Origin of the sequence: Promicromonospora umidemergens (assembly GCF_024171995.1) — a bacterium.
In the GTDB taxonomy this organism is placed as follows: Bacteria; Actinomycetota; Actinomycetes; order Actinomycetales; family Cellulomonadaceae; genus Promicromonospora; species Promicromonospora umidemergens.
The window spans coordinates 1-170,100 of the sequence record NZ_JAMTCT010000016.1 but is presented as its reverse complement, the minus strand read 5'-3'; the positions used below and the strand labels follow the sequence as shown (position 1 = coordinate 170,100).

General features: G+C 69.2%; 152 protein-coding genes, 3 tRNA genes and 2 riboswitches. Of the genes, 83 read left to right on the top strand and 72 right to left on the bottom strand.

What is annotated here, in order from left to right; genetic code table 11:
- Positions 1-321 precede the first annotated feature (321 nt).
- Genes APR04_RS21935 through APR04_RS21920 form a run of 4 tightly spaced genes read right to left on the bottom strand, consistent with a single transcriptional unit; the run spans position 322 to position 3,832 of the window.
- Positions 322-1,548 carry a hypothetical protein gene (locus APR04_RS21935; protein WP_253874270.1) on the bottom strand — a complete coding sequence of 409 codons (1,227 nt, stop codon included), beginning with the start codon at positions 1,546-1,548 and terminating at the stop codon, positions 322-324.
- Between the two features lie 27 nt (positions 1,549-1,575).
- Complete coding sequence (locus tag APR04_RS21930; RefSeq protein ID WP_253874268.1) at positions 1,576-2,298, bottom strand: hypothetical protein; 723 nt, start codon at positions 2,296-2,298, stop codon at positions 1,576-1,578.
- Positions 2,295-3,545 carry a hypothetical protein gene (locus tag APR04_RS21925; protein ID WP_253874266.1) on the bottom strand — a complete coding sequence of 417 codons (1,251 nt, stop codon included), beginning with the start codon at positions 3,543-3,545 and terminating at the stop codon, positions 2,295-2,297. Before APR04_RS21925 ends, APR04_RS21930 begins: the two co-directional genes overlap by 4 nt.
- Entirely contained in the window at positions 3,545-3,832 is a 288-nt protein-coding gene (locus tag APR04_RS21920) for a hypothetical protein (RefSeq protein ID WP_253874264.1), read from the bottom strand. The genes APR04_RS21925 and APR04_RS21920 overlap by 1 nt, the downstream gene beginning before the upstream one ends.
- A gap of 114 nt (positions 3,833-3,946) precedes the next feature.
- Here APR04_RS21920 and APR04_RS21915 point away from each other — a divergent pair, with 114 nt between their 5' ends.
- Together APR04_RS21915 and APR04_RS21910 are read left to right on the top strand one after the other, a co-directional pair.
- Entirely contained in the window at positions 3,947-5,248 is a 1,302-nt protein-coding gene (locus APR04_RS21915) for an MFS transporter (RefSeq protein WP_253874262.1), read from the top strand.
- Positions 5,249-5,354: 106 nt separating this feature from the next.
- Positions 5,355-5,759: a hypothetical protein gene (locus tag APR04_RS21910; protein WP_253874260.1), complete on the top strand. Its 405-nt coding sequence runs from the start codon at positions 5,355-5,357 to the stop codon at positions 5,757-5,759.
- An 85-nt stretch (positions 5,760-5,844) separates the two neighbouring features.
- Here the strand turns inward: APR04_RS21910 and APR04_RS21905 are convergent, their stop codons facing one another.
- Positions 5,845-6,627: a hypothetical protein gene (locus APR04_RS21905; RefSeq protein WP_253874258.1), complete on the bottom strand. Its 783-nt coding sequence runs from the start codon at positions 6,625-6,627 to the stop codon at positions 5,845-5,847.
- A gap of 96 nt (positions 6,628-6,723) precedes the next feature.
- Between APR04_RS21905 and APR04_RS21900 the strand changes: the two genes are divergently transcribed.
- On the top strand, positions 6,724-10,044 hold the full coding sequence (locus APR04_RS21900; RefSeq protein ID WP_253874256.1) for a DEAD/DEAH box helicase: 3,321 nt from the start codon (positions 6,724-6,726) through the stop codon (positions 10,042-10,044).
- Here APR04_RS21900 and APR04_RS21895 read toward each other — a convergent pair.
- The gene (locus APR04_RS21895) at positions 10,041-10,412 is read right to left on the bottom strand and encodes an MmcQ/YjbR family DNA-binding protein (RefSeq protein ID WP_253874254.1); all 372 of its coding nucleotides are present in this window, start codon (positions 10,410-10,412) and stop codon (positions 10,041-10,043) included. The genes APR04_RS21900 and APR04_RS21895 overlap by 4 nt on opposite strands.
- Positions 10,413-10,496: 84 nt before the next feature.
- Here APR04_RS21895 and APR04_RS21890 point away from each other — a divergent pair, with 84 nt between their 5' ends.
- Positions 10,497-11,315 carry a DNA-binding transcriptional response regulator gene (locus APR04_RS21890; RefSeq protein WP_253874252.1) on the top strand — a complete coding sequence of 273 codons (819 nt, stop codon included), beginning with the start codon at positions 10,497-10,499 and terminating at the stop codon, positions 11,313-11,315.
- A 32-nt stretch (positions 11,316-11,347) separates the two neighbouring features.
- On the opposite strand, the gene APR04_RS21885 is transcribed toward APR04_RS21890, so the two are convergent.
- Both APR04_RS21885 and APR04_RS21880 read right to left on the bottom strand, forming a co-directional pair.
- On the bottom strand, positions 11,348-11,683 hold the full coding sequence (locus APR04_RS21885) for a hypothetical protein (RefSeq protein WP_253874250.1): 336 nt from the start codon (positions 11,681-11,683) through the stop codon (positions 11,348-11,350).
- A gap of 90 nt (positions 11,684-11,773) precedes the next feature.
- Positions 11,774-12,169 carry a DoxX family protein gene (locus APR04_RS21880; protein ID WP_253874248.1) on the bottom strand — a complete coding sequence of 132 codons (396 nt, stop codon included), beginning with the start codon at positions 12,167-12,169 and terminating at the stop codon, positions 11,774-11,776.
- A 113-nt stretch (positions 12,170-12,282) separates the two neighbouring features.
- Here APR04_RS21880 and APR04_RS21875 point away from each other — a divergent pair, with 113 nt between their 5' ends.
- Positions 12,283-13,173: an HNH endonuclease gene (locus APR04_RS21875; protein WP_253874245.1), complete on the top strand. Its 891-nt coding sequence runs from the start codon at positions 12,283-12,285 to the stop codon at positions 13,171-13,173.
- Between the two features lie 351 nt (positions 13,174-13,524).
- On the opposite strand, the gene APR04_RS21870 is transcribed toward APR04_RS21875, so the two are convergent.
- Positions 13,525-14,004, bottom strand: coding sequence for a hypothetical protein (locus tag APR04_RS21870; protein WP_253874243.1), 480 nt, complete (start codon positions 14,002-14,004; stop codon positions 13,525-13,527).
- A gap of 503 nt (positions 14,005-14,507) precedes the next feature.
- Positions 14,508-15,179 carry a hypothetical protein gene (locus APR04_RS21865; RefSeq protein WP_253874241.1) on the bottom strand — a complete coding sequence of 224 codons (672 nt, stop codon included), beginning with the start codon at positions 15,177-15,179 and terminating at the stop codon, positions 14,508-14,510.
- 239 nt (positions 15,180-15,418) lie between these two features.
- Here APR04_RS21865 and APR04_RS21860 point away from each other — a divergent pair, with 239 nt between their 5' ends.
- Together APR04_RS21860 and APR04_RS21855 are read left to right on the top strand one after the other, a co-directional pair.
- Positions 15,419-16,486, top strand: a complete 1,068-nt coding sequence (locus tag APR04_RS21860; protein WP_253874239.1) for a PDDEXK nuclease domain-containing protein — start codon at positions 15,419-15,421, stop codon at positions 16,484-16,486.
- Positions 16,483-17,010, top strand: a complete 528-nt coding sequence (locus APR04_RS21855; RefSeq protein WP_253874237.1) for a PDDEXK nuclease domain-containing protein — start codon at positions 16,483-16,485, stop codon at positions 17,008-17,010. The genes APR04_RS21860 and APR04_RS21855 overlap by 4 nt, the downstream gene beginning before the upstream one ends.
- A gap of 2 nt (positions 17,011-17,012) precedes the next feature.
- Here the strand turns inward: APR04_RS21855 and APR04_RS21850 are convergent, their stop codons facing one another.
- The 13 genes from APR04_RS21850 to APR04_RS21790 form a co-directional block, all read right to left on the bottom strand.
- Positions 17,013-17,891, bottom strand: a complete 879-nt coding sequence (locus APR04_RS21850; RefSeq protein WP_253874235.1) for a PKD domain-containing protein — start codon at positions 17,889-17,891, stop codon at positions 17,013-17,015.
- 44 nt (positions 17,892-17,935) lie between these two features.
- A complete protein-coding gene (locus tag APR04_RS21845) occupies positions 17,936-18,469 on the bottom strand; it encodes a DUF6318 family protein (protein ID WP_301312835.1) in 534 nt (177 codons plus the stop codon).
- 164 nt (positions 18,470-18,633) lie between these two features.
- Positions 18,634-23,166, bottom strand: a complete 4,533-nt coding sequence (locus tag APR04_RS21840; protein ID WP_253874230.1) for a LysM peptidoglycan-binding domain-containing protein — start codon at positions 23,164-23,166, stop codon at positions 18,634-18,636.
- Positions 23,166-23,576 carry a pilus assembly protein TadG-related protein gene (locus APR04_RS21835; protein ID WP_253874228.1) on the bottom strand — a complete coding sequence of 137 codons (411 nt, stop codon included), beginning with the start codon at positions 23,574-23,576 and terminating at the stop codon, positions 23,166-23,168. The genes APR04_RS21840 and APR04_RS21835 overlap by 1 nt, the downstream gene beginning before the upstream one ends.
- A gap of 68 nt (positions 23,577-23,644) precedes the next feature.
- Positions 23,645-24,085 carry a TadE/TadG family type IV pilus assembly protein gene (locus tag APR04_RS21830; RefSeq protein ID WP_301312809.1) on the bottom strand — a complete coding sequence of 147 codons (441 nt, stop codon included), beginning with the start codon at positions 24,083-24,085 and terminating at the stop codon, positions 23,645-23,647.
- Complete coding sequence (locus APR04_RS21825; protein WP_253874224.1) at positions 24,082-24,462, bottom strand: TadE/TadG family type IV pilus assembly protein; 381 nt, start codon at positions 24,460-24,462, stop codon at positions 24,082-24,084. The genes APR04_RS21830 and APR04_RS21825 overlap by 4 nt, the downstream gene beginning before the upstream one ends.
- A gap of 3 nt (positions 24,463-24,465) precedes the next feature.
- On the bottom strand, positions 24,466-24,765 hold the full coding sequence (locus APR04_RS21820; RefSeq protein WP_253874221.1) for a hypothetical protein: 300 nt from the start codon (positions 24,763-24,765) through the stop codon (positions 24,466-24,468).
- 85 nt (positions 24,766-24,850) lie between these two features.
- The gene (locus tag APR04_RS21815) at positions 24,851-25,771 is read right to left on the bottom strand and encodes a type II secretion system F family protein (protein ID WP_253874219.1); all 921 of its coding nucleotides are present in this window, start codon (positions 25,769-25,771) and stop codon (positions 24,851-24,853) included.
- Positions 25,772-25,774: 3 nt separating this feature from the next.
- A complete protein-coding gene (locus tag APR04_RS21810; protein WP_253874217.1) occupies positions 25,775-26,653 on the bottom strand; it encodes a type II secretion system F family protein in 879 nt (292 codons plus the stop codon).
- A complete protein-coding gene (locus APR04_RS21805) occupies positions 26,650-28,275 on the bottom strand; it encodes a TadA family conjugal transfer-associated ATPase (RefSeq protein WP_253874215.1) in 1,626 nt (541 codons plus the stop codon). Before APR04_RS21805 ends, APR04_RS21810 begins: the two co-directional genes overlap by 4 nt.
- A complete protein-coding gene (locus tag APR04_RS21800) occupies positions 28,272-29,174 on the bottom strand; it encodes a CpaE/TadZ family protein (protein WP_253874213.1) in 903 nt (300 codons plus the stop codon). Before APR04_RS21800 ends, APR04_RS21805 begins: the two co-directional genes overlap by 4 nt.
- 5 nt (positions 29,175-29,179) lie before the next feature.
- On the bottom strand, positions 29,180-29,884 hold the full coding sequence (locus tag APR04_RS21795; protein ID WP_253874211.1) for an SAF domain-containing protein: 705 nt from the start codon (positions 29,882-29,884) through the stop codon (positions 29,180-29,182).
- A 509-nt stretch (positions 29,885-30,393) separates the two neighbouring features.
- Positions 30,394-31,251 (bottom strand): sigma-70 family RNA polymerase sigma factor, encoded by an 858-nt coding sequence (locus APR04_RS21790; protein WP_253874209.1) that lies wholly within the window; start codon positions 31,249-31,251, stop codon positions 30,394-30,396.
- Between the two features lie 227 nt (positions 31,252-31,478).
- Between APR04_RS21790 and APR04_RS21785 the strand changes: the two genes are divergently transcribed.
- From APR04_RS21785 to APR04_RS21745, 9 genes are all read left to right on the top strand, one after another.
- Positions 31,479-31,808, top strand: a complete 330-nt coding sequence (locus APR04_RS21785; protein ID WP_253874207.1) for a hypothetical protein — start codon at positions 31,479-31,481, stop codon at positions 31,806-31,808.
- Positions 31,805-32,953, top strand: a complete 1,149-nt coding sequence (locus tag APR04_RS21780; protein WP_253874205.1) for a conjugal transfer protein — start codon at positions 31,805-31,807, stop codon at positions 32,951-32,953. Before APR04_RS21785 ends, APR04_RS21780 begins: the two co-directional genes overlap by 4 nt.
- Before the next feature lie 14 nt (positions 32,954-32,967).
- Positions 32,968-33,255, top strand: a complete 288-nt coding sequence (locus tag APR04_RS21775; RefSeq protein ID WP_253874203.1) for a hypothetical protein — start codon at positions 32,968-32,970, stop codon at positions 33,253-33,255.
- A 110-nt stretch (positions 33,256-33,365) separates the two neighbouring features.
- Positions 33,366-34,103: a hypothetical protein gene (locus APR04_RS21770; RefSeq protein ID WP_253874201.1), complete on the top strand. Its 738-nt coding sequence runs from the start codon at positions 33,366-33,368 to the stop codon at positions 34,101-34,103.
- Positions 34,104-34,109: 6 nt separating this feature from the next.
- Entirely contained in the window at positions 34,110-36,641 is a 2,532-nt protein-coding gene (locus APR04_RS21765) for an ATP-binding protein (RefSeq protein ID WP_253874198.1), read from the top strand.
- Positions 36,638-38,620 carry a hypothetical protein gene (locus tag APR04_RS21760; RefSeq protein ID WP_253874196.1) on the top strand — a complete coding sequence of 661 codons (1,983 nt, stop codon included), beginning with the start codon at positions 36,638-36,640 and terminating at the stop codon, positions 38,618-38,620. Before APR04_RS21765 ends, APR04_RS21760 begins: the two co-directional genes overlap by 4 nt.
- Positions 38,620-39,252 carry a hypothetical protein gene (locus APR04_RS21755; protein ID WP_253874194.1) on the top strand — a complete coding sequence of 211 codons (633 nt, stop codon included), beginning with the start codon at positions 38,620-38,622 and terminating at the stop codon, positions 39,250-39,252. The genes APR04_RS21760 and APR04_RS21755 overlap by 1 nt, the downstream gene beginning before the upstream one ends.
- Positions 39,249-40,547, top strand: a complete 1,299-nt coding sequence (locus APR04_RS31120; RefSeq protein WP_253874192.1) for a M23 family metallopeptidase — start codon at positions 39,249-39,251, stop codon at positions 40,545-40,547. The genes APR04_RS21755 and APR04_RS31120 overlap by 4 nt, the downstream gene beginning before the upstream one ends.
- Positions 40,548-40,689: 142 nt before the next feature.
- On the top strand, positions 40,690-42,207 hold the full coding sequence (locus tag APR04_RS21745; protein WP_253874190.1) for an MDR family MFS transporter: 1,518 nt from the start codon (positions 40,690-40,692) through the stop codon (positions 42,205-42,207).
- Between the two features lie 152 nt (positions 42,208-42,359).
- Here APR04_RS21745 and APR04_RS31115 read toward each other — a convergent pair whose 3' ends face one another.
- Positions 42,360-43,616 (bottom strand): SMI1/KNR4 family protein, encoded by a 1,257-nt coding sequence (locus APR04_RS31115; protein ID WP_253874188.1) that lies wholly within the window; start codon positions 43,614-43,616, stop codon positions 42,360-42,362.
- A 62-nt stretch (positions 43,617-43,678) separates the two neighbouring features.
- Between APR04_RS31115 and APR04_RS21735 the strand changes: the two genes are divergently transcribed.
- Positions 43,679-44,629, top strand: a complete 951-nt coding sequence (locus APR04_RS21735; protein WP_253874186.1) for a ribose-phosphate diphosphokinase — start codon at positions 43,679-43,681, stop codon at positions 44,627-44,629.
- Between the two features lie 18 nt (positions 44,630-44,647).
- Here the strand turns inward: APR04_RS21735 and APR04_RS21730 are convergent, their stop codons facing one another.
- On the bottom strand, positions 44,648-46,087 hold the full coding sequence (locus APR04_RS21730; protein ID WP_308292384.1) for a CCA tRNA nucleotidyltransferase: 1,440 nt from the start codon (positions 46,085-46,087) through the stop codon (positions 44,648-44,650).
- 148 nt (positions 46,088-46,235) lie between these two features.
- On the opposite strand from APR04_RS21730, the gene APR04_RS21725 reads away from it, so the two are divergent.
- The 8 genes from APR04_RS21725 (at position 46,236) to APR04_RS21690 (ending at position 57,179) form a co-directional block, all read left to right on the top strand.
- Entirely contained in the window at positions 46,236-46,871 is a 636-nt protein-coding gene (locus tag APR04_RS21725; RefSeq protein ID WP_253874184.1) for an NUDIX hydrolase, read from the top strand.
- Positions 46,868-49,117 carry a DUF6049 family protein gene (locus APR04_RS21720; RefSeq protein ID WP_253874182.1) on the top strand — a complete coding sequence of 750 codons (2,250 nt, stop codon included), beginning with the start codon at positions 46,868-46,870 and terminating at the stop codon, positions 49,115-49,117. Before APR04_RS21725 ends, APR04_RS21720 begins: the two co-directional genes overlap by 4 nt.
- Before the next feature lie 84 nt (positions 49,118-49,201).
- Entirely contained in the window at positions 49,202-50,935 is a 1,734-nt protein-coding gene (gene murJ, locus APR04_RS21715) for a murein biosynthesis integral membrane protein MurJ (protein ID WP_253874180.1), read from the top strand.
- A 164-nt stretch (positions 50,936-51,099) separates the two neighbouring features.
- Positions 51,100-52,974: a protein kinase family protein gene (locus APR04_RS21710; RefSeq protein ID WP_253874178.1), complete on the top strand. Its 1,875-nt coding sequence runs from the start codon at positions 51,100-51,102 to the stop codon at positions 52,972-52,974.
- A 208-nt stretch (positions 52,975-53,182) separates the two neighbouring features.
- Positions 53,183-54,157, top strand: coding sequence for a thioredoxin-disulfide reductase (trxB, locus tag APR04_RS21705; protein ID WP_372496155.1), 975 nt, complete (start codon positions 53,183-53,185; stop codon positions 54,155-54,157).
- A gap of 70 nt (positions 54,158-54,227) precedes the next feature.
- Positions 54,228-54,554 carry a thioredoxin gene (gene trxA / locus APR04_RS21700; RefSeq protein WP_253874174.1) on the top strand — a complete coding sequence of 109 codons (327 nt, stop codon included), beginning with the start codon at positions 54,228-54,230 and terminating at the stop codon, positions 54,552-54,554.
- Positions 54,555-54,729: 175 nt separating this feature from the next.
- On the top strand, positions 54,730-56,040 hold the full coding sequence (locus tag APR04_RS21695) for an aminotransferase-like domain-containing protein (RefSeq protein WP_425569901.1): 1,311 nt from the start codon (positions 54,730-54,732) through the stop codon (positions 56,038-56,040).
- 110 nt (positions 56,041-56,150) lie between these two features.
- Complete coding sequence (locus tag APR04_RS21690) at positions 56,151-57,179, top strand: D-alanine--D-alanine ligase family protein (protein WP_253874172.1); 1,029 nt, start codon at positions 56,151-56,153, stop codon at positions 57,177-57,179.
- Positions 57,180-57,261: 82 nt separating this feature from the next.
- Here the strand turns inward: APR04_RS21690 and APR04_RS21685 are convergent, their stop codons facing one another.
- The 8 genes from APR04_RS21685 to rpmH all read right to left on the bottom strand — a co-directional run bounded on the left by APR04_RS21685 (position 57,262) and on the right by rpmH (position 64,983).
- Positions 57,262-58,536, bottom strand: a complete 1,275-nt coding sequence (locus tag APR04_RS21685; protein ID WP_253874170.1) for a ParB/RepB/Spo0J family partition protein — start codon at positions 58,534-58,536, stop codon at positions 57,262-57,264.
- 97 nt (positions 58,537-58,633) lie between these two features.
- Positions 58,634-60,766 (bottom strand): AAA family ATPase, encoded by a 2,133-nt coding sequence (locus APR04_RS31110; protein WP_308292383.1) that lies wholly within the window; start codon positions 60,764-60,766, stop codon positions 58,634-58,636.
- A gap of 800 nt (positions 60,767-61,566) precedes the next feature.
- On the bottom strand, positions 61,567-62,256 hold the full coding sequence (gene rsmG, locus APR04_RS21675; protein ID WP_253874168.1) for a 16S rRNA (guanine(527)-N(7))-methyltransferase RsmG: 690 nt from the start codon (positions 62,254-62,256) through the stop codon (positions 61,567-61,569).
- A gap of 97 nt (positions 62,257-62,353) precedes the next feature.
- Positions 62,354-62,908: a Jag family protein gene (locus tag APR04_RS21670; protein WP_253874166.1), complete on the bottom strand. Its 555-nt coding sequence runs from the start codon at positions 62,906-62,908 to the stop codon at positions 62,354-62,356.
- A 12-nt stretch (positions 62,909-62,920) separates the two neighbouring features.
- The gene (yidC, locus tag APR04_RS21665) at positions 62,921-64,075 is read right to left on the bottom strand and encodes a membrane protein insertase YidC (protein ID WP_253874164.1); all 1,155 of its coding nucleotides are present in this window, start codon (positions 64,073-64,075) and stop codon (positions 62,921-62,923) included.
- 84 nt (positions 64,076-64,159) lie between these two features.
- Complete coding sequence (yidD, locus tag APR04_RS21660) at positions 64,160-64,468, bottom strand: membrane protein insertion efficiency factor YidD (RefSeq protein WP_253874162.1); 309 nt, start codon at positions 64,466-64,468, stop codon at positions 64,160-64,162.
- Entirely contained in the window at positions 64,465-64,842 is a 378-nt protein-coding gene (gene rnpA, locus APR04_RS21655; RefSeq protein ID WP_253874160.1) for a ribonuclease P protein component, read from the bottom strand. Before rnpA ends, yidD begins: the two co-directional genes overlap by 4 nt.
- Positions 64,843-64,845: 3 nt before the next feature.
- Positions 64,846-64,983, bottom strand: coding sequence for a 50S ribosomal protein L34 (rpmH, locus tag APR04_RS21650; protein ID WP_108493057.1), 138 nt, complete (start codon positions 64,981-64,983; stop codon positions 64,846-64,848).
- Positions 64,984-65,414: 431 nt separating this feature from the next.
- Between rpmH and dnaA the strand changes: the two genes are divergently transcribed.
- The 5 genes from dnaA (at position 65,415) to APR04_RS21625 (ending at position 71,448) form a co-directional block, all read left to right on the top strand.
- On the top strand, positions 65,415-66,851 hold the full coding sequence (dnaA, locus tag APR04_RS21645; RefSeq protein WP_308292382.1) for a chromosomal replication initiator protein DnaA: 1,437 nt from the start codon (positions 65,415-65,417) through the stop codon (positions 66,849-66,851).
- 639 nt (positions 66,852-67,490) lie between these two features.
- Positions 67,491-68,621 carry a DNA polymerase III subunit beta gene (dnaN, locus tag APR04_RS21640; RefSeq protein WP_253874158.1) on the top strand — a complete coding sequence of 377 codons (1,131 nt, stop codon included), beginning with the start codon at positions 67,491-67,493 and terminating at the stop codon, positions 68,619-68,621.
- Between the two features lie 130 nt (positions 68,622-68,751).
- Complete coding sequence (gene gnd / locus APR04_RS21635) at positions 68,752-69,648, top strand: phosphogluconate dehydrogenase (NAD(+)-dependent, decarboxylating) (RefSeq protein WP_253874156.1); 897 nt, start codon at positions 68,752-68,754, stop codon at positions 69,646-69,648.
- A 26-nt stretch (positions 69,649-69,674) separates the two neighbouring features.
- Positions 69,675-70,913: a DNA replication/repair protein RecF gene (gene recF, locus APR04_RS21630; protein ID WP_253874153.1), complete on the top strand. Its 1,239-nt coding sequence runs from the start codon at positions 69,675-69,677 to the stop codon at positions 70,911-70,913.
- 40 nt (positions 70,914-70,953) lie between these two features.
- The gene (locus APR04_RS21625) at positions 70,954-71,448 is read left to right on the top strand and encodes a DciA family protein (protein ID WP_253874151.1); all 495 of its coding nucleotides are present in this window, start codon (positions 70,954-70,956) and stop codon (positions 71,446-71,448) included.
- A 130-nt stretch (positions 71,449-71,578) separates the two neighbouring features.
- Here the strand turns inward: APR04_RS21625 and APR04_RS21620 are convergent, their stop codons facing one another.
- Positions 71,579-72,406 (bottom strand): hypothetical protein, encoded by an 828-nt coding sequence (locus APR04_RS21620; RefSeq protein WP_253874149.1) that lies wholly within the window; start codon positions 72,404-72,406, stop codon positions 71,579-71,581.
- Between the two features lie 569 nt (positions 72,407-72,975).
- On the opposite strand from APR04_RS21620, the gene gyrB reads away from it, so the two are divergent.
- The 8 genes from gyrB to APR04_RS21580 all read left to right on the top strand — a co-directional run bounded on the left by gyrB (position 72,976) and on the right by APR04_RS21580 (position 81,365).
- The gene (gene gyrB / locus APR04_RS21615) at positions 72,976-75,057 is read left to right on the top strand and encodes a DNA topoisomerase (ATP-hydrolyzing) subunit B (protein ID WP_253874147.1); all 2,082 of its coding nucleotides are present in this window, start codon (positions 72,976-72,978) and stop codon (positions 75,055-75,057) included.
- A gap of 222 nt (positions 75,058-75,279) precedes the next feature.
- A complete protein-coding gene (gyrA, locus tag APR04_RS21610; protein WP_372496154.1) occupies positions 75,280-77,940 on the top strand; it encodes a DNA gyrase subunit A in 2,661 nt (886 codons plus the stop codon).
- Complete coding sequence (locus tag APR04_RS21605; RefSeq protein ID WP_253874145.1) at positions 77,940-79,118, top strand: DUF3566 domain-containing protein; 1,179 nt, start codon at positions 77,940-77,942, stop codon at positions 79,116-79,118. Before gyrA ends, APR04_RS21605 begins: the two co-directional genes overlap by 1 nt.
- Positions 79,119-79,266: 148 nt before the next feature.
- Positions 79,267-79,340, top strand: a tRNA-Ile gene (locus tag APR04_RS21600).
- Between the two features lie 35 nt (positions 79,341-79,375).
- Positions 79,376-79,495 (top strand): DLW-39 family protein, encoded by a 120-nt coding sequence (locus tag APR04_RS21595; protein ID WP_253874143.1) that lies wholly within the window; start codon positions 79,376-79,378, stop codon positions 79,493-79,495.
- 12 nt (positions 79,496-79,507) lie between these two features.
- Positions 79,508-79,580, top strand: a tRNA-Ala gene (locus APR04_RS21590).
- A gap of 177 nt (positions 79,581-79,757) precedes the next feature.
- On the top strand, positions 79,758-80,039 hold the full coding sequence (locus APR04_RS21585) for a helix-turn-helix domain-containing protein (RefSeq protein ID WP_253874141.1): 282 nt from the start codon (positions 79,758-79,760) through the stop codon (positions 80,037-80,039).
- 3 nt (positions 80,040-80,042) lie between these two features.
- Entirely contained in the window at positions 80,043-81,365 is a 1,323-nt protein-coding gene (locus APR04_RS21580; protein WP_253874139.1) for a tyrosine-type recombinase/integrase, read from the top strand.
- Positions 81,366-81,510: 145 nt separating this feature from the next.
- Here the strand turns inward: APR04_RS21580 and APR04_RS21575 are convergent, their stop codons facing one another.
- From APR04_RS21575 to APR04_RS21560, 4 genes are all read right to left on the bottom strand, one after another.
- Positions 81,511-82,062, bottom strand: a complete 552-nt coding sequence (locus APR04_RS21575; RefSeq protein ID WP_253874137.1) for a hypothetical protein — start codon at positions 82,060-82,062, stop codon at positions 81,511-81,513.
- Positions 82,063-82,184: 122 nt separating this feature from the next.
- The gene (locus APR04_RS21570; protein WP_253874135.1) at positions 82,185-82,691 is read right to left on the bottom strand and encodes a hypothetical protein; all 507 of its coding nucleotides are present in this window, start codon (positions 82,689-82,691) and stop codon (positions 82,185-82,187) included.
- A gap of 181 nt (positions 82,692-82,872) precedes the next feature.
- Entirely contained in the window at positions 82,873-84,000 is a 1,128-nt protein-coding gene (locus tag APR04_RS21565) for a ParB N-terminal domain-containing protein (RefSeq protein ID WP_253874133.1), read from the bottom strand.
- Positions 83,990-84,400 (bottom strand): hypothetical protein, encoded by a 411-nt coding sequence (locus APR04_RS21560; protein WP_253874131.1) that lies wholly within the window; start codon positions 84,398-84,400, stop codon positions 83,990-83,992. The genes APR04_RS21565 and APR04_RS21560 overlap by 11 nt, the downstream gene beginning before the upstream one ends.
- A 213-nt stretch (positions 84,401-84,613) precedes the next feature.
- On the opposite strand from APR04_RS21560, the gene APR04_RS21555 reads away from it, so the two are divergent.
- Positions 84,614-84,751: a hypothetical protein gene (locus tag APR04_RS21555; RefSeq protein ID WP_253874129.1), complete on the top strand. Its 138-nt coding sequence runs from the start codon at positions 84,614-84,616 to the stop codon at positions 84,749-84,751.
- Positions 84,752-85,060: 309 nt separating this feature from the next.
- Positions 85,061-86,161 carry a helix-turn-helix domain-containing protein gene (locus tag APR04_RS21550; protein ID WP_253874127.1) on the top strand — a complete coding sequence of 367 codons (1,101 nt, stop codon included), beginning with the start codon at positions 85,061-85,063 and terminating at the stop codon, positions 86,159-86,161.
- Positions 86,162-86,278: 117 nt separating this feature from the next.
- Here APR04_RS21550 and APR04_RS21545 read toward each other — a convergent pair whose 3' ends face one another.
- From APR04_RS21545 to APR04_RS21505, 9 genes are all read right to left on the bottom strand, one after another.
- Positions 86,279-87,193, bottom strand: coding sequence for a glycosyltransferase family 4 protein (locus APR04_RS21545; protein WP_253874125.1), 915 nt, complete (start codon positions 87,191-87,193; stop codon positions 86,279-86,281).
- Positions 87,194-87,495: 302 nt separating this feature from the next.
- Entirely contained in the window at positions 87,496-88,137 is a 642-nt protein-coding gene (locus APR04_RS21540; protein ID WP_301312807.1) for an AAA family ATPase, read from the bottom strand.
- On the bottom strand, positions 88,121-89,044 hold the full coding sequence (locus tag APR04_RS21535) for a DUF2797 domain-containing protein (RefSeq protein ID WP_253874121.1): 924 nt from the start codon (positions 89,042-89,044) through the stop codon (positions 88,121-88,123). Before APR04_RS21535 ends, APR04_RS21540 begins: the two co-directional genes overlap by 17 nt.
- Entirely contained in the window at positions 88,944-89,486 is a 543-nt protein-coding gene (locus APR04_RS21530) for a nucleoside-diphosphate kinase (RefSeq protein WP_253874274.1), read from the bottom strand. The genes APR04_RS21535 and APR04_RS21530 overlap by 101 nt, the downstream gene beginning before the upstream one ends.
- Positions 89,487-89,755: 269 nt before the next feature.
- Positions 89,756-90,259 carry a 6-pyruvoyl trahydropterin synthase family protein gene (locus APR04_RS21525; protein WP_253874119.1) on the bottom strand — a complete coding sequence of 168 codons (504 nt, stop codon included), beginning with the start codon at positions 90,257-90,259 and terminating at the stop codon, positions 89,756-89,758.
- On the bottom strand, positions 90,256-90,873 hold the full coding sequence (folE, locus tag APR04_RS21520; RefSeq protein WP_253874117.1) for a GTP cyclohydrolase I: 618 nt from the start codon (positions 90,871-90,873) through the stop codon (positions 90,256-90,258). Before folE ends, APR04_RS21525 begins: the two co-directional genes overlap by 4 nt.
- Positions 90,870-91,775, bottom strand: a complete 906-nt coding sequence (locus APR04_RS21515; protein ID WP_253874115.1) for an HAD family hydrolase — start codon at positions 91,773-91,775, stop codon at positions 90,870-90,872. The genes folE and APR04_RS21515 overlap by 4 nt, the downstream gene beginning before the upstream one ends.
- Before the next feature lie 3 nt (positions 91,776-91,778).
- The gene (locus APR04_RS21510) at positions 91,779-92,141 is read right to left on the bottom strand and encodes a hypothetical protein (protein ID WP_253874113.1); all 363 of its coding nucleotides are present in this window, start codon (positions 92,139-92,141) and stop codon (positions 91,779-91,781) included.
- Positions 92,142-92,194: 53 nt separating this feature from the next.
- A complete protein-coding gene (locus tag APR04_RS21505; RefSeq protein WP_253874111.1) occupies positions 92,195-92,548 on the bottom strand; it encodes a hypothetical protein in 354 nt (117 codons plus the stop codon).
- Positions 92,549-92,719: 171 nt separating this feature from the next.
- On the opposite strand from APR04_RS21505, the gene APR04_RS21500 reads away from it, so the two are divergent.
- The gene (locus tag APR04_RS21500) at positions 92,720-93,952 is read left to right on the top strand and encodes a helix-turn-helix domain-containing protein (RefSeq protein WP_253874109.1); all 1,233 of its coding nucleotides are present in this window, start codon (positions 92,720-92,722) and stop codon (positions 93,950-93,952) included.
- On the opposite strand, the gene APR04_RS21495 is transcribed toward APR04_RS21500, so the two are convergent.
- A complete protein-coding gene (locus APR04_RS21495; RefSeq protein WP_253874107.1) occupies positions 93,879-95,456 on the bottom strand; it encodes an NAD(P)H-hydrate epimerase in 1,578 nt (525 codons plus the stop codon). The two genes, APR04_RS21500 and APR04_RS21495, sit on opposite strands and share 74 nt — an antisense overlap.
- 414 nt (positions 95,457-95,870) lie before the next feature.
- On the opposite strand from APR04_RS21495, the gene mobF reads away from it, so the two are divergent.
- Positions 95,871-99,380: a MobF family relaxase gene (gene mobF, locus APR04_RS21490; protein ID WP_253874105.1), complete on the top strand. Its 3,510-nt coding sequence runs from the start codon at positions 95,871-95,873 to the stop codon at positions 99,378-99,380.
- Positions 99,381-99,462: 82 nt separating this feature from the next.
- Here mobF and APR04_RS21485 read toward each other — a convergent pair whose 3' ends face one another.
- Positions 99,463-99,774, bottom strand: coding sequence for a hypothetical protein (locus tag APR04_RS21485; protein WP_253874103.1), 312 nt, complete (start codon positions 99,772-99,774; stop codon positions 99,463-99,465).
- A 233-nt stretch (positions 99,775-100,007) separates the two neighbouring features.
- Positions 100,008-100,607: a hypothetical protein gene (locus tag APR04_RS21480; RefSeq protein ID WP_253874101.1), complete on the bottom strand. Its 600-nt coding sequence runs from the start codon at positions 100,605-100,607 to the stop codon at positions 100,008-100,010.
- A 385-nt stretch (positions 100,608-100,992) separates the two neighbouring features.
- Here APR04_RS21480 and APR04_RS21475 point away from each other — a divergent pair, with 385 nt between their 5' ends.
- Positions 100,993-101,865, top strand: coding sequence for a helix-turn-helix domain-containing protein (locus APR04_RS21475; RefSeq protein ID WP_301312806.1), 873 nt, complete (start codon positions 100,993-100,995; stop codon positions 101,863-101,865).
- Between the two features lie 113 nt (positions 101,866-101,978).
- Here the strand turns inward: APR04_RS21475 and APR04_RS21470 are convergent, their stop codons facing one another.
- The gene (locus tag APR04_RS21470; RefSeq protein ID WP_253874097.1) at positions 101,979-102,239 is read right to left on the bottom strand and encodes an ABC transporter permease family protein; all 261 of its coding nucleotides are present in this window, start codon (positions 102,237-102,239) and stop codon (positions 101,979-101,981) included.
- Positions 102,240-103,108: 869 nt separating this feature from the next.
- Between APR04_RS21470 and APR04_RS31350 the strand changes: the two genes are divergently transcribed.
- The 6 genes from APR04_RS31350 to APR04_RS21440 all read left to right on the top strand — a co-directional run bounded on the left by APR04_RS31350 (position 103,109) and on the right by APR04_RS21440 (position 109,404).
- Positions 103,109-103,354 carry a DUF2188 domain-containing protein gene (locus APR04_RS31350; RefSeq protein WP_253874095.1) on the top strand — a complete coding sequence of 82 codons (246 nt, stop codon included), beginning with the start codon at positions 103,109-103,111 and terminating at the stop codon, positions 103,352-103,354.
- A 61-nt stretch (positions 103,355-103,415) separates the two neighbouring features.
- Complete coding sequence (locus APR04_RS21460; protein ID WP_253874093.1) at positions 103,416-104,441, top strand: DUF4238 domain-containing protein; 1,026 nt, start codon at positions 103,416-103,418, stop codon at positions 104,439-104,441.
- A 58-nt stretch (positions 104,442-104,499) separates the two neighbouring features.
- Positions 104,500-105,984 (top strand): ApeA N-terminal domain 1-containing protein, encoded by a 1,485-nt coding sequence (locus tag APR04_RS21455; protein ID WP_253874091.1) that lies wholly within the window; start codon positions 104,500-104,502, stop codon positions 105,982-105,984.
- A gap of 199 nt (positions 105,985-106,183) precedes the next feature.
- Positions 106,184-106,516 (top strand): hypothetical protein, encoded by a 333-nt coding sequence (locus APR04_RS21450; protein WP_253874089.1) that lies wholly within the window; start codon positions 106,184-106,186, stop codon positions 106,514-106,516.
- Positions 106,517-107,001: 485 nt separating this feature from the next.
- Positions 107,002-107,622, top strand: coding sequence for a hypothetical protein (locus tag APR04_RS21445; protein WP_253874087.1), 621 nt, complete (start codon positions 107,002-107,004; stop codon positions 107,620-107,622).
- Between the two features lie 579 nt (positions 107,623-108,201).
- A complete protein-coding gene (locus tag APR04_RS21440; protein ID WP_253874085.1) occupies positions 108,202-109,404 on the top strand; it encodes a beta-1,3-glucanase family protein in 1,203 nt (400 codons plus the stop codon).
- Between the two features lie 84 nt (positions 109,405-109,488).
- On the opposite strand, the gene APR04_RS21435 is transcribed toward APR04_RS21440, so the two are convergent.
- Entirely contained in the window at positions 109,489-110,490 is a 1,002-nt protein-coding gene (locus APR04_RS21435) for a hypothetical protein (protein WP_253874083.1), read from the bottom strand.
- Between the two features lie 122 nt (positions 110,491-110,612).
- Here APR04_RS21435 and APR04_RS21430 point away from each other — a divergent pair, with 122 nt between their 5' ends.
- Together APR04_RS21430 and APR04_RS21425 are read left to right on the top strand one after the other, a co-directional pair.
- A complete protein-coding gene (locus APR04_RS21430) occupies positions 110,613-111,152 on the top strand; it encodes a peptidylprolyl isomerase (RefSeq protein WP_253874081.1) in 540 nt (179 codons plus the stop codon).
- Positions 111,153-111,235: 83 nt separating this feature from the next.
- A complete protein-coding gene (locus APR04_RS21425; protein ID WP_253874079.1) occupies positions 111,236-112,117 on the top strand; it encodes a rhomboid family intramembrane serine protease in 882 nt (293 codons plus the stop codon).
- A gap of 158 nt (positions 112,118-112,275) precedes the next feature.
- Here the strand turns inward: APR04_RS21425 and APR04_RS21420 are convergent, their stop codons facing one another.
- The gene (locus tag APR04_RS21420) at positions 112,276-112,548 is read right to left on the bottom strand and encodes a cell division protein CrgA (RefSeq protein ID WP_253874077.1); all 273 of its coding nucleotides are present in this window, start codon (positions 112,546-112,548) and stop codon (positions 112,276-112,278) included.
- Positions 112,549-112,693: 145 nt separating this feature from the next.
- Here APR04_RS21420 and APR04_RS21415 point away from each other — a divergent pair, with 145 nt between their 5' ends.
- Genes APR04_RS21415 through APR04_RS21400 form a run of 4 tightly spaced genes read left to right on the top strand, consistent with a single transcriptional unit; the run spans position 112,694 to position 115,193 of the window.
- Complete coding sequence (locus APR04_RS21415; RefSeq protein ID WP_253874075.1) at positions 112,694-113,509, top strand: DUF881 domain-containing protein; 816 nt, start codon at positions 112,694-112,696, stop codon at positions 113,507-113,509.
- Positions 113,506-114,348 (top strand): class E sortase, encoded by an 843-nt coding sequence (locus APR04_RS21410; RefSeq protein WP_253874073.1) that lies wholly within the window; start codon positions 113,506-113,508, stop codon positions 114,346-114,348. The genes APR04_RS21415 and APR04_RS21410 overlap by 4 nt, the downstream gene beginning before the upstream one ends.
- Entirely contained in the window at positions 114,348-114,506 is a 159-nt protein-coding gene (locus APR04_RS21405) for a hypothetical protein (RefSeq protein WP_253874071.1), read from the top strand. Before APR04_RS21410 ends, APR04_RS21405 begins: the two co-directional genes overlap by 1 nt.
- A gap of 9 nt (positions 114,507-114,515) precedes the next feature.
- Complete coding sequence (locus tag APR04_RS21400) at positions 114,516-115,193, top strand: anthranilate synthase component II (RefSeq protein ID WP_253874069.1); 678 nt, start codon at positions 114,516-114,518, stop codon at positions 115,191-115,193.
- Between the two features lie 56 nt (positions 115,194-115,249).
- Here APR04_RS21400 and pknB read toward each other — a convergent pair whose 3' ends face one another.
- From pknB to APR04_RS21365, 7 genes are read right to left on the bottom strand one after another with little or no spacing between them, the layout of a single operon-like run.
- A complete protein-coding gene (gene pknB / locus APR04_RS21395; protein ID WP_253874067.1) occupies positions 115,250-117,310 on the bottom strand; it encodes a Stk1 family PASTA domain-containing Ser/Thr kinase in 2,061 nt (686 codons plus the stop codon).
- Complete coding sequence (locus APR04_RS21390; protein ID WP_253874064.1) at positions 117,311-119,173, bottom strand: serine/threonine-protein kinase; 1,863 nt, start codon at positions 119,171-119,173, stop codon at positions 117,311-117,313.
- The gene (locus APR04_RS21385) at positions 119,170-120,705 is read right to left on the bottom strand and encodes a peptidoglycan D,D-transpeptidase FtsI family protein (RefSeq protein WP_253874062.1); all 1,536 of its coding nucleotides are present in this window, start codon (positions 120,703-120,705) and stop codon (positions 119,170-119,172) included. Before APR04_RS21385 ends, APR04_RS21390 begins: the two co-directional genes overlap by 4 nt.
- Positions 120,702-122,183, bottom strand: coding sequence for an FtsW/RodA/SpoVE family cell cycle protein (locus APR04_RS21380; RefSeq protein WP_253874061.1), 1,482 nt, complete (start codon positions 122,181-122,183; stop codon positions 120,702-120,704). The genes APR04_RS21385 and APR04_RS21380 overlap by 4 nt, the downstream gene beginning before the upstream one ends.
- Positions 122,180-123,715 (bottom strand): PP2C family protein-serine/threonine phosphatase, encoded by a 1,536-nt coding sequence (locus tag APR04_RS21375; RefSeq protein WP_253874059.1) that lies wholly within the window; start codon positions 123,713-123,715, stop codon positions 122,180-122,182. The genes APR04_RS21380 and APR04_RS21375 overlap by 4 nt, the downstream gene beginning before the upstream one ends.
- Positions 123,716-123,722: 7 nt before the next feature.
- Positions 123,723-124,214 (bottom strand): FHA domain-containing protein FhaB/FipA, encoded by a 492-nt coding sequence (locus tag APR04_RS21370; protein ID WP_253874057.1) that lies wholly within the window; start codon positions 124,212-124,214, stop codon positions 123,723-123,725.
- A 10-nt stretch (positions 124,215-124,224) separates the two neighbouring features.
- Positions 124,225-124,941, bottom strand: coding sequence for an FHA domain-containing protein (locus tag APR04_RS21365; protein WP_020017306.1), 717 nt, complete (start codon positions 124,939-124,941; stop codon positions 124,225-124,227).
- Positions 124,942-125,179: 238 nt separating this feature from the next.
- Between APR04_RS21365 and APR04_RS21360 the strand changes: the two genes are divergently transcribed.
- A tRNA-Leu gene (locus tag APR04_RS21360) sits at positions 125,180-125,263 on the top strand.
- 172 nt (positions 125,264-125,435) lie between these two features.
- Here APR04_RS21360 and APR04_RS21355 read toward each other — a convergent pair.
- Positions 125,436-128,249, bottom strand: coding sequence for a hypothetical protein (locus tag APR04_RS21355; protein ID WP_253874055.1), 2,814 nt, complete (start codon positions 128,247-128,249; stop codon positions 125,436-125,438).
- 192 nt (positions 128,250-128,441) lie between these two features.
- A complete protein-coding gene (locus tag APR04_RS21350; protein ID WP_301312804.1) occupies positions 128,442-129,671 on the bottom strand; it encodes an anhydro-N-acetylmuramic acid kinase in 1,230 nt (409 codons plus the stop codon).
- A gap of 72 nt (positions 129,672-129,743) precedes the next feature.
- On the opposite strand from APR04_RS21350, the gene APR04_RS21345 reads away from it, so the two are divergent.
- Entirely contained in the window at positions 129,744-130,592 is an 849-nt protein-coding gene (locus tag APR04_RS21345) for a class I SAM-dependent methyltransferase (protein ID WP_253874051.1), read from the top strand.
- A 16-nt stretch (positions 130,593-130,608) separates the two neighbouring features.
- Here APR04_RS21345 and APR04_RS21340 read toward each other — a convergent pair whose 3' ends face one another.
- A complete protein-coding gene (locus APR04_RS21340) occupies positions 130,609-131,436 on the bottom strand; it encodes an alpha/beta fold hydrolase (RefSeq protein ID WP_253874049.1) in 828 nt (275 codons plus the stop codon).
- Between the two features lie 472 nt (positions 131,437-131,908).
- Between APR04_RS21340 and APR04_RS21335 the strand changes: the two genes are divergently transcribed.
- From APR04_RS21335 to APR04_RS21325, 3 genes are all read left to right on the top strand, one after another.
- Positions 131,909-132,844, top strand: a complete 936-nt coding sequence (locus tag APR04_RS21335; RefSeq protein ID WP_253874047.1) for an NAD(P)H-binding protein — start codon at positions 131,909-131,911, stop codon at positions 132,842-132,844.
- Positions 132,841-134,055: an alpha/beta hydrolase gene (locus tag APR04_RS21330; RefSeq protein ID WP_253874046.1), complete on the top strand. Its 1,215-nt coding sequence runs from the start codon at positions 132,841-132,843 to the stop codon at positions 134,053-134,055. The genes APR04_RS21335 and APR04_RS21330 overlap by 4 nt, the downstream gene beginning before the upstream one ends.
- A gap of 111 nt (positions 134,056-134,166) precedes the next feature.
- Positions 134,167-134,460 carry a hypothetical protein gene (locus APR04_RS21325; RefSeq protein WP_253874044.1) on the top strand — a complete coding sequence of 98 codons (294 nt, stop codon included), beginning with the start codon at positions 134,167-134,169 and terminating at the stop codon, positions 134,458-134,460.
- A gap of 15 nt (positions 134,461-134,475) precedes the next feature.
- On the opposite strand, the gene APR04_RS21320 is transcribed toward APR04_RS21325, so the two are convergent.
- Positions 134,476-135,117 carry a DnaJ family domain-containing protein gene (locus APR04_RS21320; RefSeq protein WP_253874041.1) on the bottom strand — a complete coding sequence of 214 codons (642 nt, stop codon included), beginning with the start codon at positions 135,115-135,117 and terminating at the stop codon, positions 134,476-134,478.
- A gap of 79 nt (positions 135,118-135,196) precedes the next feature.
- Between APR04_RS21320 and APR04_RS21315 the strand changes: the two genes are divergently transcribed.
- The gene (locus APR04_RS21315; RefSeq protein WP_253874039.1) at positions 135,197-136,366 is read left to right on the top strand and encodes a pyridoxal phosphate-dependent aminotransferase; all 1,170 of its coding nucleotides are present in this window, start codon (positions 135,197-135,199) and stop codon (positions 136,364-136,366) included.
- 17 nt (positions 136,367-136,383) lie between these two features.
- Here the strand turns inward: APR04_RS21315 and APR04_RS21310 are convergent, their stop codons facing one another.
- The gene (locus APR04_RS21310) at positions 136,384-136,848 is read right to left on the bottom strand and encodes a DUF6328 family protein (RefSeq protein WP_253874036.1); all 465 of its coding nucleotides are present in this window, start codon (positions 136,846-136,848) and stop codon (positions 136,384-136,386) included.
- Positions 136,849-137,175: 327 nt separating this feature from the next.
- Here APR04_RS21310 and APR04_RS21305 point away from each other — a divergent pair, with 327 nt between their 5' ends.
- Both APR04_RS21305 and APR04_RS21300 read left to right on the top strand, forming a co-directional pair.
- Positions 137,176-137,943, top strand: coding sequence for a TetR/AcrR family transcriptional regulator (locus APR04_RS21305; RefSeq protein WP_253874035.1), 768 nt, complete (start codon positions 137,176-137,178; stop codon positions 137,941-137,943).
- Complete coding sequence (locus tag APR04_RS21300) at positions 137,933-140,527, top strand: PEP/pyruvate-binding domain-containing protein (RefSeq protein WP_253874033.1); 2,595 nt, start codon at positions 137,933-137,935, stop codon at positions 140,525-140,527. The genes APR04_RS21305 and APR04_RS21300 overlap by 11 nt, the downstream gene beginning before the upstream one ends.
- Before the next feature lie 19 nt (positions 140,528-140,546).
- Here APR04_RS21300 and APR04_RS21295 read toward each other — a convergent pair whose 3' ends face one another.
- Positions 140,547-141,407 carry an SDR family oxidoreductase gene (locus tag APR04_RS21295; protein WP_253874031.1) on the bottom strand — a complete coding sequence of 287 codons (861 nt, stop codon included), beginning with the start codon at positions 141,405-141,407 and terminating at the stop codon, positions 140,547-140,549.
- 145 nt (positions 141,408-141,552) lie between these two features.
- Here APR04_RS21295 and APR04_RS21290 point away from each other — a divergent pair, with 145 nt between their 5' ends.
- On the top strand, positions 141,553-142,239 hold the full coding sequence (locus APR04_RS21290; RefSeq protein WP_253874029.1) for a PAS and ANTAR domain-containing protein: 687 nt from the start codon (positions 141,553-141,555) through the stop codon (positions 142,237-142,239).
- A gap of 99 nt (positions 142,240-142,338) precedes the next feature.
- Positions 142,339-143,175: an endonuclease/exonuclease/phosphatase family protein gene (locus APR04_RS21285; protein WP_253874027.1), complete on the top strand. Its 837-nt coding sequence runs from the start codon at positions 142,339-142,341 to the stop codon at positions 143,173-143,175.
- Between the two features lie 13 nt (positions 143,176-143,188).
- Here the strand turns inward: APR04_RS21285 and APR04_RS21280 are convergent, their stop codons facing one another.
- Together APR04_RS21280 and APR04_RS21275 are read right to left on the bottom strand one after the other, a co-directional pair.
- Positions 143,189-143,341: a VOC family protein gene (locus tag APR04_RS21280; RefSeq protein ID WP_372496153.1), complete on the bottom strand. Its 153-nt coding sequence runs from the start codon at positions 143,339-143,341 to the stop codon at positions 143,189-143,191.
- Between the two features lie 4 nt (positions 143,342-143,345).
- On the bottom strand, positions 143,346-143,801 hold the full coding sequence (locus APR04_RS21275) for a CBU_0592 family membrane protein (protein ID WP_253874025.1): 456 nt from the start codon (positions 143,799-143,801) through the stop codon (positions 143,346-143,348).
- Positions 143,802-143,920: 119 nt separating this feature from the next.
- On the opposite strand from APR04_RS21275, the gene APR04_RS21270 reads away from it, so the two are divergent.
- From APR04_RS21270 to APR04_RS21240, 7 genes are all read left to right on the top strand, one after another.
- Positions 143,921-144,826, top strand: coding sequence for a LysR family transcriptional regulator (locus APR04_RS21270; RefSeq protein ID WP_253874023.1), 906 nt, complete (start codon positions 143,921-143,923; stop codon positions 144,824-144,826).
- Between the two features lie 5 nt (positions 144,827-144,831).
- Positions 144,832-144,978, top strand: coding sequence for a hypothetical protein (locus APR04_RS21265; RefSeq protein WP_253874021.1), 147 nt, complete (start codon positions 144,832-144,834; stop codon positions 144,976-144,978).
- 193 nt (positions 144,979-145,171) lie between these two features.
- Positions 145,172-145,299, top strand: a riboswitch (glycine riboswitch).
- Positions 145,300-145,485: 186 nt separating this feature from the next.
- A complete protein-coding gene (gene gcvP, locus APR04_RS21260; protein ID WP_301312803.1) occupies positions 145,486-148,524 on the top strand; it encodes an aminomethyl-transferring glycine dehydrogenase in 3,039 nt (1,012 codons plus the stop codon).
- Positions 148,525-148,606: 82 nt separating this feature from the next.
- Positions 148,607-149,773, top strand: coding sequence for a glycine cleavage system aminomethyltransferase GcvT (gcvT, locus tag APR04_RS21255; protein ID WP_308292381.1), 1,167 nt, complete (start codon positions 148,607-148,609; stop codon positions 149,771-149,773).
- 55 nt (positions 149,774-149,828) lie between these two features.
- A complete protein-coding gene (gene gcvH / locus APR04_RS21250; protein ID WP_253874017.1) occupies positions 149,829-150,200 on the top strand; it encodes a glycine cleavage system protein GcvH in 372 nt (123 codons plus the stop codon).
- 213 nt (positions 150,201-150,413) lie between these two features.
- The gene (locus tag APR04_RS21245; protein WP_372496152.1) at positions 150,414-150,629 is read left to right on the top strand and encodes a LuxR C-terminal-related transcriptional regulator; all 216 of its coding nucleotides are present in this window, start codon (positions 150,414-150,416) and stop codon (positions 150,627-150,629) included.
- Between the two features lie 101 nt (positions 150,630-150,730).
- A complete protein-coding gene (locus tag APR04_RS21240) occupies positions 150,731-151,156 on the top strand; it encodes a (deoxy)nucleoside triphosphate pyrophosphohydrolase (protein ID WP_253874013.1) in 426 nt (141 codons plus the stop codon).
- Between the two features lie 24 nt (positions 151,157-151,180).
- Here APR04_RS21240 and APR04_RS21235 read toward each other — a convergent pair whose 3' ends face one another.
- On the bottom strand, positions 151,181-152,002 hold the full coding sequence (locus APR04_RS21235; RefSeq protein WP_253874010.1) for a 2-phosphosulfolactate phosphatase: 822 nt from the start codon (positions 152,000-152,002) through the stop codon (positions 151,181-151,183).
- A gap of 155 nt (positions 152,003-152,157) precedes the next feature.
- Here APR04_RS21235 and APR04_RS21230 point away from each other — a divergent pair, with 155 nt between their 5' ends.
- From APR04_RS21230 to APR04_RS21200, 7 genes are all read left to right on the top strand, one after another.
- Positions 152,158-155,742 carry a phosphodiester glycosidase family protein gene (locus tag APR04_RS21230; protein WP_253874008.1) on the top strand — a complete coding sequence of 1,195 codons (3,585 nt, stop codon included), beginning with the start codon at positions 152,158-152,160 and terminating at the stop codon, positions 155,740-155,742.
- A 17-nt stretch (positions 155,743-155,759) separates the two neighbouring features.
- Positions 155,760-155,978: a hypothetical protein gene (locus APR04_RS21225; protein ID WP_253874006.1), complete on the top strand. Its 219-nt coding sequence runs from the start codon at positions 155,760-155,762 to the stop codon at positions 155,976-155,978.
- 163 nt (positions 155,979-156,141) lie between these two features.
- Positions 156,142-156,993, top strand: a complete 852-nt coding sequence (locus tag APR04_RS21220; RefSeq protein ID WP_253874004.1) for a hypothetical protein — start codon at positions 156,142-156,144, stop codon at positions 156,991-156,993.
- A 213-nt stretch (positions 156,994-157,206) separates the two neighbouring features.
- The gene (locus APR04_RS21215) at positions 157,207-158,451 is read left to right on the top strand and encodes an extracellular solute-binding protein (RefSeq protein ID WP_253874002.1); all 1,245 of its coding nucleotides are present in this window, start codon (positions 157,207-157,209) and stop codon (positions 158,449-158,451) included.
- Between the two features lie 47 nt (positions 158,452-158,498).
- Positions 158,499-159,374 carry a carbohydrate ABC transporter permease gene (locus APR04_RS21210; protein WP_253874001.1) on the top strand — a complete coding sequence of 292 codons (876 nt, stop codon included), beginning with the start codon at positions 158,499-158,501 and terminating at the stop codon, positions 159,372-159,374.
- Positions 159,374-160,297 (top strand): carbohydrate ABC transporter permease, encoded by a 924-nt coding sequence (locus APR04_RS21205; RefSeq protein ID WP_253873998.1) that lies wholly within the window; start codon positions 159,374-159,376, stop codon positions 160,295-160,297. Before APR04_RS21210 ends, APR04_RS21205 begins: the two co-directional genes overlap by 1 nt.
- Positions 160,298-160,389: 92 nt before the next feature.
- Positions 160,390-160,505: riboswitch (SAM riboswitch) on the top strand.
- A gap of 4 nt (positions 160,506-160,509) precedes the next feature.
- Positions 160,510-161,454 (top strand): methylenetetrahydrofolate reductase, encoded by a 945-nt coding sequence (locus tag APR04_RS21200; RefSeq protein ID WP_253873996.1) that lies wholly within the window; start codon positions 160,510-160,512, stop codon positions 161,452-161,454.
- A 241-nt stretch (positions 161,455-161,695) separates the two neighbouring features.
- Here the strand turns inward: APR04_RS21200 and APR04_RS21195 are convergent, their stop codons facing one another.
- The 3 genes from APR04_RS21195 to APR04_RS21185 all read right to left on the bottom strand — a co-directional run bounded on the left by APR04_RS21195 (position 161,696) and on the right by APR04_RS21185 (position 165,489).
- The gene (locus APR04_RS21195; protein ID WP_253873994.1) at positions 161,696-162,340 is read right to left on the bottom strand and encodes a lysophospholipid acyltransferase family protein; all 645 of its coding nucleotides are present in this window, start codon (positions 162,338-162,340) and stop codon (positions 161,696-161,698) included.
- 99 nt (positions 162,341-162,439) lie between these two features.
- On the bottom strand, positions 162,440-164,323 hold the full coding sequence (locus APR04_RS21190) for a glycoside hydrolase family 2 protein (protein ID WP_253873992.1): 1,884 nt from the start codon (positions 164,321-164,323) through the stop codon (positions 162,440-162,442).
- A 128-nt stretch (positions 164,324-164,451) separates the two neighbouring features.
- Entirely contained in the window at positions 164,452-165,489 is a 1,038-nt protein-coding gene (locus APR04_RS21185) for a LacI family DNA-binding transcriptional regulator (protein WP_253873990.1), read from the bottom strand.
- A gap of 146 nt (positions 165,490-165,635) precedes the next feature.
- Between APR04_RS21185 and APR04_RS21180 the strand changes: the two genes are divergently transcribed.
- From APR04_RS21180 to APR04_RS31105, 4 genes are read left to right on the top strand one after another with little or no spacing between them, the layout of a single operon-like run.
- On the top strand, positions 165,636-166,994 hold the full coding sequence (locus APR04_RS21180; protein ID WP_253873988.1) for an extracellular solute-binding protein: 1,359 nt from the start codon (positions 165,636-165,638) through the stop codon (positions 166,992-166,994).
- Between the two features lie 14 nt (positions 166,995-167,008).
- Positions 167,009-167,977, top strand: a complete 969-nt coding sequence (locus APR04_RS21175; protein WP_253873986.1) for a carbohydrate ABC transporter permease — start codon at positions 167,009-167,011, stop codon at positions 167,975-167,977.
- Position 167,978: 1 nt separating this feature from the next.
- Complete coding sequence (locus tag APR04_RS21170) at positions 167,979-168,890, top strand: carbohydrate ABC transporter permease (RefSeq protein ID WP_253873984.1); 912 nt, start codon at positions 167,979-167,981, stop codon at positions 168,888-168,890.
- Between the two features lie 15 nt (positions 168,891-168,905).
- Complete coding sequence (locus tag APR04_RS31105; protein WP_253873982.1) at positions 168,906-169,976, top strand: App1 family protein phosphatidate phosphatase; 1,071 nt, start codon at positions 168,906-168,908, stop codon at positions 169,974-169,976.
- Positions 169,977-170,100: the final 124 nt, after the last annotated feature.

Sequence of the window (170,100 nt, the reverse complement as noted above, 5' to 3'; positions counted from 1 at the left end):
GGTGTCTTCCTTGGCACTCATCAACGAGTCCACGGCCTGCGAGATCGTCCCCTCGACATCCAACCGGGACATCGACGACGCCGCGTTGTCGATCGAGCGGGCAACCTCCTGATACTCCTGCCCACCAGAGAGCACCAGCACCGGATCGCCCGGCGTCGGGTCGGAGTCCAACCCCACAGGGGACCAATCAGAAGGTCTCACCGAACTGCCTCCACACCGACTCGTCGATTCACCAGATGAAGCCCTGACCAGTGAATATATCGACGACAGGTCGGCCTGGACATGGGTTCAACTCCCCATGCGCCGCTCCGGCGCCCAGAGTCACAGCACGCGGAGCCCTGCCTCCGCCGCCTGGCGGCGGAGCTCACCGACCGCCGCGCAGGAGAACGGCACCTGGGAGTCGTCGTCGAGCACGAGCCAGTGCCTGCGTGACGCGAGTGCGCGCGGCTCTCCGCTGATCACCGCGAGCGCCGTCGCCTCGATGCCGCCGATGCGCACGCTGCCGCCGTCGTGCAGCTCGAGCCGGGTCTTGCCTGGTGCAACGGAGGTCGGTCCAGCAGGAGGTACGTCGTCGGGCAGCACGTGAACCGCGAGACCAGGGCCGCCTGATCGGGCGGCCCAATCCCTGACCAGGAAGGAGCCATAGATCAGGACCGCAGGGACCGCGATGATCCCCACACCGGCCACCACCTCGGTGGTGGTGATACCGGACCGGGCCCGGACCGCGAGCACGAGGATGCCCGCGAAGGCCACCGGCAGCATGCGGAGCACGTGTCGGCGCCAGCCCGCACCGGTCCCAGCACGTGGCTCGTCCTGCCCGCGCAGCACCCGCCAGCCGGTCCAGCGGCGCACGTCGTCGTTCTCGAGCGCGACCAGAGCCATTCCGTCGCCGAACCGCCACCAGGCCCGGGCGGTAGCGAACAGCCCGGTCAGGAACAGGGGCACCGCGGCGGGGACGAGCACGGCGGTGCCCGCGAGGTCGTCCTGGTCGAGGGCGATCACGACCAGGAGCACCCCCACGGCGAGGACCACGGGATAGAAGCACGCCCGGAGGAAGTCGAGGAACCCGTCGACGCCACCGTGGGAACGGAATCCGAAGGTGTTGACGAGCTCGGAGCGCTCACGGGTGCGGTAGACGCTCTGGTTCTCGGGGTCGGTGCCCCACTCCGACGACGTGCCTCGGTCGGGCAGTGCCAGGACGTCGGGTCGGCGGACGGCTCGCGACCAGGCGTGGCGGAGCCTGCGCGCCCGCGCCCAGTCGCGCCGGTACCAGAACCACCAGGCCAGGGTGCCCAGCACCAGCACTGCGCCGACGACGAGCGCCGCGATGTCTGCTTCTTCCCCCGTGCCACCGTCCCCGAGCAGCAGGGAGACCGGTGGCGCCGCCATGCTCAGGCCGACGGACGTCAGCAGCAGCATCCCCAGCCCGGCCACGAGCCGCCATGCGCTGGAGTCCTTCTTCTCGGCCCGTCCCAGGTTCACCGCCGCCAGGTCGTGCCAGTCACCGAACGTCGCAGGGAGCGGGACCTCGTCGGGAAACGGGGGCAACGGCCGTCGCGTTCTCCTCGCCATCGATCAAGCCTCCGACGACGGGGCGCTCGCCCCGTTCGTCGGCCGACCGGCGGCAGGCAGGGGGGTGATCGTCGCGGGACCCGCGATCCTGGCCAGCAGCATGCCGAGCGTGTTGCGCTGAGCGGGATCGAGCGACCACCCGGCGAGCACGAGGCTCGGTCCGCCGTTCGGTGGAACCGCCACGACCGTCGCGAGCCCCACCGTGCGCGTCGTCGGCTCGGTGTCCTCCGCTGCTCCAGGAACCTCGATCGGCATCTCGTACTCGGTGGTCATGCCGATAGCGGGGCCGATACCGGTCTCGAAGAGCTCGGTGTACGCATCGTTCGGCTCGAACCCCATCTTGGCGGGGAGAACGTGCCGCAGGACCTCTTGGGTCGAGAGCGGCCCGTCGAACTGCTTGATCTCGGTCACGGTCCCGATGACGTCCCAGAAGACCTCCGTGCCCGTCGCTGTGGGGCCCTGGTACTCGGCCCCCTGGTACACGAACCCGTGGATGACGAGGTTCTGCCGGCGCGAGATGTCGTGCCACGCCTCGATGCCGCCGCGCAGCAGCTCGATGTCCTGGGCCGCTACCTCGACGCCCACGTCGTCGAAGGCGGCCCGGATGACACCGAGCGACTCCTCGACCGAGACGGACCCGGACAGGTCGACCCAGTCATCGGGGACGCGGGTGCTCAGCGTCCAGCGCGTCGGGTTGTCGGCCTCCGCCGAGGTCAGGACCGTCACCGGGCCTCCTGGTTCTCGAGAGTGTTGGCAAGCAGCGCGCCGTCGCCGTCCCGCTCGACGCTCCACCCCATGTTCATGACACCCAGCGGGTTGGTCACGATCCAGGTGGCTTGGTCGATGGTGACGTCCAGCGCGCGCCAGCCTAGCTCGGCCGTCGTCGCGATCGTCCCGCCCCTTGCCGCCATGCTGAAGAAGCCGGGGAAGGCGGCGACCGCGGACGTCCCCACCCGCGACATCGGGTTCATGAACTGCCCGAACGTCGGTGCGACGCGACCGGCTGCTGTCGCGGCGGAGGCCACGCCGCGGAACGTGGCGAAGACCGCTCCCGCACCCAGCGCGGTACCGATGGCCCCGACGATGACGCCCGGGGTCAGTCCCGCCGACCAGCTGCCGCCCTGACCCGCCGCCGAGAGGAAGCCCGCCAGGGTGCTCGCCGCACCCAGGCCGACGCTGAGGCCAGCCAGGAAGGGCGACCACGGACCGGGGATCAGCGAGGCGAAGCCCGCGATCATGCTTCCGATGGACAGGATGTTGGAGAGCGAGTTCAGCAGCCCCGCGTGCTCGGCCGCCCACTCGAGGATGATGTCGCCGATCGCGGCGAACCCGTCCTTGATCGCGTCGACCTGGTCACCGGCCCAGTCCACGGCCTTGTCCCACCAGGACGGGTCGTCGGGAGCCAGGGCAGCGGCCGTCTCGAACGCGCTGAGCAGAGCCTGCGCGGCGGTGGCGTAGCTACCGACGAGCACCTCGATCTCGGACCAGATGCCGTCGACGACGCCCTGCGCGGACGACATGTTCTCGGCGGTCTGCTGACGGCTGCGCTGATCGGCCTGGTACTCGTCCTGCTCGGCCTCCGTGGCATCGTCCCCGGGACGTGTCGGGTCCTCGGCGCCGTAGTAGCTCGACCGCGCGGCCTCCAGCTCGGCCTTGGCCACGCCCAGCCGGTGGTTCAGGCCGTCGGCGTCGGTACGGAAGTGGCTCAGCTTGCCCGCCCAGGTCGCGAGGGCGGTCGCCGCTTGCTCGAAGGCCTTCTCGACCTCGCTCACCTTGGGCGCGAAGTCGTCGCTCATCGTGGAACGGAAGGCCATCGCGACCGAGCCGGCCCACTCGCCCTCGTTGATGTTGCTGAGCAGGAAGTGGATCCGCCGGATGGTCTCGTGCCCGGCCGTCAGGTCGTCGGACATCCCGCCGACCACCTCGTGCTCACCCGGCGTCGGGTCGTACCCGATGTGCTCGTAGTGAGCCATCACTTGCCCCCGAGCGCGGCGGCGAGGCTCGCGTCGATCTTCGCGAACTCGGTCCGGATGATCTCGAGCTGCTTCTTCGCGTTCTCGGCGCCCTCGCACATCTTGTCGATGCTGTGGTCCCACTTGTTCTTGAAGTGGTCCACCTTCTCGACGAGCTCGGGTTCGCCGACGGCGCTCGTGTCAGCGGCCCTCAGATCGTCGAGCGGCTCGTAGAGCCGGTTCTTGACCTCGCCCAGATCGTTCTCGACCTGAGCAAGGAACTCGTCGTCCATGACGAGATCGCCCATGCGCATCCACCCGTTCGTCAGTGCCGCCCGTACCGTGCAGAACCCTCCCACCCCCTCGCCTGCCGGACAACGGGTAGCAGTACCCATGACCGGCGGCCCCACTACTGTGGGCGAGTGACGGTCCTTGCCGAGCTACGTGCGCTGCTGCGCCTGCCTGGGTTCCGCAAGCTGTTCGCGGTCCGCCTGGTCTCCCAGGCCGGCGACGGCATGTTCCAGGTCGGTCTCGCCAACCTGTTGTTCTTCAGCCCGGAGTCACAGGGATCAGCCGCGGCGATCGCCGGCGCGTTCGCCATCATGCTCGCGCCGTTCACGATCGTCGGCCCGTTCGCGGGCGTCTTCCTGGACCGGTGGCAGCGACGCCAGGTGCTGGTGTTCGGCAATGCGGTGCGCGTGCTGATCACCGGCACGATGGCGGTGCTCATGCTCACGCAGGGCGTCACTCCCGCGATCTACGTGCTGGGGCTCGCCGCCCTGAGCGTCAACCGATTCCTCCTCGCGGGCCTCTCGGCGGGCCTGCCGCGCGTGGTCCAGGGCGACCTGCTGCTCACGGCCAACGCGCTCACGCCGACGCTCGGTGCGGGCGCGGCGTTCCTCGGTGGTGGCCTGAGCTTCGTGCTCGGCTTCGCGATGCCGGCCGGCCGCATCCAGGACGCGACGGCCCTGACCTGCGCCTGCGTCGTCATGGGCTGCGCCTCGCTGCTCGGGCTGCGGATGTCCCGCACGCTGCTGGGCCCGGTGCGGCCCGCCGTCGGCTCGGTGCGGAACGAGATGGCGGCGGTAGCCCGCGGCCTGGCCGACGGCGCCAGCTACCTGGCCGCGCGCCGCACCCCCGGCCAGGCGCTGCTGGTGATGGCGCTGCACCGCTTCCTGTACGGGGTGGTGTTCATCGCGTCGATCCTGATGTCGCGCAACCTCCTGGTCGAACCGGGCGACCGCACGGCCGGCCTCGCCACCTTCGCCACGGTGATCGGCGCGACCGGCGTGGGCGGCGGGCTGGCTATCCTGCTCACCGCCGTGCTGGCACGGCGGATGGCACCGCAGTCCTGGATCGCCGTGATGCTGCTGGTGGCCGGGTTGTCGCAGCTGATCCTCGTGCCCGAGCCCGGCCCTGTCGCCGTGGTCGCTGCCGCCGCCCTGCTCGGCCTCGCCGCGCAGGGCGCGAAGATCGCCGTCGACACGATCGTGCAGCGCGACTCCGAGGACGCCTACCGCGGCCGCGCGTTCGCCTTCTACGACGTCCTCTACAACGCGGCGTTCGTGGGCGCCGCCGCCCTCGCGGCCTTCCTCGTGCCCGACGCCGGATGGTCCCCTGGACTCTTCGTCGCCCTGTCCATGGGGTACCTCGCGGCGGCGATCCTGTTCGGCCTGCGCGGCACTCGCACGACCTCGCTCGCTCGGCAACCGCTGGACGGGTGAATTTATGGATGAGGTCCGGTCTCCAGCGCCGATCGTGACTGTTTTGCCTGCCGAACGGTGCAAGGATTGACGTACTTACCTACACAGGGACTGGAGGCATCCGTTCATGTCCGACGCACCCGCCGTCACCCCGACGCCCACCTGGGGTGAGGTGTTCCCCTGGTTCCGCGAGGTCATGGCCGAAGACGACGCCTGGTACGTCGGTCAGGTCGACAGCAAGACCGACACCGGCACCGCCCGCCTCGCCGAGGCCGCGGTGACCCGGCTCAAGTCGTTGCCCGTCGGTCGGCTCTTTCCCGCAGTGCGGCGGGTCGAGCGCCTCGACGAGCTCGGCTGGCCCAAGCACCGGCTCCTCAACGCTCTGCACCGCGGCGGCTGCTTCACCGGGGACGACCTGTCCTACATGGTGATCGCCGAGATGCTGTCGTGGGAGTCGGTCGGCCCGATCATCGTGAAGCAGATTCTCGAGGTCGTCGCGCTCGAGGAGATCCGGGTCAGCTCCGCGAGGTAGGTAGGACTGCTGGGTCAGCTGCCGGCCCGGCGTGGGCCGGACTGGCGTGGGCCGGCCTGCGTGGACCGGCCTGGCGTGGGCCGGCCTATCGGGCTGCCGCCAGCCGGCGACCGGCGACCACGGCGTACGGCACGGCCGCCAGCGTGATCAGCCCCTGCACGATCTGGACCGCCCCGTACGCCCCGCCGACGGCAGCCAGCGCCTCGCTGCCCGCCACGATCCCGAGTATTCCGACCACGGCGGCGAGCAACGCGCCGATCCGCCGCGCGCCGAGCGCGGCCCAACCGCACAGGGCCGCCGCCGCGACGACGAGCAGGCTCAGCACCATGGTCAGCAGCAGCGCCCAGATCAATCCGGGCGGCGGCCCACCGTAGGGCAGGATCGCGACCAGCTGCAGCAGCACGTTTGTCCACAGGGTGTGGATAATCGCTCCGGCCAGGGCTACCACCAGGCCGGCACGGCGCGCCGTCGTCGGGTTCCGCAGGAGCCGGGCGAGCAGCACACCCGCCAGGGCCACCAGCAGCACGAGGATCCCGGCAAGGGAACCGAGGATCTGCTCGGGCGAGGCGCCCTTCGTCAGCTGCACCCCCGCCGTGCCGAGCTGGAACAGCAGGTGCAGGCCGACCACGACCACCGCACCGGTGAGGACGCGTCTGCCCCGGACTGCCGCGGATCCGACCGCGAGCAGGACGGTGCCGGCCATCGCCGCGTTCTCGATCACGAAGATCGCGTTGTCCACGGTGAAGCCGAGGTCTAGCTCGGTCCCGGGGATCAGCAAGCGCAGCGGAACGGACATCCACATGGCGATCGCGAGAACGAGGACGCTGAGCGTGGCGGGCCGACGACCGGCGTCGGGCAGGGTGTGCATGCCGATACTCTCCCAGAGGCCACCAGAACCGTGGGGTCGAGGCGCGCTGTGGATAACTTTTCGGACCGGGCGTCCGGGCGTGGAACGATAGGGGTCGTGCCTCCCTCGCCCCCGACCCCTCGGATCAACGCGGCTGCCATCAAGTCGCTCGTCGGCAGCGGCGCCTACCTGCGCGGCCGCAACTACCAACAGGAGCGCCGGGTCCTGTCCTGGGACTGGCTACCCGACGAGCTGGAGCTCGTCGGCCTGGTCAAGGGCAGCGGCCGCAGCACGTACACGTGCAGCATGGACTTCACGATCGGTGCGGTGGGGCAGTACATCATCGGCAGCACCGAGTGCAGCTGCCCGGTCGGGTACGAGTGCAAGCACATCGCCGCCACGCTGATCGAGGCGGGGACGCAGGGTCTCGCCGCCATGGTCACCACGGCCTCTGCGCTGAAGCGCGCGCCGCAGGTCCCCGCGTGGAAGGCGGCAGTGCAGCAGATCGTGACCGTCGAGGCCAGGGCCTCTGGCGCCGCGGCCACGACTGAGCTTGCCCTGCAGTTCCGAGTCGACGGCACGGCCGCCAAGCGCAACCTGTCGCTGTCAGTACGGCCCGTGCGGCGCAACGAGCGGGGCAACTGGGTGGGCGGCATCGAGGTGTCGTGGAACTACCTGCGCAACGGGTTCGTGCGGGGCATCGACCCGGAGGTCCGGGAGTGGTTCAGCACCCTCGACGCCCTACGCAGACCGAGCCCCTTCGGCTATGGGTATGTCAGCTCCGGCGACTGGATCGGTCTGGACGAGGTGCTCTCGCGCCCGTTCTGGCGTCATCTCGACGACGGCACGGATCTCGGCATCAGCCTCGTCGGCAAGTCCAAGAAGGAGTCGGTCAGACTGGCCGGGGAGGCGGCGGTGGCGCTGAACCTCTCCCTGCCCGACGGCGGCGCGCGGCTCGTGCGGACCGTCGCCTTCGACGGGGCGGTCACCAACACGCCGACTGTGGGAGCGCTGGGCAACCACGGCCTCTTCGCTGTCGAGGAGACGGCAAAGCACCGCACCATCACCCTGGCCCCGACAACGGCGCCGCTCACCGACCAGGAGCATGCGGCCCTGCAGGTGTCCGACCTTGCCGTTCCGGCGGACGGCGTGGACGAGTTCCTGCACGACTACCTTCCTCAGCTGCGCCGCAGCGTGCGTGTACGCGCCGAGGATGACGTCGACCTCCCCGAGCTGCCGCATCCCGAACTGGTGGCGTCGGTGGACGTGGTCACGCCGCAGGAGATCAGCGTTGCGTGGCGGTGGGCGTATCCGCCGTCGGACAAGGTGTATCCGCTGACCACGGACCTGGAGCCGGGTTCTGACCTGCGCGACCTCGCGGCGGAGGCCGCAACCTTGGGCCGCGCCGTCGCCGCGGTGCGCGAGATGCCGGGATTCGACCACTTCCAGGTGGTGTCCGAGGTGTTCCGAGACCTGCGCGCGATGGATTTCGCCACCCTCGTGGTCCCGCTGCTGCACGAGCTGCCGGACGTCCGGGTGGAGCACACCGAGCTGCCCGACTACACCGGCCTCGAAGCCACGCCCGTGGTCAGCCTGCGCGCGGACGACAGCACCGACCTGGACTGGTTCGACCTGGGCGTCATGGTCACGGTCAACGGGCGCGAGATCCCGTTCGGGCCGCTGTTCGACGCCCTCGCCCGGGGCAAGAAGCGGTTCATGCTGACCGACGGCACCTGGCTCCGCACCGATCTGCCAGTGTTCGCGCAGCTGCGCGCCCTGATCGACGAGGCCCAGCGATTGTCGGACCAGCCGGGCAAGCTGCGGATCAGCCGGTTCAACGCCGGTCTGTGGGCGGAGCTGGAGCAGGTCGCCGACGTCGTCGAGCAGTCCGACAGGTGGCGGCGATCGGTGAGCGACCTGGTCGCGCTGACCGCTGACGGCGTCGACGGGCCGGAGGCGGTGGCGCCGCCGGTGGGGCTGAAGGCCGAGCTACGGCCGTACCAGCAGCACGGCTTCGAGTGGCTCACCTTCCTGTGGCGGCACGGGCTGGGCGGCATCCTGGCCGACGACATGGGACTCGGCAAGACGGTCCAGACCCTTGCCTTCGTCGCGCAGGCCAAGCAGGAGATGTCCGATCCTCTCCGCGAAGCTGCGCAGCGAAATGAGGACGCGTCGCGGGGTGAGGCCGGCGGAGCACCGTTCCTCGTGGTCGCGCCTGCGTCCGTGGTGAGCAACTGGGCCGCTGAGGCGGCCAGGTTCACGCCGGATCTCAAGGTCACCGTGCTGCCGACGACTGCGGCGAAGGCGCGGACCACCGTCACGGCAGTGGCGGCAGAGGCGGACATCGTCGTGACCTCGTACGCGATCTTCCGGCTCGACTTCGACGCGTTCGCCGACGTCGGGTGGAGCGGCCTGATCCTGGACGAGGCGCAGTTCGCGAAGAACCACCAGACGCGCGCCAACGAGTCGGCCCGCCGCCTGAAGGCGCCGTTCAAGCTGGCGATCACGGGCACACCCATGGAGAACAACCTCATGGAGCTGTGGGCGATGCTCGCGATCGTGGCCCCGGGGCTGTACGGGTCCCCGACCAAGTTCCGCGAGGACTACGTCAAGCCGGTCTCGGGCGAGGGCGACTCGACACCGCTGCTGGCCCGGCTCCGCCGTCGGATCCGGCCGTTGCTGCTGCGCCGCACGAAGGAACAGGTGGCGCCCGAGCTGCCCGAGCGGCAGGAGCAGGTGCTTCGCGTGACCCTGGACGCGAAGCACCGCCGGATCTACGACACACATCTCCAGCGGGAACGGTCGCGGCTGCTTGGCCTGCTCGAAAGCTTCGACGAGAACCGGGTGGCGGTCTTCCGCGCGCTGACCACCCTGCGCCGCATGGCGCTGGACGCCTCCCTGGTGGACCCGTCGTACGACGGGGTGCCGTCGGCGAAGCTGAGCCTGCTCTCCGAGCAGCTCGCCGAGGTCGCCGCGGAGGGGCATCGCGCGCTGGTGTTCTCTCAGTTCACGTCGTTCCTGGCGAAGGCTGCGGAAGTTTGCCGCGAGCTGGGGATTCCCTATGAGTACCTCGATGGGTCCACGCGTCGACGAGCCGAGGTCATCGCGCGGTTCAAGGACGGGACCGCTCCGGTGTTCCTGATCAGCCTGAAGGCCGGCGGGTTCGGGCTCAACCTGACCGAGGCCGCCTACGTCTATCTGCTCGACCCGTGGTGGAACCCGGCGACGGAGGCCCAGGCGATCGACCGGACGCACCGGATCGGGCAGACGCGGAACGTGAACGTGTTCCGGATGGTCTCGGAGAACACCATCGAGGACAAGGTGATGGCTCTCAAGGAGCGCAAGGCGCGGTTGTTCGACGCTGTGCTGAGCGATGACGCGGGGGCATTCGCGGGCTCGCTGGGGGCGGAGGAGATCCGGGGTTTGCTGGAGGGTTAGTCGTTGGTCGAGGTCTGCTGCTCGTCAAGCTCGGCCAGCAGCCGCTTCGGCGCAACCTGCCGATACGCGTCCTCGATGATGGCGGCGATCTCGTCCCAGTCGACGTCGACGTCGAGCCGCACGCCCAACCAACCGCGCACCCCGACGTACGGTGGGCGGTAGAAGCGGTCCGGCTCCTTCTCGATCGCTTCTTCCTGGGCGCCGGGTGCGGCCGCGCACCAGATCGCGAGGGGGCCGCCGTGCGTGTGATCGGCGAAGTTCACGAAGGTCTTCTTCACGAACCACGTGGGCGAGCCGTGGCTCAGCTTCTCGGTCACCTCGGGTAGCGCGAGGCAGAGCTCGCGGATGCGGTCGAGCGGCTCGGTCACTGGTGGCACCCCTGTTGTCCGGCCTTGCCTGGTGTTGCCTGGTGTTGCTCCATCCCATCATCCTCTGACCGGTACCTTTACCTCGTGGCCGACCTGATCAGTGCTATTGCCGCCCTGTTGTGGCCCCTGCTCGTCATCGTCGTGCTGCTGGTGTTCGGGCGCCAGCTCCTGTCGAAGCTGAGAAACTCTGACGACGTGACGCTCGAGATCGGCGGCCAGCGGCTCAACTTCAAGCAGGCGACGGACCAGCAGTCGGACATGATCACCGACCTGCAGCGCGAGGTGGCTTCGTTGAAGGCTCGCCTGGTGGATGTCGAGGTCGCCGGCGGCGCGAGCCTCCGCCAGCGTCCTGCCGATCTACCGCCCTACGAGCACTCCGCGGGTGGGGCCGACTACGGCTGGACCGGTCCCTTCGCGACGCCGGACGAGGCCGTGCCAGAAGAGGCTGAGCGCGAAGGTGAGCGGGAGCCTGCGTTGGCCCCATGGGGCGGGGCCGCCCCCCAGGCTCCGATGTACTCGAGCCGGCCGACGCCACATTCGGTCCTCTGGGTCGACGACCACCCGGAGAACAACGCGATGCTCGCGGAGTCCTGGCGACGCGATGGCGCGCACGTCGAGATCGCACGCTCGACGAGCGAGGCGTTGCGCCTTCTTGAGGACGGGGCGTACGGCCTGATCATCTCGGACATGGGCCGTCGTGAGTCCGACGTCGACGTGCCCGACGCCGGGCTCAGGCTGTTGGCGAAGGTCCGCGTGACCAGCCCGGGTGTGCCATTCGTGCTGTACGGGAACGTCGGGCCGTTTGCGGAGGACGCGCGAGCGGCCGGCGCGACTCTGGTGACCGGCTCGACGTTCGAGCTGGTGGAGTTCGCGAGCGGGCTGGGGATGCTCGACCAGGTGTGAGAGCGTCCGGCGGGCGGCGACCGAGCCAGGCTTCAATCGAACGCCCGGAACAGCCCGCCAACACCGCGGAAGATCACGCCGACAAACGTGCCGATGGCGTGGAACAGCTCCAGGATGTCGAGCAGGCCGCTGATCTTGTCCCGCGTACCTGGGGTCGTCGCTGCGAAGAGGCCCCAAGTGATGAGCGCCGAGACACCGCCGCCTACGGCGAAGATGCCTGGGGTAGACCAGGGATCGTCGCGCGCGAACACCATGACGACGCCGATCACCGCGCAGGCCAGGCAGAAGATCGCGATGATTCCGAACGGGATGGCGAGGATCCCCGCGAGGATGCGAATTGTGCGGAGGAGCCAGCGGAGGAACGGCATGGGAGAAGGATGGTGGACGGTGACCATCTGTCCAAGCCGGTTCGACTGGTCGATGTTGTGTCCGCCGGTCGAGCCCTTCGCTTGTCGCGACTACCGACGCGTCGTAGTCCACGCCCATGCCACAAGAACGGGCTGGCCTAGGAGTCGAAGCGCGCGCTTGCGGTCCGTGTCCAGGCCGAACGCGTCCCGGTGCTCCACAAGCTGTGCGATGTTCCCTGGAAAGACAGCGACGAAGAACGCTGCAACGAGCGCACCGAGCCGCCGCCGGACCGGCTGCTTCCACGTGGCGACCAAAGCGGTACCGAGCCCGATCTCGACGATGCCGGAACCGACGACCACCTTGTCGGGTTCGACCGAGAACCAGCTGGGGACCTGGGCCTGGAACTCCTTGCGAGCCTTGGTGAGGTGGCCGATACCCGCGGTGAGGAGGGCGGCGCCGAGGGCTACTTGGCCGATACCGCGGAGGATGGTTCCGGTGGTTGCCATGGGTCCATCTTGCCGCCAGTTGGGACGAACTGCCTGGTCACCAGCCCGGCGCATCCCGCAACTCACCCCGCGCAAGGGTACCCCAGTTCACGTCCGTCTGATGAAGTGTCCTCATGGAATCCGCGGTTGAACATGCCCTGCGTACCCAAATCATCGCGTGGGTCCAGAAACGCGCCGAAGCCAACGGTGGGTTCCTCCGACGCCTCGAACTTCTTGATTTTTGGATTAACGATCAAAAACTTCCTATTATCGACTACTCCCGCGGAATTCGTAACCCAGCATCCTTTGAGTCGACCCTGTCGATCGTCAGCGCCACCAATGGGCCCTACGACGACACCGAATCGGAAGATGGCCTGCTCCACTACGCCTATCGCGACGGCGATCCATGGTCCGGGGACAACCGGAAACTCCGCAACGCGATGACGACCGGTGCACCCCTTATCTTGTTCCGAAAAGAGGTGCCAAATATCTACACGCCAGTATCCCCCGTGTACGTCGTTGATGACCGTCCCGATGAACGTACCTTCATCATCGCCCTCGATGAGTCGTTCAATTTCGTTCCCGACGTTATGCACATGCCCGAACCGCAGCGCGACTATGCGCGCCGCCTGGCGAAGCAGCGGTTGCACCAGCCAGCGTTCCGCACACGTGTCCTGGTTGCATATGAAATCCGATGCGCCGTATGTGAGCTGAAGCATGGCTCCTTGCTTGACGCAGCACACATCGTTCCGGACTCGGATGAGCGTAGCGTCCCGACCGTTAGCAACGGCCTTGCCCTATGCAAGATCCACCACGCCGCCTACGACCAAAATATGCTCGGCGTGACACCCGACTTCGAGGTTCGCATCGCCCACAAACTGCTCAAGGAGGTGGATGGGCCGATGCTGAAGCACGGTCTGCAGGAGATGCACGGGCGCCATATCAAGCTTCCGAATCGCCGAGCTGACCATCCGAGCCCGGACCTCCTCGCCTGGCGGTATGAGTGCTTCGGGGTTCATGCGTGAGCCGCTTGAGGAGCACGGGCGCGGAGTAGATAGATTTCACAGCAGCAGGGCCACACCGGGTAAGGACGGCAACCCAGGTCGAGACCCATGGCCCTTCGCCGGTTGGACAGTCGAGCGCAGGCATCCCTCGCGAGCTCTGCTTGCCGCGGACTACGACCGTCCCACGCCGTCATAGTGCGACGGAAGTGCTGGTACGCAATAGCCGCGTAATACCGACAGGTTGCCTCCACCACCGCCGCGCGCAGATCGCAGGCGAAGCACTTTATGACTTTATCGGCAGTGAGGCGCCATACCCAGGAAGTTCGACGCTAGGGCTGTCATCTACGCAGTAGTCGATGCCATCGAGAAGCTTTAGTCCTGAACGAGCATCTGGAGCTCGCCGATCTGGACCTGGGTACTGTTGCTAGGCGCCGTGAAGTCGATATGCCCTTCCTGGGTGCCGCCCTGCCAGTCAACTGACCAGTGTGCAGTGCCTGTAAGCGTCAGGCTGCCCGGGCTTCTGTTCAGATCAGCCCCGAATCCACAGGTGGGCGACGGCTCCGCACTGTTGCGACCGTCATACGGCGTGCCGGGAGCGTTCGCTCCGTCGCATGTGATCGCACCAACCGTGGTGCCGCTTCCATCCGTAAGGGCCCACTCCACGCGATCGAGCGTGCCCGTGGCGCTGACGGTCAGCGACCCACCACTCGCCGAGCGTGTGATCGGGCCGACCGTGTTCTCCGCGCGATTCGCGATCCATAGCCAGATCGGCAAGCCTATCGTTCCGATCGCATCTGGATCGCTGGTCGATGCCGGCGGTGTGGAACCGATTGCGCCCGTGGCGAGGTTCATCGAGGCGACGGCGCGCTCGGCGAGTTCCTCGGCGGAGGGGCCCACCGGAGCGGCTGGAGTGGCTGACCAGTAGTACGAGTGGCCCGGGCAGTTCTCCAGGTCTCCGCCCGCCTCTGCGCAGGCAGGCGGGGTGCACTCAAGTACAACTCCGTCGCCTGACTCATGACCTTCCCACGCCGGGTCGCCAGCAGGAGGCTGGGGGCTTGCGTTGCGCACATAGCAGCGCCCATTCCATGCGCCGTACTCAGACGAGCAGGGGACCTCCTCGCCAAAACGCTCACACGTCTGAGGCCCGCCGCCGCTATCACCGTCGTCACCATCTTCGCCACCGTCACCCTCGCCACCGTCATCTACGCACGGGATTACAACTCCGTTGGGCAAGGGTGTAGGAGTGCACTCATCGGCGTTTGCATTTGAGGCTGGGACAAGCACAGCAAGCGCTGTCACGAGAGCCATCCCGAATGACACTAGGCCTCGGCCATATGTCCCTGCGATGATAGGTCTCAACATGCCTGCTCCGGATGGGGCCGTTGCTCGTTAACAGTCCAGATACTGTCCAACCCTTGGTGACGCATCACGTAGTCGAACTTGTATCGGACCGGTGCACCCTCTGTACGAGGAATCGATTTGCCGTCACCCGCGAAGTTTCGTACTTGACGAAAGTCAACGCAGGCGTTGAGGTGCACCTCTTCGTTACCAACGTTCGAAGTCTTGTAATCGGCAACTGACATTGACTCAACTGTGGCCGCACCTGTCGTATATTGCCCCTGCTCGGCTAGATCGGCGTATGACGTAGCCAGGGGAACCCAGACGTCTGGATGTCCCCAGTACGGATCGAGCCTCTTGCTCCAGCCCTCGTAAGCGTTGTTTGCCACCTGCGCCGTCGTCTCGTAGTACTCCACGAGCCGCGCCTTCGCATCAGCGACGTTCTTCGCCTTGATCTGCGCTGGCGTCGTCGCCTTGGGAGACGCTGTCAGGGACGGCAAGGCCGTGGGGCTCTCGGAGGCCGGAGGTGAAATCGACGGCGACGATGAGCCCGGCCCGGGTATCGCACCTTGGACCGTCTCCGGTTCGAACACTCCCGAACGCACGACCGCAAACCCGGCTACCGCGATGACTGCGACTCCGACGAGGACGGCGATGGTGCGCGTGGGCGTGATGGCGGACGAGACCATCCGGCGACTCCCTCAACTTCGGGCAGAACTTTGTGAACACGGCCGTAAGCAAGGGTGCGCTACATCCGTCTTCCCAGCAAGGTGTCTCCGTGATAATTCACAACATCTCGCCAACGTAGGACAACGAAGGTCTCGGATCTCGTCATGAGACGTCCCGATTCCGCAGGTACATCGGGCGGTTTCGTTGCGTATACGCAACTCGGGTGGCGGAAGCTGCGATATCTCTACAGGCTTGAGGTATGAGCGATTTCATCACCTCTGACAGCGATGCGGAGCCGATCGGCTATGCCGATTACATCGCGGAACTCAAGGCTCGCGTCCGCGCCACTCAGTTCCGCGCGGCCCACGCTGCCAACACCGAAGTGCTGCGCCTTTACTGGTCGATCGGTCTCGATCTGATCGAACGCCGATCCCGGGAGGCATGGGGCACGAAGATCCTCAGCCGTCTTGCCGCAGACCTGCAGCGAGAGTTTCCACACCAGAAAGGTTGGTCCGAACGGAGCCTCAGGTACATGCGCGCGATGGCTGAGGCATGGCCGGACGAGTCAATCTGGCAACAGCCTGTTGCCAGACTGCCGTGGGGGCACGTAACCGTGCTTCTGAGCCGGCTGAAGACGGTCGAAGACCGCACGTGGTACGCCGAGCGAGCCGTAACGGAGGGCTGGTCTCGGGGCGTCCTCGAGCACCACCTCAAAACGAAGCTGCGCCAGGCCCTTGGAGGAGCGCCGTCCAACTTCGCCGCCGCGCTCAATGCGCCTAACTCTGATCTCGCCCAGAAACTGGTCAAGGACCCTTACGTTTTCGAGCATCTGGCTCTGGTCCAACGCAAGAACGAGCACAAGGTCGAGCAGGCACTCATGGATCGCCTGCAGGACACCCTGCTGGAGTTCGGCCGCGGCATGTCATTCGTCGGCCGACAGGTACGGCTTGCAATATCGGACGAAGTGACAGGCGAGACCGATGAGTTCTACGTGGACCTGCTGTTCTTCTCGATCGAGCAGCTCCGCTTCGTCGTCGTTGAACTGAAGGTCAGCAAGTCCGAGCCGGCCCACGTAGGACAGCTCGGCACGTACGTGGCCATCGTCGACGATCTCTACCGGAGCCCATCCATCCACAGGCCGACCGTCGGCGTGCTCCTGTGTACGGGTAAGAGCGGGCCAGCGGTTCGGTACGCCCTCGCCTCCGCCGCGTCACCCGTCGCGGTCGCTGACTACTACGGCCTGCCCGACGACGCCCGCGCCGCGCTCCCCAGCGCAACAGAACTTCAAGCCGTTATTGCCGACGAGATCGCGAGGATCGAATCATGAGCTTCTTCCAGCGCACGGAAGACTTCCGGCCTGAGGGGTTTGAGGACGTCGTCGGGGAGCTCGTCGAATCGATCCGCCGCTCGTTCACCGGCGTCGTAGTGGATCACCTCGAGGACCTGCTCGCCGTACCGACTCGTCACATGTGCCTGGTCGACCGGCACCTGAGGCTCACCGAAAACGACCGCGATTACACCATCGACCTCTTGCTCTTCCACGTCACCCAGATGCGCTACATCGCTATCCAGGTCCAGGCCGGCCGGTTCGATCCCGCCCTTGTCGCCCGCACCCGCTACACCCTCGACCTTGTGGATGACCTGGTCCGCGTCCCCGAGGTCCACGCCCCCACCGTCGGCATCCTGCTCTGCACCGACGCCTCAGCCGACCAGCAGCCTGGCCCAGTCGTCATCACGCTCTACGACGACGTGACGCGAGCAGAACAGGCCGAGCTCCCGCTCTCACTCGAGCTCACTGCCCTGATCGACCGCTGCCTCGACACGACAGGCCATCCGCCGGCGCCTCGGTGAGGTCAGCCGCCGTATAGGTCTTCGACCAGCCGTGCCCGCGCTTCGAGGATCTCCAGGCTGTCCGACGACGACACCGTGGTTCCCTCTCCCGTCACGTCATGCCAGGTCGGCTCGCCGGCCAACCGGAACTGGCCGCGCCACGTTGTGGTGAGCGAGATGGTCGCTGTGCCCTGCTTCACGTAGGCGTGGGCGATCGTGTGCGCCGGGTAGGGCGCTCCAGGGTCGGTGGTAACCGTGGGTGCTGATCCATCGCCGAAATCCCATGAGTAGCTGCTCGGAACTGCCCTGATCTGTACGGGTATGCCGAACAACCTCGTGCTTATTGTGCGAGGCGTGGTGTCGGTGAAGGCGATGGTGTCGACATTGACGAGCGTCCAGCCATCGGGCGGCTGCACGTTGACCTCCGACGGTGCGATCTGCATCTCCCGGAACGCCCGTGCGGCGGCCGCCGGGATGTCGATCTGCTGCCGACGCTCGGCCAGGCAGGACTCCTCCTCCACCATGTCGGCGTCCGACCAACCGTCCGAACCCCGGCGCTGCTCGAACAAGGCCCCGACCGCCTGCTCGTCTTCCTCACACTCGATCCCGGCATAGGCGAGCTGGTAGCCCTCGTCGCAGGACTCGGCGAACCCGGTAGCGCCGTTGAGGTCGCTCAGCAGACACATCGCGGGAGTGACACGCCATTGGCGCACGGGTCGTGAGGGGGCGTTTGAACCGCCATGTGCCCGTGAACCTACTGCTGGAGCAGATGGCCCAGTGCTAAAAAGCTGTGCCTCGATCGTGACTGACGATCCCTGTGCTTGCCCGGCCACACCCCACTCGTGCGGCGGATCCATTGATGCAGCGGCAGGCGGTGCGGCCAGTGTCAGCTGTATCAACACGACCGCGACAACCGTTCGTACCGATCCTGCCCGCATAGATGTGGTCATTGGTCGCTGCCAGGGTCCGGAGCTATCTCAACAATTACCCACGCACCGTCGCGACGTCCCACCTCAACCCGAGCCTGGAATTCGGTCGTGGAGACGTGGTCGATCTCGTTCCGCTTCTCATCACGAATCGATATCTCGCCTTGGGATGTCACAAAGTCGAGGGGAATGACTCCGGTCAATTCGTCTCGCTGATAGGTCTTCGCAAGCACCGCGTCGGTGAACCCACCCTCGAAGGTCCCGCGGGTCTCCTGGAGCCAGGCCGCATTCTCAAGCGCCCCCGTGCAGTAGTCGCACGCCCGATGCGACATCGCCTCGAACTCCTCGATGTCTCCCGTAGCCATCACATACGGGTAGAGCTCGATGAAGTACTCCGCCGCAGCCGCAGCCCCCTCCGCGTCCTCACGCTTCATCGCGTCCGGCCGCTCCGGCTTGGCGGGCAGCGACGGCGACGGGCTCGCGACCGGCGCAGCCGACGGCGGCTCACCAGGCGGGGAAGGATCTGCACCCGGAGAACCGGTACAAGCAGACATAACCAAGCCGGCCGCCACGACCATTCCCGCCATGCGTATCGCCGCGCTACCCATCCGCGTCCCCCTGCCGCTCACGCCCCGCCGTTGCGTATCCGCAACAGCCGAGAATGACGCTAGCCGGGCCTACCCGATCCGGAAAGTGGGCCCTGTGGATAACCGGGGGATCAGCCCCGCGGCGTCCGGCCCGCGTCTGCCCCACGACGTCGGTCCTGCTCGTCGACCTGGGCCAGCAGCTCCTCCGTGTCCGGCTCGGGCTCCATGGCGAGCTGCTCCAGGTGGTCGCGCAGACGGTCCACGAGCCGGCCCACCGCGTCCCGCCGTCCGGAGGCGATCTCCGCCCGGATCCCGTTGCGCCACGAGCGCTCGTCCACCGGGTCGGCGAGCCGCCCCACCTGCGACGCGTGCCGCGCCATCGCCACGTCACCGGCGAGCAGTGCCCGACGCGCCACCTCGTGGGACACGTCCACCACGCCCGACGAGATCGTGTGCATCAGCTGCTCGGCCCAGACGTACTTGCGCAGCGGAACGCCCTCGAACGGCCGGCCGCGCACCAGGTCCAGCGCGGCCAGCAGGTCCGACGTCGGCGTCTGTGCGAGGTCCGATCCGACCAGGTCGCAGAACGAGTGCCAGTCGGTCCTGACCCCGCGCAGCCGGTAGCCGGCGGACTCGAGGTCGGCCTGGCCGCCGTCGTCCGCGGACCAGTAGCGCGGCAGGTACTCGTAACCTCCCGGGTCCGTACCCAGCCAGCGGCGCGCCCGCGAGACCGCGGAGCGCCGGGTGGCCAGATTCGGCTCGCGGGACGGCCACAGGGCCTTCGAGATGTCCGACCCGCGCGAGCCCGGGTTGAACGCCAGGAACGCGATGAGCTCGGTCGCCTGCCGCTGATGGGTGGACGGCAGCTCGACACCCGTCGTACCGGCGAGCTCCACACTTCCGAGCACGCGCACGATCGGCTTCACCGTCTTGGCCTGCTCGACGGGACTGGTCTCGACGGGCTTGGCCTGCGGTCCCGACTCGACCCGCGGGCCCGGCACCACCGGCGTGCCCAGCGGCGGCGTCGCCACGCTCACCGCGGCGGTCGTCCACGGCGAAAAGCTTCCGGGCCGCCCCTCCGACGTCGTCGGGGCACCACCCGCCGTCGCTGTCCCGTAGCCGGGCGCCGGCGCCGGGCCCGAACCCTCTCCGACCACGACGTCCGAATCCGCGGCACCGGCGCGGACAGCGTCCATCGGGATCTCCTCCAGCGTCGGTTCGGTGTGGTCGATCGAGCGGCTCCAGCTGGGGCCAGGTGCGGTCTCTGGGTCGGCCAACAACGCCAGGGCTTGTGCGTACGTGGCCGCGTCGAGCTGTTGCGGGCGCACGGCTATATAGGCCGGCATGAGGATGCCGCGGGACGTGTCGCCGTTGGTGAGCTCGCCGGTGAGGTCGAGCACCCATTCGCCGACCTCAGCGCTGGAGGTCACCGCCGCGATCCCCACGCCGGGTACCCGATCGACCAGGCCCTCGAGCTTGGCGCGCTCGACCAGGCCGAGCCGCTCCCCCACGAGCAGGATCTCGGGCGTCCAGGCGTCCGTCGCCAGCCCGCGACCGCGCGCATCAGCGACGGAGGTAGCACCCACCTGGGCGAGCGTGCGGTCGACGTCGGCCGCGCGGGCCTCCAGCTCGCGAATGATCCCCGCCAGGCTGGAGACGTGCCGGACCCGGCCCGTGTCGACCACGCCCGGCAGCTCACCGAGCGCGCCGACCACGGTCACCTGCAGGTCGTCGGCCCAGAGGCTCGTCGCCAGCTCGACCGCGAGCGCCGCGAGCGTCGCCTGTGCGGCGGCGTCCGTGCCGCGGATGTCGAGGCACGCGAGGTTCTCCAGGTCGAGCATGAGGTGCGTGTCCTCGTCGTCGTGGCCGACGGTGACGAGGGCGGGGTACGGCGCTTCGCCGTCGGTCTCGAGACCGGTCTCGCGACCTGCCCCGACCGGCTGGGCCACCGAACCGGTCACCGCGCCGACCCGCACCGCGGCGTCGGCGTCGCCTGCCGCGAGCTGCCAGACGAACCGGTCGGTGGTGCTGGCCCAGGGCTCGGGCAGGTTGGCCGCGTGCTCGAGGTAGAGCTCGACGAACTCGCCGCTCTTGAGCCGCGCGACACGCACGCCGGGCAGCGGCAGACCGCGTTCGCGGTGCCACTGGGCGAGGCTGCGCAGCGCACGGTCGACCTGCTCGCGTCCGAAGGGGTCCTCGACGGCGCGCAGGTCGCGCTCGAGCGCTCCGGCCGGAGTGTCCGGTCCGGGCACGACGACGGTCTGGCCGGGCTCACGACCCTTGCGCGTCCGCCGCCGCTTCACGGCGACCAGCGCGATCAGCCCTGCCGCGAGCAGCCCGCCGACGCCGGCCGCCGTGCGGATCCCCACCGCTTCGTCGACATCCTCGACGGCCTCGGAGACGACGTCGGACGCCGCGTCCAGCATGGACGCACCGTCCTCGGCTGTCGTGGCGGCGGCTCCGGCGGACGCCGTGGCGGTGGGTCCCGCCGTAGTGACACCTGCGACGTCGACTGGCGCGAGCGCCTCCACCGGCGCTCCGGCTTCCACAGGCGCGTCCACAGGCGCGTCCACAGGCGCCGGAGCCTCCGTGGGCGCGAACGTCTCGACGGCGACCTCAGGAGTGCCGTCTTCGGCGACCGGTTCGTCCCCGGCGAGCTCGTCGGGCAGCACCTCTTCGGTCACCGAGCCGCCGGCCGAGGTACCGGCCGCGTCAGACTCCGGTGCCAGCGGCACTTGGCCCCTGGCCAGTCCTTCCGCACCGTTCTCGACGGCTGCGTCCCGGTCCGGCGTCAGATCGCCGCCCCAGGTGGTGCCGCTACCGGACGATGTCTCGTCGGGAGTCGGCTCGTCGGCGGTCGGCTCGTCGAGCCAGCCCTCCGGCATGAGCTCGTCTGCGATCAGGCCGTCCCCGGGGCGTGCGTCACCTGGTGCAGGGCTCTGCGGCGTCGACTCGTCCGGCTCGAGGTCGGGTTGGTTCCGGAGGTCCTCCGGAGTGACCTCGTCGTACTGCGGCGCGGGTGTGTCCCGTGGGGCCGGCGGGTCCTCGGGTACGAGGATCCCCTCCGCCGTCTCCTCGGGGGCGGGCTCCTTGGTCTCGGGCCCGCCGATTCCCGCGCTGCCGGTCCCGGCGTCGGCGGGGTCGGGCTGGTCGGAGCGGTCCTGCCCAGCACCACTCTGACCAGCATCCTGTCCTGCTTCGTCCCGGTCGGCGGGGGGCGTCTTGGGTCCTGCGTTCTGGCCCACGCGGTTCGGTTGCTCGGCGGGCGGAGCCTCGCCGGCCGGCTGTTCGCCGTGAGGCTGCTCGGCGGACGGCCCGTCCTCCTCGACGACGTCGTTCCCCGCGCCGCCCGGCTCCTTGATGTCTTCCGGCTCGACCTCGACGGCGCCCTCCGGCGTCACCTCGGCGGACGGCGCGGGGTCCGGCTTCTCTTCGCCGGAACCCTCCTGCGTCGATCCCGGCGGAGCATCCGTCTCGTCGGCCGCCCCGTCAGAGGGCTTGTCAGAAGGCCTGTCAGAAGTCTCGTCCCCACCCCGCGGACGCTGCGCGGCGTCATCGGCACGCGCACCGTCAGCCCTGGCGCCTGGCGCCGACTCCCCTGCGCCCGGGACCGTCACGGTCCAGCCCGGAAGGATCACGTCGGGATCAGTGAGCCGTGCCCCGCCCGGCTGCTCGGTGTCCCGCGACGCCTCGAAGACCTCGGGGAACTTGTTGCCGTCGCCGAGCTCCTCCTCGGCGATGCCCCACAGGGTGTCCCCGGACTCGACGACGACCTCGGCGGCCTCCGGCGCAGCACCACGCTTGCGCACGTCGACGGTCCCCTCCGAGCCGCCCGGGTCGTCCTCGGCGTCGTCGGCCTGGCCGGTCGACGTCGGCGACACCCCGGTCTCCACCGCGGTACCCGACGCTTCCGCCGGCAGCACGAGGACCCAGCCCGGCTCGATCCAGTTCCCCGCGTCGAGCGCGCCGCCGTCGGCCTGCGGCACGCCGTAGTTGAGGTCGGCGATCTGCTTGAACCGCGCGCCGTCGCCAAGGGTCTGCTCGGCGATCCGCCACAGCGAGTCGCCCGGCTGCACGGTGTACGTGGCCGACGGCGCCTCGTCCGCCCCGGCACGCTCCCCCGCCTTCTCTGCGCCACCGGCAGGCGTGACAGCACCCGGCGTGACAGCACCCGGCAGGACCGGAGCAGACACGACGGTCCCGGTCGCACCCGTCTCGAGCGGCGTCGTCGCGGCCATCGCCGGGGCCACCGCCGGCGCAGCGACGAGCATCGTGATCACCGCGCCGACCAGAGCGGACGCGGCACGCTGCTGCGCGCCGAGCCCACGCACGTGCGGTGAACGGCGACCGCTCAGCGCCGCGACGACCTCGATCAGCACGGCGACCGCGAACGTCAGCCAGGAGATCCAGCCGACGATCTTGACCAGCCCGATCAGCACCGATCCCGTCACGTCGGGCGTGGTCAGCACGGAGATGACCCGGTCGAGGCTAACGGGGCCCGTCCACAGCGGCCCGCCGAGCAGCCACAGGCCGACCGGGATCCCGACGACGAGCGCGATCAGCAGCAGCGCCGCGCCGAGACCTCTCGCCACACGTGCGCCCGTGCCACGCCGCGGATCGGGCTCACCCGACACCGCACGACCCTGGACCGTCGAGGTGCTCATCACGGTTCCTCCTGTCCTATCCCGCGGACTGCTCGCGCCTCGGCGTCGGCCGAGACATCGAGCGAGCTGATCCCGATCAACGTCAGGAACGTGGTCTCGTAGGTGACCTGCGTAGCCACGTTGACGGTGGCACCGTTGACGGCGGTCACGCCGCCCCGCACCCCCAGCGCGCCGAGGGTGTCGGCGGCAGCCTGGGTCGCGCGCGCGGGGTCCACCTCGGGAGACAGCCCCAGCTGAGCGCGGTCGATCCGGATCTGTTGCGCGGCAGCCCGCGCAGCCTGGTCAGCGGCGTACTCGGCCTCGTCCTCCGCGTGCAGCCGCCCGCCGCCGTCTACCACCAGGCCGATCGCGATGATGAGCGCTGGCACCATGCCCGCCGCGAGGATGTTGACCTCGCCCCGCTCCCGCACCGCCCGAACCCTCGATGGCGATCCTGCCGCCCACCCGCGCCGCACCCACATCCGCCCAGCCCCCTTGGTCATGACCGCCCCCGATAGGCGTCCAGCACCGACGTCCCGGTAGCACCGATGGTCCGCGAGCCGGGCGCACCCGGCAGCCCGAGATCGCGCAGCGGCACCACACACTCCACCCGCACGGTGATGGTCCCGACCGTCCCGAGCGGCAGGGCGAAGGCGTCGGTCGCCGGCATGACCGACGTCGACGCGCACCGCACCCCGGAGTTCACGAGAGTCGAGGTGGCGGTCGACGTCGCCTGCGCGCCTGCCACGGCGGCCGTCCGGCTGATCGACGCCGCCCGCGCGGCCTCGTTCGCCGCGGACTGCACCACACCCTCGGCCAGCACGATGCGCCCCGCCATCACGAGCAGCAGCCCGACGAGCAGCAACATCGGAAAGACGACAGCGGTATTGACGGCCACGTTGCCGCGGTCATCCCCGCTACCGCTACCAACGGCCCTCATGGCCCCACCACCGCCGACGTGAACCGCTCCACCGGCCCGGTGGCCGACTGCTCGACCCGCAGCCCGCGGAATCCCGGCACGATCGAGGGCGCCAGCCCCGTCACGGTCGCGGTAGCCATCTCTTCCCCACGTGTCACCGACACGTCGACCGTCGCGAACGCCTCGCCACCGCGGTCGAGGCGCGCTGCCGCTTCCGCATATCCCGAGTCGACCGTGCCACCCTCGACGCGCGTGGCCTGGACGGCCCCGTTGGCCACGGACTGGGCCGTGTTCTGCGCGTGGAAGTAGAGCATGCCCTGCACCATCGCGAAGATGAGCATCAGAACGATCGGGTACGTCAGTACGGTCTGGAGAGAGGCGGCACCGCGTTCGTCCATGCTCTATCCACCGCCACCGAGCTGTGCCATGTAGCGGTCGACGAGGCCCTTGATCGCCGCGCCGAGCGCGATCGCGATGCCGAGGCCCACGACGGACAGCACGACCACCTCGATGGACTCCAGCCCGGCCTCGTCGGGCTCACCAGCGCGGCCGGCTGCCAGCCGACGGCGCAGCTCGGCCGACCGCTCGGCGAAACGGGTGTTCAGGGCGTCGACGCGACCACGCGCCGCAGCCGCGCGCAACGAAGCCCGTGCGGCGGCGCGCGACGCCACCGAGCGGCCCTGGCTCAGGTGCTGGTTCATGTTGACTCCTGGGGTGCTGTCGACTTCAACAAATGGGTAAGAGGCGGCTCGTGTGACATCCCGGTGCCTCCGGAGGCGGGTCGCATCAGGGTGCCATCTGAAACATAGTGACCCCGATCGGGAAAATAAGCATCAAAAAGTACACGAAGACTGTCATGGTCCCCGGAACGGTCATGCGCACGGTCGCATCGTGGGCGAGCTGCTGTTCGACGTCGAGCTGCGCGTCCCGCATCGCAGCCGCCTTGGACTGCAGCTGGTCGTGGATCGCCGAACCCTGCGTGCCTGCGAGCTCCACGATGGAGGCGACCTCGCCGAGCGCATCCACCTGCACCTCTTCGCCGAGCTCCCGCAACGCCACCCAGGGCGCCTGCCCCTCCCACCGGCCGCGTTCGAGCGCCGCGGCGATCCGCCGGAAAGGCCACGACCCAGCAACCTGCGCCGCGGCGAACGTGGCCTGCGTGGCGCCGGCTCCGGAGATGCGCTCGATCGCGAGCAGCTCGAGGTACGTCGACACGGCCCGGGCGAACTCCTGCCGGGCGCGCTTCGCCTTGGCCCGCGCGTCGAGGTCAGGCAGGAACCAGGCGCCGAGCGCGATCACGAGCGACGCCCCCAGCGGCACCGACACCGGCATCCCCAGGTTGAGCAGCCCCACGCACAGCCCAAGGAACGGCACCGCGACCAGTGCGATGACGGTGCCGAGCGCCTTTTCGCCGTAGTGGTCGGTGGCTGTCTTGCCGATGAGATCGAGGTCCGCGTGGGTCGGGCCGCCACGGCCCAGCACCGATACGGGCAGCCGGCGCTGTGCCCACGCCCCGAACACCTGGGTGTACCGCTGGGTGGCGGTGAGCTCGCCGCCGTCGGACACCGTGATTGGCTCGATCCTGTCGTCGCCGCTCAGGCGGTCCAGCGCGGACTGGAGCCGCGGCGTCGACGGCAGCAGCTCACGCACCACGAGGAACAGGCCGAACCCTGCGACCAGACCGCTTCCCACTGCCCATGGCCACATGGGTCAGGCCCTTCGCTCGTCGGGGAGGAACCGCGGGATCGGCTGCCCGAGGCTGATCTTGCGCATCCACAGCAGGCAGACGACGTACGCGCAGAACAGGACGACCGCCACGACCTGACCCAGCGGCGAGTCGTACCCGCTGAGGTACCCGGACATCGCCGTGGCGGCCAGCACCACGAGCGTCACGATCGTCACCCAGCGCACTGTCGCGCGGCCGGTCGAGCGCTCGGTCTCGATCTCGCGCCGCGCCTTGGCCTGTGCCGACAGCGACTCGGCGAGCTGCCGGAGCGCCGGCGCCACGGCTCCCGTGCGGTTGTCCGACTCGAGGACCATCGCCGAGGCGATCATGTCGGCCGAGTAGTCGTCCATCTCGTCCGCCCACCGGTACAGCGCCGGCTTGATGGGCTGGCGCGCCTCCAGCCGCGCGACGAGGCGCGCGAGCGAGGGCCGCACGGACGGCGCCGCGCTGTGCAGCGTGGCCGCGATGGCCTGCTCCAGCCCGACGGCGCCGCCGGAGAGCACGCCGATCAGCGACCGCACCCAGGCGGTCAGGTCGGTCAGCTTCTCGACCTCGTTGGACTGCGTGGTGGTGCGGAACAGCGAGGGCAGACCGACGATAAGAACGGGCACGATGAGCACGAGCGACCACCAGCCGGTCACGATCCCGACCACGAGGCCCGCGGCCGCTCCGATACCCAGCACCTTGCGCTGCGGGTAGAGCGGGCCGCCCTTGGTCAGGCCGAACAGCCGGAGCAGCCCGTGGAAGGGTGGAGTGGTCCGGACCGGCTTCGGGGTCGGCTCGTACTTCTGCGCGCCGACGACCACGAACCACAGACCGAGGCCCAGACCGAGGCCTGTCAGCACGGCGATCAGCATGGTCATGCGATCTCCCAGAGCCCGTCCCGATAGTTCAGGAGGCTCGCGTCGAAGCCGCCGGCCTCCAGGTCGGCGAGGAACGACGGGGTCGTCTTCGGCACCGCACGGCCGTTCGGCCCGGGCTCGAAGACGTCGGTGATCGCCACCGGGTTGCCTGCCTCGCCGCGCGTCACCTCGATCACCTCGGAGACGTAGCGGTGCCTGCGACCGTCGCCCGCCGAGTCGACCCGGAGGAAGACGATGAGGTCCACCGACTGCGCCACCTGCCGGTACGCGTAGGTCTCCGACAGCGTGGAGTCCTGCACCGCCATACCCACCAGGCGTTCGACGACGTCGCGCGCGCCGTCGGCGTGCACCGTCGACAGCGAGCCGTTGCCCATCTGCATCGCCTGGAACATGGACACGATCTCGGGCCCGCGCACCTCGCCCACGATCACGCGGGAGATGTTGTGCCGCAGGGACTCGTACACGTTGACGTTCGTGTTGATCTCGCCGACGCGGCGGCCCGTCGCGTTCATCTCGCCGGAGCCCTCGCGGGTGCGCAGGGCCACCACCCGCTTGTGCTTCTCGGGCTCGAGGTGCAGGTAGAGCTCGTAGTCGGTCTCGATGGTGGCGATGGACTCCCAGGAATCCAGGCCGGCGCACAAAGCGCGCAAAAGGGTCGTTTTACCGCTGCCCTGACCCTGCCCCGACACGACTATCGACTTGCGGGCGCGGACCGCGGCCGTGAGGAACTCGACCAGCACGGTATCGATCGTGCTGTTCCGGCGCAGCAGCTCCAGGTCGACCGACTGCAGGCGCTGCAGGCGGATCGTGACGCGCGGCCACGGCACCACCCAGCCGACGGCGGCCAGCCGCACGCGACCCGGCAGGTCCAGGTTGAGGAACGGGTTGGCCCGCGTGAACGACCGCTCGTTGGCGGGGTCGCGCGCCGCGAGGAACTGGAGAAAGTCGATGAGCTCGGCGTCGGAGTCCGCGATCGGCTCCGCATAGGTGCGGCGCCCGTCACCCATCAGCAGGAGCACGGGCGCGGTGCCCGTGATCTCGATGTTCTCCACGTCGGGGGTGTCGATGAGCGGCTGCAGGCGGCCGAGCCGGAAGAGGGCGTCGAACAGCGCGCGCGTCACCTCGACCTGGTACTCGGGAGTCCAGTTCCGCTGGCCACCGGAGAGCAGGGCGTCGTTGTGGTCGCGCACCACCTGCTGGATCAGCTCCTGGCCCAGCGCCTCGCGCTGCTCCTCGTCCAGCTCGCGCGTCGCCAGCGCCGTCGTCAGCCGCGCGGACACCTCGCCGCGCAGGCTGTTGACCTGACGCCAGAACTCGGAGTCGCGCAGCCGCGGGTTGCCGGGCTGGCCGTGGTACTCCCTGCCGGCGCGGACGACCGCCCCTACCCAGGGTGAGGCGCCGCCGCCGGACGAGGCGCCGCCGTTCACCGTCGGCGCGCCAGATCGTGCCGTGCCGTTGGCGTGTCCGACCGGTACTGCACGGTTCTGCGCCGAGGCGGAGCGCCCGTCGGGTCCTGGACCGCCGTCGGCGGCAGGGGTACGGCGCGGCAGCGGGCGCGGCTGATCGTCAGCGTCGTGGAAGATCGGCAGCGACGAGAGGTCGGGGAACTCGGGCGTGCTCATGCGTTCCCCCTGCCGTCGCGCCACGGCGCGCCGCCCTGCACGCTCCGTGAGAGGCCGTCCGCGTACTCGGACGGGCGCCGCGGACCGGACGCGCCGCCGCCGTCGCGCGGACCGGTGGAGAACCGGGACCGCCGCTTCTCGGTGCGCTCCTGGAGACGCGAGATCACGGGCCCGGCGGACCGCACGAGCGGCGACGACGAGTACCGGCGCCCTGCCGGCGAGCCGACGGACAGCACCTCGGCGTTCACCGGGTCCCAGGCCAGGGAGCCAACGGTCCCGAGGCCGAGGGTCCGCGCGATCTCGCCCGCGTCGTACGGCCGGCCGGGGCCGACGGTCAGGGCGGTGAGGTTGGTGAGCTCGCGCGCCGCTGCGTCGACCACAGAGGTGCGGGACTTGACGAGCTCCCGCGTCACCGCGATGTCGGGCAGGCGCGAGCCGGTGGTGATCAGCACCTGGTCCGCGAGCCGGACTATCGGCTCCCGGTCCTCTCGCACGACGCCGCCGGTGCCTAGCCGCCCGAGGTCGACCAGGACGTCCATGCCACCGCGCTCCAACGCGACCAGCTGGTTGGCCAGCGGCCCCCAGAGGTTCGCGACGGCGGGCGCCGTGTGCGGGCTGACGATGCCGGGTAGCAGCTTCTTGTCCGGATCGTTTCGAACGAGCGGAATAGTCTGTTCCCAGAAGGACGCTTCGAGGTCGCCGTGGGAGTGTGCGATCGCGAGCGGCTGCAGCCCGCGGTCGTGCGGCAGCTGGCCGCGGAAGTACCCGGCCAGGATCGACGAACCGGCGAGGTCGGCCTCCACGAGGAGCACCGGACGGGGCCACTGGAGCGCCAGCACGAGGGCCGCCGTCGTCGTTCCAGGGGAGCCCTTCGCGTTGGCGAGGGCGACGAGAGCCACGCGAATCACCCAGCCCCGACGGCATCGATCACGAGGGCCACGCGACCGGTCGCGGCACGCGCGGCGAGGGCCGCCGCATCCTTCGAGGCGACCTCGACGTCGACGACGGTCTGCTCGCCGAGCGTCGACGGCGCTTTGCTGACCACGGTGGCCGAGATCGCGAAGGGCGCCTCGGCGGGCGGCTCACCGCCGGTCGCCGGGGTCTCGACGATGCGTACGGCATCACCGGCCCGCAGCTTGTCCTGGTCCGGCATCTGGTTCGGTGCGAGCGCGATGCCCACGATGGACCGCCCCGCTGCGGGCTGGAGCTCGTCCGCGATGCTGCCGCGTGTGAGGAGCTGGCCCTCCTTGAGGTCGACCGCTGCGACCTTGCCCTGACCCACCACCTGGTCGTACTCCGCGGCCGGGACCGGGTCGGGCAGAGTTGTCCCCATGGGCAGCTCGACAGTCGTGATGTCGGCGTCCGTGATCTCTGTGCCGCGCGCTAGCTCGCTCTTGATCGCGAGCACCTGGTAGGTCTGACCGAGCGTGCTGGCCAGGTACACGGATGCGAGCACGCTCAGGGCCACGAGCGCGAGGCCAAGGGCGATGAGTGCGGGCCGACGGCGGGCGCGCGTCGGTTTGAGCGGCCCGGGGGGTGCGGGTCGCTGGGGTTGTGGCGCTGACCGGGCGTGCTTCTCCCGGTTCGCGACCTTCGTGCTGCTACTCACCGTGCCGTCTCCTCCGAGCCCGTCGGCGGAGTCCGCCTCGGGTTCCCCCGGTGCGGGACCCATCGAGGTTCCCATCCGTGCGCCTGTCTCCACCGTGCTCCCGCCCGTGCTGATCGAGGGCTTCCCCGCAGGTGGCACACGCGTGTCACCGCAGGTAATCCTCATCCACACGGGCGGACCCGGCAGGTTGAACGCTAATCAGGGTTCCGGATGCCCGCTAGGTCAAGCAGACTTCAAAGTTGTGGAGATGGCTTGAATATTGAGTGACCTTGAAACGATCCGCCGGTTACGTGTCGGTACCACAGCCGTGGTGTTGACTCCGCAGGTCAGGGCATGAGAAAAGCCTGCCGCACCACCTGCCCCCCGCAGAGGCCGTCCAGGGGTGGCCTTTACATTCGGCACGGGTCGGGAGGTATGAGGACAGAACGAGAGGGCCCCGCTGGCGGTGGGGCCCTCTCGCGACGAGGTGGACTTCGGACGACCTCAGGGCTTCACGCACCCCCCAGTGCTCAGCCCGTCGATCGTCCTGGCCCCTCACCGTCCCGTCCGCCCGGCTGTCCCCCAGACAGACCACCGGACTGAACGGCTTCCGCCAGCCGTCGCACTGCGCGACTCGCCCGCTGGCGCAAGGCTGCGTGCGAGATGCCCAGCTCGTGGGCCACCCGCCGCTGATAGTTCCCGCGACCCGAGCCGAGCTCGGCGTACTCCGGGAGATCGGGGTCCGGCGCGTACAACCGCGCCAGAAGTGCTGACTCGTCCCGCGTCAGCGCGCACTTGTCGAGGCCCCACGCGATGACGTCGAGCACCTCGCCCGTGGCGCCGAGGGACATGCTCGCGAGCGAGTAGACCGCGTCCGGCCCTGGCTCGGGCGTCGCCGGCCGCTCGAGGACGGTCAGCGTGCTCGTGTCGGTGGGGATCTCCGCGATCCGCGGCCCGCGACTCGCCCGGCCGCCCTGCGCGTGCGGGGCCCGGTCGCCGACGACGCGCGTCAGGGTGTGCCCCTGCAGTCGCATCGCCACCCGGCTGCTGCGGTCGAGGTCGTAGTGGGTGATCGCGTCCCACATCGCGGCGGCGGCCTCCTGCTCGAGGTCCTGCACGTCCGGGTAGTGGCGGCGTGATCGGCGCACGATGGTGCGCACCGCGGGAAGCATGCACTGCAGCACGGCGCGCCCGGCGGCGAAGCTGCCGCCGGCGTGCTCGACGATGAGCGCGTACAGGACCTCGTCCGCCTCGTCGGCGGCTAGCTGCACCGCCTCCCCCGTGCGCAGCCCTGCGATCTGCGGGAACCGTGTGGCGAGGCGCTCGATCTCGGTCGCGAACGATCGTGTACGGACCAGGTCGGCCCAGTCGTGGTCGAGCTCTCGCATCAGCGTTCCTGCTGGTGCTGACATCCGTGCAGGCATGGCGGTTCCCCCCTTCGGTCTGCCCCGAGTCCATCGAGGGGGTGTTGCCCGCCACTGTTGCCCGCTCCGCACGGGCATCTGTGACCTGCGTCACAGTTGGCCAAAACCCGGGGACTACCGATGTCACACGAACACCTCACCTGCCATTTGTGCACAGCAGACGCAAGAGACGGAGAAACGGGAGAGGCGAGATGAGCAAGGACGAGCTCGACCAGGCGCCCGGCGCCGGACTCGGCAGCACCGACCTCGGCAGTGCGGGCGTCCGCAGTGCGGAACCCGATGCACCGGACTTCGACCACACGTGGTCCCTGCTCCGCGACACCGCCGAGGTGCACGCAGCCCGCGGTGAGGTAGCACCCCTGGTGCGCGACCTCATCGCCTCCCTCACCGAGGACCCCCTCGGCGAGGAGGACACGACGACCCGCCTGACCGAGGCGCTCGACAGCCCCCGCGCGCGCAGCGCCCGTGAGGCTCGCGCGCGCATCCGGGCGGACCTGCAGAACGAGGTGCGGACGCGATGAGCTCGCTCCTCGTACGTCGGCGTGGCAAGAAGGCCGCCAAGGCGGCCGAGCTGCCCGCCCCGGCCGACGGCGCCTCCGGTAGCGGCTCGCCGTGGACCGGCGGACCCGAACAGCCCGCGGCACTCCCGTCGTCGTCGGGCGGCGGAGGCGACGGCGAGTCTTCTCCCCCGCAGGTCGTGGAGTGGTCCAACGGACCCGCCCTGGCGACCAAGGCCTGGGGCGCCGCGCTCGCGCTGGCCCTGCTGGCCGGGCCCGCCGCCCTGGTGTGGACCGCGCTGCGACCGGCGCCCGCCCCTGTCGCCGTGGCCGCCGGTGCGGCGAGCACCACGGAGAACGCCGCAGCCGGCGAGCGAGCGGTCGAGCTCGTGGAGACCTGGCTGCGGGCCGACAGCGACGACCAGCAGCTGCTCGCCTCCCTGACGAACGCCCCGGTCGGCTCGCTCCCCCAGGAGGGCCTGACCATCCGCGACTCGTCGGTGGCCCAGGCCGAGCAGACGGACGACGGCGTGTGGTCGGTGACCGTCGGCGTGGACGTCGCCGAGCCCGCACCCGGCTCCACGCCCCCGGCGGGCGGTGGCGCCAAGGCCGACAAGGAAGAGGCGGAGGTGCCCCTCGTCTGGGTGCGCCGCTACTTCCAGGTTCCGGTGCTGGTCGACCGCACGGACACCGAGTGGTCAAGACCCGAGCTGGCCGTGACCGCCCTGGCGCTGCCCGCACCCGTCCCCGGCCCTGCGGCCGCCGCCGAGCCGCCGGAGCTCGACTACCCAGAGACCGTCTCTCCGACGTCGGCCGCCGGGCAGTCCGTCAGCGGGTTCCTCGCCGCCATGGTCGCCGGTGACGGTGAGATCACGCGCTACCTGCGCCCCGGCACGTCCATCCCGGCCGTGGTCCCCGCTCCGTACTCGGCCGTGACCGTTACGAGCATCAAGGGTTCGCACGCGGTCACGGAAGACCCGGCCGACGACGACGGCACGCACGCCCTGACCACCGTCGAGCTCACCCGGCTCGACGGCGAGAAGACCACCGCCCAGTACGTCCTCACGCTCCTTGCGCGGGACGGCCGCTGGGAGGTTGCCGGCCTCGAGCCGGCCGTCCGTATCGACACGGTGCCACCCGGCACCGACCCCGGCACCGCCGGGGAGTAACGAAGGAGAGAACCATGATCAACGAGATCATTCTGGCCAACGGCGGTTTCCTCGACCTCATCACCGTCAAGTCGGAGGAGGTCAAGAGTGCCATCGAGTCGGTGACCTTCGTGGTCGTCATCCTCATGGTCGTCATCACTGCGGTGAAGACGAAGCTGTCGATCGCCGCGATCCTGATGTCGGCGATCGTCGGCGGCATCGTCCTGTGGCTCGTGAACGGAGGCATCAACGTTACCTCCGACCTCGCCAGGGACGAGTTCGGCTCCGCTCCGGCCATCGTGAACACGCAGACAGTTCTCTAGCTGCTGCTGGGCCGACAGGGCCGGGATATGGGCAGGACGCTGAGGGCACGACGCAGGGTTGGTCAGGCGGGCGCGTTCGCGCGCCCGGCATGTGGTGAGGAGGGTGTCCGGTGACCGAGACCGCGAAGTTCTACACGAAGGCCCGACGCATCCCCATGCTGGTGGGGAAACTACCCAGCGGCGGGCGCATCTGGGGCGGCCCGTACACGATCACTCAGGTGGGAGCGGGCGCCGTGGTGGCGTTCGCACTGTGGAAGACCGCTCCGCTGTGGGCGCAGCTAGGTGGCTTCATGAACATCGTGGTCGCCGTGGGTGTCGTTGTCGGCGTGGTCTGGGCCACCGGCAAGCTCCCGAGCAGCGGCCGCAATCCCATCGCGTTCGTCATGGACGCGATGAACCTGACCTCGACCCCTGGGCGGCTGGCCGGAGGACAGGTGGCCCTGCCCAAGCCGCGGCTGGTGACCCATCGGGTCATGGTGGTGCTGCCACGGCCGACCGCCGTCGCCGCACCGCGTGCCGAGGCGCTCGCCACGCGGGTCCGGCCGGCGGTCCAGCCGGAGCGCCCTGTGGCGGTCCGGCCGATCCCGACCGAGCTCCTGCCGGAGCTGACCAGCCGTGGCCCCGCGGACGCGACCTTCGAGGGTCGGCGCCTCCAACCCGCACCGGCCCAGGAACCCGCAGCACCTCCGAGCAGACGCTCGCCGGCGGACTGGGCAGCGGCCGCTGCTACCGCGGCGGCGACAGCACCTGAGCGCAAGACCGTCGACCTCACCGGCGTCGGACAGCTGCTCGCCGGAAAGCCGAAGCCGACCGACCGAACGGCCCCCACCACCCCGCGAGAGGACTGAGCCCCCATGCTGAGCCACATCTCGGCCCTGACCGACGGCCTCATGTGGACCCGCACCGGGACCGTCTGGGCGGTCTGGCGCGTGTCCCCTGTGCCCTACGCATTCCAGCCCGACGACAAGAAGCACGCCGCACGGCGGCACCACACGGCCCTGTACCGCGCGCTGCGCGGCGAGTCCCTGCACCTCGGCCTGACGGCGGCAACCGACCCCGCCTCTGTGGTGCTCTCGATGATCGAGGGCGTCGACCTGACCGAGCGCGAGGCATGGGCCGCCGAGTGCGAGGCCACCCTCGACTTCCTGGAGCAGATCCCGATCGGACGGCGCGTCCACTGGATCGCCGCTCCCCTGGCCAACCCGGGCGCGAAGGCGTTCATGGAGCCGCTGCACGCGAGCTGGACCACGCTCCGGGACACGCTGATGATGCCGCGCTCCGTGCCGGGCAGGCATGCGATCGGCGAGCGGGCCGCCCAGTCCGAGGCGCTGCGCAAGGAGATGCCCTCGGCGTTCGATCCCCGGCCTGCGACGGTGGCGGAGATGGCGTGGATGTTCGGGCACGCCATGCAGCGTGGCCTCGGCCTGGACACGGCGGTGCCCGTCGACGGGTCGCTCGACGCCGAGATGCACCTGTCAGGACCCTCCGTCCTGCCCTCCTCGCTGGTGGACCCGGCCGGGCAGACGGACTCCGAGAAGAAGCTGGGCCCCCTGCAGATCCTGAAGCGCCCCTACGTCAAGGTGCTCGACCCGACCAACCCGGAGCTCGCGTCGTACCAGACGACGCTCGTGGTGAGCGATACGCCGTCGGGCGGGATCATCTACCCGGGGTGCGAGTGGATCGGGCGGGTCGACGAGTCGGGCGTGCCTTGCGACTGGGCCATCCGCATGACCGTGCGCTCGCGCGACGAGGTGACCAACCGCAACCGGCGCGCGGTGCGCACCCTGAACGACCAGTTCGACCAGCGCTCCGAGGAGGAGCGCGCCGGATCCTCCCTTGACACGACGGCACGCGCCCTCGGCGAGTACCAGGCGGTCATGGACGCGGACGAGCTCGAGGTGGAGGTCGACGCCACCACGATGTTCACCGTCTCCGGCCACACCCCCGAGCAGGCGCTCGACGACGCCCGCGACCTCACCAAGTACTTCGCCGCCATGCAGTTCTCGCTGCGCACGGACCCCACGATCCAGCCGACGCTCTTCGAGGCCACGCTGCCCGGCATGCCGACGCCGCGAGCGGTGCGGGAGTACTCGCAGATCACGACGGCGCGTGCGTTCTCGGCCGCGGTGCCGTTCGCCACGACGGAGCTCGGGGACACGTCCGGCGCGCTGTTCGCCCTGGAGATCTCCAACGGGGCCGCGCGGCCGAACCCGGTCTTCGTGAACCTGGCGGGCGCAACGGACAAGCTGGACGTAGCGCTAGCAATGGGATTTGTCGGAGAATTGGGTAGTGGGAAAAGCGTTTCCATGAAGACGGTGGCCATGGACAACGTCGACATGGGGGCCACGCTCATGGCGGTGGACCACACCGAGATGGGCGAGTGGGGGGTCGCCGTCTCGGAGATCCCCGACTCGCAGGTGGTCGAGATCTCCGAGGACGCGACCGTGTCCATGGACCCGCTGCGGATCCTGCCGCCTGCCCAAGCACCCCGTGTGGCCCGCGCCTTCATCACCGTGCTGCTGTCGGTGCAGACCAAGTCCGAGCAGAACGTGCTGCTGTCCAAGGTGCTCCAGACCGAGTACATGTGGCGGAACAAGATCACCTCGCTCGGCTCGCTCGCCCGGCACCTCGAGGTGGACTGCGAGTACCCGGGCGCCCGGATGCTCGCCGACGAGATGCGGATCTTCTCGGAGCTCGACTTCGGGCGCGCCCTCTTCGACGACTCGCTGCCGCCGCTCGACCTGAGCTCGCCGGCCATCGTGCTGCACACCCACAAGATGCAGCTGCCGTCGAAGGCCGACATGGAGCACGGGCACCTGTTCGCGGAGCTCAAGGCCGAGAAGGTGTTCGGCCGCGCCACGTTCGCGCTGATCGCGGCCCTCGCCAGATACCGCTGCTTCGCCGACCGCTCGCGGCTCGACATCTTCGCCGCCGACGAGGCGTCCAAGACCATGTCATCGCCGGAGGCTGCCGAGGAGATCGGCATGTTCATCCGGGACGGCCGTAAGCACAAGGCCGCGCTGCTGCTCGGCAGTCACGACGCGGAGGAGGACTTCGGCAACGAGGTGGTCCGCGGGCTGATCCCGTTCCGCGTGCTGCTGCGCCACCGCGACGCGAACCTCGCCCGCCGCGGTCTGCGCTGGCTGCACGGCCTGCCGGTGAGCGCGCCGGTGGACGAGGGGCTGGTCAAGCTGGTCACCGAGGGCACCGCCCCGGTGACCGACGCCGCCGTCGGCGTGACCGAGGAGCGGCGGGGCGAGTGCCTCATCCGCGACTTCCAGGCCCGGTACGGCCGGGCGAAGGTCATGGCACCGCTGGTGGAGACCCGCGCTCAGACCGTGAAGACCACACCGACCAGCTCCACCGGTGCGGTGATCGGGTCATGATCCGGCGGGCGCCGCTTCCGGCTGCCGATCCCGGTGGGGGGCTGAACCTGGAGGACACCCAGGGGGTGGCCGTCGACCGGTTCACGCTCCAGTGGGACACGGGCTCGCCGTGGAACCCGCTGAACGTGGACTCCGAGATCTTCTCGACCCTCGCCGGCATGTTCTGGGTCTGGTACCGGGACATGGTGGCCGTACAGATCTGGGTGCTCGACTGGGTGCTCGGCATGGACTGGCTGGGCTACATCCTTGCGCCGCTCGCCGGGCTGAGCATCATCGTGCAGGGCATGATCGCGCAGATCGGCCTGCTCAACCTGATGCTGATCATCCTGGCGTTCGTGGTGGGTTTCTGGCTGCTCAAGGGCCGGTACGCGGGCGGGTTCATGGAGCTGCTGATCGGTTGTCTCATCGCCGCCCTGGCGACGGGCTTCCTCGCGAACCCGATGGCGACCATCGGCGGCGAGCAGGGCGTCATCATGCAGTCGCGGAACGCCGGCATGGACATCGCCACCGGTTTCGCGACCGAGGGCGCGTCGTTCCAGCGGGACTCCACGGTGATCCGTGAGGGCCTCAAGGGGCAGCTCGTGGACACCCTGCTCCGCGCGCCGCACCAGATCATCAACTACGGCACGGTCATCGACGGCACGGGGTGCGAGGACACCTACACCGACAACGTCGGCCGGGACAACGCCGTCGAGGCGATCGGTGGCTGCGACGAGGCGTACCAGGAGGCGGCGTCCACCGTCGACGCCGGCACGGTCGTCTCGACGCTCAGCCTGCTCACCACGGGCTTCGTGTTCCTGCTGCTGTCCGTGGTGATCGTCGGCGGCACCATCTTCGCGGTGCTGCTGCTGGGCTGGTCGGCGATCAAGCTGCTGTGGCAGCTACCGGTCGGCGTCATCTCCAGCGGTACCCGCGCCCAGCTCTTCCGCACGTTCGCGAGCGTGGGCTTCGGGTGCATCCTCGTCGCGATGGCCACGATGTTCCTGGTCGCGTGGATGAAGATGCTGCTCGGCTTCTACGACGCCACGAGCGGCCTGCCGTTCCTCGTGCGGCTGTACCTGTTCAACACGCTGGTCATCGCGGGCGCCGTCTTCTACGTGCTGATGGGCGCGAGCGTGCGGGCCGGCCTGCGCGCGCTGGCCGACAAGCTCGCGGCAGCCGGCGTCCCCTCCCAGGTGGGCGAGCCCGCCGCGATGCCGTGGGACGGCACCGCGAAGTGGCGCGACCGCTACAACAAGGCAAGGGAGTGGGCGGGCGTCGGCCTCGGCCCCGCCCCCGTGAAGCCGAACGGCCAGACGCTCGACGCCGGCGACGTCCCGGCTGCGGGGCCGTCCGCCATGGACGGGAACCCGGGTGGCGGCACGGTCGGCAGCACCACGGGTGGCGTCTCGGGTGGCGTCTCAGGTGGCGCGGGCGACGAGAACCGCACCATGCCCATCCCGGTCGACGGTTCCGGCACTCCGATCGGGCCCGACGGCGGCGACGGGACCGACGGCCGCGGCAACGCCTGGACCACTGCCGCACGTACCGTCCAGGACGGTTCGCCCGACGACGGACGCCCCGGCACCAAGCCGCTGCCGGACGGCTCGAACACCGGTGAGAAGCCGTCGAACGAGCCCAGCCCGCACCTGCCGCCGTCAGCCGGCGAGCGCCTCAGCGACCGGTTGGGCAGCGCGCGCCGTACGGGGACGTCGGTCGCCCTGCAGGCCGGGTCGATGGTCGCGAGCGGTGGCACGTCCAGCGCCGCGGTCGGTGCCTCCAAGGCGCTCAGCGTGGTGCGCAAGGCCAGGCAGGCCAAGCAGGCGCTCGGGGCCGCACGCGGCCTGGGCCGGCAGGGCGAGCGGTCGCAGAGTGCCGCCCGGCTGGCTCAGTCGCTCAACGCCGCGCGACAGGGTGGGGCGCCGCAGGTCGGCGGGCCCCAGCCGGCGGCGATCGTGCACAACCCCGGCCGCCGTCAGATGCGAGGGCTGGGCCGCTGATGAGACGTGCAGTCATCGTGGTGATCGCGGTGGTCGTCCTCGCGATCGGCACCTGGATCGGCTGGCCGCGCGAAGGCGGCCCCGTCGACCCCACCACGCAGGAGAGCGCCGGCGCCCTCGCCCCCGGGGCTCAGGACGACTTCGGCGGTCCAGCGGGCACGGCAGCCGAGAACGACGACACGGGGCGACCATCGGCCACCGAGGAGGTCGATGGACAGCCGGCAGCGGGCGACCCGGCGGTCGAGGTGTCGGCCGAGCCCGACTTCGACGAGACGGCGCCCAGCGAACCCGTCGAGGCGACCTGGGACGAGACGGTCCGGACGGCAGCGCGCGACGCCGCCGGCGCCACCATCACGGCGTTCGCGGCGACCGACCGGAGCGCGGACGACTGGTGGTCCGGACTGGAGCCGCTGCTCACGCCGCAGGCGCGGCCCGTCTACCAGGATGTCGACCCGCGGCTCGTCCCGGTCACGGAGGTCACCGGCGAACCGGAGGTCACCGACGAGACGTCCACCTTGCTCGCCGAGGTGGCGGTGCCGACGGACATCGGCAGCTACACGGTGCTCCTGACCCGTGCCGACGGGGCGGCCCCCTGGCTCGCCGAGCAGATCCGACCGCCGGAGGGGTCGTGAGCGGGCGGGGCGCCGCCGACCTCGCGACGCGGGTCGCCTCGCAGGCGGTCCGGTCCCGAGGCCGGCGGCCGGGCAGAGGCGGGCGGAGGGACGACCCGACCAGGCGTGCGGTGCTCGTCCTTGGCGTGCTGGTCGCCGCCGTCATGGCCGTGCCGGCTGCGGTCATCGCGATGGTCGTGCTGGTGGGCGGCGCCGTCAGCGAGAACCAGTCGCAGAACGGCTGCAGCCTGTCGGCGTCGGTGGTGCCGGCCGGCGGCCAGGTCACGGCAGCCGGTGGTTTCACGGGCGAGCAGCTGCAGAACGCGTCGGTGATCCTGCAGGTGGGTCAGGAACGCGGCGTGCCAGGCCGGGCCCAGGCCATCGCCGTGATGACGGCCCTCGGTGAGTCCGGCATGCGGAACCTCGACTACGGCGACGACCGGTTCGGGGTGCGCAACCCCGACGGGACGCTGACCTCCTCGATCGGCATGTTCCAGGAGCAGAAGTGGTACGGGACGGTCGCTGAGCGCCTCGATCCCGTGCAGTCGTCGGGCCGGTTCTACGACCGGCTGCTCGCGGTCACGGGCTGGGAGACGCTCGAGCCGACCATCGCCGCGCACAAGGCCCAGCGGAACGCCGACCCGTACCACTACCAGCAGTACTGGGATCAGTCGCTCCAGGTGATGCAGCTCGTCAGCGGGGCGGACGAGCAGGATCTCCCCGCGCTCTCCCGGTCCGTCCAGGGCGCTGCGGTCGGCGCACCCTGCATGACCGGTTCGGTCGGGAACGCCGCCGTCGGCGCCGGGGGCTGGGCCAACCCAGCAGTCGGGTCCAAGGCGTCCGGGTTCGGGCCGCGCAGCACGGGCATCGCCGGGGCGTCGACCTATCACCTGGGCCAGGACATCGCGGCGTCGTGCGGCACCCAGGTGTTCGCGGCCGCCGCGGGACGCGTGGTGATCTCCGGTGCGACCGGCTGGGGTACCGGCAACACGATCCGCATCGAGCACGGCATCGGCCTCGACTCGACGTACGGTCACCTGCTCACCGGCACCAACCTGGTACGGGTCGGCGACACGGTGCAGGCAGGGCAGCAGATCGCGTCCATGGGCGGTGACTCGCGCATCGACCCGGCGGGCGCCGGCACGTCGTCGGGCTGCCACCTGCACTACGAGGTGCGGGTGAACGGGCAGGCGGTGGACCCGGAGCCCTTCATGGCCCAGCAGGGCGTGACGCTCGGTGTGGCGGCCCCGGTGACGGAGTCGGTGGATCCCGGTGACGCGCCGGACGGTGCGGAGCCGGCAGCCGCGGACCGATGATTTCTGCTCGGCGCAGACGTCGGTAAAAGGGCTGGCGATCATCGGCGGGAATACCCGACGATGATCCGGCGTCGTTAGACGTAGGTCGTGTGCAGTGTCGCTCCCGATCTCGGCCCGCGCGCACCGTACCGAGAGGGAACGCATGAGTACCGACACCATTGGCACGCCCGACCAGCTGAGCGATCCGCCCGCCAACCTGCCCTCGACGGGCGAGACAGCCGTCCAGTCGCGCACCGACAAGCTGGCGCCCGGGCACTTCCGCGCGATCGCGCTGCTCATGGCGAGCGCGTTCACGGTGATCCTGAACGAGACCACCATGTCGGTCGCGCTGCAGCCGATCATGGCCGACCTGAACATCACCGCGACGACCGGCCAATGGCTCACCACGGCGTTCCTGCTGACGATGGCCGTCGTCATCCCGGCCACCGGGTACCTCATCAACCGGCTGGGCACGCGCGGTGCCTACCTGCTGGCGATGTCGCTGTTCACCGTGGGCACCGCCCTGGCGGCCGTCTCGCCGACCTTCGCGTTCCTGGTGACCGGTCGGGTGGTGCAGGCGATCGGCACCGCGATCATGATGCCGCTGATGATGACGACGGTCATGACCATCGTCCCGGCGCACATGCGCGGGCGCGTCATGGGTAACGTGACGCTGGTCATCGCACTGGCGCCGGCACTCGGACCGACGGTCTCGGGGGCCATCGTGGGCCCGCTCGGCTGGCGCTGGGTGTTCGGCGTCGTGCTGCCGATCGCGGTGCTCGCGCTGGTCGCGGGCATGCTCTGGATCCGCGACGTGTCCGAGAAGGACCACCATCACCTCGATCCCCTGTCGCTCGTGCTCGCGCTGGTCGCGTTCGGTGGCGTCGTCTGGGGCCTGTCCGGCCTGGGCGAGGCGGCGCAGCACGGTGCGCCGATCAACCCGTGGATCCCCCTGGGCGCGGGGCTTGTGACGCTCGGCCTCTTCATCTGGCGGCAGCTCGCGCGCCAGCGCACCAACTCCGCGCTGCTCGACCTGCGCACGTTCCTGCAGCCCAACTTCCGCCTCGGTGTCGGCATCATCGCGGTCGCGATGATGGCGATGCTCGGCACGATGATCATGCTGCCGCTGGTGCTGCTGGACGCCCTGGGGATGGCCCCCCTCACCGTCGGCCTGCTCATGCTCCCCGGCGGTGTCGCGATGGGTCTGCTGGGTCCGGTCATCGGCCGCCTGTACGACCGGATCGGCCCACGCCCGATCATGGTGCCCGGCACCGTGCTCGTCACGGTCGCGGTCGGCATGCTCGCGTTCCTCACCACCGAGACCTCGCTGTTCTACGTGCTCGGCGCGCACATCCTGCTGATGGTCGGTCTGGCCTCGGTGTTCACGCCGCTGTTCAGCTCGGCGCTCGGGGTGCTGCAGCCGCACCAGTACTCGCACGGTTCTGCCACGATCAACACGGTGCAGCAGGTCGCGGGTGCCGCGGGAACCGCGCTGTTCGTCGCCATCATGACCATCCGGTCGGAGTCGCTGACCGCGTCCGGGTCCTCGCCGGCCGAGGCCATGACGGGCGGTGCAGGCCTGGCCTTCGGGGTCGGCGCCGCGGTGATGGTCGTGACCGTCTTCCTCGCGACGCTCGTCAAGCGGCCGGAGAACGACGGCGAGTTCCACGGAGGCCACTGACCCGCTGCACGGCCCGATCGGGCCGTAGCGCGACGAGGGCAGGAATCCAGGTGCGGGATTCCTGCCCTCCGTCGTACCCGGTCCACGCGGGGCGCTCCCGGGCGAGGTGTGCTCGGACGGGCACCGGCCAGGTCTGAGCACCGCGTGCCGCACTATCGATCGAAGAGGCGGCCGAACAGGCTCTTGTGCTCCGGGCGGGTCAGGCGGGTGACCTCGATCGGCGCCAGACCGCGTAGGTCGAGCAGCCGGTTCGCCGCCGAGATGGCGTCCGTCAGTGCCGGTGGATGCGTCCGGTCGGGCACCAGCCCAGCGGCCTTGAGGGTGCCGGGCACCGTCCCCGCGTCGAGCCGCTCCACCCATTCGGCAGGGTCGAGGTTCAGGAACTCGTCCTGCCGCTCACGCTCCCCACCCCGCCGGTCGACCCCACCCCGCCGGTCGAGCTTGTCGAGACCCGTCCGCCTCCCCACGAGCAGCGCGGCCAGGCTCTCCGCCCGGTACACGGCACCTGCGCGCATCTCGTGGTCGAGCAGCACCACCTGCCCCACGTGCCCGTGCACGCCCGGCGCGAGATCGACGGCGTAGACGTTCCCCGCGCCGTCGGACCCCACGGGGAACCAGAGCGGTGAACCGATCGCCGCCTGGACCCGCCCTGCGGGATCCTCTGGGGCGAACGTCCCCGCGTCGGTGGTCCAGGTATCGAAACGAGCGGCGGGCAGGAACGCCTCGCGCAGGAGGCTGTCGCTCAGCGGCACGATCTCGAATCCGCCGGAGGAGCCGTCCTGGGGATCGAGCCTCAGGCTGCCGGCCCCGGCCGCCGCGTACAGCGCGCGTACCTCCTCCGGCAGGTCGACGCCACCGGGCAGGCCGGCCTCTGCGGCGGCGATCGCCTCGGGAGCCGCGCCGACGGCGTCGGGCATCCGGTCCGTGACCACCCGCGTCACCGTGTCCGGGTCGGCAGACGACGCCGGTGCGGCGCCCGGCACCGGCGCGATCGGCCGCAGGTACTGCGCCGGCAGCGCCCCGGGCTGCAGCACCACCTCGAGCACCGGCGCGGCTGGTCCGGAGACGACGGCGGGCGGCAGCACGACCAGCTCGACCACGTCGTCGTCCACGCGGGCACCGGCGCTGACCCGCACGAGCTGCTCGGCGCCGGGCGTGAGCTCGGCGATCGCCCGCAGTGCATCGTCGAGGTCGGCCTTCGGCCCACGGTCGCCGGACCGTGCGGCCTCGCGGGCGAGCTTGCGGTAGTGGTCGCGGCGGACGTCGGCGTCGCCGTCGTCCAGGTAGCTGCCCTGCCATGCCCCCCGGCCGATCGTGCCGACGAACTCGCTGACTTCCGTCGTGGGCGGCGCGGAGCGACGCAGCGCGTCGACGAACGGTTCCCAGGTCTGCCACTCGGTGAGGCTCACGCGCCACATGATGCCGCCTCGCTGCTAGGCGTGCGGGCTCGACGTTCCGTAGACTTCCAGCCATGGCCGAGGTGCGGGTCTTTGCTGGTACCGGGGGTCAGCGCTTCGCTCACGAGATGTGCGCTGATCTCGACGTCCCGCTGAGCCCGATCAAGATCCAGCGCTTCGCGAACGACTGCCTCCAGGTCCAGCTCCTGGAGAACTGCCGGGAGCGAGACGTCTATCTGGTGCAGTCCGTGGTGCGTCCCGCGCAGGAGAGCCTGATGGAGCTGCTGCTGATGGTCGACGCCGCCAAGGGCGCGTCCGCGGCTCGGATCACTGCCGTCATGCCGCACTTCGCGTATGCCCGCTCGGACAAGAAGGACGCACCGCGGATCTCGCTCGGTGGCCGCCTCGTCGCCGACCTGCTGGAGACGGCAGGCGTGAACCGCATCCTGACCATGACGCTGCACGCTCCGCAGGTGCACGCATTCTTCCGGGTGCCGACCGACCAGCTCAACGCGCTGCGCGAGCTCGCGACGCACTTCCTGCCGAGCGACCTGTCGAAGGCCACGGTGGTGTCCCCCGACCTCGGCAACGCGAAGAGCGCCTCGGCGTTCGCCAAGATGCTCGGCGTTCCCGTCGCGGCGGCCGCGAAGGAGCGGTTCGACGGTGACCGGGTCGAGATCACGTCCCTCATCGGCGACGTCACGGGCCGCGACATCATCGTGCTCGACGACGAGATCGCCAACGGCTCCACGATCATCGCGCTCCTCGACCTGCTCCGCGAGCACGGCGCACGCAACGTGCGGATCGCCTGTACGCACGGGATCTTCGCCAACGACGCGGTCAACCGCATCGCAGCCGATCCCGACGTGGTCGAGATCGTCACCACGAACACGGTGCCGTCGGCCGGGTTGCTCGCGCACGACAAGCTGACGGTGATCAGCGTGGCACCGGCGTTCGCAGAGGCGGTGCGCCGTATCCACAGCGGTGAGTCGGTCAGCGCCCTCTTCGACCCGACCCACGTCTGACCCTCCGGCGGTGTGGCGTCAGCCCCGCGCCGCCCACCACTTCTTCAGTTCCTCCGTCGCCACGGCCTCGCCCAGCGGGCCCCGTTCCATGCGCAGGCTCAGCAGGTGCTTGTACGCCTCACCGACGTCGCGCGACGGCGAGATCCCGAGGATCGCCATGATCTGCGTACCGTCCAGGTCCGGACGGATCGCGTCGATCTCCTCCTGCTCACGCAGCACGGAGATCCTGTCCTCCAGGTCCGTGTACGCGTCCGACAGCCGCTGGGCCTTCCGCTTGTTGCGCGTCGTCGAGTCGGCGCGGGTGAGCCGGTGCAGCCGCTCGAGGAGCGGACCGGCGTCGGTCACGTAGCGGCGGACGGCGGAGTCCGTCCACGCACCGTCGCCGTAGCCGTGGAACCGCAGGTGCAGCTCCACGAGGCGCGACACGTCCTTGACGACCTGCTTCTCGAACTTGAGCGCCTTGAGCCGCTTGGCGGTGAGCTTGGCCCCGACCACCTCGTGGTGGTGAAAGCTGACGCCGCCACCGGGCTCGAAGCGGCGCGTGGCCGGCTTGCCGATGTCGTGCAGCAGCGACGCCAGGCGCAGCACCAGGTCCGGGGCGGGCACCGCGCCGTCGGGCCCGGTCTCCTGCGCGATCGCCTGTTCCAGCACCGTGAGCGAGTGCTGGTAGACGTCCTTGTGCCGGTGATGCTCGTCGATCTCGAGCTGGAGCGCGGGCAGCTCCGGCAGCACCTGTGCGGCGAGGCCGGTGTCGACCAGGACCTCGAGGCCGGCGCGCGGGTTGTCGCTCAGGAGCAGCTTGGTGATCTCCGCCTGCACACGCTCCGCCGACACGATCTCTATCCGCTCGGCCATCGCGACCAGCGCAGCGAGTGTCCCTTGTTCCACGTGAAACGACAGCTGCGCGGCGAACCGCGCGGCACGCATCATGCGGAGGGGGTCGTCGTCGAACGAGCGCTCGGGCGCGATGGGGGTGCGCAGCACGCCGGCTGCGAGGTCGCTCAGGCCGTCGAACGGGTCCACGAACGTCAGGTCGGGCACGCGCACGGCCATCGCGTTCACGGTGAAGTCGCGTCGCGACAGGTCGCCGTCGAGGGAGTCGCCGAACTCGACGAGCGGCTTGCGGGACGCCGGGTCGTACTTGTCGGTCCGGTACGTCGTCACCTCGACGACGACGTCCCCCCGGCGGGCCCCGATGGTGCCGAACTCCCGCCCGATGTCCCAGTTGGCGTCACCCCAGCGCGCAAGAATGCTCTGCGTCTGGGCCGGCGAGGCCGACGTCGCGAAGTCGAGGTCGTTGCTCGTCCGGCCGAGGAACGCGTCCCGCACCGGTCCGCCGACCAGCGAGAGCTCGTGCCCCGCGGCACGGAACTGGTCGCCCAGCTCGAGCGCGGCGGGCGCCATCTCGGTCAGCACGCCGAGCGCGCGTCGCAACAGATCCTGCTCAGGGGTAGACACAGCCCAAGATTGTTCCAGACGTGACCCGACGGCACGCACCGCTAGATCGAACATCCGAGTTTCGGTCACGGGCGCCGACGAACGCCGTGCCCGAAACCGCCCACACTCCCTGACCAGAGCAACCGTGCTCAGTCGGTAGTGTTGGGGCATGTCCACCCCTGTTCCGGCGAGCGACCGTCCAGACGGTCGCCCGGAGGTGCCTCCGCCGCCCGGCGGAGCACCGTTGCGGGTGAATCCTGCCCGACGTGCCCCTTCGACGAGCAGCCCGGCTCACCTGCCCATCGTGGACGAGACATCTGCGGGTGGCCTGGTGCTGCGGGGCGGGTCCGAACGTCCCGAGGAGTTCAGCGCGGCAGTGCTGCTGCGCCGGAACCGCACCGGCCGGCTGGAGTGGTGCCTGCCGAAGGGGCACCTCGAAGGCCGGGAGACACCGCAAGAAGCGGCGATCCGCGAGATCCACGAGGAGACCGGGATTCGCGGCTCTATCCAAGCGGAGCTCGGCGTGATCGACTACTGGTTCACCGGTGAGGACCGGCGAGTCCACAAGGTGGTGCACCATTACCTCTTGCGCGCGGAGGGCGGTCGCCTGACCGTGGAGGACGATCCGGACGGCGAAGCCGAGGACGCTCTCTGGGTCAGGATCGACGAGCTCTCCGAGCGCCTGTCGTACCCGAACGAGCAGCGGCTCGCCGCCGCCGCCCTGGATCTCCTCGTGTCCTCGAGGAGCCTCCGGGACGCGCTGCGCGCTGACGCCTTCCACACGGAGCGCCCCGACCTGCCATGACGCAGCACCCCGACATCTCCCGCAGTCCCGCCCGCCACTGGGCGACCCGCCGCACCGGCAAGATTGGCGCCGTCGTCCTGGCGGCCGTGCTGCTCGTCGGGTCGACCGTCGTTCCGGCGACCGCCACGGCCCCGTCCACGAGCCGCGCCACGGCACCCGCCGACGCCGTGGTCGAGCACGTCCCTGCGGCCCCCTCCGGCCAGGGCCCGCTCGACGTCTCGGTCACCGAGATCTCGCACCCGGTCGCGACGCCGGGCGACAAGGTGACCATCCGGGCACGGATCACCAACACGACCGACGCCGCTGTATCCGGCACCGTGGCCCAGCTGACCGTCGACTTCCTCGCGCTCACGTCCCGTGCGCAGATCGCCGCATGGTCCGACGCCGGCATGCTCGACCCGGTCCACGGGGACCCCATCGATGAGGCTGTCCCCAAGCTGGCGCCTGGCGCCTCCACGAACGTCTCGTTCACCTACGACCCTCGCGTCCCGGCCCTGCAAGGATTCGGCCCTCGTCGGCTCGCGGTGAGCGTCAACGACGCCAGTGGGCGCCTCGGCATCGCCCGCACGTTCCTGATGTACGACGCCGACGGTGCCGAGCGCGAGCCCATGCGGCTCAGCGTCCTGGCCGCGGTGACGAGCCCGGCGACCGACCCCTCCGACCCGGACGCGACCGAGATCGAGCTCGCACAGCAGGCCGCCGAGGGCCAGCGCCTCGACGGCGTCCTGCGGGTCGCGGAGGACACCGACCTGTCGCTCGCGATCGACCCCAACGTGATGGGCAGGGCCTCGAGATCGGAGGACCCGGCACTCACGGAATGGTCCGACCGCATGGTCGCGGCCGCCGAGCAGACGGCCACGTACACGCTCCCCAGCCACGACCTGGATCTCGCCGCCCTCGCGCACGCCGAGGTGTACGCCACGGGCGGACGGAGCTTCGTGCGCGCACCCCGCATCCCCAACTGGGCGATCCCCGAGAGCTGGAACCGGAGCCTGGCCTGGCCGGCCGACGGCGTGGTGCCCGACATCGAGACGCTCGGCCTCGCCGTGGCCACGGGCAGGCAGGACGTCGTGGTCGGCGGGGGCGGGCTGGCGTACGAGGGCTACGGCACCCCGACCGGCCGGGCAGACGTCGCGACGCCGTCGGGCACCGCGCGCGCCGCCGTCACCGACACGACGCTGACGGAGGCCTTCGTCTCGGCGACCGACCTGTCGGAGGCCGGCTACGAGTCGGCAGCGGGCACCACCGACACGTCAGCCGAGGCCTCGACAGCCTCCACCGCGGCGGAAGGTACGCAGCGTCTGCTCGCCGACACGGCCGCGATCGTGAGCCAGTCGCCGGCTGACCCGCCCACGGTGTTCATAGCGGCTCCCCGCACCTGGACGCCCGATGCCGCGGCAGCGATCTCGATCCTCGACACGCTCGACGAAGCGGCCTGGCTCGACACCACGACGCTCGACAGGCTCCTCCGGCAGGACGCACAGAACGAGGGCCGCACTCCCCTGCCGAAGCACCGGCCCGCCAAGGCGGAGATCAGCCCCAACGACGTGGCGGCGCTCGAGCACGCTCGCGACGCGGTCGTCACGTTCTCCTCCGTCGCGGGTGAGCAGCGGGGACAGATCTGGCGCCCGGGCGTCGTCCGCCTGATCGCGCCGCTGTCGGTCGCGCAGCGGCAGGACCCGGGGCGCCGGTCGTCGATCGTCCAGCAGGTTCTGCAGACCACGAACGAGCTGACGCACGAGTCCATCACGGTCGTCCCCCGCCAGGACATCAACTTCATCACCGACGTCGGCAACATCCCGGTGCGCGTCCGCAACGGGCTGGACCTGGACGCGACGGTCACCGTGGTCCTTCGTCCCGACCATCCGCGACTCACCGTCGACGCTCGTAGCGAGGCGACGATCCCGGCGGGTCAGGAGGTGGACGTCCAGGTGCCGGTGCGCGCCATCGGCTCCGGCGACGTCCAGGTCACCGCACAGATCCTCACGCCCACCGGCGCCAAGATCACTGACAACTCATCGTTCCAGGTGCGCGTCCGCGCGGGCTGGGAGGAGGTCGGCACCTGGATCGCCGCCGGCCTCGTCGCGCTGCTGTTCCTGGCCGGGATCTGGCGCACGGTGCGCCGCGGAAAGTCCCCGTACCGTGCCACCAGCAAGGACGTCGAGGAGGCGACCGGCACATCGGCCGAGGCCCTGGAGCCGCCACCGACCACGTCGGCGAGCTCCGTGGCCGTCCCGGCGGAGTAATGTTTCGGCCGCCGCACATGTCGGCAGCACCACACCGGGCAAGGCCCAGACCACGGGAGTAGTCGCTTGACCCAGGAGAACGCCGTGACCGTACCGACCGACCCCGCCTCGGACCCGAGCTCCCAGGCCGCGAGCGGTCCGGGCGAGCCCGCCACCCCGCCTTCGCCGCCGTCCAGCGGCCTGGGCCGCAACTCGCTGGTGATGGCGGCAGGCACCGCCGCGTCCCGACTCGGCGGCCTCGTCCGCAACGTGATGCTGGTGGCCGCGATCGGCTCCGCCGGCACGGTCGCGAACGCCTTCGACGTCGCCAACAAGCTGCCCAACGTACTGTTCGCGATCCTCGCGGGCGGCATGCTGAACGCGGTGCTGGTCCCGCAGATCGTCAAGGCGTTCCGCGCGCACAACGCACAGGAGCGGATCGACAAGCTGCTCACGATCTCGGCCGTCGGCATTCTCGCCATCACCGCGATCCTCACGGGTGCGTCGGCGTGGGTCGTCATGCTCTACACGGACGGCTGGACCGCCGAGCAGCTCGCACTGGGCACCGTGTTCGCGTACTGGTGCATCCCCCAGCTCTTCTTCTACGGCCTGTACACGCTGCTGGGGCAGGTGCTCAACGCACGCGAGCAGTTCGGGCCGTTCATGTGGGCGCCGGTGGCCAACAACGTGGTCTCCGTCATCGGGTTCGGCATCTTCCTCGTGGTGTTCGGCACCGCCCCGGAGCTCGGGATCAACGATCTCGCCGAGTGGGACACACCGCGCACGATCCTGCTGGCGGCCACGGCCACCCTCGGCATCGTGGCACAGGCCCTGGTGCTGCTGGTCCCGCTGCTGCGCTCGGGCTTCCGCTGGAACTTCCGGCTCGGGCTGCGCGGCATCGGGCTGCGCTCGGCCGGGTCCGTGGCCGTCTGGACGTTCGCCGCGGTGGTCCTGGAGCAGGCGGGCGTTCTCTACCTGACCCGGGTCGCCTCGGAGGCAGGTGCGTCCGGCGGGCCGGGGGTCGAGTTCGCCGGTAACGCCGCCTACACGCAGGCGCTCCTGATCTACCTGCTGCCGCACTCGCTGGTCACGGTCTCCATCGCCACGGCGCTGTTCACCGGGATCAGCAAGGCCGCGCAGGAGGGCGACACCGACCGCGTCCGCGCCGACCTCTCCCTGGGTCTGCGCACGATCGGCGTCTTCACGGTGTTCGCCACCGCCGCGCTCACGGTGCTGGCAGCACCGGCAACGGCGTTCATCGTCCCGACGGCGGGCGAGCAAGGCACCGCCCTCATCGCGCCCGTGCTGGTCGCCCTCTCGTTCGGCCTGGTGCCGCTCGGTGCGATGGCGCTCATGAAGTGGGTCTACTACGCCTACGAGGACGGCCGCTCCGTCTTCTGGATCACCGTGCCGTCCACGCTGGCACTGGTAGCCGGGCTGATCGCAGCACAGATCTGGCTGGCGCCGCAGTACTGGGTCATCGCCGCCGGTGGTGCCTACGCCCTCTCGAACTGGATCACGGTGCTCCTGCGCACCGGCGGCCTCAAGAAGAAGCTCGGCGGCCGGCTCGACGGCGGACGGGTGCTCGCCCTCCACGCCAAGACCCTTCTCGCCGCCACCGTCTCCGGGTTCGCCGGGTGGGGCGTGTACCAGCTGGTCGGCGGGTTCGACGCGCTCTCGTTCGGCAGCGGCTGGGCACTCACCATGCTCAGTGGTCTGTGGGTGACGGCGCTCTCTGGCCTGGCCATGCTCGTCGTCTACCTGCTGCTGCTCCGCCTGTTCCGGGTCAGGGAGCTCGACCGCCTGCTCGGCCCCGTGCTCGCGCGCCTCAAGCGCTGACCCCTCCGTCGTCGTGACGGCGGAGCACGCGGATGCTTCACATCTCGGTTGCGAAGGGACGACATTTCGGCGGGTTGTCGGCGGTTCCGCGTAGCATGGCGACGGTGCGTGATCCTTGCGGTCACGTACCTGCTACTGTCCCCCGACCGAGCGAGGAGGTCCGCGTGAGCACCGTCGAGCCAGGCAGCGTGCTGGTCGAGAGATACAGACTGAGCCAGCAGGTGTCCACCGACCTTGCCGCGGCAACCGCCTGGGATGCGCACGACCTGACTCTGGACCGCGGGGTCCGTGTCACCCTCGTCACCGGGCCCTATGCGGGCGACGCCATCGACTCGGCCCGGCGCGCGGCGCTGGTGACGGACCCTCGCCTCGTCCGGGTGCTCGACGCCGGCTCGGACTCCGACGGTCACAAGTACATCGTCACCGAACCGCACACCGGCACCACGCTGACCGAGATCGTCTCGAGCGGCCTGGTGGACGAGCAGCAGGCCCGGGCGATAGTCGGTGAGGCTGCCTCCGCTCTGACCGTGGCGCGCGCTCGCGGCGTCCACCACACCGCGCTACGTCCCGAGGCCGTCCGGGTGGACGGCTACGAGGTGCTGGTCACGGGCCTTGGGCTGGACGGTGGTCTCGCCTCCGGGGACACCCTCAACGGCACGCCGGCACAGCTCGACGCCCAGGGCCTGGTCGCCCTGCTCTACTACGCGATGACAGCACGCTGGCCGGGACAGGACCTCGAGGCCGACTGGATCGCGAAGGACACCCTGATTCCGCTGCCCGCGCAGCTCGACGACTCCGGCGCTGTGGCGCCGCTGTCCACGCTGGTTCCCCACGTGGACACCGACATCGATGCCCTGGTGAGCCGAGCGTTCAACGCGCCCGGTAGCACCGACGGACCGATGAACCCCGACGAAGTGACCACGGCCCTGACGCCGTGGGGAGAGGTTTCCGTAGTGGCATCGCTGCCTGGATTTGTGCGGCCCGAGCCCGAGGGGCCGCGGCGGCAGTCCATCGCCGACGCTTTCGGGGGCGAGGGCACACCGCCCGTACGACGCCCCGTCACCGGCCGGATCGCACGCAACGACGAGACGATGGCGATGGGGGCGGGCAACGTGCCCGCCGGCTACCCGGAGCCGCAGAACGACTACACCTACGAGCCGCAGGCATACGGCGGGCACACCCCCGTGCCGCCACCGCCCCACGGGGGCGCCCCGTCCGGCTACGACCAGTTCGGACAGCCGGTCGGACAGGGCCAGCCCGCGTATGACCAGTCCCAGTACGCGCAGGCCCAGTATCCGCAGGAAGGTGCGCCGCAGCAGTACCCGCCGCAGTACGCCCCCGGCGGGTATGGCTCCAACGGCGGCTATCACGAGCAGGACGGCGGGTTCGCCACCCAGCCCGCGCCCAAGCGCGGCGGCGTGAACCCGACGCCGATCGTGCTGGGCCTTGTCGGTGTCGCCGTGGTGGCCGGCCTGATCTGGGCGATCAACGCCGTCCTCTCGCCGACGCCTGACGTCATCGCCGATGCCTCCCCTAGCCCTACGGTGAGCGCCTCCGCAGGTGGCGAGGGCGAAGGAGACGGCAGCACCGCGCCGTCACCGCCCGCGCAGACAGAGGCACGGCCGGTCATCGACTCGGCTGCCCTGCTGGGCACGCTCGACTGGGAGGGTGAGACGCTCGACCACCCGGAGAAGGTCGAGCTCGCCTACGACACCGACCCGGCCACCTTCTACTACACGACCACGTACCAGCAGGCGGCCTTCGGCGGGTTCAAGGACTCGCTGGGGATGGAGCTGCGGCTCCGGGAGCCGGCCTCGGTCACCAAGGTGGAGCTGATGACCAACACCCCGGGCGGCAAGGTGCAGATCCTCAAGGGTGGCGCCGGCGGCGAGGTGCTCGCCGAAGGCACCTTCTCGGAGACGACGACGTTCGAGCTGACCGAGCCGGTGGTCAGCGACTCGTTCACCATCTGGGTCACCGAGCTGCCGCAGGCCTCGGACGGGTTCCGGCTGGAGCTCAACGAGGTCGTGCTGAGCTAGCCCGTTCACAGGGGTGGGGTCCGGGGGCGCGAGGTCGATCGGCGACTTCGCGCCCCCGGCTTCTACCTCTACTCTTTGTTACATCGACGCATGTCGATGTCATGTGCCGAGGCTCACGCCTCCGATTGCGCCGCGGTCGGCATCGGCTGGAACACTAAGGCCCGCTCGCGTGTTGTTGCGTGTGCCCATGGAACTCGAGGAGATCGCCTTGACCGAACAGACCACAGCTCCGGCTGCCGGGACAACCGACGCCCCCGTGCTCGACGTCGTCATCGTGGGGTCCGGCCCCGCGGGATATACCGCAGCCATCTACGCAGCGCGTGCGGGCCTTGCTCCCGTCGTCGTCGCGGGCTCGGTCACGGCCGGCGGCGCCCTGATGAACACCACCGAGGTGGAGAACTTCCCCGGGTTCCCCGCGGGGATCCAGGGTCCCGACATGATGGACGCCATGCGCGAGCAGGCCGAGAAGTTCGGCGCCAAGGTCGTCTGGGACGACGCCGAGCAGGTGGAGCTGACGGGGGACGTCAAGACGGTCGTGACCGGTGGCGGCGACACCTACCGCGCCCGCTCCGTCATCCTCGCCACCGGTTCGGCGTACCGCGAGCTGGGCCTCTCGGACGAGAAGCGGCTTTCCGGTCGTGGCGTCTCGTGGTGCGCCACCTGCGACGGGTTCTTCTTCAGGGACCAGGACGTCGCCGTGGTGGGCGGCGGTGACTCCGCGATGGAGGAGGCGACGTTCCTCACGCGGTTCGCCTCCAAGGTCACCGTCGTGCACCGCCGCGAGGGCCTGCGCGCATCGAAGATCATGGCCGAGCGCGCCATCGCGGACCCGAAGATCGAGTTCGCGTGGAACAGCGAGATCGCCGGCATCACGGGCGACAACAAGGTCGCGGGCATCAGCCTGCGCGACACCGTCACCGGCGAGGTCAGGGACCTCGACGCGACCGGCCTCTTCGTCGCGATCGGTCACGAGCCCCGCACCGACCTCGTCAAGGGTCAGGTCGACCTCGACGAGAACGGCTACATCCTCGTCGAGGGCCGGAGCACGCGCACCAACCTCCCCGGCGTCTTCGCTTGCGGCGACGCCGTCGACCACACCTACCGCCAGGCGATCACGGCCGCCGGCTCGGGCTGCTCCGCGGCGCTCGACGCCCAGGCGTTCCTCGACTCGCTGAACGACTGAGCTCCCGGCCGGCTCCAGCCGGCCCAGTCCCGCTCGGCCCTGTACGAGGCCATGAACAAGGAGATGCTGGATGAGCACCATCAAGGTCACCGACGACACCTTCAAGACCGAGGTCCTCGACTCTGACATTCCTGTCTTCGTCGACTTCTGGGCTACCTGGTGCGGGCCGTGCCGCATGGTGGCGCCGATCCTCGAAGAGCTCTCGGACGAGTACGAGGGCAGGATCAAGATCGTCAAGATCGACACCGACGAGAACCGTCAGACCGCCATGGACTACGGCATCGTGTCGATCCCGACGCTCAACGTCTACAAGGGCGGCGAGGTCGTGAAGTCGATCATCGGCGCTCGCCCGAAGCGTGCGCTGACCGAGGAGATCGACGAGGTCCTCGCGGTCTGACTGCCGCACACCGCGAACGTGCCGCTACGGAGAGCGCGTGTCCGGATCCGCGCCTGGTGAGGTCACCGGGTGAGGTCTGGGCACGCGCTCTCCGTCGTCGAGAGCCCCGTCATCTCACTGTTTCGCCACGAACAGACACTGAGCCGCACACGGCCCGCATGCGAGACTGGGCCGCGTGAACGAGCTCCCCGAGACTACCGGAAACCGCCTCGACCCGTGGTTCGGTTCGTACGCGGCGCGAGCGCACGGCATGCGGGCCTCAGAGATCCGAGCGCTCTTCTCGGTGGCGAACCGTCCCGAGGTGGTGTCGCTGGCAGGTGGCATGCCGTATCTCGAGGGCCTTCCGCTCGACGTCATCGCCGACGCCATGCAGCGGCTCATCGCCACCAAGGGCACCACTGCCCTGCAGTACGGTTCGGGCCAGGGTGAGGAGAGCCTGCGCGAGCACATCACGCAGGTCGTCGCGCTCGAGGGCGTGTCGGCCCACCCCGACGACGTCGTGGTCACCACCGGCTCGCAGTCCGCGCTCGACCTGGTGACCCGCATCTTCGTGGACCCGGGTGACGTGGTGCTCGCCGAGGCGCCGTCCTACGTGGGTGCGCTCGGCGTCTTCCGGTCCTACCAGGCCGACGTCGTCCAGGTACCGCTCGACGCCGACGGCCTCGTTCCCGCCGAGCTCGACGCGACTCTCGCGCGGCTGGCCCGCGCGGGCCGGCGCGTGAAGTTTCTCTATACGGTCCCGACGTTCCAGAACCCCGCGGGCGTCTCGCTGTCCGCCGAACGCCGTCCGCTGGTGCTGGAGATCTGCCGTCGACACGGTGTCCTCGTCGTCGAGGACAACCCGTACGGCCTGCTCGGCTTCGACGGCGAACCGATGCGGGCGCTGCGCTCCTACGAGACCGACGGTGTGCTGTACCTCGGCTCGTTCTCCAAGACGTTCGCCCCCGGCTACCGGGTCGGTTTCGTGATCGCGCCGCACGCCGTGCGCGACAAGCTCGTGCTGGCCAGTGAGTCGGCGGTCCTCTCGCCGTCGAACGCCTCACAGCTCGCCGTGGCGACCTACCTGGAGACGTGCGACTGGAAGGCGCAGATCAAGGACTACCGAGAGCTGTACCGCGTGCGACGGGACGCATTGGTGGGTGCGCTCGGCGAGCACCTGCCAAGCGCGTCGTGGAACGTACCGGAGGGCGGGTTCTTCGTGTGGGTGCGGCTGCCCGACGGCCTGGACGCTCGGGCGATGCTGCCCCGTGCCGTCACGGCGCGCGTCGCGTACGTGCCCGGCACCGCCTTCTACTTCGACGGCAGCGGCTCGGACCACATGCGACTGTCGTTCTGCTTCCCCACATCAGATCGGATCCGCGAGGGTGTGCGCCGGCTGGCCGGCGTCGTCAACAGCGAGTCCGAGCTGGTGCAGATCTTCGGCACGTCCGGGCAGCCGGAGCCCGACACGGGCGACGTCGAAGCTCCCGCGCCGGACCTGGCCTGACACTCCGATCTCCGTGTCAGGAGCCCGACCGCCACCCGAGCGTCTGGGCTTCTGACACGATGGCAGCTCCGAGCAGTTGACCCGTTGACCTCGACCGAGTGAGTCTCTCGATGACACCTTCCGCGCCCGCACCGGCGTCGTCCGGCGTTCCCGCCGGCTCTCCCTCCGCGCCGGCCGGGAACGACGCCGCGGACGGCGCTCCCCTGGTGGTCGTTCTCGCCGGGGGCCTGTCGCACGAACGGGACGTGTCCCTCCGCTCAGGGCGTCGTGTCGCCGAGGCGTTGCGTTCGACCGGCCTCGAGGTCCTGGTGCACGACGTCGATGCGGATCTCCTGCCGTTCCTGCGTGAGACCCGGCCCGACGTCGTCTGGCCGCTGCTCCACGGCGCTTCCGGCGAGGACGGCTCCGTCCGCGACGTGCTCGACATGCTCGGCCTCCCCTACGTGGGCACGGGCCCGCGGGCGAGCCGTGTGGTGTGGAACAAGCCCATCTCCAAGGCCGCCTTGCTTGAGGCAGGTCTCGCGACACCCGACTACGTGACCCTCCCCCAGAGTCTGTTCCGGGACCTCGGGGCGCAGCCCGTGCTCGACACGATAGTGCGGCGGCTCGGGCTCCCCCTCGTGGTCAAGCCGACCGAAGGCGGTTCAGCGCTCGGCGTCACCGTCGTCACCCGCGCCAAGGACCTGCCGCGGGCGATGGTGGAGTGCTTCGCCTACGGCGAGACCGCGCTCATCGAGCAGGCGATCACCGGCGTCGAGCTGGCGGTGAGCGTGATCGACGGTCCGCGCGGGCCCGAGGCCCTGCCCGCCGTGGAGATCGTCGCCGACGGTGGCTACGACTACGCGGCCCGCTACGTCGCCGGCGACACCGAGTTCTTCACGCCCGCTCGCCTCACCACGGACCAGGCCGCCCAGGTGGCCGACGCCGCCGTCCGGGCTCACGAGACGCTGCACCTGCGTCACCTGTCCCGCACGGATCTGATCCTCGACGCCGCGGGCACAGCCCAGATCCTCGAGGTCAACGTGGCGCCGGGCATGACAGAGATGTCACTTCTGCCGCAGGCGGTGTCGGCGAGCGGCCACGACCTCGCGGCGCTGTACCGCACGGTCGTCGACACCGCGTTGGCGGCCGCGCGATAGCGCCACGCACCACGTGAAACGACGCCGGGCCGCGATCCCCCGAAAGGGATGCCGGCCCGGCGTCATTCTCTGCAGGTCCTCGTCAGGCGTCGGACTGCGGCTTGAGCAGGCCGCGCTCCTCAGGGGCCATGACGTTGAGAATCCGGTTGAGGTCCTCGACCGAGGCGAACTCCACGGTCATCCGGCCCTTGGTCTTGCCGAGCGCCACCTTGACCCGGGTCTCGAACCGGTCGGACAGCCGGGTCGCCAGCTCGTCCACCGCTTCGATGCGGGTCCCGGCGCGCGGCGGCTTGCGAGTCTTCCCGTTGCCTCCGTCGGACTCCGTCAGCATGACGATCTCCTCGGTCGCGCGGACCGAGAGCCCCTCTGACACGATGCGCTGAGCGAGCCGCTCGATCTCCGCGCCGTCACTCAGACCGAGGAGCGCACGAGCGTGACCCGCCGAGAGCACCCCGGCGGCGACACGACGCTGCACCAGCGGAGGCAGCCGCAGCAGCCGCAGAGTGTTCGAGATCTGCGGGCGGCTGCGCGCGAGCCGGTTGGCAAGCTCCTCGTGCGTGCAACCGAAGTCGTCCAGGAGCTGGCGATAGGCCGCGGCTTCTTCGAGCGGGTTCAGGTCCGAGCGGTGCAGGTTCTCCAGCAGCGCGTCGCGGAGCATGTCACCGTCATCGGTGTCGCGGACGATCGCCGGTATGGTCTCCAGCTCGGCAGCCTGCGTCGCGCGCCAACGTCGCTCGCCCATGATGAGTTCGTACTCACCCGGATGCTCCTTGTCCGGACGGACGACGATCGGCTGGAGGACGCCGATCTCTTTGATCGACTCGACGAGCTCGTCCAGGTCGCCCTCGTCGAAGACCGTCCGCGGCTGCCAGGTGTTCGGCCGGATCGCGGTTACGGGTAGCTCGGCGAACCGGGCGCCCGGAACGGGAACGAGTTCCGCTGTTTCACGTGAAACGTCGGCGGTCTCGCCTTCCTCGCGGCTGAAGAACGTGTCGTCCAGAGCCGAGACGCTGCCGCCCTCCGCCGCCTCGTTCGCTACCGAGAGCCGGCCGCTCGCAATTGCGGAGTCCCACTTGACGGTGCTGGGACGAGGCCCGGAGTTCTTGACCGCCTTCTTCTCCGTGACCGGATCGGCCGTGACAGAGCTGACCGAGACGGTACTCACCGGAATCTTGTCCGTCGCGTCGAGCGCCGGCGACGGGCGTTCCTCGACGACCGTCGCGACCGACCCGCCCAGTGCGTTGTCGGCGCCGTCCGACTCGACCGGCCCCGCGCCGGGCGCCTGCTCGTCCAGCTCAGGACCCGTCGGGATCAGGGCGCCCAGGCCCCGCCCGAGCCCGCGTCGCTTCGCACTCATCGTGTCTCCTCGTCGGTTCCGGCCGCGCACCGAGCGCGAACGGGCTTCGTCTCCATCGGCACGGTGCCCAGCCGGCCCCGTCCGTCACTACGGACCATCAGTCCTGCGCCCCGATCGGCTCTGCCTGCATCGCACGACGGGGGCTCGACCCGCCCTGACCCCGTTCGGCCAGCTCGCGAGATGCCTGAAGGTACGCCAGCGCGCCGGTGGATGTCGCGTCGTAGGTCATCACCGTCTGGCCGTAGCTCGGAGCCTCGGAGATGCGCACCGAGCGCGGAATCGTCGTCTTGAACGTCTCCGCCGGGAAGTGCGACCTGACCTCCCCTGCCACCTGCTGCGCGAGGTTGGTGCGACCGTCATACATGGTCAGCAGGATCGACGAGACACGCAGTTCCGGATTGAGGTGGGACCGGATCAGGTCGATCGTCTTCAACAGCTGGCTCAGCCCTTCGAGCGCGTAGTACTCGCACTGGATGGGAATGAAAACTTCACGGCCCGCCACGAACGCGTTGACCGTCAGGAGACCCAGGCTCGGCGGGCAGTCGATGAGGACGTAGTCGATCCGCTCCTCCCCTGCGGCAATGCGGTCGTTGAGGTACTTGTCGATCGCCTTCCGAAGTCTCGTTTCACGTGAAACCAGCGAGACGAGCTCGATCTCGGAGCCGGACAGGTCGATGGTCGCCGGCACTCCCCAAAGGTTCGGAACGTCGGGACACTGCTGGACCGTGCTTGCCAGAGACTCCCCCTCCACGAGCACCTCGTACACCGACGGGGTGCCTGCGCGGTGCTCGATCCCCAGCGCTGTGGAGGCATTTCCCTGCGGGTCGTTGTCGATCACCAGCACGTTCAGGCCGGACAGCGCCAGTCCGGCGGCGACGTTCACGGTTGTCGTGGTCTTACCGACGCCACCCTTCTGGTTTGCCACCGTGATGATGCGCGTCTTCGGTGGACGCGGGAACCGGCGCCCTTGAAGCTCAATGCGTCGGCGAGCATCCATCGCGAGCTCGGCGGCGACAGGAGTCGTGTCGTCAACGGCCGGGACGGTTGCGATGAGGGCTGACCGACGCTCGTCATCGCCACCGTGCGGGCCGCCTGTGGGCTGCTGCGTGCCATTGGGCATCTGCACGGGCCCCGACGTTTCACGTGAAACGTCGGGAGCGGAGAGGCTCTGCACAGGAATCGGATCCGTCACGCGGACACTGTAATCGCTGGCCGTGTCTTCTGGCTCGAACTCCGGCTCAGTTTCTCCGTCGAAATGTGTGAGGTCCTCATCGACGAGGGCGCCCGACTCGTCTTCCGAGCCCCACGAAGCCGACCCAATGACCGCGGGCGCCGCGTTGACCGCCGCATCTAGTGCCTCGCTCGCCCGCCGGATTGCGTCGGCCGGGACCGGTCGGTCGGACGGCAGCTCCTCCATCTGATCGGGATCGTCGTCCTCGAACCCAGTGTCCATCGGATCCTTGGAGTCTTCGGGCGACTCAGGCGACTCGGGCGACTCGGGCGTGCCTGCCGCCCCGGTGGCTGCTGGCGCCGCTGTCGTGTCGGAGTCCTGCTCGCCATCTCGGCTGGCAGGCGTCGTGACCGACTCGATCAGCTGGCTCAACGCAGTCACGTTCTTTCCCTCGGCCCCCGGGCGGTCCTGGCCCCACACCTGGTCGCGGGGACCATCGTCCACGATCTCGGGCAGCGGCAGGGCCATTTCCTCGGACGACGAAATCTGTTCCGCCTCCTCAGCTTCTGCCAGGTCGCCGGTGGGAGTGTCCGGCGCGCCCTCCTCACCGGGGTGCGAACTCTGCTCGCCACCGTTCCGGTTCTGCTCGCCCGCGTTCCGGTGCTCCGCGCCGTCCGTAGCGATCGGGGCGTCTGGTGCGCTGGCGTCTGGTGCGCTGACGTCCCGTGCGCTGACGTCTGGCTCATCGGGTTCGGAGGCACTGGCGTCGGGTGCATTGGAATCCGAAGGGCGAGCCTCGGAAGCCGCACCCTGGGAGACTCCGCTCGCAGCGGTCCCTGGCGCAGGAACGCCCGCCTCTGCAAGGTTGGATCGACCCGCCGCCCACTGACCGGACTCGGCCTCAAGATTTGCCTCAGGATTGGCCTCGGCATCGATCCCGCGCGAAGTCTCGTCGACCGGATCATCGGGGTGTTCGTCGAACCCAGAGTCGATCGTTCGACCGGCTGGTGCCGCCTCGGCACCAGGGTCGGGGACAGCAGCCGATGGTTGGGCACCCACCGACGCCTCCTGCAGCCGAGTGTCGGTGCCATCCGACCCTGGCTCCCCCGGCCCGCCCGCGCCATCCGGCCCGGACTGTTCCGTGAGCATGGAGAGCCCCGACGCTCCCCCTGGGGTGGCCGCGGTCGACCTGTCTGCCTCCGTCAACGACTCCCTCGCCATGGAGACCGATTCCAAAGCGGACGAGTCGGACGCCGTGACAGCGGCAGCCGGCGCCGCAACAGACTTGGCTGCCGCTACTCGCTTGGACTTTCGTCTGAAGAAGCACACCCGTGTAACGCTAAGGTCGCGGACCTGCTGAAGCGTGTCGAAACGCCGATCCCGGAGTGATCAGATCATCTCTCCGCCGCTATCCGAGTCCGGCGCCTCCCGATTGCTCCCGTCAGGGCGGGCCGATGTCGTGCTTGGCCGATTCCTCCCTCAAGCAGGAGCAGTTTCGCGTGAAGCGGGTTTCACGTGAAACCCGAGCGAGCCCTCCGTCATGCCGGGAAAGGGCTTGAGTACTCCGGCGCAGCCAGCGCCCGCCCGACCCTGTTTCACGTGAAACACGACACTCTGTGGACGGACGAATCCCGGCGCCGCGGCTGGCGTGCCCGATGCCGATTACACCGACCGCATCGGCCCATCGGTCCCGATCTGCTGTGCCCGGCTCGACTCCACTCGCTCTCAGGTCGCTCACCCTCGGGCCACTTCGCCCAGCCCGCGGCGCTGCCGTCAGACCAGTCCGGCGAAGCATGAACGGGAGCGGCCACCGGCAGTGACCGCTCCCGTTCCACGTGAAACATGGTTCTCCGCGACGGCTACTTCCCGCGCCGCACCCGCACGATCGTCGTGGCTTCCACTCCCTCGACGGGGACGCCTTCCAGGACGTCCGGAGTCCCTGAACCGTACTTCTGCAGGACCTTGCGTGCTGGCTCAATCTCTTGGGCAACATTCCGTCCCTTGAGGATCACCATCTCGCCGCCCACCCGGACGAGCGGCATGCTCATCCGGACCAGCTTCGAGAGGGCAGCCACAGCTCGGGACGTCACAGCATCGACCTCGAAGGCTCCGTGGAACTCCTCGGCGCGGCCGCGCTTCACCTGGATATTCGGGAGCTCGAGCTCACTCACGACCTCGGTGAGCCAGGTCGTGCGGCGCTCCATGGGCTCGACAAGGATCACCTCCAGCTCCGGGCGCATCGCCGCGACCACCACACCCGGCAGTCCGGCTCCCGATCCGATGTCGGCCACCGTGCCGGACGTCGGAAGGTACGGCACGACCGCGGCGGAGTTCAGAATGTGGCGCTCCCAGATGCGCGGAATCTCGCGGGGCCCGATCAGCCCACGCAGCTCCCCCTGGCCACGGAGCATCTCCGCGTAGTGCGCTACGCCGTCGTAGGCCTCGCCCAGATAGGCCCTGACGGTGTCGCTCGCACCGAGCGTCTCGCCGTCCGGCACCTCGGCGCTCGCGCCAGAGTCCCACTGCGCCGCCACGTCCGAACCTTCCACGTCTAGCCCTCCACTCGCTGTCGAAAAGTAGCCAAACACACCGGCGGCCGGTGCGCGCCCTCTGGGCGCACACCGGCCGCCGGCCGAGGCCGATGAGTCAGTCGGTGACCGCTGCAGGGTCCGCCGCCGGCTGGACCACTACGTATCGCTCGGGCTCGACGCCGCGCGAGTCGCTGACCAGGCCCGCGGCGGCGACGGCGTCATGCACGACCTTGCGCTCAAAAGCGTTCAGGGGGTCGAGCTCGACCTCCTCGCCAGAGCTGCGCACCTGCTCGACCGCGGCCTCGGCGGCACGCGTGAGCTCGACTCTGCGCGCCGCCCGGTACCCACCGATGTCGAGCATCAACCGGCTGCGCTCACCCGTGCGGGTCTGTACCGCGAGGCGGGTGAGCTCCTGCATCGCGTCGAGCACCTCGCCCTCGCCACCGACGAGGTGTGCGAGCGACGTGGGGTCGTCGGCGACTACCTCGACCGCGGCGCGGTCATGCTTGATGTCCAGATCGATGTCGCCGTCGAGGTCGGCGATGTCGAGGAACTCCTCGAGGTAGTCGGCTGCGATCTCGCCCTCTTCCTCGAGGCGCTTGGTCCGGTCTTCCGGATCCACGACCGGGGCCACGGGATCGGGCGCGGCCGTACCTGTGCTCGCGTTCATCGCGTCTGCCTCCTACTTCTTCTGCTTGCGCTTGCCCGACGACGTCGGGGTGGCCCCTGGAGCCGTACCGGATGGCTTCGGCTTCGAACCGGGCTGCTTCCCCGACGGCGTCCCGGAAGGCTTCGGCTTGGCTGCGGCCTGCTTGCCGGACGTCGTGTCGGGGGCGTCCTGAGGCGCCGACTGCGCGATGGCGGGACGCGTGGGCTCCGGACGGACCGCGCCCTTCTGCCGGTCCTTGCGCTTGGGCTGCACGCGCTGACCGGTCTTCGGCTGCTCGACCACTGGCGTCTCGTCCTCGATGACCTCACCGGTCTTGGCGGCGCGCTTGGCCGCCTTCGCAGCCTGCCGCTCCTTCATCTGCTTCTCGGCGATGGAGCCAGGCGTAGGCATGCGCTTGATCGTGTAGTACTGCTGGCCCATGGACCAGACGTTGGTGACCGTCCAGTAGATCAGCACACCGACCGGGAAGTTCACACCGGAGATCGCGAAGACCAGCGGCAGCATGTACAGCATCATCTTCTGCGTCTGCGCCATCGGGCCCTCGAGGGCCGACGGCGGCATGTTCTTCATGGTCAGCTGACGCTGCGTGGTGAAGGTCGTGACGCTCATCGCGACGATGAGCACGATGACGACCGTGCGCGACACCCACGAGTCGGTCTGCAGGAAGACGTCGCTCAGCTGCGCCCCGAAGAGGGTTGACGACTCGATGTCACCAGCAACGGACTGGGTGATCGGGCCGATCCCCTCCGCGTCACCGGTCGAGATGCCCTCCAGGCCGTTCAGCACCCGGAACAGGGCGAAGAAGATCGGCGACTGCAGCAGGATCGGCATACAGGACGCGAACGGGTTGGTCCCGTGCTTCCGGTACAGCTCCATCGTCTCGCGGGTCATGTTCTCGCGAGAGGCCGGGTCCGTCTTGCCCTTGTACTTCTTCTGCACGGCCTGCAGCTCGGGCTGGATCATCTGCATCCCGCGCGAGGCCTTGATCTGCTTGAAGAACAGCGGGATGAGCACGATGCGGATGACGATCACCAGCGCGACGATCGACAGCACCCAGGCGGTGCCCGGGCCGGCAGCCATCCCGAGGGTCGTGAAGAGCCAGTGCGAACCGTAGATGATCCAGGCGACGACCCATTCGATCGGCCAGAGGAATGCGAAGAAGTCCATCGGTCAAGAAGCTCCAGAGTTGGTGACGCGAAGTCTGCGGGGGGAGGTGCGGGTGTCGCGTACGGCACCACGAGCCGGAGCTGGTCAGCCCTCGGTGTGGGTGTGTGCGCCGCGCGCGGGCGGCACGTCGTCGACACCGCCGAGACTCCACGGGTTGCACCGCAGCAAGCGCCACAGCGCGAGCCCCAGCCCGCGCAGAGCACCATGACGCCGGAACGCGATCAGGGCGTACTGCGAGCAGGACGGGTAGTACTTACAGCTCGGAGGACTCATCGGGCTGATGAACGCCTGGTAGAAGCGGACCATCCCCACGAGGAGCGTTACCGGGAGCCGACCGATCAGCGAGGGCTCGCGCGGCGGTGCCGCGCCCTCGGGTGCGGAGATGGTGGTCATCTCTTCCCGTCTCCGGTTGCCCGTGCGACGGCACGGCGCAGGCACGAGTCGAGGTCTCGATCAAGATCCGCGAACGTGGCTGACGAGGACGCCGGAAGCGCGCGCACGATAGCCAGGGCAGCACTCGGCAACGCCGAAAGCTGCTCGGCCGCGGCGGCGCGTAGCCGACGCTTCACGAGATTGCGCTGCACAGAGTTACCCACAGCCTTGGAAACGACAAAACCGACCTGTGGAGTTCCCGATCCTGGTTCCGAGACATTTTCGTCCGGGACCAACAGGTGAACTACCACGGTCGATCGACCTGCACGCGTGCCGCGGCGCACCGTCCGCTCAAAATCGACGGAACGGCGCAGTCGGTGCGCCGCGGGCAGCATGGCTCAGGCTGAGAGCTCGGCGCGACCCTTGCGCCGGCGGTCTGCCAGGATGGCGCGGCCGGCGCGGGTGCGCATGCGCAGCCGGAAGCCGTGGGTCTTCGCACGACGGCGGGTGTTCGGCTGGAAGGTCCGCTTGCTCACGAGGTACTCCAAGAACGTCGGGGTAGGCACACCGTCTGTCCTCGACGATGCAGTGAATGTTGGCCGATCAGTACAGCGATCTGCCGAGCCGACCCGGGGCCTGGTCCACTGGTCGTGACCGACGTCGAAAGGACGCGGTTCGGATCCATATGTGGGCGCGCAGAAGTACCTGGAACGGCTGTATGACGTTACGCCGTCCACACCCTCGCGGTCAAACCGGAGCGGCGGGACCATGCGTGTCGGACGCGCCACACCACGCGCGTCGCCGGGTCCCACGGGGCCTCGCTGACCGGCCCGTGTACCACTTGTCCAGCGGCGATCCGCGCAATCCACAACCTGTGGACAACTGTGTGGACGGTGCCCCATCATGGCAGACTCCAAGGCACCCCCAAGCAGTTGCATCACCCCGCGCACAAGACGAAGGAAAGCCAGTGGCCAACCCGGACGAGAACATCGGCGACGTCTGGGCACAGACCCTGACGGCGCTCGAGGCCCGGCCCGATATGAGCCCCCGGCAGCTCGCCTTCATCCGCCTCGCCAAGCCCATGGCAGTGCTGGACGACATGGTGTTCATCGCCGTCCCCCATGAGCAGACACGCACCTACTTGGAGACTGCGGTTCGCGACGACCTGGTCTCCGCCATGTCGTCGGTACTCGGCCGGGACGTCCGGTTCGGCATCACCGTGGACCCCGAGCTGAGCAGCCGGGCGCTTGCCGGTCCCTCGCAGATCTCCGGACCGGCCACGCTCTCCCTTGAGCACGAGCCGCCGGAGCCCGAGCAGGCGCAGATGCCGATCGCACCGCAGCCGGCGCCCAAGCCGTCGGCCGAGCCCACCCGGCTGAACCCGAAGTACATCTTCGAGACGTTCGTCATCGGATCGTCCAACCGGTTCGCGCACGCGGCCGCCGTCGCGGTGGCCGAAGCCCCTGCCAAGGCGTACAACCCGCTCTTCATCTACGGCGACTCGGGGCTGGGCAAGACTCACCTGCTCCACGCCATCGGGCACTACGTGCACAACCTGTATCCACACATCCGCGTGCGGTACGTGAACTCCGAGGAGTTCACCAACGACTTCATCAACAGCATCGGCGAGGGCAAGGCCGGCGCGTTCCAGCGCCGCTACCGCGACGTCGACGTGCTCCTCATCGACGACATCCAGTTCCTGCAGGGCAAGGAACAGACGATGGAGGAGTTCTTCCACACGTTCAACGCGCTGCACAACGCCAACAAGCAGGTAGTGATCACGTCCGACGTCCCGCCCAAGAAGCTCAACGGCTTCGAGGACCGGTTGCGCTCCCGCTTCGAGTGGGGCCTCATCACCGACGTGCAGCCACCTGACCTCGAGACGCGGATCGCGATCATGCGCAAGAAGGCAGCGAGTGAGCATCTCGCCGTACCTGCGGACGTCCTCTCCTACATCGGCTCGCGCATCTCGACGAACATCCGGGAGCTCGAAGGCGCCCTCATCCGTGTGACAGCGTTCGCCAACCTGAACCGCCAGCAGGTTGACCTGGCCCTCGCGGAGATAGTCCTCAAGGACCTCATCACCGACGACGACGACACCACCGAGATCACACCGGCCGTCGTCATCGCGCAGACCGCCGCTTACTTCGGCCTGACCATCGACGACCTGTGCGGCTCCTCACGCTCCCGTGTGCTGGTGACCGCCCGGCAGATCGCCATGTACCTGTGCCGCGAGCTGACGGACCTGTCGCTGCCGAAGATCGGCCAGCAGTTCGGGGGGCGCGACCACACCACTGTCATGCACGCGAACAAGAAGATCGCGGGCCAGATGGCGGAGCGTCGCTCGACCTACAACCAGGTCACCGAGCTCACGAGTCGGATCAAGCAGCAGCAGCGCGGCTGACCTCGGGACCCAGTTTCCCACCGGCTCGAAATCGGACGGAACACCTGTTTCCGCATCTTTCCCCACCCCTGTGCACAGCCTCACCGGTGCGCAGGGGTGTTGCGTATACGCACCTCCACAGGTCTATCCACATGCGGATCCGCAGGTTCAGGCCGTTCCGCTCCGCCTGTCCCCAGCGCTGTGGACGAGAACTGTGCAGAACTCGCCTCTCCGCGCTGACCTGCTTCTTTACCCCTGGGGACAAGGCTGTGGACAGCTGTGGATGAACCCCGATTTTCTGTGGGCGGCGACCCCCAAATCGGTGGACAGCCTGTGTGTAAAAATCGGTCCTCCACAGGTGCCCCCAGCTCATGCACAGATGCACCCACAGTTCCTCCACAGGCAGAAACGCCCTCTGACCTGCGCAAAGAGCGGATATCCCCAGTATCCACAACACCGACTACTACTACGACATCTATATCTAAGGGGGAGTCCACACGCCTTCATCAGGCGGTCGGGCAGCTCGAGACACCTCTTCGAACACTAGTACTACAGGCCCCGAGAAGTCCATCCACAACCGCCGCCTATCGAGTGCCACGCGGTCGCCAACTCGCGTAGGGTTTCCCTCGACAGTCCAGGAACAAGAGGAGATGCAACGGCATGAAGTTCAGGGTCGAGCGCGACGTCCTCGCCGATGCCGTGACATGGACCGCTCGCACGCTCCCCACGCGCCCACCGGCTCCAGTGCTTGCCGGTGTCCGGATCGCAGCCGACGCACAGGGCGTGATCAACCTTGCGAGCTTCGACTACGAGACGTCCGCCCGGTCGGAGATCCCCGCGGAGGTCGCGGAGCCGGGCACCGTGCTTGTCTCCGGCCGTCTGCTCGCTGAGATCTCGCGAGCGCTGCCCAACAAGCCCGTCGACGTGGCGCTCGAGGGCAACAAGGTGATCGTCACCTGCGGTGCCAGCCGGTTCACCCTCCTCACCATGCCAGTGGACGAGTACCCGGCACTGCCGGGGCTGCCCGAGGTCAGCGGTACGGTCTCCGGCGATGCGTTCACTCACGCGGTCACGCAGGTGACTGTCGCCGCCAGCCGTGACGACACCTTGCCGCTGCTGACCGGTGTCCGGGTGGAGATCGAGGGCGAGCGCATCACGCTCCTGTCCACGGACCGCTACCGTCTCGCCCTCCGCGAGCTCACCTGGACCCCGGCGACGCCGGGCTTCTCCGCCGTGGCCCTCATCCGTGCACGCACGCTGAACGACGTCGCCAAGTCGCTCGGTTCGGGCGGCCTCGTGAACCTCGGGTTGTCCACAGGGCAGGGCCTCGACCTCGTGGGCTTTGAGGCGGGCGGACGACAGACGACCTCCCAGCTCGTCGAGGGTGACTACCCTGCCGTCCGCCGGCTGTTCCCTGACTCCACGCCGATCCACGCGGTGGTAGCCACAGCGCCCCTGATCGAGGCCGCGAAGCGCGTGAGCCTGGTCGCGGAGCGCAACACTCCGATCCGCCTGGCGTTCAGCGAGGGCCAGGTCGTGCTCGATGCAGGCCACGGCGACGACGCACAGGCCTCCGAGGCGCTGGAGGCAGTGCTGGTGGGTGAGGACATCGCCGTCGCGTTCAACCCGCAGTTCCTGCTCGACGGGCTGGGCGCGCTGGGCACCGACTTCGTTCGTCTGTCGTTCACGCACCCCAACAAGCCGGTCGAGTTCACCGGTCAGGGCAGCCTGGACGGCGAGGACGACTCCTCCTACCGGTACCTGCTGGTCCCGATCCGCTTCACCGGCTGACGGGCCGGGGCCCTTCGGCTGACGGGCCCCGGCATCCACAGCCCGACAACCGCCAGTCTGGACAGCCAGCCTGCGCCAAGGACAGCCGCCACAAGCGAGCCCGTCGATCGACCCTGGAGGAAGCACACACATGGTGACCCACATCGGCCTCGTCGGCCTGGGCAAGATGGGCAACAACATGCGGTCCCGCCTGCGCAACGGCGGCATCGAGGTCACCGGGTTCGATCCGCGTCCGGAGGTGTCGGACGTCCCTACGCTCGCGGACCTGGCAGCCGCGCTCCCGCAGGACAAGCGGGTCGTCTGGGTCATGGTCCCCGCGGGCGAGCCGACGCGTGGTGTGCTCGACCAGCTCGCTGACATCCTGTCCGAGGGCGACATCGTCATCGAGGGCGGGAACTCGCACTACGTCGAGGACCAGGAACGCGCCGCGGAGCTGGCGGAGAAGGGTATCGGCTACCTCGATGTCGGTGTGAGTGGCGGTGTCTGGGGCCTGGACAACGGGTACGGTCTGATGGTCGGTGGCGCTGCCGCAGACGTCGAGGCCGTGCTGCCCGTCTTCGACGCGCTGCGCCCGGAGGGCCCTCGTGAGGAGGGCTTCGTGCACGCCGGCGGTGTGGGAGCGGGCCACTACGCCAAGATGGTCCACAACGGCATCGAGTACGGCCTCATGCAGGCCTACGCCGAGGGCTACGAGCTCCTGGCCGCGAAGTCGGACGTCATCACCGACGTGCACGGCACCATGAGGGCGTGGAGCCGGGGCACCGTCGTCCGCTCCTGGCTCCTGGACCTCATGGTCAAGGCGCTCGAGCAGGACCCGAAGCTCGCGCTCCTGGACGACTGGGTCGACGACTCCGGCGAAGGCCGGTGGACCGTCGACGAGGGGATCGACATGGCGGTTCCGCTCCCCGTCATCTCTGCCGCGCTGTTCGCCCGGTTCGCCTCCCGCCAGGAGCAGTCGCCGGCCATGAAGGCCGTGGCCGCGCTGCGTCAGCAGTTCGGCGGACACGCGGTGAAGTCGGCGGAGTAGCGAGTCGGACGTACGATCTCCTACCGATGTACGTCTCCCACCTCTCCCTGCTGGACTTCCGGTCGTATGCGTCGGCCGACGTGATGCTCGAGCCCGGGGTCAACGCCTTCGTCGGGCGCAACGGCCGGGGCAAGACCAACCTCGTCGAGGCAATCGGCTACGTCGCGACCCTTGGTTCGCACCGAGTGTCCACCGACGCGCCGCTCATTCGGTCAGGCGCCGATCGCGCTGTCGTACGCACACGGGTCGTTCGAGGTGACCGCGCTAGCACCGTCGAGCTGGAGATTACCCAGGGCAAGGCGAATCGTGCTCGGATCAATCGTGGGCAGGCGGTGCGGGCACGGGACGTACTGGGGTTGCTGCGCACGGTGCTCTTCGCTCCCGAGGACCTGTCCCTGGTCAAGGGAGAGCCGGATGGTCGACGGCGGTTCATGGACCAGCTGCTGGTCCTGATGATGCCCCGGGTGTCCGGGGTGCTCTCCGATTACGAGCGGGTGCTACGACAGCGCTCGGCACTGCTCAAGTCGGCGCGAGCGTCCCGCCGGGCGGGCGGCTCGGCACGAGCCGAGAGCGCGGCGGCGGCCGAGCTCGCGACACTCGACGTCTGGGACGCCCGGCTCGCCGAGCTGGGCGCGGAGATCCTGTCCCTGCGGGTCCAGCTCGTCGACGCGCTCCGTCCAGCCGTCGCGGCGGCGTACGAGCAGGTGAGCGATGCTGACGCCCACGCGGAGATCACCTATCGGTCGTCGCTGGCAGCGCTCGCGACCGACCATCCACCGGAGTTGTCCACAGGTCCTGGGGATAACTTTTCAGACGTGGGACACCTGCGGGGCCTGTTGCTGGAAGCCCTGGTCACGGCTCGCCCGCAGGAGCTGGAACGCGGAGTGAGCCTCGTCGGCCCGCACCGGGACGACCTCGTGCTCAGGCTTGGCGGACTGCCTGCGAAGGGCTATGCGAGTCACGGCGAATCCTGGTCCTTCGCACTCGCGCTGCGCCTCGCATCGTTCCGTCTGTTGGGCGGAGATCCGCAGAATTCGGCCGATTCACCCGCCTTTTGGGACCCCGATCTAGGGACAGATGCTGACCCCGTACTGATCCTCGACGACGTGTTCGCCGAGCTCGACGTCCGACGTCGCCAGCGGCTCGCCGACCTGGTGCTGCCGGCTCGCCAGGTACTGGTGACAGCGGCCGTGCCCGAGGACATCCCTGCCACCTTGGACGGCGTACGGTTTCACGTGGAACCCGGGACGGTGACCCGTGACTGACGACTCTCCACAGGGCCCTGTGGATAACTCTGAGCCCCCTTTGACGCCCGCTTCCGAGGTGGCGCGTGCCGCCCTCAACCGGGCCAAAGCAGCGGCTCGCGCCCGTGGCCTGCGCCCGGGAGCGCCCTCGCGGCGCTCTCCCCTGGCCGAACCGCGGTCGAGCGGAGCGGGGCCCGGCGCCCGCGACCCGCAGCTGCTCGGCGCGGTGGTCGGTCGGCTGCTTCGCGAGAAGGGCTGGACCGAGGACGTCTCCGTGGGAGGCGTGATGGGCCGGTGGCGTGAGGTGGTGGGCCCGGAGATCGCCGACCACTGCACACCGGAGACCTTCGAGGACAAGGTGCTCGTGGTGCGGGCGGACTCGACAGCCTGGGCGACACAGCTGCGGATGCTTGCTCCGACATTGCGGCGACGCATGGCGGAGGAGATCGGGGAGGGTGTGGTCGAGGAGGTTACCGTGCTGGGACCGGCCGGTCCCGGGTTCCGGAGAGGACCTCGCTCGGTGCGCGGCCCTGGTCCCAGAGACACGTGGGGTTGAGCGGCGCCCCAGAACTCGCGCGGCCTGTGGATGGACCGCGTAGCAGACAGCAAGAAGGGCTCCCCGGCCGGAAGCCGGGGAGCCCTTCTTGCTGTCTGCTACGCCGTAGCGTCAGCCAGGAACTACTTGGTCACGCGTTCTGCATGCGCTTGCGGGCCCAGACGAGGGCGATGCCACCAGCGGCGAGCAGCGCGGCGAACGCGATGGCGCCACCGACGGTCGCACCGGTCGCTGCGAGCACGGGGGGCTCGTCACCAGCAGGGCTGGGCGACGCGGACGGCTCGTCGTCGACGGGCGCGACGGAGGCCTCGTCCGTCGGCTCGTCCGTCGGCTCGGCGGGGGGCTCCGTGGGTGCGGGCGTCTCGGTGGGTGCCGGCGTCTCGCACTCTTCTTCGAAGACGATGAGCTCGACCGGCAGCAGCGCCGTGCCGTCAGCCTGGGGCTGGTATGCCCCGAGGTCCTCGGGGAAGGCGTAGGCGTCGGAGTTGAGGGCGGCGACGATGCCCGCCTCGGACTTGGTGTAGGAGATCGCCTCGGTGCTCTCCGGCACGGCGACGTCGTCGAGGCTGGCAGCACAGCCGGCCACGACCTCTGGCATCACCGGGGAGACGATCTCGGCGGGCGGCGGGGTCTGGCAGATGCCGATCGAGCCGGACTCCGCCGAGTCGTACCTGTCGCCTTCGTCGTAGGCGTCGACGGTGACGGTCCACTCGTGCGCTGCGTCGAGCGCGAGCCCGTCGTACCGGGCCTGGAAGCTTTGCGTGAACTCGGTGTCCTCGACGGTCTCGCCGTCGATAACCACCGTGACCTTGGCCTGCTGGTAGTACTCGAGGTTCACGTCTACGAATCCGCAGTCGGCGGAGACGTTGGGGGTGTGCGCCGAGGCAGGAGCGGCACTGGCGATCATGCCACCGAACGCCAGTACGGCGAGAGTTCCGCCGGCGAGAAGCTTCTTCACTCTGTAGCCCTTCGAAGTGAGACAGTGCGCCAAGTTGCGCATATGACCGGTCGGCGCCATTAGAGCAGAAAACGAGAAATCAGAGAAATATCACCTTCTGACCGGAAAGTTTCTGACCTTCGCCAGAGTTCGGCATGACGATTCGAAGATGTTTCGTGGCGCGAGACACCGCCTGCCGAACGGGTGTGCGCTCATCGCCCCTTGGCGATGCCGACTGCTCTCCGCCGAGGCGCCGGACGATCTTCGGATCGAGGGCACGGGGGCGCCGCTGGAACCCCTCCAGAGGCCCAAAAATCACCCTGTGGAGAAAGGTTGTGGAGGACTGGCCACAAACGGCATCGGATCCCGGGTTTTCGCCGCTCAGAAGGTACTATGAGGGGGTCAACCGCGCCGGGTTCCCAGGGATCGTCCTGAGGGCCCGGAACGCTGAGCACCGACGAGCCGTCGGACCGTACGTCAGCACCCGAGCACGGCATGAACCCCGAGGGGTCCGAGCCGCTCGTGCAGCCCGCTGGTACGTCCGTCGTCGTGCACATCGTGTGCCTGAAAGACGAGGAGCAACCCCGCCCGTGACAGAGCGAATCGACGGCGGCTACGACGCCGGGAACATCACAGTCCTGGAAGGTCTCGAGGCCGTTCGTAAGCGACCGGGCATGTATATCGGGTCGACCGGTGAGCGTGGGCTCCACCACCTTGTGTACGAGATTGTGGATAACGCTGTGGACGAGGCCCTCGCGGGCCACGCCACGGAGATCGACGTGCGGCTCATGGCCGACGGCGGCGTGTGCGTCGTCGACGACGGTCGAGGTATCCCGGTCGCCATGCATCCCACCGAGGGCAAGCCCACGCTCGAGGTCGTCATGACGATCCTGCATGCCGGCGGCAAGTTCGGTGGCGGCGGCTACGCCGTGTCCGGCGGCCTGCACGGCGTCGGCATGTCGGTCGTGAACGCCCTGAGCCAAAGGTTCGTCTCGGAGGTACGCCGCGACGGCTACCACTGGCGTCAGGAGTACACCGAGGGCGGCAACCCGGTCACCGGCGTCGACCGGCTCGAGCCGCTCGGTCCCGACGAGCAGACCGGTACCACGCAGACGTTCTGGGCAGACGGGACGATCTTCGAGACCACGGAGTACGACTTCGAGACGCTCCGTGCCCGGTTCCAGCAGTACGCGTTCCTCAACAAGGGCCTGAAGATCACGCTCACCGACGAGCGTGCGGGTCACTCGTCCCCGACCGACGAGGTCACAGGGGCCGAGCCGGAGGTCGCGGCGGACGACGTCGTCGGGACCGAGATCGTGCCGGCCGCGGACGGGCGGCCGCTGGACCCGGACCAGGCTCCGGCAAGCGGGCGGACGGTCACGTACCAGTACGAGCACGGCCTCATGGACTACGTCCACCACCTCAACTCCGCGAAGCGGGTGGAGCTCATCCACCCCGAGGTGATCTCGTTCGAGAGCGAGGACACCGAGCGCAAGATCGCCGTCGAGGTCGCCCTCCAGTGGACCAGCGCCTACAGCGAGTCCGTGCACACGTTCGCGAACACGATCTCCACCACGGAGGGCGGCACGCACGAGGAGGGGTTCCGCGCTGCGATGACCACGCTGGTCAACAGCTACGCGCGGGACAAGGGGATCATCAAGGAGAAGGACGACAACCTCACTGGTGACGACATCCGCGAGGGCCTCACCGCCGTCATCTCCGTGAAGCTCGGCGAGCCGCAGTTCGAGGGGCAGACCAAGACGAAGCTCGGAAACACGGAGGCGAAGACCTTCGTGCAGCGCGTGGTCCGCGAGCAGCTCATCGACTGGTTCGACGCCCACCCGAACGAGGCGCGCGACGTCATCCGCAAGGCGATCTCGGCCTCGCAGGCCCGGATCGCGGCGCGCAAGGCGCGCGAGGCGACCCGTCGCAAGGGCGTCCTGAACGGCGGCGGCATGCCGGGCAAGCTCAGGGACTGCCAGTCGCGGTTCCCCGACGAGTGCGAGATCTACGTCGTCGAGGGTGACTCGGCCGGTGGTTCGGCGGTGCGCGGGCGCAACCCGCACAACCAGGCGATCCTCCCGCTGCGTGGCAAGATCCTGAACGTCGAGCGAGCGCGGCTCGACAAGGCGCTGTCCAACGCCGAGGTACAGGCGCTGATCACCTCGTTCGGCACGGGCATCGGCGAGGACTTCGACATCTCGAAGCTCAAGTACCACAAGATCGTGCTCATGGCCGACGCCGACGTCGACGGCCAGCACATCTGCACCCTGCTGCTCACGCTGCTGTTCCGGTACATGCGTCCGCTCATCGAGCACGGTCACGTGTACCTCGCGCAGCCGCCGCTGTACCGGATCAAGTGGAGCAACGCCCCGCACGACTACGTGTACTCGGACCGGGAGCGCGACGCGTTCCTCGAGGCCGGCGCCGCGCAGGGCAAGCGGATCCCCAAGGACAACGGCATCCAGCGCTACAAGGGCCTGGGTGAGATGGACTACTCCGAGCTCTGGGACACCACGATGGACCCGGACCACCGGACCCTGCTGCAGGTGACCATGGACGACGCGGCCGCGGCCGACGAGATCTTCTCGGTACTCATGGGCGAGGACGTCGAGTCCCGCCGCACCTTCATCCAACGCAACGCCAAGGACGTGCGGTTCCTTGACATCTGAGGAGTGAGCTTGCGAGCCCCGCAAGATGTCAACGCAGGTAGAGACATCTGAGGAGTGAGCTTGCGAGCCCCGCAAGATGTCAACGCAGGTAGAGACATCTGAGGAACGAGCTTGCGAGCCCCGACGCCGATCGCCCTCCCCGGGCGGGCGGCGTCGGGCACGGAGATGGTGGCCCAGGAGACGAAGTGACACGCCTTCCGGCGTGGAAAGGAAGTTCAGACGGTGACGGACGAGACCCCCGGTGTGGACAACTCTGATGACGGCATTCCCGTGGAGGACGCGCGAGTAGCGGTACACCACGGCCGCGTCGAGCAGGTGGACCTGCAGCTCGAGATGCAGCGGTCGTACCTCGACTACGCGATGAGCGTGATCGTGGGACGCGCGCTGCCCGACGTGCGCGACGGCCTCAAGCCGGTGCACCGCCGCGTCATCTATGCGATGTACGACGGCGGCTACCGCCCGGACCGCGCGTACTCCAAGTGCTCGCGTGTCGTGGGCGACGTCATGGGCAAGTACCACCCCCATGGCGACACCTCCATCTACGACACCCTGGTGCGTCTGGTCCAGGACTGGGTGCTGCGCTACCCGCTGGTCGCAGGCCAGGGCAACTTCGGCTCGCCGGGCAACGACCCCGCGGCCGCCCCGCGGTACACCGAGTGCAAGATGGCGCCGCTCGCCATGGAGATGGTCCGGGACATCGAGAAGGGCACCGTCGACTTCCGGCCCAACTATGACGGGCGGACCCAGGAGCCGGTGGTCCTGCCGTCGCGTATCCCGAACCTCCTGGTCAACGGGTCGGCCGGCATCGCCGTCGGGATGGCGACGAACATCCCGCCGCACAACCTGCGCGAGGTCGTCGACGGTGTGCGGTGGCACCTGGCCAACCCCGACGCCACTCGCGAGGAGCTGCTCGAGGCGCTCCTTGAGCGCATCAAGGGCCCGGACTTCCCGTCCGGCGCGCAGATCCTGGGCCACAAGGGCATCCAGGACGCCTACCGCACGGGTCGTGGCTCCATCACGATGCGCGCGGTCGTCAGCGTCGAGGAGATCCAGAACCGGATCTGCCTGGTCGTGACAGAGCTGCCGTACATGGTGAACCCGGACAACCTGGCGTCGAAGATCGCCGACCTCGTCAACGACGGCCGTATCAACGGCATCGCGGACATCCGCGACGAGACGTCCGGCCGCACCGGCCAGCGCCTCGTGATCGTCCTCAAGCGCGACGCCGTGGCGAAGGTGGTGCTGAACAACCTCTACAAGCACACTCCGCTGCAGGAGAACTTCAGCGCGAACATGCTCGCGCTGGTCGACGAGGTGCCTCGCACGCTCAGCATCGACGCGTTCGTGCGCCACTGGACCACGCACCAGATCGAGGTCGTGCGCCGGCGCACCGAGTACCTCCTCAAGGAGGCGCAGGACCAGATCCACATCTACGAGGGCTACCTCAAGGCCCTCGACGCGCTCGACGACGTCATCGCGCTGATCCGCCGCTCCCCCGACGCCGACGGGGCGCGGACGGGCCTGATGGAGCTGCTCACGATCGACGAGCTGCAGGCGAACGCGATCCTGGCGCTGCAGCTGCGTCGGCTGGCGGCGCTCGAACGGCAGAAGATCCTCGACGAGCACACCAAGCTGCGGATCGCGATCGACGACTACCTGGACATCCTCGCCAAGCCGGAGCGCCAGCGGGCCATCGTGGGCGACGAGCTCAACGAGGTGACCGAGCGCTGGGGCGACGAGCGCCGCACCACGATCCTTCCGTACGACGGTGACATGTCGATGGAGGACCTCATCCCCGAGGAGGACGTGGTCGTCACCATCACGCGTGGCGGCTACGCGAAGCGGACGCGGACGGACAACTACCGCTCGCAGAAGCGTGGCGGCAAGGGGGTGCGCGGCACGCAGCTGCGCGAGGACGACATCGTGGACCACTTCTTCACGACGACGACCCACCACTGGATGCTGTTCTTCACCAACCTCGGCCGGGTCTACCGCGCCAAGGGCTACGAGCTGCCCGAGGGCAGCCGTGACGCCAAGGGTCAGCACGTCGCGAACCTGCTGGCCTTCCAGCCCGGCGAGAAGATCGCCCAGGTGCTCGACATCCCCGACTACGAGGCCGCGGACTACCTGGTCCTGGCCACGCGTCGCGGGCTCGTGAAGAAGACCCGCCTGAGCGAGTACAACTCACCGCGTTCGGGGGGCCTCATCGCGATCAACCTGCGCGAGGACGAGGCCGGCGCCGCTGACGAGCTGGTCTCGGCCCGGCTCGTGAATGCCGACGACGACCTCATCCTCGTCTCGCGCAAGGGTCAGTCGATCCGCTTCCACGCGGACGACGAGTCGATCCGGCCCCTGGGTCGCGCCACCTCGGGCGTCACGGGGATGAAGTTCCGGGACGAGGACGAGCTCCTGTCCGCCGCTGTGGTCATCGACGGGGCAGACCTCTTCGTCGTCACCGAGGGTGGCTTCGCCAAGCGCACCCGCATCTCGGAGTACCGGATCCAGGGTCGCGGCGGCCTCGGGATCAAGGTCGCGAACCTGGTCGAGGCCCGTGGCGACCTCGTGGGAGCGCTCGTCACCTACGCGGACGACGAGGTGCTGGTCATCATGGAGCGCGGCAAGATCGTGCGTTCCGCCGTTGCCGAGGTCAATCTCACCGGGCGGAACACGCAGGGGGTAACCTTCGCAAAGCCGGACAAGGGCGACAGAATCATCGCCGTCGCACGTAACGCGGAGCGTGAAGATGCGGGCGATGTCGCGGGTGCTGTGGACGAGAACTCCGACGGCGACTCCGCGGGGCGGGTTACCGTGGAAGAGGTTCCGAACCCTGATGAAGTTCCGAGCACCCTTGAGCAGGACAGCACCGGACGCGAGGACAGCTGATGACCAGTGACAAGAGCGGGCCCGTGAGCACGGCCTCGCCTGCGCTCGAAGAAGACCTGGAGACCACCCGGGTACGCAAGGACGTGACCGGGGAGCAGGCTCCGGCCGAGGCACCCGGCACCGCACAGCCAGGGGCGAGCGCGGGTAGCCCGGCGCCGACGGCTGATGCCGCAGCCTCCGGTGCCGCCTCGAACGGTGCGGCCGGCGCGGGGCAGAACACCGACCTGGTGTCCGGGCCGGTCGTCGTCCCCGCACCACCGGCGTCGCCGGCCGCGGCCAGGCCGAGCACGTCCGGGCCCTCCGTGCCGCGCGCGGAGGCACCGGTGCCACCGGCGCCGGAGGAGAGCGGTTCCGCGATTCCGACGACTGGCGGCGTCTGGCGGTCAGCGTACGAGGCGGGCCGATCGGACACGGAGGCAAAGCCGGCTCCGCAGAGTGCGGCGGTACCGGATCCTGACGTGACCGCGAAATCCTGGAACCGGGTTCCGACGCCCGGCGCCCCGCCGGCTCCTCCGACGGGTGCCGCCGAGGGTACGGACGGTGTCCGGGCCGGTGCGATGAAGGCAGCTCAGGCGGCCCTCGACGCGGCCCGCAGCGCGGCCAAGAAGGTGACGTCGATCATGCCTGACGACCAGGCGCGGACGGCCGCTCCCGCGAACGACCCCAAGGCTCGTCCTGAGATGCACTACACGGCTGCAGGGGTGCGCGGCACCGCGACCTCGGCTGACGCTCAGGCGGCAGCCGCCGCAGCGCCGCAGGCGCCCGCGCAGCCGGCGTCGGCACCTACGCCGGAGACGGCGCGGCCGGCTCCGGCAGGCCCACGCCGCGTGCGCCTCGCGATCTCCCGTGTGGACCCGTGGTCCGTCATGAAGCTGGCGTTCCTGCTTGCCGTCGCGATCGCGATCATGACAGTAGTCGCGACCGCCGTGTTCTGGTCGGTGCTGAACAGCTTCGGGGTGTTCACCACGGTGCAGGAGTTCGTGGTGGATGCCGTGGGGCCCCAGAGCGACGTGAACCTCACGCAGTTCGTGGAGTTCCCCCGCGTGATCTCGCTCGCCACCCTGATCAGCATCTGTAACATTGTCCTGTTGACGGCGATCGCCACGATCATGGCGTTCCTGTACAACATCACAGCAGCACTCGTCGGCGGCGTGCACATGACGCTGACCGACGACTGACGCCTCTTTCGGCGTCACCCAGAGCGTTCTCGTGCGCTGCTGCGCGCGACTCGAGGCACGTCACACCGCGGACCACGATTTCGGTTTGGGACATCGTCCCTACCTGGGGTAATCTCCAGTGTCGCGTGAGCGTGCGGAACGCTCGCCCGGGGCTATAGCTCAGACGGTTAGAGCGCTTCCCTGATAAGGAAGAGGTCGGAGGTTCAAGTCCTCCTAGCCCCACTCCCGGACCTGCAGAGGCTCCTCAGGAGGAACTCGTGAAGAAGCTGCTCATAGTGCTACTCGCTGCTGGCGCCGGCTACGTTCTCTGGCGCAAGCTCAGTGAGGACGCAGCGGGGCGCGATCTTTGGTCAGAGGTCACCGACTCGATCGACTGAGCGGCCCTCAGCGGGGCCATGGCGCAATTGGTAGCGCACCTGCTTTGCAAGCAGGGGGTTGCGGGTTCGAGTCCCGCTGGCTCCACATGGTGAAGGCCGCTGACCTCCTGGTCAGCGGCCTTCGACGTTCCTCGTAAGGCATCGACGAAAGAGCGATGCGATGAGGATGACACGGTTCGTGACACGGTTGCGGCGCCGATGGTTGCCCGCGACCGACGGTGAATGCGCGCGAGATCTGGTCGCTGCTGGACTCGTGATGGGTATGAGCACGACGCCCGACGAGCAGCAGTACCCCCGGTTGGACCGCACTCCAATGTGGACGCTGGAGGAGTTGTGCGCGCTGGTGCGCACGACGCCGGCCACGGTGCACACGTGGCGCAAGCGCGGCACTGGTCCGCGAGCCTACAAGATCGGACGCCACCTCCTGTTTGCGGAGGCGGATGTGGCCGCGTGGCTGGCTGCATGCGCGGCTGCCGCGGAATCGGACGTAGACAACGAGCCGACCGGTGAGCGCGGCTCTGCTGGTGACGGGTCGGGGTGGTGACTCGTGGGCAAGCAGAAGCTGCAGCCGGGCGAACACGGTGAGATCTTCCTTCAGGAGACCGGTCCCGATAGGTGGCGTGCCCGCACGCGGCTCTGTCTGTGGGACAACACGGAGGTGTGGGTCTCTCGCAATGCGTCGACGAGCGACGCGGCCCGGCTGAAGGTGCAGAAGGGAGTCGTGGAGCGTCTCGGTGCAGCGCGCGGCTCGGACGACCTGAAGCCGACGTCAAAGGTCGGACTGGCGTGTCGGCAGTGGATCGAGGAGATGCGGGAGCGGTCGACATGGCCGAAGCCGCCGATCCTTCCGCAGTCCGTGGATGAGTACGAGCGGGTCATCGGCAACCACGTCGTTCCGCGCCTGGGTCAGCGGCGACTGAACGAGCTGACCCCGGCGCTGTGTCAGAAATTCCTGGACGCGCTGCTGAAGCAGGGCAAGGGTGGCAAGCAGAACATGGTGACCACGACGCGTCAGGCTCGAAACGTGGTGAACCAGGTGCTCGACCGTGCCGTTGTGCACGACGCGCTGCGGGACAACCCCATGCGCAAGACGATCGCGCCGTCGAAGGAGAAGCCGCAGCCGAAGGCGATCACCGCGTTGGACATCGGCCGTCTGCGCATGGTCGTGCGCGGCTGGGAGGAGTCGAGGGAGGGCAAGTCTGGTCCCAAGCCGACCGGGCACCTCCGCGTGGCGGTCGACGTGATGCTGGGATCCGGCCTACGGATCGGAGAGGTCATGGCCCTGCGGTGGGGAGAAGTGAACCTCTCCCCCGACGGGCTGCCCACCATCTCCGTGACGGCCACCCTGACCGACATCAAGGGCCAGGGCGTCGTGCGCCAGGAAAGCCCAAAGACCGAAGCCGGCGAGCGAACGATCATCATCCCGCGGTTCGCCGTCGAGGCGCTGAACTCGATCCGACCCGCCAAGACGACTGCCGAGATGGCGGTCTTTCAGGGGCGCCTGTTCAAGGACGGCCGCAATGCCGGACGGCCCATGTCGACGCACAACCTCCGTCGCATGCTGCGCACTGTCCTGGAGCTGGCGGGGATGAAGGGCGAGGTGCATCCCCACCTGTTGCGTTCGACCGTGGCGACCCAGGTCGCACGCAAGATGAGAGCGGCGGACGCCGCCGCGCTGCTTGGGCACTCGATCGACGCCGGAGTCACCGGCAGGCACTACATCGAACGCATCCGGCTGGCACCGGACACCTCGGCGGTGTTGCAAGCCATGGTCGACTTCGGAGACCAGGAAGCGGCGCGCAAGGCAGCAGAGGACGCCGTGGCGGACAAGCAAGTCCTCACTGACGTCGCGGTTGTTGCGACCCGCTGATGGTGTGTGCACCTGCGCTCCGGCCCGTACTCGGCGCCGGAGCGCAGGGTGCCGGTCGTGGTAACTACCCGCGCAGCCTTGCGATTGGCGATGCTGCCCTCCCGTATCGGGAGCGAAACATCGGCCGCAGTGGCGAGTGGCCGATCTAGGCGATCGAACCAAGCCAGGCATCGTCCGCCTTTTTCATCGCGGCCCGCAGTTCGTACTCCAGTTCACGCATATGTTCTGCCAGGGCCTCGATGTCGACGATAGCGAGCTGACGTTCTTCGAGACCTTTTCTATACCGGCTTCTGTGTACGTGGAAAACAGGGCCATCGGCAGGAACGGGCGCTGAACGCCCTATACACCCCTCGCCCATAAAACAGTCGGTGCGCCACTCTCCGTGAATCATGATGTTTCGCGTTCGGTACGCCGTTTGGGCGTTGTTAAGCGCCTCTCGGAACTGGGCGACTATCTGAGTCGGCCAGCGTTCCATTGGTTCGCGCTGGGTGAGTACTGCGAGACCATTTGACACCAGCCAATCAACAGATTGTCCCTCGAAAATAATCCACGCCGCGTCATCACTTCCGGCAAGCCGTGAAACCACGTCTCGCAGGCTGCTCTCCATCGCGGCACTTGCCGTCACCAACCTTCCGAGCGCGGGATATAGGTAATCCAGATCGCTCGTCACAGGGTCGGATGAACTCGTATTCGTCACGCTCTCTGTCCCGCCTAATCGCTCGTACACGCTCGTCAGGAGAGTTCCCCCTCCGGGCGGGACCGCCCCTCCGCTGCTCGTGGTGTAACGGGCACCACAGTGAACCCGGCCCGGGGCAAGGCCTATAGTTCAACGCCCAACTCGGTTTGAGCCGCGTTCACGAACGCCTGTAGCTCATGCTCACGCCGACCCGGGGTGGAGTCGTCCTCATTCTTCAACTGTGACTTGTGCCGCACTGCGAGCAGTGATTCAGCCTGCGTGTGCATTGCCTTGGAGTAAAGACGCATGCGACCAATGGCGTTCCTCGCTTGCCCTTCGGCCTCGGCGCGGTCGCGCAACGCTTCAAGTCGTCGCTGATTGCGCTCTGTGATCCCATCATTGTCACCGGGGAAGCCCTCTCGGTGAGAGATTAGTTCGTCGATCGCGTCGCGCACCTGCGCGTCGTGGCGGAACGTCGCAGCCTCGAAAGCGAGGAAGTCCGCCGCCGCATCCCGTAGATGCCCGCGCACCGAATCAATGCGACGCCCTGTCGCTTCCACACGGTAGCGCCATAGCGCGAAGAGCCCATTCGCGATGGCTGAGACGATGCCGGCCGCAACTGCCGCGCTCCAGATTGGGGACCAGTCCACGACTAGGGACGGTACCTTGCTCGTTAGGGTGCCCTGGGCTTGACTCGCCCGGCGGATCGGGTGATTTGTTCTGGACTGGTCGGGCGCCAGTTGAACGTCTCTTCGACACAGGTCACGTGTCAGAAGGTGCTCCAGAACCGCGCAGATGCCGTCGGATCTGAGCAACGGCGCCATCAAGCGACTACCAGAGCGGGGGCTGTTCTTCGTTGACTGTGTGACCTTGTGTTCCGGTGGGTTTCTGACGCCGGAGCGCCGGATGGCGCTTGTGGCGGGCGGAGTGGATGCGGGTACAGAGGTGGTCGAGTCGCTCGGTCAGGCGGTGCAGGCGAGTGAGGTCGCTGCTGTCCGCTGTTAGGGCGAGAGCATCGGCGTCGGTACGGCTGACCCATTCGTCGAGGTTAGCGACGAGCGCGGCGAGCGGCTGCGTCGTGCCTAGTTCCGGAGGTGTGCTGGCGTCGTAGGACAGAGGTTCCCTTGGGCGTAGCGCGCGTGGCCGGGCGAGCGCAGTCTGCGCCATGGCGGCCAGCTCAGCGAGTTCGTCCTCGCTGCCATTAGCCGAGGGCCCGGCTTCAGTAGCGCGGTGTTCGGTGATGGCTGCCCGGATCTGCTTCCACTGCTTTTCGGGGGACGCGTTGTTGTTCGTGATGTCGTTCCAGGCGGTCTCGGCCATGGCGCGGATGTGGTCAGGCATGGACGGGTCGTCGCGGGTGTCCTTGATCCGACCGGTGTGTTCGAGCCGGGTGTAGGACTTGGTCCCGGTGACTATCTGCGCAGCCTTCGCACGCGCGTCACCATGCCGGCCCGGAACGGGCTCGTCCTGTCGCGGTGCCGCCGATTCGGCGGGACCGCTGTTGTCCCTTTTGCCCCCGCCATTCGCGTTGCCGTCCTTCCAGCCCTCGTTCTTCGAATTTTTCGCGGCGCGGAAGCGGGTGGCCTGCTGCCGAAGGGCGGCTTGTTCGGTCTCGGCGACCTTGTACTCGCGGTAAAGCTCTTCGGCGGTCTCCAGGGGTAGGGGTTCGCGGACGATGTTCTCGTCGTGTTCGGCGATCAGGTCGTGCAGCCCGGAGGAGGCGCGGCGCACGAATACGGGAACCGACTTCCAGCCGAGCAGCTTCACAGCTTCCAGGCGTCGCCACCCGCACAGCAGCAACCCGTCTGGTGTGACGGTCAGGGGCCCGAGCAGCCCGATGCGACGGATCGAGTCGCACAGCGCCCCGAGGTCGCCGAGTTCGCGCCGGTGTCGGTACCCGACGGTGATGGAGTCGACGGCGCGGTCCAACCGCAGCCCGTCGATGTCGTCATGCGGCATGGCCGGCCTCCTGAGCGTCGAGCTGGTGGGGCGGGGTCAGGTCGTGCGCGTCCTGCTCGATCACCAGGCGTGCGGTGTGCCCGGCCAGGAGGCGGTGCAGGAGGCCGTGCCGGGCCGGGGTGCCCAGGACCGCAGAGACGAGGCGGGTCCAGGCTGCCCGGTCGATGTCGAGTTCCGCTGCGGGGTGGCGGTCCTTGCGCAAGCGGTCGCGCGCGGCGGGTACACCGGCTGCTGTGGTCAGGGTCGTGGTGATGTGCTCCAAACCGGCCAGGGCGACGTCCTGGGGCCATCCGACCGCGACCAGGACCGCGATCGTCACCCGGGTCGCGGCCCGGACCCTGGCGATGGTGGCGGCTGTGGTCGGGTCCAGATCGGTGGCTGTTGTCGCGCCCGTGTTCATGGTCGCGAGGGCGAGTTCGAGCCAGGGGGCAGTCTCACCTGCTGGTGTCGCAGTCGGTGTAGACGGGTCGCCGATACGTAGGGCAGGTGACAGGTCGGTGTGAGTCATCAGGTGCCGGGCGCGTCTCGGAGAGCACAGGAGCTGATCGGCCCGGGCCTCGGCCCTCAGTGTGCGCTTCACAGCTGTGGTCACGACCGCCCACGGGTTGTCCGCGTGCCGTACCGCGTCGTTGCGGAGAACTTCGAACGCCGCGACAACGGCATCGTGCTCGGTCAGACGGCATTTGCGCGCCAGGGCCCGGTACCGGCCGGCGCAGTAGGCGAGCAGCTCCGCGGCCTCCAGGTCCGTTGACCACGCCTCATCACCTGTCCCGGCGAGCCGGTTCAGTAGGGAACGGAGTCCATCTGGGGTAGTGAACTCCGGCGCAGCGTCTGTGTAGGCGGGACCACCGTTCCGGCCGGCGGGCGAAGGTGTCGTAGCGGCGTCGGGGCGTAAAGAAGTACCGGCGGGCTCCTGGTCGGGGTGGCGGTCCGGCCCTGCCGTCCGAACCGCGCCCGTGCTCTGATCGCTCATCATCAGTCCCCAGCCATGGCACGCATCGGCACACCACGGCGTGTGCAATACGTTACGCCAGAAGCAGGTAATGTGCAAGATCAACACATGAACAACTGGAGTGTTGTGATCGCGCGCATTGGGGATAACCTGATGCGCATGGGACAGCCCACCGACCCCGAACACCCCGATCTCGCCATCAGACCCGGCCACCCTGGTGGTGTGCGCCTGCCGGATGACGGCCAGGCATGGTCGAGGTCCTGGACTGCGGGCATCGGCGAGCGGTTACGTTCCGTCCGTCGGGCCGCTGGGTTGACGACGCAGCAGGTCGCCGACCGGACTGCCGCGCTGGGCTATCCGATGGCGCGGGCGAGCATCGCGAACCTGGAGACCAGGCCGCGGGAGAAGATCTACCTGCAAGACGTCACCGTGTTGGCCGCCGCGCTCGGCGTCTCGCCGGTCGAGATCCTGTATCCGCTGGAGGTCAGCACCGTCCCGACCGCCACATCCACACCTGTGGGGGTGGTCCGGCGCGGCGTGCTGAAGAACACCAGCGCCGAGGTCCTGCCCGGCCATACCAAGCGAGCTCCCGCTGCCGTCGCGTGGTTCACCGGCGGGTACGGCAGAGTCCTCGAAGCGCGCCTGGCTGCCATCACCGCTTACGGCAAGTTCGAAGCCCGCGGCCAACTCCTGGCGATGCTTCGCGAAGAAGAGAAGGCCGGAGCCCTGGAAGCCCGTGCCCAGACGGCCGGCGCCCCCGCGCCCGCCGAGTTCATGAGAGTCCTGCGGATGGAGGTCTACGACCTCGCACGCTGGGCCCTCGACGCAATCACCACCTACCAACTGCTCGCGGCCAAGGTCGGCGACACCAGACCCGCAGTGAGCGACGAGGAACGCGCGATAGCTGAGCATGTCGCCACCACGCCCCCTCCCGGCTACATCGAGGACCCGTTCGAACGACCCGACGTGCACGGAGTCCTGACCATCGGCGCCCCCGAACCCGGAGCCACACCCTTCTACCTTCAGAACGAACCCGAAGACCGGTGGACCCCACCCGACCTGACCCGGCCAGCCACCGCATTCGAGACCAACCTGCAGGCACCCACACGGCGAACCAAGCCCCAACCACCGCAGCCCGAGCCCTGGCCGTCCCCAGCGGGCCCGTCCCGTCGGCGCGACAGCGGAGGCCTAGACGCACCGGGACTGTAGGAGCGCTACGGCGACAGCGAAGCTCACGCGTGCGGTGCGCCGAGACGACGTGTGCGAGGCATCCATGGCCACGACGGGGTCTCGACGACCTGATCCGCCCAAGGGGCAGGCTCTTGCTCAACATGTCATCGGGCGCCGGTCGAGAAGATGTTCCACCAGGGCGCCGATGGTGCGCGTGTAGTCTCGGTCGGCGGCGAGTTGTCGGCCCTCGAGGCCCATCAGCGCAATGGTCTGGGGATCAGCGTTGAGTGCGCGCTGGATCGCGTCGGCGAGGGCAATCGGGGATCTTGGCGCGGCGGTGTAGCCCGTGACGCCGTCGATGACGGTGTCGGTGAGGCCGCCGACGGTGGTGGCGACAACGGGTCCGGCTCCGGCTATGAATGCCTCCAGCGGGATGCGTCCGAACGGTTCGACGCGGGACGGCACGATGACCCCACCCAATGCGGGGTGGCCGAGCAGCCCCGGTATGCCGCGGTTGAAGCGCGTCCAGAGTGTGACCGCCAGGTCGGAGCAGCGGCGCCTGAGGTGTAGCTGATAGGCGCTCGGTCCGCCATCGTCGGTGACGGCGGCGAGCACGAGGTGCGGGACCGGGACGCCCCTGGAGCGCAGGTGGTCGAGTGCGTCGAGGAGGTCGTCGAAGCCCTTGTAGGGTGCGGCGCGGCCGAACGCGAGCAGGAATCCGTTCTCGGCTTCGGGCGGGATCGGCGGTGCAGCGGAGAGCGGGACGACGGCCCCGGTCAGCCCGTTGGGTACATCGAGGATTCGGTCCGCTGGGACTGCTTGGTCCTGCAGGAGCTCGCGCATGTGGGTGCTGATGGCTCCGATTGTCGCGCCGGCGCGCAGCCAGCCGATCAGGCCACGACTCTCCCAATCCGTGTGCTCGACGTCGGCGTGGTGCAGAGCGCTCGATCGTGGCAGATAGACGATGTTCCACAAGGAGTCATCGGACAGGTGGGGGCCGAGGCCGACGAACGGCCGGTCGATCGCGACGAACGCTCCGCTGCCGTAGTCGCGTTTCAGGTCCTTGATCACGCGCGCTGAGTCCTTGGCCAGGTGCTGAAACGCAGACAGGTCGCCGAAGCGTGTCTGCCCGCCGGTCCCGTTGCTCAGCGGTATGACCTCGTGCGGGACCCGGTCGAGGATTGCGAGGGTCCGCTGGTGAGCGGTGTGGTCGTGCTCGGGGCTGGTCGGGTCGAGGTGGACGGGCGCGACAACCAGGTCGGTCCCGTCGGGCAGGTGCTCGGCGACGGCTGCCAAGAGCGCCTGATTGGACAGGCCCGCGCCGGTGGCGGCGCTGTAGAAGCCGTCGTGAAGCGCGACGACGAGCACGTGCCTCACGGTGTGGCCTCGCAGATGGCGTGCCCGACGGTGTCGCGGTCGGCCTCGGCGTCGATCCTCACCACGGGCACCGTGGCGAGGGCATCGGCCAGGGCGCGTAGCGCGGGTCCGACTGCAGCGGCGGGGTCGGAGTAGAACGCGCGGAGCCGGTCGAGTGGCTCCGCGCGGGCCCACGGGTGCGTGAGGCTGAGTTGTTCGCGACGGCGGGTCAGGCTCGTCTCGACGGTGCAGTCCAAGATGATCCAGCGCTCCGGCAGGGTGAGCCGCCTGGCAACGAGCTGGGAGTACGCCCAGCCGGCGCGGTCGGGCAAGCCACCGACGGACGCGGCCCAGCCGAGAGCGGTGAGCCAGTTCCGGTCCATGACCACGCCGCTCGCACGGGCCAGTCGGTGGGCCTGGAGGTCCTTGCGGAGCCAGTTCGCCAGATGTGGGTGCTCGTCCTCGTGATGGGGGTGCGCGGCCAAGGTGAGTGACCGCGCGTGGTCGTCGGTGTACTCGCCGAGCACGGTGTGCCCACGGTCGGCGAGAATGGTCATCGCTGTGGTCTTCCCGGCGCCTGGCATGCCTTCCACCGCGACAACGCCCGCGCAGCCTACGACAGGCCCCTCCAGCGTCTGCTCATCAGAAGAGGACGTCATGCTCGGTCTCCCTGGACGGCTTCGGAGACGGCGCCACAGGTGAGGTCGGTGCGGTGAATGACGTGTCGTGGTCGGCTCGGGTCAGCACCCAGCCCTGCAGCAGGCCGGTATCGAGTAGCACGACACCCTGAGGCACCCTCAGGTACAGGTCGCGCCCGATCCGGCAGATGAGTTCGCCGCTGATCGTCGCTCCGGCGTACAGGGGGTCGAGCTGACGGTCCGGGGCGACGCCGTCGTCAGTCAGCCCATATGCCCGCGTGTGGTCCACGGGCTCGGCGCTGGTCCGCCTCTGGCCGGGCGGCCAGTCCAGACCAGCCGCCTGTTCAGCGACGGCGGTCAGCTCCTCTGCCCGGGACGACGCCGTCTCGGGCGCCAGACGGGCGGCACGCTTACGGGCGGTGTGGACCTGCTGCGGCAGGCCGAGCGCAGCGGTCAGCAGGGACTCGCACCGCCGAGCGGACATCAGGGAGCCGGCCGAGAGGAACAGCGAGGACAGCGCACCCTGTTCCAGCAGCCGGACCTGTCCGCGTTCCGTGGCGGTGATCCCGGCCTTGACCAGGCTTCCATGATGGGCGAGGTAGACGCTGAACTCCCGTGAGTCGTCCAGTCTCGTGTCGGTCGCGATGGACCGGGAGCGGGCTATCGCGGCGCACGATTCGCACTGACCGGATTTCGCTTCCGGCGCGATCGCTGCCTGGGCGACGCAGGGGATGCGGCGCCCGTCCCACCAGAGCCCGACGCACCGGCGGTCCAGGCCGACCGCCAGCACCAGCCGTGCCCCGACGTCCAGGGCACTGGAGCGCACCTCACCGGTGGGGGAGAGCCACTCCAGGGCCGCGGCCGGGGTGTCGGTCTGGGTCCAGACGAGCCCGGTAGGCCGCCAGGCGGGTGCGGGCGTGTCGGTCATGGGGTGTCTCCCAGCGGTCGTAGAGAGTCTGCAGGGTGTCGGTCCCGGCCAACAGGGCGACGTCGGCCAAGGCTTCGGCGGGGGTGTCAGGCATGTGCAGGTGGTTCCGCATCCTGTCAGTGGCCAGCTCGTTGCGCACCGCGCGTTTCACGTCGAGCCCGGTGACGACGGCGTCATCCCCGCCCATCAGAACGAGGACCTGGCTCGGTCCCGAGGTGAGGTAGGCGGAGGTCGTGGCGACGAAGTCCGTGCCGTAGGCGTCGGGGTAGAGCCGGTTGCAGTCGGCAGTGGTCAAGGTTCGTTCGGCCTGATGCACGATCCGGAACCGCCGTCTCAGGTGCGCCCAAATCTCGGCCTCGGGAGCGTCCGGTTTGAGGAGCGCGACGGTGAGCCGTTGCGGCAACGCCCACGTCCTACGCAGTACAGATGACGGGCTGCGCATCGCGGACGCCCACGCCATGAAGCAACCGCATCGCCACTCCAGACCTGGATGCTCAGGGACCGCGCGCACGACTTCGGCCATCACCGGCCCCGAGCACACCGGGCACGCTGACCTGCCGTCGAGCATCGGGCGCACGAGACCGCCGGAACGGATCGCGATCCACCACGCATCCCACGCCGACTCCACGGCGCCCGGGGGCGCTACCGCGCCATGCAGCCATGTCTCCAGACCCAGTCCAAGGGCGGCACTGAGGCGTAGCGGGTCCACATTCATCGGAGCACTACCTCGACGGTGGCAGCGCACTCAGCGGACTCCGTGATCGTCGTCTCGAGTCGTTCCACCCTCGGGCACGAGACGGCAAGCTGCACCGCGAGCTGGTCGGCGAGGTACCCGGCGAGCGCCTCGGTGCTCGTGCTCGCGATCGGCAGGAGCGCGACCCAACGGCGCGGCAAGGTGAAGAAGGCGCCGCCGCCCGTGACATGGACCAGCTCGTCGTCTTCGGCCACCAGCACGCCAGGGGTACTGGTCGCCAGCAGGGTGCGGCGCTTGAGTGGGGCCAGGGTCGCACGCAGGGCGCTCTTGAGGATGCCGAAGTCGGCGACCATCCCGGCATCGTCCGGTTCACCCCAGACCGTGAGCGCGACCTGGTAGGTGTGCCCGTGCAAGGGCTCGAAGGTGCCGTCGTGCAAGCCGGTGTGGGCAGCGTTGAAGTCCCAGCCCGGGCCGCCTACGCGTGCTCGCGCTAGGTGGCGGGCCGCCGTCGAGACGGTCATGCCGGGCCTGTCGCGAGCGACATGAACTCGGCGCGAGCGGCGACGTCGTCCAGGAGCAGGCCACGCAGCGCAGACGTCTTGGTGCTGGATCCAGCCGCTCCGACTCCGCGCAGCGTCATGCAGGTGTGCTCGGCAGAGATCAGCACGCCGACTCCGGCGGCGTCAAGCTGTCCGGACATCCAGTCCGCGACCTGCCGGGTCAGTCGCTCCTGGACCTGGAGCCTGCGCGCGTAGTGGTGCACGACGCGGGCGACCTTGCTCAGCCCGAGGATCCGGTAGCGCGGTACGTACCCGACGTGAGCGACACCGACGAAGGGCAGCACGTGGTGCTCGCACACCGACACGAATCTGATGTCTCGTACCAGGACTAGCTGGCCGGGCTCTGCGGTGACCTCGAAGTCCGTCGGGGTGAACTGCGGGGGTGTGGTCATCTCGCGCAGGGCACGGACCATCCGGCCCGGCGTAGCGATCAGGCCGGGGTCGGACACATCCAGACCGAGCGCCGTGAGCATCAGCCCGGCATGTGCTTCGGCCGTAGAAATATCGGCGACGTCGTCATGTGCGGCGTCGGTATCACTGGCTGCAGTGTCGGCGTTCTGGGCAAGGATGCTCATCTGACGCTCCGATCGAAGGTGGAATTGCGGGAGATAGAGGCAGGAGACGTCGCGAGCAAAGACCGCAGCACAGGAACGACGCCGTTCTCCGCGATGGTCCCGGTGACCTCGTCGGCGACTGCCCTCAGCTCGGCAGGGGCATGACCCATCGCAACTCCCCGGGCAGCCCAGGTCAGCATCGCGATGTCGTTGATGCCGTCGCCCACCGCGACCGTGTGAGTGCTCGGTATACCCAGGGTCTGCCGGACCGCATCCAACGCCGTTGCCTTCGACAGGTCAGGTGGCGTCACGTCCACCCACGTTGGACCGCCAGTGGTCGCCGTGACTCCCAGTGCACGCAGAGGGTCCAGCAGATCGAGCACTCCGGCCCCGCGCAGAAACACTCGAGGAGTCGGCTTGATCCACAGCTCCTCGAACGACACCACGCGCTGTCGGCCGTTGATCACTTCGTCCGGGACCGGTGTGCTGGTGCGGTATCCCCATCCCGTCTCTTCGACCGCGATCTGCGTCTCCGGTAGCTGGGCGGCGACGAGGCGGGCGACGGGTTCGGGATCGAACGTCGTTGCTTCCTGGATCGTGTGCTCGCCTGGGGCCAGTGGGTTCAGACGGGCGGTGACGGCGCCGTTGGAGGCGATCGCCCATCCGTGGGCCAGGCCCAGGCTGCGCGCGACGGGGAGTACACCGGCCAGGGACCGCCCTGAGGCGAGCACCACGTGATGGCCGGCCAGTCTCAACGCCTTGACGGCGATCCTCGTCTCACGGGGGACCTCCCAGCCGGCCCCGAGCAGCGTGCCGTCGATGTCCAGAGCCACCATCACGCTCGACGCCAAGGGTGCCCTGAGCCGGGATGAAGGCACGCTGCTTGCCAATGCGGCGGTGGTAGGCAGGCTGGTCGTTGCCATGGGTTACTCCGAGAAATTGGGGGAGGCAAGAGCGGAAGCTACTGGCGCGATGGACCCGGTTCGCTTTGCGGCGCGGGTGTGCATCTCCGCACGACCGGGGCGCAACCGCGGTCGGGCCGAGACCGGTGACTGTTCACCGATCACGACGCAGAGCGCGCCATGATCGGCCAGATCCTGAGTCAGCCGATGGCGGGCATCAGACAGATGGGCGTCGGCAGGAACGAGCACCTGTGAGGCGTGCCGCAGTTGAGCGGCCTCGACGATCTGACTGATCGTGAACCCGTCTCCTGTGTCGTGCAGTACCTCCGCCAGCGCCAGGCCCTCGGCCTCGACGTACCGGGTGACCTCTGCACGTTGCTGCGTCACCAAGGAGTCGTCGGCACCGCAGACGTATCCGATCGCGACTGGTCTTGGTGTGTTCATGCCTCTTCGCCGATCGGGCGTCGCAAGGCCGAACGGACCTGAATCTCCAGGCCGTGGCGCGTCCCGGTCCAGAGTGTGTGTCCGGGGACCAGCATCCGGTGATCGAGCGGAAGATCGCAGCCCAGAGCATGGGCGATCCGCTCACCGTCGTCCAGGTCCGCGGGCTGGAGGCAGATCCGCTCCTTGGTGACGGTGACCAAGTCGATTCGGTCGGGACCGACGGAGCGGATAGCTGTGAAGGCGTCCTCCAGCGCACGCGTCAGACCGTCGAGATGTGTCCGCTCGTTGACCAGCGTCGAGCCGTTGGGCTCGATCTTCTCCAGGTCCAGATCGTGGTTGCGCAGTCCCATCACGTCCCCCTCGTGCAGCTCCGTTGGTGCTCTGCCTGGCCGGCGGGCCGCTACTGGGGCACGGCCCGCCGACGAGACACGACGCTACGAGCGAGGGAACCAGGAGGGCTGCTACACACGTAGCAGTTCCGAGCCTGTTGGTTACTGGGTGAGCCGCCTATGGTGTTGGACATGACAAAGGACGCGGACCTGTTGCGTGGCGTGGGAGCGGCAATCGCCGCGCACCGTCGTGCGGCCGGCGTGACGCAGCTTTCGCTCGCCGAGCGCATCGGCAAGTCCGTCCAGTGGGTCTCGGCCGTGGAACAGGGCCGGCGGCATGCCGAGCGGCTCACCGACCTGGTCCGGATCGCATCGGTCATCGGCTGCACCGTCGACGACCTGATCGGTAGGCCGCTGGACACGCTGACTCCTGGCACTGGTCCGTCGCAGGCCGAGACCGTGACCGCGCTGCGCGAGGTCATCATGCGTTCGGCCGGACCGATGCCGGTGACCAAACCGGCACCCGAATTGGCCGACGTGGCGGGACGTGTGGACGACGCCTGGACGATGTGGCACGAGTCGCCGTCAGCGCATCGCGGCGTCGGCGCGATTCTCCCCGCGCTCGTCGCTGACGCTCATGCTGCCCACACCATGTCGTCCGACCGGGCGCGCAGTGCCCGCACCTTGGCGGGCGCCTACCAGATCACCCGGCAGTGGCTGCACCACGTCCCGTCCGGAGACCTGGCCTGGGTCGTGTCCGACCGGGCCGCTCACATCGCCCGAGAAGCCGACGACCCCTACCTCATCGCGCTGTCCGCCTGGGCACTGTCAGGCCCGTACCGGCGCGCTGGACACCAGGACGAAGCGACGCGGCTCTGCTTGGCTGCCGCCGACGAGGTGCACACCCGCATCGACCCGGCCAACCCGCGCAAGGACCTCCTGGGTGCCTACGGGATGCTGCACCTGGCCGCAGCAGTCAGCGCTGCACAGTCCGATCAGGACGGCCGCGCCTGGGCACTGCACCGCGTCGCGCAGGACGCCGCCAACACCCTCGGGCCCGGCTACTACGACCCGTGGACGAAGTTTGGCGCCGGGAACGTCGACATCCACGCCGTGGCGATCAACGCCGAGCTCGGGCGCCCGGACGACGTGGTCGAGCTGTCCGCCCGCCTCAACCTGAACAACATCCCGAGCGTCGAACGGAGATCAGCCGCACTGATCTCCACGGCCCGTGGCTTCGTGCGGCGCGGTGAGGACGAATCCGCAGCGCTGGTCCTGCTGGACGCAGAACAGGTCTCCTCCGACGAAGTTCACGACTCCACGATCGTCCGCGAGATGCTGCGCGAGCTGATCATTCGCGACCGCGCCCGCGCCCGCCCGCACGTGCAAGGCCTCGCCCGCCGCGGCGGCCTGCTCGCGGCCTGACCAAAGCAGTCCGTTCGGCCAGCAGTTCCCGGACCGCTCCTGGAGCGTGCTCAGCGATCTTGCTGGCGCGCAGTGGTCCGTCGTCCGCTGCCATGGCCGCTGCGCGTCCATGCACGAACGCGGCCATGGCGCCCACCTCCAGCGCGGAAAGGCCCGCCGAGCTCAGTGCCCCGGCGATGCCGGCCAGAACATCGCCGGAGCCGGCAGTGGCTAACCAAGCTGGGCCTTCGTCCTGGCTGAACGCTCGACCGTCCGGTCCCACAACGATGGTGGTCGAACCCTTCAGCAATACCGTCACCTCGGCTGCCTCCGCGACGCGCAGAGCGTGCTCGTAAGGCCGATGGAGAATGTCTGCCGTCGTCGCCTCGCGCCCGAGCGCGGCCAGCGACCGAGCCAGTTCGCCCACGTGCGGGGTCAGCAAGATGCGGTCTCCCGGTGTGGGCCGGTCGCCTGCCGCCCGACGGCGAACGCAGGTCTCGATCGCACCGGCGTCGACCACGCAGGGCAGGCCCGTCGCCAGCGCCTCGTCGATCGCTCGTTCCTGGTCCGGGTCATCGAGCACACCCGATCCCAACAAGTAGGTGTCGACCTTTCCCGGGAACCTCTCGGCCTCGGGCACGTGCTCCAGGATCAGGTCGCCGACGTGGCGCGGACCCGTGTACCGGACGATGCCAACACCCGTGCCGAACGCACCCAGGCACGCCAGGACCGCCGCTCCGGGATACCGCTCCGATCCGGCCACGATGCCGAGCAGACCACGCGAATACTTGTGATCGCCGGGGCCAGGAACCGGCCACCTCTCGGCGACGCCCACCGAGGAGAGCCGCTGCACCTGGCCCTCCACGTCCAGGCGCGGTGTGATCCCGACATCGACGAACACCAGGCGCCCTACGACCTCCGCGGCCGGCGGCAGCAGCAGACACCGCTTGTATGCCCCGAAGGTAACCGTGACGTCCGCCCGCACGTGAATGCCGCCGATCGCCCCCGAATCCGGATCTACACCGCTGGGCACGTCCACAGCGACCACCATGGCACCATCCGGAATCGCCTCGACGAGATCGCTCGCCGGAGCGCGCAGGTCGCCAACCATTGCGTCGCCGACGATCCCGTCGACCACCATGTCGGCGCGCGCGATCAGGTCGAGCGCCTGGATGAGCCCAGCAGTGTCCGTCGCGTCGATAGCCGGCACGTCCAGATGGCGGGTTCCGATCACATCTACGTGACCGCCCGTCGCAATCGCATGCACCGCAACACCACGCTCACGAAGATGCTTACCCGCGACCATCGCGTCCGCACCGTTCTTGCCTGTGCCGACCAGCAGCACGACGGTGCATCCGTGCGCTGACCCGAACGTGTCGCGCAGTTCCGTCAGGCACGCCTGCGCTAACCCGAACGCAGCCTTGCGGATCAACTCGTCGTCGCTGCACGCCACTCCCAGCGCGCCCGCTACGGCGGACTGAACCTGCACGCTGCTGTAGGCATGGATCACGTTGCCGGAGGTCACGGCGACACGGTGCCACACCGGACGAGTCGCGTGCTACCTGACCACGTGCACCGCCTGCTGATGGCGCTCAGACCGATGGACCGTGGCACCCAGTGGGAGGCGTGGGACGAGAGACCTGGAGACGGGGGACCCACTCTCTGCGGCTCATCCCCAGAGCCCGCGTGACCCTCCCCTTGACCCACGCCGACCGCCCTCAGGTTCCGCCATCCTTCCCAACCTGCCCCAACCCTCCTAGTCCAACCAATAGCCGCTAACCCCCCAAATCCATCCCAGTTCGCCCGCCAGACCCCTCCCTCAAAATCCCAGCACCCCTCCCTCAAAATCCCAGCACGCCTCTTGCAGATCGAGGCACCTAGAGCAACTTGGCCCGTTGGTGCGGGCGGGACACCTCCTGCTGTAGGAGGTGTGCGGCGGATGACTGTGACGATTGCCGTGATGTCGGCGGGGGACGGGTACTCGTACTTCATGAAGTCGGTCGCGGCCGGTGACGGCGACCGGTCGATGGGTACCCCGCTGACGCGGTACTACACCGAGACTGGCACGCCGCCGGGCCGGTGGATGGGGGCAGGGGTCGCGAGCCTGGGTTCGGATGAGCTGGGCCGCCTGCTCGTGGGCGACCTGGTGACCGAGGAACAGATGGCCCGGCTCGCGGGCAAGGGCCTGGACCCGATTGCCGGCGAGCAGCTCGGCCGCGCCTACCCGGTCTACGGGAAGGGCAACGGCGGAAAGCCTCGGCGTGCGGTGGCGGGCTATGACTTCACGTTCTCCTTGCCGAAGTCGGCCTCGGTGTTGTGGGGTGTGGCCGATGCCGGGGTCCAGGAGCAGATCGTGGCTATCCACCGTGCCGCTGTGGTCAAGGTGTTCGAGTTTACGGAACGCGAGCTGGCCGCGACTCGGACCGGTGCATCTGTCGCCGGGAACGCGACGAGCGAGGCGGGGGAGGGCGGCGCGGTCGCTCAGGTCGGCGTCACCGGTTTGATCGCGATGACGTTCGATCACTGGGACTCGCGGACCAACGACCCGCACCTGCACACCCACGTCGTGGTCTCCAACAAGGTTAAGACGCTCCTGGACGGGAAGTGGCGGTCCCTGGACGGGCGGGGTCTGCACGCCGCGACGGTCGCGATGTCGGAGCTGCACGAAGCGATCGTGATGGACGACCTGACCCGCGCCCTGGGCGTGGGATGGGAGCTGCGGGCCAGGGCAAGACAGGGCCGCAACCCCGGATGGTCGATCAAGGGCGTCCCCGACGATCTGGTGGCCGCGTTCTCGCAGCGTTCCGAGCAGATCAACCCCCGCGCCGATGAGCTGATCGCGCAGCACGTCAAGAAGTACGGGCGCCGACCCGGCCGGAGCACGATCGACAAGTACCGGCAGAGGGCCAGCAAGGAGACCCGCCCGGACAAGACGCACCACTCCTTGGCCGACCTGACCACGGTGTGGCGGCACCGCACTGCCGAGATGTTGGGCCACGACCCCGCCAAGTGGGTGGGCGATCTCGTGTCAGGGACGCCGCCGCGGATGCTGCGGGCCGGCGACGTCCCCCTGGACCTCATCGACCACCTCGCCCAAACGGTCGTGATCGCGGTCTCGGAGAAGAAGCCGGTGTGGCGGCGTTGGAACCTGTACGCCGAAGCTACCCGGCAGACTAAGGCCCTGCGGTTCGTCACCGCTGAGGACCGGATGGCGGTCCTGGCGGCGATCACGGACCGGGCCGAGGATGGGTCGGTGCGGTTGACGCCGTCCGACCTGGCCGCCACGCCCGCCGAGTTCCGTCGTGAGGACGGGACCAGCATCCTGCGGCCGAAGGACTCGGCCCTGTACTCCTCACAGGCCATGCTGGACGCGGAGGCCCGCCTGATGGATCGGGCCAGTGCCCGCACCGCACCGACCATCACCCTGGACACCGTCGACCACGCCGTCACCAAGGACGGCCCCGGCGAGCGGGCGAGGGCGGTCTCGGGCGAGCAGGCCGAAGCCATCGCCCGTGTCGCGGTCTCGGCACGACAGGTGGACCTGCTCGTCGGCCCAGCCGGGACCGGGAAGACAACGACCATGCGCGCGCTGCGCGCCGCCTGGGAGCAGGAGCACGGGGCAGGGTCGGTCGTCGGGTTGGCGCCGTCGGCGGCTGCGGCAGCCGTCCTGGCCGACGACCTGGGCATCGGGTGCGAGAACACCGCCAAGTGGCTCTACGACCACGTCCAGCAAGGCGCCGCGTTCAGCGCGGGACAGTTGGTCATCATCGACGAAGCCACGCTCGCCGGGACCCTCACCCTGGACCGGATCACGGCCCACGCCTCGGAGGTAGGGGCGAAGGTGCTGCTGGTCGGCGACCCGGCCCAGCTCCAAGCCGTCGAGGCCGGCGGAGCCTTCGCCCTCCTGACCGCCGCCCGCCAGACCGAAGACGGGACACCAGAGCTGACCGAGGTACACCGGTTCACCCACATGTGGGAGAAAAACGCCTCCCTTGCCCTACGCCACGGATACGACGAAGCCATTGACGCGTACCTCGAGAACGGCCGGGTCCGTGACGGCGACGCCCAGGCCATGGTCGAGGCTGCTTATGCCGCTTGGCAGGACGACCTCGCAGACGGCAAGGACTCCGTCCTGGTCGCCGGGGACAACGAGACCGTCCGCGCCGTCAACGAACGCGCCCGCACCGAACGACTCCGGACCGGAACCACCGAACGCGGCCGGTCCGTCCGCCTCGCCGACGGACTCCAAGCCTCGGCCGGCGACGTGGTCATCACACGGCGCAACGACCGCCGACTTCGCACCAGGAACGGATCGTGGGTACGCAACGGCGACCGGTGGGCCCTTGTTGGGGTCCGCGACGACGGGTCGGTTGTCGTACGCCGACCGGACGCCAAGTACGGCAACACGATCGTGCTCCCCGCGGCGTACACGGCGGAGCACCTCGACCTCGGCTACGCCGTGACCACCTACCGTGCGCAGGGGCTCACGGTGGACACGAGCCACCTCATCGCCGGGCCGGGGATGACGCGGGAGAACCTGTACGTCGGTATGACCCGTGGACGGGAGACCAACACCGCCTACGTCATCACCGACACCCCACTGGAGATCACGCCAGACGACCACGAGGACCACACACCCCGGAGCATCCTGGCCGGGATCGTCCGCACGGTCGGAGCCGAAAAGGCCGCCACCCAGGTCAGCAAGGACGAGACGGAGCGGTGGGGCTCGGTCGCGCAGCTCGCCGCCGAATACGAAACCCTGGCCGAAGTTGCACAACGTGACCGCTGGACCAGACTGGTCCACCAGTGCGGGCTCTCAGCCCAGGACGCGGACCAGGTCATTACCGCGCCCGCGTTCGGAGCTCTCACTGCCGAACTGCGTCGCGCTGAAGCCGACGGTCACGATGTCGAACAGGTACTGCCCCGGCTGGTGGCCCAGCGTGGGCTGGACGACGCCGACGACCCCGCAGCCGTCCTGCACCACCGCCTCGCCAGCGCCACGGCACACCCCGTCCGCTACGACGGGCTGACCATCCAACGACCCGCACCCCGCCGGATTGCCGGCCTCATCCCCGAAGCGGCCGGACCGATGACCGACGAATACCGGTTGGCGCTGGAACAGCGGGCGATGTTGATCGAGCGACGCATCACCGACCTTGTCCAACGCGCGACGCGGGACCATGAACCCTGGCTCACCGGGCTCGGCCCCGAACCAGCCGACACTGGAGCCCGACACACCTGGCAGACCGCTGCACGCAGGATCGCCGCCTACCGCGACCGCTACGGCATCACCAGCAGCGCACCACTCGGCAACGACCCGGTTTCAACTGATGCCCAAGCTGTCGATGCCGCACGCGTTGCTGCGGCACTGCGTCGGGCGACACGACCCCCGACCATGCATGCACGGCGGCCAGGCGCGACCCAGCAGGCGCGGGGTATCGGCATGTAGCGGAGGCGAAGCCTTGACGGTTGATCGATCTTGCATGGCCGCGCTGCTGCAACGAGCTTGGTCGAGCCGTCAGCACCGATTGCTACGGATCGGAGCGCCTATCGAAAGGCGATGGCATGCTCTGTACCAGCAGTATGGCGCGTTCTTCGAGACGCTTGTCGTCGTCGTCGCTCCGGTTGGCGATCATCGCGTGCACGACGATGAGCCGATCTTCGCGAAGATCAGGATCGGTCTGGTGAGTGCGAGCCTTGTAGCCGAGGTTCCGGATTGCGCGACGCCCGCACCGGCGGAATTGGGCGACGCTCTCGGTGTCATCCTCCGCGAAGTGTTGGACAACCTGGAAGTCGATCTCCAGTACGCGCATCATGCTGGCGACCAACTCGTCATCGTTCACGTGTGCCACGCTACGCCGCACCTCAGCCACAGGTCTCGCGGATCACGAGGTGAAATCCGCCCAGGTCTGCACGCTCCAGGGTGGCGTGTCCAAGCGGTTGCACGCGATCTCGGGTCGCAGAGCACGACAGACCGCAGTAGCGAGGCACCGCTGTGCAGCCGGCATCGACGTCCCCTGCGCTGATATTGGTCGACAGGTGCTTCAGTTTGTCCGTTCGGGTAGTTCGCGTGTTCTCACGAACTGGCAGACACTTGAACCATCAGTCCGGCGCCGCTCTGATCGATCAGTTCGCGGCGCATGGCCAACGTAAGAAGATCGAGCGCCCTGATGTATTCGGGGTTTCCGTACGAGGGGGCACAATCCGCGGCGGCTGCGGCGCCCTTGTAGAGTGCCCTACGTACCGGCTCCATTGCTTCCCTCACGTCAGTACCGCCGATCAGGTGCACCTCCTGTTCCAGTCGCCTGAACTCGGGCATGCAGCGAAGTATCGCCGCCTCCTGCGGTGTTACTTCCTCTGGATCCCGCATGGACTCTGCGTTCTCGAAGTTGTACCGGTTTTCGGAGTGCGCGTGCGTGTTCGCTGTGTCCCATGCAGCCGATTCGGCGAGGACGGCGGTGTACAGGGCGCGACGTTCAGACCACAAACGCCGGAGCCGCTCCTCGCTCAACTGCATTTCTAGTGCGTTGGCCGCCGCTCCGCGTTGTGCGGCAGCGTCGTCGTGGGTTGACGCGAGCGCGCGGCGGCCGGTCCACGTCTGGATGCCACCCCCGACCAGCGAACCGAGCAGAGTCCCGGCTACGGCCACCCATGCTGCTTGAAGTGTCGGATCCATGCCATGGAGCGTAGGGCTCACGGCCAGGGAGATTATCGCGGCCAGGAACCTGAGCGCGCCGATCAATCTCCTAGAGGCCGAACACTCATCGGTTGCGAGCAGCGTCCGCAGGCGATGTTGTAGGCCGGGCCGGAGAACCACATCTGGTCCGTGACCCGAGCAGTGGCCACCACGCTGTGTTCGCCAGATTAGGCCGCGAAGTCTGCACTGAGCCACAAGGTGGTCCTCTGGCCGACTCGGTCCTTACTGATCTGAGGGCGCCGCAAGGGCGCGCCGATAGCGCTGCCCCACGACGGCGACGGCGACGGCGACGTGCGGCGTTGCTTCGCCTCTGATGGCGCTTATGTATACTGATGTCATTCTGACGCATCAGTAAGGAGTTGAGATGCCACCAAGAACGGTTGCTGGCGGAGCGGAGCTTGGCGCTGCGATCCGGACCCGGCGGGAAGAGCTGGACATGTCCATTGAGGACGCAGCCCAGCGCGCGGGCATCGGCAGCGAGACATGGCGCCGCTACGAGACCGGATCGAACATTCGCAAGGACAAGGTCCGCGCTGTGTGTAGCGCACTGCGCTGGTCGGTCCTACCGGACACATCGTCAGGCGAGCCTGATGATGACGAGCTTGGCAAAGACTGGAAAGAGTACGACCCGAAGAAGGACGGCCTCTATGTGGAGGACCTCGAACTCAACTTCGGCCTGGATGCGGCAAAGACCTTCGCCTGGGGTTCCGACGTTCTGCTGGATCACATCAAGGGCGACCTGGAGGAGCTGGCACGACGGCCCCGCGGGACTCATCTCGGCGAACTGGGCCACAGCTGGCTTGATGGAGCCCTGCCAGAACAGTGGCTAGTGCGGTACGACTACGACTTCGTCTTCAGGCTGAAGGCAACGATCGAGCAGCTTCGCCGCACGGCGCCGGCGGCTAAGTCGATCATGATGCCCCGCCTTGCCCAGACGGTTGGAGAGGGCATTGTCGTACGCCTCATTCTCGAACAGGGTGATGTCTTCGCCGACATGTACGGGGCGGACACCGACGGGTGGCCTGACTGGTACGACGCGATCGTCGAACCGGACTGGATTATCGACTTGATGTACGACGGCCGTTACATGTCGGAAGATGGGCCGTGGAACTTCGAGAACTGGTTCGACCCGACGGTCCCGCTGCCTGACCTTCACGACTACGTCACGCCGGAGATGGTGGAGAAGGCCTTCGGTCTCACTACCACGTCGGACGGCGCTGAGTCGACGAGCAATTGAGCCGTCGTCGCGGGTACGAATGGGAGCAATGGCGGATCGGCCCCGTGGCGCGGTCTTGATGCGATTCGGGTAGGTCACCGTGCGACCGGCATATCAGGTGCGAAGCCGGTACGTCACAACTGATCCGTTGGCGCTAGTGCTCGCCCCTTGACGGCACCGGTGATGAGCGCCTTGACGAAGTGCCGCTGGAAGATCAGGAACACCACGATCGTCGGAGCCAGCAGCGAGCCAGCGTTGAGTAGGACGGCGTCGGACGTGTACTGGCCAACCAAGTTCCGCAGGGCGCCGGCCATGGTGCGTTTGCTGGGGTCGTCGATCAGGACGATGGCCTGCAGGAAGGCGTTCCACCTCCACAGGAACAGCAGCAGACACATGGACGTGATCGCCGGGACCGCGAGCGGTACCTCGATGCGGGCGAACGCTGCCAGCGGTTGGCGCTGTCGATGGCGGACGCCTCGTTGAGCTCCTTGGGCATGGTGATGAAGTGCGCCGCATCCAGTACACCGCGAAGGGCGTGAATGTGCCGATGAGGATGAGGCCGATCCGGGTGTTGAGCAGTCCCATGCCCTGGAGCTGGTAGCAGAGCGGCACGATCGTGGGCGCTCTGGGCAGGGTGAGGCTGAAGACCATGAGGACGAAGACGATGCCCGACCCCCCCACGCGCAGCTGCCCGAGGGTGTAGCCGGCCGTGGTCGCGCACAGCGCGACGACCGGGACCACGCCGATCACCAGGAGGAGGCTCGACCACAGCAGCGGGGGACCTCGGCGACGCGCCACGCGTCGACGAAGTTGTGCCATTGCGGGTCGGTCGGAGCCGAGAAGGCCGCCACCCAGGTCGGCAGGGTTGCGGCGGAGCAGTACGGGTGGCCTGCACTCCGATCGGCGGTGAGTCACAGGTCGTCGATACCGAGTTCCTTGCGTGCTGCCTCAAGGAAGGCGTCAAGTGCAGCATCATGCTCGGCTTCGATCTCCGTGTAGAGGTGCGAAGGGTCTTTGAGCCCAGTTGAAGGCCGCGTTCACGGCCGCACTGACAACACCCGCTGCCACAGCGGACGACGCGATCAGACCCCAATCCATGGTCGGACGGTACCGGCCAGCACCTGAGCGGGTGCTACCTGGGTGAACTCGACGCCCGAGATGGGTGATCTTGGCCGCCCGGGCTGGTCGTCGGCCGAATGGCGGCGGAGTCTTGAAACCTGCGAGTAGTGGTGGCCATTCATGCACAAGAGGCGGGAGGACAGCGATGGGCAACGACAACGCACGTGACGTCGTGCCGGGCAAGGACGGTGGTTGGGACGTCGTCGCGCCTGGAGCTAAGCGGGCGAGTGCACACGCAGACACACAGGCGCAGGCAGTGGACCGCGCGCGCGAGATCGTCGGGAACGCCGGCGGAGGGGAAGTCCGCATCCATGGTCGCGACGGACGTATTCGCGACTCGGACACTGTTGCGCCGGGAAACGACCCCAACCCACCCCGCGACAAGAAGTAATGAGCACGGGAGCGGTTCGTCTCGGGGCGCCCTCTCGGGCGCGAAGGACGGCCGCGCGAACGTGACGAAACGGCAAGCGCGTCGCCACCATGTCGTTTCCAAGTTCTACCTTCGTTACTTCGCCGACGACGTCGGGCAGGTAACAACCGTGGTGCTCCCTGGCGACCGGACCTTCACTCAGAGCATCAACGACGCGTCGGTGCACAACCAGTACTACACAGCGATCGGGCACGACGGGCTGACCACAGACGTCGCCGAGCAAGCGTTCGGGGAGATCGAAGCAGCAGCAGCGCCAGCCTGGCGAGCCGTGCATGACGGAGTGTGGCCCCTGCCCGAAGAGCTACGCGGCGCGATGGCCGGGTGGATCGCACTGCAGGCGCTGCGCGGAAGCCAGGTACGGACCTCGATGGGGGAACTCGGCACTGGCGCAGTCCAGCTCCAAATCATGTTCGGTGGCCGTCGACGACTCCGAGACGAGCTGGACGCCGCAGGGCTTCCGACAGACGATGAGGCGGTCAACCGCGAGTGGATTTCATTGTTCGAGAACCCGTATCAGGTTGCGGTTCACGCTAACCACCATCTGCAGTACATCGCGAACGCGCTACCCAAGGCAATTGAGTTGATCCTTGATCGCTGGTGGTTGATGACGACTTTTCGGCACAAGGGCCTCGCAACGAGCGATCACCCGGTGTTCGTCGTGCCGAACGAGCGATTCACGAAACTGGGCTTGGGAACCGGGATCGCGAATGCCGACGCCATCCACGTCCCGCTGACTCGTCGGTTGTCGCTCAGCATGCACCTTCGAAGCTCGCTGCACCCAGACCTCACAAGCCTGCACGACGACCGCGCAATCGCGGGTTCGGCCGCGACTGCGCTCTACTCAAACTCGTGCACGGTGAACAGCGCACGCAAGATGCTTTACCACCACCCCGCCGACCGACCCATAAAAGGCCTCGAACTTCCGGAGCCGAGGACCAAGGAAGTCGTGATGAGCGGGGACCCGTGGCGGTTCATGGATGACGGCGATCGTCAGGTATTGCTCGACGCAGGTTTGCTTCCGCCGGACAGCGCCGGAGAGATGCCGTGAGCGTGGCATCCTGGGACGCCAGGGCGGGACATCTGGATCCCGTGAAAGGGGAAATTCTGTGGCCAACGACCCGCTGAACCTCGATGAATCAGGCGAATGGGCTGGGCTGTGGTGGTTGCCGGATGATCCTGAAAATCGGGTGCCGGGCGTTCTCCGCTATAAGCCTGAGGAAGGCTTGGTTCTCTCTTTGATCGGCATGTTCGAAGATCGCATCGTGACGACTCTTGCCGACGGCTTGGCAGTGGTTCATGAGGGGAGTCGAACGTGGGACGTAATCCACGGTGCCGCCGAGCAGCGCGAGATTAGTCTCCTCGGCTGTGTTCCGAGCAGCAGCAAGCGAACCTACGGTGCGCGGGTCAAGTCTCCCGACAAGCAGACCATCACAGTGACTACGGCACTCATTGGGGCGCACGTCGACAGTGAGGACGAGGCAGCGTTCTCCAAGATAGAGGTGTCGGTGGAGAACTTCGGGCTCTGGGCGGCAACATCAGTCTTCAAGGGGGTTTTCTCGGCCCCCGGCGGTCGTCCCGATGGGAGCGGCACGATCTCTGTGGAGCCCGTGGAGGCGCAGTCGGTCGAAGTTGACGGAACCGAGTTCGTGCTTGCACACAGTCATACGCTGCCATTCTTCGACTACCGGCGGGGCGGGACCGTTGGACGCATGCGCGACACGGCGTACATGCGAATCGTCCCGCGTGAGGCAACTTCCCTGAGCGACGCGATGAGTTCTGCCCGGCTGATACAGGATCTAATAGCACTCGCCACTCACCATGCGGCCGGCGTGATCTGGCTGCGGCTGAAGCTGGCTCAGGCCGTCGGTGAGTCGGCCTCTGGTAGGCAACTGCCGGAGCGGAACGTCGAGGTGATCTATTCGCCTGCCGTGATCGGGAAACACGACGCGAAGGCAACGGACCATCATCGTGTGTTCTTCACGTGTGAGTCGCTCCCGTTCGAGGAGGTCATTCCTCGCTGGTATGAAGTGCACGAGCGCCTTCAGTCCGCGACGAACATGATCCTTGGCCTCCGCTACGCGCCGGCACAATACGTCGAAAGCAATCTGCTGACTGCGGTGGGGGCCGCCGAGGTATTGCACCGTGGCCTCGGCATTGACCAGTCGCCGATTCCAAGGGCGGATTTCAAGTCGATGCGCGAAGCGATGTTGGCTCAAGTGCCTGAAGAGCATCGGGGGCGCATCCGGAGCTCCCTCCGCAATGACCCAACATTGCGAGATCGGTTGTACGCCCTCGCGGCACGTCCCGACCAGGAGGCGATGTCCTCGCTCGTGCCTGACGTGGACCGGTGGGCAAGTCGGACGACCAAGGGACGAAACGACCTGGCCCACGAAGGGCAAACCCCCGATCACTCCATCGAGGAGCTGATCGCTGTCGTGGACGTGACCACTGCTGTGGTGATCCTGAACATTTTGAACGAACTCGGGCTGCCCGCCGAGCGTCAACGAGAGATCGTCCACAACCACCCACAACTGCGTTATACAGCCAGAGGGGCGAGGGATTGGCTGACAGCGCCCACGAAGGAGCCCTGACCGCAGCCCCGACGACGACCGCGCACGTGTCCCACCTCCGGCGGTGTCTTCTCCGCACATCGCGATTCCAAGTCCCGCGCCCGATCCACGAGCCCGCCCGCGGTCCGTGGGCTTCCCAACCGGAGCGCACCGCTGTGCGTTGGCGACTGTTCCCTTGACCATCCGGCGCTGCCTGCGATGTGGCACAGGCCTGTCCGGGATGCTGCGCCAGGGCACCCGATACTGCGATCGTGCCTGTCGACAGGCCGACTACCGGGCCCGCAAGGATGCTGACCTGCCGCCGGAGGTGTGTCGCGAGCTGGAGCGCGACCCGTCGAACCTCAGGGACTTCGGGTTCGAAGCACCGGGCGAGTTGTGGTACGGCCGCCAGCTTGTGCGGGTGGTCTACGCAAGAGCCACGCCGTGCCGAATTTGTGGTAGTGCCCGCGAACAGCTGTGGCTCTTGAGTCGCTCGCGCGGGATCGGTGACGACTTCGGTCCTATCGACAGCGAGAACTGTCTCGACGATGCGCGCTATGCCCGGCGCGACTGACGGTCCTGTTACGCCAGCAACGCTCTGACCTGGGCAGATGGCCCACATTCGTGAGGTCGTGTGGCGGACCCTCCTACGCTTGTTGCAGGTGGACGAGGATCGACGGCTCTCACCCCTGTTGAAACACGTGTGCGCAGCGTCTCACCAGATGTGGCGCGCAGCACTCGGGGATGTCAGCAAAGCGATCTAGACTCCTACCTGTTGGCGGTGAACGAACCACACCCGTGTAAGTCACCTCCGGCAGCACAAAGGCCAGGTGCGTCCAACACCTGGCCTGAGTGCAACACCTCTACCCACGATGACCGTGCGGCAGGGCGTCAGATGTTCTTTGGGAGAACTCTGATCATCCTGCCATGCGCTGAGTGATGGTGTGAACCGTTACGCCATGTGTTGAAACACTCAATGACGTCGTTCACCCAGTGGCCGCATGTTCGGGACAGTCACTCAGTGCAGCACGGTCGTGACTCTAGGAGTAACGACCGCCCATGGCAGAGATCTACATCAGCCAGTTCACGAAGTACCTCAGCGCTCCTCCGGCCTCGGCTGAGCGCGTCGGCCGCAAGCTGGCCCAGGAAACTGGCAGGTACCACCACTGGACCGATTTCTGGCTCCAGCTCAAGAATGCACTCCTCACTGACCGTCGCGGGACCCGCGACGGTCAGGCGCTGGCAGCCGCGGCCGCAGCCGCTACGGACGCCAAGAAGAAGGGTCCGTACGCAGCCGCCGCGCGGAACTGGGTGCAGCTGGCCCCATGGTGGGACGGGTTGGAACACGAGCGGCAGACCGGTCGCTCAGTCCAGGTCGGCGACCTGACCGTCAGGCTTCCCAGGCTGTGCGCCGAGCGGCACCCCGACGGTGAGCTCGAGGTCCTGTACGTCCGGTTCAACCGGGGCCGGCTGCCCCTGCACGTCGTTCTGGGTGTGCTGCGCATCGTGCAGCGGGCCTACCCGTCCGAGACGATCACGTTCGTCGACGTCGAGCGCGCCACCATGCACACCACGCGTGGGCGGGACCTGTCGGTCTACGACGAGTGGTTGAACGAGGCCGGGAACGACCTCGCCCAGCTCCTGAACGACGTCGGCCAGGACGGGCAGGCTGCCGCCTAGCAGCGCCGAAGTGGGTGGTGGTCTCCTCTCGGCCGATCCGCCGTTCGGAGATCACCGCTCACTTCTCGCGTTAAGCCAACCGCCGAGGCTGACACGGTTCCTGACACGATTGCCGCCCGTGACACGCGACATGACACGGTTCGGACGACCACGGGCGACAACGCTTGCCTACGAATGCCAACCGTGTCAGGCTGATCCCGAGCGGCGCAGGAATGGCGGAATCTAGCCGTTTCTGCACCAGTAACAGGGCTAACACCAGCCCACTCAAGACAGCCTTGTGAGCGAGCGTCGAAACCCGCTCCACCAGCAGGGGGTTCCGGGTTCGAGTCCCGGTGGCTCCACCACTCGACAGAAGCCCGGATTCGTCCGGGCTTCTGTCGTATCCGTGGTCGGACCGACCGGCTCAGCGAAAACCCGTACGCCGGGCCTGTGGGATTCCCCTATGTTTGGCCGCTTCGGCGCTTTTTCACCCGCAATCGCCCGCAGAGTGCTGACAAGTCAGGACTCCTTCCATAACCTCGAACGCGAGGGGCAGCACCACCCAAACTGACCGGCCCCTCGTGATCCGAGGAGCACCGCGTGTCCCTGACCAGGAAACTCATCGGCACCGCCGCCGCGCTGACCGCAGCCTTGTCGGCCGCAGCGGTCGCCATGCCGACAGCCACCGCAGTCCCCGACACCATCCCGCTCACCATCACCAACGACTCGGGCCGTGGTGACCAGGTGTTCATCTATGTCCTCGGCGAGTCCGGCGGCGAGCTCGGCTACGCGGACGCCGAGGGCGTGTTCCACGCCTGGCCGGACGCGGGAACCGTCCCTGAGCCGGCGCCGGACGCGTCGATCACGGGCCCGGCCGACGGGCAGGACGTCACCATCCAGATGCCCAAGCTGTCGGGCCGGGTCTACTTCTCGTACGGCAGCAAGCTGGACTTCAAGATCGTCAACGACGGTCAGCTCGTGCAGCCGGCCGTACAGAACCCGGACGATCCCAACCGGGACATCCTGTTCAACTGGACGGAGTACACGCTCAACGACTCCGGCCTGTGGATCAACAGCACACAGGTCGACTTCTTCTCCGCGCCCTACCAGACGGGTCTGCGCTCCTCGAGCGGCGAGCTCCGGCACACCGGGATGCTCAAGCCGGACGGCTGGGACAACGTGGTCTCGGCACTGTCCCAGCAGGAGGGCTGGGGCGGTCTCGCGCAGACCGCACCTGACGGTTCGGTGCTGCGTGTGCTCTCCCCCGGCCACGCTGTCGGCACGGGCCAGATCGACGCGAACATCATGTCGGACTACGTCGACCAGGTCTGGAGCAAGTACTCCAGCGAGACCCTGACCGTAGTGCCCTACGGCGACCGGCCGGACACCAAGTTCCTCGGTACCGTATCGGGCGACACGATGACGTTCACCGACACGTCCGGCGCTGTCATCGCTACGTTCCCCAAGCCGTCGGGCGAGTCGATCTTCGGGTGTGCCGGCGACCTGGCAGCCCCTAACGACGACGTCGGGGCTATCGCGCGCACGCTGTGCGCGGGCTTCAACCGGTCGGCCCTGCTCGACAGCACCACGCAGCCGACCCAGGACCCTGCCGGCTTCTATCAGGACTCGGTGACCAACTACTACGCCAAGTACATCCACGAGCAGATGGCTGACGGCAAGGCGTACGCCTTCGCGTTCGACGACGTCGTCAACCAGGAGTCGCTCGTGCACGACGGCGACCCGACCGAGGCCTTCATCCAGCTGGACCCGTTCACGGGCAGGGCAACACCGATCGGCGGGTGACGCGGCGTCGATCGATCCGTGCAGCACAGGAGGGCCCGGCCGCAGCGGCCGGGCCCTCCTGTGCTGCCGAGGGTGAGACGGAGGTCAGCCCTCCTGCTTGCTCTCCCCCGCCGGCTTGGGCTGCGCGGGCGGAGTCTTGTCGACCACCGGCTCAGGGACCGGCTCGCCGAGGACGGCGCTCTCCGGTGCCGGCGGCGCCGCAGTGGTACCGCTGCCGGCCGCCTCCGGTGTCGGCACGATGGGGTCGTGGACGCCGTCGCGCCCCTTCTGGGTGGCGTCGGACATGGCGGAGCTTGCCTTCTGGGCCGAAGACCACGCAGCGTCGAAGACCGGAGCAGCCTTCTCCTTGGCGGCCTCGAACGCGGGGCTCGCTGCCGAGTACGCCCGGACGCCGAGGTCCTTGGCCGTCTGTGCGGCCTTGGCCCCCGCCTCCTTGCCCTTGGCGACGGCGGAGCCGGCCGCTGAGCCGACGCCGGACGCGTGCCGCGCGGTGCCGTCCGTGTAGTCAGCCCCCGTGCCCTGCTCCCAGGGTTCTGCCCAGGGGTCGGTCTGTGGCTGCGCACGCTTCCAGAACACGTAGCCGGCGACCGCGGCACCGCCGGCGGCCAGAGCGACCAGCCAGCCCTTCTTGGAGCCCTTCTCGTTCGCCCTGTCCGCCGCGGCGGTGACGGACTCGGCGAGTGCTGCCTTGCCCTGCGCCGACGCGGCGTTGGACGCGGCATCGTTGAACGTGGCGACCATCTTCGGAAGCAGGTCGTCCACGAGCTTGTCGTGTGCGGAGTCGATGAGCGGTCCTGCCTTCCCAGCGACCCTCTCGACCTGGGGCGCGGCAGCCTGAAGGCTGTCCTGCCAGGCCTTCTCTGCGCGCGGCGTCAGCCAGGCGATAAAGTCGCTGACTCGGGGCTGGGCCCATTCCTTGGCGCTCGAAGCCTGGCCCCGCGCCTGTGCGGCAAGGGCCTCGGCCTGTACCGCGGCCCTGGAGCTGACGTCGGACAGCAGGGCTGAAGCCTCCGCGGCCCTCTCCCGGACCTTCTCGGAGTCGATCTTGCTGGTGTCGACGTAGTCGGTCACCTTCTTGCGGGTCATAAAGCTCCCCCCGAACTGTTCAGATACTCCTCAAGGTGCCACTCTGCCACCGCCTGCGGCTGCTGGCGAGGGCGGCGAAGATGATGCAGCGCCAGCGGGCCGCTCCGTGGGAGGATTGATACATGTTCGCAATCCTGCACACCACCTCTGGTGACATCCGAATCGAGCTCTTCCCGAACCACGCGCCCAAGACTGTCGAGAACTTCGTCGGACTCGCGACCGGCGAGAAGGCCTGGACGGACCCGCGGACGGGTGAGGAGCGCAAGGACCCGTTCTACGACGGCCTCATCTTCCACCGCGTCATCGAGGACTTCATGATCCAGGGCGGCTGCCCGCTCGGGACGGGAACCGGCGGGCCGGGGTACACGTTCAACGACGAGATCCACCCGGAGCTCCAGTTCAACGAGAAGTACATCCTCGCGATGGCCAACGCCGGCAAGCGCCGCAACCCGGTGACCGGCGAGACCGAGGGGACCAACGGGTCGCAGTTCTTCCTCACCACCGCAGAGACCCCATGGCTGAACGGCAAGCACACCATCTTCGGCAAGGTGGCTGACGACGCGTCGCGTCTGATCGTCGACGAGGTCGGCACGACGCGTACGCGTCCTGGCGACCGCCCCGTCGAAGACATCACGATCACGTCCGTCACCATCGAGCCCTGAGGCACGGCGGTAGCCGCGCTGCTCCGGCTCGACCAGCACGACCGGTGAGTACTGAGGACCGAGGGGACTGAGGACGTATCGCGATGAACGACCCGGCCGCCGACGAGCCGACCGAGGCCGCGGCTCCCGTCTGCCCGCGCCACCCGGACCGGGTGGCCTATGTGCGCTGTCAGCGCTGTGGCAGACCGGCGTGTCCCGAGTGCCAACGGCCGGCGGCCGTCGGCGTGCAGTGCGTCGACTGCGTCCGGGAGTCGAAGCGGGCGGCACCCCGGGTCCGGACCGTGTTCGGCGGCTCTGCCGACAGCGCCACGGTCAACGGTCGTCCTGTCGTCACGCTCACGATCATCGGCATCTGTGCCGTGAGCTGGTTGTTGCAGCTGGTGACGTCGGGTGCGTGGACGGAGGCGCTGTGGTTCTGGCCCTGGGGCGGGCTGATCGAGCCGTGGCGCTTCCTCACCGCCTCGTTCCTGCACTCCACGTCACCGCTGCACATCTTGTTCAACATGTACGCCTTGTGGATAACCGGGCAGTTCCTCGAGCCGTTGCTCGGCCGGCTGCGCTTCGGTGTCCTCTGCCTGCTCTCGGCCGTCGGCGGATCGGTCGCGGTGCTGCTCCTCGCGGGCGACCCGCTCACGTCGGCCGCCTGGGTGACGCCGGTGGTCGGCGCATCCGGGATGGTCTTCGGCCTGTTCGGGGCGATGCTTCCCGTGATGCGGCGGCTGGGCCGAAGCATGGGCCAGGTGCTCGTCCTGCTCGCGATCAACGGTGCGATCGGATTCTTCGTGCCGAACATCTCGTGGCAGGCGCACCTGGGCGGGCTCGTCACCGGAGCCCTGGTCGCCGCGGCGTACGCGTACGCGCCGAAGGAACGCCGGGCCGCCGTCGCCTGGGTGGTTCCGGTCGTCGGCATCGCGCTTCTGACGGGCCTGGCGGTACTGCGCTACAGCTCGCTGGGCATGCTGTGAACAAGCGATGCCACCGCGGCGGACCTGCCCGAACGGCGGAACCGCGCCGATCTGGAGACCTGGCGATGTATCAGCACTCTCTTTTCCCCAGCTTTACCCACAGCTGTGGATAAATGGGGACACACTGCCGCGGCCGCCTCAGTGCGGCCGCGGCACCGTCACTTCCAGCGGGTCGTGAGACCGAAACCGACGATGATCAGGCCGAAGCCGACCGCGAGGTTCCACTGACCCAGCTGCGGGACCGGCAGGCCGAGGTCGGAACTCGTCAGGTAGAACGTCACGATCCAGACGAGGCCGAGAATCATCAGGCCCAGCATGACCGGGGCGAGCCAACGCGGGTTGGTCGCTGCTCCGGGCAGGCCGACCTTGGCCTCGGACTTCTCAGCCTTGGCCGTGGCCTTCTTCTTGTTACGGGACTTCGACTCGGGCACGAGGCGGGCTCCTGTCCTGGTGTGGTCTGCCCGACGGGTGTGCCGAGCCGACGTCTGCTTGCTCGTGGACTAGCGTAGTGGTCCACAGGCCGCAGGCGTGACCAGACGCGTCCGCGGGTTTGTCGAATGTTGCAGGAGGGACGCGGTGACCGGAGCAGAGCCGACCCCGGCGCGGTCTGCCGTTGGTGGTGCGACAAGTTTCAGCCGTGCCTGGACGCACGCGCGGTGGCGCTCCTGGCTCAGTGTGGGCGCGGTGGCCGTGCTGGCCGGCCTCATGTTCAGCGCGAGTGCGCGGCTGGCCGACGGCGGCGGCGCCGACACCCGCGACCCACAGGACCTCGCGCAGCTGGTGGACACCGAGACCGGACGGGTCACCGAGCTCACCGAACGCACCAGCGAGCTCGACCGTGAGGTCGAGACGCTCAGTGCGCGGGCCGGGATCACTGTGCCCGCGCAGGACGGAGACCTGGTGGAACGCGAAGGTGTGGTGTCCGGATCCGCGCCGGTGACAGGTAAGGGGCTGACGGTGACGCTCGATGACGCGCCGCCGACGGCGGTCGGCGCAGGGCCGGGCGGTGTGGAACCGCAGCCCGACGATCTCGTGGTGCACCAGCAGGATCTGCAGCACGTCATCAACGCCCTGTGGGCGGGCGGAGCCGAGGCGATGACGCTGCAGGGTGAGCGCGTGACCTCGACGTCGGCCTTTCGCTGCTCCGGCAACATCCTGCTGCTGCACGGCAAGGTGTTCTCACCGCCCTACGAGGTGACGGTAGTCGGAGACCCGGCCAAGATGGAGTCCGCGCTGATGAGCTCCGAGGGTGTGCAGATGTATCTCGAGTACGTCGACTGGGTACATCTGGGCTGGGATGTGCAACGCAGTGACCACCTGGATCTCCCCGCGTACGACGGCGGCGGCCTGCAGTATGCGACGGTTCCCGACGGTACGGAGGTCTTTGGATGACCCACGCGCAGGCCGGCCATAACGTGCCGCTGTCACAGGAGGTCTTCCCCATCGCGTATCAGCGCGGTCCGTCCGGCATGGGTCCGCGCAACGCGCGGCGTCCGTCGCGCGGATCGGCGGCACCCATGCGGCCTGTCGCCTGGCTGATCGGTGTGCTGGGTGAGCTCCTGGTCACTGCGGGCCTGGTGCTCGGGCTCTTCGTCGTGTGGCAGCTCTGGTGGACCGACGTCGAGGGCGCGCGTGCCCAGAGCGAGATCATCGCCGAGATGGACTGGGAGTCGGCTCCGCAGGCGCAGGCGCCGGCGGCCGCCACCGAGAACCACGGGCCACCGCCGGTGATGGAGGAGCCGCTGGAGGCCGGGGGCCTCTTCGCGCAGATGTACGTCCCGCGGTTCGGCGACGACTACATCAAGCCGGTCGCGGAGGGTACGGACAAGGCGACGGTGCTCGACACCATCGGGATCGGGCACTACGTCGACACGGCGATGCCGGGTGCCCTCGGCAACTTCGCCCTCGCCGCGCACCGCACCACGTACGGCAAGCCGTTCAACCAGATCGCGGAGCTCAAGGACGGCGACGCCCTGGTGGTCCGTACCAAGGACACCTGGTACGTCTACAAGGTCACCGAGTCGAAGATCGTCTACCCGCAGAACGTCGAGGTGATCGCGCCGGTGCCCGGGGTGACCAGCGATCAGCCCATGCCAGAGCCGACCAAACGGTTCATCACGCTGACCTCCTGCCACCCGATGTTCTCCGCGACCGAGCGGTACATCGTGCACGGCGAGCTCGAGTACTGGTCGCCGGTGGGCGAAGGAAAGCCGAAGGAGCTGATGGGCTGATGTATGCGCTGATCTGGCGGGCCATCCCCGGGCCGGGCTGGTTCAAGTTCCTGGTCTGCCTCGTGCTCGTGTTCGGCGCGGTCGCGGTGTGCTTCACCGAGTTCTTTCCGTGGCTCAGCGACTACATGCCGTTCAACGAGACGACGGTCGGCGCGTAGCATTCCTGCATGACGCGCATCCTTGTCGTCGACAACTACGACTCGTTCGTCTATACGATCGTCGGCTACCTCGACCAGATCGGCGCCCGGACCGTAGTGGTCCGGAACGACGCCGTGCCCTCCCCCGACGCTGACGGTCGCTACTGGTACGACGGCGGCGACGGTTCCCCCGTGCCTTACGACGGCGTGCTCGTGTCGCCCGGTCCGGGAACCCCGACGGAGGCGGGCGCCTCCGAGGACGTGATCCGCGCCTGTGCCCGGTCCCGGACCCCGATGCTCGGCGTCTGCCTGGGACACCAGGCCCTGGCCGAGGTGTACGGCGGCAAGGTGACCCACGCGCCCGAGCTCATGCACGGCAAGACGAGCCAGGTGCTCGCGCAGGACGGCGGCCTCGACCGGCCGACCGTGCTCGCCGGCCTGCCGACGCCGTTCACCGCCACGCGGTACCACTCGCTCGCGGTGACGCCGGACAGCGTGCCTGCGGAGCTCGCGGTGACGTGCGTGACGGAGTCGGGCATCGTCATGGGGCTGCAGCACCGTGAGCTGCCGCTGCACGGCGTCCAGTTCCACCCGGAGTCCGTCCTCACCGAGGGTGGGCACCGGTTGCTCGCGAACTGGCTGGAGACGTGCGGGCTCGACGGAGCCGTGGAGCGGGCAAAGGGAATGGCGCCGCTGGTCACCTCGTGACCAACGACGCCATGCCCGTCCTGCGCTGACCGGGTCTCCCGGTCAGCGCAGACGGCCTACGGGAAGATGGGCTCGCCCTCGCCCTCGTCCCCGCCTTCTCCCTCACCGTTGCCGTTGCCGTTACCTTCGCCTTCGCCTTCGGGGGGACCGGACGAGAGCACCAGGTTGATGGTCGCGCCCTCCTCGACCGTGGAACCGGGACCCGGGTCGGACCGGATCACCTGTCCCGGCTCCGGGAAGACAGCGGACGGCTCTCGGGACGCCTCGACGCAGGTGATCTTCACGCCGGTACACGCGACCTGCGCTTCCTCATACATCTGGCCGTAGAGATCGTTGGGGACCTGCGTCTCTTTGGGCTCTGGTGCGGTGGCGAGGAAAACGGTGACGAAGGACCGCTGGTCGACGTCCCCGGTGGGGTCGGTGCCCACCACCAGTCCCTCGTCGATCTCCTCGCTCGGCTGGTTCTTGAACTCGTAGCTCAGGCCGATCTCCTGGAGCTTCTGCTCGGCGGTCTCTCGCGACTCGCCTGCGAGGTCGGGAACGGTGACCTGGCCGGTCGAGAGATACAGGGAGACCTCAGCGCCCTCCTGCACAGTCTGCCCGGCAGTGGGCTCGCTCTTGGTCACGGTGCCCTCTGCGACGTCCGGGCTGTTCTCCGACTCGGTGCCGGCGACCGTGAGGTTGTCCTCCTCGAGCCGGCTCCGGGCGTCGCTCTCTGACATCCCGCTCACGTCGGGAATCGTCACCTGGCCAGGAGCGCCTGCCACGAAGACGGTGACCGTCGAGCTCGCGGAGACCTCCGACTCGGCCGCCGGATCGGTCTCCCCGGTGGTCCTCCCCTCCTCGAGGTCCGACTCCTCGTCGATGGCCTGCTCGTACGTCAGCCCGGCCGCCTCGATCTGGGCGCGGGCATCCTCAGCGGTCAGGCCCTCCGCGATCGTGGGCACCGGCACGGTCGTCGGCTCCTGGTCGCCCGCGTTCTCCATCGCCATCGCGATGGCGATGGCCGCGACCGCCGCCAGGGCGATGCCGAGCAGCCACCACATGAGGGCCTTGCTCTTCTTCTCGGGCTCCTGCTGGTTGGCGCGGGTGGGCTGGCCGGGGTATCCCCCGCCGGGCGTGACCGGGCTCTGCTGCGCCGTCGCCGGACCCCAGTTCGCCTGGGTCGGCGACATGACCTGTGTGGCGCCGTAAGCGGGCTGGCCGGAGACCTGCGTGGCGCCCATCATGGCGCCCACCATCGGCGCACTGATCTGGCCGCCGCGCATCGCGGCCTCCAGGTCGCGCCGGAACTCGGCCGCCGTGCTGTACCGCTGCTCGCGGTCCTTCGTCAGCGCCATGAGCGTGATGCGGTCCAGCACGTCGGGGACGTCGGTAGCGACCTCCGACGGGCGCTGCGGCTCCTGGCCGACGTGCTGGTAGGCGACCGCCACCGGCGAGTCGCCCTGGAACGGCGGGCGGCCCGTGAGCAGCTCGAACAGCATGCAGCCCGTCGAGTACAGGTCGGAGCGGGTGTCCACCTGCTCGCCACGGGCCTGCTCAGGGGAGAGGTACTGCGCGGTGCCGATCACGGCGTTCGTCTGCGTCATCGTCGCGGCGGAGTCCGCCATGGCGCGCGCGATGCCGAAGTCCATCACCTTGACCGCACCCGTGGGCGTGATCATGACGTTGGCGGGCTTGATGTCGCGGTGCACGATGCCCGCGTGATGCGAGTACTCCAGCGCGCTCAGCACGCCGACGGTGATCTCGACGGCCTCCTCGATGGGCACGGCGGCGCCGTCGATCAGGATGTCGCGGACCGTGTGGCCCTCCACGTACTCCATGACGATGAACGGCACGTGCACGTCTTCGCCGGCGGCGTTCTGGTGGATGTCCTCCCCCGTGTCGTACACGGCGACGACCGCAGGGTGGTTCAGCGCGGCGGCGGACTGGGCCTCGCGTCGGAACCGCACCAGGAAGGACGGGTCGCGAGCGAGGTCCGAACGCAGCACCTTGATCGCCACCGTACGACCGAGACGGGTGTCGTGGCCGATGTGTACCTCGGCCATGCCGCCACGGCCGACAAGCTCGCCGACCTCATAACGGCCGGCGAGTACGCGGGGCGTGTTCTCCACCACTCATACGTCCTTTGATGTCATGGCCGTCTGCCTCAGGGCATACGGCTCGTTGAAAAGCATCATCCCAGAAGCGGCGAGCGCGGCCGCTGCCGGGGGATTCAGCGTTTCGGCGTAGATTTCGGAGGAACCCCACGGCTCCCGCAGAGCGCTGTTGTCGCCGTTTCCGGTGACCAGCGTGATGATGAGCACCGCAAGCAGCAACGCGACCAGTGCGACGAGCGGCCAGGACACGCGGACGCCGATTCGGTCCTCGATCCCACCCACCCAACGTTGTATGTCGGACGACAAGTTCCGTCTCTTCCCAGGGTGCCCCCCGGACCGCCCTTGCTGGGGGACCCTTCGCCCGTCCTGGCGTGTCGAGTGCACCTCACGGCGTGACGGGTAGGACCTCGTGCCGTTCGACGCGCCGTTGCTCGCTCCGCTGCCCGACGGCGGCGGGACGTACCCAGAACCGTGGGGACGGCCGTAGGCGTCGGTGCCGTACGTGCCCGACGTGGTGCCGTACCCCGACGAGTCCGAGCCGTACCCGGAGGAGTCCGTGCCGTATCCCGACGAGTCCGTACCGTACGGTCCTGATGGCGCCGGGCCACCGTTCGGCGTGCCCGGCACAGGCGAGTACGGACGCCCGTAGGCGTCCGTTCCATAGCTGCCCGACGTCGTGCCGTACCCGGCAGAGTCGGAGCCGTGCGCGCCCGAGCCGTAAGGCCCGGAGCCGTAGGGCCCGGAGCCGTAGCCGCCGGCAGGCGTGCCGGAGCCGTAGCCGCCCGCGGGAGTGCCCGATCCGTAGCCGCCCGCAGGCGTGCTGGAGTCATGACCACCGGACGGTGTGCCCTGGTCGGGGCTGGGCGGCGCGGACTGCGCGTTCGCGACCGTGGTGTGTCGCCCGCCGCTGTTCTGACCGAACGGTGCCTGTCGGCGCGCGTGGGACGGCCCGGGCTGCACCGCGGCGCCGCTCCGGCCGTTGCTGGGCCGTTGCGGGCCGGCCGGCTGGCCGTCGCGGCGGGTACGGCGCGCGAAGCGCGAGCTGCCGAACGGGTCTTCCGCGATCTCCGCGGCGAGCACGTCGAGATGCCGCGCGAGCTGGTCCGCCGAGGTGATGCGTTGCGCCGGGTCCTTCTCCAGCATCTTCGTGATGGTCTCGGCAAGGCCCGGGTGGACCGACGTCGGCAGCAGGGGCACCGGTGCGTTGACGTGGGCGATCGCGATGTCGACCGGCGTCCTGCCCGTGAACGGTCGGCGACCGGCCGTGGCCTCGTAGGCGACGACGCCGAGCGCATAGATGTCGGACGCTCCGGTGGCCGACTGGCCGACCGCCTGCTCGGGTGACAGGTACTGCGCGGTGCCCATGACCATGCCGGTGGCAGTCATGGGCACCTGGTTCTGCGCCACCGAGACACCGAAGTCGGTGATCTTCACGGTGCCGGAGTGCTCCAGCAGGATGTTGCCCGGTTTCACGTCGCGGTGCACGACCCCGGCGAGATGAGCGGCGTGCAGGCCGCGGGCCGTCTGTGCCAGGATCGGGAGGAGCCGGGCCGGCGGGAGCACCGGCTCCCGTTCGAGCAGGTCCGCGAGCGGCTCGCCCAGCACCAGCTCCATGACGAGGTAGCCGGCTCCGCGCTCCTCGCCGTAGTCGAACATCTGCGCGATGTTGGGATGAACGAGGGTCGACGAGTTCCGGGCTTCCGTGCGCAGGCGACGAAGAAAGTCCTCGTTGCCCGTGTACTCCTCGCGGAGCACCTTCACGGCGATCTCGCGCGCGAGCTTCTCGTCGCGCGCTACCCAGACCTCGCCCATACCGCCCATGGCGATGCGCCGCACCAGCGTGTAGCGCTCACCGAGCGACAGACCCTCGACCGGCCTCATTTCGAGATCGCCGCCTGCATGATCTGCGCGGCGATCGGGCTGGCGAGGGCGCCGCCCGTGGACTCGTCGGTGGACTGGCCCTCGTTCTCCAGCACGACGGCGACGGCGACCTCCGGGTCGTCGGCCGGTGCGAACGACGTGAACCACAGCGTGGGCGACCGCGGGTCGTCCTCGGCGGTGCCGGTCTTGCCCGCCACCTCGACACCCGAGATCTGCGCGCCGGTTCCGGAGCCGTCGTTGACGACGGTGACCATCATCTCGGTGAGCGCGTCAGCCGTGGACGACGAGAACGGGCTCTTGTAGCGGTTCGGCTTGGTCTGGCTGACGAGCTCGAGGTCGCTGTCCCGCACGCTCTGGATGAGGTAAGGCTCCATGAGGTCGCCGTCGTTCGCGATGGCGGCCGACAGCATGGCGACCTGGAGCGGCGTCATGCGCAGGTCACCCTGGCCCATGCCGGAGAGGGCGATGCGGGCGGCCGAGTCGTCCGTGGCGGTGTCGGACAGGCCCGGGTAGGCGCCGACAGAGGTCGACATCGGGATGTCGATCGACTCGGTGAAGCCGAAGTCCTGGAACATCTGCTGCATGCCGTCCTTGCCGACCTCGTTGGCCAGGGCGAGGAAGGCGGTGTTGCAGGAGATCCGCAGGGCATCCTTGAGCAGCATCGAACCGCTCGGGTCGCAGCTCGTGCCGCCGTAGTTCTGCACCATGCCACCCTCGCCGGTCGTACCGGGAAGCTGGTAGACGTCCTCCGCCGGGATCGAGGTGTCCGGAGTGATCCCGTTGTACTCGATGGCGGCAGCCGTGGTGAGCAGCTTGAACGTCGACCCGGGCGGGTAGGTGGCGTTGATCGCGCGGTTGATGGTGGGCCCGTACGGGCTGAACCGCTCCTCGCCGTCGATGGAGTTGACCTGCGGCTTGTCGTTGATCAACGCCGTAGAGGTCGCCGTGACCTCGGCCGCGTCGTGCACGGCGAGCGCGTTCGGGTCGTACGACGGCTTGGAGACCATTGCCAGGATGGCTCCGGTCTTCGGGTCGAGGGCCACGGCAGCGCCGATGTTGTCACCCAGCGCGTCCCAGGCGGCCTTCTGCACCTTGGGGTCGATGGTGAGCTCGACCGAGGAGCCCTGCGCCTCCTCACCGGTGATGAGGTTCTGCAGGCGGTCGAGCCACAGCGAGTCGTCCTCGCCCGCGAGGTAGCTGTTCGCGTACCGCTCCATGCCGGTGACCGTGCCGTTGATGGCGAAGTAGCCGGTGACGGGCGCGTAGACGCTGGCAGCGCCGGCGTCACCCTCGGAGTACGTGCGCTGGTACTTGAAGTTGTCGTCCACCGGCACGGAGGTGGCGACCGCCTCACCGCCGCTCACCACGATGGGGCCGCGGTCCCGTGCGAGGGCGCTGTAGATCCCGCGCACGTTCCTCGGGTGGTCGTTCAGCTCGCCCGCGGCCACGAACTGGATCCAGCTCGTGGACACCATGAGGGCCAGGAACATGACCAGCACGACCGTCGACAGGCGGCGGAGGGTCGCGTTCACCGGTCCACCCCCCGGATGATCTGCGTGGAGTCCTCAGGCATCGTGCCACCGCCGGCACCGGCCTCGGTCTCCGCCTGGACAGGGCTTCCGCCCCCTACCTCGATGGCGCCGCCGCCCACCGCGGCGGGTGCCGGGTCGGCCAGGGCGCCACGGGTCGGCAGGGCCGAGGGCCGTCGGGCGGCATCGGAGATGCGCAGCATGAGTGCGATGACTATCCAGTTCGCGAGCAGGGACGATCCGCCCTGGGCCATGAACGGCAGGGTCAGACCGGTGAGCGGGATGACGCGGGTGATCCCGCCGACCACCACGAAGAGCTGCAGGGCCATGACGAACGCGAGACCGCCGGCGAGCAGCTTGCCGAAGCCGTCCCGCACGCCGACCGCGTGCCGCAGGCCCCGCTGCACGATCACCAGGTAGATCAGCAGGATCGCGAGCAGCCCGGTGAGGCCGAGCTCCTCGCCGAGGGAGGCGTAGATGAAGTCGGAGAAGGCGAACGGCACGTACTGCGGGTAGCCCTCGCCCCAGCCTGCGCCGAACATGCCGCCGTAGGACATGGCGAACAGGCCCTGGACCAGCTGGTACGACGGGCCGTCCATGAGGTCGGGATTGAGCGCGTCCAGCCAGATGTTCACCCGCAGCTGCACGTGGGTGAAGATCGACCACGCCGCGACGGCGCCCCCGGCGAACATCACGAGACCGATGACTATCCAGCCGACCCGGTCGGTGGCGAGGTAGAGCATGCCGACGAACAGGCCGAAGAACAGGAGCGACGTACCGAGGTCCTTCTCGCCGATGAGGACCGCGAGGGACACGGCCCAGACGATGAGGATCGGGCCGAGGTCGCGCAGGCGCGGGAGCTGCAGTCCCATGAACTTCTTGCCGGCCAGTGCCAGGGTGTCGCGGTTGGCGACGAGGTAGCCCGCGAAGAACACGGCGAACGCGATCTTGGCGAACTCGGCCGGCTGCGCCGAGAAGGGACCGATGAAGATCCAGATCTGCGCGCCGTTGATCTCGCGGCCGAGGCCGGGGACCAGCGGGAGGATCACCAGCACGATGCCGACGATCATCGCCGTGTACGTCAGGCGACGCAGGCTGCGGTGGTCCTTGATGACAAAGAGGACCACGCAGGCTACGACGATCCCCAGCGCCGTCCACATGAGGTGGCGCGACGCGTTGGCGCCGTCGATGTCGACGAGGTCCTGCCGCAGGATCGTCGCCATGCTCACGCTGTTCAGCAGGACCACCGAAGGCAGGATCACCTGGTCGGCGTAGGGCGCGCGCAGCCGCAGCACGATGTGCGCGGTGAAGGCCAGCGCGGCGAGCACTATCGAGTAGGTCCAGAACCCCTCGGGCAGGCTGTCCTCGAGCGAGTAGCCGACCATCCACATGCCGCCCATGCCGAGCGCGAGCGCTACGACGATCAGGACGGCTTCCGCCACGCGGGACGGGGCGTTCTCCTCGGGCCGGAGCGCGCTCATCCGTTCTTCTCCTGACCGGAGTCGTTCGAAGTCCTCTCGGACTTCGGCGAAGAGCCACCGTTGGGCTCGTCACTCGTGGTGGGAGTGGAAGTCGGAGTCGACGTGGGAGCAGAAGTGGGCGACGGCGTCGGCTCGGGCTCCTCGGTCGCGTCCTCGATGAGGCGGTCGGCCCGCCCCCGGGCGTCCTCGAGCGACGTGGCTCGGATGCTCTCGTTCACGCGGTTGGCGACGAAGTCGGGCAGCTCGTCGACACGCGTGCCGGTGAGCTCGACCGGGGTCGAGAAGGTCAGGGGGCCCGCCGTCGCCGGGATGCCGCGGAACACGGCGACCTGGCCGTCCGACTCGCCGACGTAGTACTGGGTCTGCGTCCAGCGAAAGCCGGCCCAGCCCGCCAGCACGAGGCCCACGACGAGCAGCAGTGCACCGAGCACGGTCAGCCAGACGCGCTTCTTCGGCGGGGTCTCCTCGTCGTCGGCCTCTCCGTCCAGGTCGTCGTCGGGCTGGATGTCCGGCTGGTACTGCTCCTCCTCGGACCCGCCCGCGAGCATCGCCTGCTCCAGCGTGTCGGCGAGCCCGTCCTGCGCCACGGCGTCGGGCAGGACGCTCACCGCGATGGGCGCGGTGGCGGGCTGGCTGCCCCCTGGCACCGTGGACCTGGTGAAGCCGGTCACGGTGTCGCCATCGATGTCGGAGCCCGGCAGGGAGGTGGGCGAGGCCTGGTCGCCGCCCCCAGCGGTCACGCCGGCGAGCGCGGCCGAGCCGACGATCTCCGGGGTGACCGTGGCGGCGGTCGTGGCAGCGGCCGCCTCGTCGAGGACGTCGGCCACGACGACGGTGATGTTGTCGGTGCTGCCCGCACGCATGGACATCGAGACGAGTCGCTCGACGGCGTCCTGCGGGGTGGTGATCGAGACGAGGACCCCGGCGATCTCGTCGTCGGGCACGAACCCGGACAGACCGTCGGAACAGAGCATCCAGCGGTCGCCGGGCACGGCCTCGCGGATCGACAGGTCGGGCGTGAGGTCCAGGTCGAAGTCGCCGAGGACCCGCATGACGACGTTGCGCTGCGGATGGCTCTCCGCCTCGTCGGGCGTGATGCGGCCGGTGTCGACCAGGTGCTGGACGAAGGTGTGGTCCACGGTGACCTGCGCGAGGGTGCCGTCGCGCAGCAGGTACGCGCGCGAGTCGCCCAGGTGGGCCATGGCCAGCGTGTTGCCGGACTTCAGCAGCGCCGTGACCGTGGTGCCCATGCCCGCCAGGTCCGGGTCGGCCGTCGTCGCGTCGACGAGGTCCTGCCTCGCGCGGTCGATCGAGCGTTCCAGCTGGGACATCGACTGGTCGGAGCTGTGGTCAGGGCGGTCAAGAGCCACCAGGGCAGCGATCGTCAGCGCGGACGCGACGTCGCCGCCGGCGTGCCCGCCCATCCCGTCGGCCACGACGAGGAGGTTGGGCCCCGCGTAGGCGGAGTCCTGATTGTTGGAGCGGACGAGGCCGACGTCGGAACGCGCGGCATACCGCAAGGTCACGGTCACGTGATGGTCATCCCTGGAGCTCGACGACGGACTGTCCGATCTGCACGCCCACACCCGGAGCGAGCGGGATGATCCCCTGCACGCGCTCCTCGCCGATGTAGGTGCCGTTCGTGGAGCCGAGGTCCTCCACGAACCACTGGCCGCCCTGGGGGAAGATCCGTGCGTGGCGCGACGACGAGTAGTCGTCGTCGAGCACGAGGGTGCAGCTCGGCGCACGTCCGATCAGTACGCCGGACGACGTGAGCGGGATGGTGGTCCCCGTGAGCGGGCCCGCCACCACGACGAGTCGCGAGGGGCCGCCGCGCTGGGGAGCGCGGGGCGCGCCGCCACCGGGGGTCGGCGCCGGGGCCGGACCCGCGAGCTCCGGTCGGCGCCGTCGGCTGCTGGGCGTGCGTGGTCCGGCCAGGTCGCGCCGGAGCACGGCGACGGCGGAGAGCACGAACACCCACAGCAGCACGAGGTAGCCCAGCCGAAGCAGGGTGAACGTCAGCTCGCTCATGTCGGGATTTTCACCAGTCCTCGTTGTCTGCACCGGATGCGCTACCGGTCCAGAACATGATGCGGGTACGGCCGATGGTCATCGTGTTGCCATCGAGCAGGGTCGCGGCCGGAACCTGGTGACCCTCCACGTACAGGCCGTTCGTCGAGCCCATGTCGGTCGCCACGACGCCGTCCGGCGTCACGCGGATCTCCAGGTGGCGCCGGGACACGCCCGGGTCGTCCACCACGATGTCCGCCTCGGCGTCGCGACCGATGACGGTCACGGGGCCGGTGAGCAGGTACCGCTGGCCATCGATGTCGATGAGCGGGTGCCGGCCGGTCGGCGCGCCGGACGTCGCCGGGGCGACGCTTCCCTGCACGCTGCGTGATCGCACCGTGAAGCGGCCGGGTACCAGCTCGTACTGCTCGTCGAACGTCACGCTCACGGGGCCGACGAACGCATAGTGCTGCGTCGCGGCGTACGCCGTGATGTTGGACGCGAGCTCGTCGGCGAGGGTCTGTGCACCCCACGCCTCGATCTGCGCGAAGTCGTCCGGAGCGAGCTCGATGGTGAACTCGTTCGGCGCGACAGTACGGTCGCGTCCGACGACCGCGGCACGGTCGTCGAGCTCGCGTCGCAGCCTGCTCGCCAGTTCGACCGGCTTCACCTCGCCACGTCCCACCTTGGCGAACGCGTTGTTCATCATGCGCTCCACGCTCTTCTCGAAGCGGTCCAGGGCGCCCATGCCACCTCCTTCCGGGTCTGCGCCGGGCAGACTACCTAGATCGTATAGACCGGTAGGTCCCCGCAGACTCCAATACTGTGGATGTCCTGCGGATCTTCTCCGATCTTCCCTCAGGTGGCGCGGTGAAGAGAGGTGTGGGCGGATCCGCACGCTACCGGACCTGCGGCGGGACGTGAACCACTTCACGGTTATTGGATTCGGAGTGTCCCTCTGTGCCGTGCTAGCCTCATCCAGCAGCGCGCGAGTGGCGGAATAGGCAGACGCGCACGGTTCAGGTCCGTGTGCCCGAAAGGGCGTGGGGGTTCAACTCCCCCCTCGCGCACGTTGTGAAGAAGGCCCCGACTCATCGAGTCGGGGCCTTCGTCATGCCCGGACCCGGGCCGTCCCGGGCGTCTGACATGAGCACTTCTCCCCAGCCGGCTCGCCATGAATCGGCTGAGTCTCCCGCCCGGATCGCTCCGGGCGGGAGATTCTTGGCAGTCAGGACCCGCAGGTCAGCGGATCGCGGCCGTCCGGTAGCTCGCCACCGACTTGGTCGTGTAGCCGGTGCGGGAGCCGACGACCGTGACCGTCAGCCGCTTGCCCCGAGCCTGCGACGGGATGACGAACCGGTTGCTCGTCCGCAGATCGAGAAGCACGCCGTCCGCCCTCCACAAGTACGTGACCGACGACGGCGTGGGCGACCACGTGCCACGGCCGACCGTCAACGTCGAGCCGACCCGCGTCGTCCCCGTGATCGTCGGCCGCTGCGCTGTGAACGTCCCGGCTGCGACCTTCGCGGTTGCCTCCTTCGCCACCGACTTCGTCGTGTACCCGGCTCGCGACCCCGTGACCGTGACCGTCAGCCGCTTGTTCCAGGCGGAGGGAGGCACCACGAACTTGTTGCTCGTCCGGGTCGCGATCGTCGTTCCGTTCGCCTTCCACACGTACTTCACCGACGACGGCACGGGCGACCACGCCCCACGGTTCACCGTCAGCGTCCTGCCGACCTTCGCCGTGCCCGTGATGGTCGGCCGCGGTGCCGTGAAGGTCCCGCGGGCGACTACTGCCGTGGGCGCGCTCGACGACGAGCTCCGCCTGTAGTGCTCTTTGAAGGCCCCGACCCGCACCGTGATCGTCTTGCCCGCCGCGGACGCCGGAACGGTGAACGTCCTCGTCGTCGCACCGGTGACGACCTTGCGGTCGGCGTACCACGCGTACCAGAGCTTCGTGGGGACCGGCGACCAGGTACCCGGATCCGCGGTCAGCTTCGAGCCGACCTTCGCCGTCCCGGTGATCGTCGGATCCGGCGTCGCGGTGAAAACGGCCGGGAGGACCCAGACCGTTCGCCTCAGGCGGGTGGGGAAGAAGCCGTAGCCGCCTCGGTACCTCATCATCATCGGGTACTCGCCGGGAACCAGCTCCTCCTCGTGGCTGATCCCGATATCGGCATGACCGGTCTCGCCGAGAACCATGCTGGACCCGAACGGCGTCCCGTTCTCATGCTCGATGTCGACGGTTCCGACCGGGACGGGACCGGTGGAGGACTCGGGACCGATGGAGGACACTGCGGTCCGGATCGAATCGGGCATCTGTCCGTAGCGCCACGACGTCGGCAGGTCGCTCCAGATGTCTGTCGACCAAGGCCGCAGCACCACGACGTCCGCCGTCAGTGATGCGGCGTCCGCAGCACCCCAGCCCTCATATCGGACGTGGACCGTGTAGGAGCCCTGGCGGAGCTGGAGACTGTCCAGACACACGCGATCGACACCGCTGGTCGCGTAGTCGTGCTCCGGGTGGCCGTCGACGGTGATCGCGACGTCGTCGTGCGGCGACCACCGAGGTGACCCGTCCTCTGTCGCCAGATCGAAGCACAACGTGTCTTCCGAGGTCGCCGGCCAGCTCGTCGGGCCTGACGCGGTGATGACGACCGGGCTGGGCTCTGCGAGGTCGAGGCTGGTGCGCACGGCAGTGGTCACGTACGGGGAACCGAGGAACGTGACGTCGACATCGTAGGTGCCGACCTGCTCGTGGTCGGGTAGCGCGAACACCGCTTCTCCGGTCCCGCCGAAGGCGCCGGCAGCGGCGACCTCGCTCGTCCGCCCGTCCGGGGCCTGGACGTTCAGCGTGACCGTGCCATCCGCGGGCGTGCCGTCTGCCAGGGTGGCCGTCACGTCGAACCTCACCGTATCCGTCACGCGCGGCACGCGGTCCTGCGGGGCGTCGTTGTCCACCACGACCTCGACCGGGATGGCGTCCCCGATCATGATCGCCCAGTGGATCCCGTGTCCGGTGTCTCCTCCGACCGCTGAGAAGGCGGCACGGTCAGCAGGTACTCCCGGTAGCGCGGAGTTCTCCGAGTCCATGCCCCAGCTCATGATCGTGCCGTCGTCGAGGGCTGCTGCGCCCTGGCCGTCCTCCATCGCGGTGAGCGAGATGATCGACCGACTCGGTGGGGCAGCGGCCAGCCGGCCGCTCGCCGAGGAGAGCACCCTGCCGTCGGCCGTGGCGGCAAGGACGTCGCTCCGGCCCATGTCGATACCGATGAAGCGTGTCCCCGACGGTGGCCTGATCACCTTCGCTGCCTCCTCGGCGCCGCGCCCCTCGCAGTACACGTAGGCGCCGTCGCTCCGGAGCGCCGCCCACCTGTACATGCTTCCGCGCGCCGAGATGGCCGTGTAGCTAAGACCCGGTCCGGGAACGAGCGCATCCGTGCAGGTGGCTGGGTCGCCCGCGGGGGCCTCCAGAACGCCGTCGGAGCGCAGGACGTACAGGCCGGCGATCGCGGTGTACGTGGTCCCGTCCGGCGGTTCCATGACGTGCTGTCCGTCCTGCGACACGACGGCACCGTCCGACCGTAGCAACCGCCCGCCGCGGTTAGACATGGCAGCGACCGCGACGTAGGTCATGCCGTCCGGCGGCACAGCCGCCTGTGGGTCGGCCAGTGAGGGGTCGACGACTCGCCCGTCGCTGCGGAGGATCAGAAGGTCTGACCCGTCGGTAGAGATGGCGGTTGCGTGCACACCGTCGGGGAACGCGGCCGGCACACGCTGGCTGCTCGCGGGGTCGTAGGCTCCCGCACGGTCGCCCCACGCAACCACCTGCCCGCCGTGCCCGCTCGGCATGCCCTCCTGCACGAAGGCGGGGTCAAGGGACTCGGTGGCCGTCGGGACCACCGCGGCAGGAAGGCCTGCCGGTGGACTTTCGGCACGGGCAGGCGCGGCACCGGCAGTGGTCGTCGCGAGGCCGAGCACCAGCCCGGACGCGATCAGAGAAGCACAGGCCCGCCGGGCCGAGGGAAGGTACCGCCGAAGTACTGGGGTCGGCATCGAACGCTCCAGCAGAATGAGGCGCATGATCCATGCGCGGACGACAGGTCGCGCGACTCTATCGACGGCATGCCCGCATTCCCGTCGAAATCATGACGTAATACTCGTAATCACCCGGGCGAAGTGTCGCCCATCAGCACCGCGCACGCCATCGTCCGTCCAGTGGCGCGGGCGAGCTCCGACGGCTCAGGCCTATGGCCAGATCTCCAGCCGCCTCGGCTGCCCGACGGCGGTGGCCCGGCCCGGCGGGAAGCGGCCGTCCGCGCCCGGCGTCACCGAGCCCAGCACGCTCGGAAGTCGCGCACCGGTAGCGCCCGGCAGCACACCGGGCAGCCCGTACCAGGTGTGCCAGCCCAGCACGGCGAAAGCCAGCGCCTCCTTGGCCTGGCCCGGCACGCCCAGCGCGTCGGACGTGTGGACGCTGACGCCGGGCAGCTCTGCCCGGAGCGCCGCCAGGAGAACCGGGTTGCGGGTGCCGCCGCCCGAGGCGACGACCTCGGTGGCGGTGTGCCGGACGGCGTCCGCCACGGTGCGGGCGGTGAGCGCGACGAGGGTGGCGAGCAGGTCCTCCGGCGTCGGCGGCGTGCGGCCGAGTCGAGCCAGCAGGTAGTCGAGGTGGAACAGCTCCTTGCCCGTCGACTTCGGCGCCGGCCGCGCGTAGTAGGGCTCGTCGAGCAGGCGTGCGAGTAGCTCGGGGAGCACCTGTCCGCGGGCGGCGAGAGCGCCGTCGGCGTCGAAGGTGAGGCGGCCGTTCGTGACGTGGTGCGTCGCGGCGTCCAGCAGGGCGCAGGCCGGACCGGTGTCGAAGGCGAGCGGGGTCGTCTCTTCCCCCAGCACCGTCACGTTCGCGATGCCGCCGAGATTGAGGGCGACGGCGGTGCCGGGCCGGCCGGCCAGCCACAGCGCGTCGAACAGGCTCACCAGGGGAGCGCCCTGGCCGCCCGCAGCGACGTCGCGGGTGCGGAGGCCCGAGACGACCGGCAGACCGGTGGCCTCCGCGATCCACGCGGGCTCGCCGAGCTGCAGGGTGCCGAGCACGACCCCGCCGTCGGGCGGCGCCCAGTGGAAGACGGTCTGCCCGTGCGACACGACCAGGTCTGCGCGTCCGGCGCAGAGCTCTGCGACCGCTCGCGCGGCGACGTCGGCGAAGGCCTGCCCGATCCCCGTGTCGAGGCGGCACACGGTCTCCAGCGTGGCGCCGGCCGGGGGCAGCGCTGTCACGAGCGCGGACCGCAGGGCCGGCGGGTAGGGGGCGGAGAGGTGTCCGAGCGGCGTCAGCGTCAGCGTGTCGCCCACGAGCCGAAGCTCGCACGCTGCGGCGTCGACGGCGTCGTGGGACGTGCCGGACATGAGCCCGACCACCCGCAGCGGAGGTGATATATGCGCAGGTGATGGCTGGTTTCTGGGTATCGGTTTCCCCATCGGACCGACTCCTCCGGTCGTGTTTGAGCCAGTGTTACCCCCTTGGCCGCACTTTGCGCCACAATCTCCACCATGCTCGACGTCTCGATCGCCCCAGCTCCGGCGCCGGACGCGCCGTTCGAGGACCACATCGAATGGGCGCGCAACGCCCCTGCTACTCCTCTGACACCCGCGGCGCTCTTCACCGGCGGGCTCACCGACGCCCCCGTGGACGACCGTCTCACGATCGACGCCCCGGGCTGGGACTACCCCGTTCTCGCCCGCGAGATCGTATCCAGCTCCCGTGGCGCCGTGCTCGACATCGGCACCGGTAACGGTGACTTCTTCGCGGGCCTCGGCCCGCTCCCGAAGGGTTCGGCCGCCACGGAGACGGGGCCGGCCTTCCTCGCCGCCCGACGTCGCCTGGAGCCGCTCGGCGTCGACGTGCGCCGCGCCGAGCCGTCCTGGACGGGCGATGTGCTGCTGCCGTTCTTCGACGGTCAGTACAGCGTCGTGCTCAGCCGGTTCAGCACCATCGAACCCAACGAGGTGGGCCGCGTCCTGGAGCCGGGCGGGACCTTCCTCACCGAACAGGTCGACACGCGCGACGGCATCGTCCTCAACCGGGCCCTCGGCGTGCCGCTCGGCTGGGACCCGGACGCCGTCACGGTCGACGTCGTCTCCGACGGCCTCGTCGCCTCCGGTCTCGAGATCGTGAACGCCACCGAGTACGCAGGCACGCGCACGTTCAAGGACCTGTCCTCCGTGCTCTGGTACCTCCGGATGGCGGCGTGGCAGGTGCCCGGCCTCGCCGACCTCAGCCCGGCCGCCGTCGCTCGGCACGAGGCAGGGCTGCGCGCGCTGCACATGCACTTCGCGACGGGCAACGAGCTCGTCGACGAGGCGCCGCGCATCCTGGTCACGGCGCGCCGCCCGTTCTGACCGCACGGTGACAAGCTCACCGACCGACGCCGAGCAGGTCCGCCACCACCTCCGCCATCGCCGCCGGTGGCACGTCCGTCCCGTGCCCGGGCAGGGTCACACGACGTGCCGCCGGCAGCACCGCCGCCAGCGACTCCGCGGCACGCGTGACGGATACGGTGCTCGCCGTACCGTCGACCACGACCACCGGCTGGCCGATCTGGTGCCACAGGCCCATCAGGGCGCGGCGGCCCAGGGTGACACCGGCGAGTATCCGGCCGTCGTAGGCGATGGTCGGGGCGATCGCCTCGAGGCCGGCCCACGAGGACGACTCCCGCATGCGCGGCAGGAGCCCGCACGGCATGCCGACCACGTCGAGGAACAGCTCGACGGCGCTGCCGGGGTCGCCCACCTCGACGCAGATCTCGACCCCGGCGATCATCCGGGGATCGGTGGGCGGCTCGCCGCTCGCGACGTCGTACGTCGGCTCGTAGCAGAGCACGCCCGTGACGTCGGCCCCGAGGTCGGCTGCCGCACGCAGCGCGAGGAACGCGCCGGAGGAGATACCGAGCAGGGCAGCCGGACCCGTGACCTCCAGCAGGGCGGCGATGTCGTCGATCTCCCGGTCCACGCTGTACGGGGAAGTGTCGCCGCTGGAGCCGCGGCCGCGCCGGTCGTAGCGCAGCGTCGTCGCCCGGTCGCCCAGTGCGCACGCCACGGCGAGCGTGACGGGCAGGCGGTGGGCGAGCACGCCGTCGACCACCACTATCGCGGGCGCCAGACCGGGGGTCGGTCCGGTCAGGTCGTACGCGATCCGCGTGCCGTCTGCCGACGTCGTGAAGGAGTCGACGGTGATGGTCGTCATGCAGGGCAGACGGGTCGGCGCCCCAAAAGTCGTCGCTCCGACAGGTGCTCGAGGCTATCGACCTTGCGCCTGATTTCGCCGCGAGGAAAAAACCTGGGCGCCCGTCGACTCGAGGCGTAAGTTCGTGGGCACATGAGAAAAGGAGGTGATCCGACGCAGTGATTTCACATCGGACCCATGAGGTGGTCGCGCGCTAGTCGCGTGACGCGCAAGCGTTTCGCGCCGACGCCGGTCGGGTGGCTCAGCACGGGGCCTTCCTGATCTGCCAGGCGCAACGGGACAAGGTGGCGAGATTCTCGCGACCACCGGAGCCCGCGGGTGCCGTGCCCTCGTCCAGCACGGCTGACACAAGTCGCCCCGCGGGCTTTCCCGCGCCTCCGGGCGGAGCTCGGTGTGTCCTCGGGCACGTGCCGGAGGACGTTTCACCCCACCACGCCCGGCTCAGTGACGGTCTGCCGATTACGGTGTGGGGATGACCTCCGCGTCGCCCGGCCGGCTGGTCGTCCTCACCGGGGCTGACGGTCGCCTGGGATCCAGGCTCGCCTTCCGCGTGGCAGCGGCGGGCGGTCGCCAGCGCCTGCTGGTCACCGGCCAGGGCGTGGTACCCCGGCTGCCCGACGGCGCGTCGCTGCCGGAGACGGAGATCGTCGCCGTCCAGGCCGAACCGGGTGCCAGGACTCTGACCAGGGCGTTCGCCGGCGCCTACGCCGTGTTCCTGGTTCCGGGCAAGGAGCGCCCCGGACGGCTGGCCAAGCATCGCGCGGTCATCGACGCGGCGGTGCTCGCCGGCGTGCGGCACGTGGTCTACGTGTCGTCGGTGGGCGCGGGGCCCGACGCCGTGGCGTCCGCCGCCCGCGACGACTGGCTCACCGAGGAGTACCTGCGGGGGACCGACCTGACGTGGACGATGCTCCGGATCACGATGTTCCACCGCACCCTGACCTTCGCGGTCTACGACGAGTCGCGCAGGTCCTTGCCGGGCATGGTGCTTCGCGCGCCGGCGGGAGACGGTCGGGTCGCCTCCGTGGCGCACGACGACGTGGCCGACGTCGCCACCGCGGTCCTCCTGGACGAGGACCCGAACCGCCACGCAAGCCGGATCTACCACCTGACCGGCCCGGAGGCGCTGAGTCTCGACGAGGTGGCCGCGGCGCTGTCGACGGCCACGGGCCGGACCATCCGGTACGCACCGCAGACCCTCGACCAGGCACGCTCGCTGTTCTACCGGTCGACCGCCGCCGAGGTCGAGGACTGGATCACGCAGTGCCAGGCGATCGCGGCGGGCGTGCTCACCGGGGTGAGCCCTGACGTGAGGCAGCTGGCGGGGCGGGGGGCGCGGTCGCTCGAGGCGTGGCTCGACGACTATCCGACGGAGTGGGCACACCTGCGGTTACCGTCGGTGAGATGACGAGCCTCTCCCCGGGTCTGGACGACGGAACGACGCCGGAGCTCGCGTGGGAGCCCGACGTGCTGCCGGGCTTCGAACGCCTGACGCTGCCCCTGCAACCTGACGAGGACGAGCCAGAGGTCGTGGCAACCCTGGTGCGGCGCGCACAGATCGCGCCGGACGAGCCCTCGGCGGGTCAGCCCGACGGCGACGAGCCGCGCCGGGGCCTGCACCGGGTGGGCGCCGAGAACCCGCAGGTGGCGCGGCTCTGGGACGAGCTGTCGGAGCTGGGGCGGCGGCTGCACCTGCGGGGTGCGGCGCGCCGGCACCCCGATCCGGTGGACGGCGTGGCGGAGGACACCGAGCCGCGGACCGTCGCGCTCGACCCCGGCATCGACCTGCTGTACGTGCACGGCTGGCTCGACTACTTCTTCCAGACCCACCTCGCGGACTTCTGGGAGTCGTTGGGAGTGCGGTTCCACGCCCTGGACCTGCGGCGTTACGGTCGCAGCCTGCGCGAGGGCCAGACCCCGGGATATGTCCGCAGCCTCACCACCTACGACGAGGAGATCGAGGCCGCGCTCGCTGCCATGGGGCACGGCCGCGACGCAGCACCCGAGCGCAAGCTCGTGCTCATGGGCCACTCCACCGGCGGTCTCGTCGTCAGCCTGTGGACGGCGCGCAACCAGGAACGTGTGGCGGGGCTCGTGCTGAACTCGCCGTGGCTTGAGTTCCAGCCCCGCGAGGCGGTGCGCAAGATCATGGAGCCGGGCATCCGGGTGCAGTCGGCGCTCGTGCCGCGCAGCCAGCTCGTCAACCTGGACCGTGGTCTGTACGCGCGCTCCATCTCGTCACGGTTCGACGGTGAGTGGGACTACGACGTCGCCTGGCGACCCGATGCCGGATGGCGCGCCACGCCGGGCTGGCTCGCGGCGATCTTCCGCGGGCAGGACCAGGTGGCGCGCGGTCTCGGTATCGAGGTGCCCGTCCTGGTGCTGCTCAGCACGCGCAGCACCATCCCGACGCGGTGGAGCGAGGACATGAAGAGCACCGACTCGGTGCTGGACGTGGTCGGGATCGCCCGCCGGGTGCCCGACGTCGGCTCCCTCACCACGCTGGTGCGCATCGCCGGCGGTCTGCACGACGTGACACTCTCCGCGAAGCCCGCACGCGAGCGCGTGTGGCGCGAGGCGGGTCGCTGGTTCCGCGGCTACGTGCTCGGCCAGGCGTAGCGCCGAGCCGCCTGATTCCTCGGTCCTGGGGTATCTGGCGATGATGGGGTCATGGTGAGATCCTGGAGCAGAGGTGCCCACACCGACGTCGGGCACGAGGGGCGATGTGCCATGACAACGCACCAGGAGACCCATCCCCGGGCGCGCCGGGGCGGGCCGTTTCTCGCTCGCAGCGAGACCGCCGCTGGGATCGCTGCGTTCATCCTCGGGATGCTGATCTCGCAGGGAACCGCCGAGGGGGTGACGATCGCGGGCTGTCTCGCCATGGCTGCCGGAGCACTGTTCGGCGGGTTCGGTGCCAGCTGGGGCCGGCTGGCCGTGGCAGCCGGACTGGGGTTCACGCTCGGTTCCGTGCCCTACTGGCTGATGACCGCCGTGGTCATCGTGACCGCGTACGGGTTCTGACCCGGAGCGGGTCCGTCACCAGAACTTCCACCACGGCCGGTCCGCTGACGTCGCCGGCTCGCTCCGGGTGGCCGGCGTCGGGCGGGAGCCTGCCGCCCGTCGGGCCGCCCTTCGCTCCGCGCGGCGGGCACGCCAGCTGCGCACCTCCTCGTCCACGTCCCGCGTGGGGGTGACGACGGGTGGGCCGCCCTGGAGCTGGCGCCGTGCGTCGATGATGCGGGCGTTGAAGTCCGTGACGATCTCCCGCACGCGCTCCTCCATCGCCTCGAGATCAAGCTTGGCGTCCAGCTCCGCGTCGTCCTTGCGGAGCTGGGCCGACGGCAGGACGCCGGTGATGTTCTCGCGCTCGATCAGGCCCTTGAGCCACCAGTCGGGGTCATGGGTGCCGCTCAGGCCAGGGATCGGCTTGCCCTGCAGCGGCAGGTTGTCGAACTCGCCGCGGCGCATCGCCTGGTCGACCACGGTGTCGACGTAGCGGGAACGTTCCTCGACGCTCATGCTGCGGGTCGAGGGCTGGACGGTGACGTCCTCCGGCTCCGCGTTCTCAGGCTCGGCGTCCTGCGCGGCGCTCTCCTCGTCGGACTCCCGGTCCACGCGATACTGCGCGGCCCTGCGGAGCGGGTCGTTGTCTGCGTCGTCGCGCGATCCCTGCGCCATGGAGCCATGTTACGACTTTCACAAGCGGCTCGGAAGGGCCGTTGGCGCAGGCCCCACCGGATGCGGGCATGATGGCCGCATGAAGGTCTCTCGTCGGTCTCTCGTGCCCCCGTTCGCCGTCATGGAGGTGCTCGCCGCCGCGAACGCGCGCCGCGCCACCGGGGCGGACGTGCTCAACCTCTGCGCGGGGGAGCCGTCGACCGGCGCGTCCGAGGTGGTGCGCGAGCGGGCCATCGCGCTGCTCCGTGACGGCACCCTCGGCTACACCGAGGCGATGGGCGTTCCCGCGCTGCGCGCCGAGATCGCCGGCCACTACAAGCGCTGGTACGACGTCGACGTCGACCCGGCGCGCATCGCCGTCACCACGGGCTCGAGCGGCGGGTTCGTGCTCGCCTTCCTCGCGTCGTTCGACGTCGGTGACCGGGTGGCCCTCGCCCGGCCCGGCTATCCCGCCTACAAGAACATCTTGTCGGCACTGGGCTGCGAGGTCATCGAGCTCGACTGCGGCCCGGAGACCCGCTATCAGCCCACGGTGTCGCAGCTCAACGAGGCGTACTACGGCGGAGGGCTCGACGGCGTCATGGTCGCCTCGCCCGCGAACCCGACCGGCACGATGATCACGCCGGCCGAGCTGGCCGCGATCGCCGCATGGTGTGCGGACCACGAGGTGCGCCTGATCAGCGACGAGATCTACCACGGCATCGCGTACTCGGACGAGGTGGCGCAGGCGACGGCCGCGACGTTCCTCGGCCAGGGCGCCGTCGTCGTGAACTCGTTCTCGAAGTACTGGGCGATGACCGGCTGGCGGCTCGGCTGGCTGGTGCTGCCGGACGAGCTGGCCGCGCCGGTCGATGCCCTCGCGGGCAACGTGGCGCTCTCGCCGCCTGCCCTCGCGCAGCACGCGGGCATCGCCGCGTTCACACCGGAGGGTTACGCGGCGGCGGCGGAGAACGTGGCCCGGTACGCGGCGTCGCGCACCCTGCTCCTGGAGCGGCTCGGTGAGCTCGGCTGGCGCCCCGTCGCACCGGCCGACGGCGCGTTCTACCTGTACGGGAACATCTCGGCGTTCGGACTGGACTCCGTCACGTACTGCGCGCGGCTCCTCGCCGAGGCCGACGTGGCGATCACCCCTGGCACCGACTTCGACGGGGTGCACGGGCACGAGTGGGTGCGGCTGTCGTTCGCGTCCTCCCTGGACACGGTGTCGCGTGCGGTCGACCGGATGGTGGCCTGGCACGAGACGCTCTGATCGTCGCCGGCCGCCGGTCAGCTGCGGCGGCGCAGCACCTCGGGGAGCACCACCCACACGACCGCCAGCAGCACGAGGACGCAGGAGCTGACCACTATCCCCTCGGTCCGCCCCACGACGACGTCGAAGACGAGCAACGTCGCGCCGGTGATCACCAGCCCGAGCACCCCGAGGGCTACGCGGGTGAGCCGGTCGCCAAGGGTGACGACGTGGGCCTTCATCTGCTTGCGGAACAGGGACCGGTGCACGCTCACCGGCGCCACGATGAGCGCGGTGGCCGTCACCGACGTCACGACCAGAACCAGGTAGACGATGCGCTGGTAGCTGTCGAGATCGGCGAACCGTGCCTGGAACGGCAGCGTGAGCAGGAACCCCGTGAGGATCTGCACACCGGTCTGCATGACACGGAGCTCCTGGAGGAGCTCGTTCCAGTTGCGGTCGGCGCGTTCGGCGGGTGACTCACTGCGTCCATCGGTTTCCACGGTCCCATTGTGGCGTGATTCGGACGTCGCGGGTGGTCGGAGCAAGAGCCCGCAGGCGGCGTCGCAGAATGCGGTCCAAATCACGGAAGGCTGGCCCTGCCACGAAGGTCCGCCTCCACCATGCGATCTGGCATGCATTCTCGCGAGAAAGCATGCTGAACCGCATGGTCGAGGCGGACCTTTTCGCACGTCGGGGAGCAATCCGAATCCGCAGGTGAACGGCTCGGCCAGGGCGGTTGACCGCGCCGGCGGACGGGGCTAACCTCAAAATCTGACCAGATAGACGAATCTGGTCACCTGTTCACGAGAGCCCGACGGAGGCGACACATGAGCGCAGCCACCACCCGCAGGCACGGGACCACCCGACGGCGGATCGAGCGTGCCGAGCGGATCCTCGACGCCGCGAGCGAGCTCGTCCTGCGCTGGGGCTACGACAAGGTGACGATCGACGACGTCGCCCGCCGCGCCGGTGTCGCGAAGGGGACCATCTACCTGCACTGGAGCAGCCGGGAAGAGCTGTTCGCCGCGCTCCTGCGGTGGGACCGCGCGGACATGGTCAGCGCGGTGCGCCGCCAGCTCCGGGAGGATCCGGCCGCAGCGACCCTCCCGGGACTGTTCAGCCACCTTGCACGCGAGATCGACCGGCGCCCGCTGATCCAGGCGGCGCTGACTCAGGACTCCGAGGTGCTGGGCAAGCTCGTGCAACGCAGACGGACCAGCGGTACCGCCGGCGAGATCGTCGAGCCGTTCCAGAAGTACCTGGACCGGCTCCGTGAGCACGGGATGGCGCGTGCCGACCTGTCCGCACAGGACCACCTGACCCTCCTCGCCACCGTCCTGTACGGGTCGGTCGCGACCACGCGGATGCTGCCGCAGGCTTTTCGGGTCCCGGACGGGCGCCAGGGCGAGCTGCTCGACGACGCGTTCGAGCGTCTCCTCGTGACGGATCGGACGCCGTCGGCGGCGGCACTCGCCGCCTGCGCCACCGCGACCTACGAGTACGTCGACCGCGCCTACGAGATCGCGCGGGCCAAGCTGCGCGAGTCGCTCGGCGACGACCTCCGGCCGGAGAAGGACGAACCCCATGACCAGTGAGATCGATCAGCCGTTCGTGCTGGACCTCGCGGACCCGGCGGCGGTCCAGTTGGAGCTGACCGGAGGCAAGGGCTCGTCCCTGGCCCGGTTGGCAGCCGCGGGACTGCCGGTCCCCGGCGGCTTCCACGTCACCACGGGCGCGTACCGGGCGGCGGTCGTGGGCGCCCCGCAGCGCGCGATCATCGACGCGATGGGGACGGTGGCCCCGGACCGACCCGAGACCCACGAGGCCGCCGCGGCCCGCATCGCCGAGGTGTTCGCGGCCCTGGAGGTCCCGGCAGCGGTGGCCGACGCCGTCCGGGCCGGGTACTCGCGGCTGCGCACCGCAGGCGATCCGGCCGACTCGCCGGTCGCCGTGCGGTCCTCGGCCACCGCCGAGGACCTGCCCGGAATGTCGTTCGCCGGCCAGCAGGACTCCTTCCTCAACATCCGTGGCGCGGACGCCCTGCTGTGCGCCGTCCGGGACTGCTGGGGCTCCCTGTGGACGGCGCGTGCCATCGGCTACCGGGCCAGGCACGGCATCCCCGCCTCCGACGTGACCCTCGCCGTGGTGGTCCAGCACCTCGTCGACGCCGACGCCGCGGGCATCCTGTTCACGGTCGACCCGATGACAGGCTCCCGCGACCGGGTGCTCATCAACGCGGCGTGGGGCCTGGGGGAGGCCGTCGTCGGGGGGCAGGTCACGCCGGACACCTACCTGGTGGCCCGCGTCGGCGGCGCGGTCGACGCCGGCGTGAGCACCAAGGAGGTGCGGACCGTACGGACGGCTGACGGCACCCGGAACGAACCGGTGCCCACCGAGCTGCGGGACCGCCCGGCGCTCACCGAAGAGCAGGCAGCCCGGCTCGCGACGCTCGGGACCCGCATCGAGGAGCTGTACGCGGTCGCCATGGACGTCGAGTGGGCGCTGCGCGACGGGTCACCGTTCATCCTCCAGGCACGGCCCGTCACGGGCGCCGCCGGCCGACGTGCCGTCACCGAGGTCTGGAACGACAGCCTGCGCGGCGACTACCTGTGGACGAACGCCAACCTCGGCGAGGCGCTGCCGAGCGTGATGACGCCGCTGACCTGGTCGCTCGTGCAGATCTTCATGGCCAATGCCATGGCCTCGGCCGAGCTCGGACACCCGGTGTACGGCACCATCGGCGGCCGCTTCTACATGAACCTCAGTGTGACGGAGACGGTCGGCCGCGCCCTCGGCATGACCGAGATGTCGGACGCCGCGCAGCGCGAGGTCTTCGGTCAGCTCCCCGGCCACGTCGACATCCCCGTCATCCCCATCGGGCGCTGGGCGCTGATCAAGATGCTCGTCCCGGCGGTCCGGGCCAACCAGAAGGCGCTCGCCGCCGACCTGCGGGCCCTGCCGGGCTACCTGGCGACGGCCGAGGGGCGCGGCACCGAGCTGCGCGAGCGCGTCGCCCGTATCGACGACGTGGGGGAGCTGGCAGCCTTCTGGCGCGAGGAGCTCGCCCCGTACCTGGTGGAGAGCTCCCGGATGCTGCGCGGCGCCGGCAAGCAGGACGGCAACGCGTTGCTCAGGCTCCGCCGCGACCTGCGGGAGAAGCTCGGCGACGCCGATGCCGAGGCGCTGACGTCGGGTCTGTCCGCCGGGGGCCAGGGTCTCGCCAGCATGGGGCCGCTGGTCGGCCTGCGTGAGGTGGCCCGCGGCAACATCGACCGCGAGACCTACGTGCGCCGGTACGGGCATCGCAGCGCGGACGAGTTCGAGGTCTCGGAACCCCGCCCCGCCGAGCAGCCGGGCTGGCTGGACCGGCAGCTCGCCGGCCTGACCGCGACGGACGTCGACACCCTGCTGGCGCGGCAGGCCGAGGTCCGGGCTGCCGCATGGGCGCGCCTCGACGAGCGGTCACCGCGCAAGGCGGCGGCGCTGCGGCGTCGGCTCGCCCGCTGGTCCAGGACCGCGCGCGACCGCGAGAGCGCACGGTCCGAGGTGGTCCGTACGTTCTGGGCGCTCCGTACTTTCGCGCTGCGGGCCGGCGAGCTCACCGGGCTGGGCGACGACGTCATCTACCTGGACAGCGACGAGCTGGTCGGCGTGCTCGACGGAGCCGAGGTGCCGCGCGGGCGCATCGCGATCCGGCGCGCGACCTACGAGCAGTACCGCGACCTGCCCGCCTACCCGGCGGTGATCCGCGGCCGGTTCGACCCGGTCTGGTGGGCGTCGGACCCCGCGCGCCGTACCGACGTGTTCGACGAGCACGGCCTTGCGGTCGAGGCCGGCGACGAGGTCCGGGGCTTCCCGGGTGCGGCAGGAGTGGTCGAGGGCGTCGCACGGGTGGTCGGCACGGTGGACGACGGCGACGCGTTGCGGCCCGGCGAGGTGCTGGTCACCTCGGTCACCAACGTGGGCTGGACCCCGCTCTTCCCGCGCGCGGCCGCCGTCGTGACGGACGTGGGCGCACCGCTCTCGCACGCCGCGATCGTCGCTCGTGAGCTGGGCATCCCCGCGGTGGTGGGGTGCGGCAACGCGACGATGCGGTTGCGCACGGGCGACCTGCTCCGGGTCGACGGCGCGCACGGGACCGTGGAGATCCTGGAGCCGGCGGGCGCCGGGAACGGCTGAGCGCCCGGCGGCCCCGCCGTCAGAACACCGGCTTGCCGCCGGTCACACCGAGCACCGTCCCGGAGACGTACGACGCCGTCACGGGGGACGCGAGGAACACGAACGCCGGTGCTACCTCGGCGGGCTGCCCCGCACGGCCCAAGGGCGTGTCCGAGCCGAACGACGCGATCTTCTCCTCCGGCTGGGTGGCCGGCTGCAACGGCGTCCAGATCGGCCCGGGAGCCACGGCGTTCACCCGGATCCCACGCGGTCCCAGCTCAGCGGCGAGGTTCACCGTGACGTTGTTGATGGCAGCCTTCGTCGCCGCGTAGTCCAGCAGCGAGGTCGACGGCTGGTACGCCTGGATCGAGGAGTTGTTGATGACAGCAGCGCCCTCGCCGAGGTGCGAGAGCGCTGACTGGGTCACCCAGAACAGCGCGTACAGGTTGGTCTTGAGCACGCGGTCCAGCTCGTCGGTCGTGATGTCCTCGACGGAGCCTCTGCGCGCCATCTGATAGCCCGCGTTGTTCACCAGCACGTCGAGGCCGCCCAGCTCGCCCGCAGCCCGGTGGGCGACGCCGCGCGCGGTCGCCTCGTCCCGGAGGTCCCCGGGGAGCAGCGTGCACTTGCGGCCCGCCTTGCGGACCCACTCCGCCGTCGTCCTCGCGTCCTTCTCCTCCTCGGGGAGGTGCGAGATGGCGACGTCGGCCCCCTCGCGGGCGAACGCGATGGCCACCGCACGTCCGATGCCGGAATCACCACCGGTGACCAGGGCCTTGTAGCCGACGAGCTTCTCGCTGCCGACGTAGCTGGCCTCGCCATGGTCCGGAGTCGGGATCATCTGATCGGTCGATCCGGGCGGGTTCTGCTGCTGCGGTGGGAAGGGCTGGTTCTGGCTCATGCTGTCCTCCATCGTCGTATGACGTGTCCGACCCGCGTGGTGGCCTCTCCTCGACCCTGGAAAAACACGCTAGCCCGAGCGCTGACGTGTCGCACATCCCGTACTGTCGGAGCAGCGGTTCTGTGTCAGTCCTGGAAGGAGCCTCGTGACCTCCCCAACCACGCCTAGCGAGCCCCCGCTCGACGAAACGCTCGAGGAAGTGCTCGCCGGAGGCGCCCGACCGCCCGTCGGCCGGTATCGGCTCGACCTGGCGACGGGTGAGTGGGCATGGTCGGACGAGGTCTACGTGATGCATGGGTTCGACCCGGGACAGATCGTGCCGACCACGCCGCTCATGCTGTCCCACAAGCACCCGGACGACCGGGCGCGGGTGGACGGGCTCCTACGCCGTGCCGCCGAGACCGGGCAGCCGTTCAGCTCGGTGCACCGGATCCGCAACGCCCACGGGATGACGCGCACGCTGGCCGTCACGGGCCAGGGACGGCGCGACCCCGCGACCGGGAGAGTGACCGAGCTGTTCGGCTACTTCATCGACGTCACCGAGTCCCACCGGGAGGCGGCTGCGCGAGATGCGACGGCCTCGATCCAGGCGTCGGCGGAGCGACGGGCGGTGATCGAACAGGCCAAGGGCGTGCTCATGGTGGTCTACAGCACCGAAGAGGAGCCGGCGTTCGATCTGCTGCGGCAGGCCTCGAACCTGGCCAACGTCCCGGTCCGGGACATCGCCCAGACGCTCGTGCACCTGTTCTCCGGACCGGACGTGACGGCGTTCCCGACGCGTGAGGCGATCGACAAGTTCTTGGACAACCCTGTTGAATCGCCTGACGCCTGACGCCTGACGCCTGACGCCTGACCATCGAGCCGGACCGCCACGCGGCAACATGTCTCCGTGCGGTCGCGGTCCCGGCCCCGTTGGGCCCAAGATCAGCACGTGCGCATCGCCACGTTCAACGTCCAGCACGGCCTCGGCCCTGACGGTCACGTCGACAACCGCCGCCTGGCCCACGCGGTCGCGGCGCTCGACGCCGACGTGGTCGGGCTGCAGGAGGTCGACCGCGGGCAGGCACGGTCCGGGGGAGTGGACCAGGCACGGATCTGTGCCGAGGCCATGGGCGCGGCCGACCACCGGTTCCAGCCCGCGCTCGCCGGTCCGTTCCGCTACCCCGGCGTCCGACGGCGCGCCCGCCGGGGGGAACGGCCCGGTGCTCCCGGCTACGGCATAGCACTGCTCTCCCGCTATCCCGTGCGGAGCTGGCACACGGTGCTGCTGCCGCCCGCCACCCCGTGGGTCTGGGGCAGGGTCCAGCTCGGCACGGACGAGCCGCGCGTGGCGCTCGCGGCGCAGGTCGATGCGCCGTCGGGCCCGCTCACCATCGTGTGCACCCATCTCAGCGTCTACCGGTTCCCCGCTGCGACCCGGGTGACGGGCCTGGCTCGGCGGGCTGCGGGTTACCGCAGCGGCACGCCGGGGGAACGGCACGCGGAACGGCAGGTGGACCACCTGCGACGTCGGCTCGCGGGGCTACCCCGGCCACTGGTCCTGCTGGGCGACTTCAACCTGCGCGGTCCTGTGCCGGCCGACCGCACCGGATGGCACGCCCTCGCGACGGGGGACACCTTTCCCCGACACGACCCGCGGTTCCAGATCGACCACATCCTCCTGGACGGCGGCGCGGCACCCGACGCCGAGGGCCGAGCGGTCGACACCGGAGTCTCGGACCACCGGGCGCTGGTCGTGGACCTGAGGGCCGCCCCGCCAGAGAGATAGCGAGCTCTGGCCGTCAGGCGACGAAGATGCAGAACGTGTGACCCATGGGGTCTGCCAGGGCGTAGAGCGGCTCGTCCGGGTCGTCGGAGCGGTCGAGGCGCAGGGTCGCACCGAGTGTCACAGCGCGGTCCCGGGCTTCCGTGAGCGCGGCGATGTCGGGTGCCAACGCGTCAGGCTGCCTCGGCGTAGGCCCGGTGGGCAACGGCGACCGGCTGCGCGGCCGGCTGCGCGACGGCGACCGGTGCCGGCGCGTCCTGTGCGGCGTCCTCGACGACCGCCAGCACCGGCGCGTTCTGCGACCGGCGGAGCCGGCCGCGGAGCACGGTGAAGAGCGCGTTCGCGCCGATCACGATCACCACGGTGTTCGAGGCGGCGGACGGCCAGGCGCCATTGGCCCCGGCCACGGTCATCAGGATGGTCGCCGCCAGCACGTTGGTGCCCTGGAACGCGAGGGAATCGGCGCTCCAGCGACCGCGGCTGACCATGGCATACGCCACGATTCCGGCGAGTGCGCCGAACCAGCCGAGGACGGTGATGACCATCATGAGGGTCATGGCAATACTCCTGTGGAAAAAGACGGATCGAAACGATTCGAGGATGCGGGTGGAGACCAGGTCGGAATCCATGTGGGGGTGTGGGCTTCAGGTCGGGAGAGTTCGCTCCGACCGCCGCCAAGGTCAAGCATGAGCCAGAATCGCGTTCAGCACAATCGAATGTTTGTGACTCCGGCATGTAGCATTGCTACATGCCCACCGATCCGCGCAGACTCGCTTTTCTCCTCGCCGTGCACCGCGCCGGTGGAGTGCTCGCAGCGGCAGATCTACTGCATGTGACGCCCTCGGCGGTCTCGCAGCAGATCGCTCGTCTGGAGGCCGAAGAGGGCATCGATGTGCTGGACCGCGGTCCTCGCGGAGTGACTCTCACGCCGGCCGGCCGGGTGCTCGCCGACGCGGCCGAGAGCATCGAGGCGGAGCTGGTCCAGGCGCGTCAAGCCGTTGCCGCCCTGGGCGGTGAACTCACGGGGCGGGTTTCGGTCGGGTCGATCCAGACCGCCATCCGTACGGTCGTGGCGCCGATGCTCGTCTCGCTCGCCGAGCGGCACCCCCACATCGAGGTGGACGTGCAGGAGTACGACCCGCCGGAGGCGACCCGTCGCCTGCGTGCCGGCGACCTGGACGCGATAGTGCTGGAGCGCGACGTCGAGGTCGACGCCCCGGCTCCGCGCGGCGCGCACGACGTCCCGCTGCTCGACGAGCCGTGGCGCATCGTGGTCCCGACGAGCCTGCCCGAACCCGAACGCATCGACGACCTTGCCGGGCTCATGTGGGTGGGCCCGCAGGCCGGCTCGGCTGCGGCTCGCGCTGTCGGGCGCCTCGCCGCTCAGCTCGGCACGGCCTTCGACATGAGACACGCCTACAACGACTTCGACACCGCCATCTCGCTCGTCGCTGCCGGCCAGGGGATCGCGATGCTGCCCGCACTGGCTCTGCAGCAAGAGGTGCCCGAAGGTGTCGCCGTGGTCGCGCTGGCCGGTCTCGGCTCGCGGCGCATGGTGGTACGGCACCGCAAGAACCGGCACGAGCCCGGGCCGGCGGTGCGGGCGGTCGTGGACGAGATGGTCGCGGCGGCCCGCGACATCGACCTGGGCTAGTCGTCGTGCGGGGCTACATGGTGGTCGAGCATGCTCGTGAGATCGAGAGCTCGCGACACGAGTGGATGGCGGCGCTCGATGAGCTCTCCCAGTTCGCCGGTTACTACCCGGACGGGTACCTCGACGAGGTACGTGACGGATGGCCGGAGTGAGCCAAGGCATCGTCGTTGACGCCAATATCGTCATCGCCGTGGTCTTGTGGTGTACGGGGCGAAGCCGGCCTGAGCTTCCGGCGGCGCAGGGGGTTGCTTCAGGGCAGCGCACGCGCGGCTACGATGTGCGCATAACTGAAGATCTTCAACGGTCCCGGGTGTCGGCAGCTCGATCACCAGGACCGTGCCGCCATCAGCCGTGACGGGAGAGTCCGGCCGGGCGCGCACCACCGCCGTCGGCGGAGCGCCTCGGGAACACCGGCGCCGAAGGAGCAATTTCCTCCCCGGGAATCTCTCAGGCCCCCGTACCGTCACAGCGAGGCAACTCTGGAAAGCGAGCCGCCGCCGCTGTGCTCCGAGCCTGTCGAAGGGTCGGGCACCGGGTGCGGAGGCTCCACCGACGGTGCAAGTCGGCGCGTCCCGATCCTCTCCGGTCCTCCGGCAGGGTCACGGCGGACCGGCAAAACTCTCAGGTAGACGCACGCCCGCGAGCGGGCAGGGCGTCCGATGACAGAGCGGGGAGGGACCGCAGTCGTCCCCACGCCCTCGGACAGCCAGGAGCCCGCCGTGAGCACGCCCCACAATCCCGACGTCTTTGCCGACCGGCATCTCGGCCCGCGCGGCCGCGAGGTCAGCACCATGCTGGACCAGCTGGGCATCGACACCATGGACACCCTGGTCGACCGGGCGGTCCCGAAAGCGATCCGCAGCCAGGCGCCGCTGAACCTGCCGGCCGCCCGCACGGAGCCCGAGGTTCTCGCCCACCTGCGTGAGCTCGCGGGCAAGAACCAGGTCAAGACCCAGATGATCGGTCAGGGCTTCTACGGCACGCACACCCCCGCCGTCATCCGCCGCAACGTGCTCGAGTCGCCCGCCTGGTACACGGCCTACACGCCGTACCAGCCGGAGATCAGCCAGGGCCGGCTCGAGGCGCTCCTCAACTTCCAGACCGCCGTCGAGGACCTCACCGGGCTCGAGATCGCCAACGCCTCGCTGCTCGACGAGGCTAGCGCCGTCGCCGAGGCCGTCGCCCTGATGTGGCGCGGGTCGAAGGCGAAGGAGGGGTACGTCGTCCTGGACGCCGACCTGTTCGGGCAGTCGCTCGCCGTCGCGCGGGGCCGCGCCGAGGCGATCGGCCTCCCGGTGGTGGTGGCCGACCTCAGCGACGGCCTCCAGGCAGGCCTGCCTTCCGAGCTACCCGCCGGCCCCCTGGTCGGCCTCGTGGTGCAGCAGGCCGGTGCGTCGGGCCGGGTGATCGACGCGCGCGGTGTGATCGCGGAGGCCAAGGAAGCCGGCGCGCTCGTCACGGTGGCCACCGACCTGCTCGCCCTCACGCTCCTGGCCAGCCCGGGCGAGCTGGGCGCCGACATCTCGGTCGGCTCCGCGCAGCGGTTCGGCGTCCCCCTGTTCTACGGCGGTCCGCACGCCGCCTACATGGCGGTCAGGAAGGGCCTGGAGCGCCAGCTGCCCGGCCGCCTGGTCGGCGTCTCGATCGACGTCGACGGCGCCTCCGGCTACCGCCTGGCGCTGGCCACCCGCGAGCAGCACATCCGCCGTGAGAAGGCCACGAGCAACATCTGCACGGCCCAGGCCCTGCTGGCCATCGTGGCCAGCATGTACGCGGTCTACCACGGCCCGGAGGGCCTCAAGGCGATTGCCCAGCGCGTCCACCAGCACGCGGCAGACCTGGCCGGAGCCCTGACGACGGCGGGTGTCACGGTCGAGCACGACACCTTCTTCGACACGATCCGCCTGAACGTTCCCGGCAAGGCGAAGGAAGCAGCGGCCGCGGCAGCCGAGGCGGGCTACAACCTCTACGTCCCGGACGCCGACCACCTCCAGATCAGCCTCGACGAGACGACCACGCAGTCGGATATCGAGACGGTCGCCACCACCCTCCTCACCACCCTGGGTCTGGAGCCGAACGCAGAGGCGGGGAAGTCGGCGAACGCTCGCGCGGGAGTATCTGTTCCCGAAGTGGAGGGCGCCCTGGCGCCCGTGAACGCTCCCGCGCGAGCGTTCGCCGACTTCCCCGCCGGACTGAAGCGAGAAACGAACTACCTCACCCACCCGATCTTCCGCCAGCACCGCTCCGAGACCAGCATGCTCCGTTACCTGCGCAAGCTCTCCGACAAGGACCTCGCGCTGGACCGCACCATGATCCCGCTGGGCTCCTGCACCATGAAGCTCAACGCCACCGCCGAGATGGAAGCCATCTCCTGGCCCGGCTTCGCGGACATCCACCCGTACGCCCCCGTCGACCAGACGCAGGGCTACACGGAGCTGGTCACCGCGCTGGAGCGGCAGCTGGCCGAGATCACCGGCTACGCGGCAGTCTCCCTCCAGCCCAACGCGGGCAGCCAGGGTGAGTTCGCCGGCCTGCTCGCGATCAAGGGGTATCACGCGTCGCGCGGCGACGAGGGTCGGGACATCGTGCTGATCCCGGCGTCGGCGCACGGCACGAACGCGGCGTCGGCGGCGCTCGCGGGCCTGCGGGTCGTGGTGGTGGCGACGGCGGACGACGGCGAGATCCTGCTGGACGACCTGCGTGCCAAGCTCGAGAAGCACGGGCCGCAGGTCGCGGGGATCATGATCACCTACCCGTCCACGCACGGCGTGTACGAGGAGCACGTGCGCGAGGTCTGCGACCTGGTGCACGACGCCGGCGGCCAGGTCTACATCGACGGCGCGAACCTGAACGCGCTCGTGGGACTGGCGCGGCCGGGCGAGTTCGGCGGCGACGTCTCGCACCTGAACCTGCACAAGACGTTCTGCATCCCGCACGGTGGCGGCGGCCCGGGTGTTGGCCCGGTCGCCGTGGCCGAGCACCTCGTGCCGTTCCTGCCGGGCGACCCGACGCCGGGGGTCTCGACAGGCTCGACCAGCGGCGCCGACGGTGTGGCGGGCATCCCCGTGTCCTCCACGCGGTACGGCTCCGCCGGAATCCTCCCGATCTCGTACGCCTATGTCGCGCTCATGGGACCGGACGGGCTGACCGAGGCGACCAAGACCGCCGTCCTGACGGCGAACTACGTGGCCTCGCGCCTCGACCCGTACTTCCCCGTGCTGTACACCGGCCCGAACGGGCTGGTGGCGCACGAGTGCATCCTCGACCTCCGCAAGATCACCGCGGAGACGGGGGTGACCGCGGAGGACGTCTCGAAGCGGCTCATGGACTACGGCTTCCACGCGCCGACCCTCGCGTTCCCGGTGCCGGGCACACTCATGGTGGAGCCGACGGAGTCGGAGGACCTGGCGGAGCTCGACCGGTTCATCACCGCGATGATCGCCATCCGCGGCGAGATCGACGCCGTCGCCGCGGGCCGCTGGAGCGCCGAGGACTCGCCGCTGCGCGGGGCACCGCACACGGCGGCGTCCCTGATGACGGACAAGTGGGACAAGCCGTACCCGCGCGAGCTGGCCGCGTTCCCCGTCGCGTCGCTCCGTGCGAACAAGTACTGGCCGCCGGTGCGTCGCATCGACGGCGCCAAGGGCGACCGCAACCTGGTGTGCTCCTGCCCGCCGGTAGAGGCCTACGCCGAGTGACCCCATTGTGCTGTGAGCGCGACCGTTGCGCCCAAAACGGACAGATAGTCGCAAAGATCACGCTCACAACCAAGGAGAGCTTGTGACCGACAAGACGACCCCGCTTCACCTCGAGCACGTGGGGCTCGGCGCCTCGATGACGCCGTTCGGCGGCTGGCTCATGCCGCTGCGGTACACGTCCGACCTGGCCGAGCACCGAGCGGTGCGCGAGGCCGCCGGCCTGTTCGACCTGTCGCACATGGGCAACATCAAGGTGACCGGGCCCGGCGCCGCCGCGTTCCTCGACCACGCGCTCGTCGGGTACATCTCGAAGGTCCGCGAGATGGGCGCGCGCTACTCGATGATCTGCGCCGAGGACGGCAGCGTGCTGGACGACCTGATCGTCTACCGCCTCGCCGCCGAGGAGTACTCGGTCATCGCGAACGCCGCCAACGCGGAGCTCGTCCTCGGGAAGCTCCAGGAGCGCACTGCCGGCTTCGACGTGGTGCTCAAGGACGTCCAGGCCGGTCATGCACTGATCGCCGTGCAGGGTCCACGGGCCGCCGAGATCATGCGTGCCACCACCGGCCTCGTGGAGGACGCCGAGATCTCGGGCGGCACCGCGTTCGCCGACCTCAAGTACTACGCCTGCCTGCGCATGCGCTTCGAGGGCGAGCCCGTGCTGGTGGGCCGCACCGGCTACACGGGCGAGGACGGCTTCGAGATCTGGGTCCCGGCGGAGCAGGCCGTCGCGCTGTGGCGCGCCCTGCTCGCGGCCGGTGCGCCGCTGGGCCTCGTCCCGGCGGGCCTCTCGGCGCGCGACTCGCTGCGTCTCGAGGCCGGCATGCCCCTCTACGGGCACGAGCTCGACACCACGACCACGCCCTTCGAGGCGGGGATGGGGCGCGTGGTGCGCCTCGACAAGGTGTCGGACGACGGCACGCCGCTCCCCTTCGTCGGCCGGGACGCCCTGGCCGCACGCAAGACCTCACCGCCCGCGCGGGTGCTCGTGGGCCTGCGCGGCGAGGGCCGACGCCCCGCGCGCGCGGACTACGAGGTCGTGCGTCGGGGTACCGGCACCGAACCGGGAACGGTCGTCGGCCGGGTGACCTCTGGCGCGCCGTCGCCCACGCTCGGGTACCCGATCGCGATGGCATACGTGACACCCGAGGTGTCGGCGGAGGGCTCGGAGCTCGCGGTCGACGTCCGCGGGCGGGCCGAACCATTCGTGGTGGTGCCCATGCCGTTCTACCGTCGTCCTCAGAACTGAACGAACGGCGGCTCGACCGCCGGTACCCCCGACCCGAATCGTGCAAGGAGCTGTCATGGCCGACTTTCCCGAGAACCTCAAGTACACCACCGAGCACGAATGGCTCGAGGAGTCCACACCCGCCGTCATCGGGGTGACCGACGTCGCGGCCGAAGCGCTCGGTGACGTGGTCTACCTCGAGCTCCCCGACGTCGGCGCTACCGTCGAGGCGGGCGCCGTGGTGGGCGAGATCGAGTCCACCAAGTCCGTCTCCGAGCTGTACACCCCGGTGAGCGGCACCATCACCGAGGTGAACTCCGAGGCGGTGGACAACCCGGAGATCGTGAACCAGGACCCGTACGGCAAGGGCTGGCTCTTCAAGGTCGAGGTCACCGGCGCGGGTGAGCTGCTCACCGCGGCCCAGTACGCGGCGCACACCGGGAGCTGACCGCTCCGGACCTTCCAAGCCGGACGTCGAACCGCCCCTCAGGTCTCCTTTGTACCCATCTGGGGGGCGGTTTGATCTCGGTAAGGTAACAGTCGAAGAGTTCGCCCAGAACCGCGTCATGAACTCCGTGCGGAGCGCTTTACCTCGTAGCAGCAACCGTAGGCCGGAACCCCAGAACCGGCCGCTGTGTGGAGGAAACCGATCATGACTGTGATGACCCTTGACCACCGTGTGCCCAGCCTCACCCGCCGTGAGCGGGTAATCCTGGCGAACCTCACCGAGGACGCCACGCTCGAGCAGATTGCTCGTCGCCTGTATGTCACCCGTAACACGGTGAAGACACAGGTCCGTAGTGTCTACCGCAAGCTCGGCGTGTCCTCGCGTGCGGAGGCGATTGCCAAGGCGAACGAGTTCCAGATCGCTGACTGACACACTCACAGGTCCACGACGACGGCGCCCATCCCCAGAGGTGCCGTCGTCGTCCTGTGTCGGTCCACGGCTTTCCGGTGCCGGGTGAAAGACTGCTCGCCATGCAGGAGACCCTCATCGACGTGGTCGCCGCCGCGATCGTGGACGACCTGGACCACCCCACCCGGCTGCTCGCCGCCCGCCGCTCGGCCCCGGCGGCGCTCGCCGGTCGCTGGGAGTTCCCGGGCGGCAAGGTGGAGGCGGGCGAGGAACATCTGGCAGCGCTGCGTCGTGAGCTCGTCGAAGAGCTGGGCGTGACGGTGGCCGTCGGTGCCGAGCTACCAGGGCCCGACGGCGGCGCGTGGCCGATCACCACCAAGCACCGGATGCGCGTGTGGTTCACGCGGCTGCAGCAGGGCCCGCCCGAACCGCTGGAGGACCACGACGAGCTGCGCTGGCTGACGGCGGCCGAGCTGGACGACGTCCCGTGGCTGGACGGTGACGTCCAGATCGTGGCCGCCCTCGCCGGACACCTCGCTCCGAGGTAGAGAACCCGAGCGGGACAGGACGTGTCAGTGCACGCCGGCCGAGACGCCCCTGCGGTTGCGGGCCGCGGCGACGCGGTGCCCGAGGGGCACGAACGCGCCGTCCATCAGTACGGGCACCACGTCGGTGGCGTCCACCTCGGTGGCGATCGTGACGTCGTCGGCGAACCCGGAGTCGAGCAGCTCGCGACCGCTCGCGGTGCCGCCCACCGTGTCCATGGTGTCGTTGGTGCCCTTCCAGAGGGTGACGGTCGCGGCGGTCTCGGGCGAGATGCTGACCCGGGGCAGCATCGCGGTGAGCCGCGTCGCGATGGCTCCGACGCCGAGGTAGTCCTCGAGCGCGGGGCGCAGCGTGTCGTCGGGCCACCGCTCGCCGACGGGGACGAGCACGACGTCGTGCGTGTCGGACGCGTCCAGGTGTGCCGCCGCGAGGCCGGCCACGGCCTTCGCGTTGCGCAGGCTGCCCGCGACGATGAGGGCACCCCGGTTGGCGATGGTGTGGCAGATCTGGGCCGCGCTGGGCGACGGGATGACGAGACGCTCGGCGTCGAGGTCCTGCAGCGACGCGGGGGAGATGCTGATGCCGTCCTCCCACCGCGGGCCGGCGAGGGCTGCGCGCATCGTGCGCGCGAGCCGGGCAGCCCCGGCGGGGTCGTGGTACGGGAACGGATACACGCCGGCGCCCTGCTCGCACGCGACGGTGACCGTGGTGGAGAAGGTGAGCACGTCCACGACGACCACGAGCGACGAGCGCGCATCCGTAGCGGTCAGGGCGAGGGCGCCGGAGATACCCCAGTCCGTGCGCACACGGGCGGGTCGCTGGTCGAAGGCGGGGGACGTGTTTGCCACGAACGCATCGTAGTGTCACCAGAACTCGCCCATGTTTCGCGCTCAGCGAACACCATTACGGTTCCTTCACTATTCACACCCCCGCCGCCGGGTCATAACCTCGCCGCGCAACGCTGCCGCGGAACGCTTCCCCCGACTCCCCAGAAGGAACGAGCATGCGACGAGTGATGCCCGCGGTGTCGGCGATGATGCCGCGCAGATCCTTGACCAACGCGCTGACCTGCGGAATCACCGCAACCCTCCTGGTCGCGCCAGCAGTCGGTGCAGCGGCCGCACCCGTTCCCGGACCGGAGGACGTACCCCGCAGCAGCATCGCGCTGACGGCTCCGACACCGTTTGCGAAGAGTCCGCTGCACTCCGGCAGGGCCGTCGAAATTTCGCAAGATGTCACCCATCTTCCCCTCGATGACGACGGTAGTGCCATCGTCACGCGCCGGGACGAACAGCGCATCGCACCCGGCCTGGAGCTCACGCGGTTCGCGCGGATGAGTGCGGACGGCTGGCTGAGCGGCGAGGTCCTGGTCGCGGACCTCGGCTCGTCAGGAGGCGCGGCGGCACGGCCAGGGAAGGTACAGGTCGGCTACGTCGGCCCGGACCACGTGGCCGGCAATGCGACCGTCTCCGAGATGGCCGCCTCCCGCGGCGCGATCGCCGCGGTGAACGGCGACTACTTCGACATCAACAACTCTGGCGCGGCGCTCGGCGCGGCTGTCGACGGCGGCACGCTGGTCAAGTCCGCGTCACCCGGCCGGGAGCGCTCCGTGGTGTTCGGGTCCGACGGCGCCGGGCGGCTCGCGCAGGTCTTCCTCGAGGGCTCCGTGACCTGGGCGGCCTCGACAGGCTCGACCAGCGAGGTGCCCGTCAGCGGGCTCAACGTCACCGCTCTGCCAGCGGGTGGCGTCGCCGTGTACGACGCCGGCTGGGGCGCCTTCACGCGGGCGCGCCCGTTGGCCGCCGGGGAGCAGGGCGTCGAGGTGACCGTCGATGCCGAGGGGACCGTCACCGCCGTCGGGCAGCCTGCCGGTGGGCAGCTGCCGGACGGGACGCGCGCCGTCGTGGCGCGGCCCGGCGCAGCGGCCGAGGCCCTCGCGGGGCTGCGGCCCGGCGACCACGTCGACGTCGCCTACGGTCTGCGAGAGGACGCGGGCGACGTCGCCGTCGCCATCGGCGGTGGACCCGAGGACCCGCTCCTGGAGGACGGCGAGGTCACGTCGGCCACGGGCGACCACGTCGAGCTGCGGCACCCGCGCACCGCCGTCGGCTTCGACGAGACCGGCAACCGTGCGTACTTCGTGGTGGTCGACGGCCGCCAGGCCCACAGCACCGGCATGAACCTCTACGAGCTGGGCGAGCTCATGGCGCAGGTCGGCGCCGACGACGCGATCAACCTCGACGGCGGAGGCTCCTCCGAGATGGTCGCCCGCATGCCCGGCGACACGGACACCACGATCCTGAACAGCCCGTCCGACGGCTACGAGCGCTCCGACGCGAACGGTCTCGGCCTGTTCGTGCCCGCCGGCTCGGGCCGGGTCGCGGCTTTTGACGTGCGCACCACGGTCCCGGCGGCCGACGCCGACCGGGTCTTCCCCGGTCTGCACCGCACCCTGGTCGGCAAGGGGTACGACGATGCCATGGGGCCCGTCGACGCCGAGCCGTCCTCGTGGCGCACGCGCAACGGGTCGGTCGCCTCGGTGCGCGACGGTGTGGTGACCGGCCGGAAGCCCGGCAGCACGGTCGTCACGGCCGCCTCCTTCGGTCGCTCCGGCCTCGCCACCGGCACTACGGAGGTCGAGGTGCTCGGAGAACTGGTCCGGACAGGTGTGGACACCCCGGTCATCGGTCTTGACGACGCCGAGGCGACTGCGCCGCTGGTCCTGACCGGCTATGACGCCAGGGGCTTCGCAGCGCCGATCGAGGCGCGGGATGTCACGGTCTCGGTGGCCGAGCCTGCCGGGACCCCGGTCGCCGAGCTCGTGCCAGCGGCCGACGGGTCCTTCGAGGTCCGCGCGCTCGCGCCGGTGGGCGGCACCACCTTCGAGCTGTCAGTGCCCGGTCCGGACGGGGAGGACCTGACGACCGAGGTCGCCGTGACGGTCAGCCTGGAGGAGGACGTGGTCGCGGACTTCACGGACGCCGCCTCCTGGACCTCCGCGCACGACCGGGCTCCGGGCGGCTCGGTGGCCCCGGCCGACGGGCACGACGGTACGGCCGGCCTGCGGATGGCCTACGACTTCACCCGGTCCACGGCGACGCGGGGCCAGTACGCGGTGCTGCCGGAGGCTGCGACGGGAGGGCGCGAGCTGCCCGGCTCGCCGCGCGCGGTGACCCTGTGGGTGGACGGCGACGGCAACGGGGCCTGGCTGCGGCTGCAGGTGCGGCAGGGGGACGGTGTGGTCACCCAGCTCGACGGTCCGGAGGTGACCTGGACCGGCTGGCGCCAGGTCACGTTCACGGTGCCCGACGGCGTCGCGTTCCCCCTGCGGCTGCAGCGGATCCGCGCCCTGGAGACGACGGCGGGCGAGCAGTACTCCGGCGCCCTGACCTTCTCCCGGACAGCGGCGCAGGTACCGCCCGCCGTGGACGCTCCGGAGGCGCCTCGGGTAGAGGATCCGACGGTGGCTGCCGACGGCGCCACCGATGGGGCCCCGCTGCGGGTGGCTGTGCTCTCGGACGCCCAGTTCGTGGCACGCGACCCCGAGTCCGGAGCGGTGGCCGGCGCACGTGACGCCCTCCGCGAGATCGTCGCCGACGACCCGGATCTCCTGGTCATCAACGGTGACCTGGTCGACGAGGCCGCGCCGGAGGACTTCGACCTCGCCCGGCGCGTCCTCACCGAGGAGCTCGCCGGTGCGGACTTCCCCTGGTACTACGCGCCCGGCAACCACGAGGTCATGGGTGGCTCGATCACGAACTTCGAGGAGGAGTTCGGCGACCGGACCCGTGTGCTGGACGTGCCGACGCCGGGCCGGGCGGGCGGCACCACACGGCTCGTCATGCTGGACTCGTCGGCCGGCCGCCTGGGCGTCGACTTCGCCCAGGTGCGGATGCTGCGGGACGCCCTGGACGACGCCGCCACCGACCGTTCGGTCACCGGCGTCGTGGTGTTCGCCCACCATCCCCTGGACGACCCGCTGCCGACCAAGGCCAGCCAGCTCACCGATCGCCTCGAGGCCGATACGCTGCGCGGCTGGTTTGAGGACTTCCGGGAGACGTCCGGCAAGTCGATCACCTCGGTGGCCTCGCACGTCGGGGTCTTCCACGCGAGCACGCAGGACGGGGTTCAGTACCTGGTCAACGGCAACTCGGGCAAGAGTCCGGCAAGCACGCCGGCCGACGGCGGTTTCACCGGCTGGTCGATGCTGGGCATCCGTCCGGCGTCGGGCGTCCGAGGGCCGGGACAGTGGCTGAGCTGGGAGGTCAACGCACGCGCCGAGCAGGTCACCGTCTCCGGCCCCCGGTCGCTCGACGTCGGTGAGTCCGCGGGAGCGCGCGCCGTCGTCGTGCAGGACGAGACGCGCGAGGTGCCGGTCGCGTGGCCGGTGTCGTCGGCCTGGGGCGGTGAGGGAGTGTGCACGACGGACCTGCGCGGCCGTGCTGCTCTGCGCGACTGCCCGCGCGGCGCGGTGCTCGCGCTCGACCCGGACACGCACGAGCTGACGGCTCTGCGAGCAGGCGAGGCCGTCGTGACCGTCACGGTCAACGGGCTGGTCGGCGAGCTGGCCGTCAGCGCACGCCGATAGGGCGGTAGATTTGCCTCATGAGCGATTTCGAGGTGGCCCGTAGGCAGAAGCAGGAGCCCACGGCGACTCTGTTGGTCCGGGTGCTCGGGTGCTTCGCACTGTTCATCGGTGGGTTCGCGCTGATGGCCATCGGCTCCATCGGTGCCGACGCGTCGTCGCCGTATCTGTTCGTCGGCGGCATCCTCGTCGTCGGCCTGTCGTTCGGCCTGCCGATGATCGGCGCCACCGAGCGGTAAGCAACGCACGCTGAGCAGAGCGCCCGCCCGGTCTCGACCGGGCGGGCGCTCTCGCGTTGTTCACCCACAACGCTCTGGTCCTTCCGTCCGTACTCGTTGGTAGAGCCTGACGGCGAGCTGCGCGCTCGGCGGGACAGGCACCATCGAGCGGACAGGAATCACGATGTCACTGCACAGCACGTCCCGAACTTCCATCCTCCGTCGGGGTCTGGTGGCACTGGCCGCCGCCGCGACGATGCTCGCAGGGGGCCTGGTCGCGGCGCCGGCGGCCCAGGCCGGACCGGTCGTCGACACCAGCGAACGCGACGGCACAGTCATCACGACTCGGATGAACGGCAAGGGAACGACCATCCGCGGCGACGTGGAGACCGACGAGATCTATCCCGTGCGGGTCCAGTACTGGGTAGACCTGGACTGGACCGGTGGCGACCTGCAGGCGTTCGAAGGTGAGATCACGCTCCAGCGGGCCGGCGCCAAGCAGGTGCGCAGGTACCCGGTAACCCTGGACGCAGACGGGGACCGGACCAAGAGGATCGCTCTGCCCGGAACCGTTACGCCCGGTTCCTACCGGGTGGGTATCGAGTTCACTGCGGCGGTGGAGCGCCCCGGCGGCCGGCTGGTCCAGCACAGCGTCGACGTGAACAACGGCAAGACGGTGCCCGTCCAGCGACAGACCAAGATCGAGGCGACGATCAAGAACCCCACGGCCACCGACGGGCGGGACTCGCGGATCACCGGGAGGGTGCGGATGCTCAATATCAGTCGCGACGGCGATCTCACCTGGGGCACGTTCCGCAGCGGGACCGTGATCCTCTCCTACGACCCGGACGGCCCCTGGGAGGACGGCGAGAGGGACGTGTTCGTGCGCAAGCTGACCATCGGGCCAAAGGGCTGGTTCTCGACCGTCGTCCCGGCGCGTGACCGGTGGTGGTACATCACCTACCCGGGCGGGGTCCAGTGGGCCGATGACAAGTCCTGGCTTCCGCAGGGCGACCACTCGGGCTGCGGCTGCTGACCGCGGGCTTGCGGCGCCCTCCGCCGCCCCCGAGAGGTCCTGAAGGAGGGTCGCAGCCACGTGCTGCGGCCCTCCATCGCCGTCTTTCCACAGCCCTCACGGGCCGATCGAAGCCCCGGTGTCACTCATGTGTCACAGGTTTGTTAGAACTGTTGACAGATTCGGGGGCAGGTGCAAACGTGACCTGCACCACCACGAAGGAGAGGGACGGTAATGGCTCAGTACAAGAGGCTCGGCGGGATCATGGCGATCACGCTCGCCGCGACAACGGGACTGACGGCCTGCGGGTTCGGCGGGTCGAGCGGTGAAGAGAGCGGCGACGGAGCCACGCTCGACCTGCTCGTCCCCAGCTACTCCGACGCCACCCAGGGTCTGTGGGAAGACGTGATCGCCGGGTTCGAAGAAGCAAACCCGGACGTCAACGTCAACCTCCAGGTCGAGTCGTGGGACAACCTCGAGTCCGTCATCGCCACGAGGATCCAGGGCGGCGACGCGCCCGACATCTACAACGGTGGTCCGTTCGCAGGCTTCGCCGAGGACGAGCTGCTGTACCCGGTCGAGGAGATCACCTCCGAGGAGACCTACGCCGACTTCCAGCCGACGTTCCTCGAGAACGCGCAGGTCGGCGGAACCACGTACGGCCTGCCGTGGATCGCGTCGTCCCGTGCGCTGTTCGTCAACGACGCGCTCCTCGAGGAGGCGGGCGCCGAGGTGCCTGCCACCTGGGACGAGCTGCTCGAGTCGGCCAAGAAGGTCTCGGAGCTGGGTGGCGGCGTGGCCGGCTACGGCATGCCGCTCGGTTCCGAGGAGGCACAGGCCGAGGCAGGCGTCTGGCTCTGGGGCGGCGGCGGAACGTTCGGCGACGCCGACGCGATCACCATCGACACCCCGGAGAACCTCGAGGGCGCCGAGTTCATCAAGAAGATGATCGACGAGGGCGCTACACAGGCCGACGCCGGTGCGTCCGACCGCAGCCCGCTCTTCGACATCTTCGTCCAGGGCAAGATCGGCATGCAGGTCGGCCTCCCGCCGAGCGTCGGCCAGATCGAGTCCGACAACCCAGAGCTCGAGTACTCGGTCCACCCGATCCCCACCAAGGACGGCAGCCCGTTCACGCTGGGCGTGGCGGACCACCTCATGGCGTTCCAGAACGACGGTGACAAGCAGGAGGCCATCACGGCCTTCTTCGACCACCTGTACTCCGCGGACGTCTACGTCCCGTGGGTCCAGGCGGAGGGCTTCCTGCCCACCACCATGTCCGGCTCGGAGCAGCTCGCCGACGACGAGGCGCTCGCCCCGTTCCTCGAGACCCTGCCGGATGCGCAGTTCTACCCGAGCACCAACCCTGACTGGCAAGCGGCGGACCCGGCGTTCAAGGCCCTGTTCGGACAGCTCGGCGGCGACAAGTCGGCCAAGGACGTCCTCGCCGAGATCCAGGCGCAGGTCGACGCGGGCTGAGGCCCGCCGCACCGCACGCAACGCTGAACGAAAGCACGGGGAGCCTTGTGAAGGACCTGCTGAAGGCCCTGCCGTGGATCGGGCCCGCGGTCGCACTCATCGCGACCGTGGTCCTGTTCCCGGTGGGCGTCATGTTCTGGAACTCGACGCGCGACATCAGCCAGAGCGGGCTGGACGACGGGGGTGTTGGTCTCGCGAACTTCGCGACTGTGGTCGGCTTCCAGTACTTCTGGCCGATTCTCGGGCGCACCGTCGTGTGGGTGGTCGGCGTCGTCGGCGTCACCCTTCTCGGGTCGCTCGCCCTCGCCGCGCTGCTGGACAAGTCGTTCCCCGGCCGCCGTCTGGTGCGCATGGCCGTCATCGTGCCGTGGGCGTCGAGCGTCGTGATGACGACGATGGTGGTGCACTACGGTCTCGAGCCGTACTTCGGCATCATCAACTCGTTCCTCGTGGACGTCGGCCTCATCGCATCGCCCGAGGGCTACGGCTGGACCAGGCACCCGGTCACGGCCTTCGCGTGGGCCATGGTGGTCGCCGTGTTCGTGTCGCTCCCGTTCACCACCTACACGATCCTGGCCGGCCTGCAGTCCGTCCCCGGCGAGACCGTCGAGGCGGCGCGCATCGACGGCGCCGGGGGCGTGCGGACGTACTTCAGCGTGGTGCTGCCCCAGCTGCGGGGCGCGGTGTCGGTGGCGGTGCTGATCAACATCATCAACGTGTTCAACTCCCTACCGATCCTGCGGGTCATGACGGGATCCATCCCCGGCTACGACGCCGACACGATCATGACCATGATCTTCAAGTATCTGCAGAACCAGCGGCAGATCGACCTCGCCAGTGCCCTCTCCGTGATCGCGTTCTTCGTGGTCATCGTCATCGTGGCCGTGTACGTGCGGGTCGTCCGCCCCCTGAAGGAGGTCTGATGACTGCGCTCGCCGAATCGGGGACGGCCCCGCGCCAGACGACCCGTCCGCCGTCGGACGACCGGCCGCGGGTGCGGAAGTACACCGCGGACCAGGTGCCGATCGGGTCCGTCCTGCTCCGCATGTTCACCGGGCTCGTCGTGGTCGTGGTGTTCCTGCTGCCGTACCTGATCATGTTCTTCGGCTCGGTGAAGACGAAGGCGGAGATCAGGTCGGTCGACCCGACGTACTTCCCCACGGAGTGGCACTGGGAGAACTACGTCACGATGTGGTCGACGCCGGAGACCCCGCTGGCGCAGAACGTCATCTCCACCCTCGTGATCTCGCTGTGCGCCACGCTGCTGGTGCTCGCGGTCGCGCTGCCTGCCGCGTACTACACGGCACGGTTCCGGTTCCGGGGGCGGCTCGTCTTCCTGTTCCTCGTGATCGTCACCCAGATGATCCAGCCGGCGGTGCTCACGTCAGGCCTGTTCCGCGAGTTCATCGCCATCGGGATCATCGACACGTGGGGGGCCATGATCCTGGTCAACGCGGCGTTCAACCTCTCGTTCGCGGTCTGGATCATGCACAGCTTCTTCGCGGCGATCCCCAAGGAGGTCGACGAGGCGGCGCAGATCGACGGCGCGGGCACCTTGGCCGTCCTGACGAAGATCAACCTGCCGCTCGTCTGGCCGGGGATCGTGACGGCCGTCATCTTCACGTTCGTCGCGTCCTGGAACGAGTTCGCGGCCTCGCTGGTGCTGCTGTCGACACCGGGCAACCAGCCCTTGTCGGTGGCGCTCACCAAGTTCGTCGGCCAGTACGAGACCTCGTGGCACTACGTGTTCGGGGTGTCCATCGTGGCGATCGTCCCGGTGATCATCCTGTTCATGGCTATCGAGAAGCGGCTGGTGGGTGGCCTGATGGCGGGGTCGGTGAAGTAACCGCAACGTGCGCGGGTGCACGGTGGAGCAGGGCGTCTCGACCGCCGGACAAAATATGTCCCAGTGCTGGACAATCGCTTAGCATGGTGGCGATCCCATCCAGAGCGGTCGAGAGTCCTGGCTCCCTGACACCGCAGCAACCTGCAGACTTCCTGCCCCGCAGCCGTGGCGCGTGGACGTAAGGTGCTCACGCCAGGTTCGATGGAGCAACCATGGTTGTCGAGGCATATCCGCACCGCCCAACGGTGTCGTTCGAGCTGATGCCACCGCGTCGGCCCGAGGCAGCGCCCAACTTCTGGGAGACGGCACAGCGGCTCGTTGCGGCACGGCCGGACTTCGTGTCCGTCACCTACGGCGCCGCGGGGGGCGACCGAGCGACGTCCCGCGAGGTGCTCGCCACGCTGCTCCGTGGCACGCCCGTGCTCCCGGTGGCCCACCTGACCTGCGTGGGAGCGTCGCGCGAGGACGTGTCCGAGGTGATCGACGAGTTCCTCGAGGCCGGCGTGCGGTCCTTCCTCGCACTGCGCGGTGACCCGCCGCGCGACGAGCCGAACTGGCGTCCGTCGTCGGACGGGGTGCGCTCCAGCGTCGACCTGGTCCGGCTGCTCACGCAGGTGGACCAGCGCCGCGTCGCCGCCGACGCCAGCGCGGCCCTGCGGGCCGCCACCCGCCCCCTCACCATCGCCGTGGCGACGTTCCCGGACGGGAATCCGGGTGCCGGCACCACCCGCGACCAGGAGGTGCGGCGACTGCTGGAGAAGCAGGAGGCCGGCGCGAGCTTCGCGATCACCCAGTTCTTCTACCGGGCGGAGTCCTACACCGGGTTCGTCGACGCGGCGCGCTCGGCGGGCGTGACCATCCCGATCCTCGCCGGGATCCTGCCCACCACGGAGGCCCGCAGGCTGCGCCGCGTCGAGGAGCTCACGGGTGTGGCCGCGCCCGCAGGCCTCCTGAGGGACCTCGACGGGCTCACCGCCGCCGATGGCGTCGTCGACCCCGAGGCGCAGCACGAGCACGGTATCCAGTACTCGGCGGCGCTCGCCCGCGAGGTGCTCGACGCCGGGGCACCCGGCGTGCACGTCTACACGTTCAACAAGCACCGGCCGGCGCTCGACCTGCTCGAACGCGTCGGCCTGACGGGCCGCGCGGCGGCCTGACCGGATGGTCGTTCTGCGTGACCGGCTGGTCGGCTGCCTGACCTCCGACAGCCGGGTGTCGTACAGGTTGGTGCGGACTGCTGCGGTGAACCTGGGCGTGGCCCGCGAGTGCAGACTTAGTCGCGGCGCCGATCCCCGAGTGCAGAGCTAGTCGCGGTTGAGGGCCCTTCAGCCGCAACCAACTCTGCACTCGTCGGCCGCGTCTGCGACGAAGTCTGCAGTCGGCCACGCCGGCACAGGGTCAGCTGTCGGCGCGCTCCTGGCCGCTCATCGCCTGGATGGACTGCATCACCTGCTCGGTCAGCTCACGCCGTGCCTGGGCAGGCTTGGTGCCTGCCGCGATCTGGCGTGACGGGTCGATCGGCACGCCGAAGTGCAGCTCGACCCGGGCGAACCGCGGCATCTTGCCGATGGGCTTCACCTTGTCCGTCCCGAGCAGCGCCACGGGGACTACCGGGGCCTTGCCGGTCAGCGCCAGCCAGGCGACGCCGGTGTGGCCCTTGTGGAGCTTGCCGTCGCGCGAGCGGGTGCCCTCGGGGTAGATACCGAACGCGCCGCCGCGCTGCAGCACTGCCAGGGCGTCCTCGAGGGAGCGCTGGCCCGCACGCGGGTCGTCCCGCTGTACCGGGATGTCGCCCATCTTGGTGAAGAACCAGCGGGAGAGTCGCCCCTTGATGCCCTTGCCCGTCCAGTACTCCGCCTTGGCCAGGAACGCGACGTGGCGCGGCGCCATGATCGGGATGAGCAGCGAGTCGATGAACGACAGGTGGTTGCTCGCCAGGATCACGGCGCCGCGCTTCGGGATGTTCTGCAGGCCAGTGACGCGCGGGCGCAGAAGCACGAGCACGAGGATCGAGAGGATGAGCTTGAGGAACCGGTACGTCACCGGCCTATTGTGCACCCCTCAAGGGATCCTGTGGACGGGGCGATATGTGGTGAAAAAGACTAAAGAGACCCACAAAACCTCATCCTCCGATCAAGAGCACTAGCCCTCCGCACCCTTGTCGCCGTCGGCCACCTCGATGGCTGCGACCTGGACCTGGACCTCCCGGACGCGTGCGACGTCGAGCTTCTCGCTGCGGTCGAAGCGGTAGACGCCGTTCTCCTCCTGGAACACGTCGGTGAGCTGCGTGTAGCAGTAGCCGAACATGCGCGGGTCGCTGAGCAGTGCGTCGGTCAGTCCGCGGAACCGGGCGTGGAACTCCTCCTCGTCCGCGACGCGCTGGCCGTAGCCCCAGGAGTCCGGCGAGCTGCCGGAGGCGGTGGCTGCGGCCTCCGGGTTCCACCAGATGCCGCCGTACTCGCTGACGAAGTACGGCTGGCCCCGGTACGGCACCGACAGCTTGGTGCCGTTGTCGCGCGCGTTCTCGTACGGCCGCCCCTCGGCGAGGCCGCCGACCTGCTTCGCGAACTCCGTCGGCTCCTGCTCGTACAGGTGCGAGTCCCAGATGTCCGTCTCGAGTACCCGGTGCGAGTAGCCGCTGGCGTCCAGCACCGGCCGTGAAGGGTCGGCCACCTTGGTGGCGAGCCACATGCCGCGGGTGACGTCGTCCAGCTGTGTGATGCGGTCGTGCAGGTCCTGGTGCGTCTCGTTGAGCGGGCACCACCCGATGATCGACGGGTGCGAGTGGTCGCGCTGCAGCGCCTCCATCCACTCGGCGACGAACGACGTCGTCGGCCGCTGGCCGTCGGCAGGCGTGCCGTAGCCGCTGACGCCCCAGTCGCCGAACTCGCCCCACACGAGATAGCCGAGCCGGTCCGCGTGGAACAGGTAGCGCTCCTCGAAGACCTTCTGGTGCAGCCGGGCACCGTTGAAGCCGGCGGCGAGGCCGAGCTCGATGTCCCGCGCGAGCGCGGCGTCCGACGGCGCGGTCATGAGCGACTCGGGCCAGTAGCCCTGGTCCAGGACGAGCCGCTGGAACACGGCCTCGCCGTTGATCCGCACGACCTGCCCGTCGATGGACACGGAGCGCAGGCCCGCGTACGAGCGCACGGAGTCGACGACGGTGCCGTCGGCGTCGTGCAGCTCGATGTCCACGCCGTACAGGTGCGGATCCCCAGGGCCCCAGGTGCGCAGGCGCTCCGCGGGGACGACGACGCGCAGCGCCGGCGCCAGGTCCAGGTCGGCGCGCGCGGTGGCGGTCCCGACCGCACCTTCGTCGTCGGTCACGGTGACCGTCACCGTGTGGCCGCGCCGGTTCGCGGACAGCGGCACCACGACGTCGAACGCCGAGCTGGCGAGGTCCGGCGTGATCCGCGGGCGGCGCAGGTGCGCCGCGGGCACCGGCTCCAGCCACACGGTCTGCCAGATGCCCGTCGTGCGGGTGTAGTTGCACTCGAAGTTCGCGTAGCGGTTGCTCTGCTTGCCACGGGCCTGCGGTCCGTGCCGGGTGTCCCTTGCCCGCACGACGACGGTGGCCGTGTCGCCGGGGCCCGCGATCCCGTGCAGGTCAGCCGTGAAGGGCGTGAACCCCCCGCGGTGCCGCACGACCTCGGTGCCGTTCACCCAGACCGTGGTGTCGTGGTCGACGGCACCGAAGTGCAGCAGGATGTGCGGGTCGTCGCCGACGGCGGACCACTCCGCGGGAACGGTGACCTCGCGGCGGTACCAGACGGCCTCGAGGAAGTCGGTGTTCGCGATGCCGGAGAGCTCCGACTCGGGCGCGAACGGCACGACTATCTCGCTCTGGAGCGGCCGCCGGACCAGTCCGCGCTCGAGCCCGGAGTCGCCGGAGTCGATCTCGAACTGCCAGGTGCCGTTGAGGTTGAGCCAGCGGTCCCTGGCCATCTGCGGGCGGGGGTACTCGGGGCGCGGCACGGCGGTAGCCGCCTGTGCGCCCGCGGGCGAGAAGCGGTCGAGGAAGGTCATCAGCTGCTCCGTTGCGTCTACGACATGTGCGCGGCGATTCAACACGTCTTCCAATGGGAATGCAACGTTGTATCACCTGGAGACGCCTCGGTGCCCCGCCGGTGGGGCACTGGATGACGCTCCGGGGCTCAGGCCCGGGTGCTCTCCCGGACCAGCAGGCGGTGGGGCATGACGGCGTCGACCGGCTCGATCGACGAGTCCTCGAGCTGGGCGAGGACCCGGTCCACCGCCGTCTCCGCGATCGCTCGAAGGTCGGGTGCGACAGTGGTGAGCGACGGGTTCGAGAAGCGACCGTCCTCCGTGTTGTCCCAACCCGTCACGGCGAGGTCCTCGGGGACGCGCACCCCGTTGCGGCGCAGCGCGTACAGCGCCCCCAGCGCGAGCTCGTCGTTGGCGCACACGAGCCCGTCGATCTGGCCGATGCGCGGCAGCACGGCCTCGACCGACGCCGCACCGGAGCTGCGCGAGAACTCCGCCGCACCGAGCACCCAGCGCTCGTCGACCTCGATCCCGGCCGCCGCGTGCGCCTCGCGGAACCCCTGGACGCGCGGGGCGCCCGTGCGGGCCACGCCCCGCGGCTCGTCGCCGAGGAACGCGAGCCTGCGCCGCCCTGACACCAGCAGGTGCTCCGTGACCTGCGCCGCCGCGCGGACGTTGTCGATGCTCACGTGGTCGGTGCGGCGTTCGCGCGCCGGGTCCTGATCGGCGCGCTCACCGAGCAGGACCAGGGGCACGCTGCCGCGCACCTCGTCGATCTCGGCCGGGAAGAGCTCCAGCGGCGAGAAGATGATCCCGTCGATCGACTGTACGTCGAAGCCCCGCGCGACCTCGAGCTCGGTCTCGCGCGTGGACCGGGTCTCCTCGATGAGCACCCGGTAGCCGCGTGAGTTGCCGACGTCGATCATCTGGTGGGCGAGCACCGAGAAGTACGGTGACTGCACCCACGGCACGGCGAGCGCGAGCGTGTTGGTGCGGCCTCGCCGCAGCTGCCGCCCGGCGAGGTTGGGCCGGTAGCCCAGCTCGGCGATCACCGCCTCCACCCGCGCCCTGGTGACGTCACCGACTCGGCCGGTCTCGTTGACAACGTTGGAGACGGTCTTCCAGGAGACCCCTGCCGCCGCAGCGACCTCCTTGATACCGACTCGACGGCCCACTTGTTCCGACAACCCTTCACTTCCTTCCGCACCATTGCCCCTTGACGGGACGCCCGGCCTAGTCCATCGTGATCCAACGTTGGAGCGCAACGTTGCACCATTGGAGGTCGATGATGACCGTGCTACGAGGACGTGGCGTCCCGGGGCAAGGTAGTCCCGTGATCGCGTCGAGAACCCGCAGTCGTGCAGAGAGTTCCGGAGGCCTGAGCCGCCGTGACCTGCTCAGGGCTGCCCTGGTGGGCGCCGGCGGTGTCGCGCTGGGCGGGACGCTCGCCGGCTGCGCCACGCCGGACGCCGCCGGATCCGGCCGGACGGGGGTCATGATCTGGGACCTCTTCTCGGGCGGCGACGGTGCGCTCATGCAGGAGATGGTGGGCGTGGTCGCCTCGGCCAACCCGGACATCGCCGTCGAGTCGACGACTCTCGCCTGGGGGCCGCCGTACTACACGAAGCTGGCGATGGCGTCGTCGGGCGGGAAGCCGCCCGAGGCGGCAGTGATGCATATGTCCCGGCTCGCCGGCTATGCGCCCGGCGGGCTCCTCGAACCGTTCGACCTCGACAAGCTCGCCGAGCTCGGAGTGGGTCAGGAGCACTTCGCACCCGCGGTGTGGGAGAAGGCCCAGTTCGACGGACAGCTCTATGCCCTGCCGCTGGACACCCACCCGTACATCGTGTTCAACAACCCGACGATCGTCCAGGAGGCCGGCCTCGCGACGGCGGACGGCAAGCTCGACCTGGACGCCCTCGCGGGCGCGGACAACTTCCTCGCGGCCGGTCGTACGCTGGCCGAGGTCACGGGAGAGACCGGCGTCGGCTGGGGCTATCAGCGCGACCCGGCCGGGTGCTGGCGCATGTTCTGGGGCCTCTACTCCCAGAACGGCGGCGGCTACGAGCTCACGCCGGGCCGCCCGGCGGCGCTCGACGAGGAGGCCGCCGCCGAGGTCTTCGAGTTCCTGCAGGCCATGGTGGACGGCACGGTCGCCGCGAAGAACCAGGACGGCAACGCCGCGTCCGCCCGCTTCATGGCGGAACGCACGGGCATGATGTTCGCCGGTGAGTGGGACCTGCCGATGTTCCGCGAAGCGCTGCCCGACGTCGGGGCCACGCCGTTCCCCGCGATCTTCGACACCCCGGCGAACTATGCCGACTCGCACGCGTTCGTGCTGCCCCGACAGGAGCAAGCAGACCCCGCCGCCCGCGAGGCGACGTACCAGGTCCTTGCCGGGCTCCTCAAGGAGGGGCTGACCTGGGCCTCGGCCGGGCACATCCCGGCCTACCAGCCCATCGTCGAGGAGCCCGCGTACCAGGAGCTCACCCCGCAGCGCGACTACGCCGCCGCCGCCGAGGTCGCCGTCTTCGATCCTGACGCCTGGTTCACGGGCGGCGGCAGCGACTTCCAGGTCCGCATGGCCGACGCGATGACGGACACCCTGGCAGGCGAGGCGCCGCCGCGTACTGCCGTGACCCGGATGCTGAGCGAGATGGACAGGTTCCTCGCTCTGCCCGACCCCGCCTGATCGAGAGGACGACGATGACTGTCTCGAACGCCAGCGTCACCCCGCTCGCCGGGAGGGCAGCACCTGACCGGCGGACCTCAGCGAGCCGGCCCGGCACGCGCACCAAGACCTCTGAGGACTCTCTGCGCTCGCGGGACAAGTCCGGCTACCTGTTCGTCGCGCCGTTCGCCGTGGCCACCGGACTCTTCCTGGTCGTGCCGACGCTCTACGGCCTGTGGATGAGCTTCACGAACCAGAGCCTGACGGGCACCGGGAGCGAGTTCATCGGCTTCGCGAACTACGCAGAGGCCTTCAGCGATCCCCAGGTCTGGCAGACCCTGGGGAACACCGTGTGGTTCACGATCCTCAGCACCATCCCCCTGGTGCTGGTGGCCCTCGTGATGGCGGTGCTCGTCCACACGGGCCTGCCGGGACAGTGGGTGTGGCGCATGTCGTTCTTCGCGCCGTACCTGCTGACCAGCGCCGTGGTCTGGCACCTCAGCAACTGGATGTTCCAGCCGGACATCGGTCTGCTCGACACCTGGATCAAAGGCCTTGGGCTGCAGCCCCTCGGCTGGCTCACCGACGAGAACGTCGCGATGTTCTCCATCGCCGGGGTCACCGTGTGGTGGACCGTCGGCTTCAACTTCCTGCTCTACCTCGCCGCGTTGCAGGGCATCCCGGCCCAGCAGTACGAGGCGGCGACGATCGACGGCGCGGGCGGGTGGCGGCGGCTCTTCTCCATCACGCTGCCCCAGCTGCGTCCGATCACGGGCGTCATCCTGGTGCTGCAGCTCCTGGCCTCGCTCAAGGTCTTCGACCAGATCTACCTGCTCACGATGGGCGGGCCGAACGGAAGCACGCGTCCGATCCTCGAGTACATCTACGACACCGGGTTCACGAACTACCGGCTCGGGTACGCGTCGGCGATCTCGTACGTGTTCTTCGCCCTGATCCTCGTGTTCACGCTGGTGCGGCTCCTGCCGACGAAGAAGGAGGCCTGAGATGGCTCTCGCCGACCTCACCGACGTCCGCCGGACGAAGGCGCTGCAGAACCGGGCCGAGAACAGGGCCCTCACCAAGCTGACCGTCGGCCCGTCGCCCTGGGCGCGGGCCGGGGCGCTCGCGGCGCTCGTCGTGCTCGCGGGGCTCTGGCTCGTGCCCATCATCTGGGGCGCCGTCACCAGCTTCAAGCACGAGGCCGAGGCCGCTCTCCCCGCGTCGTTGTTGCCCACCATGGGCTGGACGCTCGAGGCCTACGAGAAGGTGCTCGGCAACAGCGACCTGCTGCTGTGGATGTGGAACAGCCTGGTGGTCGCCGTGCTCGTCACGGCGCTCACCGTGCTGATCTCTGCTATGGCCGCCTTCGCGTTCTCCCAGACCCTGTTCAAGGGCAGGGGGGTGATGCAGTGGCTCACCCTCGCGGCGATCATGATGCCCGGGCAGATCCTCATCGTGCCGCTGTTCAAGCAGATGCAGGTCATGGGGCTCGTGGATACGTTCGCGGGAATCGTCCTCCCACAGATTGTGGCGCCCGTGATGGTGTTCATCCTCAAGCGGTTCTTCGACGCGATCCCGCAGGAGCTGCTCGACGCCGCCCGGATCGACGGCGCTGGGTCGTGGCGACTGTTCTGGACGATCGTGCTGCCGCTGTCGAAGTCGATCCTCGTCGCCGTGGCGATCTTCGTGTTCATCGGCGCGTGGAACAACTTCCTGTGGCCGTTCATCATCACGACGGACCCGCAGTTCATGACCCTGCCGGTGGGTCTGTCCACGGTGAAGGACGCCTACGGCGTGCAGTACGCCCAGAACATGGCCTCCGCCATGATCGCGGCGTTGCCGCTGCTCATCCTGTTCATGCTTTTCCAGCGGCGCATCGTGCAAGGCGTGGCGACTACCGGCATGGGTGGCCAGTAGCAGCCACAATCGGGTGTGGCTACTCCGACTCCGCACCCCTCACAGCGCCCGCACCTCGCCGCGGTTGTGGAAGATCACTTCTACGCCGCGGCGGGGTGGCTGCTCCGCCGTGCCGGCTGGCACCCCCGGCTCGAGACCTACCGTGGTTACGGCACGCCGGACCAGGTGCGGGTGCTGGCGCGCGTCCTGCTCTCCCGGCCGCGTCCGGCTGCCCCGGACCTCGAGGCCATCCGTGCCGGTCGGCGAGGGTTCCGCCACTTTCTCACCGTGCCGGTACCGCACCGTCGGGTGCGGCTCCGGGTGGGCAGCCACACGTCCGTCGTGACGAGCGACCGCGCCGGTTACATCGACGTCGAGCTCCCCACCGGCGTTCCGCTGCCGGCCGGGTGGCAGTCCGCGGTACTGACGGTGCTCGACGAGCCGGATCCCTGGGAGGCCGAGGCCTCGATCCGGGTGCTCGACGAGCACACCCGGTTCGGCGTCATCAGCGACATGGACGACACGACGATGGTGACAGCGGTGCCGCGGCCGTTGCTCGCGGCGTGGAACACGTTCGTGCGGCACTCCAGCGGGCGGCGGGCGGTGCCGGGCATGCCGGAGCTGTACCGGACTCTGCAGCGGGCCCATCCGGAAGACGGCTTCTTCTACCTGTCGACCGGCGCCTGGAACACCGCGAACACGCTGCGGGCCTTCCTTTCGCGTCACGACTACCCGCGGGGACCGCTGCTCCTCACCGACTGGGGCCCGACCCTCACCGGGTGGTTCCGCAGCGGACCGGCGCACAAGGAGGCGAGCCTCGAGCACCTGATGTCGTGGTTCCCGCACGTGCGCTGGCTGCTTATCGGTGACGACGGCCAGCATGACCCGCAGATCTACGCGAAAGCCGTGGACCGCCGTCCCGACCGCGTGCACGCGGTGGCGATCCGGCAGCTCACGGGCGGGCAGCAGGTGCTCGCCGGGAACATCCCGGACGGCGGCACGCCGGACGCCGACCTTGAGGTACGCCCGGTTCCGACCGTCTACGGGCGGGACGGGGCCGAGCTCACCCGTCGCCTCGCCACCGTGCCCGGTGTGCTGGACGGCTGAGGTGCCGGCCCGCAGCCTGCGCTGCGCCTCCGGCTCCGCTCCGGGCGAGTGCCTCGTTCCTCGGCCCGCACCCTGCGCTGCGCCTCCGGCTCAGGCTCTACCTGTGCCGCCTGAGCCTGCGGCT

Bases quoted from the DNA above. Each gene is read 5' to 3' on its own strand.
- APR04_RS21925 (WP_253874266.1), bottom strand. From the start codon at position 3,545: ATGGCTCACTACGAGCACATCGGGTACGACCCGACGCCGGGTGAGCAC.
- APR04_RS21920 (WP_253874264.1), bottom strand. From the start codon at position 3,832: ATGGGCGATCTCGTCATGGACGACGAGTTCCTTGCTCAGGTCGAGAAC.
- APR04_RS21910 (WP_253874260.1), top strand. From the start codon at position 5,355: ATGTCCGACGCACCCGCCGTCACCCCGACGCCCACCTGGGGTGAGGTG.
- APR04_RS21905 (WP_253874258.1), bottom strand. From the start codon at position 6,627: ATGCACACCCTGCCCGACGCCGGTCGTCGGCCCGCCACGCTCAGCGTC.
- APR04_RS21885 (WP_253874250.1), bottom strand. From the start codon at position 11,683: ATGCCGTTCCTCCGCTGGCTCCTCCGCACAATTCGCATCCTCGCGGGG.
- APR04_RS21880 (WP_253874248.1), bottom strand. From the start codon at position 12,169: ATGGCAACCACCGGAACCATCCTCCGCGGTATCGGCCAAGTAGCCCTC.
- APR04_RS21875 (WP_253874245.1), top strand. From the start codon at position 12,283: ATGGAATCCGCGGTTGAACATGCCCTGCGTACCCAAATCATCGCGTGG.
- APR04_RS21870 (WP_253874243.1), bottom strand. From the start codon at position 14,004: ATGAACCTCGCCACGGGCGCAATCGGTTCCACACCGCCGGCATCGACC.
- APR04_RS21865 (WP_253874241.1), bottom strand. From the start codon at position 15,179: ATGGTCTCGTCCGCCATCACGCCCACGCGCACCATCGCCGTCCTCGTC.
- APR04_RS21860 (WP_253874239.1), top strand. From the start codon at position 15,419: ATGAGCGATTTCATCACCTCTGACAGCGATGCGGAGCCGATCGGCTAT.
- APR04_RS21855 (WP_253874237.1), top strand. From the start codon at position 16,483: ATGAGCTTCTTCCAGCGCACGGAAGACTTCCGGCCTGAGGGGTTTGAG.
- APR04_RS21845 (WP_301312835.1), bottom strand. From the start codon at position 18,469: ATGTCTGCTTGTACCGGTTCTCCGGGTGCAGATCCTTCCCCGCCTGGT.
- APR04_RS21840 (WP_253874230.1), bottom strand. From the start codon at position 23,166: ATGAGCACCTCGACGGTCCAGGGTCGTGCGGTGTCGGGTGAGCCCGAT.
- APR04_RS21830 (WP_301312809.1), bottom strand. From the start codon at position 24,085: ATGAGGGCCGTTGGTAGCGGTAGCGGGGATGACCGCGGCAACGTGGCC.
- APR04_RS21825 (WP_253874224.1), bottom strand. From the start codon at position 24,462: ATGGACGAACGCGGTGCCGCCTCTCTCCAGACCGTACTGACGTACCCG.
- APR04_RS21820 (WP_253874221.1), bottom strand. From the start codon at position 24,765: ATGAACCAGCACCTGAGCCAGGGCCGCTCGGTGGCGTCGCGCGCCGCC.
- APR04_RS21815 (WP_253874219.1), bottom strand. From the start codon at position 25,771: ATGTGGCCATGGGCAGTGGGAAGCGGTCTGGTCGCAGGGTTCGGCCTG.
- APR04_RS21810 (WP_253874217.1), bottom strand. From the start codon at position 26,653: ATGACCATGCTGATCGCCGTGCTGACAGGCCTCGGTCTGGGCCTCGGT.
- APR04_RS21805 (WP_253874215.1), bottom strand. From the start codon at position 28,275: ATGAGCACGCCCGAGTTCCCCGACCTCTCGTCGCTGCCGATCTTCCAC.
- APR04_RS21790 (WP_253874209.1), bottom strand. From the start codon at position 31,251: ATGCGAGAGCTCGACCACGACTGGGCCGACCTGGTCCGTACACGATCG.
- APR04_RS21785 (WP_253874207.1), top strand. From the start codon at position 31,479: ATGAGCAAGGACGAGCTCGACCAGGCGCCCGGCGCCGGACTCGGCAGC.
- APR04_RS21780 (WP_253874205.1), top strand. From the start codon at position 31,805: ATGAGCTCGCTCCTCGTACGTCGGCGTGGCAAGAAGGCCGCCAAGGCG.
- APR04_RS21775 (WP_253874203.1), top strand. From the start codon at position 32,968: ATGATCAACGAGATCATTCTGGCCAACGGCGGTTTCCTCGACCTCATC.
- APR04_RS21765 (WP_253874198.1), top strand. From the start codon at position 34,110: ATGCTGAGCCACATCTCGGCCCTGACCGACGGCCTCATGTGGACCCGC.
- APR04_RS21760 (WP_253874196.1), top strand. From the start codon at position 36,638: ATGATCCGGCGGGCGCCGCTTCCGGCTGCCGATCCCGGTGGGGGGCTG.
- APR04_RS21755 (WP_253874194.1), top strand. From the start codon at position 38,620: ATGAGACGTGCAGTCATCGTGGTGATCGCGGTGGTCGTCCTCGCGATC.
- APR04_RS21745 (WP_253874190.1), top strand. From the start codon at position 40,690: ATGAGTACCGACACCATTGGCACGCCCGACCAGCTGAGCGATCCGCCC.
- APR04_RS21735 (WP_253874186.1), top strand. From the start codon at position 43,679: ATGGCCGAGGTGCGGGTCTTTGCTGGTACCGGGGGTCAGCGCTTCGCT.
- APR04_RS21725 (WP_253874184.1), top strand. From the start codon at position 46,236: ATGTCCACCCCTGTTCCGGCGAGCGACCGTCCAGACGGTCGCCCGGAG.
- APR04_RS21720 (WP_253874182.1), top strand. From the start codon at position 46,868: ATGACGCAGCACCCCGACATCTCCCGCAGTCCCGCCCGCCACTGGGCG.
- trxA (WP_253874174.1), top strand. From the start codon at position 54,228: ATGAGCACCATCAAGGTCACCGACGACACCTTCAAGACCGAGGTCCTC.
- APR04_RS21690 (WP_253874172.1), top strand. From the start codon at position 56,151: ATGACACCTTCCGCGCCCGCACCGGCGTCGTCCGGCGTTCCCGCCGGC.
- APR04_RS21685 (WP_253874170.1), bottom strand. From the start codon at position 58,536: ATGAGTGCGAAGCGACGCGGGCTCGGGCGGGGCCTGGGCGCCCTGATC.
- APR04_RS21670 (WP_253874166.1), bottom strand. From the start codon at position 62,908: ATGAACGCGAGCACAGGTACGGCCGCGCCCGATCCCGTGGCCCCGGTC.
- yidC (WP_253874164.1), bottom strand. From the start codon at position 64,075: ATGGACTTCTTCGCATTCCTCTGGCCGATCGAATGGGTCGTCGCCTGG.
- yidD (WP_253874162.1), bottom strand. From the start codon at position 64,468: ATGACCACCATCTCCGCACCCGAGGGCGCGGCACCGCCGCGCGAGCCC.
- rnpA (WP_253874160.1), bottom strand. From the start codon at position 64,842: ATGCTGCCCGCGGCGCACCGACTGCGCCGTTCCGTCGATTTTGAGCGG.
- dnaN (WP_253874158.1), top strand. From the start codon at position 67,491: ATGAAGTTCAGGGTCGAGCGCGACGTCCTCGCCGATGCCGTGACATGG.
- gnd (WP_253874156.1), top strand. From the start codon at position 68,752: ATGGTGACCCACATCGGCCTCGTCGGCCTGGGCAAGATGGGCAACAAC.
- recF (WP_253874153.1), top strand. From the start codon at position 69,675: ATGTACGTCTCCCACCTCTCCCTGCTGGACTTCCGGTCGTATGCGTCG.
- APR04_RS21605 (WP_253874145.1), top strand. From the start codon at position 77,940: ATGACCAGTGACAAGAGCGGGCCCGTGAGCACGGCCTCGCCTGCGCTC.
- APR04_RS21585 (WP_253874141.1), top strand. From the start codon at position 79,758: ATGAGCACGACGCCCGACGAGCAGCAGTACCCCCGGTTGGACCGCACT.
- APR04_RS21565 (WP_253874133.1), bottom strand. From the start codon at position 84,000: ATGCCGCATGACGACATCGACGGGCTGCGGTTGGACCGCGCCGTCGAC.
- APR04_RS21560 (WP_253874131.1), bottom strand. From the start codon at position 84,400: ATGAACACGGGCGCGACAACAGCCACCGATCTGGACCCGACCACAGCC.
- APR04_RS21550 (WP_253874127.1), top strand. From the start codon at position 85,061: ATGAACAACTGGAGTGTTGTGATCGCGCGCATTGGGGATAACCTGATG.
- APR04_RS21540 (WP_301312807.1), bottom strand. From the start codon at position 88,137: ATGACGTCCTCTTCTGATGAGCAGACGCTGGAGGGGCCTGTCGTAGGC.
- APR04_RS21535 (WP_253874121.1), bottom strand. From the start codon at position 89,044: ATGACCGACACGCCCGCACCCGCCTGGCGGCCTACCGGGCTCGTCTGG.
- APR04_RS21530 (WP_253874274.1), bottom strand. From the start codon at position 89,486: ATGCGCAGCCCGTCATCTGTACTGCGTAGGACGTGGGCGTTGCCGCAA.
- APR04_RS21525 (WP_253874119.1), bottom strand. From the start codon at position 90,259: ATGACCGTCTCGACGGCGGCCCGCCACCTAGCGCGAGCACGCGTAGGC.
- folE (WP_253874117.1), bottom strand. From the start codon at position 90,873: ATGAGCATCCTTGCCCAGAACGCCGACACTGCAGCCAGTGATACCGAC.
- APR04_RS21515 (WP_253874115.1), bottom strand. From the start codon at position 91,775: ATGGCAACGACCAGCCTGCCTACCACCGCCGCATTGGCAAGCAGCGTG.
- APR04_RS21505 (WP_253874111.1), bottom strand. From the start codon at position 92,548: ATGGGACTGCGCAACCACGATCTGGACCTGGAGAAGATCGAGCCCAAC.
- APR04_RS21500 (WP_253874109.1), top strand. From the start codon at position 92,720: ATGACAAAGGACGCGGACCTGTTGCGTGGCGTGGGAGCGGCAATCGCC.
- mobF (WP_253874105.1), top strand. From the start codon at position 95,871: ATGACTGTGACGATTGCCGTGATGTCGGCGGGGGACGGGTACTCGTAC.
- APR04_RS21480 (WP_253874101.1), bottom strand. From the start codon at position 100,607: ATGGATCCGACACTTCAAGCAGCATGGGTGGCCGTAGCCGGGACTCTG.
- APR04_RS21475 (WP_301312806.1), top strand. From the start codon at position 100,993: ATGCCACCAAGAACGGTTGCTGGCGGAGCGGAGCTTGGCGCTGCGATC.
- APR04_RS21470 (WP_253874097.1), bottom strand. From the start codon at position 102,239: ATGTGTCTGCTGCTGTTCCTGTGGAGGTGGAACGCCTTCCTGCAGGCC.
- APR04_RS31350 (WP_253874095.1), top strand. From the start codon at position 103,109: ATGGGCAACGACAACGCACGTGACGTCGTGCCGGGCAAGGACGGTGGT.
- APR04_RS21450 (WP_253874089.1), top strand. From the start codon at position 106,184: ATGCTGCGCCAGGGCACCCGATACTGCGATCGTGCCTGTCGACAGGCC.
- APR04_RS21445 (WP_253874087.1), top strand. From the start codon at position 107,002: ATGGCAGAGATCTACATCAGCCAGTTCACGAAGTACCTCAGCGCTCCT.
- APR04_RS21435 (WP_253874083.1), bottom strand. From the start codon at position 110,490: ATGACCCGCAAGAAGGTGACCGACTACGTCGACACCAGCAAGATCGAC.
- APR04_RS21430 (WP_253874081.1), top strand. From the start codon at position 110,613: ATGTTCGCAATCCTGCACACCACCTCTGGTGACATCCGAATCGAGCTC.
- APR04_RS21425 (WP_253874079.1), top strand. From the start codon at position 111,236: ATGAACGACCCGGCCGCCGACGAGCCGACCGAGGCCGCGGCTCCCGTC.
- APR04_RS21410 (WP_253874073.1), top strand. From the start codon at position 113,506: ATGACCCACGCGCAGGCCGGCCATAACGTGCCGCTGTCACAGGAGGTC.
- APR04_RS21405 (WP_253874071.1), top strand. From the start codon at position 114,348: ATGTATGCGCTGATCTGGCGGGCCATCCCCGGGCCGGGCTGGTTCAAG.
- APR04_RS21400 (WP_253874069.1), top strand. From the start codon at position 114,516: ATGACGCGCATCCTTGTCGTCGACAACTACGACTCGTTCGTCTATACG.
- APR04_RS21390 (WP_253874064.1), bottom strand. From the start codon at position 119,173: ATGAGGCCGGTCGAGGGTCTGTCGCTCGGTGAGCGCTACACGCTGGTG.
- APR04_RS21380 (WP_253874061.1), bottom strand. From the start codon at position 122,183: ATGAGCGCGCTCCGGCCCGAGGAGAACGCCCCGTCCCGCGTGGCGGAA.
- APR04_RS21370 (WP_253874057.1), bottom strand. From the start codon at position 124,214: ATGAGCGAGCTGACGTTCACCCTGCTTCGGCTGGGCTACCTCGTGCTG.
- APR04_RS21365 (WP_020017306.1), bottom strand. From the start codon at position 124,941: ATGGGCGCCCTGGACCGCTTCGAGAAGAGCGTGGAGCGCATGATGAAC.
- APR04_RS21355 (WP_253874055.1), bottom strand. From the start codon at position 128,249: ATGCCGACCCCAGTACTTCGGCGGTACCTTCCCTCGGCCCGGCGGGCC.
- APR04_RS21350 (WP_301312804.1), bottom strand. From the start codon at position 129,671: ATGGGGAAACCGATACCCAGAAACCAGCCATCACCTGCGCATATATCA.
- APR04_RS21345 (WP_253874051.1), top strand. From the start codon at position 129,744: ATGCTCGACGTCTCGATCGCCCCAGCTCCGGCGCCGGACGCGCCGTTC.
- APR04_RS21340 (WP_253874049.1), bottom strand. From the start codon at position 131,436: ATGACGACCATCACCGTCGACTCCTTCACGACGTCGGCAGACGGCACG.
- APR04_RS21335 (WP_253874047.1), top strand. From the start codon at position 131,909: ATGACCTCCGCGTCGCCCGGCCGGCTGGTCGTCCTCACCGGGGCTGAC.
- APR04_RS21330 (WP_253874046.1), top strand. From the start codon at position 132,841: ATGACGAGCCTCTCCCCGGGTCTGGACGACGGAACGACGCCGGAGCTC.
- APR04_RS21325 (WP_253874044.1), top strand. From the start codon at position 134,167: ATGACAACGCACCAGGAGACCCATCCCCGGGCGCGCCGGGGCGGGCCG.
- APR04_RS21320 (WP_253874041.1), bottom strand. From the start codon at position 135,117: ATGGCGCAGGGATCGCGCGACGACGCAGACAACGACCCGCTCCGCAGG.
- APR04_RS21315 (WP_253874039.1), top strand. From the start codon at position 135,197: ATGAAGGTCTCTCGTCGGTCTCTCGTGCCCCCGTTCGCCGTCATGGAG.
- APR04_RS21305 (WP_253874035.1), top strand. From the start codon at position 137,176: ATGAGCGCAGCCACCACCCGCAGGCACGGGACCACCCGACGGCGGATC.
- APR04_RS21300 (WP_253874033.1), top strand. From the start codon at position 137,933: ATGACCAGTGAGATCGATCAGCCGTTCGTGCTGGACCTCGCGGACCCG.
- APR04_RS21295 (WP_253874031.1), bottom strand. From the start codon at position 141,407: ATGAGCCAGAACCAGCCCTTCCCACCGCAGCAGCAGAACCCGCCCGGA.
- APR04_RS21275 (WP_253874025.1), bottom strand. From the start codon at position 143,801: ATGGATTCCGACCTGGTCTCCACCCGCATCCTCGAATCGTTTCGATCC.
- APR04_RS21270 (WP_253874023.1), top strand. From the start codon at position 143,921: ATGCCCACCGATCCGCGCAGACTCGCTTTTCTCCTCGCCGTGCACCGC.
- gcvP (WP_301312803.1), top strand. From the start codon at position 145,486: ATGACAGAGCGGGGAGGGACCGCAGTCGTCCCCACGCCCTCGGACAGC.
- gcvH (WP_253874017.1), top strand. From the start codon at position 149,829: ATGGCCGACTTTCCCGAGAACCTCAAGTACACCACCGAGCACGAATGG.
- APR04_RS21245 (WP_372496152.1), top strand. From the start codon at position 150,414: ATGACCCTTGACCACCGTGTGCCCAGCCTCACCCGCCGTGAGCGGGTA.
- APR04_RS21240 (WP_253874013.1), top strand. From the start codon at position 150,731: ATGCAGGAGACCCTCATCGACGTGGTCGCCGCCGCGATCGTGGACGAC.
- APR04_RS21230 (WP_253874008.1), top strand. From the start codon at position 152,158: ATGCGACGAGTGATGCCCGCGGTGTCGGCGATGATGCCGCGCAGATCC.
- APR04_RS21225 (WP_253874006.1), top strand. From the start codon at position 155,760: ATGAGCGATTTCGAGGTGGCCCGTAGGCAGAAGCAGGAGCCCACGGCG.
- APR04_RS21220 (WP_253874004.1), top strand. From the start codon at position 156,142: ATGTCACTGCACAGCACGTCCCGAACTTCCATCCTCCGTCGGGGTCTG.
- APR04_RS21215 (WP_253874002.1), top strand. From the start codon at position 157,207: ATGGCTCAGTACAAGAGGCTCGGCGGGATCATGGCGATCACGCTCGCC.
- APR04_RS21205 (WP_253873998.1), top strand. From the start codon at position 159,374: ATGACTGCGCTCGCCGAATCGGGGACGGCCCCGCGCCAGACGACCCGT.
- APR04_RS21200 (WP_253873996.1), top strand. From the start codon at position 160,510: ATGGTTGTCGAGGCATATCCGCACCGCCCAACGGTGTCGTTCGAGCTG.
- APR04_RS21190 (WP_253873992.1), bottom strand. From the start codon at position 164,323: ATGACCTTCCTCGACCGCTTCTCGCCCGCGGGCGCACAGGCGGCTACC.
- APR04_RS21175 (WP_253873986.1), top strand. From the start codon at position 167,009: ATGACTGTCTCGAACGCCAGCGTCACCCCGCTCGCCGGGAGGGCAGCA.
- APR04_RS21170 (WP_253873984.1), top strand. From the start codon at position 167,979: ATGGCTCTCGCCGACCTCACCGACGTCCGCCGGACGAAGGCGCTGCAG.